The organism is Actinomycetospora sp. NBC_00405 (assembly GCF_036044095.1).
In the GTDB taxonomy this organism is placed as follows: domain Bacteria; phylum Actinomycetota; class Actinomycetes; order Mycobacteriales; family Pseudonocardiaceae; genus Actinomycetospora; species Actinomycetospora callitridis.
This window is the reverse complement of sequence record NZ_CP107938.1, coordinates 1019091-1249776: the sequence shown is the minus strand read 5'-3', so window position 1 is coordinate 1249776 and position 230686 is coordinate 1019091. Positions and strand designations below refer to the sequence as shown.

General features: G+C 74.2%; 223 protein-coding genes, 1 tRNA gene and 3 pseudogenes (1 of these 227 running past the window's edge). 154 read left to right on the top strand and 73 right to left on the bottom strand.

Going from position 1 to position 230686, the window contains the following annotated elements; translation table 11 throughout:
• The 3 genes from aspS to OG774_RS06125 form a co-directional block, all read left to right on the top strand.
• A protein-coding gene (aspS, locus tag OG774_RS06135) for an aspartate--tRNA ligase (protein ID WP_328307637.1) crosses the window boundary here: on the top strand, positions 1–1669 show its 3' portion. Its footprint begins 146 nt before the window's first position; the window shows 1669 of its 1815 coding nt (coding positions 147–1815); the start codon falls outside the window, past its left edge; its stop codon occupies positions 1667–1669.
• 74 nt (positions 1670–1743) lie between these two features.
• The gene (locus OG774_RS06130) at positions 1744–2691 is read left to right on the top strand and encodes a DUF389 domain-containing protein (RefSeq protein WP_442873996.1); all 948 of its coding nucleotides are present in this window, start codon (positions 1744–1746) and stop codon (positions 2689–2691) included.
• A gap of 13 nt (positions 2692–2704) precedes the next feature.
• A complete protein-coding gene (locus tag OG774_RS06125) occupies positions 2705–3958 on the top strand; it encodes a hypothetical protein (RefSeq protein WP_328307632.1) in 1254 nt (417 codons plus the stop codon).
• A gap of 7 nt (positions 3959–3965) precedes the next feature.
• On the opposite strand, the gene OG774_RS06120 is transcribed toward OG774_RS06125, so the two are convergent.
• Positions 3966–4628 (bottom strand): hypothetical protein, encoded by a 663-nt coding sequence (locus OG774_RS06120; RefSeq protein WP_328307630.1) that lies wholly within the window; start codon positions 4626–4628, stop codon positions 3966–3968.
• A gap of 118 nt (positions 4629–4746) precedes the next feature.
• Between OG774_RS06120 and OG774_RS06115 the strand changes: the two genes are divergently transcribed.
• The 5 genes from OG774_RS06115 to OG774_RS06095 all read left to right on the top strand — a co-directional run bounded on the left by OG774_RS06115 (position 4747) and on the right by OG774_RS06095 (position 8956).
• A complete protein-coding gene (locus OG774_RS06115) occupies positions 4747–5094 on the top strand; it encodes a helix-turn-helix transcriptional regulator (protein ID WP_274194996.1) in 348 nt (115 codons plus the stop codon).
• 80 nt (positions 5095–5174) lie between these two features.
• The gene (locus OG774_RS06110) at positions 5175–5354 is read left to right on the top strand and encodes a HypC/HybG/HupF family hydrogenase formation chaperone (RefSeq protein ID WP_433038911.1); all 180 of its coding nucleotides are present in this window, start codon (positions 5175–5177) and stop codon (positions 5352–5354) included.
• Positions 5355–5367: 13 nt separating this feature from the next.
• The gene (gene hypF / locus OG774_RS06105; protein WP_328307628.1) at positions 5368–7659 is read left to right on the top strand and encodes a carbamoyltransferase HypF; all 2292 of its coding nucleotides are present in this window, start codon (positions 5368–5370) and stop codon (positions 7657–7659) included.
• Positions 7656–8255, top strand: coding sequence for a D-sedoheptulose-7-phosphate isomerase (locus OG774_RS06100; RefSeq protein ID WP_328307626.1), 600 nt, complete (start codon positions 7656–7658; stop codon positions 8253–8255). The genes hypF and OG774_RS06100 overlap by 4 nt, the downstream gene beginning before the upstream one ends.
• Positions 8252–8956 (top strand): D-sedoheptulose-7-phosphate isomerase, encoded by a 705-nt coding sequence (locus OG774_RS06095; protein WP_328307624.1) that lies wholly within the window; start codon positions 8252–8254, stop codon positions 8954–8956. The genes OG774_RS06100 and OG774_RS06095 overlap by 4 nt, the downstream gene beginning before the upstream one ends.
• Here OG774_RS06095 and OG774_RS06090 read toward each other — a convergent pair.
• Genes OG774_RS06090 through OG774_RS06035 form a run of 13 tightly spaced genes read right to left on the bottom strand, consistent with a single transcriptional unit; the run spans position 8910 to position 18909 of the window.
• Complete coding sequence (locus tag OG774_RS06090; RefSeq protein WP_328307622.1) at positions 8910–9260, bottom strand: hypothetical protein; 351 nt, start codon at positions 9258–9260, stop codon at positions 8910–8912. The genes OG774_RS06095 and OG774_RS06090 overlap by 47 nt on opposite strands.
• Positions 9261–9274: 14 nt before the next feature.
• On the bottom strand, positions 9275–10435 hold the full coding sequence (gene hypE / locus OG774_RS06085) for a hydrogenase expression/formation protein HypE (RefSeq protein WP_442873951.1): 1161 nt from the start codon (positions 10433–10435) through the stop codon (positions 9275–9277).
• Entirely contained in the window at positions 10432–11586 is a 1155-nt protein-coding gene (gene hypD, locus OG774_RS06080; RefSeq protein ID WP_328307620.1) for a hydrogenase formation protein HypD, read from the bottom strand. The genes hypE and hypD overlap by 4 nt, the downstream gene beginning before the upstream one ends.
• Positions 11583–11882: a HypC/HybG/HupF family hydrogenase formation chaperone gene (locus tag OG774_RS06075; RefSeq protein ID WP_328307619.1), complete on the bottom strand. Its 300-nt coding sequence runs from the start codon at positions 11880–11882 to the stop codon at positions 11583–11585. Before OG774_RS06075 ends, hypD begins: the two co-directional genes overlap by 4 nt.
• The gene (locus OG774_RS06070) at positions 11882–12229 is read right to left on the bottom strand and encodes a hydrogenase maturation nickel metallochaperone HypA (protein ID WP_328307618.1); all 348 of its coding nucleotides are present in this window, start codon (positions 12227–12229) and stop codon (positions 11882–11884) included. The genes OG774_RS06075 and OG774_RS06070 overlap by 1 nt, the downstream gene beginning before the upstream one ends.
• 4 nt (positions 12230–12233) lie before the next feature.
• The gene (locus OG774_RS29805) at positions 12234–12338 is read right to left on the bottom strand and encodes a DUF6893 family small protein (RefSeq protein ID WP_442873950.1); all 105 of its coding nucleotides are present in this window, start codon (positions 12336–12338) and stop codon (positions 12234–12236) included.
• Positions 12335–12862 (bottom strand): hydrogenase maturation protease, encoded by a 528-nt coding sequence (locus OG774_RS06065; protein WP_328307617.1) that lies wholly within the window; start codon positions 12860–12862, stop codon positions 12335–12337. Before OG774_RS06065 ends, OG774_RS29805 begins: the two co-directional genes overlap by 4 nt.
• The gene (locus OG774_RS06060) at positions 12859–14229 is read right to left on the bottom strand and encodes a hypothetical protein (protein WP_328307616.1); all 1371 of its coding nucleotides are present in this window, start codon (positions 14227–14229) and stop codon (positions 12859–12861) included. Before OG774_RS06060 ends, OG774_RS06065 begins: the two co-directional genes overlap by 4 nt.
• Positions 14226–14897, bottom strand: a complete 672-nt coding sequence (locus OG774_RS06055; protein ID WP_328307614.1) for a DUF6084 family protein — start codon at positions 14895–14897, stop codon at positions 14226–14228. Before OG774_RS06055 ends, OG774_RS06060 begins: the two co-directional genes overlap by 4 nt.
• Entirely contained in the window at positions 14897–15559 is a 663-nt protein-coding gene (locus tag OG774_RS06050) for a DUF5947 family protein (RefSeq protein WP_328307612.1), read from the bottom strand. The genes OG774_RS06055 and OG774_RS06050 overlap by 1 nt, the downstream gene beginning before the upstream one ends.
• Positions 15556–16086, bottom strand: coding sequence for a NifU family protein (locus OG774_RS06045; RefSeq protein ID WP_328307610.1), 531 nt, complete (start codon positions 16084–16086; stop codon positions 15556–15558). Before OG774_RS06045 ends, OG774_RS06050 begins: the two co-directional genes overlap by 4 nt.
• Positions 16086–17891 (bottom strand): nickel-dependent hydrogenase large subunit, encoded by a 1806-nt coding sequence (locus tag OG774_RS06040; RefSeq protein ID WP_328307608.1) that lies wholly within the window; start codon positions 17889–17891, stop codon positions 16086–16088. Before OG774_RS06040 ends, OG774_RS06045 begins: the two co-directional genes overlap by 1 nt.
• Positions 17892–17901: 10 nt before the next feature.
• A complete protein-coding gene (locus OG774_RS06035) occupies positions 17902–18909 on the bottom strand; it encodes a hydrogenase expression protein HypE (protein ID WP_274195291.1) in 1008 nt (335 codons plus the stop codon).
• Between the two features lie 180 nt (positions 18910–19089).
• Between OG774_RS06035 and OG774_RS06030 the strand changes: the two genes are divergently transcribed.
• Positions 19090–19875, top strand: a complete 786-nt coding sequence (locus OG774_RS06030) for an isocitrate lyase/PEP mutase family protein (RefSeq protein ID WP_328307606.1) — start codon at positions 19090–19092, stop codon at positions 19873–19875.
• A 38-nt stretch (positions 19876–19913) separates the two neighbouring features.
• On the opposite strand, the gene OG774_RS06025 is transcribed toward OG774_RS06030, so the two are convergent.
• The gene (locus OG774_RS06025; protein ID WP_328307604.1) at positions 19914–21083 is read right to left on the bottom strand and encodes an aminotransferase class I/II-fold pyridoxal phosphate-dependent enzyme; all 1170 of its coding nucleotides are present in this window, start codon (positions 21081–21083) and stop codon (positions 19914–19916) included.
• A complete protein-coding gene (locus tag OG774_RS06020; RefSeq protein ID WP_274194982.1) occupies positions 21083–21562 on the bottom strand; it encodes an Lrp/AsnC family transcriptional regulator in 480 nt (159 codons plus the stop codon). The genes OG774_RS06025 and OG774_RS06020 overlap by 1 nt, the downstream gene beginning before the upstream one ends.
• A 52-nt stretch (positions 21563–21614) precedes the next feature.
• On the opposite strand from OG774_RS06020, the gene OG774_RS06015 reads away from it, so the two are divergent.
• From OG774_RS06015 to aroB, 15 genes are all read left to right on the top strand, one after another.
• Positions 21615–22571, top strand: coding sequence for an asparaginase (locus OG774_RS06015; RefSeq protein WP_328307602.1), 957 nt, complete (start codon positions 21615–21617; stop codon positions 22569–22571).
• A gap of 9 nt (positions 22572–22580) precedes the next feature.
• Complete coding sequence (locus OG774_RS06010) at positions 22581–23462, top strand: polysaccharide deacetylase family protein (protein WP_328307600.1); 882 nt, start codon at positions 22581–22583, stop codon at positions 23460–23462.
• A 13-nt stretch (positions 23463–23475) separates the two neighbouring features.
• Positions 23476–23913: a hypothetical protein gene (locus OG774_RS06005; protein ID WP_328307598.1), complete on the top strand. Its 438-nt coding sequence runs from the start codon at positions 23476–23478 to the stop codon at positions 23911–23913.
• A gap of 19 nt (positions 23914–23932) precedes the next feature.
• Positions 23933–25354 (top strand): replication-associated recombination protein A, encoded by a 1422-nt coding sequence (locus OG774_RS06000; RefSeq protein ID WP_442873949.1) that lies wholly within the window; start codon positions 23933–23935, stop codon positions 25352–25354.
• A 177-nt stretch (positions 25355–25531) separates the two neighbouring features.
• Positions 25532–26305, top strand: a complete 774-nt coding sequence (locus tag OG774_RS05995; protein WP_328307596.1) for a hypothetical protein — start codon at positions 25532–25534, stop codon at positions 26303–26305.
• A gap of 156 nt (positions 26306–26461) precedes the next feature.
• Entirely contained in the window at positions 26462–26857 is a 396-nt protein-coding gene (locus OG774_RS05990; protein WP_274194976.1) for a DUF948 domain-containing protein, read from the top strand.
• The gene (locus OG774_RS05985) at positions 26854–27156 is read left to right on the top strand and encodes a hypothetical protein (protein ID WP_274194975.1); all 303 of its coding nucleotides are present in this window, start codon (positions 26854–26856) and stop codon (positions 27154–27156) included. Before OG774_RS05990 ends, OG774_RS05985 begins: the two co-directional genes overlap by 4 nt.
• Positions 27157–27207: 51 nt before the next feature.
• Positions 27208–29880: an alanine--tRNA ligase gene (gene alaS / locus OG774_RS05980; protein WP_328307593.1), complete on the top strand. Its 2673-nt coding sequence runs from the start codon at positions 27208–27210 to the stop codon at positions 29878–29880.
• Positions 29881–29899: 19 nt separating this feature from the next.
• Positions 29900–30349, top strand: a complete 450-nt coding sequence (ruvX, locus tag OG774_RS05975) for a Holliday junction resolvase RuvX (protein WP_328307591.1) — start codon at positions 29900–29902, stop codon at positions 30347–30349.
• Positions 30346–31971, top strand: a complete 1626-nt coding sequence (locus tag OG774_RS05970) for an endolytic transglycosylase MltG (RefSeq protein WP_328307589.1) — start codon at positions 30346–30348, stop codon at positions 31969–31971. Before ruvX ends, OG774_RS05970 begins: the two co-directional genes overlap by 4 nt.
• 2 nt (positions 31972–31973) lie before the next feature.
• Positions 31974–32840 (top strand): shikimate dehydrogenase, encoded by an 867-nt coding sequence (locus tag OG774_RS05965; RefSeq protein ID WP_328307586.1) that lies wholly within the window; start codon positions 31974–31976, stop codon positions 32838–32840.
• Between the two features lie 240 nt (positions 32841–33080).
• Positions 33081–33713: a prepilin peptidase gene (locus OG774_RS05960; protein WP_328307584.1), complete on the top strand. Its 633-nt coding sequence runs from the start codon at positions 33081–33083 to the stop codon at positions 33711–33713.
• 27 nt (positions 33714–33740) lie between these two features.
• The gene (gene aroC, locus OG774_RS05955; protein ID WP_328307582.1) at positions 33741–34967 is read left to right on the top strand and encodes a chorismate synthase; all 1227 of its coding nucleotides are present in this window, start codon (positions 33741–33743) and stop codon (positions 34965–34967) included.
• Entirely contained in the window at positions 34964–35491 is a 528-nt protein-coding gene (locus tag OG774_RS05950; protein ID WP_328307580.1) for a shikimate kinase, read from the top strand. Before aroC ends, OG774_RS05950 begins: the two co-directional genes overlap by 4 nt.
• Positions 35481–36566 carry a 3-dehydroquinate synthase gene (gene aroB / locus OG774_RS05945; protein ID WP_328307579.1) on the top strand — a complete coding sequence of 362 codons (1086 nt, stop codon included), beginning with the start codon at positions 35481–35483 and terminating at the stop codon, positions 36564–36566. The genes OG774_RS05950 and aroB overlap by 11 nt, the downstream gene beginning before the upstream one ends.
• Before the next feature lie 108 nt (positions 36567–36674).
• Here the strand turns inward: aroB and OG774_RS05940 are convergent, their stop codons facing one another.
• Positions 36675–37049 (bottom strand): hypothetical protein, encoded by a 375-nt coding sequence (locus tag OG774_RS05940; protein ID WP_328307577.1) that lies wholly within the window; start codon positions 37047–37049, stop codon positions 36675–36677.
• A gap of 243 nt (positions 37050–37292) precedes the next feature.
• On the opposite strand from OG774_RS05940, the gene OG774_RS05935 reads away from it, so the two are divergent.
• The 4 genes and pseudogenes from OG774_RS05935 to nusB form a co-directional block, all read left to right on the top strand.
• Positions 37293–37589, top strand: coding sequence for a hypothetical protein (locus OG774_RS05935; RefSeq protein ID WP_328307575.1), 297 nt, complete (start codon positions 37293–37295; stop codon positions 37587–37589).
• A 92-nt stretch (positions 37590–37681) separates the two neighbouring features.
• Complete coding sequence (locus OG774_RS05930) at positions 37682–38821, top strand: M24 family metallopeptidase (protein WP_328307571.1); 1140 nt, start codon at positions 37682–37684, stop codon at positions 38819–38821.
• Between the two features lie 14 nt (positions 38822–38835).
• Positions 38836–39399 (top strand): elongation factor P, encoded by a 564-nt coding sequence (gene efp, locus OG774_RS05925; RefSeq protein ID WP_274194964.1) that lies wholly within the window; start codon positions 38836–38838, stop codon positions 39397–39399.
• 1 nt (position 39400) lies between these two features.
• Positions 39401–39844, top strand: a pseudogene (gene nusB / locus OG774_RS05920) (transcription antitermination factor NusB); the annotation flags it as partial.
• Positions 39845–39938: 94 nt separating this feature from the next.
• Here the strand turns inward: nusB and bldD are convergent.
• Positions 39939–40433 (bottom strand): transcriptional regulator BldD, encoded by a 495-nt coding sequence (gene bldD, locus OG774_RS05915; RefSeq protein WP_274186731.1) that lies wholly within the window; start codon positions 40431–40433, stop codon positions 39939–39941.
• 315 nt (positions 40434–40748) lie between these two features.
• On the opposite strand from bldD, the gene pyrR reads away from it, so the two are divergent.
• The 29 genes from pyrR (at position 40749) to OG774_RS05770 (ending at position 70485) form a co-directional block, all read left to right on the top strand.
• On the top strand, positions 40749–41333 hold the full coding sequence (pyrR, locus tag OG774_RS05910; protein WP_274194962.1) for a bifunctional pyr operon transcriptional regulator/uracil phosphoribosyltransferase PyrR: 585 nt from the start codon (positions 40749–40751) through the stop codon (positions 41331–41333).
• Positions 41334–41371: 38 nt separating this feature from the next.
• Positions 41372–42331: an aspartate carbamoyltransferase catalytic subunit gene (locus tag OG774_RS05905; protein WP_328310809.1), complete on the top strand. Its 960-nt coding sequence runs from the start codon at positions 41372–41374 to the stop codon at positions 42329–42331.
• A complete protein-coding gene (locus OG774_RS05900) occupies positions 42328–43629 on the top strand; it encodes a dihydroorotase (protein WP_328307565.1) in 1302 nt (433 codons plus the stop codon). The genes OG774_RS05905 and OG774_RS05900 overlap by 4 nt, the downstream gene beginning before the upstream one ends.
• On the top strand, positions 43626–44771 hold the full coding sequence (gene carA, locus OG774_RS05895) for a glutamine-hydrolyzing carbamoyl-phosphate synthase small subunit (protein ID WP_328307563.1): 1146 nt from the start codon (positions 43626–43628) through the stop codon (positions 44769–44771). The genes OG774_RS05900 and carA overlap by 4 nt, the downstream gene beginning before the upstream one ends.
• Positions 44771–48172 carry a carbamoyl-phosphate synthase large subunit gene (carB, locus tag OG774_RS05890; protein WP_328307561.1) on the top strand — a complete coding sequence of 1134 codons (3402 nt, stop codon included), beginning with the start codon at positions 44771–44773 and terminating at the stop codon, positions 48170–48172. The genes carA and carB overlap by 1 nt, the downstream gene beginning before the upstream one ends.
• Before the next feature lie 11 nt (positions 48173–48183).
• A complete protein-coding gene (pyrF, locus tag OG774_RS05885; protein WP_328307559.1) occupies positions 48184–49092 on the top strand; it encodes an orotidine-5'-phosphate decarboxylase in 909 nt (302 codons plus the stop codon).
• 200 nt (positions 49093–49292) lie between these two features.
• Positions 49293–49610 carry an integration host factor, actinobacterial type gene (mihF, locus tag OG774_RS05880; protein WP_274194957.1) on the top strand — a complete coding sequence of 106 codons (318 nt, stop codon included), beginning with the start codon at positions 49293–49295 and terminating at the stop codon, positions 49608–49610.
• 4 nt (positions 49611–49614) lie between these two features.
• Entirely contained in the window at positions 49615–50277 is a 663-nt protein-coding gene (gene gmk / locus OG774_RS05875; protein WP_328307554.1) for a guanylate kinase, read from the top strand.
• Entirely contained in the window at positions 50274–50552 is a 279-nt protein-coding gene (gene rpoZ / locus OG774_RS05870; RefSeq protein WP_274186726.1) for a DNA-directed RNA polymerase subunit omega, read from the top strand. The genes gmk and rpoZ overlap by 4 nt, the downstream gene beginning before the upstream one ends.
• A complete protein-coding gene (coaBC, locus tag OG774_RS05865) occupies positions 50549–51796 on the top strand; it encodes a bifunctional phosphopantothenoylcysteine decarboxylase/phosphopantothenate--cysteine ligase CoaBC (protein ID WP_328307552.1) in 1248 nt (415 codons plus the stop codon). The genes rpoZ and coaBC overlap by 4 nt, the downstream gene beginning before the upstream one ends.
• A 146-nt stretch (positions 51797–51942) precedes the next feature.
• Positions 51943–53139, top strand: coding sequence for a methionine adenosyltransferase (metK, locus tag OG774_RS05860; RefSeq protein ID WP_274187146.1), 1197 nt, complete (start codon positions 51943–51945; stop codon positions 53137–53139).
• 343 nt (positions 53140–53482) lie between these two features.
• Positions 53483–55564 (top strand): primosomal protein N', encoded by a 2082-nt coding sequence (locus tag OG774_RS05855; protein ID WP_442873948.1) that lies wholly within the window; start codon positions 53483–53485, stop codon positions 55562–55564.
• Positions 55565–55635: 71 nt separating this feature from the next.
• Positions 55636–56199 (top strand): TIGR03086 family metal-binding protein, encoded by a 564-nt coding sequence (locus OG774_RS05850; RefSeq protein ID WP_328307550.1) that lies wholly within the window; start codon positions 55636–55638, stop codon positions 56197–56199.
• Positions 56200–56247: 48 nt separating this feature from the next.
• Positions 56248–56799, top strand: a complete 552-nt coding sequence (gene def, locus OG774_RS05845; RefSeq protein WP_328307548.1) for a peptide deformylase — start codon at positions 56248–56250, stop codon at positions 56797–56799.
• 3 nt (positions 56800–56802) lie between these two features.
• Positions 56803–57729, top strand: a complete 927-nt coding sequence (fmt, locus tag OG774_RS05840; RefSeq protein WP_328307546.1) for a methionyl-tRNA formyltransferase — start codon at positions 56803–56805, stop codon at positions 57727–57729.
• Positions 57730–57757: 28 nt separating this feature from the next.
• Positions 57758–59212, top strand: coding sequence for an RsmB/NOP family class I SAM-dependent RNA methyltransferase (locus OG774_RS05835; RefSeq protein ID WP_328307544.1), 1455 nt, complete (start codon positions 57758–57760; stop codon positions 59210–59212).
• Positions 59209–59499, top strand: coding sequence for a hypothetical protein (locus OG774_RS05830; protein WP_328307542.1), 291 nt, complete (start codon positions 59209–59211; stop codon positions 59497–59499). The genes OG774_RS05835 and OG774_RS05830 overlap by 4 nt, the downstream gene beginning before the upstream one ends.
• A gap of 52 nt (positions 59500–59551) precedes the next feature.
• Entirely contained in the window at positions 59552–60220 is a 669-nt protein-coding gene (gene rpe / locus OG774_RS05825; protein WP_328310806.1) for a ribulose-phosphate 3-epimerase, read from the top strand.
• A 96-nt stretch (positions 60221–60316) separates the two neighbouring features.
• Positions 60317–60943, top strand: a complete 627-nt coding sequence (locus OG774_RS05820) for a riboflavin synthase (protein WP_328307540.1) — start codon at positions 60317–60319, stop codon at positions 60941–60943.
• Positions 60944–60949: 6 nt separating this feature from the next.
• Entirely contained in the window at positions 60950–62233 is a 1284-nt protein-coding gene (locus tag OG774_RS05815) for a bifunctional 3,4-dihydroxy-2-butanone-4-phosphate synthase/GTP cyclohydrolase II (RefSeq protein ID WP_328307538.1), read from the top strand.
• On the top strand, positions 62230–62703 hold the full coding sequence (gene ribH / locus OG774_RS05810; protein ID WP_328307536.1) for a 6,7-dimethyl-8-ribityllumazine synthase: 474 nt from the start codon (positions 62230–62232) through the stop codon (positions 62701–62703). The genes OG774_RS05815 and ribH overlap by 4 nt, the downstream gene beginning before the upstream one ends.
• Positions 62700–63185 (top strand): PH domain-containing protein, encoded by a 486-nt coding sequence (locus OG774_RS05805; protein WP_328307534.1) that lies wholly within the window; start codon positions 62700–62702, stop codon positions 63183–63185. The genes ribH and OG774_RS05805 overlap by 4 nt, the downstream gene beginning before the upstream one ends.
• Positions 63182–64192, top strand: a complete 1011-nt coding sequence (locus OG774_RS05800; RefSeq protein WP_328307532.1) for a quinone-dependent dihydroorotate dehydrogenase — start codon at positions 63182–63184, stop codon at positions 64190–64192. The genes OG774_RS05805 and OG774_RS05800 overlap by 4 nt, the downstream gene beginning before the upstream one ends.
• Positions 64189–64881 carry an HAD family hydrolase gene (locus OG774_RS05795; protein WP_328307531.1) on the top strand — a complete coding sequence of 231 codons (693 nt, stop codon included), beginning with the start codon at positions 64189–64191 and terminating at the stop codon, positions 64879–64881. Before OG774_RS05800 ends, OG774_RS05795 begins: the two co-directional genes overlap by 4 nt.
• 119 nt (positions 64882–65000) lie before the next feature.
• Entirely contained in the window at positions 65001–65441 is a 441-nt protein-coding gene (locus tag OG774_RS05790; RefSeq protein ID WP_328307529.1) for a Rieske (2Fe-2S) protein, read from the top strand.
• The gene (locus tag OG774_RS05785) at positions 65441–68485 is read left to right on the top strand and encodes a DEAD/DEAH box helicase (RefSeq protein WP_328307527.1); all 3045 of its coding nucleotides are present in this window, start codon (positions 65441–65443) and stop codon (positions 68483–68485) included. The genes OG774_RS05790 and OG774_RS05785 overlap by 1 nt, the downstream gene beginning before the upstream one ends.
• Entirely contained in the window at positions 68475–69317 is an 843-nt protein-coding gene (locus tag OG774_RS05780) for an SWIM zinc finger family protein (RefSeq protein ID WP_328307525.1), read from the top strand. Before OG774_RS05785 ends, OG774_RS05780 begins: the two co-directional genes overlap by 11 nt.
• Positions 69318–69327: 10 nt before the next feature.
• Positions 69328–70062, top strand: coding sequence for a PIG-L deacetylase family protein (locus tag OG774_RS05775; RefSeq protein ID WP_328307523.1), 735 nt, complete (start codon positions 69328–69330; stop codon positions 70060–70062).
• Between the two features lie 126 nt (positions 70063–70188).
• Positions 70189–70485 (top strand): hypothetical protein, encoded by a 297-nt coding sequence (locus tag OG774_RS05770; RefSeq protein ID WP_274194939.1) that lies wholly within the window; start codon positions 70189–70191, stop codon positions 70483–70485.
• Here the strand turns inward: OG774_RS05770 and OG774_RS05765 are convergent.
• Positions 70477–71127 (bottom strand): TetR/AcrR family transcriptional regulator, encoded by a 651-nt coding sequence (locus OG774_RS05765; RefSeq protein ID WP_328307521.1) that lies wholly within the window; start codon positions 71125–71127, stop codon positions 70477–70479. The genes OG774_RS05770 and OG774_RS05765 overlap by 9 nt on opposite strands.
• A gap of 138 nt (positions 71128–71265) precedes the next feature.
• Between OG774_RS05765 and OG774_RS05760 the strand changes: the two genes are divergently transcribed.
• The 14 genes from OG774_RS05760 (at position 71266) to mdlC (ending at position 86464) form a co-directional block, all read left to right on the top strand.
• Positions 71266–72210, top strand: coding sequence for a fumarylacetoacetate hydrolase family protein (locus tag OG774_RS05760; RefSeq protein WP_328307519.1), 945 nt, complete (start codon positions 71266–71268; stop codon positions 72208–72210).
• Positions 72211–72243: 33 nt separating this feature from the next.
• Entirely contained in the window at positions 72244–73218 is a 975-nt protein-coding gene (locus OG774_RS05755; RefSeq protein WP_328307517.1) for an MBL fold metallo-hydrolase, read from the top strand.
• Between the two features lie 20 nt (positions 73219–73238).
• Positions 73239–74372 (top strand): cobalamin-independent methionine synthase II family protein, encoded by a 1134-nt coding sequence (locus tag OG774_RS05750; RefSeq protein WP_328307515.1) that lies wholly within the window; start codon positions 73239–73241, stop codon positions 74370–74372.
• A gap of 208 nt (positions 74373–74580) precedes the next feature.
• Positions 74581–76596, top strand: coding sequence for an excinuclease ABC subunit UvrC (uvrC, locus tag OG774_RS05745; protein WP_328307513.1), 2016 nt, complete (start codon positions 74581–74583; stop codon positions 76594–76596).
• Positions 76593–77492: an RNase adapter RapZ gene (rapZ, locus tag OG774_RS05740; protein ID WP_328307511.1), complete on the top strand. Its 900-nt coding sequence runs from the start codon at positions 76593–76595 to the stop codon at positions 77490–77492. Before uvrC ends, rapZ begins: the two co-directional genes overlap by 4 nt.
• Positions 77489–78568, top strand: coding sequence for a gluconeogenesis factor YvcK family protein (locus OG774_RS05735; RefSeq protein WP_328307509.1), 1080 nt, complete (start codon positions 77489–77491; stop codon positions 78566–78568). Before rapZ ends, OG774_RS05735 begins: the two co-directional genes overlap by 4 nt.
• Positions 78559–79548: a DNA-binding protein WhiA gene (whiA, locus tag OG774_RS05730; protein WP_328307507.1), complete on the top strand. Its 990-nt coding sequence runs from the start codon at positions 78559–78561 to the stop codon at positions 79546–79548. The genes OG774_RS05735 and whiA overlap by 10 nt, the downstream gene beginning before the upstream one ends.
• Before the next feature lie 114 nt (positions 79549–79662).
• Complete coding sequence (gene gap / locus OG774_RS05725; protein WP_328307505.1) at positions 79663–80679, top strand: type I glyceraldehyde-3-phosphate dehydrogenase; 1017 nt, start codon at positions 79663–79665, stop codon at positions 80677–80679.
• On the top strand, positions 80679–81908 hold the full coding sequence (locus tag OG774_RS05720) for a phosphoglycerate kinase (protein WP_328307503.1): 1230 nt from the start codon (positions 80679–80681) through the stop codon (positions 81906–81908). Before gap ends, OG774_RS05720 begins: the two co-directional genes overlap by 1 nt.
• Positions 81905–82690 (top strand): triose-phosphate isomerase, encoded by a 786-nt coding sequence (gene tpiA / locus OG774_RS05715; RefSeq protein WP_328307501.1) that lies wholly within the window; start codon positions 81905–81907, stop codon positions 82688–82690. The genes OG774_RS05720 and tpiA overlap by 4 nt, the downstream gene beginning before the upstream one ends.
• A gap of 142 nt (positions 82691–82832) precedes the next feature.
• Entirely contained in the window at positions 82833–83069 is a 237-nt protein-coding gene (gene secG / locus OG774_RS05710) for a preprotein translocase subunit SecG (protein ID WP_274186696.1), read from the top strand.
• 53 nt (positions 83070–83122) lie between these two features.
• Positions 83123–83467: an RNA polymerase-binding protein RbpA gene (locus tag OG774_RS05705; RefSeq protein WP_274194926.1), complete on the top strand. Its 345-nt coding sequence runs from the start codon at positions 83123–83125 to the stop codon at positions 83465–83467.
• A 14-nt stretch (positions 83468–83481) separates the two neighbouring features.
• Positions 83482–84756, top strand: coding sequence for a TrpB-like pyridoxal phosphate-dependent enzyme (locus OG774_RS05700; RefSeq protein ID WP_328307497.1), 1275 nt, complete (start codon positions 83482–83484; stop codon positions 84754–84756).
• 67 nt (positions 84757–84823) lie between these two features.
• The gene (mdlC, locus tag OG774_RS05695) at positions 84824–86464 is read left to right on the top strand and encodes a benzoylformate decarboxylase (RefSeq protein WP_328307494.1); all 1641 of its coding nucleotides are present in this window, start codon (positions 84824–84826) and stop codon (positions 86462–86464) included.
• Positions 86465–86479: 15 nt separating this feature from the next.
• Here the strand turns inward: mdlC and OG774_RS05690 are convergent, their stop codons facing one another.
• Positions 86480–86938, bottom strand: a complete 459-nt coding sequence (locus OG774_RS05690) for a universal stress protein (protein WP_328307492.1) — start codon at positions 86936–86938, stop codon at positions 86480–86482.
• 59 nt (positions 86939–86997) lie between these two features.
• Positions 86998–87489, bottom strand: coding sequence for an Lrp/AsnC family transcriptional regulator (locus OG774_RS05685; RefSeq protein WP_274186691.1), 492 nt, complete (start codon positions 87487–87489; stop codon positions 86998–87000).
• 85 nt (positions 87490–87574) lie between these two features.
• Here OG774_RS05685 and OG774_RS05680 point away from each other — a divergent pair, with 85 nt between their 5' ends.
• A complete protein-coding gene (locus tag OG774_RS05680; protein WP_328307486.1) occupies positions 87575–87841 on the top strand; it encodes a hypothetical protein in 267 nt (88 codons plus the stop codon).
• Positions 87842–87843: 2 nt separating this feature from the next.
• Here the strand turns inward: OG774_RS05680 and yczR are convergent, their stop codons facing one another.
• Complete coding sequence (gene yczR / locus OG774_RS05675; RefSeq protein ID WP_328307484.1) at positions 87844–89376, bottom strand: MocR-like transcription factor YczR; 1533 nt, start codon at positions 89374–89376, stop codon at positions 87844–87846.
• 124 nt (positions 89377–89500) lie between these two features.
• Here yczR and OG774_RS05670 point away from each other — a divergent pair, with 124 nt between their 5' ends.
• Positions 89501–89785: a hypothetical protein gene (locus tag OG774_RS05670; protein WP_328307482.1), complete on the top strand. Its 285-nt coding sequence runs from the start codon at positions 89501–89503 to the stop codon at positions 89783–89785.
• Positions 89786–89814: 29 nt separating this feature from the next.
• On the opposite strand, the gene pgl is transcribed toward OG774_RS05670, so the two are convergent.
• The 6 genes from pgl to tkt are packed head-to-tail and all read right to left on the bottom strand — an operon-like array spanning position 89815 to position 98149.
• Positions 89815–90582 (bottom strand): 6-phosphogluconolactonase, encoded by a 768-nt coding sequence (pgl, locus tag OG774_RS05665; RefSeq protein WP_328307480.1) that lies wholly within the window; start codon positions 90580–90582, stop codon positions 89815–89817.
• Positions 90579–91547 (bottom strand): glucose-6-phosphate dehydrogenase assembly protein OpcA, encoded by a 969-nt coding sequence (locus tag OG774_RS05660; protein WP_274194917.1) that lies wholly within the window; start codon positions 91545–91547, stop codon positions 90579–90581. The genes pgl and OG774_RS05660 overlap by 4 nt, the downstream gene beginning before the upstream one ends.
• Before the next feature lie 28 nt (positions 91548–91575).
• Entirely contained in the window at positions 91576–93135 is a 1560-nt protein-coding gene (gene zwf / locus OG774_RS05655; RefSeq protein WP_328307477.1) for a glucose-6-phosphate dehydrogenase, read from the bottom strand.
• Positions 93132–94832: a glucose-6-phosphate isomerase gene (locus OG774_RS05650; RefSeq protein WP_328307475.1), complete on the bottom strand. Its 1701-nt coding sequence runs from the start codon at positions 94830–94832 to the stop codon at positions 93132–93134. The genes zwf and OG774_RS05650 overlap by 4 nt, the downstream gene beginning before the upstream one ends.
• Positions 94829–95953 carry a transaldolase gene (tal, locus tag OG774_RS05645; protein ID WP_274194914.1) on the bottom strand — a complete coding sequence of 375 codons (1125 nt, stop codon included), beginning with the start codon at positions 95951–95953 and terminating at the stop codon, positions 94829–94831. The genes OG774_RS05650 and tal overlap by 4 nt, the downstream gene beginning before the upstream one ends.
• A 54-nt stretch (positions 95954–96007) precedes the next feature.
• Positions 96008–98149, bottom strand: a complete 2142-nt coding sequence (gene tkt, locus OG774_RS05640) for a transketolase (protein WP_442873947.1) — start codon at positions 98147–98149, stop codon at positions 96008–96010.
• A 311-nt stretch (positions 98150–98460) separates the two neighbouring features.
• Between tkt and OG774_RS05635 the strand changes: the two genes are divergently transcribed.
• The gene (locus tag OG774_RS05635; RefSeq protein ID WP_328307472.1) at positions 98461–99396 is read left to right on the top strand and encodes a heme o synthase; all 936 of its coding nucleotides are present in this window, start codon (positions 98461–98463) and stop codon (positions 99394–99396) included.
• On the opposite strand, the gene OG774_RS05630 is transcribed toward OG774_RS05635, so the two are convergent.
• The 6 genes from OG774_RS05630 to mptB all read right to left on the bottom strand — a co-directional run bounded on the left by OG774_RS05630 (position 99393) and on the right by mptB (position 105867).
• Positions 99393–100211: a hypothetical protein gene (locus OG774_RS05630; RefSeq protein ID WP_328307471.1), complete on the bottom strand. Its 819-nt coding sequence runs from the start codon at positions 100209–100211 to the stop codon at positions 99393–99395. The two genes, OG774_RS05635 and OG774_RS05630, sit on opposite strands and share 4 nt — an antisense overlap.
• 331 nt (positions 100212–100542) lie before the next feature.
• Positions 100543–101508 carry a quinone oxidoreductase family protein gene (locus tag OG774_RS05625; RefSeq protein ID WP_328307469.1) on the bottom strand — a complete coding sequence of 322 codons (966 nt, stop codon included), beginning with the start codon at positions 101506–101508 and terminating at the stop codon, positions 100543–100545.
• 1 nt (position 101509) lies between these two features.
• Positions 101510–102451, bottom strand: coding sequence for a COX15/CtaA family protein (locus OG774_RS05620; RefSeq protein ID WP_328310802.1), 942 nt, complete (start codon positions 102449–102451; stop codon positions 101510–101512).
• 85 nt (positions 102452–102536) lie between these two features.
• A complete protein-coding gene (locus tag OG774_RS05615; protein WP_442873995.1) occupies positions 102537–103310 on the bottom strand; it encodes an ABC transporter permease in 774 nt (257 codons plus the stop codon).
• Positions 103311–103386: 76 nt separating this feature from the next.
• Positions 103387–104316, bottom strand: coding sequence for an ABC transporter ATP-binding protein (locus OG774_RS05610; protein WP_328307467.1), 930 nt, complete (start codon positions 104314–104316; stop codon positions 103387–103389).
• Between the two features lie 9 nt (positions 104317–104325).
• Positions 104326–105867, bottom strand: a complete 1542-nt coding sequence (gene mptB, locus OG774_RS05605; RefSeq protein WP_328307465.1) for a polyprenol phosphomannose-dependent alpha 1,6 mannosyltransferase MptB — start codon at positions 105865–105867, stop codon at positions 104326–104328.
• 196 nt (positions 105868–106063) lie between these two features.
• Between mptB and OG774_RS05600 the strand changes: the two genes are divergently transcribed.
• From OG774_RS05600 to OG774_RS05570, 7 genes are read left to right on the top strand one after another with little or no spacing between them, the layout of a single operon-like run.
• Positions 106064–106753: a helix-turn-helix transcriptional regulator gene (locus tag OG774_RS05600; protein WP_328307463.1), complete on the top strand. Its 690-nt coding sequence runs from the start codon at positions 106064–106066 to the stop codon at positions 106751–106753.
• On the top strand, positions 106750–108201 hold the full coding sequence (gene sufB / locus OG774_RS05595; RefSeq protein WP_274194909.1) for a Fe-S cluster assembly protein SufB: 1452 nt from the start codon (positions 106750–106752) through the stop codon (positions 108199–108201). The genes OG774_RS05600 and sufB overlap by 4 nt, the downstream gene beginning before the upstream one ends.
• The gene (gene sufD, locus OG774_RS05590; protein ID WP_328307461.1) at positions 108198–109457 is read left to right on the top strand and encodes a Fe-S cluster assembly protein SufD; all 1260 of its coding nucleotides are present in this window, start codon (positions 108198–108200) and stop codon (positions 109455–109457) included. Before sufB ends, sufD begins: the two co-directional genes overlap by 4 nt.
• A gap of 44 nt (positions 109458–109501) precedes the next feature.
• The gene (gene sufC, locus OG774_RS05585; protein ID WP_274194907.1) at positions 109502–110284 is read left to right on the top strand and encodes a Fe-S cluster assembly ATPase SufC; all 783 of its coding nucleotides are present in this window, start codon (positions 109502–109504) and stop codon (positions 110282–110284) included.
• The gene (locus OG774_RS05580; RefSeq protein WP_328307457.1) at positions 110281–111582 is read left to right on the top strand and encodes a cysteine desulfurase; all 1302 of its coding nucleotides are present in this window, start codon (positions 110281–110283) and stop codon (positions 111580–111582) included. The genes sufC and OG774_RS05580 overlap by 4 nt, the downstream gene beginning before the upstream one ends.
• Positions 111579–112061 (top strand): Fe-S cluster assembly sulfur transfer protein SufU, encoded by a 483-nt coding sequence (gene sufU / locus OG774_RS05575; protein ID WP_328307455.1) that lies wholly within the window; start codon positions 111579–111581, stop codon positions 112059–112061. The genes OG774_RS05580 and sufU overlap by 4 nt, the downstream gene beginning before the upstream one ends.
• Positions 112058–112459, top strand: a complete 402-nt coding sequence (locus OG774_RS05570) for a metal-sulfur cluster assembly factor (RefSeq protein WP_274190348.1) — start codon at positions 112058–112060, stop codon at positions 112457–112459. Before sufU ends, OG774_RS05570 begins: the two co-directional genes overlap by 4 nt.
• A gap of 260 nt (positions 112460–112719) precedes the next feature.
• On the opposite strand, the gene OG774_RS05565 is transcribed toward OG774_RS05570, so the two are convergent.
• From OG774_RS05565 to OG774_RS05545, 5 genes are all read right to left on the bottom strand, one after another.
• Positions 112720–113739, bottom strand: a complete 1020-nt coding sequence (locus OG774_RS05565) for an adenylate/guanylate cyclase domain-containing protein (protein WP_328307453.1) — start codon at positions 113737–113739, stop codon at positions 112720–112722.
• On the bottom strand, positions 113736–114182 hold the full coding sequence (locus OG774_RS05560) for a universal stress protein (protein WP_274190350.1): 447 nt from the start codon (positions 114180–114182) through the stop codon (positions 113736–113738). The genes OG774_RS05565 and OG774_RS05560 overlap by 4 nt, the downstream gene beginning before the upstream one ends.
• 67 nt (positions 114183–114249) lie before the next feature.
• On the bottom strand, positions 114250–115503 hold the full coding sequence (locus OG774_RS05555) for a lycopene cyclase family protein (protein WP_328307450.1): 1254 nt from the start codon (positions 115501–115503) through the stop codon (positions 114250–114252).
• A 7-nt stretch (positions 115504–115510) separates the two neighbouring features.
• Positions 115511–115900, bottom strand: coding sequence for a hypothetical protein (locus OG774_RS05550; protein ID WP_328307448.1), 390 nt, complete (start codon positions 115898–115900; stop codon positions 115511–115513).
• A gap of 61 nt (positions 115901–115961) precedes the next feature.
• Positions 115962–116735 (bottom strand): SDR family oxidoreductase, encoded by a 774-nt coding sequence (locus OG774_RS05545; protein ID WP_328307447.1) that lies wholly within the window; start codon positions 116733–116735, stop codon positions 115962–115964.
• Between the two features lie 201 nt (positions 116736–116936).
• Between OG774_RS05545 and OG774_RS05540 the strand changes: the two genes are divergently transcribed.
• The 7 genes from OG774_RS05540 (at position 116937) to egtD (ending at position 125889) form a co-directional block, all read left to right on the top strand.
• Positions 116937–118562 (top strand): ABC-F family ATP-binding cassette domain-containing protein, encoded by a 1626-nt coding sequence (locus tag OG774_RS05540; protein ID WP_328307445.1) that lies wholly within the window; start codon positions 116937–116939, stop codon positions 118560–118562.
• Positions 118563–118750: 188 nt separating this feature from the next.
• Entirely contained in the window at positions 118751–118960 is a 210-nt protein-coding gene (locus OG774_RS05535) for a helix-turn-helix domain-containing protein (protein ID WP_116707459.1), read from the top strand.
• A gap of 157 nt (positions 118961–119117) precedes the next feature.
• Positions 119118–120980 carry an ABC transporter ATP-binding protein gene (locus tag OG774_RS05530; RefSeq protein WP_328307439.1) on the top strand — a complete coding sequence of 621 codons (1863 nt, stop codon included), beginning with the start codon at positions 119118–119120 and terminating at the stop codon, positions 120978–120980.
• A gap of 230 nt (positions 120981–121210) precedes the next feature.
• Positions 121211–122620, top strand: a complete 1410-nt coding sequence (gene egtA / locus OG774_RS05525) for an ergothioneine biosynthesis glutamate--cysteine ligase EgtA (protein WP_328310798.1) — start codon at positions 121211–121213, stop codon at positions 122618–122620.
• A complete protein-coding gene (egtB, locus tag OG774_RS05520) occupies positions 122617–123975 on the top strand; it encodes an ergothioneine biosynthesis protein EgtB (protein ID WP_328307437.1) in 1359 nt (452 codons plus the stop codon). The genes egtA and egtB overlap by 4 nt, the downstream gene beginning before the upstream one ends.
• A gap of 4 nt (positions 123976–123979) precedes the next feature.
• Positions 123980–124789, top strand: coding sequence for an ergothioneine biosynthesis protein EgtC (gene egtC, locus OG774_RS05515; protein WP_328307436.1), 810 nt, complete (start codon positions 123980–123982; stop codon positions 124787–124789).
• A 125-nt stretch (positions 124790–124914) separates the two neighbouring features.
• Entirely contained in the window at positions 124915–125889 is a 975-nt protein-coding gene (egtD, locus tag OG774_RS05510; RefSeq protein ID WP_328307434.1) for an L-histidine N(alpha)-methyltransferase, read from the top strand.
• On the opposite strand, the gene OG774_RS05505 is transcribed toward egtD, so the two are convergent.
• The 6 genes from OG774_RS05505 to OG774_RS05480 form a co-directional block, all read right to left on the bottom strand.
• Complete coding sequence (locus OG774_RS05505; RefSeq protein WP_328307432.1) at positions 125840–126547, bottom strand: hypothetical protein; 708 nt, start codon at positions 126545–126547, stop codon at positions 125840–125842. The genes egtD and OG774_RS05505 overlap by 50 nt on opposite strands.
• Positions 126548–126626: 79 nt before the next feature.
• Positions 126627–127067: a hypothetical protein gene (locus OG774_RS05500; RefSeq protein ID WP_274194894.1), complete on the bottom strand. Its 441-nt coding sequence runs from the start codon at positions 127065–127067 to the stop codon at positions 126627–126629.
• Positions 127068–127127: 60 nt separating this feature from the next.
• The gene (locus tag OG774_RS05495) at positions 127128–128081 is read right to left on the bottom strand and encodes a hypothetical protein (RefSeq protein WP_328307429.1); all 954 of its coding nucleotides are present in this window, start codon (positions 128079–128081) and stop codon (positions 127128–127130) included.
• 235 nt (positions 128082–128316) lie between these two features.
• Positions 128317–128589, bottom strand: a complete 273-nt coding sequence (locus OG774_RS05490) for a hypothetical protein (RefSeq protein ID WP_328307427.1) — start codon at positions 128587–128589, stop codon at positions 128317–128319.
• A complete protein-coding gene (locus OG774_RS05485) occupies positions 128586–128831 on the bottom strand; it encodes a DUF397 domain-containing protein (RefSeq protein ID WP_328307425.1) in 246 nt (81 codons plus the stop codon). Before OG774_RS05485 ends, OG774_RS05490 begins: the two co-directional genes overlap by 4 nt.
• A 116-nt stretch (positions 128832–128947) precedes the next feature.
• Complete coding sequence (locus OG774_RS05480; RefSeq protein WP_328307423.1) at positions 128948–129823, bottom strand: helix-turn-helix domain-containing protein; 876 nt, start codon at positions 129821–129823, stop codon at positions 128948–128950.
• A gap of 170 nt (positions 129824–129993) precedes the next feature.
• Here OG774_RS05480 and OG774_RS05475 point away from each other — a divergent pair, with 170 nt between their 5' ends.
• From OG774_RS05475 to OG774_RS05450, 6 genes are all read left to right on the top strand, one after another.
• Positions 129994–130836, top strand: a complete 843-nt coding sequence (locus OG774_RS05475; RefSeq protein WP_328307420.1) for an SAM-dependent methyltransferase — start codon at positions 129994–129996, stop codon at positions 130834–130836.
• 12 nt (positions 130837–130848) lie between these two features.
• Entirely contained in the window at positions 130849–131373 is a 525-nt protein-coding gene (locus OG774_RS05470) for a class I SAM-dependent methyltransferase (RefSeq protein ID WP_328307418.1), read from the top strand.
• Positions 131374–131741: 368 nt separating this feature from the next.
• Entirely contained in the window at positions 131742–133232 is a 1491-nt protein-coding gene (locus OG774_RS05465; RefSeq protein ID WP_328307416.1) for an aldehyde dehydrogenase family protein, read from the top strand.
• Positions 133229–134782, top strand: coding sequence for an APC family permease (locus OG774_RS05460; protein WP_328307414.1), 1554 nt, complete (start codon positions 133229–133231; stop codon positions 134780–134782). The genes OG774_RS05465 and OG774_RS05460 overlap by 4 nt, the downstream gene beginning before the upstream one ends.
• A complete protein-coding gene (locus OG774_RS05455; protein ID WP_328307412.1) occupies positions 134782–136353 on the top strand; it encodes a GMC family oxidoreductase in 1572 nt (523 codons plus the stop codon). Before OG774_RS05460 ends, OG774_RS05455 begins: the two co-directional genes overlap by 1 nt.
• Before the next feature lie 156 nt (positions 136354–136509).
• Entirely contained in the window at positions 136510–137181 is a 672-nt protein-coding gene (locus OG774_RS05450) for an HAD family hydrolase (RefSeq protein WP_328307410.1), read from the top strand.
• An 82-nt stretch (positions 137182–137263) separates the two neighbouring features.
• On the opposite strand, the gene OG774_RS05445 is transcribed toward OG774_RS05450, so the two are convergent.
• Positions 137264–137734, bottom strand: coding sequence for a class I fructose-bisphosphate aldolase (locus OG774_RS05445; protein ID WP_328307408.1), 471 nt, complete (start codon positions 137732–137734; stop codon positions 137264–137266).
• Positions 137735–137798: 64 nt separating this feature from the next.
• Positions 137799–138269: pseudogene (locus OG774_RS05440) on the bottom strand (class I fructose-bisphosphate aldolase); the annotation flags it as partial.
• Between the two features lie 118 nt (positions 138270–138387).
• Here OG774_RS05440 and OG774_RS05435 point away from each other — a divergent pair.
• Positions 138388–139275, top strand: coding sequence for a siderophore-interacting protein (locus OG774_RS05435; protein ID WP_328307406.1), 888 nt, complete (start codon positions 138388–138390; stop codon positions 139273–139275).
• Between the two features lie 100 nt (positions 139276–139375).
• Positions 139376–140368 (top strand): IS481 family transposase, encoded by a 993-nt coding sequence (locus OG774_RS05430; RefSeq protein ID WP_328307404.1) that lies wholly within the window; start codon positions 139376–139378, stop codon positions 140366–140368.
• 39 nt (positions 140369–140407) lie between these two features.
• Here the strand turns inward: OG774_RS05430 and OG774_RS05425 are convergent, their stop codons facing one another.
• On the bottom strand, positions 140408–143248 hold the full coding sequence (locus OG774_RS05425; RefSeq protein WP_328307402.1) for an aconitate hydratase: 2841 nt from the start codon (positions 143246–143248) through the stop codon (positions 140408–140410).
• A gap of 373 nt (positions 143249–143621) precedes the next feature.
• Between OG774_RS05425 and OG774_RS05420 the strand changes: the two genes are divergently transcribed.
• The 4 genes from OG774_RS05420 (at position 143622) to OG774_RS05405 (ending at position 148325) form a co-directional block, all read left to right on the top strand.
• Positions 143622–145016, top strand: coding sequence for an NlpC/P60 family protein (locus OG774_RS05420; RefSeq protein ID WP_328307400.1), 1395 nt, complete (start codon positions 143622–143624; stop codon positions 145014–145016).
• Positions 145017–145169: 153 nt separating this feature from the next.
• Entirely contained in the window at positions 145170–146225 is a 1056-nt protein-coding gene (locus tag OG774_RS05415; RefSeq protein WP_328307398.1) for an AAA family ATPase, read from the top strand.
• A 25-nt stretch (positions 146226–146250) separates the two neighbouring features.
• Positions 146251–147351 carry a DUF58 domain-containing protein gene (locus OG774_RS05410; RefSeq protein ID WP_442873946.1) on the top strand — a complete coding sequence of 367 codons (1101 nt, stop codon included), beginning with the start codon at positions 146251–146253 and terminating at the stop codon, positions 147349–147351.
• On the top strand, positions 147348–148325 hold the full coding sequence (locus OG774_RS05405; protein WP_425550181.1) for a VWA domain-containing protein: 978 nt from the start codon (positions 147348–147350) through the stop codon (positions 148323–148325). The genes OG774_RS05410 and OG774_RS05405 overlap by 4 nt, the downstream gene beginning before the upstream one ends.
• 1 nt (position 148326) lies before the next feature.
• Here OG774_RS05405 and OG774_RS05400 read toward each other — a convergent pair whose 3' ends face one another.
• Positions 148327–149442: an alpha/beta hydrolase fold domain-containing protein gene (locus tag OG774_RS05400; RefSeq protein ID WP_328307396.1), complete on the bottom strand. Its 1116-nt coding sequence runs from the start codon at positions 149440–149442 to the stop codon at positions 148327–148329.
• A 178-nt stretch (positions 149443–149620) separates the two neighbouring features.
• On the opposite strand from OG774_RS05400, the gene OG774_RS05395 reads away from it, so the two are divergent.
• The 6 genes from OG774_RS05395 to OG774_RS05370 all read left to right on the top strand — a co-directional run bounded on the left by OG774_RS05395 (position 149621) and on the right by OG774_RS05370 (position 154985).
• On the top strand, positions 149621–150325 hold the full coding sequence (locus OG774_RS05395) for a beta-ketoacyl-ACP reductase (protein WP_328307394.1): 705 nt from the start codon (positions 149621–149623) through the stop codon (positions 150323–150325).
• A gap of 29 nt (positions 150326–150354) precedes the next feature.
• Entirely contained in the window at positions 150355–151119 is a 765-nt protein-coding gene (gene fabI, locus OG774_RS05390) for an enoyl-ACP reductase FabI (RefSeq protein ID WP_328307392.1), read from the top strand.
• 51 nt (positions 151120–151170) lie between these two features.
• Positions 151171–152223 carry a ferrochelatase gene (locus tag OG774_RS05385; RefSeq protein ID WP_328307390.1) on the top strand — a complete coding sequence of 351 codons (1053 nt, stop codon included), beginning with the start codon at positions 151171–151173 and terminating at the stop codon, positions 152221–152223.
• A gap of 174 nt (positions 152224–152397) precedes the next feature.
• A complete protein-coding gene (locus OG774_RS05380; protein WP_274194874.1) occupies positions 152398–153219 on the top strand; it encodes an N-acyl homoserine lactonase family protein in 822 nt (273 codons plus the stop codon).
• Positions 153220–153235: 16 nt separating this feature from the next.
• Entirely contained in the window at positions 153236–154528 is a 1293-nt protein-coding gene (locus OG774_RS05375) for a hydroxyacid-oxoacid transhydrogenase (RefSeq protein ID WP_328307387.1), read from the top strand.
• Between the two features lie 4 nt (positions 154529–154532).
• On the top strand, positions 154533–154985 hold the full coding sequence (locus OG774_RS05370; protein ID WP_328307385.1) for an FmdB family zinc ribbon protein: 453 nt from the start codon (positions 154533–154535) through the stop codon (positions 154983–154985).
• Here the strand turns inward: OG774_RS05370 and OG774_RS05365 are convergent.
• Positions 154982–155773, bottom strand: coding sequence for a hypothetical protein (locus OG774_RS05365; RefSeq protein ID WP_328307384.1), 792 nt, complete (start codon positions 155771–155773; stop codon positions 154982–154984). The two genes, OG774_RS05370 and OG774_RS05365, sit on opposite strands and share 4 nt — an antisense overlap.
• A gap of 522 nt (positions 155774–156295) precedes the next feature.
• Between OG774_RS05365 and OG774_RS05360 the strand changes: the two genes are divergently transcribed.
• The 7 genes from OG774_RS05360 (at position 156296) to OG774_RS05330 (ending at position 162968) form a co-directional block, all read left to right on the top strand.
• Positions 156296–157243: a DUF3097 family protein gene (locus OG774_RS05360; protein ID WP_328307383.1), complete on the top strand. Its 948-nt coding sequence runs from the start codon at positions 156296–156298 to the stop codon at positions 157241–157243.
• Positions 157244–157284: 41 nt separating this feature from the next.
• Positions 157285–157770 carry an NfeD family protein gene (locus OG774_RS05355; protein WP_328307381.1) on the top strand — a complete coding sequence of 162 codons (486 nt, stop codon included), beginning with the start codon at positions 157285–157287 and terminating at the stop codon, positions 157768–157770.
• A gap of 3 nt (positions 157771–157773) precedes the next feature.
• Positions 157774–158958 (top strand): SPFH domain-containing protein, encoded by a 1185-nt coding sequence (locus OG774_RS05350; protein ID WP_328307379.1) that lies wholly within the window; start codon positions 157774–157776, stop codon positions 158956–158958.
• Between the two features lie 29 nt (positions 158959–158987).
• A complete protein-coding gene (locus tag OG774_RS05345; protein ID WP_328307377.1) occupies positions 158988–160646 on the top strand; it encodes a glutamate--tRNA ligase in 1659 nt (552 codons plus the stop codon).
• Positions 160647–160651: 5 nt separating this feature from the next.
• Positions 160652–161434: an alpha/beta fold hydrolase gene (locus OG774_RS05340; protein WP_328307376.1), complete on the top strand. Its 783-nt coding sequence runs from the start codon at positions 160652–160654 to the stop codon at positions 161432–161434.
• A 101-nt stretch (positions 161435–161535) separates the two neighbouring features.
• The gene (locus OG774_RS05335; RefSeq protein WP_328307375.1) at positions 161536–161964 is read left to right on the top strand and encodes a hypothetical protein; all 429 of its coding nucleotides are present in this window, start codon (positions 161536–161538) and stop codon (positions 161962–161964) included.
• 5 nt (positions 161965–161969) lie between these two features.
• A complete protein-coding gene (locus OG774_RS05330) occupies positions 161970–162968 on the top strand; it encodes a DUF3616 domain-containing protein (RefSeq protein WP_328307374.1) in 999 nt (332 codons plus the stop codon).
• A gap of 52 nt (positions 162969–163020) precedes the next feature.
• On the opposite strand, the gene OG774_RS05325 is transcribed toward OG774_RS05330, so the two are convergent.
• Positions 163021–164487 carry an NAD-dependent succinate-semialdehyde dehydrogenase gene (locus tag OG774_RS05325; protein ID WP_328307373.1) on the bottom strand — a complete coding sequence of 489 codons (1467 nt, stop codon included), beginning with the start codon at positions 164485–164487 and terminating at the stop codon, positions 163021–163023.
• Between the two features lie 115 nt (positions 164488–164602).
• On the opposite strand from OG774_RS05325, the gene OG774_RS05320 reads away from it, so the two are divergent.
• Positions 164603–166120: an FAD-dependent oxidoreductase gene (locus OG774_RS05320; RefSeq protein WP_328307372.1), complete on the top strand. Its 1518-nt coding sequence runs from the start codon at positions 164603–164605 to the stop codon at positions 166118–166120.
• Positions 166121–166238: 118 nt separating this feature from the next.
• On the top strand, positions 166239–166559 hold the full coding sequence (locus OG774_RS05315) for a hypothetical protein (protein ID WP_328307371.1): 321 nt from the start codon (positions 166239–166241) through the stop codon (positions 166557–166559).
• Between the two features lie 3 nt (positions 166560–166562).
• Here the strand turns inward: OG774_RS05315 and OG774_RS05310 are convergent, their stop codons facing one another.
• Together OG774_RS05310 and OG774_RS05305 are read right to left on the bottom strand one after the other, a co-directional pair.
• Positions 166563–167237, bottom strand: a complete 675-nt coding sequence (locus tag OG774_RS05310) for a TVP38/TMEM64 family protein (protein WP_328307369.1) — start codon at positions 167235–167237, stop codon at positions 166563–166565.
• A gap of 49 nt (positions 167238–167286) precedes the next feature.
• Positions 167287–167877, bottom strand: a complete 591-nt coding sequence (locus tag OG774_RS05305) for a putative glycolipid-binding domain-containing protein (protein ID WP_328307367.1) — start codon at positions 167875–167877, stop codon at positions 167287–167289.
• A 121-nt stretch (positions 167878–167998) separates the two neighbouring features.
• Here OG774_RS05305 and OG774_RS05300 point away from each other — a divergent pair, with 121 nt between their 5' ends.
• The 5 genes from OG774_RS05300 to OG774_RS05280 are packed head-to-tail and all read left to right on the top strand — an operon-like array spanning position 167999 to position 173621.
• Entirely contained in the window at positions 167999–169420 is a 1422-nt protein-coding gene (locus OG774_RS05300; protein WP_328307365.1) for a glycerophosphoryl diester phosphodiesterase membrane domain-containing protein, read from the top strand.
• A complete protein-coding gene (locus tag OG774_RS05295; RefSeq protein WP_328307363.1) occupies positions 169420–170082 on the top strand; it encodes a DUF4129 domain-containing protein in 663 nt (220 codons plus the stop codon). Before OG774_RS05300 ends, OG774_RS05295 begins: the two co-directional genes overlap by 1 nt.
• A complete protein-coding gene (locus OG774_RS05290; protein ID WP_328307361.1) occupies positions 170079–171302 on the top strand; it encodes a DUF4350 domain-containing protein in 1224 nt (407 codons plus the stop codon). The genes OG774_RS05295 and OG774_RS05290 overlap by 4 nt, the downstream gene beginning before the upstream one ends.
• Before the next feature lie 12 nt (positions 171303–171314).
• Positions 171315–172289, top strand: a complete 975-nt coding sequence (locus OG774_RS05285) for an AAA family ATPase (protein WP_274190400.1) — start codon at positions 171315–171317, stop codon at positions 172287–172289.
• Between the two features lie 24 nt (positions 172290–172313).
• Positions 172314–173621 carry a DUF58 domain-containing protein gene (locus OG774_RS05280; RefSeq protein WP_328307358.1) on the top strand — a complete coding sequence of 436 codons (1308 nt, stop codon included), beginning with the start codon at positions 172314–172316 and terminating at the stop codon, positions 173619–173621.
• Here the strand turns inward: OG774_RS05280 and OG774_RS05275 are convergent, their stop codons facing one another.
• From OG774_RS05275 to OG774_RS05265, 3 genes are read right to left on the bottom strand one after another with little or no spacing between them, the layout of a single operon-like run.
• Positions 173622–174056, bottom strand: coding sequence for a VOC family protein (locus tag OG774_RS05275; RefSeq protein WP_328307356.1), 435 nt, complete (start codon positions 174054–174056; stop codon positions 173622–173624).
• Positions 174053–174505: a helix-turn-helix transcriptional regulator gene (locus OG774_RS05270; protein WP_328307354.1), complete on the bottom strand. Its 453-nt coding sequence runs from the start codon at positions 174503–174505 to the stop codon at positions 174053–174055. Before OG774_RS05270 ends, OG774_RS05275 begins: the two co-directional genes overlap by 4 nt.
• A complete protein-coding gene (locus OG774_RS05265) occupies positions 174502–175503 on the bottom strand; it encodes a stage II sporulation protein M (protein WP_328307352.1) in 1002 nt (333 codons plus the stop codon). The genes OG774_RS05270 and OG774_RS05265 overlap by 4 nt, the downstream gene beginning before the upstream one ends.
• A gap of 36 nt (positions 175504–175539) precedes the next feature.
• On the opposite strand from OG774_RS05265, the gene OG774_RS05260 reads away from it, so the two are divergent.
• The 5 genes from OG774_RS05260 (at position 175540) to OG774_RS05240 (ending at position 180833) form a co-directional block, all read left to right on the top strand.
• Positions 175540–176532 carry an RDD family protein gene (locus OG774_RS05260; RefSeq protein WP_328307350.1) on the top strand — a complete coding sequence of 331 codons (993 nt, stop codon included), beginning with the start codon at positions 175540–175542 and terminating at the stop codon, positions 176530–176532.
• A gap of 182 nt (positions 176533–176714) precedes the next feature.
• Complete coding sequence (locus OG774_RS05255) at positions 176715–177143, top strand: hypothetical protein (protein WP_328307348.1); 429 nt, start codon at positions 176715–176717, stop codon at positions 177141–177143.
• The gene (locus tag OG774_RS05250; RefSeq protein ID WP_328307346.1) at positions 177140–179029 is read left to right on the top strand and encodes a cytochrome c oxidase assembly protein; all 1890 of its coding nucleotides are present in this window, start codon (positions 177140–177142) and stop codon (positions 179027–179029) included. The genes OG774_RS05255 and OG774_RS05250 overlap by 4 nt, the downstream gene beginning before the upstream one ends.
• A gap of 63 nt (positions 179030–179092) precedes the next feature.
• Positions 179093–180307 (top strand): MFS transporter, encoded by a 1215-nt coding sequence (locus OG774_RS05245; protein ID WP_328307344.1) that lies wholly within the window; start codon positions 179093–179095, stop codon positions 180305–180307.
• A gap of 4 nt (positions 180308–180311) precedes the next feature.
• A complete protein-coding gene (locus OG774_RS05240; protein WP_328307342.1) occupies positions 180312–180833 on the top strand; it encodes a GNAT family N-acetyltransferase in 522 nt (173 codons plus the stop codon).
• Here OG774_RS05240 and ilvA read toward each other — a convergent pair.
• Entirely contained in the window at positions 180830–182110 is a 1281-nt protein-coding gene (ilvA, locus tag OG774_RS05235; RefSeq protein WP_328307340.1) for a threonine ammonia-lyase IlvA, read from the bottom strand. The two genes, OG774_RS05240 and ilvA, sit on opposite strands and share 4 nt — an antisense overlap.
• A 139-nt stretch (positions 182111–182249) precedes the next feature.
• Between ilvA and OG774_RS05230 the strand changes: the two genes are divergently transcribed.
• The 4 genes from OG774_RS05230 to OG774_RS05215 all read left to right on the top strand — a co-directional run bounded on the left by OG774_RS05230 (position 182250) and on the right by OG774_RS05215 (position 186125).
• Entirely contained in the window at positions 182250–183386 is a 1137-nt protein-coding gene (locus tag OG774_RS05230; protein WP_328307337.1) for a sensor histidine kinase, read from the top strand.
• Entirely contained in the window at positions 183383–184054 is a 672-nt protein-coding gene (locus tag OG774_RS05225) for a response regulator transcription factor (protein ID WP_328307335.1), read from the top strand. The genes OG774_RS05230 and OG774_RS05225 overlap by 4 nt, the downstream gene beginning before the upstream one ends.
• 141 nt (positions 184055–184195) lie before the next feature.
• Positions 184196–185728, top strand: coding sequence for a multicopper oxidase family protein (locus tag OG774_RS05220; protein ID WP_328307333.1), 1533 nt, complete (start codon positions 184196–184198; stop codon positions 185726–185728).
• The gene (locus tag OG774_RS05215) at positions 185721–186125 is read left to right on the top strand and encodes a hypothetical protein (protein ID WP_328307331.1); all 405 of its coding nucleotides are present in this window, start codon (positions 185721–185723) and stop codon (positions 186123–186125) included. The genes OG774_RS05220 and OG774_RS05215 overlap by 8 nt, the downstream gene beginning before the upstream one ends.
• Before the next feature lie 28 nt (positions 186126–186153).
• Here the strand turns inward: OG774_RS05215 and OG774_RS05210 are convergent, their stop codons facing one another.
• A complete protein-coding gene (locus OG774_RS05210) occupies positions 186154–187047 on the bottom strand; it encodes an endonuclease domain-containing protein (RefSeq protein ID WP_328307329.1) in 894 nt (297 codons plus the stop codon).
• Positions 187048–187284: 237 nt separating this feature from the next.
• Between OG774_RS05210 and htpG the strand changes: the two genes are divergently transcribed.
• Positions 187285–189132, top strand: coding sequence for a molecular chaperone HtpG (gene htpG / locus OG774_RS05205; protein ID WP_328307327.1), 1848 nt, complete (start codon positions 187285–187287; stop codon positions 189130–189132).
• A 20-nt stretch (positions 189133–189152) separates the two neighbouring features.
• Entirely contained in the window at positions 189153–190181 is a 1029-nt protein-coding gene (locus tag OG774_RS05200; RefSeq protein WP_328307325.1) for an Atu2307/SP_0267 family LLM class monooxygenase, read from the top strand.
• On the opposite strand, the gene OG774_RS05195 is transcribed toward OG774_RS05200, so the two are convergent.
• The 3 genes from OG774_RS05195 to sbnA all read right to left on the bottom strand — a co-directional run bounded on the left by OG774_RS05195 (position 190178) and on the right by sbnA (position 194639).
• Positions 190178–190783 carry a hypothetical protein gene (locus OG774_RS05195; protein WP_328307323.1) on the bottom strand — a complete coding sequence of 202 codons (606 nt, stop codon included), beginning with the start codon at positions 190781–190783 and terminating at the stop codon, positions 190178–190180. The two genes, OG774_RS05200 and OG774_RS05195, sit on opposite strands and share 4 nt — an antisense overlap.
• A complete protein-coding gene (locus OG774_RS05190) occupies positions 190780–193497 on the bottom strand; it encodes a Pls/PosA family non-ribosomal peptide synthetase (protein ID WP_328307321.1) in 2718 nt (905 codons plus the stop codon). Before OG774_RS05190 ends, OG774_RS05195 begins: the two co-directional genes overlap by 4 nt.
• A 152-nt stretch (positions 193498–193649) precedes the next feature.
• The gene (gene sbnA, locus OG774_RS05185) at positions 193650–194639 is read right to left on the bottom strand and encodes a 2,3-diaminopropionate biosynthesis protein SbnA (protein WP_328307319.1); all 990 of its coding nucleotides are present in this window, start codon (positions 194637–194639) and stop codon (positions 193650–193652) included.
• A 687-nt stretch (positions 194640–195326) separates the two neighbouring features.
• On the opposite strand from sbnA, the gene OG774_RS05180 reads away from it, so the two are divergent.
• Both OG774_RS05180 and OG774_RS05175 read left to right on the top strand, forming a co-directional pair.
• Positions 195327–195992, top strand: a complete 666-nt coding sequence (locus OG774_RS05180; protein ID WP_328307317.1) for a sigma-70 family RNA polymerase sigma factor — start codon at positions 195327–195329, stop codon at positions 195990–195992.
• Positions 195989–197341, top strand: coding sequence for a hypothetical protein (locus OG774_RS05175; protein WP_328307315.1), 1353 nt, complete (start codon positions 195989–195991; stop codon positions 197339–197341). Before OG774_RS05180 ends, OG774_RS05175 begins: the two co-directional genes overlap by 4 nt.
• Positions 197342–197445: 104 nt before the next feature.
• Here OG774_RS05175 and OG774_RS05170 read toward each other — a convergent pair whose 3' ends face one another.
• Positions 197446–199071, bottom strand: a complete 1626-nt coding sequence (locus OG774_RS05170; RefSeq protein WP_328307313.1) for a class I adenylate-forming enzyme family protein — start codon at positions 199069–199071, stop codon at positions 197446–197448.
• On the opposite strand from OG774_RS05170, the gene OG774_RS05165 reads away from it, so the two are divergent.
• Positions 199070–199507 carry an MOSC domain-containing protein gene (locus OG774_RS05165; protein ID WP_328307311.1) on the top strand — a complete coding sequence of 146 codons (438 nt, stop codon included), beginning with the start codon at positions 199070–199072 and terminating at the stop codon, positions 199505–199507. The two genes, OG774_RS05170 and OG774_RS05165, sit on opposite strands and share 2 nt — an antisense overlap.
• Before the next feature lie 3 nt (positions 199508–199510).
• Here OG774_RS05165 and OG774_RS05160 read toward each other — a convergent pair whose 3' ends face one another.
• Complete coding sequence (locus tag OG774_RS05160; protein WP_328307309.1) at positions 199511–200458, bottom strand: endonuclease/exonuclease/phosphatase family protein; 948 nt, start codon at positions 200456–200458, stop codon at positions 199511–199513.
• 46 nt (positions 200459–200504) lie between these two features.
• Positions 200505–201227 (bottom strand): VOC family protein, encoded by a 723-nt coding sequence (locus tag OG774_RS05155; RefSeq protein WP_328307307.1) that lies wholly within the window; start codon positions 201225–201227, stop codon positions 200505–200507.
• 26 nt (positions 201228–201253) lie between these two features.
• Between OG774_RS05155 and OG774_RS05150 the strand changes: the two are divergent.
• A pseudogene (locus tag OG774_RS05150) lies at positions 201254–201532 on the top strand (hemerythrin domain-containing protein); the annotation flags it as partial.
• A 274-nt stretch (positions 201533–201806) separates the two neighbouring features.
• On the opposite strand, the gene OG774_RS05145 reads toward OG774_RS05150, so the two are convergent.
• Positions 201807–201890 (bottom strand) — tRNA-Leu (locus OG774_RS05145).
• 64 nt (positions 201891–201954) lie between these two features.
• On the opposite strand from OG774_RS05145, the gene OG774_RS05140 reads away from it, so the two are divergent.
• Genes OG774_RS05140 through OG774_RS05130 form a run of 3 tightly spaced genes read left to right on the top strand, consistent with a single transcriptional unit; the run spans position 201955 to position 204985 of the window.
• The gene (locus tag OG774_RS05140) at positions 201955–203271 is read left to right on the top strand and encodes a M20/M25/M40 family metallo-hydrolase (RefSeq protein ID WP_328307305.1); all 1317 of its coding nucleotides are present in this window, start codon (positions 201955–201957) and stop codon (positions 203269–203271) included.
• Complete coding sequence (locus OG774_RS05135) at positions 203265–204035, top strand: SDR family oxidoreductase (RefSeq protein WP_328307303.1); 771 nt, start codon at positions 203265–203267, stop codon at positions 204033–204035. Before OG774_RS05140 ends, OG774_RS05135 begins: the two co-directional genes overlap by 7 nt.
• Positions 204036–204037: 2 nt before the next feature.
• A complete protein-coding gene (locus tag OG774_RS05130; protein WP_328307301.1) occupies positions 204038–204985 on the top strand; it encodes an NADPH:quinone oxidoreductase family protein in 948 nt (315 codons plus the stop codon).
• Between the two features lie 73 nt (positions 204986–205058).
• Here OG774_RS05130 and OG774_RS05125 read toward each other — a convergent pair whose 3' ends face one another.
• Both OG774_RS05125 and OG774_RS05120 read right to left on the bottom strand, forming a co-directional pair.
• Positions 205059–205301: a DUF5703 family protein gene (locus OG774_RS05125; protein WP_274190422.1), complete on the bottom strand. Its 243-nt coding sequence runs from the start codon at positions 205299–205301 to the stop codon at positions 205059–205061.
• Positions 205302–205392: 91 nt separating this feature from the next.
• A complete protein-coding gene (locus OG774_RS05120; protein WP_328307299.1) occupies positions 205393–206382 on the bottom strand; it encodes an aldo/keto reductase in 990 nt (329 codons plus the stop codon).
• A gap of 109 nt (positions 206383–206491) precedes the next feature.
• On the opposite strand from OG774_RS05120, the gene OG774_RS05115 reads away from it, so the two are divergent.
• The 6 genes from OG774_RS05115 (at position 206492) to OG774_RS05090 (ending at position 211019) form a co-directional block, all read left to right on the top strand.
• Positions 206492–207340, top strand: coding sequence for an undecaprenyl-diphosphate phosphatase (locus OG774_RS05115; RefSeq protein ID WP_328310792.1), 849 nt, complete (start codon positions 206492–206494; stop codon positions 207338–207340).
• A 25-nt stretch (positions 207341–207365) separates the two neighbouring features.
• Complete coding sequence (locus OG774_RS05110) at positions 207366–208118, top strand: histidine phosphatase family protein (RefSeq protein ID WP_328307297.1); 753 nt, start codon at positions 207366–207368, stop codon at positions 208116–208118.
• 73 nt (positions 208119–208191) lie between these two features.
• Complete coding sequence (locus OG774_RS05105; RefSeq protein WP_274194821.1) at positions 208192–208761, top strand: DUF3090 domain-containing protein; 570 nt, start codon at positions 208192–208194, stop codon at positions 208759–208761.
• Between the two features lie 70 nt (positions 208762–208831).
• Positions 208832–209590, top strand: a complete 759-nt coding sequence (locus OG774_RS05100; protein WP_328310790.1) for an SCO1664 family protein — start codon at positions 208832–208834, stop codon at positions 209588–209590.
• Positions 209575–209724, top strand: coding sequence for a hypothetical protein (locus OG774_RS05095; RefSeq protein ID WP_328307293.1), 150 nt, complete (start codon positions 209575–209577; stop codon positions 209722–209724). Before OG774_RS05100 ends, OG774_RS05095 begins: the two co-directional genes overlap by 16 nt.
• Complete coding sequence (locus OG774_RS05090) at positions 209721–211019, top strand: MFS transporter (protein WP_328307291.1); 1299 nt, start codon at positions 209721–209723, stop codon at positions 211017–211019. Before OG774_RS05095 ends, OG774_RS05090 begins: the two co-directional genes overlap by 4 nt.
• On the opposite strand, the gene OG774_RS05085 is transcribed toward OG774_RS05090, so the two are convergent.
• On the bottom strand, positions 210965–211777 hold the full coding sequence (locus OG774_RS05085) for an enoyl-CoA hydratase/isomerase family protein (RefSeq protein ID WP_328307289.1): 813 nt from the start codon (positions 211775–211777) through the stop codon (positions 210965–210967). The two genes, OG774_RS05090 and OG774_RS05085, sit on opposite strands and share 55 nt — an antisense overlap.
• Positions 211778–211805: 28 nt before the next feature.
• Positions 211806–212567: an SDR family NAD(P)-dependent oxidoreductase gene (locus OG774_RS05080; RefSeq protein WP_328307287.1), complete on the bottom strand. Its 762-nt coding sequence runs from the start codon at positions 212565–212567 to the stop codon at positions 211806–211808.
• 325 nt (positions 212568–212892) lie between these two features.
• Here OG774_RS05080 and OG774_RS05075 point away from each other — a divergent pair, with 325 nt between their 5' ends.
• The 5 genes from OG774_RS05075 to eccB all read left to right on the top strand — a co-directional run bounded on the left by OG774_RS05075 (position 212893) and on the right by eccB (position 219742).
• Positions 212893–214350, top strand: a complete 1458-nt coding sequence (locus OG774_RS05075; protein WP_328307285.1) for an ATP-binding protein — start codon at positions 212893–212895, stop codon at positions 214348–214350.
• Entirely contained in the window at positions 214340–216328 is a 1989-nt protein-coding gene (locus OG774_RS05070) for a VWA domain-containing protein (protein ID WP_328307283.1), read from the top strand. The genes OG774_RS05075 and OG774_RS05070 overlap by 11 nt, the downstream gene beginning before the upstream one ends.
• A 318-nt stretch (positions 216329–216646) precedes the next feature.
• On the top strand, positions 216647–217897 hold the full coding sequence (mshC, locus tag OG774_RS05065) for a cysteine--1-D-myo-inosityl 2-amino-2-deoxy-alpha-D-glucopyranoside ligase (RefSeq protein WP_328307281.1): 1251 nt from the start codon (positions 216647–216649) through the stop codon (positions 217895–217897).
• Between the two features lie 18 nt (positions 217898–217915).
• Positions 217916–218272 (top strand): DUF2237 family protein, encoded by a 357-nt coding sequence (locus tag OG774_RS05060; protein WP_328307279.1) that lies wholly within the window; start codon positions 217916–217918, stop codon positions 218270–218272.
• A gap of 51 nt (positions 218273–218323) precedes the next feature.
• Complete coding sequence (gene eccB, locus OG774_RS05055; RefSeq protein ID WP_328307277.1) at positions 218324–219742, top strand: type VII secretion protein EccB; 1419 nt, start codon at positions 218324–218326, stop codon at positions 219740–219742.
• Between the two features lie 147 nt (positions 219743–219889).
• Here eccB and OG774_RS05050 read toward each other — a convergent pair whose 3' ends face one another.
• Complete coding sequence (locus OG774_RS05050; protein ID WP_328307275.1) at positions 219890–221020, bottom strand: MFS transporter; 1131 nt, start codon at positions 221018–221020, stop codon at positions 219890–219892.
• Positions 221017–221886, bottom strand: coding sequence for a PAC2 family protein (locus OG774_RS05045; protein WP_274195278.1), 870 nt, complete (start codon positions 221884–221886; stop codon positions 221017–221019). The genes OG774_RS05050 and OG774_RS05045 overlap by 4 nt, the downstream gene beginning before the upstream one ends.
• Before the next feature lie 197 nt (positions 221887–222083).
• On the opposite strand from OG774_RS05045, the gene metH reads away from it, so the two are divergent.
• The 4 genes from metH to hisG all read left to right on the top strand — a co-directional run bounded on the left by metH (position 222084) and on the right by hisG (position 227834).
• Positions 222084–225647 carry a methionine synthase gene (metH, locus tag OG774_RS05040; protein ID WP_328307273.1) on the top strand — a complete coding sequence of 1188 codons (3564 nt, stop codon included), beginning with the start codon at positions 222084–222086 and terminating at the stop codon, positions 225645–225647.
• Positions 225648–225743: 96 nt separating this feature from the next.
• The gene (locus OG774_RS05035; RefSeq protein ID WP_328307271.1) at positions 225744–226445 is read left to right on the top strand and encodes an HAD family hydrolase; all 702 of its coding nucleotides are present in this window, start codon (positions 225744–225746) and stop codon (positions 226443–226445) included.
• Between the two features lie 197 nt (positions 226446–226642).
• Positions 226643–226906, top strand: a complete 264-nt coding sequence (locus OG774_RS05030; protein ID WP_274194808.1) for a phosphoribosyl-ATP diphosphatase — start codon at positions 226643–226645, stop codon at positions 226904–226906.
• A gap of 31 nt (positions 226907–226937) precedes the next feature.
• On the top strand, positions 226938–227834 hold the full coding sequence (gene hisG, locus OG774_RS05025; protein ID WP_274194807.1) for an ATP phosphoribosyltransferase: 897 nt from the start codon (positions 226938–226940) through the stop codon (positions 227832–227834).
• A gap of 3 nt (positions 227835–227837) precedes the next feature.
• Here hisG and OG774_RS05020 read toward each other — a convergent pair whose 3' ends face one another.
• Positions 227838–228644, bottom strand: coding sequence for a thioesterase family protein (locus OG774_RS05020; protein ID WP_442873945.1), 807 nt, complete (start codon positions 228642–228644; stop codon positions 227838–227840).
• A 96-nt stretch (positions 228645–228740) separates the two neighbouring features.
• Between OG774_RS05020 and OG774_RS05015 the strand changes: the two genes are divergently transcribed.
• Positions 228741–229772, top strand: coding sequence for a hypothetical protein (locus OG774_RS05015; RefSeq protein ID WP_328307269.1), 1032 nt, complete (start codon positions 228741–228743; stop codon positions 229770–229772).
• 20 nt (positions 229773–229792) lie between these two features.
• On the opposite strand, the gene OG774_RS05010 is transcribed toward OG774_RS05015, so the two are convergent.
• Positions 229793–230638, bottom strand: coding sequence for a RecB family exonuclease (locus tag OG774_RS05010; RefSeq protein WP_328307267.1), 846 nt, complete (start codon positions 230636–230638; stop codon positions 229793–229795).
• Positions 230639–230686 lie beyond the last annotated feature (48 nt).

The following is a 230686-nucleotide window of genomic DNA, read 5'->3' as shown; positions in this document are numbered from 1 at the left end:
GTTCCGCGCCGGCGAGGTGGCGCAGGAGTCGCACCGCCTGCGCGCCGAGTTCTGCGTGCAGATCACGGGCTCGGTCGAGCAGCGCCCGGCGGGCAGCGAGAACGCCGACCTCGCCACCGGGGACGTCGAGATCAGCGCCACGGCGCTGACGGTCCTCTCGGAGTCCGCGCCGCTGCCGTTCTCGCTCGACGAGCACGCGGAGGTCGGCGAGGACGTCCGCCTGCGCTACCGCTACCTGGACCTGCGCCGCGAGGGCCCGGCGTCGGCCATCCGCCTGCGCAGCCGCGCCAACAAGATCGCCCGCGACGTGCTGTCGGAGCGCGACTTCCTCGAGATCGAGACGCCGACCCTGACCCGGTCGACCCCCGAGGGCGCACGCGACTTCCTCGTCCCGGCCCGCCTGCGGCCGGGCTCCTGGTACGCGCTCCCGCAGTCTCCGCAGCTGTTCAAGCAGCTGCTCATGGTGTCCGGGATGGAGCGCTACTTCCAGATCGCGCGCTGCTACCGCGACGAGGACTTCCGCGCCGACCGCCAGCCGGAGTTCACGCAGCTCGACATCGAGGCGAGCTTCGTCGACCAGGACGACGTCATCGCGCTCGGCGAGGCGATCGTCGGCGCGCTGTGGTCGGAGCTCGGCGGCCACGAGATCCCGACGCCGATCCCGCGGATCTCCTACGCCGAGGCCATGGCCCGCTACGGCTCGGACAAGCCCGACCTGCGCTTCGACATCGAGCTGACCGAGCTCACCGAGTTCTTCGCCGACACCACCTTCCGGGTCTTCCAGGCGCCCTACGTGGGCGCCGTGGTCATGCCCGGCGGCGCCTCCCAGGCGCGGCGCACGCTCGACGGCTGGCAGGAGTGGGCCAAGCAGCGCGGCGCGAAGGGCCTCGCCTATGTGCTGGTCGGCGAGGACGGCACCCTGACCGGCCCCGTCGCCAAGAACATCACCGACGCCGAGCGCGAGGGCCTGGCCAAGGCCGCGGGTGCCAACCCGGGTGACTGCATCTTCTTCGGCGCCGGCACGCGGGCCGAGGGGCGCGCCCTGCTCGGCGCCACCCGCGGCGAGATCGCGCGCCGCCTCGACCTCATCCCCGAGGGTTCCTGGTCGTTCGTCTGGGTCGTCGACGCGCCCCTGTTCGAGGCCGCGGGCTCGACGGACGACGTCGCCGTCGGGTCGGGCACCTGGACGGCGGTGCACCACGCGTTCACCTCGCCCACCCCGGAATGGATCGACTCCTTCGAGTCCGACCCCGAGAACGCGCTGGCCTACGCCTACGACCTCGTCTGCAACGGCAACGAGATCGGCGGGGGGTCCATCCGTATCCACCGGCGCGACGTGCAGGAGCGCGTGTTCGCGCTGATGGGCCTCACGCCCGAGCAGCAGGAGGAGAAGTTCGGCTTCCTGCTCGACGCGTTCGCCTACGGCCCGCCGCCGCACGGCGGGATCGCGTTCGGCTGGGACCGCATCTGCGCCCTGCTCGCCGGCGTCGACTCGATCCGTGAGGTCATCGCCTTCCCGAAGACCGGCGGCGGGTACGACCCACTCACGGCTGCGCCGGCCCCCATCACCTCCCTGCAGCGCAAGGAGGCGGGCGTCGACGCGCCCGCACCGGGGACGCAGACGAAACCGGCAGCGCCGGTGAAGCCGCCGGAGCGGCCGGTGCAGTGATCCGGCTGCGCGTCCTCTGTCCGGACGCGGAGCAGGACGCGCAGGCGGACCCGCAGGCGGACCCGCAGGCGGACGTGGAGCCGGAGGTGGAGCCCGGCCCGGTCGACGACGTGCTCGCCGTCCTGCACGCCGAGCCCGGGGCCGTGCACGTCGTCCGGCTGCGCGGTGCGGCGGTGTCTCCGCCCGGCGACGTGGTGGAGGCCGACCTGGCCCGCGAGTCGGTGGACGGGGTGCTCCAGCAGCTCCGTGAGCTGGGCTGCGCGCAGCACGGCGGCATCGTGCTCGAGACCCTCGACACCGTCGTCTCGGCCGCCGCCGAGCGTGCGGAGGAGGCGGTGCCGGGCGAGGGGCTCGACGCGGTGGTGTGGGACGAGCTGCTCGCCCGCACCGGCCAGGGCGCGCGTCTGTCGGCGACCTTCGTGATCATGTTGACGATCGCCTGCCTGCTCGGCGCGATCGGCGTCGTCACCAACTCGCCGGTGACCGTCGTCGGCGCCATGGTCCTCGGCCCCGAGTTCGGGCCGCTCGCCGCCCTCGCGCTGGCCGCGGTGCGCCGGGACGGCCCGATGGCCCGCTCGGCCGGGCTCGCCCTGGCGGTGGGTTTCGGGATCGCGGTGCCCGTGACGGCCGTGGCCGCCGCGGGAGCGCGGGCGGTGGACGCGATCCCGGACAACGCCCTGACGAACCTCTCGGGTGTCGAGTTCGTCTACCAGGTCGGCCCGTTCTCGCTGGTGGTGGCGCTGCTCGCCGGCGTCGCGGGCATGGTCGCGCTCGTGGCGGGGGAGGGCTCCGGGGTCCTGGTCGGGGTGTTCATCTCGGTGACGACGGTGCCCGCGGCCGGCTTCGTGGCGGTGGCCGTCGTCCTGCGTGACTGGCCCAGGGCGGGCGGGTCCCTGCTCCAGCTGGTGGTCAACGTGGTCGGGATCGTCATCGCCGGCACCGTCGTGCTCCTGCTCGCGCGGGCGTCGCGCCGGCGCCGCGGGCTCCCCGAACACCTCCCGAGGCGTCGCGCGGACCGGTAGACTCCTCCGGCTGATGGCTCCCCTGACGACGGACGACGCGGATACCTCGAACGGTCGCTCCACCGGCCCGGCCGGGCCGGACGATCGCATCACCGAGGTGGTGCATCTGGCCGAAGAGCTCCTCACACGGCGCCACGGCGCCACGGTGCGCCTCGCGGATCCGGAGGACCTCGGCGGCAGCACCCGCTCGCTGGTCGTGCGGGTCCGCGTCGCCGAGAACCCCTTCTCGCTGCCGCGCACGCTCGTGGTCAAGCACTTCCTCGACGAGCCGGGGGCGGGCGAGCAGAGCATCGACCGGTTCCACTACGAGGCCGCGTCGTGCCAGCTGCTGACGGCGATGCCCTCGGAGGAGCGGGCGAGCCCGATGCTCGTGGCCAACGACCCGGCTCACCGCCTGCTGGTGCTCGAGGACCTCGGGCGCTGCGCCACCCTGGCCGACCGCCTCGAGGAGCGTGACCCGAAGGCCGCCGAGCGCGCGCTGCTCGGCTGGGCCCGGGCGCTCGGGCGCATGCAGGCGGCCACCGCGGGCCGCGAGAACGACTTCGGGGCCCTGCTGCGCCGCTTCGGCGAGCGGACCTGGCGCGACCCGCTGGCCGACGACGCCCGCGCGGCGCTGGCCGAGGTGCCCGACCAGCTCGCCCAGCTGCTGCGTGTCGAGGCGGCGCCGGCCGGGGTGGCCGAGGCGCGCGAGGCGGCCCGCCTGCTGGGCGGCTCCGGCCACCGCGCCTTCAGCCCGGCGGAGGTCCGGCCCGACAACTGCCTGCTCACCGGCAGCGGTGCGCGGTTCCTCGACTTCGAGTGGGGCTGCTTCCGCGACGTCGCGCTCATGGGCGCCTCGCTGCGCCTGCCGCTGCCCAGCGGCGGCCCGGCGCGCGCCCAGCCGCCCGGCATGGCCGAGGCGATGGTGGCCGCGTGGCAGGCCGAGATCACGCCCGTCTGGGGTGAGCTCGCGGACCTCGAGGTCCTGCGCGAGCGCCTGCTGCAGGCCGAGGTGCTCTGGGTGTGGCTCTCGACGCGCGCACTGCTGCCCGCCGTCGTGGGTGTCCGGCCGTCGGGCCGGGTGGCCCGCGTGGTCGTCGCCGACCCTGGCGAGGACGCGCCCGCGGTGCTCAGCGCGCTCTGGCGGCGCCTCGGCATGGACGCCGAGCGCGCCGGGCACGTCGCCACCGCCGAGGTCGCGGCGGCCGTCGTCGGGGCCCTCGGGCGCCACGGCGGCGAGGCCGTGCTGCCGCCCTACCCGGCGTTCGCCGGCTGCCGCCAGGAGTAGAGGCCGGCTACGCGGCGACCAGCCGGGCGCGGTGGACGAACGCCTCCGCGACCGGGCCGGTCCAGCTCAGCGCACCCGCGTCGCGCAACGACTCGGCGTCGCGGCGCCCCGCGAGCAGCAGCAGGAGCCCGTGCGGATCGATCTCGACGGCGTCCGCGGCGTTGACGGTGTCCTCCGGGCGTCCCGGGACGACGGCGCCGTGGGTGACGTGCACGGCGCGGTCGTCGCCGGGACGAACCGCCACGCGCAGTGTCGCGTCATCGGCCCCCACCGCGGCGACCAGCAGGCGCGGCAGCACGCGCAGGACGAGCCGGCACGCCTCGCGGGCGGCCGCCTCGTGGTCGCGCAGGTCGGCCGGGGCGCCGAGGGCCGCGGTCAGGTCGTGGACGTGCAGGCACATGTCGAGGCACTGGGCGCCCAGCACCGGGTCGCCGCTCCTGCGGCCGGCCAGCTGGGTCTCCGCGCGGTGACGCGCCGCCGCGATCGCCTCGCGCAGCGTCTCCGGGCCGGCGTAGTGCACCCCGGTGAGGTGGACCGCGAGCTCCGCCACGTCGGCGGGCCCGACACCGGCGCCGGGCAGCGGCCGGGCCCAGTCCTCGGCACCCAGCCCGCGGACGTTCTCGCCGGCCACGTCCCAGAGCCCCATCAGGGCCCGTGTCGCATCGTCCATCGGTCCCAGCACCTCGCTCGCGGCCTTGCTCGGCGTCACGACCAGTGCGACCCTATGTGATACACACCACACGAGCAACGGATCCCCTAGCCCCCGGGACCCTCGCCAGGGGGCGGTCATGGGCGAGTGCGAACCCCGGAACTTCCTGCGGCCATGCCTGCTCCTGCTGATCCAGGAGCGGGCCGCGCACGGCTACGACCTCGTGGAGCGGCTGCACGCCTCGTTGATCGACGACACCGACGCCGGCGGCGTCTACCGCACCCTGCGGTCGTTCGAGCGCGAAGGCCTCGTCCGGTCGACGTGGAGCATCCCGGCCACCGGGCCCGCCCGGCGGACCTACGCGCTGACCCCGGCCGGGTCGGACAGCCTGCGCCGCCAGGTCGAGACGCTGGAGGCGACCCACCAGTTGCTGCACTCCTTCCTCGGGCGCTGCGGGCGCGCGATGGGATCGGAGGCGACGTCGTGACCTGGTTCCTGGCCTGCGAGACCGCTGGGCCACCGGTGCCGCCGGCCCCGCCCCGGGCGCCCTGCGAGGGCCCCGTCTGCATCACCTGCTCCGACCAGGCGGTCCGGGTGACCGTCGTGGCCCTGCACCCCGACGGCACGGCACGCGTCGACACCGGGGTCGGTGAGGAGGAGGTGTCCGTGGCCCTCGTGGACGCCGCGGTCGGTGACGTCGTGCTCGTGCACGCCGGGGAGGCGATCGCCGCGCTGGGGCCGCCGTGAGGAGGGCCGGGCCGTGACGGCCCCGCCACCGGTCCGCGTGCGCGCGCACCTCTCGGTCACCGGCATCGTGCAGGGCGTCGGCTTCCGGCCGTTCGTGCACGGGCTCGCCGGGCGGCTCGCCCTCGACGGGTACGTCGGCAACGACGACGCCGGCGTGGTGGTGGAGGTCGAGGGCGCGCCGGAGGCGGTGGAGGCGTTCGTCGTCGCCCTGCGCACCGACGCGCCGCCGTTGGCCCTGGTGGAGTCCGTGCGCCGCCGTCCGGTGGCGTCCACCGGAGCGCCCGGCTTCCTCATCGCGTCGAGCGCGACCGGAGCCGGGGGTCCACGCACGACGGTCTCGGCCGACACCGCCCCGTGCACGGAGTGCCTCGCCGAGCTCGACGACCCGACCGACCGGCGCCACCGCCACCCGTTCATCACCTGCACGAACTGCGGCCCGCGGTTCAGCATCGTGTGCGACGTCCCCTACGACCGGGCGACCACCACCATGGCCGGCTTCCCGATGTGCCCGGCCTGCACCGCCGAGTACCACGACCCGACCGACCGCCGCTTCCATGCCCAGCCCGTCTGCTGCCACGACTGCGGACCGACCCTGCGCCTCGGCGGCTCACCCGACTCGTCCGACGGTGTGCTGGCCCGCGCCGCGGCGCGCCTGCGGGCGGGGGAGATCCTCGCGGTGAAGGGCCTCGGCGGGTACCACCTCGCGGTGCGGGCCGACGACGCCGACGCGGTGGCCCGGCTGCGGGCGGCCAAGCACCGCGAGGACAAGCCCTTCGCGGTGCTCGCCGCCGACCTCGGCGCGGCGGCGGAGCTGGTCGTCGTCGACGAGGACGTCGCGGGCGTGCTGACGTCGCGGCAGCGGCCGATCGTGCTGCTCCCGCGGCGCCCGGGGGCCGCCGTCGCGCCCGCGGTGGCCCCGGCGACGGGCGAGCTCGGGATCCTGCTCCCGCCGACCCCGTTGCACCGGCTGCTCGCCCGGGACGTCGGCGTCCCCCTCGTGCTGACCAGCGGCAACGTCTCCGACGAGCCGATCGCCCACCGCGACGACGACGCCGCTGCCCGGCTCGCCCCGCTCGTCGACGGGTTCCTGACCCACGACCGCCCCATCCGGACCCGGGTCGACGACTCGGTCGCGAGGGTCGCGCGCCGTCGTGTCCTGCCGGTGCGCCGGGCCCGCGGGTACGCCCCCGAGCCGGTGACGCTGGGATTCGCCGTCCGGCGGCCCGTGCTGGCCTGCGGGGGCGAGCAGAAGGTGACGATCACCTTGGCCGCCGGCACGCGGGCGTTCCTCTCCGCCCACATCGGCGACCTCGAGAACCTCGCGACACTGCGCGCCTACACCGACGCGGTCACGCACATCGGGCGGCTCTTCGACATCGAGCCCGAGGTCGTCGCCCACGACCTGCACCCCGAGTACCGGTCGACGACCTACGCCCTCGACCGGGACGACCTCACGGCGGTCGGGGTCCAGCACCACCACGCCCACATCGCGGCGTGCCTGGCCGAGCACGGCCGGGGTCCCGACGACCCCCCGGTGCTCGGCGTCGCCTACGACGGCACCGGCTGGGGCCCCGACGGGACGATCTGGGGTGGGGAGCTGCTGCTCGCGTCACTGCGGGGCGCGGAGCGGGTCGGGCACCTCGAGACCGTCGGGCTCCCCGGGGGAGCGGCGGCGGTCCGGGCGCCGTGGCGGATGGCGGCGGCCTGGCTGGGGGCGGCCGGGGCGGACCTCGCCGTGGCCCGGCGTCAGGAGCGGTGGGAGGCGGTCGCGACGCTGGCCCGCTCGGCGTCGACGCTGCGGACCTCGAGCGCCGGGCGGCTCTTCGACGCGGTCGCGGCCGTGCTCGGCGTCCGGGACACGACGACTTACGAGGGCCAGGCCGCGATGGAGCTGGAGCAGTACGTCGACCCCGCCGAGCGTTCGGCGTACTCGGTCGGCGAGGCCGTCGACGGCGTGATCCCGGCCGGCGACCTCGTGGCCGCCGCCGTGGCGGACGTCCGGACCGGCGTCGACCGGGGTCGCATCGCCGCACGCTTCCACCACGGCCTCGCCGATGCGACGGTTCGCGCGGCGGTCGCCGCGGCCGCGGAGCACGGCGTGACGACGGCCGCGCTGTCCGGCGGGGTGTTCGTCAACCTCGTCCTGCTCGAGCGCGTCCGCGCCGGCCTGGAGGCCGCCGGTCTGAGCGTCCTGGTCCACGAGCGCGTGCCGTGCACCGATGGCGGCCTGAGCCTCGGCCAGGCGGCGGTGGCCGCCTGCGCCCCCGCACCCACTGCCCCCTCGCTGACGGAGGTCGATCGATGACGACGACGCTGACCCGGGACGACGCGGTGGAGGCGTTCGCCCGGCGGACACCGGCCACCACCGCCCTGGCCGAGGAGACCGAGCGCATCGCCGACGCCTGTCATGCGATGGCCGAGCGCTTCTCCCGGGGCGGGCGGCTGATCACCTTCGGCAACGGCGCGGCGGCCGCGGACGCCGCGCACCTCGCCGTCGAGTTCGTTCACCCGGTGATCGTTGGTAAGCGCGCCCTCCCGGCGCTCTCGCTGGTCACCGACCCCGCGACCCTCACCGGGATCGCCCGCCGCTCCGGCTTCGAGGACACCTTCGCCGCCCAGCTCCGGGCCCTGGCCCGCCCGGAGGACATCGCGGTCGGGATCACCGTGGACGGGGAGTGCCCGAACGTGGCCCGTGCCCTCGGGGAGGCGTACGACCACGGCCTGCTCACCATCGCCCTGATCGGGGGTGACGGGGGAGCGGTCGCAGCCGTGCCGGGCCTGGACCACGTGCTGCGGGCCCGTTCCACCGACCCCTTCGTGGTCAAGGAGATGCACGTGACGATCTACCACGTGCTGTGGGAGCTGGCGCACGTGTTCCTCGAGCGGGGGAGCGCGCGGTGAGCGGGGTCGAGTCGCTCTACCCGTTCCTCTACCCCTCCGCCGACGAGGAGCCGGAGGGCGAAACGGCCCGCGAGCAGGAGGTGTTCGCCGAGGTCCGCCGCTCCACGCGGGAGAAGGTCGCGGAGATCGCGGCGCTGCGCGAGCAGGTGCTGGCGAGCTACGCCGACGACCTCGTGACGTGCGCCGGCGAGATGGCGGCGGCGTTCGCGGCGGGCGGGCGGTTGTTCTCGTTCGGCAACGGCGGCAGCAGCACCGACGCGCAGGCGGTCGCCGAGATGTTCTCCGCTCCCGAGGACCCGGGCGCCGGCCTCCCCGCGATCGCCCTCACCGCAGACGTCGCGGTCCTCACCGCCCTGTCCAACGACGTGTCCTTCGAGGTGGTCTTCGCCCGCCCGCTCGCGGCGTCCGGACGCCCGGGGGACATTGCCCTCGGGCTGTCGACGAGCGGCGGCTCGACGAACGTGCTGCGCGGGCTCGCGGAGGCGCGCCGCCGGGGCATGCTCACGGTCGGGCTGGCGGGGTACGACGGCGGCCGGATGGCCGAGGTCGACACCGTCGACCACCTGTTCGTCATGCCGTCGTCGTCCGTGCACCGCATCCAGGAGGCCCAGACCACCGTCTACCAGGTATTGGGCGAACTGATCCTCCGGGCGCTCAGCTGCCCTGGTCGCCCGGAGGGAGATCCGGGCTCCCCGGGGTGACCGACGGATTCGGCTCGACGCCCTCGGCGTCCTGCGGATCTCCGCTGCCGTAGGGACGCCCCGCCGCGCCCTTCGTGCCCTCGCGGTCGGAGCCCCGCTTCTCCTCGGCCGCGCGGGCGATGTCCTCGGCGCTGGCGTTGATGCTCTCGCCCACCCCGAGGGGGCCCTTCGGTGCCGTGTCGGTGTCCTTCATCCCCTCCGCCTCCTCCGGCGAGGGCTCGCGCCCGGGGCCCGGGGCCGGGGCGTTCGAGGCGTCGAACGCCCGCGCGGCGCCCTCCGCGGCGTCCTTCTTGGCGTCGTCCACGTCTCCTCCTCGTCTCAGCAGATGCGCGGCAGTGGGTCGCCGACGAGCATGTCGACGATCCGGGTGCCGCCGAACGCGGTGCGCAGGAGCACCAGCCCGGGCGGGTCGTCGGCGACGTGCCCGATGACGGCGGCGCCGTCGCCGAGCGGGTGTGCGCGGAGCGCGGCCATGACCGCGTCCACGCGGGATGCGTCGACCACGGCCACCAGACGGCCCTCGCAGGCGACGTACAGCGGGTCGATCCCCAGCAGCTCGGACGCCCCGGTGACGACCTCGCGCACGGGCACCCACGCCTCGTCGACCACCACGGCGACCTGCGAGGAGGTGGCGATCTCGTTGAGGATGGTGGCGACGCCGCCCCTCGTCGCGTCGCGCAGCACCCGGACCCCGTCGCCGCCCGCGTCGAGCAGGCCGGCGGTCAGCTCGTGCAGCGGGGCGGTGTCGGAGACCAGGTCGGCCTCGATGTCGAGCTCGCCGCGGGCGAGCATGATCGTGATGCCGTGGTCGCCGAGCGGCCCGGAGACGATCACGGCGTCGCCCGGCTGGACGGCGGCGGCGCTCAGGGCGAGGGGCCGGTCCAGGACTCCGACCCCCGCCGTGGTGATGAAGCAGCCGTCGGCCTTGCCGCGCGGGACGACCTTGGTGTCCCCGGTGACGATCTGCACCCCGGCCGCCGCGGCCGCGCGGGCCATCGATTCGGCGATCCGACGTAGGTCGGCGACCGGGAAGCCCTCCTCGAGGATGAACCCCGCCGAGAGGTGCAGCGGTCGCGCCCCGCACATCGCGAGGTCGTTGACGGTGCCGTTGACGGCGAGGTCGCCGATGTCGCCGCCGGGGAAGAACAGCGGCGAGACCACGTAGGAGTCGGTGGTGAAGGCCAAGCGCGCCCCGCCCACGTCCAGGGACGCCCCGTCCTCGAGCTGCTCGAGAACGGGGTTGCGGAAGGCCTCGACGAACACGGCGTCGATGAGGGTGTGGGTGGCCTTGCCCCCGGCCCCGTGCGCGAGGGTGATGCGTTCCTCCCGCACCCGCGGCCTGCGCCGCCGCGCCCGCTCGATGCGCTCGAGGACCTGCTCCTCGCTGCGCAGGTGCTCGGCCCCGGCGTGCGTCGCCACGGCCTCCTCGGCCCAGCCGGCGTGGACGGTGGGGCTTGCGGGGACGCCGTTCGTGCTCATCGGCGCACCACCGGGTCCGCGAGCATCGTGGTGCTGCCGGCGCGGACGCGTTCGCGACTGAAGCGGCCGAAGTTGTAGTAGGCCGCGCAGGCGCCCTCGGACGACACCATGCAGGTGCCGATCGGCGTCTCGGGGGTGCACGCGGTCCCGAAGACCTTGCACTCCCACGGCTCGAGGACGCCTTTGAGCACCTCGCCGCACTGGCACGCCTTCGGGTCGGCGACGCGGACACCCGGGACCGCGAAGATCCGTTCGGCGTCGAAACGCGCGTACTCCTCGCGCATCTGCATGGCGGACTGGGAGATGAACCCGAGCCCACGCCACTCGAAGTAGGGCCGGAGCTCCATGACCTCCCCGAGGACCTCGAGCGCCCGCCGGTTGCCGTTCCAGGGCACCACACGGCTGTACTGGTTCTCGACCTCGCAGCGGCCGTCGTGCAGCTGGAGCATCAGCTGGTGCACCGACTGCAGGATGTCCAGCGGCTCGAAGCCCGCGGTGACGAGCGGCTTCCCGTGGCGGGCGGCGATGAACTCGTAGGGCCGGCAGCCGATCACGGTGGACACGTGGCCCGGGCCGAGGAAGCCGTCGAGGCGCAGGTCGGGCGAGTCGAGGATGGCCTTGATCGCCGGGATGATCGTGACGTGGTTGCAGAAGATCGAGAAGTTCTCGATCCCCTCGCGGGCGGCCCGCAGAACGGTCATCGCCGTGGACGGGGCTGTGGTCTCGAAGCCGATGGCCATGAACACCACGCGGCGGTCCGGGTTGTTGCGCGCGATCTTCAGGGCGTCGAGGGGCGAGTAGACCATCCGGATGTCGGCCCCGGCGGCCTTGGCGTCGAAGAAGGACCCGTCCCCGCCGGGCACCCGCATCATGTCGCCGAACGCCGTCATGATCACGTCGGGCTCCTGCGCGATCGCGATCGCGTCGTCCACCCGGCCCATCGGGAGCACGCAGACCGGGCAGCCGGGGCCGTGGACGAGCCGGACCGAGTCGGGCAGGTGGTCCTCGAGACCGTGCTTGTAGATCGTGTGCGTGTGCCCGCCGCAGACCTCCATGAAGGCGTACCGCCGGCCGGGCTCGCAGAGCGCGGCGATCCGCGCGGCCACCGATCGGGCCGTGTCGGCGTCGCGGAACTCGTCGACGAACTTCACAGCCCCTCCCTCCCCGTCGAGGAGCCCACGAACTCCTCGAGCTCCTGGTCGTAGGCCGGGCCCATGCTGTGCAGCATCTCCAGCGCCGCGGCCGCCTCCGCCTCGTCGATCTTGGCGAGGGCGAAGCCGACGTGGATGAGGATCCAGTCGCCGACGGCGAGCTCCTCGCTATCGGCGTGCTCCCCTTTCAGCAGCCCGACGTTCACCTTCCGCCGGACCCCGGCGACGGAGACCGTCGCGAGGTCGGTGTCGTCTCCCGCGAGCTCGACGAGCTCACCGGGGATGCCGAGGCACATCAGCCCACCTCCTGGTAGGTGAGAGTGATCGACTCCAGGACGAGGTCGTCGCCGTGGAGGAGGTCGAGGTCGTGGCCCGCGCAGGCGGGGCACGTGGTGATCAGTTGGTCCGCGGTGGCCCCTGCGGCGCAGTCCCGGCACCGGACCTCGACGGCGACCTCGACGACGTCGACCTCCGCGCCCTGCGCGACACCGCCGTCGGCGATCATCGCGAAGGCCTGGTCGAAGACCGCCCGGTCCAGGCGCTGCAGCGCGCCCACGTGCAGGCGCACCGCGCTCACACGCCGTCCGGCGGCCCGGGTGTCGACGGTCTCGAGGACCGACGCGGCCACCCCGAACTCGTGCACGGCGCTACATCGCCCGCAGGCGCAGGTAGCGCTGGACGTCGGTGCGCGACTCCCACGCGATCCAGCCGATACCGCCGAGCAGTCCCAGCAACAGGATCTTCTTGGTCATGACGCTCCCACCTCGGTGAACGGACGGTGCTCGATCAGGCGCTCGACGATCCGGCCGACGGCGTCGACGGCCTCGTCGACGGCGGCGGCCACCGGCGGGCTCAGCCCCATGCCGGCCCCGACGTCGGCGGGCACGCAGCCCAGGACGAGCACACGGTCGAGGCCGCCCTCGCCGACCCCGCGGGCCAGCGCACCGACGAGATCGAGGACGGCGTCGGGCTCCATGCCGTGGGGGTCGAAGGCGGCGTCGCCGGTGGCGGCCGTGAGGACGTGCTCGACGAGGGTCAGCGTCCCGGGCTCGCCCGGCGCTGTGTCATCGAGCTGGGGGGCGGCGTCGACGACGACGAGCGCCTCGTAGCCGTCGAGCACCTGGTAGGCGAGGTGCATGCCGCGGATGCCGACGTCGACGACGTCCACCGACGGCGGCAGCGCTCCGGGGGCGGCGAGCAGGCGCCGCGCCACCTCGGAGCCGAAGCCGTCGTCGGAGAAGAAGACGTTGCCCACCCCGGCGACCAGGATCTTCATGAGGGCACCGCCAGTTCGTCCGGCCGGAAGTAGCGGAAGCGGCCGTGGGTGGCCTGGAGGTCGGCGCCCGGGTCGTCGTCGATCGACACGGCCACGTGGGTGCCGCCGTCGACGTCGTGCAGGACGGCCTGGACGGTGGCCGCGGCGCCGCGCAGGAACGTGTCCTGCGCGTCGCTGCCGCGGCCCGGCACGAGGATCACGGAGCTGCCACGCGCGACCGGGTGCCCGTCGACGATCGCCTCGTCGGAGTCGGGGTCGACCGAGGCGTCGACGCCCGGGTCCCACCACGGCGTACCGGGGGTGGCGATCGTCGGGATGTCGTCCGGGGCGCGGCCGTCGGGCCGGATCGCGCCGTGCAGCCGCTCGAACATCGCCGGCCCCATGGCGTCCACCGCGTCGACGATGTGGGCGGCGCGCGGGTCGGTGGCCCGGGCCTCGCGCTTCTCGTCGTCGGTGAGGGCGAGGGTGCGCAGGGCGAGGATCTCGTCGTTCTCGGTGCCGTCGAACAGGTTCGTCGGGCTCTCCGGGGCGAGCTGCGGGTGGTCCTCGAGGATGATCGGCGTCGCCAGCAGCAGCGAACCGCGATCAGGGGAGCACGCCGATAGGGTGCCCGCCAGCACCGGCCAGCTGTGCGCGTTGACGCAGGCCGCCACGGCCGGCGCGGCCCACTGAGGCGGGTCGGCGCTGGAGAGGAACGCGCCGCGGTCGAGGCCCAGCACGGTGTGCGCCGAGATCATGGCCGTGCGCAGGGCCTCCGCGCGGGGCGCGGACGGGTCGGCGATGCCGTCGTTGACCACGTCGAGGCGCAGCCGCAACGCGCCGTAGGGCCCGGGGAGCGGCTCGGTCGCGAGCACCACCCGCCCGGTGACGGCCTCGGCACGCCGGACGAGGTGCCCGCGCCGCGCGCCCGTCGCGTCGCGGATCCACTCCGACGTCGTGGTGGCCGGGCACGTGACGTCGACGGTCACCGGCACGTCGGCCAGGGACTCGAGTGCGACGGAGGCGTCGACCTGGCGCGGCACGCCCTCCTCCCAGGCGGTGTGGGGGACCCCGTCGACCTCGAGGCGGTCGTGCTCCGTGCCGTCGAGGTCGACGACGCTCCGGCGCTGCAGCCCGAGGAAGCGCAGGCGCAGCCGCAGCGTCGCGCCGGGCCGGGCGTCGATCACGCACTCGGTGCGGCTGGCCGAGGGCTCGGCGAGGGCCGCCGACACCGCCGGCGGCACGAGCACGCCGAACTGCCAGCGCAGCGCGTTCTTCTGCGCCGAGGCGCGGTAGGGGTAGAGCAGGTAGCCCTCGAAGAGCACGGCGTCGGCGATGGCGGCGACGGCGTCGAGGGGGTCGGTGCCGACAGGTCCGGCGGGGGTCATGGCCCGTCACCCGCCGCGGCGAGCAGGGCCGTGAACGTCTGCTCCCAGGTGGGCAGCGCCCGCGCCGCCCGCCAGGCGCTGAGCTCGGCGAGCGTGTGCTCGGGGAGCCGCAGCCACGCCATCCCGGCCTGGTGGGCGTCCATCATGTCCGTCCACACGGCGACCGGCAGCCGGAACGTGGCCTCCGAATGCCACGGGACGAGCCCGATCTGCACTCCCGACGGGGCCTCGTAGAAGACGGTGCCGCTGAACAACAGGCGCATCGGGGCGTCACCCTCGTCGCCGACGCCCCGGAAGTACCGGGTGGTCGCGACGTCGGTGTCGAACGTCAGCGGGACCTCGAACACGACCTCCTGCTCGCCGGAGAACGACGGCGTCACCGTCGACACCGTCGCCAGCTGCATCGGCTGGAGCGTGCGGCCCCAGCGCGACGGGTCGCCGAACAGCTCGACGAGGCGTTCCTGCTGGTCGGGGGAGTAGCGCCGGCCGGCGGGCTCGAGGCGAATCTGGGCGCGCAGGGCGAGGGCGTGCACGCGCGTGCCCGTGGTCTCGGTGATCGTGGTGTGCAGCCGCAGGGTCGGGCCGGCGGCCTGCGGGTCGTGGTCGGCGTGGGTCACCGCGAACCCGAACGAGGGTCCCGGGGCGGCGCGGGGGAAGGGCAGGGTCATCAGCTCGGCCCTCCTCGGTGGCTGCTCCCCACGTCGCGGGCCCGCGCGCGGGCGTCGTCGAAGAAGCGGTCGATGTGGATCCACGCCTCGGCGCCACCGTCGAACCCGCGCCAATGCCGCCGGACGAGACCGACGAGCCGGTAGCAGGCGTCGACGGGCACGAGCAGGCACTCCGAGCGGGTGGCGTCATGGCGCACGAGCAGCGCCTCGACATCGGGCTCGAGCATCGCGCCGAGCCGGCCGGCGCCGACGCCGTCGACGAACTCCGACAGGTCGAGCTCGCTCTCGGTCGCCCCCGCCGGGCTCGGGTAGCAGGCCACCACGGCTCCGTCGACACGGTCGCGCAGCGAGTTGCGCAGGAAGAACGCCATCCCGACCGGGATCTGCAGGGCGTCCCACTGCGCGTCGGCGAGGGTGAACTCCGGGTCGTACCGGTAGCGGTCGGGCACCGTGCGGTACGCGGTGCCGGCCATCTCGCGGGGGCGGTCGACGAAGAGCAGCGCGCACGGGCGGCACGCGCACTTCAGCGCCCGGCCTGCGACGTCGACGAGGTGCGGGTGCTCAGGGGCGACCTCGGCCGCGCACAGCTCGCAGCGCTCCACCGCGGGTTCGGCCGGCGGGGCTTCACGGGGCGCCAGGAAGCGGCGCAGCGAGGCCGTCACGACCCCGCCACCGAACTCGGGGGCCGCACCCCGATCTGCAGGAGCGCCGGCCCGGCGGGCTCGGTGACGAACTCGACGGCGACGACCTCCGGGGCCAGCTCGGACACGGCGGTCCGGACGACGTCGCGCACGGTGTCCGACGACGAGCCGCAGCCCGGCGCCAGCGCGACGTGGACGGTGCCGGTGTGGGTGTCGACCCGCTCGAGGCTGATGCCGGAGCCGTGGTGGCCCAGGCGCCGCCGGGCCGTGTCGACCCCGTGGCCGACCCTCGTCGGCAGGTCGACCGGGTGCAGGTCGTGCAGGGCGAGCAGCGCCGCCACCAGCGGGTCCGCGGCGAGCCGGTGGACCAGCGCGTCGCCGGACCCGAGCCGGACGATCGACACCATCTGGGCGAGGCCCGCGCCGTAGAACTCCATGAGGACGCGCACGAGGTCCTCGCCGGCCTCGCGCGCCGCGGGGTCGGCCGACATCCCGTCGAGCAGCTCGGCGATGGTCTCGGCGACCCGCTCGGTCTCCGGCGGCTCCATCAGGGCAGGTTCAGCTGGGTCGGCGAGGTCTCCCGGTGCAGCTGCTTGCCGTTCCCGAGGTACATGTGCACCCCGCACGGCAGGCAGGGGTCGAAGCTGCGCACCGCCCGCATGATGTCGATGCCCTTGAAGGTGTCCGGGCCGTTCTCCTCGAAGATCGGGGTGTTCTGCACGGCGTCCTCGTACGGGCCGGGCGTGCCGAACTTGTCGCGGACGCTGCCGTTCCACGGTGTCGGCGGGTAGGGGTGGTAGTTCGCGATCTTCCCGTCGCGCACGACCATGTGGTGCGAGAGGACGCCGCGGACGGCCTCGGTGAAGCCGACGCTCACCGACTCGTCGGGCACGACGAACGACTCCCAGGTCTTGGTGTTCCCGCCGCGGACCTCGGCGAGCGCCTTCTCCAGGAAGTGCATCGCCGCGGCGGCCGCGTAGGCCTGGAAGTAGGTGCGGGCGCGGTCCCGCTCGATGGCGTTGGACAGCGGGCGCCCCTGCTTGTCCACCGGCGGGGTCCACGTGAACGTCTTCTCGGGCTTCGACACCGTGCGCGGCAGGTTGAGCTCGACGCTGTGCCCCGTCGACCGGACGTAGCCGCCGGCGTCGACCAGCCCGGCGAGCGCGGTGACCCAGAGCCGGGGGAGCGGGCCGCCGCCGGTGTCCATCGCGAGGTGGTCCGTGCCGTCGAACCAGCGCGGCGACATCGTCCACGAGTACTTGTCGTCGAAGTCGCGCTTCTGGGGCGCCGGGATCGTGTGCTGGTTCCAGGGGTGGTCCATCGAGACCGGGTTGCCGAGCGGGTCGCGGTCGACGAACTTCTCCTGGTCCTCCCAGCCGCGGTAGAAGGAACTGCCCAGCAGGATGCGGATGCCGAGGTTGATGTCGACGAGATCGGTGGTGACGAGCTTCCCGTCGACGACGACCCCGGGGGAGACGAACATCTTCCGTCCCCAGTGCGACATGGACGAGTAGTCGAAGTCGCAGTGCTCCGGGTCGTTGAACGCCCCCCACGAGCCGATGATGACGCGCCGGCGCCCCACTTCCTCGTAGCCAGGCAGCGCCTCGTACATGAAATCGAAGAGGTCGTCGTGCATCGGCACGACCCGCTTCATGAACTCGATGTACCACATGAGCCGGGTCATGTAGTCGGTGAAGAGCTGGATCGTGGCGACCGTGCCGACCCCGCCCGGATAGAGCGTCGACGGGTGGACGTGGCGCCCCTCCATCAGGCAGAACATCTCGCGCGTGTACCGGGAGACCTTCAGCGTCTCGCGGTAGAACTCGCCGGTGAACGGGTTGAGGGCCCGCATGATGTCGCCGATGGTGCGGAAGCCGTGGTCCTCGGCGTGCGGGCTCGGGGTGCGGTTCGCAAGCTCGAGGACCCCGGGGTTCGTGTCCGCGACCATCTTCTCGCAGTAGTCCACGCAGGCGAGATTGTCCTGGTAGAGGTTGTGGTCGAACATGTACTCGGCGGCCTCGCCGAGATTGATGATCCATTCGCCCAGGTGCGGCGGGCGCACCCCGTAGGCCATGTTCTGGTTGTAGACCGAGCACGTCGCGTGGTTGTCGCCGCAGATTCCGCAGATCCGGCTCGTGATGAAGTGCGCGTCGCGCGGGTCCTTGCCCTTCATGAAGATGGAGTAACCACGGAAGATCGACGACGTCGAATGGCACTCGGCGACGCGTTTCGCCGCGAAGTCGATCTTCGTGTAGATGCCGAGACTGCCGACGATGCGCGTGATCGGGTCCCACGCCATCTCGACGAGGCCGGTCTTCTGACCGGTGGTCGGCTTCGGTGCGGTGGCGGTCATGGCTGGCCTCTCAGAACGCGGTGGGCTGGTAGCCGGTGCGCAGCCGCCGGCCCTTCGCACGCCAGCGGGGTTCCTTGTCGACGGTCTTCGCCGTGATGTCGCGCAGCTTGCGGATGACCACGCCGTAGGCGCCGCTCGCGGCCCCGGAGACCTTGCTGCCCGGCGGGGCGTCCATGAACGGCATGAACTTGTCGGGGAAGCCGGGCATCGTGCAGCCGATGCAGATGCCGCCGACGTTGGGACAGCCGCCGACGCCGTTGATCCAGCCGCGCTTGGGGACGTTGCACTTCACGACCGGGCCCCAGCAGCCCAGCTTGACCAGGCACTCCGGGGAGCCGTACTCGGTGGCGAACTGGCCTTGCTCGTAGTAACCGCCGCGGTCACAGCCCTCGTGCACGGTGGCGCCGAACAGCCACGTCGGTCGGCCGGCCTCGTCGAGCGGGATCATCGGGGCGTCGCCCACGGCCTGGTAGAGCAGGTAGAGGATCGTCTCCGAGAGGTTGTCCGGGTGCACCGGGCAGCCCGGCACGTTGACGATCGGCAGGCCGGCGGAGGACTTCCAGTCCCAGCCCAGGTAGTCCGCGACCCCCATCGCGCCGGTCGGGTTGCCGGCCATGGCGTGGATGCCGCCGTAGGTCGCGCACGTCCCGACGGCGAGGATGCCCAGGGCCTTGGGGGCGAGCCGGTCGATCCACTCGCTCGTGGTCATCGGCTGCCCGGTCAGCGGGTTGTTGCCGAAGCCGCACCAGTACCCCTCGGACTTGATCGACTCGTTGGGGATCGAGCCCTCGATGACCAGGACGAAGGGCCCGTCCAGCTCGCCCCGCTCGGCCTTGAAGAACCAGTCGATGAACGACTGCGAGCCGCCGACCGGGCCGGACTCGAAGTCGATCAGCGGCCAGTGCACGGCGACCGTCGGCAGCCCGGGGAGCGCACCGAGCGCGATCTCCTCGATGCTCGGCTGGGTGGCCGCGGTGAGGGCCACCGAGTCCCCGTCGCACGACAGCCCGGCGTTCATCCAGAGGATGTGCACGGTGGTGTCGCGGTGATCGGCGAACGTCGTCACGAGATCCCCCAGCTGGTCGAGGGCGAGCCAGCAGGTGGTGGGCTGCCAGCCGGGTCAGGCTGTCAGTGACGCCGGTCACCGGTAAGTGACGCGAGCACCTAGGTGCGCCCCCGGAAGGCGTACGACGGAGGCATGAGCACCGCCGACAGCGTCATCGACAAGGCCCGGGAACTGCAACGTCTCCACAGCGACCCCGAGCTGCTCGTGGTCGTCAACGTGTGGGACGCGATCACGGCGACCACGGTCGCGAACACTCCGGGCACGAAGGCCCTCGCCACGGCGAGCCACGGCATCGCCGCCTCGCGCGGCTACCCCGACGGCGAGGTCATCCCACGCGACGAGATGATCGCCGAGGTCGGGCTGATCGCTCGCCGGACCGAGCTGCCCGTGACCGCCGACCTCGAGGCCGGCTACGGCGACCCGGGCGGCACGATCGCCCGCGCCATCGACGTCGGGATCGTCGGGGCGAACCTCGAGGACCAGCTCAAGCCGCTGTCCGAGGCGGTGAAGGCCGTCGAGGCGGCCGTGGCGGCGGGGGAGACCGCCGGCGTGCCGTTCGCCCTCAACGCCCGGACCGACGCATGGGTGCGCGGCGGCGACCGCGACCCGAAGGTGATCCTCGACGACGCGATCGAGCGCGGCCGCGCCTACCTCGAGGCCGGCGCGACGTCGTTCTTCGTGCCCGGCAAGCTCGACGAGGAGACGATCCAGGCGCTCGTCGCCGAGCTCGGCGAGCAGAAGGTGAACGTCATCGGCGTGCCCGGGGTGCCGAGCACGAAGCGTCTCGGCGAGCTCGGCGTCGCCCGCTGCTCGTTCGGCCCGTGGAGCCAGAACGTCGCCCTCACGGCCCTGGCCAAGCTGGCCGAGGACGCCTACGCCGGCGGCGGCCTGCCCGACGGCACCCGCAAGCTCAACTGACCCGTGAGCGAAGTTCCCGGCATAGCCGGGAACTTCGCTCACGTACGGGTGCTGAGGAAGCGGCCCATGCGCTCGAGGGCCTCCTCGAGCAGGGGGAGCGCGGTGGCGTAGGAGCAGCGGACGTGGCCCTCGCCGGACGGGCCGAACACGTCACCCGGCACCACCGCGACCTTCTGCTCCTCGAGCAGCTGCTCGGCGAAGTCCTGCGAGGACAGCCCGCTCGACCGGATGGACGGGAACGCGTAGAAGGCGCCGCCGGGCTCCGGGCAGCTCAGCCCCAGCTCGTCGAGGCCCTTGACGAACAGCCGCCGGCGCCGGTCGTAGTCGGCGACCATCTCGGTGACGTCGGGGTCCGCGCTGCGCAGCGCCTCGATCGCGGCGACCTGGCTGACGTGCGGGGCGCACAGCATCGTGTACTGGTGGATGCGGTGCATCAGCGCCGCCAGCGGCTCGGGGGCGCAGACGTAGCCGACCCGCCAGCCGGTCATCGCGTAGGACTTCGAGAAGCCGTTGAGCACGACCGTCCGGTCCCAGGCGCCCGGTACGGCCGCGGTGCTGGTGTGGGTCCCGGTGTAGGTCAGCCGGTCGTAGATCTCGTCGCTGACCAGCCAGAAGTCCTCGCGCTCCGCGAGCGCCACCAGCGCGGTGAGGTCGTCGGCGGACTGGGCGGCCCCGGTGGGGTTCGACGGCGATCCGAACAGCACCGCCTTGGTCCGCGGGGTCACCGCCTCGGCGATCCGCGCGGCGTCGAGGCGGTAGCCCTGCGCCGGGTCGCTCGTCACCGGCACGGCCACGCCGCCCGCGAACGCCACGCACGGCTGGTAGGCCACGTACGACGGCTCCGGGACGATCACCTCGTCGCCGGGGTTCAGCAGCGCGCGCAGGGCCAGGTCGAGGCCCTCGGAGACCCCGGAGGTCACCAGGCACTCGTCGGCGGGCCGGTAGCTCGTGCCGTGCCGCGCCTCGAGGTCGGCGCAGATCAGCTCGCGCAGCTCCAGCAGGCCCGAGTTGCCGGTGTAGGTGGTGGCCCCGCGGGTGAGCGCGTGGATCGCCGCCTCGCGCACGCCCCACGGCGTCGGGAAGTCCGGCTCCCCGACGCCCAGGGTGATGACGCCCGTCATCGTCTGGGCGAGGTCGAAGAACTTGCGGATGCCCGAGGGCGGGCAGGCCTCGACGACCCGCGACAGGGGCTTGGCCGGGGGAGCCATCAGGGCATCACCGACAGCCGCTGGTCGGGCTCGGGCTCGGTGAGCAGCTGGTGGTCGTCCTTGTAGCGGCGCAGCAGGAAGTGCGTGCTCGTCGCGGTGACGCGCTCGACGCCCGACAGCTTCTGCGCGACGAAGTCGGCGACCTCCTTCATCGAGGAGCCCTCCACCTCGACCCGCAGGTCCTGCGCGCCGGACACGAGGTGCACCGCGCGGATCTCCCGGAACCGCGCGATCCGCTCGGCGACGTCGTCGAACCCGCGGCCCCGCTCGGGGGCGACGGTGACGTCGACGAACGCGGTGACCCGCTCGTCGCCCAGGCGGTCCCAGTCGACCACCGTCTTGTACCGACGGATCACGCCCTCGGCCTCCCAGGCCGCGATCGCCGCGCGCACCTCGTCCTCCGCGATCCCGGTGAGCGCCGCGATCCGTTCTGGCGTGGCGCGGGCGTCGGCCTCGAGCACGGTGAGGATCTCGCGCATGGGGAACGACCCTAGTCGTCCACCGTCGTTCCCGGCCTGCGGAGGCGCACCGATGCCCGTCCACCTCGTCGCCACCGGCGGCACCATCGCCAGCACCGGCTTCCCGGGCCCGCTGCGCGCCGCGCGCGACGGGCGCGCGCTCCTGGCCGCGGCGGGTGCGGACGCCGAGGTCGCGGTCACCGACCTCGCGACCGCCGGGAGCTTCGCGATGGGGTGGGACGACCTCCGCCGGCTCCGCACGGCGGTGGCGGCGGCCCTCGACGAGGGGGCCGACGGCGTCGTGGTCACCCACGGCACCGACACCATGGAGGAGAGCGCGTACGGGCTGGACCTCCTGCTCGCCGAGCACCGCCCCGTGGTGCTGACCGGGGCGCAGCGCGCCGCCGACGAGCCCGGAGCCGACGGCCCGGCCAACCTGCGCGCGGCGCTGACCCTGGCGTCCGACCCCGCCGCGCGGGGCGACGGCGTGCTCGTCTGCTTCGACGGCGAGGCGTTCGCGGCCCGCGGCGTCGCCAAGCGCCACACGCTCGCCGCCGGTGCCTTCGGCGGGACCGTCGTGCACCGCGTGGTCGACGGGACGGTCCGGCGTGTGACCCGGCCGGAGCGCCGCCCCGCCCTCCCGGCGACCCTGCCGGCGACCGAGACCGACCCGCCGCGGGTCGACGTCGTCGCCGCCCACCACGGCGCCGACGGGATGCTGGTGCGCGCCGCCGTCGCCGCGGGCGCCCGGGGCGTCGTGCTCGCCGCCGTGGGCATCGGCAACGCGAGCCCGGACGTCGTCGCGGCGGTCGGCGAGGCCGCCGACGCCGGTGTGATCGTGGTCGTCGCGAGCCGTGTCCCCGAGGGCCCGGTCTCGCCGCGCTACGCGGCCGGCGGCGGCGCGCTGGTCGATCGTGGGGCACTCCTCGCCGGCGACCTGAGCCCGTGGCAGGCCCGGATGCTGCTCGGCCTGGCCCTGGCGGCTGACCCGGCGCGTCCGCGGGCACTCCTCGACGAGCACCTGATCTGAGGAGGAACCGTGGCCAAAGAGATCTTCGTGGCGTTCGGCGTCGACGTGGACGCCGTCGCCGGCTGGCTCGGCTCGTACGGCGGGCAGGACTCGCCCGACGACATCTCGCGCGGGCTGTTCGCCGGCGAGGTCGGCGTCCCGCGGCTGTTGGAGCTGTTCCGCCGCCACGCCATGACCCAGACGTTCTTCTGGCCCGGCCACTCCGTCGAGACCTTCCCCGACGAGTTCGACGCCTGCGTCGCCGCGGGCCACGAGATCGGCGTGCACGGCTACAGCCACGAGAACCCGCTGGCCATGTCCCGCGAGCAGGAGGAGACGATCCTCGACTACTGCGTGGAACTGATCGAGCGCCGCAGCGGGCGCCGTCCCACCGGCTACGTCGCGCCGTGGTGGGAGTTCAGCCGGGTCACCAACGAGATCCTCCTCGACCGCGGTATCCGCTACGACCACTCGCTCATGCACCGCGACGTGACGCCGTACTACGTCCGCGTCGGGGACACCTGGACGCCCATCGACTACGACCAGCCGGCGCAGACGTGGATGAAGCCCCTCGAGCGCGGGCACGAGACCGATCTCGTCGAGATCCCGGCGAACTGGTTCCTCGACGACCTGCCCCCGATGATGTTCATCAAGGGCAGCCCGAACAGCCACGGCTTCGTCAACCCGCGCGACATCGAGCAGATGTGGCGCGACCAGTTCGACTGGACCCACCGCGAGTGCGACTACGCGGCGTTCACCATGACGATCCACCCCGACGTCTCCGGGCGCCCGCAGGTGCTGATGGCCCTCGAGCGGCTCATCGAACACATCAACGGCCACGAGGGCGTGCGCTGGTCGACGTTCGACGCGATCGCGCAGGACTTCGTCGCGCGGTCCCCCCGCCCCGCCTGATGAGCCCCGCCTGATGTGCGGAGCGTGCGGATCGGGCCGCGTCCGCGCCCCGTGGGAGGACACCCTCGGCCCGCCCGACCCCGGCGCGGCCCGGCGGCGCGCGGCGGCCCTCACGCGCTGGCTGGAGCCGTGGCGCTGGCGGGTGGCGCCGTGGGCGGGCGGCTACACGCTCGCCGGGCCGCACGGGGCCCTGGCGCCCGCCACCGGGATCGACGAGGTCGTCGAGCGTGCCCGGGCCGCCCGCCCGGAGCTGCCGGGCCTGGCCGCGGGGCCCGCGGACGACCTCGATCTCGCCGACGCCGTCGTGCGCGTCTCGGTGACCGCCCTGTACCGGGACGGGCCACTGCTCCTCGTCGGACCCGACCCCGGCGCGCCACGACGGCTGCACGCCCACGGCCGCGTCGCGGTCGACGTCGTCCCGCGGGCCGGCGAGACCTGGAGCGTCGGCTGACGGCAGTACGGTGCGCCGCGTGAGCGACGACGGGCTGTTCGAGGTCGAGGTGCCGGAGGCGCCGGTGACGGGCCCCGATCCCAGCCGAAGTGATCTACGCCGCCCGGTGACGCGCGGTGTGGTCGACGACCGCCCCGCCCCCACCAGCGGGGACGGGACGCCGCTGGCGGTCCGGATGCGCCCGGCGAGCCTCGACGAGGTCGTCGGCCAGGACCACCTGCTCGCGCCGGGGGCGCCGCTGCGTCGCCTCGTCGAGGGTGCGGCGCCGGCGTCGGTCGTCCTGCACGGGCCGCCCGGGACGGGCAAGACGACGCTCGCCCGCCTGATCTCCCAGGCCACGGGCCGCGCGTTCGAGGCGCTGTCCGCGCTCAACGCCGGGGTCAAGGAGGTGCGCGGGGTCATCGAGGTCGCCCGCCGCCGCCTGGCCGCCGCCGAGCCCCGGCGCACGGTGCTGTTCATCGACGAGATCCACCGGTTCTCGCGCACCCAGCAGGACGCGCTGCTCGCCGCCGTCGAGGACCGCGTGGTGCTGCTCGTCGGCGCCACCACCGAGAACCCGAGCTTCTCGGTCGTCGCCCCGCTGCTGAGCCGCAGCCTCGTCCTCGGCCTGCACGCCCTCGACGACGAGGCCGTCGGGCTGCTGCTCGACCGCGCGGTCGCCGACCCGCGCGGGCTGGGCGGCGCGGTGACCCTGGACCCCGACGCCCGCGCCCACCTCGTGCGGCTCGCCGCGGGCGACGGCCGCCGCAGTCTCACCGCGCTCGAGGCCGCCGCCGACGCCGTGGGGAACGCCGGACCGCTGACCCTCGCCGACGTCGAGCGCGTGGTCGACGAGGTCGCCGTCCGCTACGACCGTGCCGGCGACCAGCACTACGACGTGATCTCGGCGTTCATCAAGTCCATCCGCGGCTCGGACCCGGACGCCGCCCTGCACTACCTCGCGCGCATGATCGTGGCGGGGGAGGACCCGCGGTTCATCGCGCGCCGCCTCGTCGTCCACGCCAGCGAGGACATCGGGCTCGCCGACCCGACGGCCCTGCCGGCCGCGGTCGCCGCCGCCCAGGCGGTGGCCCTGATCGGCCTGCCCGAGGTGCGGATCAACCTCGCGCAGGTCACGATCCACCTCGCGACGGCCCCGAAGTCCAACGCCGTGATCACGGCCATCGACGAGGCCATGAACGACGTCCGCCAGGGCGCCGCCGGGCCGGTGCCCCCGCACCTGCGCGACGGGCACTACGCGGGGGCCGAGGCCCAGGGGAACGCGGTGGGCTACGTCTACCCCCACGCCGACCGCGCCGGGGTGGTCGCCCAGCAGTACCCGCCCGACGAGCTCGTGGGCCGCGACTACTACCGCCCGGCGGGCCGGGGCGACGAACGGAACCGCGGCGAGCGGCTCGCCCGTCTGCGCGAGGTGGTGCGGGGAGGCGGGCCCGAGCGGTGAGGGCCCGCAGGTGCGCCCCCCGGAAGCACCCGTGGCCCGCATCGCTGCGAGCCCGCCTCGTCGTAGCCTTCCCTCTGTGATCCCCGACGGTTCGCGACTCGGCGTCCGCCGCTGTCCCGGACACCGTCCGGACGCCCATGACGTGCGACGACGCCGGCGGCCCGGACAGGCCGCGCGGTGAGCCCCGGCGACACCCCCGCGCAGTTCTGCGCCGACTTCCTCGGCGCGATGCAGCGCCGCGGCGTCTCGTTCCGGCGTGCGGAAGGGCTCTCGGGCTGGGGGAAGTCGACGATCGCGGCGGCGACGCGCGGGCCCGGGCTGCCGAACGTCGACCTCGTCACCGACGTGCTCGCCGCGATCGGTGTCGGGGCGGCCGACGTCGAGGGCTGGCGGACCCGCCACGAGGCGCTGCGGGACACGGCTCCCGCCGTGCCGCCGGAGCCGGCGCCGGAGCCCGAGCGCGCCCCCGGGGCCCCGACCGGCCCGCGCACCACCCGGCGGCGCATCGAGATCGCGGTGGTCGCCGTGCTCGCCGTGCTCGTCGTCGGCCTCGCGACCGCCCTCGTCGTCGTGCTGGCGAGCCCACCGGCCGTCGAGACCCGCACCGTCGTGGTGCAGAACAAGGTGGCGATCGGGGAGGGACAGCTGGTCGAGGACCGCACGCCGTCCTACCTGGGGGAGCGGCCCGTCGCGCGCTGCGCGAACGTGCCCGGCTGCAAGATCCCCGGCACCGACGTGGGGACCGGTGCCACGTTCGTCGCGGTCTGCCAGCTCACGGGCGAGTCGATCACCAATGCCGACCTCACGTCGACGAGCATCGGGCAGAACCCGAACGCGGCCGTCTCGGAGCTCTGGCTGGGCGCGCGGACCCCCGACGGGCGGGTCGGCTACATCTCCGAGGTCTACCTCGCGCCGGCCTACCGCGGGGGCCTCGGACTGCCGCCCTGCTGATCACTGGGCTGATCCCGTCCCCCGGAGAGGTCCGGACGGCGCACGGTAACCTGCCGCCACCTGCGCCAGGTGTCGGCCGACGACCCCGCCCTGTGGGGTGGTGTCGCCGGGCGGCGGTCCGGGGACCTGTATCGCACCCAGCACCGAGGAGGACCCGTGTCGGTCGGCCAGATCGCGGCGATCATCGCCGCGGTGGCGTTCGTGATCCTGGTGGTGCTGCTCGCCATCCCGTTGATCAAGCTCGGTCGCACGCTCGACGAGGCCACGATCGCGATCCGCAAGACCCACGAGGGCACCGAGCCCCTGCTCTCCGACGCCGGAGTCACGCTCACCACGGTCAACACGCAGCTCGAGCGCGTCGACGGCGTCACCGCCAGCGCCCAGGCCGTCGCGGCCAACACCAAGGCGCTGAGCACGCTGTTCACCGCGACGCTCGGCGGCCCGCTGGTCAAGGTCGCGGCGCTGTCCTACGGCGTCCGCAAGGCCCAGCAGGCCCGCCGGCTGAAGAACGCCCCGCCCCCGAAGAAGTCGAAGCGGAGTGCCCGCGCATGAAGCGTCTGTTCTGGGTCGGTGTCGGGGTGGCCGTCGGGGTCACCGCGACCCGCAAGGTCAACGAGATCACGCAGAAGGCCACGCCGGCGGGGATCGGCACCAGCCTCGGCGAGGGGCTGCGCGAGCTCGGCGCCGGGCTCGGGGCGTTCGGCGCCGAGGTGCGCGCCGGAATGAACGAACGCTCCGAGGAGCTGTACGCGATGGTGGAGGACACGACGGAGATCCCGGTGCGGCCCGAGCCCGCCTCGGACGCCCGTCACGCGCGAGCGCCGCGGCGGGGAGCTTCGCACGCCCGCTGAGGCCCCCGCGCCCGCTCACCCCCACCCGCATCGCTGCGAAGCAGGACAGACGTGCAGACCCACGAGATCCGCCGACGCTTCCTCGCCCACTTCGAGAACGCCGGCCACACCCCCGTCCCCAGCGCCTCGCTGATCCTCGACGACCCGACCCTGCTGTTCGTCAACGCGGGGATGGTCCAGTTCAAGCCGTACTTCCTCGGCGAGGCCCCGGCGCCCTACGACACGGCCACGTCGATCCAGAAGTGCGTGCGCACCGGGGACATCGAGAACGTCGGCCACACCACCCGCCACAACACGTTCTTCCAGATGGCGGGCAACTTCTCGTTCGGTGACTACTTCAAGGAAGGCGCGATCCGGCACGCCTGGACGCTGGTCACCGGCACCCTGGAGGACGGCGGGTTCGGCTTCGACCCGGAGCGCATCTGGGTCACCGTCTTCGAGAACGACGACGAGGCCGAGCGCCTGTGGCAGGAGGTCGCCGGCCTGCCGCCGGAGCGCATCCAGCGCCGCGACGGGCGCGACAACTACTGGGACATGGGCATCCCCGGCCCCGGCGGGCCGTGCTCGGAGATCTACTACGACCGCGGTCCCGAGCACGGGCTCGAGGGCGGCCCGGTGGTCGACGAGGACCGGTACGTCGAGATCTGGAACCTCGTCTTCATGCAGGACATCCGCGGGGAGGCCAGCCCGAAGTACGGGGCCGCCCCCATCGGCGAGCTCCCGCAGAAGAACATCGACACCGGCCTCGGCGTCGAGCGCGTCGCGTTCCTGCTCCAGGGCGTGGAGAACGTCTACGAGACCGACCTGCTGCGCCCGGTCATCGATCGCGTCCAGGAGCTCTCGGGCCGCTCCTACGACGAGGGCACCGAGGAGCAGGGCGTCCGTTTCCGGGTCATCGCCGACCACGTCCGCACCGGCGCCATGCTCATCGGCGACGGCGTCGTGCCCGGCAACGAGGGCCGCGGCTACGTGCTGCGCCGGCTGCTGCGCCGCGTCGTGCGCAACGCCCGGCTGCTCGGCATCACCGAGCCGGTGCTCGTCGACCTCGTCGGGGTCGTGCGCGACGCCATGGGCCCCTCGTACCCGGAGATCGTCACCTCCTACGCGCGGATCGCCGCTGTGGTGCGCCGCGAGGAGGAGGCCTTCCTCGCCACGCTGGCCACCGGCTCGCGGATCTTCGAGTCGGCGGTGTCCGACGTCCGGGCCTCCGGCTCGACGACGCTGCCCGGGTCCAGCGCCTTCGCCCTGCACGACACCTACGGCTTCCCCATCGACCTGACGCTGGAGATGGCCTCGGAGGCCGGGCTCTCGGTCGACGAGGGCGCCTTCCGCTCGCTGATGGACGAGCAGCGGTCCCGGGCCAAGGCCGACGCCGCCGCCCGCAAGCACGGCGGGGCCGACGCCGGCGCCTACCGCGAGGTCCTGGAGCGCACCGGCCTCACCGACTTCCTCGGCTACTCCGACCAGCGCGCCGACGCCACGATCGTCGGGCTGATCGTCGACCACGTCGGCGTCCCCGCCGCCACCGAGGGCGACGAGGTCGAGGTCATGCTCGACCGCACCCCGTTCTACGCCGAGGGCGGCGGCCAGCAGGCCGACACCGGACGGCTGTTCGGCGACGGGTTCACCATCGAGATCACCGACGTGCAGACCCCGGTGCCCGGCCTGTCGGTGCACCGCGGTCGCGTCCTGCACGGCGAGGCCACCCGCGACGCCCCGGTCTCGGCCCAGATCGACGTCGACCGCCGCGCCGCGATCTCGCGCGCGCACACCGCGACGCACCTCGTGCACGCCGGGATGCGCAAGGCCCTCGGCGACTCCGCCGCCCAGGCGGGGTCGCTCAACGCCCCCGGCCGTCTGCGGTTCGACTTCACCTCGCCGGAGGGCGCTGTGCCGGCCAGCGTGCTCGCCGACGTCGAGGACGAGGTCAACACCGTGCTCCTCGGCGACGACGAGGTGCGCGCCTTCGTCACGTCGATGGACGAGGCCCGCAAGCTCGGCGCCGTCGCCCTCTTCGGCGAGAAGTACGGCGACGCCGTGCGCATCGTCGAGGTCGGCGAGTACTCCCGCGAGCTCTGCGGCGGCACCCACGTGGGCCGCTCGGGGCAGCTCGGCCTGGTCAAGCTGATGGGCGAGGGCTCCATCGGGTCCGGCGTCCGCCGCGTCGAGGCCCTCGTCGGCATCGACGCCTTCCGGTTCCTGGCCCGCGAGCACGTGCTGGTCAACCAGCTCGCCGAGCAGTTCCGCGCCCAGCCCGAGGAGCTGCCCGAGCGCATCGGCGGAGTCGTCGACCGCCTGCGCGCCGCGGAGAAGGAGCTCGAGACGATCCGGGCCCGCGAGGTGCTCTCCTCGGCGGGGTCGCTCGTCGACGGCGCCGAGGACGTCGGCGGGATCGCGCTCGTCGCCGCCCGCACGCCCGAGGGCGTCGGCGGGGGCGACCTGCGCTCGCTCGCCGGCGACGTGCGCGGGCGGCTGCAGGCCCGGCCGGGCGTCGTCGCCCTCTTCGCGCCCGACGGGGACAAGGTCTCCTTCGTCGTCGCCACCACCGAGGGCGCCCGCGAGCGCGGCCTGGGCGCCGGCGACCTGGTCAAGGCCTTCGCGCCCGCGGTGAACGGCCGGGGCGGCGGCAAGCCGGACCTGGCCCAGGGCGGTGGGAGCGGTGTCGCCGGGATCGACGACGCCATCGGCGCCCTGCGCGCGGAGGTGGCCCGCGCTGGCGGCTGACAACGGCCGGCGCCTCGGCGTGGACGTCGGCAGCGTGCGCGTGGGCGTCGCCCTGTCCGATCCCGGCGGGGTGCTCGCGACACCGCTCGTTACCCTCGATCACGATGAATCGGCCGGCGCCGACCTGGCCCGGCTGGTGGCGCTCGTCGACGAGCACGAGGTGGTCGAGGTGGTCGTGGGGCTTCCCCGCACGCTTGCCGGACGCGAGGGTCCGGCCGCGCAGAAGGCCCAGGACTACGCGACGGCCCTGCGCGGGCGCTTGTCCGCGGCGGGGCGCGACGTCCCGGTCGTGCTGTCCGACGAGCGCCTGACCACCGTCACCGCCATGCGCACGCTCTCGGACCGGGGTGTGAAGGGCCGCAAGCAGCGCAAGGTGATCGACCAGGCCGCGGCCGTCGGCATCCTGCAGGGCTACCTCGACGCCCGCCGCGCGCGTCCCGCCGGCGGCGTGACCTCGGAGGACACGTGACCGGACGTCACGGGCGGCCGGACGCGCCGGAGAACGGGACGCCGTCCGGGCGCCGGATCGTGAAGATGTCGGCGTCCACCCAGCGGCCGGGGGTGCGTGCCGGACGCCCCGTGGCCGGGCGCGGGCAGACGACGGGACGGCCGGTCGTCGCGCGGCCCGTCGACCGCTCTGCCGACCGATCTGCCGACCGCTCTGCCGACCGCTCTGCCGATCACGGGGACGCCGAGACCGAGCGCCACTACGCCTCGGCGTGGCTGCGCCCCGAGCAGATCGAGCGCGACGCGGCCGACGCCGACGCCCAGACCGACGTCGCCGGGACCGCGGTCGGCGCGTACGCGACGGATCGCCCGGTGGGGCGTGGGTCGGACCGTCGCGACCCGGAGCCCGACCCGGAGCCGGCCGAGCCCGAGGCGGACCCCGGCTGGCTCCTCGGCGACGACCCGCCCGCCCCGAGGGGCGACGCGCTCACGGAGGCCCTGCCCCAGGGGCGCGAGGAGCGGCCACGCCGACGTCTGCTGTGGCCGGGGATCGCGGTGCTGCTGGTCGTCGTCCTCGCCGGCGGGGTCTTCTTCGCCCGCGACCTGCTCCCGATCGTCTTCCCACCCGACTACGACGGCCCCGGCACCGGCCGGGTCGTCGTCGAGGTGTCGGACGGCTCGTCCACCCGCGAGATCGGCGAGCAGCTCGTCGCCGACGACGTCGTGGCCTCGGCCCGGTCGTTCGGCGACGCCGCCGAGGACAACCCGAACGGCCGGGGCATCCAGCCCGGCTTCTACGAGCTGCGCCGCCAGATGTCCTCCGCCGACGCGGTCGAGGCCCTGCTCGACCCGGCCACCCGGGTCGGCCGCCTGGAGATCCGCAGCGGGGTGCAGCTCGACGACACCGTCGGCGCCGGCGACTCCACGGTGCCCGGCGTCCTGTCGCTGATCTCGCGGGCCACCTGCACGGTCGACGACGCCGGCGCCGAGCGCTGCGCGTCCGTGGCGGACCTGCGCGCCGCCATGGCCGACACCGACCCCGCCGAGCTCGGGGTGCCCACCTGGGCGCTCGACGGGGTGCGGCGCGCGGAGCCGGCGCGCCGGCTGGAGGGTCTGCTCGCTCCCGGCACCGTCGACCTCGCACCGGGGATCGGCGCCCGGGAGGCGCTGGAGCAGGTGGTGCGCGCGTCGGTGCCGCGGATCGAGGCGTCCGGTCTCGTGGAGGAGGCCGAGGCGCGCGGGGTGCCGCCCTACGACGCGCTGATCGTCGCCTCGCTCGCCGAGCGGGAGGGCGTCGCGGCCGACTTCGGGAAGGTCGCGCAGGTCATCTACAACCGGCTCGCGGTCCCGATGCGCCTGCAGTTCGACTCGACGGTGAACTATCCCCTCGACCGCCAGACGCTCCTGACCAGCCCGTTCGACCGCGCCCGGCCCGGTCCGTACAACACGTACCTCAACCTCGGGTTGACCCCGACCCCCATCGGCGCCGTGAGCCCGGAGGCGCTGCGGGCGGCCCTCGAGCCGACGCCCGGTCCGTGGGTGTACTTCGTGAAGTGCCAGACCGACGGCATCTCCTGCTTCGCGGTCGCCCCGGAGGAGCACGACGCCAACCGCCGCCTCGCTCAAGAACGAGGGGTCTACTGACCGTGCGCGCCGCTCTCCTGGGATCGCCGGTGGCGCACTCCCGCTCCCCGGTCCTGCACCGCGCCGCCTACGCCGCGCTGGGCCTCGACGACTGGACCTACGAGGCCGTCGAGTGCACCGCCGAGGAGCTGCCCGGCTGGGTCGCGGCCCGCGACGCGTCGTGGGCGGGCCTGTCGGTGACGATGCCCGGCAAGCGCGCGGCTCTCGAGCTGGCGTCGAGCGTGACCCCCCGGGCCCGGCGGGTCGGGGCGGCCAACACGCTGGTGCCCCGGGACGGCGGCTGGATCGCGGACTGCACGGACGTCGACGGCATCGCCGGCGCCCTGCGCGCGGCGCGGGTCCGCGACTTCCCGAGCATCGCCGCGGGCATCGCGGACGTGGTCGTCCTGGGCAGCGGGGCCACGGCGTGCGCCGCGATCGCCGGCGTCTTCGAGGTCGGCAGCGAGTCGGTGACGCTGGTGGTGCGCGACGTCGCCCGGGCCGCCGGCACCCTCGCGGTGGCCCGCGCCCACGGCTTCCACCGCCGCCCCGTCACCTGGGACGACCTCGACGTGGGCCACCTGGTGACGGCCAAGTCGCTGATCAACACCACCCCGGCCGACGCCCTCGAGCCCGGGCTGGCCCAGCGCATCGTCGCGGCGCTGCCCCCGTGGTCGGTGGTCCTCGACGCGGTCTACCACCCCTGGCCGACACCCCTGGCCGCGGCCGCTGCGGCCCGGGGCCTGCCCGTCGCCACGGGCCTCGACATGCTCCTGCACCAGGCGTTCGGCCAGGTCGAGCAGTTCACGGGCCGGCCCGCGCCGCGCGAGGCGATGCACGAGGCCCTCGCCGCCACCACCGACGTCACCCTCCTGCCGCTGCCGGGCTGAGCGCGCGCAGGTGTCAGCCTGGGGGCCACGCTCACGTCAGACGTCAGGAAGCCCCCCGCGTGGCTCGGCGGGCCTGGCCTCCTCCGCGCGAGATGCTTCGGAAACCGCAGCGTGCGCGGCGCTGCCGGAAGGGCTCGACCCTGCTCGCTGCTCCGTCCGCCGTCCCCATCCTCCGGACGTGTCCACAGACCCCGAGACGGTGCGTGACGGGGGTGGACGGGCTGCTCCAGGCTCGACGGCGTGGTCATCGGAACGGTCCTCGCCGCGGTCCTCGCAGCGGTCCTCGTCGCCGGGTCCGCGGGCGCTCTCGCGGGGGTGGGCGTGCGGGCCGTGCTCGCGCGGGTGCGGCGCGGGGTGCTCGTCCCGGTCCTGCCGACCGCCGGGGCGCTGGCGGCGCTCTGGGCCGCGCCGGCGGGCGTCGTCGCCGCCCGTCTGGCGCCCGCGACGTGGCTCCCGGCGTGGCTGGTCCTCGGCGTGCTCGTCGTCGCCGGCAGCGCCACCGATCTCGTCGCCCGGCGCCTCCCGGACGCCGTCACGGTGCCGGGGGCGGGGCTCGCCCTCGCCGCCCTGGTCCCGCTCGGTGCCGGGCACCTCGTCGCGGGCCTCCTCGGCGCCGTCGTCCTCGGCGGGGCGTTCGCCGCGGTGCACCTCGCCGCCCCGGGCGCGCTGGGGGCGGGCGACGTCAAGCTGGCTCCCGCGCTCGGCGCGCTCCTGGCCGCCGCGTCCTGGGGCGGGCTGGTGGCGGCCCCGGTGCTGGCCGCCGTCGGGGTCCTCGTCCTCGTGCTCGCCGGTGGTGCGCGCCGCGTCCCGTACGGTCCGCCGCTGCTCGGAGCGGCATGGCTCACCCTCGCCGCGACCGTGATCGCCCGATGACCGTGGGCGACGTGAAACGATGGGCCCGTGTTGCGGTGGCTGACGGCGGGAGAGTCGCACGGAGCGGCGCTCACGGCCGTGCTCGAGGGCATGGTCGCGGGCGTCTCGGTGAGCTCGAAGGAGGTGTCGGCCGAGCTCGCCCGGCGGCGTCTCGGCTACGGCCGTGGCGCGCGGATGAGCTTCGAGGCCGACGAGATCGAGCTCTCCGGGGGCCTGCGGCACGGGCTGACGATGGGCGGCCCGGTCGCCATCCGCATCGCCAACAGCGAGTGGCCGAAGTGGGAGACGGTGATGTCCGCCGACCCCGTCGACCCGGTGCTGCTGGAGGGCCGCGCGCGCAACGCCCCGCTGACGCGTCCGCGTCCCGGCCACGCCGACCTCGCCGGCATGACGAAGTACGACTTCGACGAGGCCCGCCCGGTGCTCGAGCGCGCGAGCGCCCGCGAGACCGCCGCCAAGGTGGCCCTCGGCGCGGTGGCGAAGGCGTTCCTCGCGCAGGCCCTCGGCGTCGAGGTGCTCTCGCACGTGGTCAGCCTCGGGACGGCCGACGCGACGCCGGACGTGATCCCGATGCCGGGCGACGGCGAGCGCATCGACGCGAGCCCGGTGCGCGCGGTGGACGAGGCCTCCACCGCGCGGATGGTGGCCGAGGTCGACGCCGCCAAGGAGGACGGCGACACGCTCGGCGGGGTGGTCGAGGTCGTCGCCCACGGGCTGCCCGTGGGCCTCGGGTCCTACGTCCAGGCCGACCGCCGCCTCGACGCCCGCCTCGCCGCGGCCCTCATGGGCATCCAGGCGATGAAGGGCGTGGAGATCGGCGACGGGTTCACCACTGCGCGCCGCCGCGGCTCCGCCGCGCACGACGAGATCCTTCACGGTTCCCACGACACGGGCGTCGCCCGGTTCACCAACCGCGCCGGCGGCATCGAGGGCGGCATGACCAACGGCGAGCCCCTGCGGGCGCGCGTGGCCATGAAGCCGATCTCCACGGTGCCCAGGGCGCTGCGCACCGTCGACGTGGTCACCGGCGAGGGCACCACCGCGCACCACCAGCGCTCCGACGTCTGCGCCGTGCCCGCGGCCGGCGTGGTGGCCGAGGCCCTGGTCGCGCTCGTGCTCGCCGAGGCGGCGCTGGAGAAGTTCGGCGGCGACTCGCTGCGCGAGACCGCCCGCAACGCCTCGGCCTACGTCGCGGCGATCGACCCGCGTCGCCACGTCGACACCGGGGACGTCGACGGCGCGGGCCTGCCGTGAGCCCGGTCGCGGTGCTCGTCGGGCCCCCCGGGGCGGGCAAGACGACCGTGGGGACGCTGCTCGCCGAGCGCCTGGGCGTGCCCTTCGCCGACAGCGACGCGCTGGTCGAGGCGACGGCGGGCCGGGCGATCAGCGACATCTTCCTCACCGACGGCGAGCCGGTGTTCCGCGCGCTCGAGCGCGACGCGGTGGCCGCGGCGCTGGCCGACCACGACGGCGTGCTCGCGCTCGGCGGGGGAGCGGTGATGACCGAGGGGGTCCGCGAGGTGCTCGACGGGCACCCCGTGGTGTTCCTCGGCGTCGGGCTGGCCGTCGGTGTCCGCCGCGTCGGCCTGTCGACGGCGCGGCCCCTGCTCGCCGGGGTCAACCCGCGCGCGACGTTCTCCGCGCTGCTGCAGGAGCGCCTGCCGGTCTACCGCTCGGTGGCCCGCCACGAGATCGCCACCGACGACGTGAGCCCCGACGACGTCGTCGACGCCGTCCTGGCGGCCCTGCGCGCGGAGGTGGGCGACGGTGCCCGCTGAGCAGGTCCTCGAGCGCCTCCACGTCGCCAGCGCCGCGCCCTACGACGTCGTCGTCGGCCGCGGGATCACCGGCGCGGTCGCCGAGACCCTCGCCGGCACCGCGACCGTCGTCGTCTGCCACCAGCCCGCCGTCGCGGGCGTGGCTGGCGCGGTGCGCGACGCCCTGGAGGCCGCGGGCACGCGCACCCACCTGCTCGCCCTGCCCGACAGCGAGGACGGCAAGGACCTCGCCACGGCCGGCGCCTGCTGGGAGGAGCTCGGCCGCCTCGGGGTCACGCGCTCCGACGCCCTCGTGGCGGTCGGCGGCGGCGCGGCGACCGACCTCGCCGGCTTCGTCGCCGCCGCCTGGATGCGCGGCGTGCGGATCGTCCACGTCCCGACGACCCTGCTCGCGATGGTCGACGCCGCGGTCGGCGGCAAGACCGGGATCAACACCGGCGCGGGCAAGAACCTCGTCGGCGCCTTCCACGAGCCCACCGCCGTGATCGCCGACCTCGACACCCTCGCCACCGTCAGCCGTCCCGAGCTCGCGGCGGGCATGGCCGAGGTGATCAAGACGGGGTTCATCGCCGACCCGCGGATCCTCGAGCTCGTCGAGGCCGATCCCGAGGCGGCGCTGGACCCCGCCGGCGACGTGCTCGGCGAGCTCGTCGTCCGTTCGATCCGGGTCAAGGGCGACGTGGTGGCGGCGGACCTGCGCGAGTCCCACCTGCGCGAGATCCTCAACTACGGCCACACCCTCGGCCACGCCGTCGAGCGCCGCGAGCAGTACCGCTGGCGCCACGGCGAGGCGGTGTCGATCGGGCTGGTCTTCGCCGCCGAGCTGGCCCGCCGCGTCGGGCGCCTCGACGACGCGACGGCCGACCGGCACGCCGCCACGCTCGCGTCCGTGGGGCTGCCGGTGACCTACCCGGCCGCGGCGTTCGACGAGCTCGCCGACACCATGCGTCTGGACAAGAAGTCCCGCGGCGCCCTGCTGCGCCTCGTCGTGCTCGACGGGCTCGCGCAGCCCGGGCGCCTCGAGGGCCCCGACCCGGCCGACCTCGCGGCGGCCTACGCGGCCCTGGCGAGCTGAGCCCCCGCGCCCGCCCGAGGAGCGAGGGTCACCCCCGCTGCGTCCTCCGCAGTCGGGGCGTCCCTCGCTGCCACGAGGGCCGGGCCGGGCCGGTCCGGGTCGGGCCGCTCAGGACGTGGGGCGCCGCAGACCGAACTTGCGGCGCGAGGGCTGCTCGGGCGCGGGCTCCTGGTCCGGCACGGCCGCCTGGCTGCCGGTGTCGTCGAGCGGGCCGCCCGGCATCGGGAAGGCGGGCAGGACCGCGACGACCGGCGGCTCGAGCGACTCGGGCGCGTCGGACGTCGGCCGCTCGCGGGCGGGCGCGCTCGCCTCCTCCCCGAACGGCGAGGAGACCGGCTCGGCGGGGCGGGCGGTCGTGCGCACCGTCGACACCCGCCGCTCGCCCGCCAGGCGGGGCGCCTCGGGCATGCGGTCGCGCTCGGCGAGCTCCGGGCCTGCCGCGGCGGGCACGCGCTCGGGCGAGCGACGCCCGGGGGTGCGCACGCCGGGGACGGACGGTCCGGGCGCCGGGCGGGGGAGGGCGTGACGCCGACGCGGGCCGCCGCGCGGGCCGCGGCCGCCGCGCGGTCGTCGCCGGCGGAGGCGCCGGAGGGGCCGTGGCGCTCGAGGCCGGCCTGTCGCGCGACCTCGTCGTCGTCGGCGTCGAGCATCGGGTCGTCGGCACCCTCGCCGTGGCGGCGCATCGAGAGCCAGCCCAGGCGCGACCCGAGGAACACCGCGGCGAGGATGAGCAGCGCGGTGAACGAGGCGCGCCCGACGAGCGCGGCCTGGAGGTCGGCGACGCCGGTGTCGTCCACGAAGGACGCGAGCAGGATCCAGCTCAGCAGCCCCGCCGCGGGTGCGGTGGCGAGCGCCGTGATGAACCACGTCCACTCGGGCGGGCGCCGGTCGAGGACGATCTCGGCACCCACCCAGCCGATCACCACGGCGACGACGACCAGGAGCAGCACGATGCTCCACAGGCTCGACAGATCGGGGGCCGAGGACCGCAGCGCGACGAACAACGCCTCGGCCACGCCGTAGACGACGGTCAGCACCAGCGTTCGGAGCACCCAGGGACGCACACCGACACCGTACGAGACCCCTGTCACCCGTCCTCACCTAGGCTGACGGGCGTGGAGCCCACCCGTCCCGAACGGGCGCCGGGCGGGCACGCCCGGCGCCGCGACGCGCTGCGTGACCTGCTGCGCGGGGCGGATCTCGACGCCCTGCTCGTCACCGATCTGGTCAACGTCCGCTACCTGACCGGCTTCACGGGGTCCAACGCCGCGGTGCTGGTGCACGCCGGCGACGACGCCGACCGGGGCGAGGACCGCACCGTCCTCGCCACCGACGGCCGCTACACCCAGCAGGCCGCGCACGAGACGCCCGACCTGCGCGTCCTGGTCACCCGCGCCTGCGCCGCCGGACTCCTCGGGGCCGACGGGGAGCACGGCGCGGTCGGCTTCGACAGCGCCCACGTCACCGTCGACGGCCACGCCGAGCTGACGGCGGCGCTGACGGCAGGGGAGCTGCGGCGGGCCCCGGGCCTGGTCGAGACGCTGCGGGCGGTGAAGGACGCGGGCGAGGTGGACGCGCTGCGCCAGGCCTGCGCCGCCGCGGACGTCGCCCTCGCCGGGATGATCGCCGCCGGCGGCCTGCAGGCCGGGCGCACCGAGCGGGAGGTGGCCCGCGACCTCGAGGAGCGCATGCGCGAGGCGGGCGCCGAGGGCCCGTCGTTCGACACCATCGTCGCCGCGGGCGCCCACGCCGCGATCCCGCACCACCGGCCCACCGACGCGCCCCTGGCCGACGGCGACCTGCTGACCATGGACTTCGGCGCGCTCGTCGACGGCTACCACTCGGACATGACCCGCACCCTGATCGTCGGGGAGCCCGAGGACTGGCAGCGCGACCTGCACGACCTCGTCGCGGAGGCCGCCGCCGCCGGCCGGGCGGCCCTCGCGCCCGGGGTCGCGACCCGCGACGTCGACGCCGCCGCGCGCGACGTCATCGTGGCCGCGGGGTTCGGCGAGCACTTCGTCCACGGCCTCGGGCACGGCGTCGGCCTCGTCATCCACGAGGCTCCGGCGGTGTCGTCGACCGCGACCGCTACCCTGGAGGCAGGGATGACGGTCACCGTCGAGCCGGGGGTCTACCTGGCCGGGCGGGGCGGGGTCCGGATCGAGGACACGCTCGTGGTCACCGACGACGGTGCCGCCGCCCTCACGCAGAGCCCCCGGGACCTGGTTCCCCAGTCCCGAGACGAACCGTAGGAGAGAGCGTCACCGTGGCGACCACGAACGACCTGAAGAACGGCCTCGTGCTGCGGATCGACGGCAACCTCTGGACCGTCACCGAGTTCCAGCACGTCAAGCCCGGCAAGGGCGGTGCCTTCGTCCGCACCACCCTGAAGAACGTCATGACCGGCAAGGTGGTCGACAAGACGTTCAACGCCGGCACCAAGGTCGAGACCGCGAACGTCGACCGCCGCGACATGACCTACCTCTACCGCGACGGCGCCGACTTCATCTTCATGGACGCCGCGGACTACGAGCAGATCCCGATCCCCGAGCAGACCGTCGGCGACCAGGCCCGCTTCCTCCTGGAGAACCAGGAGGTCCAGGTGTCGTTCAACGACGGCGCCCCGCTCTACATCGAGCTCCCGGCCTCGGTCGAGCTCGAGATCACCCAGACCGACCCCGGCCTGCAGGGCGACCGCTCCACGGGTGGCACCAAGCCCGCCACCGTCTCCACCGGTGCGGAGATCCAGGTCCCGCTGTTCCTGGAGACCGGCACGAAGGTCAAGGTGGACACCCGCGACGGGCGCTACCTGGGCCGCGTGAGCAGCTGAGGTGACCGCACCCCAGGCGCGGAAGGGCTCCCGGTCCAAGGCCCGGAAACGGGCGCTGGACATCCTGTTCGAGTCCGAGGCGCGCGGTGAGGACCCGCAGGAGGTGCTCGCCCGGCGCATCGCCGGTGCGGACGCCCCGCCGGTGTCGGAGTTCGCGCAGTCGCTGGTCGAGGGCGTGATCTCGCACCGCGACGGCATCGACGAGGTCATCGGGTCGTACGCGCGCGGGTGGACGATGGCCCGCATGCCCGCGGTCGACCGCATGATCCTGCGGATCGGGGTCTACGAGATCCTGCACTCCGAGGACGTGCCCGACCCGGTCGCGATCGACGAGGCCATCGACCTCGCCCGCGAGCTGTCCACCGACGACTCGCCGCGGTTCGTCAACGGCGTGCTCGCCGGGGTGTCCTCGGGACGTCCCGGGACGGTTGCCCCGCCGAGCCCCGACCGCGTCGAGGTGCCCGCCGGGGTCGAGCTCGCGCCGGCGGGTCAGGACGCCCCGCCCGCCGACGACGAGCCCACCAGCGGATAGTGCGTCGTCACTCGTCCAGGGCGCGCGCGATGCGGGCCTCGGGCGGGAGGACGCCCCAGTCGACGAGCTGGTCGGACAGCTCGCCCGGGCTCATGTCGTAGATGATCGCGAGCGAACGCAGGTCCTCGTTGCGGATCGAGAGGACCTTGCCGTTGTAGTCGCCGCGCTGGCTCTGGATCGCCGCGGCGTAGCGGGCGAGCGGACCGGCCTTCTCGGCGGGCAGCTGCTGCAGGCGCTCGAGGTTGATGACGATCTTGGCTGCAGGCTCGGACCCGGAGGGCACGCGACCCTCGGGCAGGAGCTCCGCCACGGGCACGCCGTAGAAGTCGGCGAGCTCGGCGAGCTTCTGGACGGTCACCGCGCGGTCACCGCGCTCGTAGGAACCGACGACGACGGCCTTCCACCGTCCGCCGGACTTCTGCTCGACGCCGTGCAGAGACAGACCCTGCTGCTGGCGGATGCCCCGGAGCTTTGACCCCAGCGCCTTCGCGTAGTCACCCATCTGGCGGACACCCCGTCCTCTCGCGTCGCCCGGCTCGCCCCGCCCGTGCACCCAGCGAAGTCGATACGGAGAGTGATGATGCGCCTCAGGTCGTCACATGGTCAAGCCGGGATCTGACGGATCGTGGCCGGTGTGGCTCGTGGCACTCCGTCCGGACACGGACCACGGGGCGTAGTGCCGGGGCCGGGCCGTCCCGGTCCGGAGCGTCCCGTGGGCGGCACCGAGGGGTCCCGTCGTCGCTGATAGTGTTGGGAAACGTCCTGATCGACATCCTTTAAGAGCCGTCCTGCGAGGCGGAGAAGGAGGGTCACCCGCGTGCCGTCACGGCGCCGGGGCGAGCCCGGGTCGGGTGCAGCGGGTGCCGAGGGTGAGCGCGAGCTCCTCTCGGCGGCAGACCTCGCGCGCACCGTCGCCCGCGTCGCCCACGAGATCATCGAACGCAATGCCCCCGATGGCGCAACCGCCCGGGTCGTCCTGCTCGGTCTACCGACCCGGGGGACCTTCCTCGCCCGCCGGCTCGCCGAGCGCATCGGCGAGATCACCGGGGCCACCGTGCCGACCGGCACCCTCGATCCCACGCTCTACCGCGACGACCTGCGCCTGCGTCCGACGCGCGCGCTCGCCGAGACGGAAATCCCGGCCGTCGGCATCGACGACGCCGTGGTGGTGCTGGTCGACGACGTCCTGTTCTCCGGGCGCACCGTGCGCGCCGCCCTCGACGCCCTGCGCGACCACGGCCGCCCGCGTGCGGTCCAGCTCGCCGTGCTCGTCGACCGCGGCCACCGCGAGCTGCCCATCCGCGCGGACTACGTCGGCAAGAACGTCCCGACCAACCGCACCGAGGACGTCGCGGTGCGCCTGGTCGAGGTCGACGGCGAGGACGGGGTCAGCCTGCGATGAGCGCCCCGACCACCGGGCCCGAGCCCACCGGCATCGGCCTGCGCCACCTGCTCTCCACCGACGGCCTGCGCCGCGACCAGGCCCTGGCCCTGCTGGACACCGCGGCGAACATGGAGCAGGCGCTCACGGGCCGCGCGGTGCGCAAGCTGCCCACGCTGCGCGGGCGCACCGTCGTCACGCTGTTCTACGAGAACTCCACCCGCACCCGCGTGTCCTTCGAGGTCGCGGGCAAGTGGATGAGCGCCGACACCATCAACGTCTCGGCCAGCGCGTCCTCGGTGAGCAAGGGCGAGTCCCTACGCGACACGGCCTCCACGCTGGCCGCCGCGGGCACCGACTGCCTCGTCGTGCGGCACCCCGCCTCCGGCGCCCCGCACCGCATCGCGGCCTGGCTCGACCACGTCGCGCACTCGCACCTGGGTGCGGAGGGTCACGTCGCGGTGGTCAACGCCGGCGACGGGACGCACGAGCACCCGACCCAGGCCCTGCTCGACGCGGCGACCCTGCGTGCCCGCCTCGGCCGGGTGGAGGGGGCGCACGTCGCGATCGTCGGCGACATCCTCCACAGCCGTGTCGCGCGCTCGAATGCGCACCTGCTGGCCACGCTCGGTGCGCGCGTCACGCTGGTGGCCCCGCCGACGCTGCTCCCGGTGGGCGTCGCCGGGTGGCCGGTGGAGATCAGCCACGACCTGGACGCCGTCCTCGCGGGGGGCCCGGACGCCGTGATGATGCTGCGGGTGCAGGCCGAGCGGATGCACGGCGGGTTCTTCCCGTCGGCCCGCGAGTACGCGATCCGCTTCGGGCTCTCCGAGGCCCGCGCCGACCGGCTCCCCGACCACGCCGTCGTCCTGCACCCCGGGCCCGCGGTGCGCGGCATGGAGATCGCGAGCGCCGTGGCCGACTCGAGCCGCGCCGCGATCTCCGACCAGGTCACCGCCGGGGTGCACGTGCGGATGGCCGTCCTGTACCACCTGCTCGCCGGGGAGGACGTGGCGTGAGCACGATCAGGATTCGTGGGGCGAGGCCCTACGGCGAGGACCCCACCGACCTCTACGTCCGCGACGGGATGCTCGTCGAGGGCCCTGAAGACTCCGACGACCCCGTCGAGACCGTCGACGCCGACGGCCTCATCGCCCTGCCCGGGCTGGTCGACCTGCACACCCACCTGCGCGAGCCCGGCGGCGAGGAGGCCGAGACCGTCGACACCGGCTCGGCCGCCGCGGCGCTCGGGGGCTACACCGCGGTCTTCGCGATGCCGAACACCGACCCGGTGGCCGATTCCCCGGTGGTCGTCGAGCACGTCTGGCGCCGCGGCCGCGAGGTCGGGCTCGTCGACGTGCATCCCGTCGGCGCGGTCACCGTCGGCCTCGAGGGCGCGAAGCTCGCCGAGATGGGGATGATGGCCGCGTCCCCGGCGCGGGTGCGGATGTTCTCCGACGACGGCCGCTGCGTGAACGACCCGCTGATCATGCGCCGGGCCCTCGAGTACGCGCGGGCCCTGGGCTCCGTGGTCGCCCAGCACGCCGAGGACCACCGGCTCACCGTCGGGGCGCAGGCCCACGACGGACCGGTGGCGGCGCGGCTCGGGCTCGCGGGATGGGACCCCACCGCCGAGGAGTCGATCGTCGCGCGTGACGTGATGCTCGCCTCGGCGGCCGGCGCGCGCCTGCACGTCTGCCACCTCTCGACGGCCCGTTCGGCGGCGATCCTGCGGTGGGCACGGGAGTCGATGGACGGCGACGACGGATTCCGCGTCTCGGCCGAGGTCACCCCCCACCACCTGCTGCTCACCGACGCGGCGGCCGAGGACTACGACCCGGTGCACAAGGTCAACCCGCCGCTGCGCCCGGCCGCCGACACCGAGGCCCTGCGCCGCGCGCTGGCCGACGGCACGGTCGACTGCGTGGCCACCGACCACGCCCCGCACGCCGTGGAGGCCAAGGACTGCGAGTGGCCCGCCGCCCGTCCAGGCATGCTGGGACTGCAGACCGCGCTGCCGGTGGTGGTGGCGACCATGGTCACCACCGGCCTGCTCGACTGGCGCGGCGTGGCGCGGGTGTGCAGCGAGGCCCCCGCGCGGATCGCCGGCCTGCCCGACCAGGGACGGCCGCTGGCGGTGGGGGAGCCCGCGAACCTGACGCTCGTCGACCCCGACGCCGCCTGGACGGTGCGGGGCGCGGCGCTGGCCAGCCGGGCGAACAACACCCCGTACGAGGGGATGGAGATGCCGGTCTCGGTGGTGCACACCATGCTGCGGGGCCGGTGGACGGTGCAGGACGGGAAGGTGCAGGAATGAGTCAGGCCGGCACGAGCCGGGAGGACGCGGTGCTCGTCCTCGAGGACGGCAGCATGCACCGCGGTGAGGCCTTCGGCGCCCGCGGCCGCACGCTGGGCGAGGCGGTGTTCGCCACCGGGATGACCGGCTACCAGGAGACGCTGACCGACCCGAGCTACCACCGCCAGATCGTGGTGGCCACGGCCCCGCACATCGGCAACACCGGGTGGAACGACGAGGACGACGAGTCGGCCCGTATCCAGGTCGCCGGGTACGTCGTCCGCGACCCGGCCCGGCGCCCCTCCAATTGGCGCTCGACGGCCGACCTCGGCGAGGAGCTCGCCCGCCAGGGCGTCGTCGGCCTCGCCGGTGTCGACACCCGGGCGATCACCCGCCGGCTGCGCGAGGCGGGCTCGATGCGCGCCGGCCTGTTCTCCGGCGACGCGCTGGCCGACCCCACCTCGATGCGCGCCGCGGTCCTGGACAGCCCCGGGATGGCCGGCGCCGACCTCGCCGGCGCGGTGAGCACCGGCGCGCCGTACACGGTCGCGGCCACCGGCACGACGCGCGCGCGGGTCGCGGCGCTCGACCTCGGGATCAAGGCCAACACGCCGCGGATGCTCGCCGAGCGCGGGATCGAGACGCGGGTGCTGCCGGCGTCGGTGTCGATCGACGAGCTCCTCGGCCCAGATGAGTACGGCCGTGCCCCCGACGGCGTCTTCCTCTCCAACGGCCCGGGCGACCCGGCCGCCGCGGCGCACGCCGTCGCCCTCACCGCGGAGGTGCTGCGCCGCGAGGTGCCGCTCTTCGGCATCTGCTTCGGCAACCAGATCCTGGCCCGCGCCCTGGGCCTCGGGACGTACAAGATGCGCTACGGCCACCGCGGGATCAACGTCCCGGTCGTCGACCACACCGACGGCACCGTGGCGATCACGAGCCAGAACCACGGCTTCGCCGTCGCGGGCACACCGGGCGAGCGCGTCGACTCGCCGTTCGGGCGGGTGCACCTCAGCCACTCGTGCCCCAACGACGGCACCGTCGAGGGCCTGACCTGCGAGGGCGTCCCCGCCTTCAGCGTCCAGTACCACCCGGAGGCCGCGGCGGGTCCGCACGACGCGGCCGACCTCTTCGACCGTTTCGCGGACATGATGGGAAATCGCTGATGCCGCGCCGCGAGGACATCCACCACGTCCTGGTCATCGGCTCCGGCCCGATCGTCATCGGTCAGGCCGCGGAGTTCGACTACTCCGGCACCCAGGCCTGCCGGGTGCTCCGCGAGGAGGGCCTGCGGGTCAGCCTCGTCAACTCGAACCCGGCGACGATCATGACCGACCCGGAGATCGCCGACGCCACCTACGTCGAGCCGATCACCGTCGAGTACCTCACCAAGGTCATCGAGACGGAGCGGCCCGACGCGCTGCTGGCCACCCTCGGCGGCCAGACCGCGCTGAACGCCGCGATCGCCCTGCACGACGCGGGGGTGCTCGAGCGCTTCGGCGTCGAGCTGATCGGCGCGGACATCGACGCGATCCAGCGCGGCGAGGACCGGCTGAAGTTCAAGGACATCGTCCGGCGCATCGGCGGCGACGTCCCCCGCAGCGAGGTCTGCCACTCGATGGCCGACGTGCGGGCCACCGTCGCCGAGGTCGGCCTCCCGGTGGTCATCCGGCCGAGCTTCACGATGGGCGGGCTCGGCTCGGGCCTCGCCTACACCCCCGAGGAGCTCGAGCGCCTCGCCGGCGCGGGCCTCGCGGCGAGCCCGGTGCACGAGGTGCTCATCGAGGAGTCGGTGCTCGGGTGGAAGGAGTACGAGCTCGAGCTCATGCGCGACGGCAAGGACAACGTCGTCGTCGTGTGCTCGATCGAGAACATCGACCCGATGGGCGTGCACACCGGCGACTCGGTGACCGTCGCGCCCGCGATGACGCTGACCGACCGCGAGTACCAGGTCATGCGCGACACCGGTATCGAGGTGCTGCGCGCGGTGGGCGTCGAGACCGGCGGCTGCAACATCCAGTTCGCGGTGCACCCGACCACGGGGCGTCTCGTCGTCATCGAGATGAACCCGCGCGTCTCGCGCTCGAGCGCGCTGGCCTCGAAGGCCACCGGCTTCCCGATCGCCAAGATCGCCGCGCGCCTGGCCGTCGGCTACACCCTCGACGAGATCACCAACGACATCACCGGCGAGACGCCGGCGAGCTTCGAGCCGACGCTGGACTACGTCGTGGTCAAGGTGCCGCGGTTCGCGTTCGAGAAGTTCCCCGGCGCCGACCCCACGCTGACCACCACGATGAAGTCGGTCGGCGAGGCGATGGCGCTGGGCCGCAGCTTCCCGGAGGCCCTCAACAAGGCGCTGCGGTCGGCGGAGACCAAGGCCGGCGGCTTCTGGACGCTCCCCGATCCCGACGAGGACGTGAAGGAAGCCCTGCACCAGGCGTCGCTGCCGCGCGACGGGCGGCTCTACGCCGTCGAGCGCGCGCTGCGGCTCGGGGCGAGCGTCGAGGAGGTCACCGAGGCCTCGGGCATCGACGGGTGGTTCGTCGAGCAGATCGAGGGCCTCGTCGGGCTGCGCGGCGAGATCGCCGACGCGCCGGTGCTCGACGAGGCGCTGCTGCGCCGGGCCAAGCGCGCGGGGCTCTCGGACGCGCAGGTCGCGGCCGTGCGCCCGGAGCTCGCGGGGGAGACGGGCGTGCGCGCGCTGCGCCACCGCCTCGGCGTGCGTCCGGTCTACAAGACCGTCGACACCTGCGCCGCGGAGTTCGAGGCGCGGACCCCGTACCACTACTCCGCGTACGAGTCCGATCCCGCGGCCGAGACCGAGGTCGTGGCGCAGACCGACCGGCCCAAGGTCATCATCCTGGGCTCGGGACCGAACCGCATCGGCCAGGGCATCGAGTTCGACTACTCGTGCGTGCACGCGGCGTTCGCCCTGCGCGCCGCCGGGTTCGAGACGGTGATGCTCAACTGCAACCCCGAGACCGTCTCCACCGACTACGACACCTCCGACCGCCTGTACTTCGAGCCCCTCACCGAGGAGGACGTGCTCGAGGTGGTGCACGCGGAGCAGGAGTCGGGGCGCAGCCAGGATCCGGACGAGCACAGCCCGGGGCTGGTCGGGGTCGTCGTCCAGCTCGGCGGGCAGACACCGCTGAAGCTCGCGGCGGGCCTCGAGGCCGCCGGGGTGCCGGTCGTCGGCACGCCGCCCGCGGCCATCGACCTCGCCGAGTCCCGCGGCGCGTTCGGGCGCGTGCTCGACGACGCGGGGCTCCCCGCCCCGCCGTACGGGATGGCCACCAGCTTCGACGGCGCCCGCGAGATCGCCGCGTCGATCGGCTACCCCGTGCTCGTGCGCCCGTCGTACGTGCTCGGCGGCCGGGGCATGGAGATCGTCTACGACGACGCCACGCTCGCCGACTACATCGCGCGCGCCACCGAGGTCACCCCGGACCACCCGGTGCTGGTGGACCGCTTCCTCGACGACGCCATCGAGATCGACGTCGACGCCATCTGCGACGCCGACGGCGAGGTCTACCTCGGCGGGGTCATGGAGCACATCGAGGAGGCCGGGGTGCACTCCGGCGACTCGTCGTGCGCGCTGCCGCCGATCACGCTCGGGGGCGCCGAGCTCGCGACCGTGCGGGAGTCGACCGTCGCCCTGGCCCGCCGGCTGGGGGTGCGCGGGCTGATGAACGTGCAGTACGCGCTCAAGGACGACGTGCTCTTCGTGCTCGAGGCGAACCCGCGGGCGTCACGCACCGTCCCGTTCGTCTCCAAGGCCACGGGCGTGCCCCTGGCCGGGGCCGCCTCGCGGATCATGCTCGGCGCGACGATCGCCGGCCTGCGCGAGGAAGGCCTCCTGCCCGCGGTCGGCGACGGCACCGACCTGCCCCGCGAGCACCCCGTGGCGGTGAAGGAGGCGGTGCTGCCGTTCCACCGGTTCCGTCGCCCCGACGGCCGTGGCGTCGACTCCCTGCTCGGCCCGGAGATGAAGTCCACCGGCGAGGTCATGGGCATCGACCGCGCCTTCTCCATCGCGTTCGCCAAGGCGCAGGCCGCGGCCGCCGGACCGCTGCCGGTGTCGGGCCAGGTGTTCGTCTCGGTCGCGAACCGCGACAAGCGCTCGCTGATCTTCCCGGTGAAGCGCCTCGCCGACCTCGGCTTCGCGATCCTCGCGACGGCCGGGACGGCGAGCGTCCTGGAGCGCAACGGCATCCCGTGCGAGGTCGTGCGCAAGCACTTCGAGGGCGGGGAGGGCCTGCCGACGATCGTGGACCGGATCCTGGCCGGGGAGGTCGACCTGGTGGTCAACACCCCGGTCGGCCACTCCGGGCCCCGCATCGACGGCTACGAGATCCGCGCCGCCTGCCTCGACGTCGGCGTCCCGTGCGTCACCACCGTCCAGGGGGCCGCGGCGGCCGTGCAGGCCGTCGAGGCGGCGATCGCCGGCGAGGTCGGGGTGACGTCGCTGCAGGTCCTGCACGCCCGCCTCGCCGAGGCGCGCGCCCGGGACGCGGCGACCCCCACGGCCGAGGTGCCCCAGCCCGCGGCAGTGGCCGGCTCGTGAGCCCGAGCTCTGTGCGCAGAGCCCCGTTCCGCCACCGGCTGCGCGACGCGGTCGCGGCGTACGGCCCGCTCTGCGTCGGCATCGACCCGCATCCCGGTCTGCTGTCGGCGTGGGGTCTGGACGCCGACGCCGCCGGGGTGGAGCGCTTCTCCCGGGGGGTGGTCGAGGCGCTCGCCGGGCACGTGGCGCTGCTCAAGCCCCAGGTGGCGCTCTACGAGGTCCACGGCGCCGCCGGGCTCGCGGCCCTCGAGCGCACGCTGGCCGACGCCCGGGAGGCCGGCGTGCTCACCGTGGCCGACGCCAAGCGCGGCGACATCGGCTCGACGATGGCCGGCTACGCCCGGGCCTGGCTGGCCGACGACGCCCCGCTCGCCGCCGACGCCCTGACGCTCTCGCCCTACCTCGGCGTCGGCTCCCTCGCCCCGGCCCTGGACCTCGCGGTCGCCACCGGGCGCGGGGTGTTCGTGCTCGCCCGGACGTCCAACCCCGAGGCCGCGGGCGTGCAGGCGGCGCAGGCGTGGGTCGCGGGGTCGGGGGGATCGGGCGCCCCGGGGGGTGGGCGCCGTATGCGCGAGGTCGCCCAGTCGGTGGTCGACGCGCTCGCCGACCACAACGCGGCGCACCGCGACGGCCCCGGGGACGGGTCGGCCGGCGCGGTCGTCGGGCTGACGCGGGGCACCACCGGCCGCGACCACGGCCTCGACCTGTCGGCCCTCGACGGCCCCGTCCTCGTCCCGGGACTGGGCGCGCAGGGTGGCACGCCCGCCGACGTGGCGGCGGCGTTCGGCACGCCGGACGCGCTCGGCGCCGGCACGGGACCGGTCGTGCCCGTCAGCGCCCGGGAGGTCCTCACCGCCGGCCCCGACCTCGGAGCGCTGAGAGCCGCGGTCGGAGCGCTGAACGGGTCACTGGCGGGGTAGCCCGGCCGTGTGACGCCGTTGACCGGACGATCACGAGCCGGTGGGCGCCACGGCCGTCCGACCTGCGGACACTCCCGCCCCACGGACTGTCGGAGCGGGCCGCGGGGGGTACGTTCGCCATCACTGGGCAAGCCAATACGCCACCACGGGAGGCCGGTCGCACCGACCGGAGCCCGTCGTCACGACCTTCGGAGGAGAACGTGGCATTACCCGAGCTGACCGAGGAGCAGCGGGCTGCGGCGCTCGAGAAGGCCGCCGCCGCTCGCCGTGCCCGGGCCGAGCTCAAAGAGCGCCTCAAGCGTGGAGGCACCAGCCTCTCCGAGGTGCTCGAGCAGGCCGACTCGGACGAGGTGCTCGGCAAGATGAAGGTCTCGGCGTTGCTCGAGGCCATGCCGGGCGTGGGCAAGGTGCGCGCCCAGCAGATCATGGAGCGCCTGGAGATCGCACCCAGCCGCCGCCTGCGCGGTCTGGGCGATCGGCAGCGCAAGGCCCTGCTCGACGAGTTCTCCGGCGAGTGAGCCGGTGACCCCACCCCCGACGCACGGGCCCGGCCGGCTGCTGGTGCTGGCCGGGCCGTCGGGGGTCGGCAAGAGCACGGTGGTCGCGGAACTGCGACGGATCGCCGCGCCGCTGTGGTTCAGCGTCTCGGCGACCACCCGAGCCCCGCGCCCCGGTGAGGTCGACGGTCGTGACTACCACTTCGTCACGGCCGAGGAGTTCGACCGCATGATCGCCGAGGGCGAGCTGCTCGAGTGGGCGGAGATCCACCGTGGCATGCACCGTTCGGGCACGCCACGGGCTCCGGTGGACGAGCACCTCGCGCGGGGCGAACCCGTCCTTCTCGAGCTGGATCTCGCCGGGGCCCGTGCCGTGCGCGAGCAGCGCCCCGACGCGCTGTTCGTCTTCCTCGAGCCCCCGTCGTGGGAGGTGCTGGTCGGTCGGCTGATCGGTCGCGGTACCGAGGCGACGGAGGTCGTCGACCGCCGTCTGGCGACCGCGCGCGAGGAACTGGCCGCGAGCAGCGAGTTCGACGTCACCGTGGTGAACCACGACGTCGGGGAGACCGCGCACCGGTTGGTAGAGTTGAGCGCCGGTCCTCCTGTCAGCCGTGCAGGTCGGGGGACCGCACCGACCCGCCGGACCGGTCTTGAGTCCGGCGCCACCCCCGCAGGAGCGAGCGAGTGAGCATTCCCATCGGACGATCCGGCATCATCGAGGGGCCGGAGGGCATCACCAACCCTCCGATCGATGAGCTGCTGGAGACGGTGAGCTCGAAGTACGCGCTGGTCATCTATGCGGCCAAGCGCGCCCGCCAGATCAACGACTACTACGCCCAGCTGGGCGAGGGTCTCCTCGAGTACGTGGGCCCGCTCGTCGAGCCCGGCCCGCGCGAGAAGCCGCTGTCGGTGGCCATGCGCGAGATCCACGCCGGCCTGCTCGAGCACACCGAGGGCGAGTGACCGAGGAGTCCACCCGGCCCCGGGAGATCGTTCTCGGGGTCTCGGGCGGCATCGCCGCCTACAAGGCCTGCGAGGTGCTCCGGCGCCTGCGCGAGGCCGGGAACCACGTCCAGGTCGTCGCGACGCGGTCCGCGCTCGAGTTCATCGGCGCGGCCACGTTCGAGGCGCTCTCGGGCCGGCCCGTGCTGACCGGCGTGTTCGAGAACGTCCCCGAGGTCGAGCACGTCGCCCTGGGGCGGCGTGCCGACCTGGTGGTGCTCGTCCCGGCGACGGCCGACCTGCTCGCCCGCATGGCCCAGGGGCGCGCCGACGACATGCTCACCACCACGCTGCTCACCGCGCGGTGCCCGGTTCTCGCGGTCCCCGCGATGCACACCGAGATGTGGGAGCACCCGGCGACCGTCGACAACGTCGCCACCCTGCGCCGGCGGGGCACCGTCGTCCTCGAGCCCGCGTCCGGGCGCCTGACCGGCGCCGACACCGGGCGCGGCCGACTGCCCGAGCCGCCCGAGATCGCCGAGTTCGCCCGGCTGCTGCTCGAGTGGGGGATCGACGACGGCGGCATGCCGTTCCCCCTCCCGCGCGATCTCGAGGGCCGCCGCGTGGTCGTCTCCGCCGGCGGCACCGCGGAGCCGCTCGACCCCGTGCGCACGCTCGGCAACCGGTCGTCGGGGCGCCAGGGCTACGCGCTGGCCCGCGTCGCGGCCCAGCGCGGCGCCGACGTGACGCTGGTGGCCGGCACGGTCTCCGACCTCGACCCGCCCGCCGGCGTCGAGCTCCGTCGCGTGCAGACCACCCGCGAGATGCGCGACGCCGTGCTCGACGCCGCCAAGGCCGCGGACGTGGTCGTGATGGCCGCCGCGGTCTCCGACTTCCGGCCCGCGTCGACGTCCGTCGGCAAGATCAAGAAGGGGCAGGACGCCCCCTCGATCCCGCTCGAGTTCAACCCCGACATCCTGCGCGAACTGGTCACCGAGGACGTCCCGCGCCGGCTCGTCGTCGGGTTCGCGGCGGAGACCGGCGACGAGGGCGGCAGCGTCCTCGACTACGGGCGCGCGAAGCTCGAGCGCAAGGGGTGTGACCTTCTCGTCGTCAACGCCGTGGGGGCCGGACGTGCCTTCGAGGTCGAGGACAACGAGGGGTGGCTGCTGGGGGCCGACGGATCGTCGCTGAGCCTGCCGATGGGCTCGAAAGCAGCACTGGCCGCCCGCGTGTGGGACGCCGTCGCCGAGCGGTTGCCCTGAAGCGTTCGACTGATCGGCGCATTCTCACGATTCGTCGTCGAACACAACCGCTCTGTGACACGGTTGGCATTCAGCCTGGTCAGGGGCCTCGTGATTCCCGGGGATGCCGTTAGTGTGGACGGGTCCCATTGTCGAGGCAGGGAGAGATTGTGCCCGCTAGGCGTTTGTTCACCAGCGAATCCGTCACCGAGGGCCACCCGGACAAGATCTGTGACGCCGTCAGCGACGGCATCCTGGACGCTCTGCTGGCGCAGGACCCGAAGAGCCGCGTCGCGGTCGAGACGATGGTCACCACGGGCCAGGTGCACGTCGCCGGCGAGGTGACCACCAACGCCCAGGTCAACTACGTGGACGTCGTCCGCAAGACCATCCTCGACATCGGCTACGACTCGTCGGCCAAGGGCTTCGACGGCGAGAGCTGCGGTGTGTCGATCTCCATCGGCGCCCAGTCGAAGGACATCGCGCAGGGTGTCGACGAGGGCTACGAGACCCGCGTCGAGGGCTCCGAGGACGAGATCGCGCGACAGGGCGCGGGCGACCAGGGCCTGATGTTCGGCTACGCCGACGCCGACACCCCCGAGCTCATGCCGCTGCCCATCGGGCTGGCGCACCGGCTCGCGCGCAAGCTCACCGCGGTCCGTCGCGACGGCACGCTGCCCTACCTGCGCCCGGACGGTAAGACCCAGGTCACCATCGCCTACGACGACGACAAGCCCGTCGGCGTGGAGACCGTGGTCCTGTCGACGCAGCACGCGGCCGACATCGACCTGGACAACCTGCTGACCCCGGACATCAAGTCCAAGGTCATCAACCCGGTGCTCGAGGGGATCGACCTCGACTCGTCGAACACCCGCGTGCTGGTCAACCCGACCGGCCGCTTCGTCACCGGCGGCCCGATGGGCGACGCCGGCCTGACCGGCCGCAAGATCATCGTCGACACCTACGGCGGCTACGCCCGCCACGGCGGCGGGGCCTTCTCGGGCAAGGACCCGTCGAAGGTCGACCGCTCCGCGGCGTACGCCATGCGCTGGGTGGCCAAGAACATCGTGGCCGCCGGCCTGGCCAAGCGCGTCGAGGTGCAGATCGCCTACGCGATCGGCAAGGCCGAGCCCGTGGGCGTGTTCGTCGAGACCTTCGGGACCGCCCAGGTGGACCCGGCCAAGATCGAGAAGGCCATCCACGAGGTCTTCGACCTGCGCCCCGGCGCGATCGTGCGCGACCTGCAGCTGCTGCGCCCGATCTACCAGCCGACCGCGGCGTACGGCCACTTCGGCCGCGACGACCTCGACCTCCCCTGGGAGCGCACCGACCGCGCCGACGCCCTGAAGTCGATCGCGACGTAGAGCTGCACCTCCTGGTGCAAGCCCTGCGTCCTCGCTTGCACTGAACGCGAGTATTTCCGCATCCTCGCGCGCCAGACCCACGCCGGCCCGGCACCTCGCACCCCGAGGTGCCGGGCCGGCGTGCGTCCGGTGGAGCCGGCTCCGGGATTTCGGCCGAAGGTGCCCTTCGCGCGGCTAGATCGGCGAGCGGAGCCCTTCGCCGGGTCGACGCGCGATCACACGTTCCGCGCGAAGGTGCCCTTCGCGCGGATAGAGCGGCGAGCGGCGCCCCTCGCCGGAACCCGGGCGCGCTCCGCCGCTCCGGCGTCCGGGCGCGTCGCACCGCTCTGGTAGACGTGAGGTCGTGACGGTGGGTGAGGCGGGCGACGCGCTGTTCGCCGCGCCCGAGCGCCCGCCCGAGCCCGCGCCTCGGGAGAAGAAGCCCCGCAAGCCCCTGCGCAACGAGCGCCTGCCCGCCGCCGAGCACCCGGTGGCCCAGGTGGCCGTGGACGTCAACCTCGCGCACCTCGACCGGCCGTTCGACTACCAGGTGCCCGAGCAGCTCGCCGACCAGGCGGTCCCCGGCGCGCGGGTGCGGGTGCGGTTCGCCGGCCGGCTGGTCGACGGCTTCGTGCTCGCGCGGGAGGACACCAGCGAGCACACCGGCCGCCTGGGGTGGCTGGAGAAGGTCGTCTCCCCGGAGCCGGTCCTGGGCCCCGAGCTCGCCGGGCTCTGCCGGGCCGTCGCCGACCGCTACGCCGGGACGCTCGCCGACGTCCTGCGCCTCGCGGTGCCGCCCCGTCACGCGCGGGTGGAGGCGGAGACGCCGACCGAGCGGCCGGCCCCGGAGGCGCCCGAGCAGCACGGCTGGGGCGCCTATCCCCGTGGGCCGGCGCTCCTCGAGGCCCTCGCGGCGCACCGGCCCGCGCACGCCGTCTGGCAGGCCCTGCCGGGCGAGGACTGGCCCGCCCGCCTCGCCGAGGCCGTCGCCACCACGGCCGCCGCCGGGCGGGGCGCGGTGCTCGTGGTGCCCGACCGCCGCGACCTCGACCGCGTCCAGGCTGCCTGCGAGGAGGTGGCGGGCGCGGACGCCGTCGTCGCCCTCGCCGCCGACCTCGGGCCCGCCGAGCGCTACCGGCGCTGGCTGGCGGTGGCGCGCGGGCAGGTGCGCATCGTCGTCGGCACGCGCGCCGCCGCGTTCGCCCCGGTCGTCGACCCCGGCCTGATCGCCGTGTGGGACGACGGCGACGACACGCTCGCCGAGCCCCGCGCGCCCTACCCCCACGCCCGCGACGTCGCCATGACCCGCGCGCACCGCGACGGCGCGGCGCTGCTCGTGGCCGGTTTCGCGCGCACCGCCGAGGCCGCCCTGCTCGTCGCGAGCGGCTGGGCCCACGACGTCGTCGCCGACCGCGCCACCGTCCGCGCCCGCGGGCCCCGGGTCACCTCGATCGGCGAGGACGACCGCCAGCTGCTGCGCGACCCCGCGTCGCGGGCGGCCCGCATGCCCGGCGTGGCGTTCGAGGCGGCCCGGGCGGCCCTGGGCGCCGGCGCGCCGGTGCTCGTCCAGGTCCCGCGCCGCGGCTACCTGCCCGCCGTGGCCTGCGCCCGCTGCCGCGAGCCCGCGCGCTGCCGCCGGTGCGCGGGTCCGATGGCGTTGCCGGCGGGTGCCGACGGGGTGCCGACGTGCCGCTGGTGCGGGACACCCGACGCCGCCTACCGCTGCGCCGCCTGCGGGTCGCCCCAGCTGCGCGCCCTGGCCGTCGGCTCGGCCCGCACCGCCGAGGAGCTGGGCCGCGCCTTCCCGCAGACCGTGGTGCGCAGCTCCGGCGGCGGGGCGACGGTGCTCGACACCGTGCCCGGCGGCCCGGCCCTGGTCGTCGCGACGCCGGGCGCCGAGCCGATCGCCGACGGCGGCTACGGGGCGGCGCTGCTGCTCGACGGCGCCGTCCTGCTCGCTCGGCCCGAGCTGCGGGCGGGGGAGGAGACGCTGCGACGCTGGTTCGGCGCGGCCGCACTGGTGCGCCCGGCGTCCGAGGGCGGGCGGGTGGTCGTGATCGCCGAGTCCTCCACGGCCGCGGTCCAGGCGCTCGTGCGCTGGGACCCGGTCGGGCACGCCGCCACCGAGCTCGCCTCGCGCACCGAGCTGTCCCTGCCGCCGGCGATGCGCCTGGCCGCGGTCGACGGCCCGCCCCCCGCCGTGGCCGACCTGCTCGCGGCCCTGCCCGACGACGTCGAGGTGCTGGGCCCGGTCGAGCTGCCGCCGGGCACCAAGCTCCCGGGCGCCGAGGAGCGCACCGAGGGAGCCGAGCGCTGCCTCGTCCGCGTGCCCCGCACCGAGGGCCGCACGCTGGCCCGCGAGCTGCACGCCGCCCAGGCCGTGCGCTCGGCGCGCAAGGAGCGCGAGCCCGTCCGCGTGCTGCTCGACCCGCTCGACCCCTTGTAGACCCGACCCCTTGTCGATCCGGCCGCCGCCTGCCACTGTTCAACCAGTAGGTTGAACACGAGGAGGCGACCATGACCACCGAGACCCCCGCCGACCGCCACCGCGCCATCGCCGCGGTCTTCACCGACCGGGTCCACGGCGTGGCCGACTGGGACGTGCCGACGCCGGTGCCGGAGTGGACCGCGCGCGACGTCGTCGGCCACCTGACGACGTGGTCCGCCGGCTTCCTGCACGGTGTCGGCGTGACGCTGCCCCCGGGCCCCGACCCGGCCGACGACCCGGTCGGTGCCTGGGACGCCCACGCGGCAGCGATCCAGGCCCTCCTCGACGACCCGGAGACCGCCGGGCGGACGATCGAGAACCCGCACATGGGCACGATGGAGCTCGCGGTGATGGTGGACCGGATCTACACCACCGACATCGTCATGCACACCTGGGACCTGGCCCGCGCGACCGGCCAGGACGACCGCCTCGACCCCGCCGTCGCCGGCCCGCTCGTCGAGGGCATGGAACAGATGGAGGAGGTCCTGCGCAGTTCCGGGCAGTTCGGTGTGCGGGTGCCGGTCCCCGACGACGCCGACGCGCAGACCCGGCTGCTGGGGTTCATCGGTCGCGACCCCGACTGGAAGCCCTGATCGCCGAGACTCCCTAGACTGGACGGTCGAAGCCCCGAGAGAGGACCGATGACCGCCCAGCCCCTGCGCCTGTTCGGCGACCCCATCCTGCGCACGAAGGCCGAGCCCGTCGTCGACTTCGACCGCGAGCTGCGCACCCTCGTCGCGGACCTGCACGAGACGATGCGCGAGGAGGGCGGCGCCGGGCTGGCCGCCCCGCAGATCGGCGTGGGGCTGCGCGTGTTCGTCTTCCGTGCCGACGGGGTCGAGGGCCACATGGTCAACCCGACGTGGAACGCCGCCGACGAGACGGAGCAGTTCGGCCCCGAGGGCTGCCTGTCGATCCCCGGGCTGCGCTTCGACTGCCGCCGCTTCGAGCACGTCGTCGCCTCCGGCTGGGACCTCCACGGCGAGCCGCAGACCGTCGAGGGCACCGCGCTGGTCGCCCGCGCCATCCAGCACGAGACCGACCACCTCGACGGGGTGCTCTTCCTCGACAAGCTGGACCCCGAGACGCGGCGTGAGGCGATGGCCGAGATCCGCCGGGCGCCGTGGTTCGACCTGGCGGCGCCGCCGACGGTCAAGACGAGCCCGCACCCGCTCTTCGGCCGGGCCACCTGAGACGTGCGCATCGTCTTCGCGGGCACCCCCGAGCCCGCCCTGCCCGCCCTGCGCGGTCTGCTCGCCAGCGCCCGGCACGAGGTCGTCGCCGTCGTGACGCGCCCGGACGCCCCGGTCGGGCGGTCGAAGCAGCCGCAGCGCAGCCCCGTCGGCGTCCTGGGCGACGAGGCCGGGATCCCGGTCCTGACCCCGGCGAAGGCCTCCGAGCCCGCGTTCCTCGAGCAGCTGCGCGCGCTCGCGCCCGACTGCTGCCCCGTCGTGGCCTACGGCAACCTGCTGCGCCGCGAGGCCCTCGACGTCCCCGTGCACGGCTGGGTGAACCTCCACTTCTCCCTGCTCCCGGCCTGGCGGGGTGCCGCGCCGGTGCAGGCCGCGATCCGCGCCGGCGACGAGGTGACCGGCGCGAGCACGTTCGCGCTCGAGGAGGGCATGGACACCGGGCCGGTGTACGGGACGGTCACCGAGGAGATCGGGCGCCACGACACCGCCGGGGCGCTGCTGGCCCGCCTCGCCGAGTCGGGCGCGGTCCTGCTGGAGCACACCCTCGACGGCATCGCCGACGGCACGCTGTCGCCGGTGCCCCAGCCGGCCGACGGTGTCTCCTACGCCCCCAAGGTGACCGTCGACGACGCCCGCGTCGTCTGGACCCACCCCGCGCCCGCCGTCGACCGCCTGGTGCGCGCGGTGACGCCCGCACCGGGGGCGTGGACGACGTTCCGCGAGGCCAGGCTCAAACTGGGCCCCGTGCTGACCACCGGCGAGGGCGGGCTCGACCCCGGCGCGATCCGCGTGGAGCGCGGCCGCGTCCTCGTCGGCACGGCCGGCGCCGCCGTCGCGCTCGGCGACATCCAGCCCGGCGGCAAGCGCCCCATGCCCGCCGTGGACTGGGCCCGCGGCGTGCGTCCCGAGCCGGGGGAGCGGTTCACGTGACCCGGGCGAGCGAAGCGACGGGCTCACGATGACCGACAGCTCCGTCCCGCCCGGCGGGCACCGCTCGGGCCGCGGGCCCCGCAAGCGGGACGACAAGCGGCGCAGCGGGCCGCCCCGCGGTCGCCAGGGCCCCAATCGCCCGCCGACCGGCGACCCCGCCCGCGAGGCCGCCCTCGACACGCTGCGCGCCGTGCGCGAGGACGCCGCCTACGCGAACCTCGTCCTGCCCTCCCTGCTGCGCGAGCGCCGGATCTCCGGGCGGGACGCGGCGCTGGCCACCGAGCTCGCCTACGGCGCCTGCCGGGCGCAGGGCCTGCTCGACGCCGTCATCGGTGCCTGCGTCGACCGCCCCCTCGACGGGCTCGACGGGGTCGTCCTCGACACCCTGCGGCTGGGCACCCAGCAGCTGCTGCGCACCCGGGTCCCCCCGCACGCGGCGGTGGGCGCGGCCGTGGAGCTCGTGCGCGCCCGCGCCGGGTCGCGGCCCACGGGCTTCGTCAACGCCGTGCTGCGCAAGGTCGCCGAGCACGACGAGGCCGCGTGGGTCGAGCGGCTCGCGCCCTCGGACGACCTGGGGCGGCTCGCCTTCACCCACGCGCACCCGCGGTGGATCGCCGAGGTCTTCGCGCGCGCCCTCGGAGGCGAAGAGGAGCTCGCGGCCGCCCTCGCGGCCGACGACACCCGCCCCGCCGTGCACCTCGCCGCCCGTCCCGGCGAGATCTCCGCCGAGGAGCTCGCCGCGATCACCGGCGGCGAGGAGTCGCCCTACTCGCCCTACGGCGTCCTGCTCACCGAGGGCGGCGACCCCGGGGAGCTGGCCCCGGTCCGCGAGGGCCTGGCCGTGGTCCAGGACGAGGGCAGCCAGCTGGTCGCGCTCCTGGCGACCCGCGCGCCGGTGGACGGCGAGGACACCCGCTGGCTCGACCTGTGCGCGGGGCCCGGCGGCAAGGCCGTGATGCTCGGGGCGCTCGTCGCGATCGAGGGCGGCACCCTCGACGCCGTCGACCGTGCCCCGCACCGCGCGCGGCTCGTCGAGCAGGCCACCGAGGGCCTGCCGGTGCGGGTCCACACCGGCGACGCCCGCGAGCTCACGCTGCCCGAGGCCGCCTACGACCGCGTGCTCGTGGACGCCCCGTGCACGGGTCTCGGCGCGCTGCGCCGGCGTCCCGAGGCCCGGTGGCGCCGGCAGCCCGACGACGTCGCCGAGCTCACCGCCCTGCAGCGCGAGCTCCTGCGCGCCGGCCTCGAGCGCACGCGCCCCGGCGGCGTCGTCACCTACGCGACGTGCTCGCCGCACCCCGACGAGACCGCCGCCGTGGTCGCCGCCGTCGCGGCGGAGACCGGGGCCGAGGTGCTCGACACCCCGGAGCTGCTGCCGGAGGTGCCGGACACGGCGCTGCCGGACGGCGCGCCGGGCCTCCAGCTGTGGCCGCACCGCCACGGCACCGACGCGATGTACGCCGCGGTCCTGCGCAAGCGGTGAGACCGGTCCTCGACTGGTGGCTCGCCGACCGCACGCGTGGCGGGCCTGGCTCGGCGCCGTGGGTCGTCGGGCAGTGGCCGAACCCCGCGCTGGCGGTCTTCCTGCTCGCCCTGGTGGTCCGCCTCGTGGTCCCCGACCCCGCCACCGCGGAGGCGCTGGTCCTGGTCGGACGGGGCGCGCTGCTCGTCTGGGGGCTCGACGAGCTCGTCCGCGGGGTGAACCCGTTCCGTCGGGTGCTCGGGCTCGGGGTGGGCGGATGGCAGGTCGCCGGCCTCCTGACCGCCTGACGCCGCGACCGTCGCCGGGGCCACTACCATCCGTCACGTGTCCCGCACCCCGATGATCGCCCCGAGCATCCTCTCCGCCGACTTCGCGCGGCTCGCGGAGGAGGCGGCCGCGGTCCCGGGTGCGGACTGGCTGCACGTCGACGTGATGGACGGGCACTTCGTGCCCAACCTGACCCTCGGGCTGCCCGTGGTCGAGGCGCTGGAGCGGTCGACCCCGATCCCGCTCGACTGCCACCTGATGATCAACAATCCGGACCGGTGGGCCCCCGGCTACGCCGAGGCCGGGTCGCGCAACGTCACCGTGCACGCGGAGGCCGCCCACGACCCCCGCGGATGTGCGCGCGACATCCGGGCGGCGGGCGCCCTGGCCGGGCTGTCGATCAAGCCGGGCACCCCGCTGGAGGACTGGGTCGAGGTCCTGCGCGACTTCGACACCCTGCTCGTCATGAGCGTCGAGCCCGGCTTCGGCGGGCAGAGCTTCATGCCCGAGGTGCTCGACAAGGTGCGCACGGCGAGGCGCCTGGTCGACACCGGGCACCTGACCGTGCTCGTGGAGATCGACGGCGGGATCAGCGCGAGCACGATCGAGCAGGCCGCGGAGGCGGGCGTCGACTGCTTCGTCGCGGGGTCGGCGGTCTACGGCGCCGAGGACCCGGACCGTGCGGTCGCCGCCCTGCGGGCGCAGGCCGTCGCGGCGTCCGACCACCTCGACGAGGGGTGAGAGAGGAGTCACCACGGTGGTGCTGCCGGGTGACGACGTCGTGAGGATGATGGCGGGCGGGCAGCGTCGTCCGGACCAGCCAGCGAGGAGACCGCAGTGTTCACGGGGATCGTCGAGGAGATCGGCGAGATCGTCGGCGTCGTCGGACAGGACGACGCGGCGCGCCTGCGCGTGCGCGGCCCCCTGGTGATCTCCGACGCCCGCCCCGGAGACTCGATCGCCGTCAACGGCGTGTGCCTCACGGTCACCGAGCCGACCTCCGACGAGTTCGGCGTCGACGTCATGGGCGAGACGCTGCGCCGCTCCAGCCTGGCGGGCGCGACGGCCGGGACGCGCGTCAACCTCGAGCGGGCCGTGGCCGCGGGCGACCGCCTCGGCGGACACATCATGCAGGGCCACGTCGACGGCACGGCCACCGTCGTCGAGCGCACCGAGCACGCGCAGTGGACGACGCTGCGGTTCCGGGTGGGGCCCGACGGTCATGGGGCGAACCTCACCCGCTACATCGTCGAGAAGGGCTCGATCGCCGTGGACGGCGTGAGCCTCACCGTGACCGAGGTCGACGACGACTCGTTCGCCGTCGGGCTCATCCCGACCACGCTGCGGGAGACGACCCTGGGGGAGCGCACCGTGGGATCCACGGTCAACCTCGAGGTCGACGTGGTCGCCAAGTACGTGGAGCGGCTCGTGGGATTCCAGGCCGGCACATCGCAGGGGAAGTAGGAGTTCGTGGACGGCTTCGAGCACATCGAGCGGGCGATCGCCGACATCGCCGCGGGCAAGGCCGTCGTCGTCGTCGACGACGAGGACCGCGAGAACGAGGGCGACCTCGTCTTCGCCGCGCAGCACGCCACGCCGGAGCTCGTGTCGTTCATGGTGCGCTACACCTCGGGCTACATCTGCGTCCCACTGACGGGCGAGGCGTGCGACCGGCTGGACCTCCCGCCGGCGCACTCGATCAACCAGGACCGCCACGGCACCGCGTACACCGTGTCCGTGGACGCCCGCGAGGGCATCGGCACCGGCATCTCGGGCATCGACCGCGCGCACACCATCCGTGTGCTGGCGAACCCGGAGTCCGGGCCCACCGACCTCGCGCGCCCCGGGCACCTCGTGCCGCTGCGGGCCCGCGACGGCGGCGTCCTGCGCCGGCCCGGGCACACCGAGGCCGCGGTCGACCTGGCGCGCCTGGCCGGGCTGGAGCCCGCCGGTGCGATCTGCGAGATCGTCTCGCAGAAGGACGACGGCGACATGGCGCGGTTCGACGAGCTCCAGGTCTTCGCCGACGAGCACGAGCTCTCGCTCATCACGATCAAGGACCTGATCGCCTACCGACGCCGGTCGGAGAAGCAGGTCGTGCAGGTCGCGCACGCGAACATCCCCACCGACCACGGCGAGTTCGTCGCCTACGGCTACGACTCGCTGCTCGACGGCATCGAGCACGTCGCCCTCGTGCACGGCGACCTCGGCGACGGCGAGGACGTCCTGGTCCGCGTGCACTCCGAGTGCCTCACCGGGGACGTCCTGCGCTCGCGGCGCTGCGACTGCGGTCCCCAGCTCGACGCCGCCATGGCCGCGGTGGTCGCCGAGGGCCGCGGGGTCGTGCTCTACGTGCGCGGCCACGAGGGCCGGGGGATCGGACTGATCCACAAGCTGCAGGCCTACCAGCTCCAGGACGCCGGGGCGGACACCGTGGACGCCAACCTCGCGCTCGGCATGCCCGCCGACGCCCGCGACTACGGCACCGGCGCCCAGATCCTCGCCGACCTGGGCATCAAGAGCATGCGTCTGCTGACCAACAACCCCGAGAAGCGCGCCGGGCTCGAGGGCTACGGCCTGCAGATCCTCGGCCGCGTCTCACTGCCCTCCCGCGCGACGCCCGAGAACCTGCGCTACCTGCGCACCAAGCGCGACCGCATGGGCCACGACCTCGAGGGCCTCGACAGCGAGGAGGACGGTGTCGTGGCGCAGCCGGCCGACACCGACCGGCCGGCGGTGGGCGGGCGCTCGTGAGCGGCACCGGTCGTCCCGACGCCTCCGTCCCCGACGCCTCCGGCCTGCGCCTGGGCATCGCCGTGACGCGCTGGAACTCGGCGATCACCGACGTCCTGCTCGAGCGGGCCCGCGACGCCGCGGGCAAGTCCGGGGTGGCCGAGCCGACCGTCGTGCACGTCGCGGGCGCGATGGAGCTCCCGATCATCTGCCAGGGCCTCGCCGACGGCCACGACGCCGTCGTCGGGCTGGGCGTCGTCATCCGCGGGTCGACGCCGCACTTCGACTACGTCTGCGACACCGTCACCGCGGGCCTGCTCCGGGTGGGGCTCGACGTCCGCACCCCGGTCGGCAACGGCGTCCTCACCGTCAACACCGAGGAGCAGGCCTGGGAGCGCGCGGGCACGCCGACGTCGACCGAGGACAAGGGCTTCGAGGCCACCGTGGCGGCGCTGGACGCGGCGCTGACGCTGCGGGGGCTGGCGTCGTGACCGCGCCCGTGGAGCCGTTCGACATCGGCGAGGTCGAGCTCGAGGTGCGCCCCGTGCGCATCCGCTGGGTGGCCTGGGCGATGGCCGTGTTCCTGTTCGCGTTCTTCGGCGTGGGCGCGCTGCTGGTGTTCGTCGAGTCCTCGGGCTTCAACTTCCGCCCCGCCGACCAGATCGCGATGGTCGTGCTCGGCACGATCCTCGCCGGCTGCGCCCTGCTGTTCACCCGCCCGCGGCTGCGAGCCGGACCGGGCGGGGTCGAGGTGCGCGCGACGATCCTCACCCGCCGGGTGCCGTGGTCGGACGTCGTCGCGGTGAGCTTCCCCGACGGCGCCCAGTTCGCCCGTCTCGACCTGCCCGACGACGAGTACCTGACGATCTCGGCGCTGCAGGCCGTCGACCGGGGGCACGCGGCACGCGGTGTGACGGCCCTGCGCCGGCTGCACGCGCAGTACCGGGCCGGAGCGGACGCCGCGGGAGCATGAACCCGTACGACCTGCTCTTCCGCCACGTTGCGACCCGGGTGCCCGCGGAGCTGACCCACCGGGTCGGGGTGACGGCGCTCCGGGCGGCGACGCCGCTGCTCGGCGGGGCGGGGCGGGGTGCGCCGGTCGAGGCCGTCCGGGCTGTCCAGGCCATGGGCCTGCGCTTCGCCAACCCGCTCGGGGTCGCGGCGGGCTACGACAAGGACGCCGAGGGCGTGCGCGGGCTCGCGCGGCTGGGGTTCGGGGCGGTCGAGGTCGGCACCGTGACCGCCCGCCCGCAGCCCGGGAACCCGCGGCCGCGGCTCTTCCGGCTGCCTGCCGACCGGGCGCTGGTCAACCGGATGGGCTTCAACAACGCCGGCGCCGACGTCGTCGCCGCCCGCCTGGCCGAGGTGCGCGCGCGCGGCGCCGGGGCCGTGGTCGGGGTCAACATCGGACGTTCCAAGACCGCGACGGACGCCGTCGCCGACTACCGGTACTCCGCGCGGGTCCTCGGCCCGCACGCCGACTACGTGGTGGTCAACGTCAGCTCCCCGAACACCCCGGGCCTGCGCGACCTGCAGGGCGTCGACGCGCTGGAGCCGCTGCTCGCCGCCGTGCGCTCCGAGGTCGGCGCGACGCCGCTGCTCGTGAAGATCACCGCGGACCTGGACGACGACGGGGTCGACGCCGTCGCCGACCTCGCGGTGGCCCAGGGCCTCGACGGGATCGTCGCGACCAACACGACGGTCGCCCGCACGGGGCTCGCCTCGCCACCCGACGTCGTGAGCGCCGCGGGCTCCGGCGGGCTGTCGGGCGCGCCGCTGGTGGAGCCCGCGCGGGCGGTGCTGGCGCGCCTGCGGGAGCGCGTGGGGGACCGGTTGACCCTGGTCTCGGTCGGCGGGGTCGACTCGGGCGCCGAGGCCCGCGCCCGTCTCGACGCCGGCGCCACGCTCGTGCAGGCCTACACCGGCTTCGTCTACGGCGGCCCCGCCTGGCCCCGCCGCGTCCTGGAGGAGCTCACGTGAACGCACCCGCCCGCCGTCCCCAGGTCGTCCTCTTCGACCTGTTCGAGACCTGCCTGCAGCTCGAGGGCCTGCGGCCGCGCTTCGCCGCGCTGGGCCGCCCCGAGGACGAGGTGTGGCTGTTCTTCGCCCGCCTCCTGCAGCAGGGCATGGCGATGACGCTCGCCGGCGAGGCGCCGCCGTTCGCGAGCGTCGCCGCCGACATGCTGCGGCGCACCAGCGGGCGCGACCTCACCGACGACCAGGTCGCCTCGGTGCTCGACGGGTTCCGCGAGCTGCCCGTGCACCCCGACGTCGCGCCCGCGTTGCGGCGCCTGGGCGAGGCCGGGGTGCCCGCCTACGGGTTCACGCACGGCTCGGCGGAGGTCGCCGGCGCGGCGCTGGAGGCCGGCGGCGTCCGCGACCTGTTCGCCGACGTCATGTCGTGCGCGGAGCTGAAGCAGTTCAAGCCGCCGCCGGCGGTCTACCACTGGGCGTGCGACCGGATCGCCACCGCGCCCGCCCGCACCGCCCTCGTCGCCGTCCACTCCTGGGACGTGCACGGCGCGATCTCCGCCGGCCTGCTCGGCGGCTTCTGCGAGCGCCTGGAGGGCCGGATCCCCGACGCCGTCGCCCGCCCGCACGTCGCCGGCCCGACCCTCGAGGACGTCGTCGAGGGCCTCCTCGCCCTCCCCGACGAGCCGACCCCCTGACCCCCTCCGTGAGTGATGTTCCCGGTGATAGCCGTGAACATCACTCACGGAGGGCCTCACCCGGCGGTGACGGGGGCGGCGGGCAGACTGGACGGACCACCACGATCATGGAGGTCTCGGTGTCCACCACCACCGGTCCCAACCGCCGCACGGTCCTCTGCGGGCTCGCCGCCGCCCTCGCGGCGCCGGGTGCGCTGGCCGCGTGCTCCTCGGACGCCGGGGAGTTCCAGCCCGGCACCCCGACGCAGGCCGCACCGCAGCAGACCACGGCCGGCGGCGGGACGCCGCTGGCCCAGGTCCCGGTGGGCGGCGGCACGATCGTCACGAAGGGCGAGCAGACGATCCTGCTCGTCCAGCCCACGGCCGGGACGGTCAAGGGCTTCGACGCCTCCTGCCCGCACCAGGGCACCACGGTCGACCCGCCCCAGAACGGCGTCATCACCTGCCCGAACCACTTCAGCCAGTTCGACGGCGCCACCGGCGCGCTGCGCAAGGGACCCGCCACCACCGGGCTCACCGAGGTCCCGGTCCGCGTCGTCGACGGCTCCGTGCAGGTGTGATGGAGGGCGTGCTCGCGCTGCACGCCCTGTGGTCGCCCGGGCGCGGCGTCTGCCTGTGGGCCGAGGACCCCGAGCGCCCGGTGCGCACCACGAGCCGGGCGCGCCGCGGTGCGCGCCCCCATCCCTTCGCGGTGCCGGCCGAGCGGCTGGCCGCGGTGTGGGGCACCGGCGGCGCGGCGACGGCCGGCGTCGCGGTGCTCGCCCTGCCCTCGGACCCCGACGCCCCGCGCGACTCCGACGACCTCGAGCGCGAGGAACCGCGGGACCACGCCGGCGGCCCCGTCCTCGCCGACTGGTCGGTCCCGGTCCTCGAGCTCCCGCCCGGCGCGGTGCCGCCGGTCGCCCCCGCCGGCACCCGCGCGAGCCCCTCCGTGGCGGCGCTGCGGGCCGTCGACGCGCTCGCCACCGACCTGATCGCCCGGGGCCGCGTGCTGCCCGCTCCGGACGAGGCGGGGGACGGGCACGGCCTCGTCTGGCACCCCGTGCTCCAGGGCCCCGACCTCGTCGCCACGGACACCCTCGCCGCCGCGCTGCCCCCGGTGTGCCGGTGCGAGCGCGTGCCCGGCGAGGACCTGCCCACTGCGGCCGCCGTCGTCGAGGCCGCCCTCGCCGCGGCCGTGGACGCCCACGCGCGCGCCCGGATCACGGGCTCCGAGGAGCTGGCGTCGGCCCCGGACTGGGCGCACGCACTGGGCGCCGAACCCGTGCTGGGCGGGACGTCCCCGCCCGCCACGCTGCTCGCCGGCCTGCGGCGCTGGGCCGTCGTCGGCGCACCGCACGCCGGCCCGGCGCGGGCGTCGTTCCGGCTCGACGAGGTGGTGGTCGACCACCTCGGGCACGCCGTCGAGGATCCCGAGCCCGTGTTCCGGCTGACCTTCGCTCTGCAGTCGGCCCAGGACCCCAGCCTCACCGTCGACGCCGGCACCGTGTGGCGCGACCCCACCGCCCTGCGCCGCTGGCTCGACGACCCCGCCGACCTGCTGCTCGGTGAGCTCGGCCGCGCCGCGCGCGTCTACCCCGAGATCGGCGACGCGCTGCGCACCCCGCGGCCCACCGGCATGGACCTCGACCTCGCCGGCGCCCACCACTTCCTCGCCCACGTCGCCGCCGACCTCGACCGCGCCGGCTTCGGGGTCCTGCTGCCCGCGGGCTGGCGGGGCGGGCCGGCGCGACTCGGGCTCGTCGGCGCCGGGCAGGCCGAGGGGCCCGAGGGTGTCGTCACCACCAGCGCCCGGCTGCGCCGCGACGACCTCGTCGACTTCTCCTGGCGCCTCGCGGTCGACGGCGAGGCCCTCTCGGACGACGAGATGGACGCCCTCGTGCGGGCGAAGGCGCCGCTGGTGCGCCTGCGGGGACGCTGGGTCGCCGTCGACCCCGACCGGCTGCGCGACGGCCTCGCCTTCCTCGCCGAGCGACGCGACCACCCCAGCGTCGGCGACGTCCTGCACCTCGCCGTCACGCACCCCGACGACGTCCCCGCGCCGCTGCCGGTGGAGGAGCTGCGCCTCGACGGGGCGCTCGGTGACCTCCTCGCGGGCGGCTCGTCCCTCGAGCCGCTCGAGGACCCGCCCGGCGTGCACGCCACGCTGCGGCCCTACCAGCGCCGCGGGCTCTCGTGGCTCGCGTTCCTCGCCCGCCTGGGCCTCGGCGGCGTCCTCGCCGACGACATGGGGCTGGGCAAGACGCTGCAGGTCCTGGCCCTGGAGAGCCACGAGCGCGGGGCGGACGACGCACCCGGTCCGACCCTGCTCGTCTGCCCCACCTCGGTGGTCTCCACCTGGCGCCGGGAGGCCGAGCGCTTCGTCCCCGACCTGCGCGTGGCCGTGCACCACGGCACCGGGCGCACCGACCCCGCCTCGGCCGCCGCCGACGCCGACCTCGTGGTCACCTCGTACGGCACGCTCGTCCGCGACTCCGAGGCCCTCGCGGGCGTCGCCTGGCACCGCGTCGTGCTCGACGAGGCCCAGATGGTCAAGAACAACCGCTCGCGCGGCGCGAAGGCCGTCCGCCGCCTCGACGCCGAGCACCGCCTCGCGCTGACCGGGACCCCCGTCGAGAACCGGCTCGCCGAGCTGTGGTCGATCATGGACGCGGTCAACCCCGGCATGCTCGGCACCGCCTCGGCGTTCCGCGAGCGCTACGCCGTGCCCGTCGAGCGCCACGGCCGCACCGACGTCGCCGAGGACCTGCGCTGGCGCACCCGACCGTTCCTGCTGCGCCGGCTCAAGACCGACCCGACGGTCGTCGACGACCTGCCGGACAAGATCGAGACCATCGAGCGCTGCGGCCTGACCGGCGAGCAGGCCTCGCTCTACCGCGTCGTCGTCGACCAGATGCTCGACACGATCGACGACGTGGCGCCGGGCATCGAGCGCCGCGGCCGGGTGCTCGCGGCGATGACCAAGCTCAAGCAGGTCTGCAACCACCCCGCGCTGCTGCTGCACGACGGCTCCCCGATCGGACGGCGGTCGGGGAAGATCGCGCGGCTCGAGGAGATCCTCGCCGAGGTCCTCGCCGCGGGGGACAAGGCGCTGCTGTTCACCCAGTTCGCGGCGTTCGGGGACATGCTCGCCCCGCACCTGGCCGCCCGCTTCGACACCGAGGTGGCGTGGCTGCACGGTGGGGTGAGCCGGAAGGCTCGCGACACCATGGTGCAGCGGTTCCAGGGCGAGAACGGGCCGTCGCTCTTCCTGCTCTCCCTGCGCGCCGGCGGCACCGGGATCACGCTGACCGCCGCCCAGCACGTCGTGCACCTCGACCGCTGGTGGAACCCCGCCGTCGAGGACCAGGCCACCGACCGGGCCTACCGGATCGGGCAGAAGCGCACCGTCGGCGTCCGCAAGCTCGTCACCGCGGGGACGCTGGAGGAGCGCATCGACGACCTCATCGCCGGCAAGCGGGCGCTGGCCGACCTCGCGGTGCGCGACGGCGAGGACTGGCTGGCCGACCTGTCCACCGACGACCTCGCGAAGGTGCTCAGCCTGGACGCGGAACCCGACGAGCCCGAGCCGGGGGAGGAGGACGACGACGACGATGGTGCGTGAAACCCGCTCCGGGCCCCGGTTCTCGGAGCGCTTCCCCGAGAGCTACGCCGAGTACGGCAAGCGCAAACCCGTCGAGGACGGCGTGGTGGCCCGCAGCCGCCGGGGCGCGATCGGGGAGTCCTGGTGGTCGGGGCGCTTCCTCGCCGTGCTGACGCAGCTGGGCGTGGGCGGGCGCCTCGACCGCGGCAAGACCTACGCCCGGGCCGGGCAGGTCGTCGACCTCGCGATCGAGCCCGGCGCGATCACCGCGACCGTGCAGGGCAGTCGCGACGAGCCCTACCGCGCCCGGATCGGGCTCCGGCCCTTCGCCGACGAGGCGTGGGAGGCCGTACTCGACGCGCTGGCCGCCGACTCCTGGTACGCCGCGGCCCTGCTCGCCGGCGAGGTGCCCGACGACCTCGAGGACGTCCTCGCCGGCGTGGGCCTGTCGTTGTTCCCCCACCATTCCGGCGAGCTGCCGATGGACTGCTCGTGCCCCGACTGGTCGGTGCCGTGCAAGCACCTCGCCGCCGTCGCCTACCTGGCGGCCGAGGAGTTCGACGTCGACCCGTTCGCGCTGCTGCGCTGGCGCGGCCGCGACCGGGCGACCCTGCTCGCGGCGCTGCGCGACCGCCGGGACGCGGGTGCGGGCACCCCGACGGCCCTCGAGGACCTCCTCGACCGCTTCCACGGTCCGGGCGTCCCGGTGCCCGCGCCGCCCCAGCGCACGACCCGTCTCAGGCCCGACCCGGAGGCCCTGCTGGACGAGCTGCCGCCGCTCGACGTGGACGGTGTCGACGCCCGCGAGGTGCTCCGCCCGCTCTATCGGCGACTCGCCGAGCCGGACGGGTAGGTTGATCGGGGTGGAGCCCGAGCAGCCCGATCCCGCCGAGGCGCTGACGATCCTGATGATCGTCGCCCACCCCGACGACGTCGACTTCGGTAGCGGCGGGTCCGTCGCCACCTGGACGGGCGAGGGGCACCGCGTCGAGTACTGCCTCGTCACCGACGGCGACGCCGGTGGGTTCGACGAAGGCATCACCCGCCCCGACATGGCCACCCTGCGGCGCGACGAGCAGGGCGCGGCGGCCGAGATCCTCGGCGTGAGCGACCTGCACTTCCTCGGCTGGCCCGACGGTCGCATCTACGTCACCCACGATCTGCGTCGCGATCTCACGCGGGTGATCCGCACGGTCCGCCCGGACCGGGTGGTCACGCAGTCGCCGACGCGCAATCTGCGATCCATGTACGGCAGCCACCCCGACCACACCGCCGTCGGCGAGGCCGCGATGTGCGCGGTCTACCCCGACGCCCGCAACCAGTTCGCCCACCCGGAGCTCCTGGCCGAGGAAGGGCTCGACGCCCATTCCGTGTCCGAGGTCTGGATCTCACACATGGGCGAGGGCGCCGACCACTACGTCGACACCACCGACGCCTTCGAGCGCAAGGTCGAGGCCCTGCGCGCGCACAAGAGCCAGACCGCGCACATGGAGGACCTGCGGGGACGCATGTGGGCGTGGGGCCGGGTGCAGGCCAAGGCCGCGGGCTTCGGCGAGGACCGCCTCGCCGAGGGCTACCTGGTGCTCGACACGCGCTGAGGGAATTTGCGTGAGCGACCTAACCGTCGCCACGACTGTCGCCCAGGGCCGAGTGGGTAAACCCTGGAGCACGGAACGCGGGATCGACGACGCTCCCTTCCCGTGAGCCCGTGGAGGGAGAACCCCATGAGTGACATGTCGTGGCTCGGCAACCGGGTCGAGGTCCAGGAGATCGACGGCACCGACCTGACCTACCTGCAATGGCGCCGACCGTGGCACGGCTCGCTGCGGGGCTACCTCGTCGTCGGCTCCGAGGAGTGGGCGCTGGTCGAGGACGCCGTCGACGACGCGGCCGCCGGGCGCCGTGAGCACCCGCGTCTCGACGCCGCCGGTCAGCCGACCGACCTCGAGACCTACTTCACCGAGGTCCTCGGCCGCCGGCCGTCCGACCCGGCGCCCCAGGACGCGACGCCCTCAGGCTGAGTTCAGCGCGCCCCCGAGCACCGCCTCCAGCACGGCGGAGAGCTCCTCGTCCAGCCGGAACGGGGCGGGTTCGGCATCGATCCACCGGACGACCGCCGAGTAGTAGCCGAGCGCCAGGAGCCTTCCGACCCGGGCCGCGTCCGACGGCGGGCGCAGCGCGGCCGCGCTCGCCTCCACCAGCGCGGCGAGGTCCTTGGCCAGGACGTGGTCGAGGAACACGTCGTTGCTCTTCAGCGACGCCGGCATCATCGCCTTGGTCTCGGTCCTCGTCTCGAGGTTCACCGCCGCGAGCGCCGCGAAGTACCGCTCGAGGACCTCGCGCAGCGGCAGTACCGACGGGTCGAACCGGCTCGTCGCGCGCGCCGCGCGCTGGCGCCGGCGCAGCGCCCACTCCTCGAGGAAGAGCGCCTTGCGGGCGAAGTGGTTGAACACCGTGGCGCGGGCGAGGCCCGCGCGGGCCGCGATGTCCTCCATCGACGTCGCGTCGAAGCCCTGCTCCACGAACAGACCGATCGCGGCCTCGTAGACACGGTCGCGACGCTCCGCGCGCTTGCGGGCCCGGGTGCTCAGCGGCGGGAACCCGAGGACGGGCTCCTGGTCCACCGTCTCGGCCGGCTCCGTCCCCGCGGCTCGCGCGTCCATCGCGATCAGTAGAGCACACCCGTCGCTCCACGAACCTGGACCCGGGTCTTGTCCCGGCCCACGGGTGTGACCTACGTTGCAGCAGGAAGCTGGACCTGGGTCCAGTTTCGTCCTGGTTCCGCGAGGAGGCGATCGGGCGTGCGATGGGTGGCCTACGACGCGGGGGACGGCGAGCGGGCCGGGCTCCTGGACGGCGACACGGTCCGCGGCCTCCCGGCCGGCACGACGCTCCTGGGGCTCCTGGGTGACGACGGCGAGCGGCTCGCCGAGGCCGGCGCCACGGCGCGGAGCGATCCGGCCGAGGTCCGGGCGCTCGACGACGTGCGGCTGCTCGCCCCGATTCCGCGGCCGCCCTCGGTGCGCGACGGCCTGTGCTTCCTGGAGCACCTGCGCGGCTGCTACCGGGCGCTCGGCCGGCCCACCGAGCTCGCGCCGGTGTGGACCGAGACGCCCGCGTTCTACTTCGGGAACCCCGCGGCGGTGATCGGCCCGTACGACGAGGTCCCGATCGCCCCCGGCTCCGGGCTCTTCGACCTCGAGCTCGAGATCGGCGCGGTGATCGGCCGCGGCGGGCGTGACCTGCACCCGGACTCCGCCGAGGGCCACATCGTCGGCTACACGTTCTTCAACGACTGGACCGCGCGCGACCACCAGATGCGCGACATGGCGCAGGGCATCGGGATGGGCAAGGCCAAGGACAGTGCGATCACCCTCGGCCCGGCGCTCGTCACCGTGGACGACCTCGAGCCCCACCGCGGCGAGCAGGGGTTCACGTTCGAGGTCACGGCGACGGTCAACGACCGCCGGATCGCCAAGGGCTCCCCGGCCGGCATGGACTGGAGCTTCGGCGAGCTGCTCGCGTTCCTGTCGCGCGGCACCGACCTGCGGCCCGGCGACGTGATCGGCTCCGGCACCGTGCCCGGCGGGTGCCTGCTCGAGCACGTCGACACCCCCGACCCCGCCGCGTTCACGGGCTGGCTGCAGCCGGGCGACGTCGTCTCCCTGGCGTCGGAGGCGCTGGGGGAGACGCGTCAGGTCGTCCGCCCCGCCCCGCCGGTCACGCGCCTGCGCACCGGCTTCTGACCCGCGAGAGCACCCCCGAGAGGACCACCCCGCATGAGCACCCAGGACTACCGCAGGGGACTCCACGACCTCGGCCGGGGCTGCCACGCCTGGTTGCAGCCCGACGGCAGCTGGGGCTGGAGCAACTCCGGCCTGATCACGGGGTCGGGCACCTCGCTGATGGTCGACACGCTGTTCGACCTCCCGCTGACCCGGGAGATGCTCGACGGGATCCGGCCGGTCACCGACGCCCACCCGCTCGGGACGCTGGTGAACACCCACTCGGACCCCGACCACGTCAACGGCAACGAGCTCGTCGCCTCCCGGGACGTCGAGATCCTCGCCTCCGCCGCGGCCGCCGAGCTGATGACGCAGGAGGCCCTCGACGCCGTCGCGAAGGTCAAGCACCTGGACGGCGCACTCGGCGAGTTCGCCCGGCACATCTTCGGGCCCTTCGAGCTCGAGGGCATCACCGCGACGGGCCCGGACCGGACGTTCACCGGCGAGGAGAGCGTCGACGTCGGCGGCCGCGAGGTGCGCCTGATCCAGGTCGGACCCGCGCACACCCCCGGCGACGCGCTCGTCCACGTGCCGGACGCCCGGCTGCTCTACGCCGGCGACATCCTGTTCGTCGGCGGCACCCCGATCGCGTGGGCGGGCCCGATCGACCGTTGGATCGCCGCGCTCGATCTCATCCTCGACCTCGAGGTGGACACGATCGTGCCGGGCCACGGTCCGATCAGCGGCAAGCCCGAGGTCTCGGTGATGCGGGAGTACCTGGTGTCGGTGGAGGCCCAGGCGCGCCGGCGGTTCGAGGACGGTCTGGACGTCGACGACGCGATCGCCTCGATCGAGCTCGGGAAGTTCGCCGATCTCCCCGAGCACGGCCGCCTCGCGCAGAACGTGCTCAACGTCTACCAGCAGCTGGACCCGAGCATCCCGCGCCCGGACCGGCTCACGGTGCTCACCAAGATCGCCGCGCTCGAGGGCTTCAGCCCGGACACCTTCACGCAGGCGACGACTTCCTGACCCGAGAGAGGAACCACGCGATGACCGTGCGGACCACCCATGTCGGCAGCCTGCCCCGGCCCGAGACCCTGACCCGGCTGATGTACCGGCACCAGGAGGGCAAGGGCGAGGCCTCCGAGCTCGAGGCCGCGATCACCGACGCCGTCCACGACGTCGTGGCGATGCAGCACGGCGCGGGGATCGACGTCGTCTCCGACGGCGAGATGGGCAAGCCCGGCTTCGTCAACTACGTCCGCGAGCGCCTCGACGGCTTCGGTGGCCAGGCGCCGCCGTGGAGCATCGACGACCTCGAGGCGACCCCCGAGCTGGCGATCGCGCAGTACGGCGGGGAGGCCGGCGCGCACATCATGCCGGCGAACTGCGAGGGCCCGGTGAGCTACGTCGGCGCCGCCGCGGTGCAGCGCGACATCGACACCCTGCGCCTCGCGCTGGACAAGACCGGGCATACGGCCGACGGCGGCGCGTTCATCCCGGCCGCGTCGCCGGGCTGCATCGCGACCGGCAGCCCGAACCTGCACTACCCCGACTACGACAGCTACCTCGACGCGCTCGCCGACGCGATGGCGCAGGAGTACCGCGCGATCGTGGACGCCGGCCTGATCCTCCAGCTCGACTGCCCCGACATCCCGATGGCCGCGCACACCGAGTTCTGGTGCCGCGACGAGGTCCAACGCCGCGGGCTCGTCGCGTTCGCCGAGCGCCACATGGCCGCCATCGACCGCGCGCTCGAGGGGATCGACGGCTCGCGGGTGCGCCTGCACATGTGCTGGGGCAACTACGAGGGCCCGCACCACCTCGACGCCCCGCTCGCGGAGCTGCTCCCGCCCGTGCTCGCCGGGCGCCCGACGATGATCTCGTTCGAGGCGGCCAACCCCCGCCACGAGCACGAGTGGGAGGTGCTCTCCTCGCTCGGCATCCCCGACGACAAGATCCTGCTGCCCGGCGTCGTCGACACCCTCAACAACATCGTCGAGCACCCCCGCCTCATCGCCCAGCGCCTCGAGCGCGTGGCCGGCGTCGTCGGCCCCGACCGCGTCATCGCGAGCACCGACTGCGGCTTCGGCACCTTCGTCGGCTTCGGTCGCGTCGGCGCGCAGGTGGCGGAGATGAAGCTGCACGCGATGGCCGAGGGCGCGGCGCTCGTCCGCACCTGAGTCACGACGTGTCCCCGCGGCGACCGGGGGGACGCCGCTCCCGCCCGCACAAGAGGGCGCTCGAGCGGCGGAGGCGCGCAGGGCGGCGGTGAGGCGGTCACGGCGCGGCGCCAGCGCGACACGCCGCGACACACCGTGCGACACGCCGATTCCACCCATCTGGGTGCACGCCGAAGCTCCGGACGGACGCGCCTACGCTGGTGCCATCATGGCCGACCCGCAGACGTACCGACCCGCCACCGGGACCATCCCGGAAGCGCCCGGCGTGTACCGGTTCTCGGACGAGAACGGACGGGTCATCTACGTCGGCAAGGCCAAGAACCTGCGCAGCCGGCTCAACTCCTACTTCGCCGACGTGGCGGGGCTGCACCCGCGGACGCGACGGATGGTCACCACCGCCGCGGCCGTCCAGTGGACGGTGGTGCACACCGAGGTCGAGGCCCTCCAGCTCGAGTACAACTGGATCAAGGAGTACGACCCGCGGTTCAACGTCCGCTACCGGGACGACAAGACCTACCCGGTGCTGGCGGTGACGCTGAACGAGGAGTACCCGCAGCTCCGGGTCTACCGGGGGCCCCGCAAGAAGGGCGTCCGGTACTTCGGCCCGTACGCCCACGCGTGGGCGATCCGCGAGACGGTCAAGCTCCTGACGCGGGTGTTCCCGGCGCGTGTGTGCTCGAACGGGGTGTTCAAGCGCCACGGCCAGATCGGGCGGCCGTGCATGCTCGGCTACATCGACAAGTGCTCGGCGCCGTGCGTCGGGCGCGTCGACGCCGAGGAGCACCGGCAGATCGTCCTCGACTTCTGCGACTTCCTCGCCGGCCACACCGACCAGCTGATCGGCCGCATCGAGAAGGACATGCAGGTCGCCGCGGCCGACATGGACTTCGAGAAGGCCGCGCGGCTGCGCGACGACGCCGGGGCGCTGAAGCGGGTCGTCGAGAAGCAGGCGGTGGTGCTCGGCGACGGCACCGACGCCGACGTCGTCGCCTTCGCCACCGACGAGCTCGAGGCCGCGGTCCAGGTCTTCCACGTCCGCGGCGGGCGGGTCCGGGGCCAGCGCGGCTGGGTGGTCGAGACCGAGGCGGACAGCGACCTCGAGAGCCTGGTCGGCCAGTTCCTCGCGCAGTTCTACGGCGAGCAGGCCGCCCTCGCGGGCTCCGCGGACGACGCCGTGCAGCCGGTGCCGCGCGAGGTCCTCGTCCCGGCGATGCCCGCCGACGCGCAGGCCCTGAGCCAGTGGCTCTCCGACCTGCGCGGCTCGCGGGTGTCGCTGCGCGTCGCCCAGCGTGGCGACAAGCGCACCCTCGCCGAGACCGTCGAGCGCAACGCCCGCGAGGAGCTGACCCGCCACAAGCTCCGCCGCGCCGGCGACCTCACGGCCCGCAGCGCGGCGCTGGAGGAGCTCCAGGAGCAGCTCGGCCTCGACACCGCGCCGCTGCGCATCGAGTGCACCGACGTCTCGCACGTCCAGGGCTCCGACGTCGTCGCGAGCCTCGTGGTCTTCGAGGACGGGCTGGCGAAGAAGGCCGACTACCGGCGCTACTCGATCCGCGGAGGCGCGGAGGGCGGCGACGTCGCGGCGATCGCCGAGGTCGTCCGGCGTCGGTTCTCGCGGTACCTGCGGGAGACCGCCGAGGAGGCCCCCGACCACACCGACACGGCGTGCTCCGGTGAGACCAGCGACGGTGCGCCGGCGTCCGGGGAGATCGCGCCCGAGGAGCTCGACGGGCCGCTACCCGGCATCGACCCGACGACGGGCCGGCCGCGGAAGTTCGCCTACCCGCCGAACCTGCTGGTGGTCGACGGCGGCGCCCCGCAGGTCGCCGCGGCCGCCGAGGTCCTGGGCGACCTCGGCGTCTCCGACGTCGCCGTGGTCGGGCTGGCCAAGCGCCTCGAGGAGGTCTGGCTGCCCGGCGAGGAGGACCCGGCGATCCTGCCCCGCCAGAGCGAGGCGCTCTACCTGCTCCAGCGCGTGCGCGACGAGGCGCACCGCTTCGCCATCACCTATCACCGCCAGAAGCGCTCGTCGCGGATGACGGCGTCCGCGCTGGACGGGGTGCCCGGGCTCGGCGAGGCCCGGCGCACCGCGGTGCTCAAGCACTTCGGGTCGGTCAAGAAACTGCGGGCCGCGTCGGTCGAGGACGTCATGGAGGTGCCCGGCGTCGGCCGCCGCACCGCCGAGGCCATCCTGTCGGCGCTGACGGACGGGGGAACGACATGACCGGGCGCTCGGAGGTACCGGTGCGCACCGGCGGGATCGAGGTCGCGATCGTCTCCGGCCTGTCCGGGGCGGGCCGCAGCACCGCGGCCAAGGTGCTCGAGGACCTCGGCTGGTTCGTCGTCGACAACCTCCCGCCGGAGCTGATCGAGACGATGGTGGACCTTGGCACCCGCTCGTCGGGGCAGGTCACGCGCATCGCCGTGGTGATGGACGTGCGCAGCCGCGCGTTCACCGCCGACCTCGGCGCGGTGATCAAGGAGCTGGATGCCCGCGGCGACCGGCCGCGCGTGCTGTTCCTCGACGCGTCGGACGCCGTGCTGATCCGCCGGTTCGAGGCCAACCGCCGCTCGCACCCGCTGCAGGGCGACGGGCGGCTCTCCGACGGCATCGCCGCGGAGCGCGAGCTGCTCTCGCCGCTGCACGACCTGGCCGATCTCGTCGTCGACACCTCGAACCGCTCGGTGCACCAGCTGCGCGCGGCGATCGAGAGCGCGTTCGGCGACCACGCCGCGGACGTCGGGCACAGCGTCACCGTCGTGTCGTTCGGCTACAAGCACGGGCTGCCGCCGGACGCCGACCTCGTCGTCGACATGCGCTTCCTGCCCAACCCGCACTGGATCCCGGAGCTGCGCGAGCACGACGGGCGCGAGGCCGAGGTCCGCGACTACGTGCTCTCCCAGGAGGGCGCCGAGGAGTTCCTCGACCGCTACCTGGAGCTGCTGCGCCTCGTCGGCGCGGGCTACCGGCGCGAGGGCAAGCGCTACCTCACCGTCGCGGTGGGCTGCACCGGCGGCAAGCACCGCAGCGTCGCGATCGCCGAGGAGCTTGCGAGGCGCATGGCCGGCCAGGACGGCGTGCGGGTCACGGTGTCGCACCGCGACGTGGGGCGCGAGTGAAGGCCGTCGCCCTCGGAGGGGGCCACGGGCTGCACGCGACGCTCACGGCGCTGCGCCGGCTGACCGACGACATCACGGCCGTCGTGGTGGTCGCCGACGACGGCGGCTCGTCCGGGCGGATCCGGCGCGAGCTGGACATCCTGCCGCTGGGCGACCTGCGCATGGCGCTCGGTGCGCTCGCCGGGCAGGAGAACCCGGGTCCCGAGAACACGCTCTGGCAGCGGACCTTCGAACACCGCTTCGGTGGGCACGGGGCGCTCGCGGGGCACGCCGTCGGCAACCTCCTGCTCGCGGGGCTGCTGGAGGTCCTCGACGACCCCGTGGCCGCCCTCGACCAGGCCTGCGGCCTGCTCGGGGTCCGCGGACGGGTGCTGCCGATGAGCACCCAGCCGGTGGACATCGAGGCCGACGTCACCGGCATCTTCGGCCCCGAGGGCGGCGACCAGGGGCGCGACGTCGCCCACCGGATCCGCGGGCAGGTCGCCGTCGCCACCACGCCCGGGCGGGTGCAGCACGTGCGGCTCGACCCGCGCCGGCCGCGCGCGTGCCCGGAGGCGTGCGACGCCCTGCGCTCCGCCGACGTCATCACCCTGGGGCCGGGCTCGTGGTTCTCGAGCGTCCTGCCCCACCTGCTCGTCCCCGAGCTGCTCAACGCCCTGGTCGAGAGCGAGGCCCGGAAGGTCCTCGTCCTCAACCTCGCGCCACAGCCGGGGGAGACCGCCGGCTTCTCGCCCGAGCAGCACCTCGAGGTGCTCGCCGCGCACGCGCCGCGCCTGCGCCTCGACGTGGTGGTCGCCGACACCGACGCCGTCCCGGCGCCCGACCGGCTTCGCCGCGGGGCCGAGGCCTTCGGTGCGGACACGCTCCTCACCTCGATCGGCGCCCCCGACGGCAGCCCCCGACACGACCCCGAGGCGCTCGCCGAGGCACTCGCCGACGCCGCGCACCACCGGGTCGATCATCACGACCCCCTGGGCACGGCCCGGCCCGGCGGGACGAACGGCATCCATGCCGCCGCCGCGCCCGGTGCCGACCCCGCCCGCCCCCACCAGGAGGAGGACCGAAGGTGGCCATGACCGCAGCGGTCAAGGACGAACTCAGCAGGCTCGCGGTGACCAAGACGTGCTGCCGGCGCGCCGAGGTGGCCGCCCTGCTGCGCTTCGGCGGCGGGCTGCACATCGTCGCCGGCCGCGTCGTCGTCGAGGCCGAGCTCGACACCGGCTCCGGCGCCCGGCGCCTGCGCGGGGAGATCCACGACCTCTACGGGCACAGCCCCGAGGTCCACGTGCTCTCCCAGGGCGGCCTGCGCAAGGGCACCCGCTACGTCGTGCGCGTCGCCGCCGACGGCGACTCCCTGGCCCGCCAGACCGGGCTCCTCGACCCGCGCGGCCGCCCCGTGCGCGGGCTGCCGCCCCAGGTCGTCTCCGGGGGCGTCTGCGACGCCGAGGCCGCCTGGCGCGGGGCGTTCCTCGCCCACGGGTCGCTCACCGAGCCCGGCCGCTCGTCCGCCCTGGAGATCACGTGCCCGGGCATGGAGGCCGCGATGGCGCTGGTCGGCGCCGCCCGCAGGCTGGGTGTCGTCGCCAAGGCCCGCGACGTGCGCGGCGCCGACCGCGTCGTGGTCCGCGACGGCGACGCCATCGGCGCGCTGCTGACCCGCCTCGGCGCCCACACCTCGGTGCTGGCGTGGGAGGAGCGCCGGATGCGCCGCGAGGTGCGCGCGACCGCGAACCGGCTCGCGAACTTCGACGACGCCAACCTGCGCCGCTCGGTGAAGGCGGCCGTGACGGCGACGGCTCGTGTCAACCGGGCGCTGGAGCTGCTCGGCGACGAGGTGCCCGACCACCTGGTGCAGGCCGGGCGCCTGCGGGTCGAGCACGAGCAGGCCTCGCTGGAGGAGCTCGGCCAGCTGGCGGAGCCGCCGATGACCAAGGACGCGGTGGCCGGGCGCATACGGCGTCTCCTGGCCATGGCCGACAAGAAGGCCAAGGACATGCGCGTGCCCGACACGTCCTCGGTGGTCACCGAGGAGATGGCGGAGCTGGCGGACCACTGACCGGGCACGTGACGTCGTTCGCGCGACCAGGACAGCGGGTCCGCGTTCGTTAGGGTGGCACCCCCACGGGGAACCGGGGGGACGGCCGACTCACGAGAGGTAGGGCGAGGCGCAGTGACGATCCGCATCGGGATCAACGGGTTCGGTCGCATCGGGCGGAACGTGTTCCGTGCCCTGGAGAAGCAGCGTGCGGCGGGCACCGCCGACATCGAGGTGCTCGCGGTCAACGACATCACCGACAACAAGACGCTGGCGCACCTGCTGCGCTACGACTCGGTGCACGGCCGCTTCGACGGCACCGTCGAGTACTCCGACGACGCGCTGATCGTCAACGGCACCGAGGTGAAGGCCTACGCCGAGAAGGACCCGGCCGCGCTGCCGTGGGGCGACCTCGGCGTCGACGTCGTCATCGAGTCCTCCGGGATCTTCACCGACGCCGACTCGGCCGGGAAGCACCTCAAGGCCGGCGCCAAGAAGGTCGTCATCTCCGCGCCCGCCAAGGGCGAGGACCTGACCGTCGTCATGGGGATCAACGACTCGTCCTACGACGGCAGCCAGAGCATCCTGTCCAACGCCTCGTGCACCACGAACTGCGTCGCGCCGATGCTCAAGGTGCTCAACGACAAGTTCGGCGTCGAGACCGGCTTCATGTCGACGATCCACGCCTACACCGGTGACCAGCGCGTGCACGACGCGCCGCACAAGGACCTGCGCCGGGCCCGCGCCGCCGCCGTGAACATCATCCCGACCACCAGCGGCGCGGCCGAGGCCACGGCGCTGGCGCTGCCCGCGCTCGAGGGCAAGGTCACCGGCATGGCGTACCGCGTCCCGGTCAGCGACGGCTCGGTCACCGACCTGACGGCCACGCTGACCAGCGACGTCACCGTCGAGGCGGTCAACGCCGCGTTCAAGGAGGCGGCCGAGGGCGAGCTCGAGGGCGTCCTCGTCTACACCGAGGACCCGATCGTCTCCACCGACATCGTCGGCGAGGCCGCGTCGTGCACCTTCGACGCCGGCATGACCAAGGTGCTCGGCAACCGCAGCGTGAAGATCGTCGGTTGGTACGACAACGAGTGGGGCTACTCCAACCGCGTCGTCGACCTGACGACGCTCGTGGGCTCCAAGCTCTGATGCGGACGGTCGACGACCTGATCGCCGACGGGGTGCAGGACCGGTTCGTCCTGCTGCGCGCGGACTTCAACGTCCCCCTCGACGGTTACTCCATCACCGACGACGGCCGCATCCGCGCGGCTCTGCCGACGATCACGCGGCTCGCGGGCGCCGGGGCCAAGGTCCTGATCATGGCCCACCTCGGGCGCCCGAAGGGCGGCGAGCCGCCGGGGCGCGACCCGAGGTCGACGCTGACGCCGGTCGCGGCGCGGCTGGGTCAGCTGCTCGACCAGCGGGTCTCGCTGGCCGAGGACGTGGTGGGCCAGTCCGCCCAGGGCGTGGCCGAGGGCCTGCGCTCCGGCGGCGTGGCGCTGCTCGCGAACGTGCGCTGCGACCCGCGCGAGACAGGCACCGAGGGCGAGCGCGAGCAGCTCGCGACGGAGCTCGCCGAGCTCGTGTCCAGCCCGGATCCTTCGCGGCCGAGCGCCTTCGTCTCCGACGGCTTCGGCGTCGTGCACCGCGAGCAGGCCTCGGTGGTCGAGATCGCGCGCAAGCTCCCGGCCTACGGCGGCGACCTCGTCGCCCGTGAGACCGAGGTGCTGCGGCGGCTCACCGGCGACCCGGCCCGGCCGTACGCGGTGATCCTCGGCGGCTCGAAGGTCTCCGACAAGCTCGCGGTGCTGACCAACCTGCTGCCGAAGGTCGACACGCTGCTGGTCGGCGGGGCGATGTGCTTCACCTTCCTCGCCGCCGAGGGCCAGGACGTGGGCGACTCCAAGCTCGAGTCCGACCAGCTCGACACCTGCCGGGACCTGCTCGCGCAGTACCCCGACACGCTCGTCCTGCCGGCCGACGTCGTCGTCGCGGACGCCTTCGCGGCCGACGCGAACACCCGCACCGTGCCGGTGTCGGAGATCCCCGACGGCTGGATGGGCCTCGACGTCGGGAGCGAGACGGTCCGGCTGTTCGGCGAGAAGCTCGCCGACGCCGCCACGGTGTTCTGGAACGGCCCGATGGGCGTGTTCGAGATGGCGCCGTTCGCGGCGGGCACCACCGGCGTCGCCGAGGCCGTCGCGGACTCGCCCGCCTTCAGCGTCATCGGGGGCGGCGACTCCGCCTCCGCGATCCGCGCCGCGGGCCTCGACGAGGAGCGCTTCGGCCACATCTCCACCGGGGGTGGCGCGTCGCTCGAGTTCCTCGAGGGCCACGTCCTGCCCGGTATCGCCGTTCTCGAGGAGGGCTCCGCGTGAGCCGCAAGCCGCTCATCGCGGGCAACTGGAAGATGAACCTCAACCACCTCGAGGCCATCGGCGTCACCCAGAAGCTCGCCTTCGCCCTGCCCGGCAAGTACTACGACGCCGTCGACGTGGCGGTGCTCCCGCCGTTCACCGACCTGCGCAGCGTGCAGACCCTCGTCGACGCCGACTCGATGCCGATCACCTACGGCGGCCAGGACCTCTCACCCGAGGACTCCGGCGCGTTCACCGGTGACGTCTCCGGCGCGATGCTGGCGAAGCTCGGCTGCAGGTGGGTGGTCGTCGGGCACTCCGAGCGGCGCACGATCCACGGCGAGGACGACACGCTCGTCAACCGCAAGGTCCGCGCGGCCCTGCGCCACGGCCTCACCCCGATCCTGTGCCTGGGGGAGGGCGAGGAGGTCCGCGACGCGGGCACCCACGTGCCGCACTGCACGGGTCAGCTCGACGGGGCGCTGGACGGCCTCACGGCCGCCGACGTCGCGAAGATCGTGCTGGCCTACGAGCCGGTCTGGGCGATCGGCACCGGCAAGACCGCCGGCGTGTCGGACGCCCAGGAGGTGTGCCACGCCCTGCGCGAGCGGATCCGCGAGGTGCACGGCGCGACCGTCGCCGACGGCGTGCGGATCCTCTACGGCGGCTCGGTGAAGTCGAACAACGTCGCCGAGCTCGTGAAGTCCGACGACGTCGACGGCGCCCTCGTCGGCGGCGCCAGCCTCGACCCCGAGGGCTTCGCGGAGCTCTGCGCACTCGCCGCGGGCGGTCCCCTGCCCTGAGCCGTTTCGCCGCAGGGTCATGACGGAGTCGTCACGAGGGCGGGGTATCGTCCTCTCCAGGCACCGATCCCGCACGTCGGGGACGGTCAGAGCCCCGTCCGGCCCCGGACGGGGTCGGCACCCGGAGGTCACGGACACCGACATGCGACTGTTCCTCGACATCCTGCTCATCGCGTCCAGCCTGCTGCTGGTGCTGCTGGTGCTGCTGCACCGCGGACGCGGAGGCGGGCTGTCGTCGCTGTTCGGCGGCGGGGTGCAGTCCAGCCTCGCCGGGTCGAGCGTCGTGGAGAAGAACCTCGACCGCCTCACCCTCTTCGTGGGTGCCATCTGGCTGATCTCCATCGTCGGTACGGGGCTGCTCGTCAAGATCGAAGGCTGACGGGCGGCCCCGGTCGAGGCCGGGCCGCCCCTGGACGCGGAGGTACTCCGGCGATGGCGACTGGCAACGCGATCCGAGGCACCCGGGTGGGTTCGGGGCCCATGGGCGAGTCCGAGCGCGGGGAGAGCGCGGCGCGCACCGTGATCTCCTTCTGGTGCTCGAACGGGCACGAGACCCGTCCGTCGTTCGCGGTCGACGCGGAGATCCCCGCCAGCTGGGACTGCCCGCGCTGCGGCCTGCCGGCCAACACCGACGAGAAGAACCCGCCGCCGGCGAAGCGCACGGAGCCCTACAAGACGCACCTGGCGTACGTGAAGGAGCGTCGCTCCGACGCCGACGGCGAGGCCCTGCTCGACGAGGCGCTCGGAAAGCTCCGCGCGCGACGCGGCGAGAGCTGAGAGCATCCGGGGCCATGGTGGCCCCGGCTCTCGACACTCGGTTCGCGCTCGCACAGTCCGAGCTCCCCACGGCGTGGTTCAACGTCGCACCGCATCTCGCGACTCCCCTGGATCCCCCGCTCCACCCGGCGACGCGTGAGCCGGTGGGACCGGACGACCTGGCTCCGCTGTTCGCCCAGGAGCTGATCGGCCAGGAGATGTCGGCCGACCCGTGGATCGACATCCCCGGCGAGGTGCTCGACGTCCTGCGCCTGTGGAGGCCGACGCCGCTGGTGCGCGCCCGTCGCCTCGAGGCCGCAATGGGCACGCCGGCGCGGATCTACTTCAAGGACGAGTCCGTGTCGCCCGCGGGCTCGCACAAGCCGAACTCGGCCGTGCCGCAGGCGTTCTACAACGCCCGCGAGGGGATCACGCGCCTGGCCACCGAGACGGGCGCGGGCCAGTGGGGCACGGCGCTGGCCTTCGCGTGCGCGCAGTACGACCTCGAGTGCGCGGTCTACATGGTGCGCAAGAGCTTCGAGCAGAAGCCCTACCGCAAGGTGATCATGGAGACCTGGGGCGGCAGCGTCGTCCCGTCGCCGATCGACGACCCGTCGCACCCCGGCTCGCTCGGCGCCGCCATCTCCGACGCGGTGCGCGACGCCGTCGGCCGCGACGACACCCACTACGCGCTGGGCTCCGTGCTCAACCACGTGCTGCTGCACCAGACGATCATCGGCCTCGAGGCCCAGCAGCAGCTGGCGAACGCGGGGGAGACCCGCCCGGACGTCGTCATCGCCCCGTGCGGCGGCGGCTCCAACCTCGGCGGCGTCGCGCTCCCGTTCCTGCCCGACCCCTCGGTGCGCCTGCTCGCCGCCGAGCCCGCGTCGTGCCCGACCCTGACGAAGGGCACCTACGAGTACGACTTCGGCGACACCGCGGGCCTGACGCCGCTGATGAACATGTACACGCTCGGCCACGACTTCGTGCCGCCCGGCATCCACGCCGGCGGGCTGCGCTACCACGGCGACTCGCCGATCATCTCCAAGCTGGTGCACGAGGGCCGGATGGAGGCGGTGGCGCACAAGCAGCGCGCGGTGTTCGAGGCCAACGTCCTGTTCGCGCGCGTCGAGGGCAAGATCCCGGCGCCGGAGGCGGGTCACGGCATCGCGTCGGTGATCCAGGAGGCGGCCGAGGCGACGCGGCTGGGCGAGGAGCGGGTGATCCTCTTCAACTACTGCGGCCACGGGCTGCTCGACCTCGCCGCGTACCAGGAGTACCTCGCGGGCGACCTGGTCGACGAGCCCTAGAGCAGGCGGGTTCCGGGGAGCGGGAGTCACGGTCGCGGGAGTCGGCGCGGAATGGTGGGGTGACCGCATGGCGACGGTGCGCGAGGCGTCCCTGGCCGTGCTGCGCGAGCACGGCATCACGACGATCTTCGGGAACCCGGGCTCCACGGAGCTGCCGATGTTCCGGGACTTCCCGGACGACTTCCGCTACGCCCTCGCGCTGCAGGAGTCGGTGGCGGTCGCCATGGCCGACGGGTTCGCGCAGGCCACCCGCCGTCCGGGTCTGGTGAACCTGCACTCGGCGGCCGGGGTGGGCCACGGGCTGGGGAACGTCTTCACCGCCTTCCGCAACCGCACGCCCCTGGTGGTCGTCGCGGGCCAGCAGGCGCGGTCGCTGCTGGTGGGGGAGCCGTTCCTGTTCGCCGAGCGCCCGGCCGAGTTCGGCGAGCCCTACGTCAAGTTCTCGCGCGAGCCGGCCAGGGCCGCCGACGTCCCCGCCACCCTGGCCCGCGCGATCCACGTGGCGTCCACGCCGCCCTGCGGGCCGGTGCTCGTGTCGGTGCCGGTCGACGACTGGGACCGGCCCGCAGGCGACGTGTCCGCCCACCGCGTCGTCGGCTCGATGGCGGGCGATCCCGACGCGATCGCCCACGTCGCGGACCACCTGGCCGCCGCGAGCGCGCCCGCGTTCGTGGTCGGCGGCGAGGTGGACCGCGACGGGGCCTTCGACGACGTCGTCTCCCTCGCCGAGCGGCACGCCGCCCGGGTGTACGCCGCCCCGATGTCGCCGCGCTGCGGGTTCCCCGAGCGCCACCGGCTCTTCGGCGGCTTCCTCCCGGCCGCGCACGACGGCATCCGGGCGGCGCTGCGCGAGCACGACCTCGTGCTGGTGCTCGGTGCCCCGGTGTTCCCGTTCCACACCGAGGGCGCGGTGGAGGGCGACACCGCGGTGCCCGAGGGCACGACGCTGGTGCAGCTCACCGACGACCCGGCGCACGCGGCCTGGACGCCGGTGGGCACCTCGATCGTCACCGGCGTACGCCACGGCGTGCACGCCCTGCTCGCGGGGCCGCCGCCGCCGGAGCGCCCGCTCCCGGGGGCGCGACCGGCCGTCGAGCGGGTGGAGGCCGAGGACGAGGGCATCACCGAGGAGCTGCTGCTCCAGACGCTCGCGGACCTGCGGCCTGCCGACTCCGTGGTCGTCGAGGAGGCCCCGGCGACCCGCGGGCCGATGCACGACCACCTGCCCTTCGACCGCCCGGCGAGCTTCTTCACCTGCGCCAGCGGCGGGCTGGGGCACGGCCTGCCCGCGGCGGTGGGGATGGCGATGGGGCTTCAGGCCACCCCCGCCGAAGGCTCCGCGGACGCGACGGAGGAGCGGCCGCGGGGGCGGTCGTTGCGGGGGACTTCACGCCGAGTCGTGGCGCTGGTCGGCGACGGCTCGGCGATGTACGGGATCCAGGCGCTGTGGTCGGCGGCGCAGCAGGACGTCCCGCTGACCGTCGTCGTGGTGCACAACGCCCGCTACCGCGCCCTCGACCAGTTCGCCGAGCACTTCGGGATCAGCAAGCCGGTGGGCACCGCGCTCCCGGGGCTCGACTTCGTCGCCCTCGCGGCCGGCCAGGGCGTCCCCGGCGTGCGCGTCGAGCGTCCCGACGAGCTGGCGCCCGCCCTCACCGAGGCCCTGCGCTCGTCGGGCCCGGTCGTGGTGGACGTGATCGTGCGCTGAGCGCTCGGGCGGGCCTCAGTCCCGCACGACGACCACGGTGCACTCGGCGTGGATGACGGCGCTGAGGCCGACCGAGCCGATGACCCGGCTGGCGAGCCCGCCGCGGCCCCGGTGGCCGACCACGAGCACCGCGGCGCCGCGGGAGTGGTGGATCAGGACGGTCGACGCCGGGCCCATGGCGATGTCGGCCTCGACGACGGGCGGCGCGGGCGCGCCCCGGGCGGCACGGGCCGCCGACACCTCGTCGACGATCGCCCGCACGTCGCGCGCGGCCGCGTCGTGCAGGATGCGGGCGTCGGGGATGACGCCCTCGGCGCTCGACCAGACGTCCGGGCCCGCGTAGGCCATGATCGCCCGCACCGGGACGCCGCGGCGCGCGGCCTCGTCCATCGCGTACTCGAGGGCGGCGCGCGACCCGTCGCTGCCGTCCACGCCGACGACGACGGCGCCCGTGGCGGAACCCGGCTCGGACATCTCGTGCTCCTCACGACGACCAGCAGGGTCCCTGATCATGCTCCCGCGGGCCCGTCGTGTCAGGCCACGGTCAGCATGTTCCGCGGCTCGACCGGGGTGCTCTTGATGACCGAGGTGACGGTGGAGGCGTGCTCCTGCCAGCCCTCGAGGACGCGGTCGAGGTCGGCGACGTCGCGCACCTGTACACGCATGAGCAGGCAGTCCTCACCGGTGATCTTGTGGCACTCGACGACCTCGGGCTGCCGGTCCGCGATCTGCTCGGCGATCTTCCCGTGCCCCAGGGCGGGCCGGACGCGGACCCAGGCGGCGATGGGGTAGCCGAGCGCCGCGGGGTCGACGTCGAGCCGGTACCCCCGGATCACCCCGAGGCGCTCGAGGCGCTGCACCCGCTCGGTGACCGCGGGCGCCGACATCCCGACGCGGCGCCCGAGCGCCGACATGCTCAGACGTGGGTCGTCGGCGAGCTCCGTGAGGATGCGCCGGTTGGTCTCGTCGAGCACCTTGTCGTTCTCAAGGCGCGGGCCCGTCCGTACTTCCGAACTCGTCGTCATCCGGCCACTATCCCCGTGAGAACGTTATGGAGTCCAGCGCTCCTGCCTTCGAGAATGGTTGCTGTTCGGCAGAGCGGCGAAGGAGATGGCGGAGATGGTCACGTTCTGGGGAGTACTGCTGGTGCTGGGGTTCCTCGCGGTGGCGCGCTACGGCGCGGACACGCGCACCGAGGTGGACCCGACCGGGCGCGACCCGGCCTGGCCGGTGACCCGCCGGCCGCACACGGTGCGGGGCGACGCGGTCCTGCTGGGCGAGCTGGCGCACCGGATCGCGGCGCACCGCCGCCTGTGGGAGGCCTACGACCGGAGCCTGCGGCCGTGGGAGACGGAGACCAGGGGAGCACGCCGATAGGCTCACACGACGGTCGTGAGCGACGGGGCGGCGCCGACCCCCAGCGACTCCCACGCCCGGGCGAGCCGCGCGACGGCGTCGTCGAGCGCGTCGATGGACAGGGTGTAGGGCAGGCGGAGGTACTGCTCGAACGCGCCGCCGGTGGCGAAGCGGGGGCCCGCGGCGAGCAGGACACCGTGACGGGACGCGGCGTCCACGAGGGCGCTGGAGCGGGGCGCGCCGAGGTCGACCCAGAGGCTGAAGCCCCCGGACGGCTTCGGGGCCCGCCACTCCGGGACGGCCCGCGCGAGCGCCGCCCGCAGGTGGTCACGACGGTGGGCCAGCACCCGGCGCCCGTCCGCGACGAGGTCGTCGAGCCTCTCGAGCAGCCCGACGGCCACGAGCTGCTCGAGCACCGGGGTCGAGATGTCGTCCGACGCCCGCACCGCCGCGACCCGCTGCAGCAGGGTCCGCGGGGCGCGCAGCCAGCCGATGCGCAGGCCGCCCCACACGGTCTTCGACAGCGATCCCGTGGTGATCACCGGGGTGGCACCGCCGGTGGACCAGGCGCCGAGCGGGGGCGGGCCGGGGGCGTCGATCCACATCTCGCGCAGGCAGTCGTCGACGACCAGGGGGACGCCGTGCCGCGCCGCGGCGGCCACCACGGCGGCCCGGGTCTCGGCGTTCATCACGGCGCCGGTGGGGTTCTGGTGGTCGGGCACGAGGTAGCCGACGGCCGGCGTGGCGGCCCGCAGCGCCGCCGCGATCGCCTCGACGTCCCAGCCGTGGACGCCGTCCTGCTCCACCATCGCCACCGGGACCGCGCGCGCCGAGACGTGGCGGGCGAGGTCGATGGCGCCGGGGTAGGTGGGCTGCTCCATGAGCACGCGGTCGCCGGGGCGCACGAGGGCGCGGGCGACGAGGGCGTGGGCGTGCTGGGCGCCCGCGGTGATCATGACCTCGTCGGCGGAGGTGCGCAGTCCCTGGGCGCTCAGGCGCGCCGCGACGGCCTCGCGGAGCACCGGCAGGCCGAGCACGTCGTAGCCGGTGCTCGCGAGGTGCACGGGCAGCTCGGTCAGCGCGCGGGCAGCGGCCTCGCCCACGGCCTCCATGGGTGCCCAGGGCGCGGCGTGGGCGAGGTCGATGACGTCGCGGCCCGGGGACCACCCGCTCACCGGCCCCATCGGCGCGAACGGCGTGTACCCGGCGGCCGGGCTGGGTGTGACCCCGCCGAAGGCCGCCGGGACGACGCCGCCCGAGCCGGCCGGTGTCGCGCTCGGGAGGGCCGTCCAGGTGCCCGAGCCCCGGCGGCGCACCAGGTAGCCGTTCTCGCGCAGCTGCTCGTAGGCGGCCGCCACCGTGCCTCGCCCGATGTCCAGGGCTGCGGCGAGCTCGCGCTCGCTGGGCACCCGCGTCCCGGCGGCGAGCCGCCCGTCGGTGAGCAGGGACGACACCCGGGTCGCCAGCGCGGCCTGGGCGCTCGCGCCCGTGCCGCCGTCGTCACGCCACCCACGGAGCAGGCGGGCGAGGCTCCCGGCACCGAGCTGGACGTCCATGACCGCAGTCTGCCACTTCTGCCACTAGCACTGCCACTTGGCATGAATTGGCCGTGGCGGCTCCTGCCACCGGGAGCCACCCTGGAGGACGTCCCGCCCACTGCGATCCCCCTAGGAGCTCCCGATGGCCCTCACGGTCACCCTGCTCGGCGTCCTCGTCGTCGCCGGGCTCCTGCTCGTCGCGCGCTACGGCGCCGACTCCCGGATGTCCGGCGACCCGACCGGTCGCGACGCCGCCTGGCCCGCCGGCCCGGTCCGCGAGCACACGCCGCGCCAGGACCTCCGCCTCGCCCGCGCGTGGTTCGCCCAGCTCCGCTGCTGGGAGCTCTTCGAGCGCTCGCTGCGTCCCTGGGAAACGCTGGAGGCGCCGGCGGCGCCCGTGGCGCGAACGGGGACTTCGCGCGCGTAGAAGCAGCGAACAGCGCGTTCGCTGCGGCTCTAGGACGACAGGTCGCCCGCCGCCGCCTCATCCAGGAGCCAGAGGGTCCGCTCGGTGCCGCGGAGGCCGGCGATCGGGACGTCGGTCTCGGCGGCGCCGCCGTGGGCCCGGGCGATCACCTCGGCCTTGCCCTCGCCGGTGGCCACCAGCCACACCTCGCGGGCGTGGCGGGCCGCCGCCAGCGTCAGCGAGACGCGGGTGGGCGGCGGCTTGGGGCAGTCGCGGACGGCGACCACCCCGGCCGCCGTCGCGTGCACCGCGGGCGAGTCCGGGAAGACCGACAGCACGTGGCCCTCCGGCCCGCAGCCGGCGAGCAGCACGTCGAAGGCCGGGATCGCGTCGCCGCCGAGCCGCGACGCCGCCGACGACAGCGTCTTGGCGTAGACGTCGGCGGCGAGGTCCGGGTCGCCGCCGCCGACCTCCTCGGGTGCGTCGGAGGGCGCCATCGGGTGCACCCGCGCGGGGTCGAGCGGCAGCGCGTCGAGCAGGGCCTCGCGGGCCTGGGCGTCGTTGCGCTCGGCGTCGCCGGCGGGGACGAAGCGCTCGTCGCCCCAGAACACCTCGACCGCACTCCAGTCGACGGTGTCGCGCCGGGAGGAGGACGCCACCTCGCGCAGCATCGCGATCCCGACCCCGCCGCCGGTGAGCACCACCGACGCGGTGCCCCGGGCCGCCTGCGCCGCGGCGAGCGCGGTGATCAGGCGGTCGGCGGCGTCGGACGCCGTCGTGTCGGTGTCGGGGTGGACGACGACCTCGGGGGTGCTCATGCGTCCGCCTTCGCCGCGGTGGGGGAGCCCTTGGACCGGCTGCGGGCCGTCGGCATCGCCTCGATGGCCTCGGCGTAGATGTCGTCGGGGTCGAGCCGGCGCAGCTCTTCGGCCAGGCACTCGCGGGTCGTGCGGCGGGAGAGGGCGACGCGACGGTCGGGCTGCCCGGGCTGGGAGAGCATCGCGCTCTTCGCGTCGAGGCGGACCAGCTCGATCGGCCCGCTCGCGCGCTCGAGGCGGACCATCGAGATCTGCCCGCCCTGACCGCCCGGCACGTCCCGGGTGGTGCGCGAGACGGGGCAGCCGAGGCGGGACGCCAGCCAGCCGGTGAGCAGGTCGGCGGACGCCGAGTCGGGCGCGCCGCCCACCGCCGCGCGCGTCACGCGGTCGTGCGGGGGCTGGTCGAGCGCGGCGGTCAGCAGGGCGCGCCAGCTGGTGATGCGGCTCCAGGCGAGGTCGGTGTCGCCCGGCGCGTAGCGCTGGCGCAGCTTCGCCAGCGCTTTGGACGGCGACTTCGCCGAGCCCACGTCGGTGATGCGACGGCCGGCGACACTGCCCACCGGGTCCTCGGACGGCGACGTCGGCGCCTCGCCCGGCCACCACGCGACGATCGGGGCGTCGGGGAGCAGCAGCGGGACCACGATCGCCCCGCCCTGGTCGGCCAGCGGGCCGTACATGCGCAGGACGATGACCTCGCTGGCCCCCGCGTCGCCCCCGATGCGGATCTGGGCGTCGAGGCGGGAGGCCGCCCGGCGGATACCGCGGGCCAGCACCAGCACGCGGCACGGGTGCTCGCGGCTGGCGTCGTTGGCGGCCTGGATGGCGGCCTCGGCGTCCGGGCCGTCCTCGGTGATGATCAGGAGCGTCAGCACCCGCCCGAGCGCGACGGCGCCCGCGCTCTCGCGCAGGTCGACCATCGTCCGATTGACCGCCGACGTGTCCGTCGACGGCAGGTCCACGATCACGGTTGTCTCCTTCGTCGACGCGCTCGCGTCAGGGGCGACGCCACTGCCGGCCGGTGCGGTGGAGCAGCGTGTCGGCCGACGGCGGGCCCCAGGTGCCGGCGTTGTAGCTGTCCGGGGTGCCCTCGCGGTGCCACTTCTCGATCACCGGGTCGAGGATCCGCCAGGACAGCTCGACCTCGGTGTTGGTGGGGAAGAGCGACGGCTCGCCGAGCAGGACGTCGAGCAGCAGGCGCTCGTAGGCCTCGGGGGAGGCCTCGGTGAACGCCGTGCCGTAACCGAAGTCCATCGTGACGTCGCGGACCTCCATGCCCGAGCCCGGCACCTTCGACCCGAACCGCAGGGTGACGCCCTCGTCCGGCTGCACGCGCACGACCAGCGCGTTCTGGCCGAGCTCCTCGGTCATGGTCTGGTCGAACGGCAGGTGCGGGGCCCGCTCGAACACGATCGCGATCTCGGTGACGCGCCGCCCGAGCCGCTTGCCGGTGCGCAGGTAGAACGGCACGCCGGCCCAGCGGCGGGTGTTGACCTCGCAGGTGATCGCGGCGTAGGTCTCGGTGACCGAGTCGGCGGGGAAGCCGTCCTCCTGCTGGAGGCCCCTGACCTCCGACGACCCCTGCCACCCCGCGGCGTACTGCCCGCGGGCGGTGGTCTCGTCCAGCGGCTCGGCCAGCTTCACGGCCGACAGGACCTTGATCTTCTCCTCGCGCAGGTCGTCGGGGGAGAAGGAGACCGGCTCCTCCATCGCCGTCAGCGCGAGGAGCTGCAGCAGGTGGTTCTGGATGACGTCCCGGGCCGCGCCGATGCCGTCGTAGTAGCCCGCACGACCGCCGACGCCGATGTCCTCGGCCATCGTGATCTGCACGTGGTCGACGTGGTGGGCGTTCCAGATCGGCTCGAAGAGCTCGTTGGCGAACCGCAGGGCCAGCAGGTTCTGGACGGTCTCCTTGCCGAGGTAGTGGTCGATGCGGAAGACCGCGTCCTCGGGGAAGACGTCGTTGACGATCCCGTTGAGCTCCTGCGCCGAGCGCAGGTCGTGGCCGAACGGCTTCTCGATCACGACGCGGCGCCACACGTCACCCTCGTCGTCGGCCAGGCCGGAGCGCGAGAGCTGCTTGCAGACGGTCGGGAAGGCCGAGGGCGGGATCGAGAGGTAGAACGCGTGGTTGCCGTTGGTGCCGCGCTGCTCGTCGAGCTCCTGCACGCAGGCGGCGAGGCGGTCGAAGGCCTCGTCGTCGTCGAAGGTGCCCTGGACGAACCGCAGTCCCTCCGCCAGGCGGTCCCAGACCTCCTGGCGGAACGGGGTGCGGGAGTGCTCGCGCACGGCGTCGTGGACGACCTCGGCGAAGTCCTCGTCCGCCCAGTCGCGGCGGGCGAACCCGACGAGGGCGAAGCCGGGCGGGAGCAGCCCGCGGTTCGCCAGGTCGTAGATCGCCGGCATCAGCTTCTTGCGGGCGAGGTCGCCGGTGACCCCGAAGAGCACGAGTCCCGAGGGCCCGGCGATGCGGGGCAGGCGCTTGTCGCGGGCGTCCCGCAGCGGGTTGACCCAGTCGTCGTGCTCGGGCGTCCCGGTGACCGACCGTCGGGTCACCGACTCACCTCCCGGACCGCGTTGGCGAGCGCCACCAGGCCGGCGGCGCGGTCGGCCAGATGCAGGCGCAGGACGGGCCGCGCGGTGCCGCCGTTCTTGGGCGCCGCGAGCACCCCGGCGTCGCCGATGGCCTGCGCATGCTCGAGCGTGCCGAACGAGAACGGCTGGCCCGGGATCGCCAGGTCGTCGGCAACCGAGCCCGTGACCTGCAGGAACGCACCGTTCTGGTGCCCGCCCTTGTGGTACTGGCCCGTGGAGTGCAGGAACCGCGGCCCCCACCCGAAGGTGGTCTGCAGGCCGGTCGCCTTCGCGAGCTCGGGGCGCAGGGTCTCGAACGAGGCGTCGTCGAGCCGGTCGAGGTAGGCCTGGATCGCGAGGTAGCCGCGCTCGGGCGTCCGGTCCACCAGCGCCTGGATCGCCTCGGCCAGCGTGCTCGGCGTGCCGAGCCAGCTGCCGTCGCCCGCGGTGCGGACCTCGACCGGACCGTCGGTGAGCACCGGCGTGTCGTCGCCGGAGCCGGTCGACCCGCCACCGTCGGACGCGGACGCGAGCAGGTCGCGGGTGGCCTGCTTGGCCGACTCGACGTCGGGCTGGTCGAACGGGTTGATGCCGAGCAGGCGGCCGGCGAGCGCGACGGCGTGCTCCCAGAGCAGGAACTGCCCGCCGAGGCTGCCGGACACCGCGATCTGGGCGCCCGGGTCCTCCGGCCCGATCGCCACCGCGGTGGCGTCGGACCCGTGGTCGGCGAAGCCGGGCGCACTCCCAGGAGAAGATTGGGGCAAGCCCTCGACGACGACGGGGAGCAGCCCGGTGCCCTGCTTGCCGGTGGACTCGGCGATGAGCTGCTCGGCCCAGTTGCCGAACCCGACCAGGCCGGAGCCGGTGTCGGCGAGCACGACCTTCTCCGCGCCCGCGCTGTGCGCCGCGGCCATCGCGGCGGCGAGCACGATCGCGGGGTTGTCGGACGCGTCGCGCGCGAGCTCCGGGGCGGCCTGCGCGGCCTCGTCGAGGAGCTCGCCGATGTCCACGCCGGCCAGCGCCGAGGGCACCAGGCCGAACGCGGTGAGCGCCGAGTAGCGCCCGCCGACGCCGGGGTCGGCCTCGACGAGCGAGCGGTAGCCCTCCTCGCGGGCGAGGTCGGCGAGCGTCGTGCCGGGGTCGGTGACCACGACCATCCGCGTCGCCGCGTCGATGCCGTTCGCCTCGAAGACCTGGGAGAAGATCCGCCGCTGGCTGTCGGTCTCGACCGTGCCGCCGGACTTGGACGACACGACGAGCACGGTGCGGCTCAGGTCGCCGGCGAGTGCGTCGGAGACCTGGCCCGGGTCGGTGGTGTCGAGCACGACCAGGGGGTGATCGCCGCCCACCGACCCGCCCGAGCGGGTGGCGCAGATGACCTCGGGGGCGAGCGACGAGCCGCCCATGCCCGCGAGCACGACGCGGTCGACGCCCTCGTCGTGCAGGCCGCGGCGCAGGGCCGCGAGCTCGTCGACGAGCGGGCGCGAGCTCTCGTGCAGCGACACCCAGCTCAGGCGCTTGCTGGCCTCCGGCTCCGCCTCCGGTCCCCACAGGGTGGGGTCACCGGCCGAGAGCTTCGACGCGGCGCCGTCCCCGACCAGCTTCTCGACCAGCGCGGACGCGGCGTCGGCGAGCGCGCCGTCGGTGATGCGGACCTGAGGTCCCCCCACGGCGCTCACGCCTGCTCCGGGCTGCGGCGCGTGAGCTGCTCCGAGACGGTGTGGGTGAGCTCGCCCCAGGAGTCGTCGAACTTCTTGACGCCCTCGTCCTCGAGCACCTGGTAGACGTCGTCGACGTCGACGCCCACGTGGGCCAGGCCCGCGAAGACCTCGCGGGCGGCGTCCTCGGTGCCGCTCACGGCGTCGCCGTGCAGCTCGCCGTGGTCGGCGAACGCCCTCAGCGTGGCCTCGGGCATCGTGTTGACGGTGTTCGGTGCGACCAGCTCCGTGACGTAGAGCGTGTCCGGGTAGGCCTTGTTCTTCACGCCCGTCGAGGCCCACAGGGGCCGCTGGGGCTTGGCCCCGGCGCCCTTGAGGGCCGCCCAGCGCTCGGTGGAGAACACCTCGAGGAAGGCGGCGTAGGCCAGGCGGGCGTTCGCGATGGCCGCGGTGCCCTTCAGGTTGCGCGCGGCGTCGGTGCCGATGGCGTCCAGGCGCTTGTCGACCTCGGAGTCCACGCGGGAGACGAAGAACGACGCGACCGAGGCCATGCCCGTGAGGTCGTGGCCGTTGGCCCGCGCCTGCTCCATGCCCGCGAGGTAGGCGTCCATCACCTGGCGGTAGCGCTCGACCGAGAAGATCAGCGTGACGTTGACGCTGATGCCCTCGGCCAGGGTGCGGGTGATCGCCGGGATGCCCTCGGGCGTCGCCGGGATCTTGATCATCAGGTTGGGGCGGTCGACCGTCTTCCACAGGTCGGCCGCCTCGGCGACGGTCGCCTCGGTGTCGTGCGCCTTGCCCGGGTCGACCTCGAGGGAGACGCGTCCGTCGACGCCGCCGGTGCGCTGCCACACCTCGCGGAAGACGTCGCAGGCGCGGCGGACGTCCTCGGTGGTGAGCTCGCGGATCGCATCCTCGACCGAGGCGCCCCGCGCGGCGAACGCGTCGAGGTCCTCGGCGTAGTAATCGGCGTCCGCGAAGGCGCTCGCGAAGATCGTCGGGTTGCTGGTGACGCCGACGACCTCGGAGTCCTTGATCAGCCCGGCGAGGTTGCCGGACTCGATGCGCTGGCGCGACAGGTCGTCGAGCCAGATGGAGACGCCGGCCGCGGAGAGGTCGGCGAGGGGCGTGGTGCTGGCCATGGGGGGTGTCCTCCTCGGGACGCCGGACCGTGGAGGTCCGGGATCAGCTCGGGTTCAGGCCGAGTGCTCCGCGGCGCGGGCGAGCGTGCGGCGCCCCGCCTCGACCACGTGCTGGGTCGTGAAGCCGAACTGCTGGAACAGGGTCTTGTAGTCGGCGCTGGCACCGAAGTGCTCGATCGAGACGCACTCGCCGTCGTCGCCGACGAACCGGTGCCAGGACTGCGCGATCCCGGCCTCGACCGAGACACGCGCCTTGACGTCCGGCGGGATGACGTGACGGGTGTAGGAGCGGTCCTGGGCCTGGAACCACTCGACGCACGGCATGCTCACCACACGGGTGGGAACGCCCTCGTCCTCGAAGACCTTCCGGGCCTCGACCGCGAGCTGGACCTCCGAGCCGGTGGCGATGAGCACCAGCTGCGGCTGCCCGCCCGAGGCGTCCTGGAGGGTGTAGCCGCCGCGGGCGACGCCGTCGGCGTCGGTGCCCTCGAGGATCGGCAGGTTCTGCCGCGTGAGGGCGAGACCGGCCGGGCCGGTGGGGTTGTCGAGGATCGCGCGGACCGCCGCCGAGGTCTCGTTGGCGTCGGCCGGGCGGACGATCGACAGGCCCGGCACGGCGCGCAGCGAGCTGAGCTGCTCGATCGGCTGGTGGGTCGGGCCGTCCTCGCCGAGACCGATCGAGTCGTGGGTCCAGATGTAGGTCGTCGGCAGCTTCATCAGCGCCGCGAGCCGGACCGCGGGCCGCATGTAGTCCGAGAAGATCAGGAACGTGCCGCCGTAGACCCGCGTGCCGCCGTGCAGCGCGATCCCGTTGAGGATCGAGCCCATCGCGTGCTCACGGACCCCGAAGTGGATCGTGCGGCCGTAGGGGCTCATCTGCCCCCACATGTTCGTCGAGACCGTCGCCGGCCCGAACGAGTCCGCACCCTTGATCGTGGTGTTGTTGCTCTCCGCGAGGTCGGCCGAGCCGCCCCAGAGCTCGGGGAGCTCCGGCCCGATCTCACCGAGGATCTTCTGCAGTGCCTTGCGGGTGGCGACGGCGTCGTCGCCGACCGACCAGCTCGGCAGCTTGTCGTGCCAGCTGTCGGGCAGCTGGCGGCGCGCCATGCGCTCGAGCAGCGCGCGGCGCTCCGGGTTGGCCTGCGCCCAGTCGGCGAACTGCTTGTCCCAGGCCTCGTGCGCGGCCTTGCCCCGCTCGCCGACCGCGCGGGTGTGGGCGAGCACGTCGTCGTCGATGGCGAAGTGCTCGTCGGGGTCGAAGCCGAGGATCTCCTTGACGGAGCGGACCTCGTCCTCGCCCAGCGCGGCACCGTGCGCGGCGCCGGTGTTCATCTTGTCGGGGGCGGGATAGCCGATGACGGTGCGCAGCGCGATGAAGCTCGGGCGCCCGGTCTCGGCCTTCGCGTTGGCGAGGGCCTCGCGGATGCCGACGACGTTCTCGCCGCCGCGCACCACCTGGGTGTGCCAGCCATAGGCCTCGTAGCGCTTCACCACGTCCTCGTCGAGCGCGACGGTGGTGTCGTCCTCGATCGAGATGTGGTTGTCGTCGTAGATCACGACGAGGTTCCCGAGCTGCTGGCGCCCCGCGATCGACGACGCCTCGGCGGTGACGCCCTCCTCGATGTCGCCGTCGGAGGCGATCACGAAGATGTGGGAGTCGAACGGGCTCTCGCCCGTGAGGGCGTCGGGGTCGAACAGGCCGCGTTCACGACGGGAGGCCATCGCCATCCCGACGGCGGAGGCCAGCCCCTGGCCCAGGGGGCCGGTGGTGATCTCCACGCCCGGGGTGTGGCTGTACTCGGGGTGGCCCGGCGTGGCCGAGTCCCAGGTGCGCAGCTCCTCGAGGTCGCGCATCTCGAGGCCGTAGCCGGCGAGGAAGAGCTGGAGGTACAGCGTCAGGCTCGAGTGTCCGGCGGAGAGGACGAAACGGTCGCGGCCCTGCCAGCCCGGGTCGGACGGGTCGTGGCGCATCGTGTGCTGGAAGAGCGTGTAGGCCAGCGGTGCGAGCGCCATCGCGGTGCCCGGGTGGCCGTTGCCGGCCTTCTGCACGGCGTCGGCCGCGAGGACCCGGATGGTGTCCACGGCCCTCTGGTCGAGGTCGGACCAGTCATCGGGACGATGCGGCGTCGTCAGCGCCTCGATCTCCTCGGCCGACTCGCTCGCGGGCTGTGTGCTGCTGACGTCTGTCGCGGTCACGAACCGTGCCTTCCTTGAGCGTCTCGGGCTGCTCGCGCGATGCTCCCACGGGATCGATTCAAGTCCACTCGGACCTGCACCGATCCTGTCCATCCCGCTCGGCGCTGAATACCCTCACGGCCCGTCACGGACACGGGCCCTATCCTCATCCGGGCCGTCATCCGCCGTGACGTGGCGGACACCGCACCGACCGGGTGGCGCCCCCCGCGAGCGGGCGCGGCCGCGGGGGTGCAGACTTCCCCGACGACAGCGTGTAGGAGACGCGGGTCGTGACCGAAGCAGTCCCGTCCACCACAGCGAGGTGCCACCGAGTGAGCACGGCGGTCGGCCCGGTTCCCGCGACGCGGCGGGGTGGCTTCCTCACCACCGTGAAGGCGTACCTGGCGCTGACCAAGGCACGCATCATCGAGCAGCTGCTCGTGGTCACGGTGCCGGCGATGATGCTCGCCGAGCGCTCCGTCCCCTCGCTCTGGCTCGTGCTCTCGGTGCTCGTCGGCGGCGCAGGCGCTGCGGCCAGCGCCCACGCCCTGAACTGCGTGGTCGACGCGGACATCGACGCGAAGATGGCCCGGACGAGCAAGCGTCCGCTGGCCCGCGACGCGGTGCCCCGCTCCCACGCCCTGGTGTTCGGGCTCCTGCTCGGCGCGGCGTCGGCCGTGTGGCTGGGCTTCACCTCGAACTGGGTGGCGGCGTGGCTCGCGGTCGCCGCGATCGCGTTCTACATCCTCGTCTACACCCTGCTGCTCAAGCGCCGGACCAGCCAGAACATCGTCTGGGGCGGCGCCGCGGGGTGCATGCCCGTGGTGATCGGCTGGGCCGCGGTCACCGGCACGGTCGGCTGGCCGGCCCTGGTGCTCTTCGCGATCATCTTCTTCTGGACGCCGCCGCACTTCTGGGCGCTCGCGATGCGCTACCGCGACGACTACGCCGCCGCCGGCATCCCGATGCTCCCCGTCGTCGCCTCGCCGCGGCGCGTGAGCCGCCAGATCGTCGCCTACTCCTGGGCGATGGTCGCCTGCTCGGCGCTCCTCGTCCCCGCGACGTCCTGGATCTACCTCGCCGCCACCGTCCTCGGCGGCGCCTGGTTCCTGGTCGCCGCCCACCGCCTCGACAGCGCCGTGAGGCGCGACGAGGTCGTGAAGTCCATGCGGCTGTTCCACCTCTCGAACACCTACCTGACCGGCCTCTTCGTCGCCGTCGCGGTCGACTCCGCCGTCGGCTGGCCGGTCTTCGGCTGGCCCTTCTAGTCGAAGACCCTCGGCGCACTCGGGCGGCGCGGGAAGCGTCCCCGCATGTCGGGCAGGTCGCGCCATCGCAGGCGGTCGACGCGCGCGAGGAACGTCGCGACGTCCTCCACCACCTCGTCGACGGCCTGCTCGCCCCGCCACCCGATCGAGGCGACCTCCCATCCGTGCGCGAGCAGCTCCTCCGCGCACGCCCATGCGACGTCGGGGTGGCGGTCGACGAGGACGCCGCACGACCTCTCGGGCCAGGAGAGGTCCAGCGAACCCACGGCCGCGCCGCCCTCCGCGCGGGTCACGACGACGTCGACGAGTGGCGGCGGGAGTCGTGCCCGCAGGACGCCGAGCCGCACCCGGGTGCGTCGCGGGGTGTCCGATCCCCGGTGCAGCAGAGCCGCGGCGGCCCGGACGCGAGCCATGCCCCGTTCGCCCGTGTGACGATCGGCGAGCGCGACGACGTCGGCCGCCGTGACGCCCCAGCGACGGGCGAGCGCGTCGCCCACGACCACGGCCTCGACGGTGGGCAGTGCGCGCGCGACCTCCACCATCGTCCGTGCCGGCGACGTGAGGCGGAGGACGGCGCCCTCGGGGCCGTCGGGCCACTCCACGACCTCGTCGGCCGGGAGGTCGGCGCACCGCACACGGAGCCCGGCCAGCGAGCGGGCGCCGGAGGCAGGCACGAGCACCTCGGTCGACGCGCTGCCTCGGCCGACGTCGACCACGGCGTCGATCGCGCCGTGGAAGAGCGCCGCGGTGGTGCCGGCGATCGTGCCCTCGGGGTGCCGCAGCATCGCGACCCGCGCCATCGTCACCTGGTCCACCAGCACATCCGCGGGGACGTACACGTCGGGGGCAAGGGGCACGAACCCCGGCCCACGCAGCCACCCTTTGGTCAGGTCACCGCGCGCCACGGCCTCGGATCCACGGAACGGTCGATCGAGTCTCATACCCGGGTTCGACGCCGCCGCCGCGTCGGCGGTTCCGGTTCGTGGCTCTCCATTTCGATCTCCCGGCAGTGTCAGCAGAGCGGGAGCACTGACGGCACTCTCGGGAGATCGAAATGGAGAGCCCCCGTTGTGTCTCGCGGCGGCGGCCCGGGTCGCGGCGCACTGACCGTCCGGTTCGCCCGACTCCACGCGGTCCGGGCGCCGCTCAGGGCTGCAGCAGGAGCTTGCCCGTCGTGCGGCGGGACTGCAGGTCGCGCTGGGCGTCCGCGGCGGCGTCGAGGGGGTAGCGGCCGCCGATGCGCACGCTCAGGTCGCCGGCCGCCACGGCCGAGAACACCGCGTCGGCGCGGGCGGCCAGCGCCTCGGGGGTGCGGACGTGCCAGTGCAGCGAGGGGCGGGTCAGGTACAGCGAGCCGCCGCTGTTCAGGCGCTGCGGGTCGACGGGCGGGACGGGCCCGCTGGCGGCGCCGTAGAGGGCCAGGACACCGCGGACGCGCAGGCTCGCGAGGGAGGCGTCGAAGGTCGACGCGCCGACGCCGTCATAGACGACCGCGACGCCCTCGCCGTCGGTGAGGGCGCGCACGCGGTCGGCGAGGTCGTCGGAGTAGCGCAGCGTCTCGTGGGCGCCGGCCTCGCGGGCGAGGGCGTCCTTCTCCTCCGACGAGGTGGTGGCGAGGACGCGGGCGCCCCGTGCGCTCGCCATCTGGCAGAGCAGCAGACCCATCCCGCCGGCCCCGGCGTGGACGAGGACGACGTCGCCGGGCTCGACGGGGTGGGTGTCGTGGACGAGGTAGTGCGCGGTCATGCCCTGGAGCACGACGGCGGTCGCGGTCTCGAAGTCGATCGCCTCGGGCACCACGACGAGGTCGGTGGCGGGCACCGCGGCGACGGTCGCGTAGCTGCCGAGGGTGTTGGTCCAGGCGACGCGGTCGCCGGGCGCGAAACCGGTGACGCCGGGGCCGACCTCGCGCACCGTGCCGGCGCCCTCCACGCCCGGCACGAGGGGGAGCGGCGCCGGGTAGATGCCCTCGCGGAAGTAGGTGTCGATGAAGTTGACGCCGGCCGCGGCGAGCTCGACGAGCACCTCACCGTCGCCCGGCGAGGGGTCGGGCAGGTCGACGGACTCGAGGACCTCGGGCCCGCCGTGGCGCGGGACGCGGACGGCGTGCACGTCAGGGCCTGCCGACGAGGGCGGGGGCCGAGGCGGCGTCGGCCGGGGGCGCCGAGGTCACGGGATCGGGCTCGGCGGTGGCCGACCACAGCCACGCCGCCGCGGCGACGGTCGTGACCGCGCCGAGGACGTGCAGGGCCACGAGCAGCTCCGGCACCCCGAGGGCGTACTGGATCCCGCCGAGCGCGCCCTGGGCGAGCGTCAACAGCACGAGCACCCGGAGGCGCAGGACGACGGCGCGCGGCACGGACACCGCGTGGACCATGAAGCCGACCCCCACGAGCAGGCCCAGGAACGCGAACAGCAGGTGGGCGTGGGCCGTCGCCAGCGTCGGGAGCGGGACGGCGGCGAGGCGCGGGGTGGCTGCGTCGCCGCCGTGCGGGCCGGCCGCCGTGACGAGCGTGCCCGCGACGAGCAGGGCGATGAGCACCACGGACGCGACCGCGAGCAGCCCGCGCAGGGCCGCGGGCACCGCCGGGCGCCAGGGGGTGCCCGACGGGGCGGCCATGGCGGCGGGGGAGGACTCGCGCACGAGGAGCACGGCGAGCCAGATGAGCGGGATCGTCACGAGGAAGTGCGGCGCGACCGTGTACCAGGCGAGCCCGGTGAGCACGGTGATCCCGCCGATCACGGCCTGGGCGACCACCCCGAGGGGCATCGTGGCGGCGAGCAGCACGAGCCGGCCGCGGCGCGGGCGCAGGTTGAGGGCCGCGAGCAGGCAGGCCCCGGTGACGACCACGAGCGCGATGCCGAGGAGCCGGTTGCCGAACTCCACCCACTGGTGCAGGACGGCGATCTCGGGGTGGGGCACCGGGACCAGGCTCCCGGGGAAGCACTGGGGCCACGTCGGGCAGCCGAGACCGGACCCGGTGACCCGCACGACGGCGCCGGTGACCGCGATGCCGGCCTGGCCGACGACCGCGGCCATCGCGAGGCCGCGCATCAGGCCGGGAGGTGTGGCGGGGAGGCGCTCCAGCACGGCCGCGATCCTACGACGCCCGGTAGTGCGGCGCGGCGTGGTGCGGTGCTCAGGTCCAGCGCACGGTGCGGGTCGCGATGCCGCCGGCGACGACGGCCCACACGATCAGGACGACGATGTGGCCGAGGGCCGGGGTGCCGCCGAGCAGGGCGGTGCGCAGGCCCTCGGCGAGCGCCCCGGAGGGCAGGAGCTGCACGACGACGGCGAGCGGGCCCGGCAGTGCCGCGGCGGGGACGAGCACCCCGCCGGCGAACAGCAGCACGAACCAGACGATGTTGGCGACGGCGAGCACCAGTTCGGCGCGCAGGCTGCCGCCGAGCAGTACGCCGACGGCCCCGAATGCCGCGGTGCCCAGGACGACGAGCAGCAGCGCCCACCCCGGTGAGCCGAGCCCGGGCCGCCAGCCGAGCGCGAGCGCGACGGCGCCGAGGACGACGACCTGGACGAGCACGACCGCGGCCATCCCGCCCAGGCGCCCGAGCACGATCATGGAGCGGGGCACCGCGGTGGCCGCGAGCCGCCGCAGCACGCCGTAGCGCCGGTCGAAGCCCAGCGAGATCGCCTGGCTGGTGAACGCCGTCGACATCACGGCGAGCGCGAGCACCGTCGCCAGGGCCGAGTCGACACGCGGCTCGGGCAGCGGGACGAACTCGAGCAGCGAGAGCCCGACGAGCAGCGCGAGCGGGATGATGAGCGTGAGCAGCACCTGCTCGCCCTGGCGCAGCGCCAGCTTCGTCTCCAGGGCGACCTGTGTCGCGAGCATCCGGCCGAGCGGCCCGCGCCCGGGGGCGGGTGTGAAGGTGCCGGCCTCGAACCGTGCCACGCTCACGATCCCACCCCTGCCGACGGGCCTGCTGGCCCGACGAAGGAGTGACCGGGGGGCCGATCGTTGCGGGGGATCACGACCTCAGCTCCCGCCCCGTGAGCTCGAGGAACACGTCCTCGAGGCTGCGGCGGGCCACGCGGAGGTCGTCGGCGAGCACGCCCTGGCGCGCGCACCAGGACGTCACCGTGGAGAGCACCTGCGGGTCGATGGCGCCCTCGACGAGGTAGCTGCCGGAGCTCGGTTCGGAAACCGTGCACCCCTCGGGGAGCGCGGCCGTCAGCAGCTTCAGGTCCATGCCGGCAGCCGCGCGGAAGCGCAGCTCGCGGTCGGCGCCCGCGGCGGTGAGGTCCTCGGGGCTGCCCTCGGCGACGACCCGTCCGTGGTCGACGATCACGATGTGGTCGGCGAGCGTCTCGGCCTCCTGCATCAGGTGCGTGGTGAGCAGGACCGCGACGCCGTCGGTGCGCAGCGCACGCACGAGGTCCCACACGAGACGCCGGCCCTGCGGGTCCAGGCTCGCGGTGGGCTCGTCGAGGAACACGAGCTCCGGGCGCCCCACGACGGCGCACGCGAGCGCGAGGCGCTGCTGCTGGCCGACCGAGAGCCGCTTGTAGGGCGTGCGGGCGCACCCGGCGAGCCCGAGGGTGTCGACGAGCCAGTCGGGGTCGAGCGGGTCGGCGGCGCAGGCGGCGACCAGACCGACCATCTCGCGGACGCGCACACCGGGGTAGGCGCCGCCGCCCTGCGGCATGACGCCGATGCGGGCGCGCAGGGTGTCCGGCCCGCCCGCGGGGTCGTCGCCGAGCACCCGGACCTCGCCGCTGTCGCGGGAACGCAGCCCCTCGCACACCTCGACGGTGGTGGTCTTGCCGGCGCCGTTGGGCCCGAGGAGTGCCAGCACGCTGCCGGGCGCGAGGTCGAGGTCGAGACCGTCGACCGCCGCACGCCCCTGGTAGCGCACGACGAGGCCGCGCACCGAGAGCGCGGCCGGGGATCCCGACACGCCGACAGCCTAGGCGGCCGGGGTCCGCGGCACGCGCCCACGGACCGCGGCCAGGGGGACCAGCGCGAGCAGGGCGGCCGCGGTGATGGCCATCGGCAGCTGGTAGGTCCGGAACGAGAAGTCGGCGCCCGTCGGGGGCACGAGCAGCGCGACGATCGCGCAGATGGCGACGGCGAAGCCGCGGATGCGCGGGTTCCGCACCGAGGCCGCCAGCGGCACGATCGCCCACAGCAGGTACCAGGGGTGCAGCACCGGGCCGGCGAGGAAGACCGCGCCGAAGCCGTAGCCCATGCCCGCGACGGCGTGCAGACGGCCGTTGAGGACCATGAACAGCAGCAGCACGCACACCAGCGCGGCGACGCCGAGCCCGGCCGCGCGGGTGAGGTCGAGGACGGCGTCCGTGTGGTCGCCGAGGCCGAGGACCCCGCCGAGCCAGCCGCCGAGGACGCCGAGGTCGGTGGTGACCGACAGCCAGCTGCGCAGCAGGTTGGGCACCGACAGCGCCTGGATCCACCCGAAGCCCAGCCCGCTGCCCACCGAGACCGCGGCGACCATCCCCAGGCCGAGCGCCGAGCAGGCGGCGCCGTAGCGGACGAGACGGCCGAACCCACCCCCGCGCTCGCGGGCGACGTGCGCGGCGAGGAAGCCCAGCGCGAGCACCGCGGGGATCTTCCCCGAGGCGCCGAGCCCGATGAGCAGCGCGCCCAGCACCCACGAGCGGCGCATCCCGATCTCGAGGCCCGCGAGGACGACGCCGAGCATGATCGCGTCGTTGTGGATGCCGCTGACCAGGTGGAAGAGCACCAGCGGGCTGATCGCGAGCCAGAGCGCCGCGATCGGCTCGACGCCGGCGCGGCGCGCGAGGTGCGGCACCGCCCAGATGACGAGGCCCAGCGAGGCGAGCGCGAGCACGCGGTGCAGGTAGACGCCGAGCACGATGTCGTCGCCGGCGATGCCGGTGATGAGGCGCCCGAAGGTGAGGAAGCCGGGCCCGTACGGCGACGGCGTCGTCCGCCAGATCGTGGGGATGCTCGCGACGAGCGGGTCGGAGAGCCCGAGGGCCTGGGCGGCGCCGTAGACGTAGGGGTCGAACCCGCGCGAGACGACCTCGGCCTGGGAGAGGTAGCCGTAGACGTCGGTGGAGAACAGCGGCGGCGCGACGGCCAGCGGCACCATCCACATGACGAGGATCCGCGTCAGCTGGCGCACCGACAGGCGCACGCGCCCCGGCCACGCGAGCCGCCCGAGCCACAGCCAGGCGAGGACGAGCATGCCCATGCCGAGGTACGCGAGCGTCAGCGAGACCGTCGGCATGCGCCCCCACAGGCCGAGCACGCGCGTGCCCAGCAGGGGGTTGTAGGCGGGGGCGGGCGTCGCCCCGCAGCCCAGGGCGCCGACGGCCATGAGCAGCGCGCCCGTGGTGCCGAACCGGCGCACGGTGCGGAGGCGCCGCCGCTCGTCGGGCGTCGGCGGGGGCGGGACGGCGCCGGGCGGGGTGACGGACGGGGACACCTCGGCAGGCGCCTGCGGGGCCTGCGCCGTCCCGGTCACGCGACGGGACGATACCGAGGGCCCCGCGCGACCCCGTCGGCGTCCCCGGACGCCGGGGTGAGGGTAGGTAACCCTGCGTGAGGGCGATCACCACGCCGATCAGGGCCGCCACTTTGCCCGGCGCCGGTAAATAAGCAAGACTGACGTTGCCAAATAGAGGGCAGACTGTGGAGAGCACACCGAGGAGGTGAGGACCATGGGCGCCGACGGACACGACGGCCGCACGCGGGACCTCATCGTCCGCCGCCTGCTCGAGCACGGGCCGACCACGGCGATGGACCTGGCCGGGGTGCTGGGTCTCTCGGGTGCGGCGGTGCGCCGTCACCTCGACGCCCTCGTCGCCGACGGCACCGTCTCCACCCGCGACGCCCCGCGCGCCTCCGGGCGCGGTCGCGGCCGGCCCGCACGCCAGCACCTGCTCACCGAGCAGGGACGGCGCCGTGCCGGGCGCGGCGAGGACGACGTCGCGGACCTCGCGATCGCCGCGCTGCGCGAGCTCGCCGACGCCGCGGGGGAGGACGCCGTCCGGGCGTTCGCCCGCCGCCGCATCCTCGGTCTCCTCGCGGAGCACCGCGAGGACATCGAGGCGCAGGTTGACCGCCCGGACCGGGTCGAAGCCCTCGCGGGCGCCCTGTCCGGGGAGGGGTACGCCGCCTCGTCCCGGGCCGCCAGCACGGGCGCGCAGCTCTGTCAGCACCATTGCCCGGTGGCCGGCGTGGCCGCCGAGTTCCCCCAGCTCTGCGAGGCCGAGACCGAGGTCTTCGCCGAGCTGCTGGGCACCCACGTCCAGCGTCTGTCGACGATCGCGCGCGGCGATGCCGCGTGCACCACGCACGTACCGGCGCAGGTCACCACCACCACCGTCAAGGGAAGGCAGGTCGTATGACCACCTCCGCGGAGCGGACCACCCCCACCGCCCCCGTCGAGCTCACGCAGGAGGAGACCCTCGCTGCGCTCGGGAACTACCAGTTCGGGTGGCACGACACCGACGTCGCGGGCGCCAGCGCGCAGCGCGGCCTCAGCGAGGCGGTCGTGCGTGACATCTCGGACAAGAAGAGCGAGCCGGACTGGATGCTCCAGCTGCGGCTCAAGGCGCTGAACACGTTCGAGAAGAAGCCGATGCCGCAGTGGGGTTCCGACCTCTCGGGCATCCACTTCGACAACATCAAGTACTTCGTCCGCTCGACGGAGAAGCAGGCGGCCACCTGGGACGACCTGCCCGCCGACATCAAGGACACCTACGACAAGCTCGGCATCCCCGAGGCCGAGAAGAGCCGTCTGGTCTCCGGTGTCGCGGCGCAGTACGAGTCCGAGGTCGTCTACCACCAGATCCGCGAGGACCTCGAGCAGCAGGGTGTCATCTTCATGGACACCGATACCGGGCTGCGCGAGCACCCGGAGCTGTTCGAGGAGTACTTCGGCTCGGTGATCCCGGCCGGCGACAACAAGTTCTCCGCGCTGAACTCCGCGGTCTGGTCCGGCGGCTCGTTCATCTACGTGCCCAAGGGCGTCCACGTGGACATCCCGCTGCAGGCCTACTTCCGGATCAACACCGAGAACATGGGCCAGTTCGAGCGGACGCTGATCATCGTCGACGAGGACGCCTACGTCCACTACGTCGAGGGCTGCACGGCGCCGATCTACTCGTCGGACTCCCTGCACTCCGCGGTCGTCGAGATCGTCGTGAAGAAGGGCGGCCGCTGCCGCTACACGACCATCCAGAACTGGTCGAACAACGTCTACAACCTGGTCACCAAGCGCGCCAAGGCCGAAGAGGGCGCGACCATGGAGTGGGTCGACGGCAACATCGGCTCCAAGGTGACCATGAAGTACCCGGCCGTCTGGCTGACCGGTCCGCACGCCAAGGGCGAGGTGCTCTCGGTGGCGTTCTCCGGTGAGGGCCAGCACCAGGACGCGGGCGCCAAGATGGTGCACCTCGCGCCGTACACGTCGTCGACGATCATCTCGAAGTCGGTCGCGCGCGGCGGTGGACGGACGAGCTATCGCGGTCTGGTCCGGGTCAACAAGGGCGCGCACCACTCGCGGTCGACGGTGAAGTGCGACGCGCTGCTGGTCGACACGATCAGCCGCTCGGACACCTATCCCTACGTCGACGTCCGCGAGGACGACGTGACGATGGGCCACGAGGCGACCGTCTCGAAGGTCAGCGAGGACCAGCTCTTCTACCTGATGTCCCGCGGGCTCTCCGAGGACGAGGCCATGGCGATGATCGTGCGCGGGTTCGTCGAGCCCATCGCGCGCGAGCTGCCCATGGAGTACGCGCTCGAGCTCAACCGCCTGATCGAGCTGCAGATGGAGGGTGCTGTCGGATGAGCGAGCCAGTCGCTCGTTCCGGGGGCGGCGTCATCGACGCCCCCGGAGCACCGGTCCTCGACGTGGACCCGGGCATCAGGACGGCGGGCAGCCCGAAGCTCGCGCCGTGGGAGCTGCGCTTCACCTCCTACGACGTCGAGGCCTTCGAGGTCCCGCGCGGCCGCGAGGAGCAGTGGCGGTTCACGCCGCTGCGGCGCCTGCACGGACTGCACGACGGCTCGGCGTCGGGCGACGGCCGCATCGAGGTCTCGGTGCGCACCGGCTTCGGTGACGCCGCCGGTGACCTCACCGGCTCCGGCACCCGTCACGAGACCGTCGGACGGGACGACGCGCGGCTCGGCGACGGCGGCATCCCCGCCGACCGTGTCGCGGCGCAGGCGTGGTCGTCGTTCACCGAGGCCCACGTGGTCACGGTGAACGAGGCCCGCTCCGACGACGAGCCGCTGACGATCACCGTCGGCGGCCCCGGGGCCGGCGCCATCGCGTTCGCGCACCTGCAGCTGCGCCTCGAGCACCACGCCCAGGCCGTCGTGGTCCTGGACCACCGCGGTTCGGGCACCGTCGCGGCGAACACGGAGTTCGTGGTCGCCGACGGCGCGAAGCTCGAGGTCGTCGAGGTACACGACTGGGCGGACGATGCGGTCTACGTCGGCGCGCAGCACCTCTCGGTGGGTCGCGACGCGACGATCCGGCACACCTCGGTGACGCTCGGCGGCGACCTCGTCCGGCTCTCCCCGGTCATCAACTACCGGGCGCCCGGCGGCGACGTCGAGCTCGACGGGCTGTACTTCGCCGACGGCGGCCAGCACTTCGAGCAGCGCCTGCTCGTCGACCACTCGGTGCCGAACTGCCGCTCGCGCGTCATGTACAAGGGCGCCCTGCAGGGCGTCGAGGGCGGTACCGCGGCGCACACCGTCTGGATCGGCGACGTGCTGATCCGGAAGGCGGCCGAGGGCACCGACACCTACGAGCTCAACCGCAACCTGCTGCTCACGGACAACGCCCGGGCCGACTCGGTGCCGAACCTCGAGATCGAGACGGGCGAGATCGTCGGTGCCGGCCACGCCAGCGCCACGGGAAGGTTCGACGACGAGCAGCTGTTCTACCTGATGGCGCGGGGGATTCCCGAGGCCCAGGCACGCCGGCTGGTCGTCCGCGGCTTCTTCGGCGAGGTCATCCAGAAGGTCCGCGTGCCGGCGCTGCGCGACCGTCTCGAGGCGGCCATCGAGGCCGAGCTCGAGGTCGTCGGCGTCTGACGGCTCCGCCCCCCACCACCACGAACACTCCCGAAAGAGGCTTGATGTCCACCCTCGAGATCCGCGACCTGCACGTCGAGGTCGAGACCGAGTCCGGTCCCAAGGAGATCCTGCGCGGTGTCGACCTCACCGTGAACTCGAACGAGACCCACGCGATCATGGGTCCGAACGGTTCCGGCAAGTCGACGCTGGCGTACTCGATCGCGGGCCACCCGAAGTACACCGTGACCAAGGGCCAGGTCCTCCTCGACGGCGAGGACGTCCTCGAGATGGCCGTCGACGAGCGTGCCCGCGCCGGCCTGTTCCTCGCCATGCAGTACCCGGTCGAGGTCCCCGGTGTCTCGATGTCGAACTTCCTGCGCTCCGCCGCCACCGCCACGCGCGGCGAGGCGCCGAAGGTGCGGCACTGGGTCAAGGAGGTCAAGGGCGCGATGTCCGACCTCGAGATCGACCCGGCGTTCGCCGAGCGCAGCGTCAACGAGGGCTTCTCCGGTGGCGAGAAGAAGCGCCACGAGGTGCTCCAGATGTCGCTGCTGAAGCCGAAGATCGCGGTCCTCGACGAGACCGACTCGGGCCTCGACGTCGACGCCCTGCGCGTCGTGTCGAAGGGCGTCAACGAGTACAAGTCGCAGTCGGACGTCGGCATCCTGCTGATCACGCACTACACCCGCATCCTCCGGTACATCGCGCCCGACCGCGTCCACGTGTTCGTGAACGGCCGGGTCGCCGCGTCCGGGGGCCCCGAGCTCGCCGACGAGCTCGAGGAGAACGGCTACGAGCGGTTCGTCGGGGCCTTCGGCGCCGACAAGGAGGAGCAGCCGGCATGACCGCACTCGCATCCGCTCCCGCGGCGGGTGCGACCCTGGATGTCGCGAAGATCCGAGCGGACTTCCCCATCCTGAGCCGCACCGTCCGCGACGACAAGCCGCTGGTGTACCTCGACTCGGGCGCGACCTCCCAGCGTCCGCGCCAGGTGCTCGACGCGGAGAGGACGTTCCTCGAGACGTCCAACGCCGCCGTCCACCGTGGGGCGCACGCCCTGTCGGAGGAGGCCACCGACGCCTACGAGTCCGCCCGCGAGCGCATCGCGGCGTTCGTGGGGGCCGACGTCGACGAGGTGGTGTTCACCAAGAACGCCACCGAGGCGATCAACCTCGTCGCCTACGGCATGAGCAACGCCTCGGTCGGGGACGGCGTGGACGCGGCCGCCGAACGGTTCCGTCTCGGGCCCGGCGACGAGGTCGTCACCACCGAGATGGAGCACCACGCCAACCTCGTGCCCTGGCAGGAGCTCTGCCGGCGCACCGGGGCGACGCTGCGCTGGTTCTCGGTGACCAAGGACGGTCGGCTCGACCTCGAGAACGACCCGATCACCGAGCGCACCAAGGTCGTCGCGTTCACGCACCAGTCGAACGTGCTGGGCACCGTCCCGCCGGTCGAGGAGCTGGTGCGCCGTGCCCGCGCGGTCGGCGCCTACACGGTGCTCGACGCCTGCCAGTCGGTGCCGCACGCGCCGGTCGACCTGCACACCCTCGGTGTCGACTTCGCCGCGTTCTCCGGGCACAAGATGCTCGGGCCCTCGGGCATCGGGGTGCTCTACGGGCGGCGCGAGCTGCTCGAGGCGCTCCCGCCGTTCCTCACCGGCGGCTCGATGATCGAGACGGTCCGCATGGAGGGCTCGACCTACGCGCCGCCGCCGGCGCGCTTCGAGGCCGGCGTGCCGATGACGTCGCAGGCCATCGGCCTCGGCGCGGCCGTCGACTACCTCAACCTCATCGGCATGGACGCCGTCAAGGCGCACGAGAACGAGCTGACCGGCGCGGCCCTGCTCAAGCTGCAGGACCTGCCCGGCGTCTCGATCATCGGCCCGCGCAGCACGGAGGCCCGCGGCGGCGCCGTGGCCTTCGAGATCGAGGGCATCCACCCGCACGACGCCTCGCAGGTGCTCGACGACTCCGGCATCGCCGTGCGCGTCGGCCACCACTGCGCGTGGCCGCTGCACCGGGCGTTCGGCGTGCAGTCGTCGATCCGCGCGAGCTTCCACGTGTACAACACGCTCGAGGAGGTCGACGCCCTCGTGGCGGGCGTCCGTCGGGCGCAGGAGTTCTTCGGGGTGGCGCCATGAAGCTCGACTCGATGTACCAGGAGATCATCCTGGATCACTACCGCAACCCGCACGGCCGCGGGCTGCGCGACCCGTTCGAGGCCGAGGTCCACCACGTCAACCCGACCTGCGGCGACGAGGTGACCGTGCGCGTGCACCTCACCGGCGGCGAGGGGCTCGACGCCAAGGTGGAGGACGTGTCGTACGACGCGCTCGGCTGCTCGATCAGCCAGGCGGCGACATCGGTGGCCCACGACCTGCTGGTCGGGCATACCGTCGGGGAGGCCTTCGAGACCCTCGAGGCCTACCAGGCGATGGTCCAGAGCCGCGGCAAGGTCGAACCGGACGAGGACGTGCTCGACGACGCCGTCGCGTTCGCGGGCGTGGCCGCGTACCCGGCCCGCGTCAAGTGCGCGCTGCTGGGGTGGCTGGCGTTCAAGGACGCGGTGGCCCAGGCTCAGGCGTCGCAGGCGTCGGCACAGACCGGAGGAGCAGCATGAGCGAAGACACCGTCCAGCGGGGTGCCGCCGGCATGCCCGAGGCCCCGGCGACGTCGGACGACGCCCTGCCGTCGGTCGACGACCTCGAGGAGGCCATGCGCGACGTCGTCGACCCCGAGCTCGGGATCAACGTCGTCGACCTCGGCCTGCTCTACGGCATCGACGTCCAGGGCGACCCGGCCGGGCCCGTAGTCACCCTCGACATGACCCTGACCTCGGCGGCCTGCCCGCTGACCGACGTCATCGAGGACCAGGCCCGCGCGGCGCTGACCCAGGGCGCCGGTGGCGGCCTGGCCAACGACGTGCGGATCAACTGGGTCTGGATGCCCCCGTGGGGCCCGGACAAGATCACCGACGACGGCCGCGAGCAGCTGCGAGCCCTGGGGTTCACCGTCTGAGACCGGCCCTCGTGTACGCAACGACGGCGGGTGCGCTGCTTCTCTGGCAGCGGACCCGCCGTTCGTTCGTCCGGGGGTCGGTACGGACGCTCCACGAAGGCAGATCTCGGTGTCGGCAGTCGCCGTCGAACGGCGGCGCCCGAGGCGCACGGGGGAGTCGCGGCTCGGAGGTCTCCCCGTGATCGACGGGGAGTTCGTGCGCGTAGAAGCAGCGAACAGCGCGTTCGCTGCAACCTAGGAGGCGCGCTCCCGGCTGCGACCTAGGTGGCGCGCTCGCGGATCACGTGCGGGCGCAGGTGGCGGTAGCCGCGCACCGCGAGCTGGGGCACCGCGCGGACCTCGACATCGAGGTCGGCCTCGCGGATCGCGTGGGTGAGGTCCTCGTCGACCAGGACGGTCCCGGGGCGGGCCTCGGAGGTCAGGCGGCTGGCGATGTTGACCACGGGGCCGTAGACGTCGCCGTAGCGGGGGAGGACGTCGCCGAGGGCGAGGCCGACGCGCAGGTTGAGGCGGTCGCCCTCGTCGGGCACCTGCTCGTGCAGCCGGAAGGCGATGTCGACGGCGTCCTCGACGCGCTCGCAGACGAAGAGGATCTCGTCGCCGAGGGTCTTCACGATCCGGCCGTGGCGCCGGGCGACGACGTCGGTGCACACGGTCTCGAAGCGCTCGAGCAGCGCCCGCAGCTCGGTCTCGTCGATCGTCCGGCTCAGCGCGGTGAAGCCGACGATGTCGGCGAACCCGACGACGACCCGGTTCTCCTCGGCCCGCTCGCCCTCGGGGCGCGCGAGCACGGCGAGCATCCGGCCGGCCGTGACGGCGAGGTGCCGGCGCCACACGTAGGACTGGAGCCGTTCCAGCGTCGGCACGAGCGCCTCGACGGCCTCGACCACGGCGTCCGGGTCGTCGGCGCGGCCCGAGCCGGCGATGGTGCGCCGCACGAGGTTGGCCTGCCACTCCGCGAGCCGCCCGAGGCCCTGCCCGAGGGCCCGGGCGACGGCGAGCTCCTCGGCCTCGTCGAACGTGTCCTCGTCGAGGAGCCGGCCGGAGAGCTCGAGCGCGTCGATGTCGGCCTCGGTGAAGCCGCGGGCGTCGTCACCGGCGGCGGGGAAGCCGAGCGCGCTCCACAGCCGGGCCGTGTGCTCCGGGGACAGCCCGGTGCGCTCGTGGACCTCCCCGCGGGTCATGGTCCGGGGCCCGCCCAGGAGCAGATCCTCGATCCGCTCCTGGGCACGCGCCCACCGCTGCGGGTCCGCGGAGGTGGGGTCCGGACCCGTCGTCACGTGGTGTGGACGATGAGGACGTCGCTGCCCGCGCGGCGGGAGATGCCCTGGGGGACGGAGCCGAGCAGACGGCCCGCGAGGCTGTTGAGGCCGCGGTTGCCGACCACCACGAGGTCCGCCTTGCGCTCGGAGACGGTCTCGATGACGCGCTCGATCGGGTCGCCCTGCACCGCCACGGTCTCGATCTCGAGCGAGCCCTTGGTGGCGGCGCGCTCGCGGGCGTCGCGCAGCGTCTCCTCCGCGGGCGTGGAGCCGACGACGTGGAAGGCGGCGTCCTCGCCGAGGGCCTGCTCGGCCTCGCCGGTGGACTTCGCCGGCTTGTAGGCGCAGATGATGAGCAGGGTCGCCTTGCTGTCGGCGGCGATCGTCGCGGCGCGGTCGACGGCGCGGTAGGACGATTCCGAGCCGTCGGTCCCGACGGCGACGGTCTGGTAGGCACCCATGGCGGAGAACCCCTTTCATCGGTGACAGGTCACGATCCCGTCACGATCCCGGTTCGCGAGCGTACCGCTATTGCTCCGTTCGGACGCTGCGGGCCCCGAGCAACGTTCCCCTGATCAGGTGGAGACGGAGACGGGGTGTCAGTCCTCCGAACAACGAGGTCATGGCCGCGAGCGATGCGGTGACGTCCTCCCGGGCGTCGAGATAGGCCCGCCGGTGGACGTCCGGGAGGGCGAAGAAGCGGTCGAAGAACGCCGGGACGTCGGCGGGCGGCATCGCGAGCAGCGTCTCGAGGCCCCGGCGCCGCAGCGCGTGCACGGTGGCCGCCGCGGGAGAGCGCACGACCCGCCGGGCCGCCTTGGCCGCGGCCGCGGGGTCGGCGCCGCCCCGCAGGGCGTCGGCGAGGACGGTGGCGAGCCGCGGGGCCATGCGCAGCGAGGTCGCCAGGCTGAATCCCGAGGCGGGGTGCACGAGGGAGTCCGCCGCACCGACGGCCACCACGCCGGCGGGGGAGCGGTGCCGCGGCGAGTCGACGGGAAAGCGCACCTTCTCCACGTCGGCGGGATCGTCGGGGATCTCCGCCTCGGTGAGCCCGGCGGCGAGCAGGCGGGCCCGCAGACGGGCGCGCAGCTCGGGCATCGGCAGCCCCGGGCGCCGGGCGAGCGAGGTCTCCTCGAGCAGCACGCGCTCGGCGTCCAGCGGCACGGCGTAGAGGAAGGTGGGCCAGCCCTCGTGCCCGTGGTCGGCGCGCCAGTCCATGAACAGCAGACGGTCGCCGCTCACGCGGGCGGCCACCTCGCGCGGCACCACCACGCCGAAGGCGGTCTGCTCGGCCCGGGGGCGGACGCCCTCGAGGCCGCGGGCGGCGCCGCGGCGGGCCAGGGCCTGGCGGGCGCCGGTGGCGTCGACCACCACCCGCCCGCTCGGGCTCGTGCCGTCGTCGAGCATCACCGCCGGGTTCCGCCCGGGCGCGGCGGGCACCGCGGCCACGACCCGGCCGCGCCGCACGGCGACCGTCGGGTCGGTGAGGTGCACCTGCAGCGCCGCGGTGTCGAGGACGACGTAGGTGTCGTCGAGCTCGTGCGTCCGCTCGCCGATGGCCACCCCGCGACCGCGGGCGGCGGCGACGTCGGCCGGGAGGTCGTCGGGCAGTTCGTGCGCCCAGGCGCCGTAGGTGTGGGTCCACGGGCGGTGGGGGCGGGGGTCGACGAGCAGGACCCGCAGGTCCAGCGCGGCGCAGGCCCGGGCGAGGGCGCGACCGGCCGGGCCGGCCCCGGCGATCACGACATCGGCGACCGGGGCCGCCGGCATGGCAGCGGTCACGGACGGGTCACCGGTCGCGGTCCTCCTCGAGGCGGGCCATCTCCTCGAGCGCGGCGCGGTCGGCCTTCGCGCGGGCGTTCCACGCGCGCATCTCGGGCGGGTAGCCGGTGACCTGGACGTCGTGGATCGCGACCTTGCAGGAGCGCGCCAGCTTCTCCGCGGCCTTCGGCGTGCCGACGCGCCGGCGCGTCCACTCCCCGTCGAACGCGACGGCGACGACCGTCGTGTCGGTGGCCGTGGTCTCGGGCTCGACGTAGAACGCGACGCCCTCGCGGGACTTGGCGAACGCGCGGAGGTGGTCGAGGTCGGCGCTCGTGGCCTCGCGGTCGAGCACCTGGCGCCGTCCGTCACCGCCCGTGCCGCCGCCCCCGCGGCGCCATCTGCTGAACAAGCCCATGGGTGTGCACCTCCCCGTTCACCGTCATTCTGCCCGTGTCCGCCTGAGGTGCTCGTGGGGTTCAGGTGCTGCCGGTCGCCAGCAGCCCGCCGTCGACCCGGACGGTCTCCCCGGTGATCCACGAGGCGGCGTCGGAGACGAGGAAGCCGACGAGCGCGGCGACGTCCTCCGGGGTGCCGAGGCGCCGCATCGGGTAGCGGGACGCGACGGCGTCCTCGCCGTCGGCGTAGAGCGCCTCCGCGAAGCGCGTCTTCACGACCGCGGGCGCCACGGCGTTGACGCGGACGTCGGGCCCGAGCTCCCAGGCGAGCTCCTCGGTGAGGCGGATCAGCGCGGCCTTCGACGCCCCGTAGGCGCCGATCACGCCGCTCGAGCGCAGGCCGCCCACCGAGGCCATGTTGACGACGGCGCCGCCGTGCGCGCCCATCCACGCCCGGTGCGCCTCCTGCACGAACCCGAGCGCGGCCACCACGTTGACCTCGAAGATCTTCGAGACGGCCGCGAGGTCCGCGTGCACGAGCGGGCCGTACTGCGGGTTGATGCCGGTGTTGTTGACGAGCACGTCGAGGGAGCCGAACCGCTCGACGCACGCGTCGACGGCGGCGGCCCGCGCGGCCGCGTCGCCGGAGTTGCCGGGCAGCGCCAGCACCCGCTCCGGGGCGCCCAGCGACGCCGCCGCCTCCTCCAGCTCGGCCTGCTTGCGGGCGGTGATCGTCACGGCGGCACCACGGTCGAGCAGGTGGCGCGCCACCCCCAGCCCGATGCCCCGGCTCGCGCCGGTGACGAGGGCGGTGCGCCCGGCGAGGTCCTGAGCAGGGGGAGTGGCGTCGGTCATGGGGCGACCCTAGGGAGGTTCACCTCCTGGCGCCGGAGTTCGTAGGGCAGCGCGACGGAGGAGCGCTGTCGTGCGAATCTCCTTGGCGCGGGCCGGTGAGATCGGAGCGTGCGGCCGGGGCGGTGGTGACTGTCGCCTACACTGGGAAGGTCAGCGTGGCGCCCCGTCCGCCCGCACCGACCCTCCCCGAGGACTCCTCCCGTGATCACCGCGTCCGATCTCGAGCTGCGCGCCGGCTCGCGCATCCTGCTGTCCGGGACGTCGCTGCGCGTCCAGCCGGGCGACCGGATCGGGCTGGTCGGGCGCAACGGCGCGGGCAAGACGACGACGCTGCGCAGCCTCGCCGGCGTCGCCGAGCCCTACGGCGGGACGATCCGCCGCACCGGGCCGGTCGGCTACCTGCCGCAGGACCCCCGCGAGGGCGACCTCACGGTGCTCGCGCGCGACCGCGTGCTGTCGGCCAAGGGGCTCGACGAGCTGCTGCGCGACATGGAGAAGACGCAGACCGCGATGGCCGAGCTCGCCGACGACGCCGCGCGCGACCGGGCGATCGCCCGCTACGGCCGCCTCGAGGAGCGGTTCGCCGACCTCGGGGGCTACGCCGCCGAGAGCGAGGCGGGGCGGATCTGCTCGAACCTCGGCCTGCCCGCGCGCGTGCTGTCCCAGCCCCTGCAGACGCTCTCGGGCGGTCAGCGCCGGCGCGTCGAGCTGGCCCGCATCCTCTTCGCCGCCAGCGGCGACTCGGGCGGCAACGCCGGGACGACGCTGCTGCTCGACGAGCCCACGAACCACCTCGACGCCGACTCCATCGGCTGGCTGCGCTCGTTCCTGCTCTCCCACGACGGCGGGCTCATCGTGATCAGCCACGACACCGAGCTGATCGAGGCCGTGGTCAACAAGGTGTGGTTCCTCGACGCCACCCGCGGCGAGCTCGACAGCTACAACATGGGCTGGGCGAAGTACCAGCAGGCCCGCGCCGACGACGAGGCCCGCCGCCGCCGCGAGCGTGCCAACGCCGAGAAGAAGGCCGGCGCGCTGCAGGTCCAGGCCGCGAAGATGGGCGCGAAGGCCACGAAGGCCGTCGCCGCCAAGCAGATGGCCCGCCGCGCGCAGGCCATGCTCGACGGGCTCGACGAGCAGCGCACCGAGGACAAGGTGGCGCACATCCGCTTCCCGGCCCCCGCGGCGTGCGGGCGCGTGCCGATGACGGCGCAGGGCCTGTCGAAGACCTACGGCTCGCTCGAGGTCTTCACCGGCGTCGACCTCGCCGTCGACCGCGGGTCCCGGGTGGTGATCCTCGGCCTCAACGGCGCCGGCAAGACGACGCTGCTGCGGATCCTGGCGGGCGCCGAGGACCCTGACACGGGCGCGGTCGAGGCCGGCCACGGCCTGCGCACCGGCTACTTCGCGCAGGAGCACGACACGCTCGACATGGACCGCAGCGTCTGGGAGAACGCCCGCAGCGCGGCGCCGGACACCCCGGAGCAGCAGCTGCGCACCCTGCTCGGCGCGTTCCTCTTCACGGGCGAGCAGCTCGAGCAGCCCGCCGGCACGCTCTCCGGCGGCGAGCGCACCCGCCTCGCGCTCGCGGGTCTGGTCTCCAGCGCGGCCAATGTCCTGCTGCTCGACGAACCGACCAACAACCTCGATCCGGCCAGCCGCGAGAAGGTGCTCGACGCCCTGCGCCGATTCGAGGGCGCGGTCGTGCTCGTCACCCACGACCCGGGTGCGGTCGAGGCCCTGGAGCCCGAACGCGTCATCCTGCTGCCCGACGGCACCGAGGACCATTTCTCCACCGAGCACCTCGAACTGGTCGAGCTCGCCTGACCCTGTCGGCCACGGTCGCAAGGTAGCTGACATTCCCGCAGGTAGACGGCGTACCGCAAACGGACGCTGATCCACTCCGATCGGCCGAACCGCTTACCGATCACGCGGAATGTGCCGTGGCGCACATCCTACTTTTCGATCACCATGGTTCGACCGGACGTGCGGTCGGAGCAAGGGGTGAGATCGAGATGGCCGATCTGAAGAAGGGTGCACGGATCACGGGCACCCAGCGGGACAAGCTCGCCACGGATCTGAAGAAGAAGTACGAGAAGGGCGCGAGCATCCGTTCGCTCGCCGAGTCCACGGGCCGCTCGTACGGGTTCGTGCACCGGGTGCTGTCCGAGTCGGGCGTGACGCTGCGCGGGCGCGGGGGCGCCACGCGGACGAAGAAGAAGTAGGGGCGCGACCCCTCGTCCGTGTCGGCGAGGGGTACACCTCGTTCCAGAGGATCCGGCGGCCCACCACCCGCCGGCCACGGGACGGCTCGCTTGACCTCGACATTGGTCGAGGTCGCACGCTCTCGGGGTACACGGTCCGAGGAGCGGAGGGCGAACCATGGACGCCTGGTCGTTGATGCAGTCGGCGGCGCAGGCGGACAGCGTGCCGCGCTCCGTGCCGAAGGGGACGCTGCCCCGGATCTGGCGCTTCGCCCACCGCCACCACCGGATGCTGGCGGTGTTCCTGACCCTGGCCACCGCCTCGGCGGTGATCGGCGTCGCGACGCCCGTCCTCGCGGGGCGCGTGATCTCCGCGATCACCAGCGCCGCGCCGGCCTCGACCGTCGTGATGATCGCCCTGGTCATCGCGGGTCTCGCCGTGGTCGACGCGGGGCTCACCCTCGCCGAGCGCTGGCTGTCGTCGCGCATCGGCGAGGGCCTGATCTACGACCTGCGCCTCGCGGTGTTCTCCCACGTCCAGCGGATGCCGCTGGCCTTCTTCACGCGCACGCGCACCGGCTCGCTGGTCAGCCGGCTGAACAACGACGTCATCGGCGCGCAGCGCGCGTTCACCTCGACGCTGTCGGGCCTCGTCACCAACTCGATCCAGCTCGTCCTGGCGGTCGTGGTCATGGTGGCGCTGGCCTGGCAGGTGACGCTCCTCGCGCTGATCCTCCTGCCGATCTTCATCCTGCCGGCACGACGCATGGGCCGGCGGATCGCGGCGCTGCAGCGGGAGTCGGCCGACCTCAACGCCTCGATGACCGGGCAGATGACCGAGCGCTTCTCCGCGGGCGGCGCGACGCTGGTCAAGCTGTTCGGGCGCCCGCAGGCCGAGGCCGACGAGTTCGGTGACCGGGCCGACCGCGTCCGCGCGGTCGGGGTGCGCACGGCGATGGTCAACCGCGTCTTCCTCACCTGCCTGACGCTGGTCTCGGCGCTGGCGCAGGCGCTGGTCTACGGGCTCGGCGGCTGGCTCGCGGTCACCGGCTCCCTCGACGCCGGCACCGTCGTGGCGCTGGCGCTGCTGCTCACGCGGCTCTACTCCCCGCTGACCTCGCTGGCGAACGCCCGCGTCGACGTCATGAGCGCGCTCGTCAGCTTCGAGCGGGTCTTCGAGGTGCTGGACCTGGAGCCCGTCCTCACCGAGCCGGCGACGCCCACGCCGCTGCCCGCCGGCCCCCTCGGGGTGCGGCTGCACGACGTGCGGTTCACCTACCCGTCGGCCTCCGAGGTGTCGCTGGCCTCACTGGAGGAGGTCGCACGCCTCGACGACCGGGTGGAGCACGAAATCCTGCACGGCGTCGGCCTGTCGGTGGCGCCCGGCGGCATGCTCGCGCTGGTCGGCCCGTCGGGCGCGGGGAAGTCGACGATCGCCTCGCTGCTGCCCCGGCTCTACGACGTCGACAGCGGCGGGGTCGAGATCGGCGGCGTGGACGTGCGCGAACTGTCCTTCGCCGACCTGCGCGGCGCCGTGGGCGTCGTCACGCAGGACGGACACCTCTTCCACGACACGGTGCGGGCCAACCTGGCCTACGCGGCCCCCGGCGCGACGGACGCGCAGCTGCGCGAGGCGATGGTGCGCGCGCGGCTCGGCGAGCTGCTCGACGAGCTGCCGGCCGGCCTGGACACGGTGGTGGGGGAGCGCGGGCACCGGCTCTCGGGCGGGGAGCGCCAACGGCTGACGATCGCGCGGCTGCTGCTGGCGTCGCCGCGGGTGGTGGTGCTGGACGAGGCCACCGCCCACCTGGACTCGGAGTCGGAGTACGCGGTGCAGGAGGCGCTCACGGAGGCGCTGGTCGGGCGCACGGCCGTCGTCATCGCCCACCGCCTCTCGACGGTGCGGGCGGCCGACACGATCGCCGTCGTCGAGCACGGGCGCGTGGTGGAGCAGGGCACGCACGACGAGCTCCTGGCCCGCAGCGGCCGCTACGCGGACCTCTACCACACGCAGTTCGCCTCACGTCCGAGCGCAGCCTGACTAACCACTCACAGTGACATTCGCTTCGCGGCCACTCGGCGCTCGACCCCCTGCGGGGCGCCGAGGGCGCGTGTAGCGTCGCTGAGCGTCCGTGCGCGTCCGCAGCAGTTCCCGGCGAGCCTGTCGGGTCGGTCGATCAGGGAGGCTCCGTGCCGAAGTCGTCACCCTCGGTATGCGATTCCGGTGGCGCCCCGAGCGCCCCGACGTCACCACCGGCGGGTCCGCCCGTGATGCGGCACCCGGTCGCCCTCGATCCCGCGTCGCCGCTGACCGACCGCGCGACCGCGGAGGCCTACGTCGCCTCCGTGTGCTTCAAGCACGGGCCGCCGCGCCTCGTCGGCACCGAGCTCGAGTGGCTCGTCCGCGACGCCCACGACCCCGCGCACCCCCTCGATCCCGCGCTGCTGGCCCGTGCCCTCGGCCCGCACGCCCCCGCCACCCTCCCCTCCCCGAGCACGGTCGAGACCAACGGCCACCGCCCCCACCGTCAGACCCCCGAGAGCTCCGGACCCACCCCGCTCCCCGCGGGGGCCGCGGTCACCGTCGAGCCCGGCGGGCAGGTGGAGATCGCCAGCCTCCCGCTGCCGAGCGTCGGCGACCTCGTACGGGCCGTACGCCTCGACGCGGGCGCCATCCGCGAGCGGCTGGCCGCCGAGGGACTGGTCACCGTCCCGCGGGCCAGCGATCCGCTGCGTCCGCCACGGCGATTGCTCGACGTGCCGCGCTACCAGGCCATGGAGGCCTCGTTCGACCGCATCGGCCCGCACGGCCGCACGATGATGTGCTCGACCACCGCCGTGCAGGTGTGCGTCGACGCCGGCGAGGGTGCCGACGTCGCCCGGCGCTGGGCCGCGCTGCACGAGCTCGGGCCCGTCCTGCTCGCCGCGTTCGCCAACTCGCCGGCGGTGCACGGCCGCCGCACCGGGTGGAAATCGACGCGCATGGCGAGCTGGCTGGCGCTCGATCCCGAGCGCACCTCGCCCCCCGCCGGCCTGGGCGCCGACCCCGGCCGGGAGTACGCGCGGCGGGCGCTCGACACCCACCTGCTGTGCGTGCGCCGCGACGGCGCCGGCGGGGTGTCCTGGAAGGCGCCCGACGTCACGTTCGCCCAGTGGATCGACGGCGCACTCGACACCGCGCCCACCCTCGCGGACCTCGACTACCACCTGACCACGCTCTTCCCTCCCGTGCGCCCGCAGGGCCACCTCGAGGTCCGCTACATCGACCAGCAGGCCGGTGACGAGTGGGTGGTGCCGCTCGTCGTCGTCGCGGCGCTGATGCACGACCGGGACACGGTGGCGCGCGCCCGCGCCGCGGCCGAGCCTGCCGTCGACCGCTGGACCGCCGCCGCCCGCCACGGGCTCGACGACCGCGTCCTGCGCCGGGCCGCGGGGGAGGTCTTCGCGCAGGCCCACCGCACGCTCGCCGGACCCGCGTTCGCCGACCTCGACGCCGACGTCCGCGAGCTGGTCGACCACGTGATCAGCGAGCGGGTGCTGCACGGGCGCTGCCCGGCCGACGAGCCGCTCGACCCCGCCGAGACCCACCTGCCCCCGGCGGCCGCCCCGCCGCCGTCCGATCCCGACGACCTGTACCCGTCGCCGGGCGACCGATCCTCCTCGGAGGTGAGCAGTCCATGACCGCCACCAGCCACACCCAGGGCGAGACCGGGGACGTCCCCGCGCTGCGCCGACGCCTCGCCGCCGACCTGGAGGCGGCGCGGGCCCGGACGCGCGCCCTGACCCACGACGTCTTCGCCGCGGACGACGCCGACTTCACCCGTCAGCACTCGCCGCTGATGTCGCCGTTCCACTGGGACGTCGCGCACATCGCGAACATGGAGGACTACTGGCTGGTGCGCCGCGGCGCCCCGGACACCGAGGAGACCGCCGGGGTCCGCGAGGACCTCGACCAGTACTACGACGCGTTCACCAACCCGCGCGCCGGGCGCCCCCAACTCCCGCTGCTGAGCCCCGCCGAGGCGCGGGCGTACGGCGACCAGGTGCGCGAGAAGGCCCTCGCCCACCTCGAGGCCGGAGGGTTCGACGAGCGCCGCACCCTGGCCGGGGGCTTCGTGTTCGGCATGATCGTCCAGCACGAGCAGCAGCACGTGGAGACGATGCTCGCCACCCACCAGCTGCGCGCCGGGGCCCCGGTGCTGCACGCCGACCCGCCGCCGCCCTCGGTGGTGCCCGGGCTCGCCGGCACCGAGATCTTCCACCCGGGTGCGGAGTTCCTGATGGGGACGTCCGACGAGCCGTTCGCGCTCGACAACGAGAAGCCCGCGCACCCCGTCCGCGTCGACGACTTCTGGCTCGACGCCGCCCCGGTGACCAACGCCGAGTTCGCCCGCTTCGTCGACGCCGGCGGCTACGCCGACCGCTCGCTGTGGTCCGGGGCGGGCTGGGAGCACATCACCGGCGAGGGCTGGCACGCGCCGATGACCTGGGAGAAGGTCGAGGACCGGTGGTACCGGACGTCGTTCGGGGTGCGCGAGGCGATCGCCGACGTCGGCGACCAGCCCGTGCTGCACGTCAGCTTTCACGAAGCCGCGGCCTACGCCGCCTGGGCGGGCAAGCGCCTGCCCACCGAGGTCGAGTGGGAGTTCGCCGCCCGCTACGACCACGCCTCGGGCGTCACCCGGCGCTTCCCGTGGGGCGACGAGGACCCGAGCCCCGAGCGCGCCAACCTCGACCAGCGCCACCTGCAGCCCGCGCCGGTCGGCGCCTACCCGGCCGGGGCCTCGCCGCTCGGCGTGCACCAGCTGATCGGTGACGTCTGGGAGTGGTGCGACTCCGGCTTCGAGGGCTACCCGGGCTTCGAGCCGTTCCCGTACAAGGAGTACTCCGAGGTCTTCTTCGGCGGCGACTTCCGGATGCTGCGCGGGTCGTCGTTCGGCGTCGGCACGCCCAACGCCCGCACCACGTTCCGCAACTGGGACCTGCCGATCCGTCGTCAGATCTTCTCCGGCTTCCGCTGCGCACGGTCGGCGTAACGGCGTGTGCCGCCACCTGGCCCACGTGGGCCCGACGCCGGTGACCCTGGCGTCGCTGCTGACCGAGCCGTCGCACTCCCTGCTCGTGCAGAGCTACGCCCCGGCCGACATGCGCGGCGGCGGCACCGTGAACGCCGACGGCTTCGGGGCGGGATGGCTCCGCCACGTGAGGGGAACGGGTCGTCATGACGACCCACATCACTCACGAGGCGTAGCCCTCTACCGGCGCGACGACCCGATGTGGACCGACGCGTCGTTCCTCGACCTCGTGCGGGCGGTGGAGACCACGGCGCTGGTCGCCGCGGTGCGCTCGGCGACGGTCGGCATGCCGGTGTCCACGGCGGCCTGCGCCCCGTTCCGCGGCGACGCCGGCGGGTCGACGTGGTTGTTCAGCCACAACGGCGTGGTCCGTGGCTGGCCGCACAGCATGGCCGACCTCGCGGCCACGCTCCCCGCCCTCGACCTGCTGACCCTCGAGGCGGCCACCGACTCGGCGCTGCTGTGGGCCCTGCTCCGCGCCCGGATCGCCGCGGGCAAGGACCCCGTCGACGCCGTCGCCGGCGTGGTGACCGACGCGCTGGCCGCCGCTCCCGGCTCGCGGCTCAACCTGCTCCTGGGCGACGGCGAGCAGGTGGTCGCCACGGCCGTCGACCACGCCCTGTCCTACCGGGCGTGGCCCGACGGCGGGGTGACCGTCGCCTCGGAGCCCCTGGACGACGACCCGGCCTGGACCCCGGTCCCCGACGGGTCGCTGCTCGTCGCCCGGCCCGGCGAGGGGCACGACCCCCCGTCCGTCACGGTCGCCGCCTTGTAGTCCGGGGCTGCAGCCCGGCGCTCTCCGGAGCGCCCCCGAGATCTCTGGGACCCGTTCCCGACGCCGTGAACGCCGGCGCGCCGACCCGGCGCGCGCCCCGACACCCAGGACGTGAATCGACACCGATGAGCCTGCCCGCCCTCGACGTACACCTCACCGCCGACGACGCCGACGCCGCCCTGCGCACCGACGCGCGGCGCGGCCTGACGTCGACCCCCAAGATCCTCACCCCGCAGTGGCTCTACGACGCCCGGGGGAGCGAGCTGTTCGAGCAGATCACCGCGCTGCCCGAGTACTACCCCTTCACCGCCGAGCGCGAGGCCCTCGCCGCCCACTCCGACGCGATCGCCCGGACCGCCGAGGCCGACACCCTCGTCGAGCTCGGCTCCGGGTCGTCGTCGAAGACCCCCGTGCTGCTCGACGCCCTGCACCGCGCGGGCACCCTGCGCCGCTACGTGCCCGTCGACGTGTCCCCGTCGGCGCTCGAGGAGGCGATCCCGGGGCTGATCGGGGCGTACCCGGAGCTCGACGTGCACGCGGTGGTCGCCGACTTCACCAGCGACCTGCGCAGCGTGCCGAGCGACGGCGGCCGGCGCCTGGTCGCCCTGCTCGGCGGGACGTTCGGCAACTTCGAGCCCGCCGACCGGCAGACCTTCCTCGCCGCCCTCGCCGACGCCCTCGAGCCGGGGGAGGCGTTCCTCGTCGGGACCGACCTCGCCAAGGACGAGTCGACGCTGGTCGCGGCCTACGACGACTCCCAGGGCGTCACCGCGGCGTTCAACCTCAACGTGCTCTCGGTGCTCAACCGCGTGCTGGGCGCCGACTTCGACCGCTCGGGCTTCGACCACCTCGCGGTGTGGGTGCCGCAGTCGAGCCGGATCGAGATGCGCCTGCGGGCCCGGCGCCCGATGCACGTGCGCGTGCCGGAGCTCGACCTCGAGATCGACTTCGCGGCCGGCGAGGAGATGCGTACGGAGATCTCGACGAAGTTCACGCGGGAGCGGATCCGGGACGAGCTGGGCGCCGCGGGGTTCTCCCACGACGGCTGGTTCACCGACCCGCAGGGCCGTTTCGCACTGTCGGTGGCCGTACGCCGCTGACCGGGACCAGCGGCGAGGACAAACCGTTCGCGAGGCCCTTCGTCACGCCGCCGGTCGCCGGCGACGCCACCGAGGACACGGTCCCCGAGAGGCGGACGATCCCCGTCGCCGCCGGTGGGGGTGCGGTGGCGCTCCGCGGGACCATGGCCGAGAGCAGGGGCGCCGACGTGCCGACCGGCGCCGCCGGGAGGGCCTCGTCGGCACCGGTCTCGTCCGGGGCCCCGGACTCCGACGACCCCTCGGGACCGGGCTCGTCCAGCACCCACCGTCCGTCGACGGGTCGCTTGGCGAGGCTCGGCCCGGCGGTCAGGGCGTCCACCGACACCGTGCGGAGACGGCGGCGCGCCCTGGCGACGTGACGGGCCGCCCCGCGCACGACGACGGCCACCACCAGCCGGTCGCCGTGCGGGTCGGGCACGGCGTGCAGGACGTGGTGGTGGCCGTCGTCGGTGCTCACGGTGAGCTCGGCCAGCGCGGGGCCCGCCACGGCGGCGGCCGCGCGGACCATGTCCGCGTGGCTCGCCCCGAGCAGCTCGAGGTCGGCGAGCGAGGGGTGCTCGTCGGGGGCGTCGACGTAGCCGTCCAGGACGAGACCGCTGTCGACGTCGACGAGGGTGGCGGCGACGATGCTGCGGTCGTCCAGCAACGGGCGCAGCACCGCCGACAGCCCGTCCGAACGGACACACGTCAGATGCTGGTGCCGCCCCACCCTCGCCGCTCCCGTCCGCCGGTCGTGATCAGCGCCGGCCCACGGCGGGGTAGTAGCCCTGGTCCTGCGCGGGGACGGCCGCCGCCGACGACGGGTCGTCGAGGTAGAAACGCTGACCGATCATCCGCAGGTCGCGCCGCGCCATCGCGAGGTTGGCCTGCTGCCGGTTGAGCACGAGGTAGAAGAAGAGCTTGTCCTCGTTGTTCGAGTAGATCGGCCGGATGAGGTGGTACTGCGAGTCGAGGGTGATCAGGATGTCCTCGATCGTCTCGCGCAGGCCCAGCTTCTGCATGACGTCGAACTTGGCCCGGACGACCTCGCTGTTGCCGGGGGCGGCGACGTCCAGGTCGAACTCGGCGCTGCCGCCGCGGGAGCCCAGGGTCATGCCGCTGTCGTAGTCGACGATCGCCACGGCGAAGGCGCCCTTGATGTTGGCGGCCTGGTTGAGGGCGTATTCGATGTCGCTCATGGATTGCCTCCGTATCGGGGTCCGCTCCGGGGTCCTGGGAGCGGGAGAGGTGGTCGTGGCCTAGCGGCCGGGTAGGGCCGGCGGCGGACCGTGCGGTGGGGCTCCGGCCGGCAGCGGTGGAAGGTCCAGCTCCGCTCCGCTGCGTGTCCCGGTGCCGCGTCCCAGGCGGAGCAGGCCCGCCAGGACACGACGCAACGTCTCGGGATCGGTGCGCCACCGTTGGGAGAGCACACCGGCGCTGTCCTGGGGTGGTGAACGCCGGTGCTCGTGGTCGGCCGGTGGGACGGGTCCCGCCGGCCGGGTCGTGGGTGCCTGCCCCACCGGGCGGCGGGGCTCCGGCAGTGCGGGCGGGTCGGTGGCCTCCGCGGCCGGCGACGCTGCCGGTCCCCGGGTGGGCCACGGGGTGGGCACGGCGGCGATCGCCGCCGGTGCGGCCGCGGGTGCCGCGGCCGGGCTCGAGGGGTCCGGCACGCGACGCGGGAACGTGCCGCCCATCGGGTGCGCCGCGGGCGGTGCCGAGGGTGCCGCCGGCGCAGCGGCCGGCAGCGCTGTCGCCACGGGCGCCGGGACCGGAGCGCCGGGAGGCCGGTGTGTGGACGACGAGAGCGTGGGCACGGCCGGGGCCGGTCGTGCCGCCGACGGGGACGCGACGGCGGCGAGGCGCCGCCGGGCGAGGGCGAGGTTGCCGCGCTCCCGGTCGACCCGCAGGTAGACCCAGGAGCCGCGGGACGGAGCGCCGTCGACCGCCCTCAGGAGGTGGTGGGCGGTGTCCGAGGTGACGATCACGTCCTCGAGGGCGAGCCCCCGGTCCGACGCCACCCCGCCCGCGCGCCGGCCCCAGGCGAGCACCGCGCCCGCGGTACAGCCGTCGGTGCCGATCTCGGCGAGGACGTGCCCGCCCTCGTCGAGGAGGGACGCGTGGGCGAGACCGGGGAGGTCCCGGAGGGCCTCGAGGGCGGCCGTGGCGGGCGACGGTGCCGTGGCCGGGAGGGCGACCGAGGTCGACGGGGTCACCGAGGTCACCGAGGTCGCAGGGGCTCCGGGGGTGTCCCCCCGGCGGGCCGCCGGTCGCGCCGCCTCCGTGATCACGAATTCCTCTCGCTCGCCTCTCGATGAGGTCACGAGCCTAGGTTCCTCACCTACGGAGAGCAATCGACCGAACAGGGAACCCGGACTGTCCGGGTGATGCAACCGATCGTCCGCATCCGGAGTGATTACTCTGCGCCGAACGGAGTCTCCGGAGGGCCGTTCAGGCCGACGCGCGGGGAACGAGCCGGGACCACAGCCCGCCGGTGCGCCGATCGGGTGCCGCCGCCGCGGTCTCGCCGGTCGCCATGGCGCACGACGGGCAGCGTCCCGCCGGAGGCGCGGCCAGCGACGAGGCCCACACGGTGGCCCGGCAGAGGGCCTCGTACCGGCCGTCGCCGCCCTGGGCGGCGACGAACGCGGCGTCGGACACGGCGTGGTCCGCACCGTCGACGGCGCAGGTCAGCCACAGGGCGCGGGTGCCGGGCCGCCTCATGCCGAGCGCTCGGTGTGGTCGTCGGGGAGCAGGTCGTCGTAGGCCCCGCCCTTGACGGCGGCGACGAACGCGCTCATCTCGGCGACCGAGAACACGAGCGCCGGCCCCTCGGGGAAGCGGGAATTGCGGACGGCGACACCCCGCGCGCGCACCGGCGCGAGCTCGACGCAGTTGCCCTGCTTGCCCGAGCGGGCGCTCTTGCGCCACGTCACGCCGGGGAGGGCGACTCGTGCATTCGCCACCTGGCCCATGCGACCGCCTCGCTCATCTGCACGTGCATCCGACAGTGCAGCCACCGTAGCAAGCGCTTTGATCATGTGCACGTGCAGACGCCGTCCGGCGGGTCTCCCGCCGGCCGTCAGCCCTCGGCGACGATCTTGGAGAGGTGCTGGCGCGTCTCGTCCGGGGTCAGCGCGTCGACGGCGACCCGGTCCATCACGCGGCTGTAGGACTCCACGTCGGCCCGCTTGTCGAGGTACACCGCCGCGGTGAGGTGCTCCTGGTAGACGAGGTCGGGCAGCTCGGGCTCGGAGAAGCGCAGGATCGAGAAGGTGCTCTCGGCGGCGTACCCGGACAGGCCGAACGGCAGGACCTGCACGACGACGTTGGGCAGCGACGACAGCTCGAGCAGGTGCTCGATCTGGGCGACCAGCGCCGAGGGGCCGCCGATGGGGCGGTGCAGCACCGACTCGTCGAGGATCGCCCACACCGTCGGGGCGTCGCGGCGCCCGAGGGTCTGCTGGCGGCGCATGCGCACGGCGAGACGACGCTCGTCGTCGGGCGTGGCGCGGTCCGGGTGGCCCGACGTGATGATCGCGCGGGCGTAGTCCTCGGTCTGGAGCAGGCCGGGCACGAACATCAGCTCGTAGGTCTGGATGCGCGAGGCGCTCATCTCCAGGCCCACGTAGTCCTCGAACCAGTCGGGGAGGACGTCGCCGTAGGGCTGCCACCAGCCCGGCTCGTTGCTGCGGCGCGTGGTGTCGAGCAGCAGCTCGCGCTCGGCGTCGTCGGTGATCCCGTAGAGGGTCAGCAGGTCGGCGACGTCGCGCTCCTTGAAGCCGACCTTGCCGGCCTCGAGGCGCGACATCTTGGAGTCCGAGCCGCGGATGGACCACGCGGCGTCGGAGCGGGCGACCCCGGCCCGTTCACGCAGGCGCCGCAGCTGGGCCCCCAGGATGATCCGGCGTGCGGTGGGCCCGGTGCCCGCCGGCTCGGTCTGGTCCCGATCCGCCACGCTCGTGCGCTCCCCGTTCGACTGCTGGGACTCCACGGCGTGTGCCGCCGGGCACGAGACGTTACACGCCGTCCCGTGCCGGTGTCCGCTGATCGACCCGTCCCGGAGGAGCGGAGGTTAGGCTCCTAGGGTGAGCGACCGTCCGTGATCGCACCGCCCGATGGGAAGTCATGACCGCTGCGCACTCCTCGTCCCGTCCGGGGTCCGCTCCCGCCTACATCGACACGTCCAAGGCGAGCATCGCGCGGGTCTACGACACCGCCCTCGGCGGCAAGGACAACTACCCGGCCGACCGCGAGGTCGTCGAGCGCCTGCGCCAGGTCGCTCCCGAGATCGGCCAGTTCACGATGGACCACCGCGCCTTCCTGGTGCGCGCGGTCCGCTTCCTCGCGGGCGAGGCCGGCATCGACCAGTTCCTCGACTGCGGCTCGGGCCTGCCCACGGCGGAGAACACCCACCAGGCCGCTCAGCGCCTCAACCCCGAGGCCCGCGTCGTCTACGTCGACAACGACCCCACGGTCGTCGCGCACGGACGGGCCCTGCTCGAGGAGAACGACCAGACGTTCTTCGCGCCGGCGGACCTCACCGAGCCCCGCCAGGTGCTCGACGACCCGGTGGTCACGCGGAACCTCGACTTCACCCGGCCGATCGCGCTGCTGCAGCTCGGCACGCTGCACCACTACGACGAGTCCGGCCCGCTGTCCTGCGTCGAGATCATGCAGCAGTACATCGACGCCCTGCCCTCGGGCTCGTACGTCGCGCTGAGCCACTTCTTCGACCCGCAGAACGAGGACAGCGAGCTCGCGCGGCGCATGGAGAACGTCTTCCTGCACAGCCCGCTGGGCAGCGGCACGTTCCGCACCGAGGAGCAGATCCTCGCGATGATGCCGGGTCTCGACCTGGTCGACCCGGGCCTCACGCTCTGCGTGCAGTGGTGGCCGGACGGACCCCAGCTGCGGCCGCTCGTCGCCGCCCAGCGCTGCATCGTCGGCGTCGTGGGCCGCAAGCCCTGAGCCCGACACACCGTGAGCAGGGCTGATCGCGCCCGCTGGGACGCCCGCTTCGGCGGGCTCGGCGCGGGGGAGCCCGGGCCGCCGGGGGCGCTGGTCGGCCGCGAGCAGCTCGTCCCGACCTCCGGGCGGGCGCTGGACCTCGCGTGCGGTCGGGGCACGGTGGCGGTCTGGCTCGCCCGCCGCGGGCTGACCGTCGACGCCGTCGACGTCTCCCCGGTGGGCCTCGCCGCCGGGCGGGAGCTCGCCGGTGGGACGCCCGTGCACTGGATCGAGGCCGACCTCGACGACGGGCTGCCGGTCGCCGGGCCCTACGACGTCGCCGTGTGCCAGCGCTTCCGCGCGCCGTCGCTCTACCCGGCCCTCGCCGGTCTCCTCGCGCCGGGCGGCCTGCTCGTCGTCACCGTGCTGTCCGAGGTCGGCGACACCGGCGGTCCGTTCCGGGCCCCGCCCGGCGAGCTGCTGGCCGCCTTCTCCCACCTCGAGGTGCTGCACCACGAGGAGGGCGACGGCGAGGCGCGCCTGGTCGCCCGGCGCTAGTCCGGCGGGCGCCACCCCAGCACGCCGTCGAGCCCCCGCACCGTCAGCGCGGACGGCGCGAGGCGGCCCAGGCCGTCGCGCAGGGCCGTCGGCAGGCGGCCGGGCATCCCGGGATCGGGGCGTCCCACCCCGCCCGGCCCAGCGCGAGCGCCGTCGCGAGGCCGCCGATGCCGCCGCCGACCACCAGCGCACCTCCGGACACCCCGTCGTGTTCCCGGGCCACGCCGGGCGACACGTGCTCCGGCGTCACTCCTCGTGGCCACGCGTGTGGTCGGTGTCGAGAGATGGTGCCGACGGTGGGAGAGGGTCGATACTCATCACGGCCCGCACAGGGCCGACCGGGTGATGTGACCGAGGAGGCGCCGGACGTGGGGCAGCTGTTCATCGACGGAGCGTGGGTGTCGGCGGTCGACGGGGGACGACGGGAGATCCGATCTCCTGCCTACGGGACCCTCGTGGCCGAGGTCGACGAGGCGGGTCCGAAGGACACCGAGCTCGCGATCGCCGCGGCTCGGCGGTCCTTCGACGACAAGCGCTGGTCGTCCGTGCCGGCGCAGGAGCGCGGCGCACTCCTGCTGCGGGTGGCCGACCTGCTGCAGCGCGACAAGGCACGGCTCGCGAAGGCCGAGACCGACGACACCGGCAAGCGGGTGGTCGAGTCCGAGATCGACATGGACGACATCACGAACTGCTTCCGGTGGTTCGGGCACATCTCCGCCACCGACGACGGGCGGCTGGTCGACACCGGCATCCCCGCCGCGCGCAGCAAGGTCGTCCACGAGCCCGTCGGCGTCTGCGGGCTCATCACGCCGTGGAACTACCCGCTGCTGCAGACCGCCTGGAAGGTGGCGCCGGCGCTGGGGGCGGGGTGCTCGTTCGTCCTCAAACCCAGCGAGCTGACGCCGCACACCGCGATCATCCTCATGGAGCTGCTCGCCGAGGCCGGCCTGCCCGACGGCGTCGCCAACCTCGTCCTCGGGGCGGGTGCGGCGGCCGGGGCACCGCTGTCGAGCCACCCCGACGTGGACCTCGTGAGCTTCACCGGCGGCCGGCAGACCGGGCGGAAGATCATGGAGTCGGCGGCGGCCACGGTGAAGAAGGTCGCGCTGGAGCTGGGCGGCAAGAACCCGCTGGTGATCTTCGACGACGCCGACCACGAGACCGCGGTGGACAACGCCCTGACGGCGATCTTCCTGCACTCCGGTCAGGTGTGCTCCGCCGGCGCGCGGCTGGTGGTCCAGGAGTCGGCGCACGACCGGATCGTCGACGACCTCGTCGCGCGCGCGCAGCGCATCGTCATGGGCGGGCCGGACGATCCCCGCACCGAGACCGGCCCGCTGATCTCCGCCGCGCACCGCGAGAAGGTCGAGGCCTACGTCGCGGCCGGGGTCGCCGAGGGCGCGGTGCTGCGCTGCGGCGGCGAGCGCCCGACCGACCCGGACCTGCAGAACGGCTACTTCTACCCGCCGACGATCCTCGACCGCTGCACCCAGGACATGTCCGTGGTGCACGACGAGTCGTTCGGCCCGGTGCTGACCGTCGAGACCTTCACCGACCTCGACGACGCCGTCCGCATCGGCAACGACACCGCCTACGGCCTGGCGGGCGCGGTCTTCTCGTCCGATCACGGCAACGGCGAGGAGGTCGCCGCGCGCCTGCGCCACGGCACCATCTGGATCAACGACTTCGGGCCGTACGTGCCCGCGGCCGAGTGGGGCGGCTTCGGGCACTCGGGCTTCGGGCGGGAGCTCGGCCGTGAGGGCCTCGCGGAGTACCAGGAGGCCAAGCACATCTGGACCAACACCCGACCGGGTCCGACCGGGTGGTTCCCCTCTTCCAGCCAAGGGAGTGGTTCGTGAGTACGGAGAACAAGGACGCGGGGACCGACGCCGCGGACATCGACGAATTCGGCTACAAGCCGAGCCTCGTGCGGTCCCTCGGCAGCTTCCACACGTTCGCGGCCGGGATCAGCTACATCTCGATCCTCACCGGCACGTTCCAGCTCTTCTACTTCGGTCTCGGGTCCGGCGGACCGGCGTACTGGTGGTCGTGGCCGCTGGTCTTCGTCGGCCAGCTCATGGTCGCGCTGTGCTTCTGCGAGCTCGCCGCGCGCTTCCCGGTGGCCGGCTCGATCTACAACTGGACCAAGCGCCTGACCAGCCCGCACACCGCCTGGCTGGCCGGCTGGACGATGCTCACGGCCTCGATCGTCTCGATCGCGGCGGTCGCCCTGGCCCTGCAGGCGACGCTGCCGGAGCTCTGGGACGGTTTCCAGTTCATCCCCGACCCGACCGGCGAGGACACGACGGCGCAGGCCCTCAACGGCGTCGTGCTGGCCACGGTCCTCATCCTCTTCACCACCGCGATCAACGCCTTCGGCACCCAGCTGATGGCGCGCATCAACTCCGCGGGCGTGTTCATCGAGCTGATCGCGGCCGTGCTGCTGATCATCCTGCTCGCGATCAACATCGTGCGCGGCCCGCAGATCGTGTTCGACACCGGCGGCGTCGACACCAGCGGGCGACCGCTCGGCTACGCCGGAGCCTTCCTCGTGGCCATGTTCGCGTCGCTGTACGTCATGTACGGGTTCGACACCGCGAGCTCGCTGGCCGAGGAGTCGCACGAGCCCCGGAAGAACGCCCCGAAGGCGATCCTCCGCGCGCTGTTCTTCTCGTTCCTGCTCGGCGGGCTGATCCTGCTGTTCGCGCTCATGTCGGCTCCGGACCTCAGCGACCCGGCCTTCTCGAGTCTCGGTGGTCTCCAGAACCTCATCCTCGCCGTGCTCGGCCCGCTCGGCGGGTCGGTCATCCTCGTCGCGGTCGTCATCGCGGTCATCGTCTGTGCGCTCGCGGTGCACGCCGCGGCGATCCGCCTGGCCTTCGCGATGAGCCGGGACAACAACCTGCCCGCCGGCTCGAAGCTGTGCACGATCAGCCCGCGCTTCGGCACCCCGATCGTCTCCTCGGTCGTGATCGGCGCGCTCGCGATCGTCCTGCTGCTGGTGACCTTCAGCCCGCAGATCTACACCGTCGTCACCTCGATCGCGATCATCATGATCTACACCGCCTACCTGCTGGTGACGGTCCCGCTGCTGATCAAGCGCCTGCGCGGCCAGTGGGAGCCCCGCGAAGGCGCCTTCTCGCTGGGCCGCTGGGGCATCCCGGTCAACATCGTGGCGGTGCTCTGGGGCGGGTTCATGGCGATCAACCTCGCCTGGCCCCGCAACGAGGTCTACAACGCCACCGAGCCGTTCCACTGGTACCTGCAGTGGGGCGGGGTGCTGCTGCCGGGCCTCATCCTCGGCGCCGGCTTCGCGTACTACTGGACCGTCCAGCGGCACAAGACCGGCGTCGTGGCCGAGCACGCGCGCGCCGACGTCACCACCGACACCCCCACCCAGGAGGCGTGATGGCCGAGAACGAGTTCGACTACGTCGTCGTCGGCGGGGGCACCGCCGGCTGCGCGGTGGCCTCACGCCTCTCCGAGGACCCGGACGTGTCGGTCTGTCTCATCGAGGCCGGGCCCTCCGACGTCGGCGACGACGCGATCCTCGACCTGAGCCGCTGGATGGAGCTGCTCGAGTCCGGCTACGACTGGGACTACCCGATCGAGCCCCAGGAGTCGGGCAACTCCTACATGCGCCACGCCCGGGCGAAGGTGCTCGGGGGCTGCTCGTCGCACAACTCCGCGATCGCCTTCTGGGCACCGAAGGAGAACCTCGACGACTGGGCCGCGAGCGGGGCGACGGGGTGGAGCGCCGAGGAGTGCTACCCCTTCTACCGCAAGCTCGAGACCGCGCTGGACACGACGGAGGAGGCCGAGGCCCCCGGTCGCGGCACCGACGGACCGGTCACCATCCGCACCGTCGGGGACCAGGACCCCTGCGGCGAAGCGCTGCTCGCGGCGTGCGAGCAGGTCGGGCTCCCGACGACCCCGTTCAACACCGGGCGCACGGTGCTGCGAGGGGCGAACTGGTTCCAGGTCAACGCGAAGACCGACGGCTCGCGGTCGTCGGCGTCGGTGGCCTACATCCACCCGAACCTGGGCCGCCCCAACCTCACGCTGATGACCGGCTACCGGGCCGAGAAGCTGAACCTCGACACGTCCGGCCCGCGTCCCCGGGCCACCGGCGCGCGCCTGCGCACCCCGGACACCCGGCACGCGATCGACGTGACCGCCCGCCGCGAGGTGATCCTCTCGTCGGGGGCCATCGACGGGCCGAAGCTGCTGATGCTCTCGGGCATCGGCCCGGCCGAGCACCTGCGCGAGGTCGGCATCGAGGTCGTCGTCGACTCCCCGGGCGTGGGGGAGAACCTCCAGGACCACCCCGAGGGACTCGTGCAGTGGGAGGCCCTGCAGACGATGCCGGTGGTGTCGACGCAGTGGTGGCAGATCGGGATCTTCGCGGGCTCCGAGGGCCGCACCACCCCGGACCTGATGTTCCACTACGGCTCGGTGCCGTTCGACATGAACATCGTGCGCTACGGCTACCCGACCTCGGACAACACGTTCTGCCTCACGCCGAACGTCACCGGGGCGCAGTCCAAGGGCACGGTGCGGCTCTCGACCCGCGACTACCACGACAAGCCCAAGGTCGACCCGCGCTACTTCAGCCACGACCACGACCGCGAGGTCATGATCCGCGGGATCCGGGTGGCCCGGGAGATCGCGGCGGCGCCCGCGCTGAAGGACTGGGTGGGCAAGGAGCTCGCCCCGGGCACCGGGGCGGAGTCCGACGAGGAGCTCTTCGAGTACATCCGCACCACCCACAACACCGTCTACCACCCGTCCTGCACGGTGAAGATGGGCGCGGACTCCGACCGGATGGCCCCCGTCGACGCGCAGCTGCGGGTGAAGGGCGTCGACGGCCTGCGCGTCGCCGACGGGTCGGTCATGCCGGACCTGATCACGGTGAACCCGTGCATCACCACGATGATGATCGGCGAGCGCTGCGCCGACTTCATCACCAACCCGCGCTAGGCGCCCGACCGGGCCCGCCCCGACCGACGGGGCGGGCCCGGCGGGGCGGGCGATCCGGGCTCGGGTGAGGTGTCGTGACGGTTCCCGGGGCCTCGTCGCCGTGTGTCCGATCGCGCTCCGCATGCGCCGAGGGCCCTCTCGGGCACCCCGGACCTCATGACCGACACCCAGGGCACGGTGATCCTCGACGTCGACGGGACCCTCGTCGACACGAACTACCACCACGCGCTCGCCTGGTACCGGGCGTTCCGCCGCTACGACGTCACGGTGCCCGTCTGGACCATCCACCGCCACATCGGGATGGGCGGCGACCAGCTCGTCGGCGCCGTCGCGGGCGACGACGTCGAGCGCGAGCACGGCGACGACATCCGCGCCGCGTGGCTCGAGCAGGCCGACAGGATGCTCGACGAGATCAGCGCGCTGCCGGGCGCGCACGCGCTTCTCGAGGCCGTCCGCGGGGCGGGGTTCGGGCTGGTCATGGCGAGCTCGGGCAAGCCGCACCACGTGGAGCGGTACGCCGAGCTGATCGACGCGGGCGACCTCCCCGAGGCCTGGGTGAGCTCGGGCGACGTCGAGCAGACCAAGCCGGCGCCGGATCTGCTGCAGGTGGCCATGGAACGCGTGGGCGCGGACGCCGCGGTGGTCGTCGGCGACTCCGTGTGGGACTGCCGCGCCGCCGCGCGCCTCGGGCTCCCGTCGGTGGCCGTGCGCACCGGCGGCTTCTCGAACGACGAACTGCGCGAGGCGGGCGCGACGTCGGTGTACGCGTCGGTGGAGGAGCTGACGGGCGACGTGACCGCGCTGAAGCCCCAGGAACCGACGGCCTGAGGCCCGGCGGGTTCCGGCGAAGGGCACCTTCGGCCGCTCTATCCGGCCGAAGGCGCCCTTCGCGCGGAACGCCGCGCCACCGTCAGGCCGCGCGTCCGGGGCTCCACTCGCCGCGGTTGGCCGCGCCGGTGAGCCGGAGGCGCTCCGCGAAGGCGTCCTGGGCGGCCGCGACGTTCTCCTCCGCGCCGGCCCACACCGACATCGGACGGCCCTGCAGCGCGCGGGCGTAGGAGAAGCTCACGGTCCAGGGCTGCGGGCCGCGGCGGGCGATGGCGTCGAGGTTGGCCGTCGCCTGCTCGTCGTCCTGACCCCCCGAGAGGAACACGATGCCCGGCACGGCGGCGGGGATCGTGCGGTGCAGCACCTCGAGCGTGCGGTCGGCGACCTCGTCCGGGCCGGCCTGGTCGGGTCCGCCGTAGCCGGACACCACCATGTTGGTCTTCACGAGCACGCCCTCGAGGGCGACCCGCTGGCGCCGCAGCTGCTCGACGACCGCCGCCAGCACGGCCTCCGTGACCTCGGCGGACCGGTCGATGCCGTGGTCGCCGTCCATGATCGACTCCGGGCTCCACGATCGGCACCAGGCCGGCTTCCTGGGCCAGAGCGGCGTAGCGCGCCTGCCCGTGCGCGTTGAGGTCGATGGCCGTCGCCGTCGGCAGCGTGTCGGACACCGTGATCACCGAGCGCCACTTGGCGAAGCGCAGGCCGAGGTCGGCGTACTCGGCGAAGCGCTCGCGCAGACCGTCGAGCCCCTCGGTGACCTTCTCGCCCGGGAAGCCCGCGAGGTCCTTGGCGCCCGCGTCGACCTTGATCCCCGGCACGATCCCGCGCCGCCGCAGGGTCTCGACCATGCCGGTGCCGTCGAGCGCGTCCTGCCGCACGGTCTCGTCGTAGAGGATCACGCCGCCCAGGTACTGCTCGACGTCCTTCGTGGTGAACAGCAGGTCGCGGTACCGCCGCCGCGTCTCCTCCGTCGAGGAGATCCCCACCGCCTCGAAGCGCTTGGTGATCGTCCCGGTGCTCTCGTCGGCGGCGAGGATGCCCCGGCCGTCGGCGAGGATCTCGCGTGCCGTCTCCTGCAGCGTCATGGCCACTCCTTCCGTCTGCCGGAGGGTTGACCGATGGCGGCGTCCGACATGCGCCTTGCCCCGACCACACCGGCAGAAGTTAGGGTCACCTCACCTGGTGGCGGGGAGGGGTGAGCGCGTGACGACGGCGGCGACACGTCCGGCGACCGGCCTGCGACGCGCGGTGGTGCGCGCGATCGAACGACCGACCCCGCGGGTGCTCCGGGTGACCCTCGCGGGTCCGGACCTCGCCGACCTGCCCCTCGCGGCACCCGACGGCTACCTCAAGATCTTCTTCCCGCGGCCCGACGAGGTGGACCCGCAGGTCCCGGCGCTCGACGGGGACGACGTCGGCGGCTGGTTCCGGCGCTACCTCGCGATGCCCGACGACGTCCGCCCCCCGATGCGCACGTTCACGTTGCGGCGGCGACGCGAGGGCCCGGTGGAGTTCGACGTCGACTTCGTCCTGCACGACGAGGGCCCGGCGCGGGACTGGGCGCTGCGGGCCACGCCCGGCGAGCGTGTGGCGTTCACCGGGCCGTACGGCCTCTACACCCCGCGCGACGAGCACGACGCGGTGCTGCTGGCCGGTGACGAGTCCGCGGTGCCGGCGATGGCCGCGATCGTCGAGGGACTGCCGCCCGGGCAGCGCGCGACGGTCCTCGCCGCCGCCCGGGACGTCACCGAGCAGCAGGCCTGGGACACCGCCGGGGACGTCACCGTGCACTGGACGACGCCCGACGCGCTCGCCGGACGTCTGCGCGACCTCGAGCTCCCCGGCGTGCGCCCGTACGTCTGGCTGGCCGGCGAGGCCTCGGAGGTCAAGGCGATGCGGCGGCACGTCGTCCGCGAGCGCGGCGTCGACAAGCGGGACGTGTGCTTCACCGGCTACTGGCGCCGCGGGCGCACCGAGGAGCAGGAGGTGCGCGCCGCGATGGACGGCGGCGCGCCCGCCGACGACGAGCCCGCAAGCGAGCGAAGGGCACCTTCCGCTGATCTAGTTGTACTGACCGGACACGTTGGTTGAGTGCGTGTGACGACACGGTCTGAATGATCTTGAGGGGAGGACCTCTCGGGAGTGCTGTGGAGCTGTCTGACGGCATCCGCTCACCACCGGGAGGTCCTCCGTGACCCACGCTAACGCTGCGCTGACTCCGCGAGCTCGATTGAAGCTGGCGCGTCTGATCGTCGAGGGCGGCTGGCCGATCGCGAGGGCGGCCGAGCGGTTCCAGGTGTCCTGGCCGACCGCGAAGCGCTGGCGGGATCGCTACCTCGAGCTCGGTGCGCCCGGCATGGCCGACCGGTCTTCGCGCCCGCATCGGATGCCGCGGCTGACCCCGCAGCCGGTGGTGCGCAAGATCGTGCACCTGCGCTGGAAGCAGCGCCTCGGGCAGCTCGAGATCGCCGCCCGGCTCGGGCTGGCGGCCTCCACGGTGCACCTGGTGCTGCGCCGCTGCGGGATCAGCCGGCTCAACCAGGTCGACCGGGCCACCGGAGAACCGGTGCGCCGCTACGAGCACCCCCACCCCGGCTCACTGATCCACGTCGATGTGAAGAAGCTCGGCAACATCCCCGACCAGGGTGGATGGCGCTTCCACGGTCGCCAGGCCGGCAACAAGAACCGGGCGGCGACCCCGGGCAAGCCCCGCAACCGTCACCACAACCCGATGATGGGCACCGGGTTCGTGCACACCGTGCTCGATGACCACTCCCGGGTGGCCTACGCCGAGATCCACGACGACGAGAAGGCCCTGACCGCCATCGGGGTGCTGGATCGGGCGGTGGCCTGGTTCGCCGCCCGCGGCGTGGTCGTCGAGCGGGTCCTGTCCGACAACGGCTCGGCCTACAAGTCGTACGCCTGGCGCGACGCCTGCCGCGAACTCGGGATCACTCCGAAGCGGACCCGGCCCTACCGGCCACAGACCAACGGGAAGATCGAACGCTTCCACCGCACCATGACCGCCGGCTGGGCCTTCCGACGCCTCTATCTCAGCGAAACCCAGCGACGGAAGGCCCTACCCGGCTGGCTACACGAGTACAACCACCACCGGCCCCACAGCGCCATCGACAGGCAAGCCCCGATCACCCGCTTGACCAACCTGTCCGGTCAGTACATCTAGTCGGCCGAAGGTGCCCTTCGCGCGGAAAAACCCCGGGTCTCAGCCCAGCATCTTGCGCAGCACGTACGGCAGGATGCCGCCGTTGCGGTAGTACGCCGCCTCACCCGGGGTGTCGATGCGCAGGCGCGCGTCGAACTCGATCGCGTCGCCGGACTCGGGGGTCGCGGTGACGTGCACGGTGTCGGGCACCTCGCCGTCGTTGAGCGCCGTGACGCCCGAGATCGCGAACGTCTCGGTGCCCGTGAGGCCCAGCGAGTCGGCGTCCTGACCGTCCGGGTACTGCAGCGGCAGGACGCCCATCCCGACGAGGTTGGAGCGGTGGATGCGCTCGTAGGACTCGGCGATCACGGCGCGCACGCCGAGCAGCGTCGTGCCCTTGGCCGCCCAGTCGCGCGACGAGCCCGAGCCGTACTCCTTGCCCGCGAGCACGACCAGCGGGGTGCCCTCGGCGGCGTAGTTCTGCGCCGCGTCGTACACCGCCGTCTGCTCCCCGCCGCGGGTGAAGTCGACGGTCCAGCCGCCCTGCGGGAGCTCCCTGCCGGCGCCGTCGCGCAGCTCGTTGCGCAGCCGGATGTTGGCGAAGGTGCCGCGGATCATCACCTCGTGGTTGCCGCGACGGGAGCCGTAGGAGTTGAAGTCCTTGCGCTCGATCCCGTTCTCCTTGAGGTACCGGCCGGCCGGCGAGTCCTCCTTGATGGCACCCGCGGGGGAGATGTGGTCGGTGGTGACCGAGTCGCCCAGCTTGAGCAGCACGCGGGCGCCGTCGAGGTCGGTGACCTCGCTCGGCTCGCGGTCCATGCCCTCGAAGTACGGGGGCTTGCGCACGTAGGTCGAGTCCGGGTCCCAGGTGAACGTCTCACCCTCGGGGGTGTCGAGCGACGTCCAGCGCTCGTCGCCGGCGAAGACGTCGGAGTAGCCCTCGGTGAACTGCTCGGGGGACAGCGCCGAGGAGATCGTCTCCTGGATCTCCTGCGGCGACGGCCAGATGTCCTCGAGCGTCACCGGGTTGCCGTCGGCGTCGTGGCCGAGCGGCTCGGTGGCGAGGTCGAGGTCCATCGTCCCTGCGAGCGCGTAGGCGACGACCAGCGGCGGGCTGGCCAGGTAGTTCATCTTCACGTCGGGGTTGATGCGGCCCTCGAAGTTGCGGTTGCCCGAGAGCACCGCGGTGACCGCGAGGTCGCCCTCGTTGACCGCCTGCGAGATCTCCTCGGGCAGCGGCCCGGAGTTGCCGATGCAGGTGGTGCAGCCGTAGCCGACGAGGTTGAACCCGAGCTTCTCCAGGTAGGGCAGCAGCCCTGAGCGCTCGTAGTAGTCCATGACGACCTTCGACCCGGGGGCCAGCGACGTCTTGACCCACGGCCGGCGCTCGAGGCCCTTCTCGACGGCGTTCCGCGCGAGCAGCGCCGCGCCGATCATCACCGAGGGGTTCGAGGTGTTGGTGCACGAGGTGATCGCGGCGATGGTGACGGCGCCGTGGTCGAGCTCGAGCTCGGTGCCGTCGGACAGGGTCACCGGCACCGGGCTGGACGCCCGGCCGTCGGGGTCGACCGGCTGGCGGTGGACCCGGGGGCGGTCGGCGTCGCCATTGGGGTGCTCGGCGGGCGGGTCGGAGGCCGGGAACGACTCGCTGTCGGACTCCTCGGACTGGCTGCGCGCCGTCCCGTCGTCATCGACGTAGTCGGGCAGCGCGGCGCGGAACGACTCCTTGGCGGCGTCGAGCTGGATGCGGTCCTGCGGGCGCTTCGGGCCGGCGATCGACGGCACGACCGTCGACAGGTCCAGCGACAGCGTCTCGGAGTAGTCCGGCTCGTGCGTCGGGTCGTGCCAGAGGCCCTGCTCCTTGCAGTAGGCCTCGACGAGCGCGACCTGCTCGTCGTCGCGGCCGGTGAAGCGCAGGTACTCGAGGGTCTCGTCGTCGATCGGGAAGATCGCGCAGGTGGAGCCGAACTCCGGGCTCATGTTGCCGATCGTGGCGCGGTTGGCCAGCGGCACGGCGCCGACGCCCTCGCCGTAGAACTCGACGAACTTCCCGACGACGCCGTGCTCGCGCAGCATCTCGGTGATCGTCAGGACCAGGTCGGTGGCGGTGGCGCCCGCGGGCAGCTCGCCGGAGAGCTGGAAGCCGACGACCTTGGGGATGAGCATCGAGACGGGCTGGCCGAGCATGGCCGCCTCGGCCTCGATGCCGCCGACGCCCCAGCCCAGCACGCCGAGGCCGTTGACCATCGTGGTGTGCGAGTCGGTGCCGACGAGGGTGTCGGGGTACGCCTGACCGTTGCGGGTCATGACCACGCGCGCCAGGTGCTCGATGTTGACCTGGTGGACGATGCCGGTGCCGGGTGGGACGACCTTGAACTCGCTGAACGCGGTCTGGCCCCAGCGCAGGAACTTGTAGCGCTCCTCGTTGCGCTGGTACTCCAGCTCCACGTTGCGCTCGAAGGCGTCCGGCGTGCCGAAGAGGTCGGCGACGACGGAGTGGTCGATGACCAGCTCGGCGGGCGCGAGCGGGTTGACGTTCTGGGCGTCGCCCCCGAGCTCGGTGACGGCCTCGCGCATGGTGGCGAGGTCGACGATGCACGGGACGCCGGTGAAGTCCTGCATCACGACGCGGCCGGGGACGTACTGGATCTCGGTGTCGGGCTCGGCCGTCGGGTCCCAGTCCGCCAGCGCGCGGATGCTGGCCTCGGTGGTGACGAGGCCGTCCTCCGTGCGCAGGAGGTTCTCGAGCAGCACCTTGAGGCTGAACGGCAGGCGCTGCGAGCCCTCGACCGCGGACAGACGGAAGATCTCGTAGGACTGGCCGCCGACCTCGAGGGTCCCCCGTGCGCCGAACGAGTCGGCGCTCCCCGTCGCTCCGTCGGACTGGTCTGGCGAGCTCACGGACACGTTCCTCCTTGGTCCTCACGGTGACGGCGAGTGGCGATCGGCCGCGCCCGCGGGGTCGTTTCGGTGTCTGCCGCGTCGTCCTCGGTGGTGGTCCGACGGCGCGGCTCGTGCCGGCCGGCGCGGTGACGACGCCCGACACGGGGGTCTCGCCGGGAGTCTCGCGCACCCACCGGGGTGCCGCACTCCCGCCCTCACCAGCCTACTTCGGAGTACCCAGGACGGAGGGCCGCCGCGCACCGCGGCCGGCCCGGAGACCCCACCCGGGCGGGCGATTCGTGCCACACCTCTGCGTGTCGCACCGGTGACGGGGCGTGCGACGGCCACTCTCCACTGCGCCCGAGACCGACGACCGGCGGAGGAGGACGGCGTGCACGCCCCTCGCACCCGCCGCTGTGCCCGCCGCCTGGTCCTCGTCGCTGTCATCACCGGTGTCCTCGTGCCGGCGCTCGTCCCGGCCGCCCACGCCGGCCCGGGCACGCCTCCCACGCCGCCGCCGCCGCCCGCGTCGTCCGCTCCGGGGACCCCGCCCCCCGACGACCCGGCCGGCGAGGCCGGCTCGCTCGTCGCGCGGATCGCCACGGCGAGGACGGCGCTCGACGCGCTCACCGCGGACCTCGGGCAGCGCCAGGAGCTCGCCAACCGGGCCCTGGCCGACGACACCGCCGCCCGGGCCCGCGCCGACGAGGCGCGGCTCGCCGCCGAGGAGAGCCGGCGCGGGGCCGACGCCGCGGCCGCGGCCGCCGAGCGGGCCCGCGCCGACGCCGACGCGTGGATCACCGCGTGGTTCCAGCAGGCCGACGTGCTCGGGCCGCTCTCGGTGCTCTCGGGCTCCGCCGGCCCCGAGGACGTCGCGGCGCGCGCCCACCTGCGCGACGCCGTCACCGCCGACCAGCGCGCGGCCCTCGACGGCGCCGAGCACGCCCGGATCGAGGCCGCCAACGCCGACTCCCGCGCCCGCGCCGCCCGCATCCTGGCCGACGAGGCCGCTGCCCGGGCCGCGCAGGCACGCACCGCCGCCGACGGCGAGGTCACCCGCGTCCGCACGGACACCGAGGCCCAGCAGGCCCGGCTGCGCGAGCTGACCACCGAGCGCGACGCCGCCGAGTCCCGGCTGCGCGAGCTGGAGGACGCCGACCCCGACCTCGCCGCCCAGCGCGTCCGCGCCGAGGCGTTCGACGAGGCCGCGTCCGCGCGGGACACGGCCCGCGACGTCCGGCTGCGCGACGCCGCGACCGCCGGGCTCACCGCGCGGGCCGGGGGTCTCGCCGGGGGTGTCGCCGGGGGTGCGGACGCGCTCGCCGCGGCGGGCGTCGACACCACCGGGATGAGCGACGAGGTGGAGCTCGTGCTCGAACGGGCGCTCTCGCAGCTCGGCGTCGTCTATGCCTGGGGCGGCGGCGACGGGCAGGGGCCGACGAAGGGCATCCGCGACGGCGGCGTCGCCGACAGCTTCGGGGACTTCGACAAGACCGGCTTCGACTGCTCCGGGCTCATGATCTACGCCTTCGCCGGCGCCGGGAAGGATCTCGCGCACTACAGCGGCTACCAGGCCGAGTCCGGGCAACGGGTGCCGCTGGAGGACCGCAGGCCGGGCGACATGCTGTTCTGGGCCGACGACGACGGCGCGGGCGCCGTGCACCACGTGGCGCTCTACCTCGGGGGCGACCAGATGGTGGAGGCGCCCGAGTCGGGCAAGAAGGTGCGGATCGCCCCGGTGCGGTTCGACGAGGAGATCGTCCCGACGATCACCAGACTGGTGTAGCGGGAGGTTCACGACGCCCACACCGGCCGACGAGTTGCCTGGTTACCGGGCAGGTAGCGTGCCGCCCCGGACGCCCACGTCCGGCTCGGACCGTGGGAGAGCGAGCAACCGAGGGGGACGACGCCGGGTGCGGGGAGTCGGGGAGGGACGCCGATGAGCGAGCCCACGGACGCGGGGACGACGGGCACTTCCGCGACGCCGGCGCACGACGCCGAGCAGCTCGAGCGCACGGTGCTCGAGGTCAAGCGGGTGATCGTCGGCCAGGACCGTCTCGTCGAGCGGATGCTCGTGGGGCTGCTGGCCAAGGGCCACCTGCTCCTCGAGGGCGTGCCCGGCGTGGCCAAGACGCTCGCGGTGGAGACGTTCGCCCGCGTGGTCGGCGGGTCCTTCGCGCGCATCCAGTTCACGCCCGACCTGGTGCCCGCCGACATCCTCGGCACGCGCATCTACCGGCAGGGCCGCGAGCAGTTCGACGTCGAGCTCGGCCCCGTGGTGTCGAACTTCGTGCTCGCCGACGAGATCAACCGCGCGCCCGCGAAGGTGCAGTCGGCGATGCTCGAGGTGATGGCCGAGCGCCACGTCTCCATCGGCGGCGAGACCCACCCGATGCCCGACCCGTTCCTGGTGCTCGCGACGCAGAACCCGATCGAGAACGAGGGCGTCTACCCGCTGCCCGAGGCGCAGCGCGACCGCTTCCTGTTCAAGATCCTCGTCGAGTACCCGACGGCGGACGAGGAGCGGGAGATCGTCTACCGGATGGGCGTGAGCCCGCCGTCGCCGCACCGCGTGCTGGACCCCGCCGAGCTCCGCCGCCTGCAGGACGTCGCGGCGCAGGTGTTCGTGCACCATGCGCTCGTCGACTACGTCGTGCGCCTCGTGGTGGCGACGCGCTCGCCCGCCGAGCACGGGATGACCGACGTCGGCGGCTGGGTGGCCTACGGCGCCTCGCCGCGTGCCTCGCTCGGCATCATCGCCGGTGCCCGCGCGCTGGCCCTGGTGCGCGGGCGCGACTACGTGCTGCCCCAGGACGTCGTCGACATCGCGCCCGACGTGCTGCGCCACCGACTCGTGCTGTCCTACGACGCGCTGGCCGACGGCGTCCCCGTCGACCACGTCGTCACCCGCGTGCTCCAGACCGTCCCGCTCCCGCAGGTGTCGGCCCGCCCGGTGGGCATGGGCCCGGCGCCCGTCCCGGCGGCGGGACGGTGACGGCGCCGGACGAGCGGGTGACCGCGTGAGCGAGCCCGTCTCCCCGGACACCCCGGCGGCGCGGGTCCCGGAGCCCGGACCGCGGCCCGAGGGCGCGCCGCCGGCGACGAGCCCGGCCGGCGGACCCCGCCCGAGCTGGGCACCGCCCCCCACGTCGCCGGTCCCGAGCGGGCCCGACGAGGTCGCGGGGGAGCGCACGCAGGCCCGGCTCTCGGCGTCGCTGCGCACCCTGGAGCTCTCGGTGCGCCGGCGCCTCGACGGCCTGCTGCAGGGCAACCACCTGGGCCTCGTGCCCGGGCCGGGCACCGAGCCGGGGGAGCCGCGGCCCTACCAGCCCGGCGACGACGTGCGGCGCATGGACTGGTCGGTCACCGCCCGCACCACCGAGCCCCACATCCGCGAGACCATCGCCGACCGCGAGCTGGAGACCCAGCTCGTCGTCGACCTCTCGCCGAGCCTCGACTTCGGCACCGCCGCCTGCGAGAAGCGCGACCTGGCGATCGCCGCGTGCGCGGCGGTCACCCACCTGACCCGCGGCGGCGGCAACCGCATCGGCGCCGTGGTCGCGACGGGCGAGCGCACGGTCCGCCTGCCCGCGCGCGGCGGCGAGACCTCGGCCCGCGAGCTGCTGCGGCGGATCGCGGCGACGCCGCCCGCCCCGGAGGGCACGCGCGGTGACCTGCCCGCCGCCCTCGAGGCGCTGCGCCGCCCGCCCCGCCGTCGCGGCCTGGTCGTGGTGGTGTCGGACTTCCTCGGCGACGTCGACTGGGAGCGCGCGCTGCGGGCCCTGCGCGCGCGCCACGACCTGCTCGCCGTCGAGGTCGTCGACCCCCGTGACGAGGAGCTGCCCGACGTCGGCACCGTCGTGCTCGCCGACCCCGAGTCGGGGCGCCGCCGCGAGGTGACGACGACGCCGACCCTGCGCCGGCGCTTCGCCGCCGAGGCCGCCGCCCACCGGGGCCGGGTCGCCGACTCCCTGCGCGCGGCGGGCGCCGGGCACCTCGTGCTGCGCACCGACCGCGACTGGATCGCCGACGTCGTGCGCTTCGCCGTCGCCCGCAAGCGCGGGTGGTCGGGCGGGGCGACGACCGGCCGCGTGCCGACCGCGGCGCCCGGGGGGCGGTGACCGTGTTCGCGCACCCCTGGTGGTTCCTGCTGCTGGTCGTCGTCGCCGCGCTCGCGGTCGGCTACTGGTGGATCAACCGTCGACGCCAGCGCTACACGATGCGCTTCACCAACCTGGCGCTGCTCGAGCGCGTCGCCCCCAAGGGCCCGGGCTGGTGGCGGCACGTGCCGATGGCGCTGCTGCTGGTCGCGCTGGTGCTCATGACGATCGCGCTGGCCGGGCCGCAGGGCACCGCGCAGGTCCCGCGCAACCGCGCCACGGTGATGCTCACGATCGACGTGTCGCTCTCGATGCGCGCCACCGACGTCGAGCCCTCCCGCCTGCAGGTGGCCCAGACCGCCGCCTCGGCCTTCGCCGACCAGCTGCCCGCCGGCATCAACCTCGGGCTCTCGTCGTTCGCCGCGACCCCGAGCACGCTGGTCACGCCCACCACCGACCGCCAGGCGATCAAGAACGCGATCGGGTCGCTGCAGCTCGCGGAGTCCACGGGCACCGGCGACGCGATCCGCGCGAGCCTGGCGGCGATCCGGGCGTTCGGCTCCCAGATCCGCGGCCCCGAGGGCCCGCCGCCGGCCCGGATCATCCTGCTCTCGGACGGCAAGCAGACGACGCCGACCACCGATCCGGCCGACGACCGCGGCGCCTTCCCCGCGTCCGCCGAGGCGCGCGCGGCGGGCGTCCCGATCTCGGCGATCTCGTTCGGCACCGAGTACGGCGAGATCGAGATCGACGGCCGGCCCGTCTCCGTCGCGGTGGCCGACGACCAGATGCGCGAGATCGCCCAGCTCTCGGGCGGCGACTTCCGCCGCGCGTCCACCGAGCTCGACCTGCGCGAGACCTACGCCAACCTCGCCGAGCAGGTCGGCTACGAGGAGCGCACCGTCGACCTCTCGGGGCGCTGGTTCCTCGCGGCCACGATCCTCGTGCTGCTCGGCGTCGTCACGGCGATCGTGACGGGGCAGCGCCTGCCCTGAATCAGTCGTGGACGACGTGCAGTCCGTCCACGAACGCCCGGATGTCGGCGATCGCCGCGCGTCGCTCGGCGGGCAGGGCCTGCCGGAAGATCAGCTCGGCGCCGTGGGTGAGCCCGAGGTTCGTCCGCCCGGCGACCGGGACGCCCGCGGCCAGGAGCTTGCGGTAGTAGGCGAGGCCCTCGTCGCGCAGGGGGTCGAGCTCGTTGACCGTGATCACGTGCGGCGGCAGCCCCGCGAGGTCGTCCGGCGTGGCGAAGTACGGCCAGGCCAGCGGGTCCTCGGTGTGGCGGGCGTGGGGGTCGTAGGCGGCGACGAGCAGGTCCATGAGGGCGCAGTTGATGAAGTACCCGTCGTTCTCGATCATCGACGGGAGCTCGCGGAGCTTGCGCGCGTCGTCCCAGGCGTAGCCGCCGCTGATGTAGGGCACCGACACGTGCACGCCGTCGATGGCGTCGAGGTCGCCGGATCGCTTGGCGCGCAGCGTGGTGGCGAGGACGAGGTTGGCCCCGCCCGACTCACCCTGCAGCACGATCCGGGTCAGGCCCAGCTCGCCGCGCTGGTCGTCGAGCCAGCGCACCGCGGCGGCGCAGTCGTCGAGGCCCGCGGGGAAGGGGTGCGGGCCCAGTTCCGTCCACGCGTTGCGGAACCCGACCCGCACCGCGACGACGCCGCTCAGGGCGAGGTCGCGGCACCAGCGGTCGTGGACCCGGGTCTCGGCGTCGAGGATCGTCATCCCGCCGCCGTGGATGTAGACGACGCCCGGCAGCGGGCCGGCCACGCCCGCCGGGCGGTAGATACGTAGGGGCACGAGGTGCCCGTCGGGGGAGACCACGGAGGTCTCGGTGACCTCGACGGCGTCCTCGGGGGCGTCGTCGGGCAGGTCCAGGGGGACCGCGGCGTAGACGGCGCTGAACCCGTCGTGCAGCCCGCCGACGGCCTCGCTCACCGCCGTCGGGCCGTCGGCGCGCGTGACCGGGGGCGCGGCCGCCGGCCCGTCGAGCCCGAAGGCCGCCAGCGCGGCGACGAGATCCGGCTTCGCCCGCGGGTCGGTCCGCAGGTCGAGGGTGGGGTCGCCGAGGCGGCCCGGGAGGGTCGGCGGGACGTCGGTCGCGGTCATCGGTCCTCCGGGGCGGCGGGGTCGGCTCCGGGGATCGACCCTATGAGCCACGCCACACGGCGCAAGGCGCTGAACGGCCCTGCGTGGTTGCCCGTGGCCCGCCACGGGCAAGGACTCACGAGGGGGAGCCAAAGCGGCTACCCTTCCGCCGCCGCTGGACCCGAACGAGAGGAGTCGCGTGAGCCGCGTCGTGCTGGTCACGGGAGGCAACCGCGGGATCGGGCTCGCCACCGCGCGGGAGCTCGCCGAGCGGGGCCACACGGTGGTGGTCACCCACCGCTCGGGCGAACCCCCGGAGGGCCTGCACGGGGTCAAGGCCGACGTCACCGACTCCGCCTCCGTCGACGCCGCCTTCTCGCAGGTCGAGTCCGAGCACGGGCCGATCGAGGTGGTGGTCGCCAACGCCGGCATCACCCGCGACGGGCTGCTCATGCGCATGCCCGAGGACGCGTTCACCGACGTGCTCGACGCCAACCTCACCGGGGCCTGGCGGGTCACCCAGCGCGCGATCCGGGGGATGGTCAAGGCGCGGTTCGGCCGGCTGATCTACCTCTCCAGCGTCGTCGGGCTCACCGGCGCGCCCGGGCAGGCGAACTACGCCGCCTCGAAGGCCGGCCTCGTCGGCCTCGCCCGCTCGACGGCCCGCGAGCTGGGGGGCCGTGGCATCACCGCCAACGTCGTCGCCCCCGGCTACGTCGACACCGACATGACCGCCGAGCTCACCGACAAGCGGCGCGAGGAGATCCTCGCCTCGATCCCGCTGGGACGCACGGCCGCCCCGGAGGACATCGCGAAGGCCGTCGCCTTCCTCGCCTCCGACGACGCCGCCTACGTCACCGGCGCGGTGCTGCCGGTCGACGGCGGCATCGGCATGGGCCACTAGACACCCGCCAGCGACAACACGGAGACAACGTGACCCTGCTCGAGGGCAAGCGCATCCTGGTCACCGGGATCATCACCGACGCGTCGATCGCCTTCCACGCGGCGAAGGCGGCCCAAGAGGCGGGGGCCACCGTCGTCCTCACCGGCTTCGGGCGCCTCTCGCTGGTCAAGCGCGTGGCCAAGCGGCTGCCCACCGAGGCGCCCGTGATCGAGCTGGACGTCCAGGACCAGGAGCACCTCGACGGCCTCGCCGACAGCGTCCGCGAGCACGTCGACGGCCTCGACGGCGTCCTGCACTCGATCGGCTTCGCGCCGATGGAGGCCCTGGGCGGCAACTTCCTGAACACCGAGTGGAAGGACGTCGCCACCGCGGTCGAGGTCTCGGCCTACTCGTTCAAGTCCCTCGCGATGGCCTGCAAGCCGCTGCTCGGGCGCGGCTCGTCGCTGGTCGGCATGGACTTCGACAACACCGTCGCCTGGCCGGGCTACGACTGGATGGGCGTCGCCAAGGCCGCGCTCGAGGCGACCACCCGCTACCTCGCCCGCGACCTCGGCCCCGAGGGCATCCGCGCGAACCTCGTCGCCGCGGGCCCGGTGCGCACCATGGCGGCGAAGTCGATCCCGGGCTTCGACACGTTCGAGGAGGCCTGGGTCCAGCGCTCGCCGCTGGGCTGGGACCTCGAGGACCCCACCCCGGTCGCGAAGACGATCTGCGCGCTGCTCTCGGACTGGATGCCGGCCACCACCGGCGAGGTCGTCCACGCCGACGGCGGCTACCACGCCATGGGTGCCTAGCCCCGGAGGTCTCACCGTGTAGCTCCCGGGGCACCGGGGGATGCTGGGACGGTGAGTGCTGAGCCCGTCGACGCCGTCCTGGTCCTGTCCTTCGGCGGTCCGGAGGCGCCCGACGAGGTGCGCCCGTTCCTGGAGAACGTGACCCGCGGCCGCAACGTGCCCCCGGAACGTCTCGACGCCGTCGAGGAGCACTACCAGCACTTCGGCGGCGTCAGCCCCATCAACGAGCTCAACCGGCGGCTCGTCGCCGACCTGTCGCGGGCGCTGGAGGAGTCGGGCCGCGGACTGCCGGTGTACTTCGGCAACCGCAACTGGCACCCGTACGCCGAGGACGCCGTCACGGAGATGGCGCGGGACGGGGTGCGCCGGGCCCTGGTCTTCGCGACCAGCGCCTACGGCGGCTACTCCGCCTGCCGGCAGTACCACGAGGACATCGCGCGGGCTCGCGAGGCGGCGATCGCGCGCACCGGCTCGGCGCCGGACCTCGTCAAGCTGCGCCACTTCTACGACCACCCGCTGTTCATCGCGTCGGTGGCCGACGGGGTGCGGGCCGCTTCGGAGGGCCTGGAGGACCCGCGCGTGGTCTTCACCGCGCACTCGATCCCGCTCTCCGCCGACCGGACCGCCGGGCCGCCGGAGGAGGGCGGGCACCGCTACTCTCGGCAGATGGCCGAGGCCGCCCGCCTCGTGGGCGAGGCCGTCGGTGCCCCGGAGCACGACCTCGTGTGGCAGTCGCGCTCGGGCCCGCCCCAGATCCCGTGGCTGGAGCCCGACATCGTCGACCACCTCGACGACCTCCACGACCGCGGTGTGGGCGCCGCCGTCGTCAGCCCCGTGGGCTTCGTCTCCGACCACCTCGAGGTGGTCTGGGACCTCGACAACGAGGCCGCCGAGCACGCCGGGAAGCTGGGCATGGGCTTCGCCCGCGCGGCGAGCGCCGGCTCGGATCCGCGCTTCGTCGAGATGGTCGTGGAGCTCGTCGCGGAGCAGGTCGACGGGGCTCCCTTGCGCAAGCTCGGCATCGCCCCGCGGGCCGGCGTGGGGTGCAACGGCGCCCTCTGCCACCCGGGCTGCTGCGAGCCCGCGAAGCGCCCGGGGAGCTGACGCCGGGCTCTTGCCAATCAGGGGCAGGAGCAGGGGAAACGGTCGCCCGACAGCCGCCATCCGGCGTGTTGCCAGTGATCGTTCGCGTCGCTAGTGTCCGGCGTCACGTGGCCGGAGATGCATCTATCGCCTCCGCGTCCCCCTCCCATCGGTGGCACGGCGAAGGAGCCCTGAATGGCTGCGAGCGGCGAGATCAAGGTCAGCATCCTGGACTGCGGGATGATGACGGCGGACCTGACGTGGCTGCTGCTCAAGCCCGGGCGGTCGATCCGCCCGCGCCAGATGCGCGACCAGCCGACCGAGTGGGCCGACGTGCCGACGCACTGCGTCCTCGTCGAGACCCCCGACGGCACGATCCTGTGGGACACCAGCTGCCCGCGGGACTGGGAGGAGCGCTGGGGCCCGACGGGCCTGCAGGACTTCTTCCCCTACGAGAAGGTCAGCGACGAGGAGTACCTCGACTCGCGCCTGCAGCAGCTCGGCGTCGGGGTCGACCAGATCGACTACGTGGTGCTCTCGCACCTGCACTTCGACCACTGCGGCAACGCCGGCCTGTTCAAGGACTCCACCGCCAAGCTCGTCTGCTCCGACAAGGAGAAGGACTTCGCGTTCGGGTTCGACGGCCTGTTCACCGGCGCGCACCTCAAGACCGACTACGAGGACCTGAACTGGGAGACGGTCTCGGGCGACACCGAGTTCCTCCCCGGCGTCACGCTCCTGCAGACCCCGGGGCACACCCCCGGCACCATGTCGATGCAGGTCGACCTGCCCGACAGCGGCACCATGATCTTCACGTCCGACGCCGTGTACATGGGGGAGAGCTACGGGCCGCCCACCACGCCGGCCGCGATCGTCAACGACATGGGCCAGTTCTACTCGTCGGTGGAGAAGATCCGCGGCGTCGCCGAGAAGACGGACGCGACCGTGGTCTTCGGCCACGACCCCGACCAGATCCGCCAGCTCAAGACCGTGGGCAACGGCGGCCACTACACCTGATCGGAGCACGCCTCCCATGACCGTCCCCCCGGTCCCCACCGAAGAATCGGTCTTCACCTGGGGTGCCCCGCCGCTCAAGTTCGGCGCGGGCGCCTGCGACGAGATCGGCTTCGACCTCGCCCAGTACGGCGCGAAGCGCATCCTGCTGATCACCGACCCGGGCATGCAGCAGACGGGCCTGCCCGACCGCATCGCCGACCAGATCCGCCGGTACGACATGACCGTCGAGATCTTCGACGGCGTGCACGTCGAGCCCACCGACGACTCGATGAACAAGGCCGTCGGCTACGCCCACGAGCAGGGCCCGTGGGACGGGTTCGTGGCCGTGGGCGGCGGCTCGGCGATCGACACGGCCAAGGCCGTCAACCTGCTGACCACCTTCCCCGGCGACCTGATGGACTACATCAACAAGCCGGTCGGCAACGCCCAGGTCCCGCCGGGCCAGCTCAAGCCGCTCATCGCCGTGCCCACCACGGCGGGCACGGGCTCCGAGTCGACGGCGATGTGCGTCCTGGACGTCCTCTCGCTGCGCGTGAAGACGGGGATCAGCCACTGGCGGCTGCGCCCGACGCTCGCCGTCGTCGACCCGCTGCTGACGATGACGCTGCCGCCGGAGGTGACGGCGGCCTCGGGCATGGACATTGTCTGCCACGCGCTCGAGTCCTACACCGCGCGGTGGTACACGACGTTCGACCGCAAGTCGCCCGAGCAGCGGGTGACCTACTGCGGCTCGAACCCGGTGTCGGACCTGTGGTGCGAGAAGTCGATGTCACTGCTCGCCCGCTCGTTCCGCACGGCGGTGGAGCGCGGCGAGGAGGACGTCGACGCCCGGATGGACATGATGATGGCGGCGACCTTCGCCGGCATGGGCTTCGGCAACTCCGGGGTGCACATCCCCCACGCCAACGCCTACCCCATCGCCGGGCAGGTGCGGGACTTCCACCCCGCCGGCTACCCGTCGGACGAGGCGATGGTGCCGCACGGCATGTCGGTGTCGCTGACGGCGCCGGAGGCGTTCCGGTTCAGCTTCGAGGCGGCGCCCGACCGGCACATGGCCGCGGCGCGGATGCTCGGGCCCAACGCCGAGACGCAGTCGAACGCGTCCGAGCAGCTGCCGCACGTGGTCACCGAGCTGATGCGCGACATCCGGATCCCCAACGGCATCGGTGAGGTCGGCTTCGGCGAGGGCGACATCCCCGACCTGGTCGACGGGACGATGAAGCAGCAGCGACTGCTGGCCACCTGCCCGAAGACGCCGACCGAGGACGACCTCGCGGAGATCTTCCGCAAGTCGATCTCGAACTGGTAGCCCGGTGCCGATCTACGACTACCGCTGCGACTGCGGCCTGCGCTTCGAGCGCCTGATCGGGCGCGACGCCCCCGCCCCGGCCTGTCCGGAGTGCGGGGGCGCGTCCCGCAAGGTGCCGTCACGCCCCGCCCTGCACGGGCGCGCCGACGCGGGGCTGGCCAAGGAGCAGATGCCCCAGACCTGGCGGGGCACCTACCACGGCAACCGCGAGTACGTCACCGGGATGCAGCGCAAGTGGGAACAGCGCGAGCGGCTCGAGGCCAAGCACCCGGAGCTGCGCGGGGACACCCGGCCGGTGGCCGCGCACGAGGGGCGCTACGAGCAGGCCCCGCTGCGGGTGGGGGAGCCGATCCTGGGCTCGGGTTCGGGTTCTCCCGGCGGCTCGGACTCCTCCGGGTCGTCGTCGTCCGAGGGGCACGGCCACGGTCACGGCCATGGCCACGGGCACGGGCACTAGGCGGCGCTGAGCACCCGGACGGTCTCGGCGACGGCGGCGACCCGGGCACCCCGCACGGCGGTGGCCAACGGGCGCAGGGCGTCGTTGCGGGCCAGCGCGGCCGACGAGGACTTGGCGCCGCCCGGGTCGTCCCCGGACGCCGCGAGGAGGATCGCCTCCACCTCGTCGGCGTGCTGGAGCACGCGCAGCGGACGGGGCGGGGTGCCGGTCGGCCAGGTCGGGCGCGGCCGGCGGCGCAGGGAGTCCGCGATCTCCTCGCGCACCCCGCGCCGGGGCTTGGCCACGTCGAGCGCGGCGAGGGTGTCGGCCGCGTCGCGCACGAGGCTGCGCAGCTCGTGCTCGGCGTCGGGCAGGCTCGGGTGCGCGGCCGGGGGCACGTCGTCGACGAGGTGCACGGTCCAGCGCAGCACGCCGTCGGCGACGGGCGCGGGGACCGTCGCGAGCCCCGCCCCGGCGAGCACCGCGCACTCGCCGGTCTCCATCGCCGCGGCGCGCAGCGCGCCGGGGCCCGGGAGCCCGCGGACGTCCCCGGCGGTGGGCAGGACGATCCGGGCGTCGGGTCCCGTCGGCGAGCAGCGCTTGCGGGCGAGCGCGAGCAGCACCGCGAGCCCCGTACCGGCCCGGTCCGGGGTCGGCAGGTTGGTCACGGCGGCGGTCGCGGCGTCGGCGGCGACCACGTCGTGGGCCTCGGACCACGGGGTCAGCGCGTCGAGGACGTCGTCGGCCGCGGCGGAGCCCGCGAGCCACGCCGCGCTCCACACGGCCAGGGAAGCACTCGCGCAGGGCACCCGATCACGATACGGGCGCCGCGGGGGTGGGGCCGCCGGGCGGCGGGCTCTCCAGTTCGATCTCTCGAGAGTGTCGTGAGCGTCGTCCGATCGGCGAGGGGCACGTTCCGACCCCCGCGCCGGCCCGTTGATCATGCGCAACGTGCCCCTCGCCGCTCCGGTGACCCGGCGCGCACACCCGACCCGCCGGAGCGAGGGACGCCCCGACTGCTCCGGACGCAGCGAGGGTGACCCTCGCTCGACAGCGCTGGCGGCACTCCCGGGAGATCGAACTGGCGAGCGCCACCCGGCCGGCCCGCGAGGGGCACGTTCCGCAGGCGCTTCGCCCCGTCGATGATGCGCAACGTGCCCCTCGCCGCTCCGGTGACCCGGCGCGCACCCGACCCGCCGGAGCGAGGGACGCCCCGACTGCTCCGGACGCAGCGAAGGTGACCCTCGCGCCCGGCTCCCCGACCACCCCGGCCGTCACCCCTGGGCGTGTCGACCCCGGACGATCATGGCCCGCCGTTAGCGTCCCGGCCCGTGGCGAGGACTCAGGGCCGGGGCATGCACGGCTCCTCCGGCGATGCCGGCTTCCGCACGACCGGCGGGGCGGTGCGCGCCCCGGGCCGCGCGGGCGGCGGCGGGCCGTCCTCCGGTGCCGGGCGCACCGGCGGGCTGCCGGGCCTCGCGCCGCACAAGCCCGCCCGCGAGGTGGTGTCGGTGGTCGCCGAGCCCGGGCTGGTCGTCGAGGACGCCGCCGAGACGTTCTGCGGCGCGGTGATCCGCGCGGACATCCGCGAGGTCGTGCTCGAGGACTCCGCCGGGCGCCGCCGGCTGTTCCCGAACAAGCCGGCGGCCTTCCTGCACGAGGGCCGCCCCGCCACCCTGATCCCGCCGCAGCGCGCCGCCGGGCCGGACACCGCGGTCCAGCGCTCGGCCTCGGGCTCGCGCCGCGTCGAGAACGTCCGCGCGAAGACCGCGCTGCCGCACCGGATCTGGGTCGAGGGACTGCACGACGCCGCGATCGTCGAGCAGGTCTGGGGCCACGACCTGCGCGTCGAGGGCGTCGTCGTCGAGCCGCTGCACGGCGCGGACGTGCTCGTCGAGGCCGCCCGCGAGTTCGGCCCGGGTCCCGACCGGCGCCTCGGGGTGCTCGTCGACCACCTCGTCACCGGCTCCAAGGAGTCTCGGATCGCCGAGGGCCTGCGCCGCGAGCTCGGGTCCGCCGCGGCCCACGTCCTCGTGCTCGGGCACCCCTACGTCGACATCTGGGAGGCCGTGAAGCCCTCCGCCGTGGGCATCGCGGCCTGGCCGAGCATCCCGCGCGGCATCGAGTGGAAGCGCGGCGTGTGCGAGGCCCTCGGGTGGGGCGACGACCGTGACGGTGCCCGGCGGGTCCTGTCGTCGGTGTCGTCGTGGTCCGACCTCGAGACACCCCTGATCACGTCCATGGAACAGCTGATCGACTTCGTGACCGTCGGTCCCTGAACTCACCTCCGCCGACACCCCGGCGTGGCACACTCACCGGTGTGATCCCGCTGCTCTGGCTCGTCGCGGGAGTTCTCCTGATCGCGGTCGAGCTCATGTCCGGCACCCTCGTGCTGCTGATGCTCGGCGTCGCCTCGCTGTTCGCAGCCGGCGCCTCCGCCCTCGGCGTCCCCCTGGGGGCCGACGTCGCGGTCTTCGGGCTGGCCGCCACCCTCCTCGTCCTGCTCGCGCGCCCGCCGCTGCTGCGCCGCGTCCACGGAACGCGCGAGGACGGCACCGCCAACGCCGGGCCGACGGCGCTGCTCGGGGCGATGGCCGAGGTGGTCGAGCCGATCACCGCCGCCGATGCGGGCACCGTGCGCATCGGCGGCGCGCTCTGGACGGCGCGCGCGCTGCACGAGGGCGCCGAGCTGGCCACCGGCGACCCCGTGGTCGTCGTCGACATCCGCGGGGCGACGGCGGTGGTCACGGCGGATGTCGCCGGGCCCGCGCGTCCGTCCCGCCCGCCCCTGCAGGGAGAGAGCTAGCCGATGGACCCCGTCACGCTCGTGCTGTACGTCGTGTCCGCGATCGTGCTCATCCTGATCATCACCGCGGTGGTCAAGAGCGTCACGGTCGTCCGCCAGGCCGAGGCCGCAGTGATCGAGCGGCTGGGGCGCTACCAGCGCACCGCCGCCCCCGGCCTGACGATCCTGGTGCCGTTCATCGACCGGATCCGCGAGCGGGTGGCGCTCTGGGAGCAGGTCGTCTCGTTCCCGCCGCAGCCGGTGATCACCCAGGACAACCTGACGGTCTCCATCGACACCGTCGTGTACTACCAGGTCACCGAGCCGCGCAACGCGGTCTACGAGATCTCCGACTACATCAACGGCGTCCAGCAGCTCACCACGACCACGCTGCGCGACGTCGTCGGCGGGATGAGCCTGGAGGAGGCGCTGACCTCCCGCGAGACGATCAACACCCGCCTGCGCCGGGCCCTCGACGACGCCACCGGGCCCTGGGGTCTGCGCGTCGTCCGCGTCGAGCTCAAGGCCATCGACCCGCCGCCCTCCATCCAGCACTCGATGGAGCAGCAGATGAAGGCCGACCGCGAGAAGCGGGCGATGATCCTCACCGCCGAGGGCCACCGCGAGTCGTCGATCGCCGCGGCACAGGGCAACAAGCAGGCCGCGATCCTCAACGCCGAGGGCTCGAAGCAGGCCGCGATCCTCAACGCCGAGGCCGACCGCCAGGCCACCATGCTGCGCGCGCAGGGCGAGCGGGCCGCCGCGTACTACCAGGCGCAGGGCGAGGCCAAGGCCATCGAGAAGACGTTCGCCGCGATCAAGGCCGGGCGCCCGACGCCGGAGATGCTGGCCTACCAGTACCTGCAGACGCTGCCGCAGATGGCGCAGGGCGACAGCAACAAGATGTGGGTGGTGCCCAGCGACTTCGGCAAGGCGCTCGAGGGCTTCACGAAGATGCTCGGGGCGCCGGGCGAGGACGGGGTGTTCCGCTACCAGCCCTCGCCCGAGGACCCGGCGGCCGCCACGCGGCCGGGCCAGACCGACGACGACGTCGAGGACTGGTTCGACACCAGCACCGACCCCGAGATCGCGAAGGTCGTCGCGGCGGCCGAGCAGCGGGCCGACGCCGCCGTCGCGGAGCCCGAGACGAACGGGCTGGGGCGCCACGCGACCGGCGACGCGGGGCTCCCGCCGACCGACACCGTCTGAGCCGGGGGCCACCTCGTAGATTGGGGGTCATGCTCGATCGCGCCCTCGTCGACGGCCTGTTCCCGGCCGACCTGCCCGAGCCCGCCGAGCTCGAGGAGCGCTACCCGCCGCGCGCGCTCGCCGACGGTGCCCTCGTCACCCGCTTCGGGCCGAGCCCGACCGGGTTCGTGCACATCGGCGGCCTGTACACCGCGATGGTGTCGCGCGACCTCGCGCACTCCACCGACGGCGTCTACGTCCTGCGGATCGAGGACACCGACCAGAGCCGCGAGGTCGAGGGCGCCGACGCGCAGTTCACCCGCGCCTTCGACGCGTTCGACCTCGTCCCCGACGAGGGCGACACCGCACTCCCGGCCCCGCGCGGCGAGTACGGGCCGTACCACCAGTCGCAGCGCGCGGCGATCTACCAGACCTACGTCCGGGAACTGATGCGCCAGGGCACGGCGTATCCGGACTTCGCCACGAAGGAGGAGCTCGCGCAGATCTCCGACGCCCAGCGCACGCTCAAGCTGCCGACCGGCTACTACGGCCGCTGGGCGCCGTGGCGCGACGCGTCCCCCGAGGACGTCCGGGCGGCGCTCGACGCCGGGAAGCCGTGGGTCGCGCGGTTCCGGTCCGAGGGCAAGGTGGGGGAGCGGTTCGCGTTCACCGACCGGCTGCGCGGGCGGGTCGAGATGGAGGACAACCACAACGACGTGGTCATCCTCAAGACCTCGGAGAGCCCGGTCCGGCTGCCGACCTACCACTTCGCGCACGCCGTCGACGACCACCTGATGCGCACGAACCTCGTGGTGCGCACCGAGGAGTGGCTCTCGTCGGTGCCGACGCACCGCCAGCTGTTCGCCGCACTCGGCTTCGAGCCGGTCGACTACGCCCACCTCGCGCCGCTGATGAAGCAGGAGGGCGGGTCGAAGCGCAAGCTCTCCAAGCGCAAGGACGCCGAGGCCGCCGTCGACTACTACCTCGAGGCCGGCTTCCCGGTGCCCGCCGTGCAGTACTACCTGCGCGGGCTCGCCAACCCGCGGCTGGCCGAGGTCCCGCTGGCCGAGGCCCTGGCGACGCCGCTGCGCCTCGACGAGTTCGGGCTCGCCGGCCCGCTGGTCGACACGGTGAAGCTCAGCGACATCTCCGCCGACCACATCGCGACGCTCCCCGGGCCCGAGGTCCTCGCCGGGGTGCGGGCGTGGGCCGCCGAGTACGACCCCGAGGTCGTCAAGGTGCTCGACGCGAACCCCGAGCTCGCGCTCGCGGCGATCGACGTCGAGCGGGTGGGCGTGGAGAACCCGCGCAAGGACCTCGCGAAGTGGTCGGACTTCCGCGAGGCCTACGGCTTCTTCTTCCCCGAGCTCTTCACCGACGTCACCGACCCCGGCGACGAGCGGTTCGGCGAGCTCGATGCGTCGCTGGTGCGCACCGTCGCGGCGGATCTCGCGGACACGTACACTCACGAGGGCGACCAGCCGACGTGGTTCCAGCAGATCCGCGACCTCGCGACCCGCCACGGCTTCGCGCCCAACCCGAAGACGTACAAGAAGGACCCGGACGCCTACCCGGGCATGCTGCGCGACGCCGCCAACGTCGCCCGTGTCGCGATCACCGGCGCGCAGCGCAGCCCCGACCTCTACGAGGTCACCCGGGCCCTCGGTGCCGACGAGGTCGTGCGCCGACTGCGCGCCGTGACGGGCTGACGCCCGTGTACGTCCGCACCGGCGACGGCCGTCGCATCGCCTACGACCGCGAGGGCGCGGGCGGGCGGCCGCTCGTGCTCGTCGGCGGGCTGGGCCAGATGCGGGCCACCGACGCCGCGACGCGCACGCTGACCGGCGAGCTCGCCGCCCGCCGGTTCGACGTCGTGCACCACGACCGCCCCGGGCGGGGCGACAGCACCGGCGACCCGCCGTTCACCCTGGCCGGAGAGGTGGAGGCCCTGCGCGCGCTGGTCGACGAGCTCGGCGGGCGCGCGGCGCTCTACGGCAGCTCGTCGGGCGGCGCGATCGCCATGGCCGCCGCCACCCGGATACCCGGCGTCGACCACCTGGTGCTCTGGGAGACCCCGCTCGGCACCGACGGCTCCGCCGACGCCCGGGCCTGGCACGCCGGCATCGTCGAGCGCACGAGGTCCGCCGGCCCCGAGGCGGTGCTGCGCTTCGCGATGGACGGCATGCCGCCGGAGTGGCTCGACGGGATGCTCGCCGGCCCGGACCGCGAGCGCTACCTGCGGCTCGCGCCGACGACGGCGGCCGACGCCGAGGCGCTGGCGTGGGCGGCCGACGCCCTGCGCGACGGCACGCTCGCCCGGGAGGTCACCGCGCCGACGACGGTGCTGACCGGCACGGCCGCCTGGCCGGTGTTCGTCGAGGCCGCCGACGCGCTGGTCGATGCGCTGCCGCACGCCGAGCGCGGCGAGGTGCCCGGGGCCGCGCACGGCTGGGAACCGGCCGACCTCGCACGGGTGCTGGCTGACGTCCTGCTCTAGTCCTGCTGTGGCCCTGCTGCTGGGTCGACGGGAACATTCCGGGCGGACCGGACCGTCGTACGGGTCGAGATCCTCCCCTCGAGCCACGGCGAGGTGCCGGCATGACCGCCCCGATCCACGAGTCGCCCGCTGCCCGCCACGTCGCCGGGTGCCGCGCGCGGACCGGCGCGCTGGCCGTGGCCCTCGTCGCGGCCGGCCTGCTCGCCGGCTGCGCGCGAGGCACCGGTAGCTCGGTGAGCTGCTCCGGCGACGACTGCCGCGCGACGGTCACGGGCACGCCGATCGAGGTGGACCAGCCCGGCAGCAACCAGAGCAGCGGGTCGGGCCGGAGCACCACCCGCCGGCCCGCGAGCGACGGCGACGGCGTGGACTTCCGGGTGGAGGCGATGGCGCCGGGCTCGGTGGACATCTCCGACGACGGCATCGTCACCCGCGTCGAACAGGGCGGCACCTTCGTCGAGGACGGCTCGACCGTGCGGCTCGAATCCTCGGACGGGCGCACCGCGGTCTTCACGTTCCGGGGACAGTGAGCGCCATGAGCCCGACGACCGTGCCCCTGCACCTCGGAACCCACGCCCCGACGGCGGGCGTGGACCTCTCCGGGGTCGCCGCGGTCGGCGACACGCTCTTCGTGGCCCCGGACGAGGGCTCCTCGCTGCTGGCACTGCGGCGCGACGGCCCGGGGTGGGGGAGCCCCGAGGAGGTGCCGCTCGGCGAGGCCGTCGACCTGCCGGGGAAGCCCGGCGAGGAGGTGGACGCCGAGGGTCTCGACGTCGTCGACGGCTGCCTGTGGGTCGTCGGCTCGCACAGCCCGAAGCGCAAGCGGGTCAAGCCCGGCACCGACCCGGCGGACGTGCCCGCGCGCCTCGCCCGGACGTCGGCGGAGAAGTCGCGGCGTCTGCTCGCCCGGCTGCCGCTGCGGGACGGGGCGGACGGCCCGCGTCCCGCCCCTGGTGCGGGGGCGCGCCTGCCGTCGGGCCGGCGGGGCCTGTGGGGTGCGCTCGCCGACGACGAGCACCTCGGCCCGTTCCTCGGCATCCCGGGCAAGGACAACGGGTTCGACGTCGAGGGCGTCGCGGTGCTGGGCGAGCGGGTCGTCCTCGGCCTGCGCGGCCCGGTGCTGCGCGGGTGGGCCGTGCTGCTGGGGCTCGCGGTGCACGTCGAGACCGGTGTGGACGGCACCGAGCTCGTGCTCGACGGGATCGACAAGGTCTTCCTCGACCTCGACGGCCTCGGCGTGCGCGACCTCGCCCGCGCCGGCGACGACCTGCTCGTCCTCGCGGGCCCGACGATGGTGCTCGACGGGCCGGCCCGCGTCCTGCGCCTGCCCGGGGCGGCGGCGGCCCCGCTCCCGCCGGCGATCTCGCGCGAGGAGATCGAGACGGTCGCGGAGCTGGCCGTCGGCGTGGGCTGCGACCGCCCCGAGGGCCTCGCCGTCCTGCCGGAGGGTCTGCTCGTCCTGCACGACACCCCGGCCGCCCACCGCCTGGACGACGAGACCCTCCTGGGCGACCTCTGGCCTGCGGCCACGTGAGTGATTCGGGTCGCCGGGGCGACCCGAATCACTCACGTGGGCCGGAGGCCCCTCACACGTTCATCGCCACGTACTTGATCTCGAGGTACTCGTCGATGCCGACGGTGCCCCCCTCGCGGCCCAGGCCCGACTGCTTCACGCCGCCGAAGGGCGCGCCGGCGTTGGAGACCATGCCCTGGTTGAGCCCGACCATCCCCGCCTCGAGGCGCTCGGACAGACGGATCGCCCGGCTCAGGTCCTTGGTGTACAGGTAGCTGACCAGGCCGAACTCGGTGTCGTTGGCGGCGCGGATCGCGTCGTCGTCCTCGGTGAACGTGAAGATCGGCGCCACCGGGCCGAAGATCTCCTCCTTGGCCAGGCGCGCCGACGTGGGCACGTCGGAGAGCACCGTCGGCGGGTAGAAGTAGCCCGCGCCCGAGGGGATCTGCCCCCCGGTGCGCACGGTGGCGCCCTTCTGCACGGCGTCGTCGACGAGCTCGGCGACCTTGTCGCGCTGGTCGGCCTCGACGAGCGGGCCCACCTCGACGCCCTCCTCGGTGCCGCGCCCGACCTTCATGTCGGACATCCGGTCGACGAGCTTCTTCGTGAACTCCTCGGCGACGTCGGCGTGGATGTAGAAGCGGTTCGCCGCCGTGCACGCCTCGCCGATGTTGCGCATCTTCGCGAGCATCGCGCCCTGCACGGCCTCGTCGACGTCGGCGTCGGCACACACCACGAACGGGGCGTTGCCGCCGAGCTCCATCGACGTCTTGAGCACCTGCTGCGCCGACTGCTCGATCAGCTTCTGCCCGACCTCGGTGGACCCGGTGAACGACAGCTTGCGGATGCGCCCGTCGGCGATCAGCGGCCCCATCACCTTGCCGGTGGACCTCGTGGTGACGACGTTGAGCACGCCGTCGGGCAGGCCCGCCTCGGCGAGGATGTCGGCCAGCTTGAGGATCGTCAGCGGCGTCAGGCTCGCCGGCTTGATGACCATCGTGCAGCCGGCCGCGATCGCCGGGCCGATCTTGCGGGTGCCCATGGCCAGCGGGAAGTTCCACGGCGTGATCAGCAGGCACGGCCCGATCGGCTGACGCATCACGAGGACGCGCCCGTTCCCCGTGGCGTTGACCTTCCACTCGCCGGAGATCCGCACGGCCTCCTCGGAGAACCAGCGGAAGAACTCGGCGGCGTAGGTGATCTCCGCCTTGGACTCCGCCAGCGGCTTGCCCATCTCCAGAGTCATGATCAGGGCGATGTCGTCGGCGCGCTCGGTGATCAGCTCGAACGCGCGGCGCAGGATCTCCCCGCGCTCGCGGGGCGCGGTGGCGGCCCACTCGGGCTGCGCGTCGTGCGCGGCCTTGAGGGCGACCATCCCATCCTCCGGGGAGGCGTCCGCCACGTCGCAGAGGAGCTCGCCCGTCGACGGGTCCTCGACACCGAACGTCTTCTGCTCGGTGGCGTCGCGCACCGATCCGCCGATGATCAGTCCCTTCGTGACCTCGTCGATCACGCGACGTTCCCGGTCGGTCTCGGCCATGCGTCCCCTCCCGCTTCGTCACGTCCCGATCGGGACGTGCACGACCCATCTTCGCCCCGCTAGGTGCCCCCGTCTCCGCAGGCCCATGCCGACCGTCCGGCCTAGGCTCCGGCCCGTGTCCCGACCCCACCACCACGTGCGCGCCCGGCCCGACCTGCCCCAGCGGGTGGCACCGGAGGCGAGTGCCCTCGTCGTCGGCGGCGGGATCGCGGGCGTGGCCGCCGCGCTGGTGCTGGCCGAGCGCGGCGTGAAGGTCGAGCTGCTCGAGGCGGCACCGCACCTCGGCGGGCGCCTCGGCACCTGGGACCGGCGCCTGGCCGACGGCAGCGAGGTGGTGGTCGAGCACGGCTACCACGGCTTCTTCCGGCAGTACTACACGCTGCGCGACATCCTGCGCCGCCTCGACCCGGACCTCGGCTTCCTGCGCGACGTCGGCGGCTATCCCATCGCGAGCCGCCCGTCGGTGGGCTGGGAGTCCGAGGACTTCACCGCGCTGCCGCGCACCCCGCTGCTCAACCTCGTCGCCCTCGTCCTGCGCAGCCCGAGCTTCAAGCTGGGCGAGCTGCGGCACGTGAACGCCGACGAGGCGCTGGCGATGCTGCACTACGACCCCGTCCGGACCTACGCCGAGCACGACCACCGCAGTGCCGCGGAGCTGCTCGACTCCCTCGGCTTCTCCGATCGCGGCCGGGCGATGCTCTTCGAGGTCTTCGCGCACTCGTTCTTCAACGTCGAGCAGCGCTACTCGGCGGCCGAGTTCCTGGCGATGTGCCACTTCTACTTCACGGCGAACCCCGAGGGCCTCGGTATGGACGCCCCGACCGAGGACTACCGCACCTCGCTGTGGGAGCCGTTCACCCGCCTGCTGGAGAAGCACGGGGCGACGGTGAGCACCGGGACGCGCGCGGTGGCGCTGCGCCCCGACGGCGCGCACGGGTGGGCCGTCGACGTCGAGGGCGAGCCCGCCCGCCACGCCCGCCACCTCGTCGTCACCACCGACGTCCCGGCCACGCGCGACCTCGTGGCCGCGTCCCCCGAGCTCGTCGCCGCGGCCCCGGGGCTGGCCCGGCGGATCGCGGCGCTGCCGAGCGGCGAGCCCTACGTCGTGGCCCGGCTGTTCTGCGAGGGCGACGTCGACCCGGCGCGCGCGGTGTTCACCGGCGTGACCCGGGAGGAGGTCCTCGACTCGGTGACGTTGTTCCACCGGCTCGAGGGCGGGTCCGCGCGGTGGGCGCGGGAACACGGGGGGTCCGTGATCGAGCTGCACTCGTACGCCTGCCCGTCCGGGACCCCGACCGACGACCTCGTCGCCACGATGCGCACCGAGCTCGCCGCGCTCTGGCCCGAGAGCGCCGACCTGCGCGTGATCGACGTCGAGGCGCACCGCTACACCAACGCGCCCGGCTTCGACCCCGGCTACCACCTCGTGCGGCCCGGCGTCCTCACCGACGCCCGCGGGCTGCGCCTGGCCGGCGACTGGGTGGCCTGCGACGTCCCGTCCGCCCTGATGGAGCGCGCGGCCGTCACCGCGGTCACGGCGGCGAACGACGTCCTGCGCGAGGAGGGCGTCGCCCCCGAACCGATGCGCTCGATCCGCCCGCGGGGCATCCTCGCCGGCCGCCGTCGTGCGTGATCTTCTCGGTCATAGCTGTGAAGATCACGCACGTGGGGTGCACGGCAGGTGGGGGCCTGACGCGATACCGTCTGCGCGCCGCCGGGGAGACCGGCGCGACGACCTGGGAGGGAACCGAGTGCCGAACCGACGGACGGCCGGGCGCACCGCGGCCCTGGCGGCCGTACTGCTCGCCGGGGGCATCAGCCTGAGCGCCTGCGTCTTCCCGGCCGAGCCGGCCCCCGGATCGCCGTCGAACCCGGACCAGTTCTCCACCGAGGGCTTCCCGCCGCCCGGCCCGGCGCCGCAGCCCGGTGTCATCACCCCCGACCCGGTGGCCCCGCCCGCCCCGTCGGAGGAGCCGCGCCCGCCCGAGGGCCCGGTGCCCACCGAGGGGCCGCGCACCAGCGGCAGTGAGCCGGAGCCCACCGGCGCGCCGGCCCCGCCGCCCGGCAGCTGACGGTCACTCCGGTCCTTCGGAGGCCGCGGGTCCCTGCGCCGCCGGCCGCGCGCACAGGGCGACGCCGGCGAGCCCGATCGCCCCGCTGACCAGGAAGATCACGATCAGGGTCGGCGAGAGCGTCCCGGTGACCGCGTCGCCCAGCAGCACGACCGCGGTGGTGCCGGGCACCAGCCCGAGCGCGGTGCCGCCGAGGTAGTGCCGCCAGCGCACGCTCGTCACCCCGAACGTGTAGTTCAGCGGCGCGAACGGGATCATCGGCACCAGGCGTGCCGACAGCACCGACAGCAGCCCGCGCGACGACAGGCGGGCCTCGAGCTGGCGCACCCGCCCGGGCCCGAGCCGTCGGAGCGCGCGCCCGCCGAGGCGCCGGGAGATCCCGAACCCGGCGGCCGCGGACGCCGTGCTCGCCACCAGGCACAGCGCGAGCGCCAGCCACGGCCCGAACAGCAGGCCCGCGGCCAGCGAGAACGCGGTGCGCGGGATCGGCGTGGTCGTCACGAGCGCGTGCGCCAGCAGGAACGTCACCGGCGCCCAGGCGCCGAGGTCCCGCACCCGGTCGCGCAGCTCCAGCGCCGTCGGCAGCGGCACCAGGAGGGCGAGGACGACCGCGGCGAGCAGCACCACCGCGAGCACGACCCAACGGGCGCGACCGGAGGTCAGCGACGGGAGGCGCACGGATTCCGCCTCCACCGCAGCGTCGGGTGCCGAACGGACGCGAGCCTACTCAACCGATGCGTGTGAACAGCCCCTGATAGGCGACGACGAGGCCGACGGGGTCGACGGTCACCGCGAACTCGCCGTAGGTGGGGTCGGCGTAGGTGTAGGTCGCGAGGCCCCGGGCGTCGTCCGGGCCGCGGCGGTAGACCTGCCGCACGCGGTGCACCGCGAGCGACGGGACGTCGAGCCACGCCACGTCCACCGCCGCCTCGCCGCCGACGGGCAGGTCGAGCCGGCGCACCGGCAGCGCGTTGGTGAGCGGCGTCGCGGAGACGTCGACGTCGGTGCACCCGCGCAGCTCCGGCCAGGGCCGCCCGTCGAGGGTCCAGTCCCCGAGCGCGTCGACCGACAGCGTCACCCGCTCGAGACCGTCGTCGGCGAGCACCTCGACGAACACGGTGCGGGTCAGCCACGCCCGGTCGGCGACCACGGAGAACCGGAGCGACCAGGCCCCGTTGTCGTCGCGCACGACGGCGGACCCGTCGAGGAGGTGCGCGCCGTCGGGGTGCTCGTGATCGGGGGCGAAGTCGGACACCGCGCCGTGCGCGAGTCCGTCGGCGACGTCGAGGCGTCGCCACAACGCGGAGTGCAGGGCCACGCGGGGGATCGTGGCAGACGCCCCGACGGCGATCCGCGCGTGCCGGTCGCACCGGCGTGGCACGATCGCCGCGTCATCGGTCCGGTGCCGGACGCGCCGGCGCGGAGGGAGTGTGCCCGAGGTGAGTGGTCCCTCGTCCGACGAGAACGACGAGCCACGGGAGGCCCGCGCCGACGAACCCACCCCGCCCCGGGGCACGCCCGGTCCGGACACCTCGGTCCCGGCCTGGGATCCGTCGGAGGGCGGCTCGGGCGGCGCCGGTGGGTCGGCACCTCCCTCGTCGGGCTTCGCGTCCCCGGCGGAGGGCGCGTCGGGCCAGGGCCCCTCGGGCTACGGGGCCGGCGCCCAGCCCCCGGGCCACGGCGCCTCCGGGAACCAGGGGTACGGCAACCAGGGCTACGGGGGCCAGGGCTACGGCGGCCAGGCTCCCGGCGGCCCCGGCTACGGGGGCCAGGGCTACGGCGGCCAGGGCTACGGCGGCCAGGCTCCCGGCGGCCCCGGCCCCGGCCCCGGCTACGGCGGTCCCGGCGGACCCGCCGGACCCGCCGGCTTCGGCGGCGGCCCCGGGCCGGGCCCGGGCTTCGGTCCCGGCTTCGGGCAGGCCCCCAAGCCCGGCATCGTCCCGCTGCGCCCGCTGGGCCTCGGCGAGGTCCTCGACGGGGCGCTGGGCTACATCCGCGCGCACCCGCGGGTGGTGCTCGGCGCGTCCGCGGTCGTCGCGGTGATCAGCCAGATCGTGCAGGTGGTGCTGCAGCTGGTGGTGACGTCGTCGGCCGAGGGGCTGGGCGGGTCGCCGGACCTCGCGCAGGTCACCGGTCTCGTGGCCGGCGCGGGCGTCACCGGGTTCGTCGGCGCGATCATCACGCTCGTCGCGACGGCGGTGCTCACCGGCGTGCTCATGGTGGTCATCAGCCGCTCGGTGCTCGGCGCGCCCGTCGACCCCGGCGAGGTCTGGCGTGCCGCCCGCCCGCGGGTCCCGGGTGTGCTCGGGGTCGTGGTGCTCGTCGCGCTCATCGCCCTCGGGATCCTCGTCGTCGGCGCGGTGCCGGGTCTGCTGCTGCTGGCCGTCGACGGGGTGCTGGGCGGCGTGGTCATCGGGATCGGCGTGCTCGCGGCGATCGTGGTCGTCGTGTGGCTCTCGGTCTCGTGGTCGCTGGCCACGCCCGCCTACGTCCTCGAGGGCGTCGGCGTCACCGAGGCGCTGCGGCGCTCGTGGTTCCTCGTCACCGGCCGGTTCTGGCCGGTGTTCGGCATCCAGCTCCTCGGCGGCATCATCGCCACGGTGATCGCGGCCGTGATCGCGCTGCCGTTCCAGTTCATCGGCACCGCGCTCGGCGTCGCCACCGCGAACGGGGACCCGGCGGCCATCACCTCGCTCCCGGTCCTGCTGATCAGTGCGATCGGCGCGATCATCGCCACCACCCTCACGACCCCCTTCCAGGCGGGCGTCAGCGGCCTGCTCTACGTCGATCAGCGCATGCGCCGGGAAGGCTTCGACATCGAGCTGCAGCGGGCCGCCGTGGGCGGGGGCGGCGGACGCTGATGGTCCCGGTGGTCCCGGTGGCCCCGCCCGGGAGTCCCGCCCCGCACGCGGTACCGATCGACCTCGGCGCCGACCCCGCCCGGGAGCTCGCCCGCGAGGAGCTCGCGCGGCCGATCTACTCCGACGCCGCCCCCGACCCGCTGTCGGCGGCGCTGCAGTGGCTCGCGCGGCGGATCGAGGACCTGCTGCGCGCCGCGTCCGGCGTCTCGCCCGGCGGCGGGTGGGGGCTGCTGGTGATCGTCGTGCTGCTGGTGGTCGTGGTGATCCTGGTGCGGCGGCGCTTCGGCCCGCTCGCCCGCACCACGGCCGCTCCCGGCGCCGTGCTCGGCGCCACCGACCGCACCGCCGCCGAGCACCGGCGTCTCGCCGCGGAGCACGCCGCGGCCGGGCGGTACGACGACGCGGTGCGCGAGCGGATGCGCGCCATCGTCCGGTCGCTCGAGGAGCGCACGCTGCTCGAGCCCCGCCGCGGGCGCACCGCCGGCGACGCGGCCCGCGAGGGCGGCCGGGCGCTGCCCGCCGCGGCCGACGCCCTGCAGGACGCGGCGCGGCGCTTCGACGAGACGGTGTACGGCGGGCGCCCCGCCGACGCCGAGACCGCTGAGCGGATGCGGGCCGCCGACGACGCGGTGGCCGCCACCCGGGCCGTGGGCGTCGCATGATCAACGGGGAGTTCGCGCGCGTAGAAGCAGCGAACGCGCCGTTCGCTGCTACCACCGACGCCCCCACGACCCCCGCGCGACGTCGCTGGCGCGGCCCCGCGCTCGTCGTCGGCCTCGTGCTGCTCGCCGCGCTGGTCATCGCCGTGCTCGGCGCCGCGCCGCGCACCGGGGAGCTGGACCCGGAGGCCGCCTCGCCCGACGGCGCGCGGGCGCTCGCCACGCTCCTCGAGGCCCAGGGCGTGCGGGTCGAGACCGTCACCGACCTCGACGCCGCGACCGCCGGCGCGGGACGCACCGTGCTCGTCGCCCTGCCCGCGCAGCTCAGCACGCGCCAGCGCGACGCCCTCGCCGCGTCCCGGGCCGACCTCGTCCTCCTGCGCCCCGACGAGCGCACCCTGACCGCGCTGGCCCCGGCCGTGCGCCCCGAGCCGGTCGAGCTGCCCGAGCCCACCGAGCCGGCGTGCGGGCTGCGCGCCGCGGTGCTCGCCGGGCCGGTCGACCTCGCCGGCGCCGCGTACTCCACCGCCGACCCTGCCGCGGCGCGCTGCTACCCGACGGGCACCCCGAGCGGCGCGGTGTCGCTGGTCGAGGTCCGGGACCGCGGGCGCACGGTCACCGTCGTCGGGGACGCGGCCCCGTTCACCAACGACGTCCTCGACGAGCGCGGGAACGCCGCCCTCGCGATGGACGTCCTCGGCGCGCACCCCGACCTGCTCTGGTACCTGCCGGTGCCGCCCCCGGCCGAGCCCGGCCAGGAGCGCGGCACCTCGGAGCTCCTGCCGCCCGGCTGGGTGTGGGGCCCGGTGCAGCTGCTCGTGGCCGGACTGGCGATCGCGCTGTGGCGGGGGCGCCGCCTCGGGCGCGTGGTCACCGAGGATCTGCCGGTGGTCGTCCCCGCGGGCGAGACCGTGCGGGGCCGGGCCCGGCTCTACCGCCGCGCCGGGGCACGCGACCGCGCCGCGGCCGCCCTGCGCGCCGACGCGCGCCGCGACCTCGCCGGGCGTCTCGGTGTCCCGCGGGGTGCCGGGGACGGCGCCGTCGTCGACGCCGTCGCCGGCCGTACAGGGTGGCCGGCCGGGGCGGTGGGCGTCCTCCTGGCCGGGCCGCCCCCGTCCGACGACGCCGCGCTGGTGACGCTCGCGGGCGAGCTCGACCGCCTCCGCTCCGCCGTCCGGGACGCCTCCGGGGCGACCCCCGGGGGCCCCGCACCGCGGGCGTGATCGGATGAAGGTGTGACCGGCACGGGGGAGATCAGCGGTGACGAGGCCCGGGAGGCCCTGCTCGCGCTGCGCCGCGAGGTGGCCAAGGCCGTCGTCGGCCACGACGCCGCCGTGACGGGCCTGGTCATCGCCCTGCTCACGCGCCGGCACGTGCTGCTCGAGGGCGTGCCGGGCGTCGCCAAGACGCTGCTCGTGCGCTCGGTGGCCGCGGCGCTCTCGCTCGAGGAGCGCCGGGTGCAGTTCACGCCGGACCTCATGCCCGGCGACGTCACCGGCTCGCTGGTCTACGACGGCCGCAGCGCGGAGTTCTCGTTCCGGCCGGGCCCGGTGTTCACCAACCTGCTGCTCGCGGACGAGATCAACCGGACGCCGCCGAAGACCCAGGCCTCGCTGCTGGAGGCGATGGAGGAGTTCCAGGTCTCGGTGGACGGGGTCCCGCGCCCGCTGCCCGACCCGTTCGTGGTGGCCGCGACCCAGAACCCCGTCGAGTACGAGGGCACCTACCCGCTGCCCGAGGCCCAGCTCGACCGCTTCCTGCTCAAGCTCGTGCTGCCCCTGCCGGCCCGCGACGACGAGATCCGCATGCTCACCCGGCACTCGGAGGGCTTCGACCCCCGCGACCTCGCGGCCGCCGGCGTCGCGCCGGTCGCGGGCGCCGAGCACCTGCGCGCCGGGCGGGCCGCCGTGGCGCGGGTGACCGCGCGGCCCGAGCTGCTCGCCTACGTCGTCGACCTGTGCCGCGCGACCCGGGCGTCGCCGTCCCTGCGCCTCGGGGTGTCCCCGCGCGGGGCGACGGCGCTGCTGCTCGCTGCGCGCAGCTGGGCGTGGCTCTCCGGTCGTCCCTACGTCACGCCCGACGACGTGCAGGCCCTCGCCCTGCCGGTGCTGCGCCACCGGGTCGCGGTGCGCGCCGAGGCCGAGCTCGAGGGCGTGACCGCGGACGGCGTCGTGTCCGGGGTGCTCGGCGCCGTGCCGGTCCCGCGGTAGACCCGGGGCGGGTGGGCTGACGACATGGCCGTCACCGGGCGTCTCGCCCTGCTGGTGGCCCTCGGCGCGCTGGTCGTGGGGCTGCTCGTCCCGTCGCTGCTCGGGGTCCTGGTCGTGTCCGGGGCGCTCGCGCTGCTCGCGGTCGTCGACGCGCTGGCGGCGGTCCCCGTCGGGAGCCTGCACCTCGACCGCGAGCAGGACCCCGCCCGCGCGACGACCCTGCGCCTCGGGACCTCGCTCGAGGTCGCGCTGCGGGTCGCCAACCCCGGCCGCCGCCGCGCGGACCTCGTGCTGCGCGACGCCTGGGAGCCCTCCGCGAGCGCGGTGCCCGCGCGGCACCGGCTCGTCGTGCCGGCGGGGGAGCGGCGCCGGGTGGTCACCACGCTCACCCCGACCCGCCGCGGCGACCGGGACGCGGTCCGGGTCACCGTGCGCTCGCTCGGTCCCCTCGGGCTGGCCGCGCGCCAGGGCGGGCGCGCCGTCCCGGCCAGCGTGCGGGTGCTCCCGCCGTTCGGGTCCCGCCGCCACCTGCCCTCCCGGCTGGCGCGGATGCGCGAGCTCGACGGCCGCCGCGCGATCCAGGTGCGGGGCCAGGGCACCGAGTTCGACTCGCTGCGCGAGTACGTCGCGGGCGACGACGTCCGCTCGCTCGACTGGCGGGCGTCGGCGCGCTCCACCGAGCTCGTGGTGCGCACCTGGCGCCCCGAGCGGGACCGCCACGTCCTCGTCGTGCTCGACACCGGCCGCAGCTCCGCGGGCCGGGTCGGCGATGCGCCGCGGCTCGACGCCGCCCTGGACACCGCGCTGCTGCTCGCCGCGCTGGCCTCCCGCGGCGGCGACCGCGTCGACCTGCTCGCGCTCGACCGCGAGGTCCGGGGCTCGGTGCTCGGGGCCACGGCGGGCGATCTGCTGCCCGCGCTCGTGACGGCCATGGCGCCGCTGGAGCCGCGGCTGGTCGAGACCGACATGCGCCTGCTCGCCGCGTCCGTCCTCGCGCGCGCCGGGCAGCGCAGCCTCGTCGTGCTCGTCACGGGTCTCGACGAGGCGGCCGTGACCGAGGGCCTCGACCCCGTGCTCGGGAGCCTGCTGCGCCGGCACACCGTGCTGCTCGCCGCCGTCGACGACCCGGAGCTCGCGACGATGGCCGCCGGTCGCGGGGACGCCGAGGCCGTCTACACGGCGGCGGCCGCCGAGACCGCCCGTGCCGCCCGGCGCCGGACCGCCGAGCGCCTCGGCCGCCGGGGCGTCGAGGTCGTCGATGCGGGGCCCGACGAGCTGCCGCCGGCCGTCGCCGACCGCTATCTCGCCCTCAAGGCGGCGGGGCGGCTCTAGCTAGGCGTGCGGGAAGTCCTCGCCGGTGAACGGCTTGGGCTCGACCATGACGAGCCAGTTGCCGCAGCTGTCGCGGAACACGGCTTCGACGCCGTAGGGGCGCTCGGCGGGCTCCTGGACGAACTCGACGCCCAGCTTCGCCAGCCGCTCGTGCTCGCCACGGCAGTCGTCGGTCGAGAGGCCGATGCCGCCCATCGACCCCGCCGCGAGCGCGCGGCGGACGGCGCCGGCCATCTCCTCGGTCAACGGCGGTCCCGGCACCATGAGCGTCACCTGCAGCTCGGGCTGCTCCGGGTGCACGACCGTCACCCACCGGAAGCCCTCGCCCATCGTGATGTCGGTGCCCTCGCGGAAGCCGAGGACGTCGCAGTAGAAGCGTTTGGCCTCGTCCTGGTCGGTGACGTAGACGGTGACGAGCGAGACGTTGGTGATCATGCGGAGGATTCTCCTCGCGTGACCCCGTCGACCGGCTTCTCGCGGATTGCTCGGTCGCTCAGCCCGTGCATGAGCACGAAGCACCCCGGGATAGGCGGCGGGCCGGTCCGCGCCCAGCGCGCCTGGTACTCCGACGGGCTGGCGCCCACGAGCCGGTGGAACCGCGTCGAGAACGACCCGAGCGACTCGTAGCCGACGAGCCGGCACACCTCGGTGACGGTGAGGTTCGTGGCGCGCAGGAGATCCTGGGCGCGCTCCACGCGCCGCTCGGTGAGGTACGCGTGGGGCGTGAGCCCGTAGGTGCGGGCGAAGCAGCGCAGGAAGTGGTACTTCGACAGGCCCGCCGTCGCGGCCAGGGCGTCGAGGTCGAGGGCCTGCGCGTAGTCGCGGTCGATGCGGTCGCGCGCACGGCGCAGCCCGACGAGCAGGTCCTCGGGGACGGTGCTCATGTCGGGAGCGTGTGGCCGCGGCGATCGGCGGCGAGGTCGGCCAGCGCGGGCGCGGACGGTCCGTGGCGGCGCACCAGCACCACGCCCCACAGCACGTAGGCTGCGAACCCGGCCTCGGCGAGCACCCCGATCCCGATCCGGGCGGCGGTCGGCAGCCCCGAGGGCGTCACGAACGCCTCGATCACCCCGGAGATCAGCAGCAGCACGGTGACCCCGAGCGCCATCCCCGCGGTGGTGCGGCCCTGCCGGGCGAGGGACTCCGAGCGCGTCAGCGGGCCCGGGTCGATCCAGGACCACCCCAGCCGCAGCCCGGCGCCCGCCGCGACGAACAGGGCCGTGAGCTCCAGCAGGCCGTGCGGGGTGATCAGGCCGAAGAACAGGTCCGCCCGGCCGTTGGCGGCGAGGATCCCGCCGGAGAGCCCGACGTTGACGACGTTCTGCAGCAGCACCCAGAGCACCGGCAGGATCAGCACGCCGGTGATCAGGCAGACGGCCGCGAGCCAGGCGTTGTTGGTCCAGACCCGCGCCGCGAACGACGAGGCCGGGTCGGAGCTGTAGTAGGACGCGAAGTCCTCCTCCACCAGCCGCCGCGTCTCCTCGGGCGGGAGCAGGGCCGCCTGGACGTCGGGGGAGCGGGCCACCCAGACCCCGACGGCGACCATCACCACCGAGCTGACCGTCAGCGTCGTCAGCCACCAGCGCCACGACGACGCCAGCGCCACGGCGAAGCCGACGGTGGCGAACCGCGTGAGGTCACGCCACGAGGGGCCGGTCGAGCCGGTGATCGCGGTGCGGGCGCGGGCGACCAGCGTCGAGAGCCGCGCCACGAGCGCCGGGTCGGGCGAGGTCGAGCGCACCACCGAGAGGTGGGTGGCCGTCCGCTCGTAGAGCGCCACGGCCTCGTCGACCTCGTCGCCGGTCCAGCGGCGCCGGTCGAGCAGGGCGGCCAGGCGGTCCCAGTCGGGCCGATGGGCCGCCACGTAGGCGTCGACGTCCACACCGCCGATCCTTCCACCGAGCACGACGCTGGCACGATGGCCGTCGTGGACCGCGTGGTGATCGGGGAAGCGGTCGAGCTGGACGTGCGCACCGCCCGCCTGCCCAGCCGGGCGCTGGCCCTCGCGCTCGACGTCCTGATCATGCTGGTGCTGCTGCTCGTCGTCCTGCTGGTCATGTCGGCGGTCGGGGCGGACGTCGACCCCGCGCTCGCCGCCGCGGTCTCCCTGGTCACCACCGTCGGCGTGTTCGTCGGCTATCCGCTGCTGTGGGAGACGCTCACGCGCGGTCGATCCCCGGGGAAGTACGCGATGGGGCTGCGGGTGGTGCGCACCGACGGCGGGCCGATCGTGTTCCGCCACGCCCTCGCCCGCGCGCTCGCCGGGTTCATCGTCGACTTCGGGCTGTTGTCGCTGTTCACGGGCCTGATCGGGATCGTGGTGTCGGCGAGCACGGCCCGCGGACAGCGGATCGGCGACCTCCTCGCCGGCACGGTCGTCGTCCGCGAACGGCTGCCGCGCACGGGCCTCGAGAGCCTCCCGCCCCCCGACCCCGGCCTCGCGGCGTGGGCGCGGGGCTGCGAGCTCTCCCGCCTCCCCGACGATCTGGCCCTCGCCGCCCGCCAGTTCCTCGTGCGCGCCCCGCAGCTCGCGGGCGGGGTGCGGGCGTCGCTGGCCGAGCGGCTCGCGGCCGACGTCTCCGCCCGCGTCGCCCCGCCCCCGCCGCCCGGCGTGCCGCCCGAGCCCTACCTCCTCGCCGTCCTGGGCGAGCGCCGTCGCCGCGAGGCCGACCGCCTCACGGCCGGGGCGGGCGCCGCGCCACGGGGGAGCGGGCCACCGGGGTGGGACGGGGCGGGTGCACCCGTGGGCATGCCGTCCGGCCCGGGCGTGCCCCCGCCGTCTCCCTACGCGGGCCCCGCCGCGCCGTTCGCCCCCGGACCCGAGGCGCCGCCGACGACCACCCCGTCGCGCACCCCCGTGCCCCCGGACGGGCCCGCACCCTCGCCGGGCGGCTTCGCCCCACCCGGCTGAGTCCGGGGTCCTGCCCGATCCCAGCGCGATGCTTCGGAGAGCGAAGCGTTCTCGTCGGGCCTCGAGCCGAGCTCCCGGAAACCGGACGACCCGGTCGAGACCCGTCGAGAACCGACGCCATCGCCGCACCCCCGCCGACCCCCGCGACGGCCCACCGGGACCGGCTTGCCACGATCGGGGCCGTGTCCTCCGAGCCCGCTGCGCCACCCACGGACCGCCCCGACACCGCGCGGCGTCCGGGCATCGTCGCGGCCGCACCGGTGCTGGGCGTCATGGCCCTGGTCAGCGCGTGGACGGGCTGGGGCGGGCTGGGGCTGGGGCTGCTCGCGGTCGTCGTCGCCCTGGCCGCGTTCGCGCGCCTGCGCGGTTCCCGGGACGCGAGCCGTCGCGGCCCCCTCGCGGGGCTCGCGCTCGGTCTCGTCGCCGTCGGGATCGCGGTCGTGGTGGAGTGGAGCACCCTCGCCGGGGCCGTCACGTACCTCGAGACCGGCGGCGTGCGGACCCTCGACGAGTGCATGCGCCAGGCGCAGAACGAGAAGGAACAGCACGTCTGCAAGTCCCAGCACCTCGACGAGTACCGCGCCCGGTACCCGAGCGAGATCGACCCGTGACGCGGCGGGCGGCGATCGCGGGTGCTCTGCTCGGGGTGCTCGCCGCCGCGGTCGCGGTGCTCGTGCGCGGGCCCGTCGGCTACCCCGAGCTCGGGCTCGCCGACCCGGGTCTCGCCGTCCGCGTCGCCGTGCCGGTGCTGCGCACGGTCGTCGACCTGGCCGGCGCGGCGACGGTCGGCGGGCTGCTCGTCGCCCTCGTCGTCACCACCCCGCCCGCCGGCGGCGAGCCGTTCACCCCGCAGGGCCGGCGGGCCCTGGGCGTCGCGCGGTGGGCGGCCTGGGTGGGCGCGGCCGGTGCGGCGCTGTCGGTGCCCGCGACGCTCGCCGACTCGACGGGCGGCGGGCTCCCGCGCGGGCCGGATCTCGTGACGGTGATGCTCGCGCGCGGCGAGCCGGTGAGCTGGATGGTCGCCGCCGCCCTCGGGCTGGCGACGGCCGTGGCCGCCGGCGAGGTGCGGCGCTGGACCGGGGGCGCCGGGGTCCTCGGGCTCGCCGTCGCGGCCCTGCTCGTCCCGGTCGCGACCGGGCACGCCATGGACGGGGTGGGCCACGACCTCGCCCTGCCCGCGCTCGCGGGTCACGTCGTCGCGGCGGCGGTGTGGACGGGGACGCTCGGGGTGCTCGCGGTCCTGCGCCTGCGCGATCCGCGGGCGACGTGGCGCGCCGCCCGCATCGGCACGGCCGCGGGCGTGGCGACGATCGCCTCGGGGGCCGTGGCCGCGGCGGTCGCCCTGCGCGGCGCCCCGGACAGCGGCACCGACTACACGGCCCTCGTCCTGCTCACCGCGGCGCTCGGCGTCCTGGTCGGCGCGGCCCTGTGGCGCCGGCGGACCGGACGGGTGACCCGGCCCGTCGAGCTCGGCGTCCTCGCCGTCGTCGTGGGGCTTTCCGCGGTCGCGACCCGCGCGGTTCCGCCCGTGCAGGCCCCGGGCGCGACGAGCACCCCGACCGCGGTCCTCGGCTACGGCCTGGCCGCGGCGCCGGACCTCGAGGTGCTCGCCACCTCCTGGCGTCCCGACCTGACCGCCCTGGTGCTCGCCCTGACCCTCGCCGCGCTCTACGCCGGCGGGCTGCGCCGCCTCGCCGCCGAGGGCGCGCGCTGGCCGGCGGGGCGCTCGCTGGCGTGGTTCGGCGGGTGCGCGCTGCTGGTGGTCGCGACGTCGTCCGGGCTGGGCCGCTACGGCCCGGCCGTGCTCAGCATCCACGTCGCGGGCCACATGCTGGTGGCGACGGCGGTCCCCCTGCTCTGGGCACTCGGCGCGCCGATCGTGCTGGCCCGGCGCACCCTGCGCGAGGCCCCGCCCGGCGGTCCGGAGGGTCCGGCGGAGTGGCTCGAGCACGTCCTGGCCGCGCCGACCCTGCGCCGGGCGAGCCACCCGTTCGTCGCCCTCGTGCTCGTCGTCGCCTCGCCCGTGCTGCTCTACCTGACCCCGGTGTTCGCGCTGACCCAGCCGCTGGGCTGGCTGCAGCCGCTGATGACGCTGTGGTTCCTGCTGGTCGGGGTGCTGTTCCTCGGCCCGCTGGTGGGCGGCGCGCCCGACGGTCCGGGTCTGCCGTACCTCGCGCGGCTGACGTTCCTTCTGGCCTCGATGCCGGTGCACGCGCTCGTCGGGCTCGCCCTGCTCGCCACCGACCGTCCCGTCTCGCGGACGCCGGTGCTGCCCGCGGACGGGGGCGGCGGGCAGGTGTTCGTCGACGACTTCTTCGTGCGCCTGCGCCTGCCGTGGGCGCCGGACCTGCTCGCCGACCAACACCTGGCCGGGGTCCTGACCTGGTTGCTCGGCGACCTCCCGCTGCTCGCCGCGGTGGTCGTCGTGCTCGTCGCGTGGTCGCGGCAGGCCCGGACGGGGGAGGCCGATCTGCTGGTGCGTCTCGGATCACGTTGAGCTGTCCCACGATGTGGGAGCGATTTCCTGCGGAATGGGCACCGATCGCGTAGACAAGGAGCCGTGCGCTCCCGTCGACGCTGGGCCGTCCTCGCTGCCGGAGTCGCCGCCCAGACCGCGGCGTCCGCGGTCGTGTACGGCGTCCCGTTCCTCGTGCCGATGCTGCGCGACGAGCGTGGGCTCTCCCTCGCCGCCGTCGGCGTGGTGGTCGCCGCGCCGACCCTCGGTCTGCTCATCGCGCTGATCGCCTGGGGTGCCGTGGTCGACCGGGTCGGCGAGCGCCTCCCGATGGCGGCCGGGCTCGGGGCCTGCGGTGTGGTCACCGGCGTGCTCGCGCTCCTCGCGCCGCAGTCGATCGCCGTCGCCGTCGGCCTGCTGGTGCTCGCCGGGATCGGCGCGGCCTCGGTCAACGCCGCGAGCGGGCGCCTGATCATGGGCTGGTTCGACGTCGACGAGCGTGGGCTCGCGATGGGTATCCGCCAGACCGCCCAGCCCCTCGGGGTGGCCGCCGCGGGGCTCGCCCTGCCGACGCTGGCGCTGCGCGAGGGCTCCTTCGCCGCGCTGGGCTGGCCCGCGCTCGCCTGCCTGGTCTGCGCGGTGCTCGTGCTGGTCGTCGCCGCGGACCCGCCGCGGGCGGTGCGCGCACCCGGCGACGCCCCGCCCGCCTCGCCCTACCGCAGCGTCGTCCTGCCCCGGGTGCACGCGGCGAGTGCGCTGCTGGTGCTCCCGCAGTTCGCGATCTCGGCGTTCTCGCTGGAGTACCTCGTGCGCGAGCAGGGCTGGGCGCCCGCCGCGGCCGGGTTCTTCGTCGCGGGCGCCCAGATCGCCGGCGCCGGCGGGCGCATCGCCAGCGGCTGGTGGTCCGACCGCGTGGGCTCCCGCCTGCGCCCGATGCGCCAGCTCGCGGTGGCCAGCGCCGCCGTCCTGCTCGTGTTCGCGTTCGGCGACCTGACCACCGGGATCATCGCGGTCGCCGCCATCGCCGCCGGCTCGATCATCACCGTCGCCGACAACGGCCTCGCGTTCACCGCTACCGCAGAGATCGCCGGCACCGCCTGGTCCGGCCGGGCCCTCGGCGTGCAGAACACCACCCAGAACATCGTCGCGACGGCCGCGCCGCCGGTGCTCGGCGCGGTCATCGGCGTCTCGAGCTACGCGGCGGGCTTCGCCCTGGCCGCCCTCGCCCCGCTCGCGGCCATCGCCGTCACCCCCGTCGCCGCCGAGCCCGTCCCGGAACGGGTCGCCGCGCGCGCCACGGCGGCGTCCGACGGAGAATGATCGGGTGCGCTGGACCATCCGCCGCGCGGTCGACGCCGACGCCCTGCGCATCGGGGAGATCACCGTCGCGGGCTGGCGGCACGCCTACCGCGGGATCGTCGCCGACGAGCGGCTCGACGCCCTCGACGCGGCCGAGATCGCCGAGGTCCGCCGGACGGCGATCGCCGCGCCCGAGCCGATGGCGGTGTTCGTGGCGGACGACGAGCAGGGCCAGGTGCGGGGCTACTGCACCGTCGGTCCGTCGCGCGATCCCGACCTCGCCGGCGACACCACCGGGACGAGCGGCGTGCTGTACACCCTCTACCTCGACCCCGAGGTCATCGGCACCGGCGCCGGCGGCGCGCTGCACGACATCGGCGTCGCCCACCTCGCCGGGGCAGGCTTCGCCCGGGCCACCCTGTGGGTCTACACCGCGAACGCGAGTGCCCAGGCGTTCTACGCCCACCGCGGCTGGTCTCCCGACGGCGAGCCCTACCAGGGGCCCGGCTGGTCGGCGCCCGCCACGCGCTGGGCGCTGGACCTCTAGAGCAGGAAGCGGAAGGCCGGCGAGCCCGGCTCCAGCGCCTCGATCTGCAGCGGCGAGCGGGCCATGCGCTCGAGCAGCGGCTCGAGGTCGTCGCGCGACCCGATCTCCACGCCCACGAGCGCCGGGCCGGACTCGCGGTTGTCCTTCTTGACGTACTCGAAGCGCGTCACGTCGTCGTCCGGGCCCAGCACCTCGTCGAGGAAGCGGCGCAGGGCGCCGGGCTCCTGGGGGAACTCGACGAGGAAGTAGTGCTTGAGGCCCTGGAAGCGCAGCGAGCGCTCGATGACCTCGGCGTAGCGCGAGACGTCGTTGTTGCCCCCGGAGAGGACGACGACGACGGTCTCGCCCGGCACGAGGTCCAGGCCCGGCCCGTCGGGGCGGATCGCGGCGCCGGCCAGCGCGCCGGCGGGCTCGGCGATGATGCCGTCGGTCTGGTAGAGCGAGAGCATCTCGGTGCAGACCAGGCCCTCGTCGACCGCGACGAGCTCGGCGCCCGAGCGGCGGATCAGCGGGTAGGTCACCGCGCCGGCCTTGCGCACGGCGGCGCCGTCGACGAACCGGTCGAACCCGTGCTCGTCGAGCACCACCGGGCTCCCGGCGTGCAGGGCGGCGGCCACGTTGCGGGCGCCCGCGGGCTCGACGCCGACGATGCGGGTGCGCGGGTGGGTGGCCTGCAGCCACGTCGCGGTGCCGGCGAGCAGACCGCCGCCGCCGACGGGCACGACGATCGTGTCGGGCGCCTGCCCGAGCTGCTCGACGATCTCGGCGACGACCGTGGCCTGGCCCGCGACCGTGCGGGTGTCGTCGAACGCCGGTACGAGCGTCGCGCCGGTCTCCTCGGCCCACCGGCTGGCGGCGGCCGACGACTCGTCGTAGGTGTCGCCGTCGACCACCAGGTCGATCATCTCGCCGCCGAGCGCGACGATGCGCTCACGCTTCTGGCGCGGGGTGGTCGACGGGATGACCACCCGCCCGTGCACCCCGTGCGCCGCACACGCGAAGGCGAAGCCCTGGGCGTGGTTGCCGGCGCTCGCGCACACGACCCCGGCGGCCCGGGCCTCGTCGTCGAGCTGGCTGATGAGGTTGTAGGCCCCGCGCAGCTTGTAGGAGCGCCCGACCTGGAGGTCCTCGCGCTTGAACCACACCTCGGTGCCGGTGGCCGCCGAGAGCCGGATGTTGCGCTGGAGCGGGGTGCGCTCGGCGATGCCCGACAGACGCTCCGACGCCTCGAGGACCTGCTTCTCGAACGTCGTACCGTCGCCGCGCGCCATCGTCATCCCGATTCCTCGTCACCGATTGATCCATCGATGGTAGGTGTCCCCGGCGCCCGGACCGGGGTCCACCCCGACGGATCCCCGGGTCGCGTACGTCGGAACGCTGACGACGACGCCCCGGCGCACCCCTAGCGTGACCGGGGTGACCCCGAACGTCCGGTCGTGGTGGCCGCGGCCCACCGACGTCGCGCTGGCCGCGGCGCTGGCCGCGGCCTCGATCCTGGGCACGGCCCTCACCGCCCAGCCCGACGACCGGCCGTGGTGGCCCGGCGGCGCCGCACTGATCGTCGCCGCCGCCCTCGCCCTCGTCTGGCGTCACCGCGCGCCGGTGGCGGTGCTCGCCTCGACCCTGCTCACGGTCGCGCCCTACTACTGGATGGGCTACCCCGACGGGCCGGCGTCGCTGATGGTCGCCGTCGCCATGTACACGGTCGCCACCCGGCTCAGCTGGCCCCGGTCGGTGGGGATCGGCGTCGTGCTGTTCGTGGTGTGGCTCGGGCTCGAGCGCGTCGTCTCGTTCCGCGAGGACGTCGTCGCGCCCCCCGACCGCGACCGCCTCATGTGGATCATCGTCACGGTGGCGGTCGGCGTCGCGGTGGGCGGGCTGCGCCGCGGGCAGAACGAGGCCGGCGAGCGCGCCGAGGAGCAGGCCCGGCGCCGCGTGGAGCAGGAGCGGCTGCGGCTCGCCCGCGACGTGCACGACGTCGTCTCGCACAGCCTCGCGATGATCGCGGTGCAGGCGGGCGTCGGCGCCCACGTCGCCGACCGGCGCCCGGAGCAGGCCGTCGCCGCGCTGCTGGAGATCAAGGAGGCGAGCCGGTCCGCGCTGGCCGAGCTGCGCGCCACCCTCGACGTGCTGCGCGAGCCGGAATGCCCGGAGTCCTCGGGCCTGGAGCGCCTCGACGAGGTCGCGCGGGTCGCTCGGCTCGCGGGCGTCGGCGTGGAGGTGCGCGGGAGCCCCGGCACCCTGGCCACGCCCGTCGACGACGCCGCGTTCCGCATCGTGCGCGAGGCCGTCACCAACACCGTGCGCCACGCGCGCCACGCGCGGCGGGTCACCGTGGACCTCGAGCGCGACGCCGCCGAGCTGCGGCTGCGGGTCGTGGACGACGGGGGACCGGCCGGCGAGACCACCCCCGGCAACGGGCTGCGGGGCCTCGCCGAGCACGCCGCGGCGCTCGGCGGGCGCTCCTCGGCCGCGCCGGGGCCCGACGGCTTCGTCGTGGAGGCCGCGCTCCCGCTCGCGGCGACGGCGCTCGCGGAGACGGCAACCCGGTGATCAGGGTCGTGCTGGCCGACGACCAGCAGCTGATCCGCGCCGGCCTGCGCGTCCTGCTCGAGACCGAGGACGGCTTCGCGGTGGTCGGCGAGGCGGCCGACGGCGCGCAGGCCGTCGCGCTCGTCCACGAGACCCGTCCCGACGTGGTCGTCATGGACGTCCGGATGCCGGGCGTCGACGGCCTGACCGCCCTGGACACGATCGTCGCCGACCCCGCGCTGGCCGGCACCGCGGTGCTCGTGCTGACCACCTTCGACCTCGACGAGTACGTCTACCGCGCCCTGCGCGCCGGGGCGGCGGGATTCCTGCTCAAGGACGGCGAGCCCGCCGACCTCGTGCGCGCGATCGCCCTCGTCGCCCGCGGCGAGGCGCTGCTCGCGCCCGCGGTGACCCGCCGGCTCATCGCCGAGTTCGCCGGACGCCCGGAGCCGCGGGTGCCCGCCGCGCGCCTCGACGTCCTCACCCCGCGCGAGCGGGAGGTGCTGGCGCTCGTCGGCGGCGGCCTGACCAACGATGAGATCGCCGCCCGCCTGGTGATCAGCCCGGCCACCGCCCGCACCCACGTCGGCCGCCTGCTGACCAAGCTCGACGCCCGCGACCGCGTCCAGCTCGTCGTCGTCGCCTACGAGACCGGGCTCATCACCCCGAGGTGCCCTGCGGGCCGATGAGCACCCTCGGGTGCTCCGGCGCTCCGGAGTGCTCACCTGTGCCGGAGGCACACCTCGGGGTCCCTACGCCCCCGGGCGTACGACGCGGACACGTCGTCGCGACGACGACCGCCACCCCCGCCCGCCGCGACGCTCCTCGTCGTGTCCCCGTTGTCCCGCCGCCGCTTCCTGGGCGCCACGCTCGCCGCCGCCGGCGCCGTGGCCGTCAGCTCCGTCGCGGGGTGCGCGAACGGCAACCCCGGCATCCGCGACCTCGGAGCCGCGCCGCGCCCCCTCGCGATCCCGCCGCTCGCGCCCTCCACCCGCGACGCGGCGGGCCGGCGGGTCGTCGAGCTCGTCGCCGCCCCCGGCACGAGCTCCTTCCTGCCCGGCGTCGCGACCCCGACCTGGGGCTACGGCGGCCTGCCGTTCGGCGGCCCCACGGTGCGGGTGGCGCGCGGGGACGACGTCGTGCTCCGGGTGACCAACCGGCTGCCCGAGACCACGACCACCCACTGGCACGGGGCGAGCGTGCCCGCCCGTGCCGACGGCGGCCCGCACCAGCCGATCGCCCCCGGCGCCACGTGGGAGGCGTCATGGCGCGTCGACCAGCCGGCGGCGACGCTCTGGTACCACCCGCACCCCCACGGGCAGACCGAGCGCCACGTCCTCCGGGGGCTGTTCGGGCTGTTCCTGGTCGATGACGACGGTGTCGATGGCTTCGGTGTCGATGACTTCGGTGTCGATGACTCCGGCGGGGCCGCCCTCCCGTCCGAGTACGGCGTCGACGACGTGCCTCTCGTCCTCACCGACCGCAGCTTCGCCCCGGACGGGAGCTTCGACGAGCAGCACCGCAACTCCGTCGGCCTGCTGGGCGACACGGTGCTGGTCAACGGCACCGTCGCGCCGTACCTCGAGGTCACCACGACCCGGGTGCGCCTGCGCGTTCTCAACGCCTCGTCGGCGCGCAGTTACCGGGTGGCCTTCGAGGACGAGGCGCCGCTGACCCTCGTCGGCACCGACGGCGGCCTGCTCCCGGCGCCGCGCACGGTCACCGGCGTCGTGCTGACCCCGGGGGAGCGCGCCGAGGTCGTCGTCGACGTCACCCCCGGGCGACGGCGGGTGCTGCGCTCGCTGTCCCACGACCTGGGGGCGGTCAACGGCGTCGCGCGGGCGGCGGGGGCGGACGACTCCTTCGACCTGCTCGAACTGCGGCCCGCCGCCCGGCTGACGGCCTCGCCCCCGGTGCCCGCCCGGCTGTCCCGCGAGACCCCGCTCGCCGAGGCCGACACCGGCCGCACCCGCCGCTTCGTGCTCTCGAACAACCGGATCAACGGCCGGGCGATGGACATGTCCCGGATCGACGAGGTCGTGCCGGCCGCGGCGACGGAGATCTGGGAGTTCACCAACCGGCACACGCTGCCGCACAACATGCACGTCCACGACGCCCGGATGCAGGTGCTCGAGCCGGACGTCCCGGCGGGCGCGCGCGCGTGGAAGGACACCGTCGCCGTGCCCCCGTCGACCACCGTCCGCGCGCTGGTACGCGTCGGCCCGCACACCGACCCGGAGGTGCCCTACATGCTCCACTGCCACCTGCTGCGCCACGAGGACGACGGCATGATGCTGCAGTTCCTCGTCGTCGGCGCCGGTCAGCGGGCCGCGACCACGATCGCGGGCCACGACCATGGTTGATCGCCTGGCCGTGGGCCTCTTCCGGATCGTCGCCGTGCTGCACGCGGCCATGACGATCGTCCAGGCCGTCGCCGCCGGCGGCATCCTGCAGGCCTCGGCGGTCGGCCTGATCGTCCACCAGGCCGTCGGCGGGACGCTGCTGCTGGTCGCGACGGTGCAGGTCCCGCTCGCCGTGCTCGCCTGGCGACCCGGCCGGCTGCCGGCCTGGCCGATCGGGGTCTCGGCGGCGCTCGTCGTCGGCGAGGTCGCGCAGGTCGCCCTCGGGGCCACCGGAGTGCTCGCGGTCCACGTCCCGCTGGGCGTCGCGATCGTCGGCACCGCGGCGCCCCTGGCGGTCTGGGCGGTGCGCGCCCGGCCACAAGTCATGATCGCTCCGGGTGCTCTCGCAACCCGTTGACATCGGGTTCCCGGAGCACTCGGAGGGATCACGCGACGAGGGCCGCCTCCACGAGCGCGAGGATCGCGTCGGGGTCGCCCTCGATCTGGTGCCAGTCGATGCGGAGCACCGTCCACCCCGCGAGCACGAGGGCGTTCTGGCGGGCGTGGTCGCGGCGGAACGCCGGCAGGTCGCGGTGGTAGGCCCAGCCGTCGATCTCGACGACGACACGGACGGCCGGGAAGGCGAGGTCGAGCACCGCGGTCCCGTAGCCCGGGAGCACGACGTGGTGGTCGGCGAGCCAGCCGGTGATGCCCGCCGCGCGCAGGAGGTCGTGGGCACGTCGCTCGGCTTCGGACCGCGCGCCGCCGGCGGCGAGCGCGAGCAGACGCGCGACGATCGCCGAACCCGGCCGACCGAGGCGCGAGCGGTGAGCGCGCCGCAGGCTCTCGAGGGTGACGCGACCCGAGAGCAGGGCCCGATCCATGAGCGCCGCACCGCCGTGCAGTCCCAGCTCCGCGGCGGCGTCGACCACGGCGTACGCCTTGGGGACCACCGGCACCCCGTGCAGGATGGTGCGTGCCCCCTCGAGGGCCCGTCGCACAACCTTGACGTCGATGCGTGAGCGGACACGACGCTCCGGAGGCACGGCGAAGCGCAGGACCTCGGGAGGCTCCTCGAGCAGCCGCCACCACCAGGCCGCGCCGGCGCCGATCAGCGTGGCGCCCGGACCCAGCCACAGCGACGCCGCCCGCACCCGGACCCTCGGTCCGAGCGCATGCGCCGCCGACAGGTACACGCACGGCCACAGCAACGTCCACAGTCCCCGGGCGAGTCGGTGGTCGATCGCCGCACGTGTGAGGCCGCAGGCCAGTGCCTGGGCGCGGGAGACCACTCCGTCCTGACGGCGAAGGAGAGCGGCGAGGTCGTTCTCGGTGTCCATACACCGGTTCGACGCAGCGCTCCTCCTGCCGGATCCCTCGTGCTGACAGCCGTGATCCGCCGGGTGCTCCACTGAGCCTGTCACATCGGGTTCACGGAGCAGCCGGAGCGATCTCGTCTCGACGGCGCGCCTCGGGCCACCGTCGATCTCGGCACCCCGCCCCGCTCCCCGGAGCTCGCGGCGAGCAGTCGATATCCTCGACAGCGCACCGCGAGACCCACCCCGGGGAGAGGACGTATGAGCGAGACGATCGAGTTCCAGGCCGAGGCCCGTCAGCTGCTCCAGCTGATGATCCACTCGATCTACTCCGACAAGGACGTCTTCCTGCGCGAGCTGGTGTCCAACGCCTCGGACGCGCTCGACAAGGTCCGGCTCGCGAGCTACGTCGACAAGGACGTCGCGGTCGAGACCGAGGACCTCCACGTCGAGCTCGTCACCGACGCCGAGGCGCGCACGCTGACCGTCCGCGACAACGGCATCGGTATGACGCGCGAGGAGGTCGTCGAGCTCATCGGGACGATCGCCAAGTCGGGCACCGCCGAGATGCTCGCGTCGATGAAGGCGGCCGACTCCGAGGAGCAGACCGCCGAGCTGATCGGCCAGTTCGGGATCGGCTTCTACTCGAGCTTCATGGTCGCCGACCGCGTCGAGATGACCACCCGCAAGGCCGGCACCGCCGAGGGCGTGCACTGGGAGTCGACGGGGGAGGGCACCTACACCCTCGAGCCCGTGCCGGACGCCCCGCAGGGCACCGCGATCACCCTGCACCTCAAGCCCGAGGACGCCGAGGACTCGCTGCACGACTACGCGAACCCGGACACGGTGCGGCGCATCGTCAAGCGCTACTCCGACTTCATCACCTGGCCGATCCGGCTGAACCCGGGCGAGGAGGAGGGCTCGCAGGAGCCCGTCAACTCCCGCAAGGCGCTCTGGGCGCGCTCGCAGTCCGAGGTCAGCGACGAGGAGTACGCGGAGTTCTACCGCCACGTCTCGCACGACTGGCAGGAGCCGCTGGAGACCATGCGGCTCTCCGCGGAGGGCACGTTCGAGTACCAGGCGCTGCTGTTCCTGCCGAGCCACGCGCCGATGGACCTGTTCATGCGCGAGCACAAGCGCGGCGTGCAGCTCTACGTCAAGCGCGTGTTCGTCATGGACGACTGCGAGGCGCTCGTCCCCGAGTACCTGCGCTTCGTCAAGGGCGTCGTCGACGCGCAGGACCTCTCGCTCAACGTCTCGCGCGAGATCCTCCAGCAGGACCGCCAGATCCAGATGATCCGCAAGCGGCTGGTCCGCAAGGTCCTGCAGACCGTCAAGGCGATGCAGGAGAACGAGCCCGAGAAGTACGCGACGTTCTGGCGCGAGCTCGGGAAGGCCGTCAAGGAGGGCCTGCTCTCCGACCACGACAACCAGAAGGCCATCCTCGACATCTGCTCGTTCCCGTCGACGCACAGCGCCGACGAGCCGACGACGCTCGCGGCCTACAAGGAGCGCATGCCCGAGGGCCAGGACTCGATCTACTACGCCACCGGCGACTCCCGTTCGGGCCTGGAGAACTCCCCGCACCTCGAGGCGTTCCGCGCGAAGGGTTACGAGGTCCTGCTGCTCACCGACCCCGTCGACGAGGTGTGGGTCGACGCGGTCACCGAGTACGACGGCACTCCGCTCGCGTCGGTGGCCAAGGGCGAGGTCGACCTCGGCAACGACGAGGAGACGCCCGAGGGCTTCGACGACCTGCTCTCGTGGATGGGCACCGAGCTCGCCGAGGAGGTCAAGGAGGTGCGCCTCTCCTCGCGCCTGACCACCTCGCCGGCCTGCCTCGTCGGCGACCCCGGCGACCTCACTCCGACCCTGGAGAAGATGTACCGGGCGATGGGGCAGGAGCCGCCCAAGGTCAAGCGGATCCTGGAGCTCAACCCGTCGCACCCGCTGGTCACCGGGCTGCAGTCCGCGCAGTCGGAGGGGAAGGCGGAGAAGGACCTCGCCGAGCTGCTCTACGGCATGGCGCTGCTCGCCGAGGGCGGCGACCTCGCCGAGCCGGCCGCGTTCGTCACGACCCTGGCCGCGCGCCTGCAGAAGGCCCTCTAGTGGCTGGTCCTACAGCCCCCGTGCTCCTCGGCGTCGACAGCTTCGTCGCCCGCGTCACCGACCCCTCGTCCGGACGCGAGATCGGCCCGGAGGAGCGCTTCGAGCACCTCCTGGAGGAGATCGCGCTCGCCGACCGCGTCGGCCTGCACTCCTACGGGATCGGCGAGCACCACCGCAGCGAGTACTACGACGCCGCGCCCCCGGTGATCCTCGCGGCCGCGGCCGCGCGCACCGAACGGATCCGCCTGCGCAGCGCGGTGACGGTGCTGTCGGCCGCCGACCCGGTCCGGGTCTTCCAGGAGTTCGCGACGATCGACCTCATCTCGCGCGGACGCGTCGACCTCGTCGTCGGCCGTGGCTCGTTCGTCGAGGCGTTCCCGCTGTTCGGGCTCGCGTTCTCCGACTACGACGAGCTGTTCACCGAGAAGCTCGACCTGCTCCTGAAGATCAACGAGTCGCCGGTGGTGACCTGGTCGGGCAAGCACCGCCCAGCGCTGACCGACCAGCCCGTCTACCCGCGGCCCGCGCAGGAACGGCTGCCGATCTGGGTCGGGGTCGGCGGGACGCCCGAGTCGTTCGCGCGGGCCGGGCTGCTCGGGCTGCCGCTGATGATCGCGATCATCGGGGGCGAGCCGAAGCAGTTCGCCCCGCTCGTCGACCTCTACCGCCGCGCGGGCGAGCACGCCGGGCACCCGCCGGAGGCGCTGCGGGTGGGTCTGCACTGCTTCGGCTTCCTCGGGGACGACGTCGCCAAGGCCACGAACTCCTTCTACCCCGGGTGGGAGGAGATGTTCACGACGGTCGCCGCCGAGCGCGGCGGGATGCCGCCGACGCGGCGCGCGTTCGACGCCATGCGCGGCCCCGAGGGCGCGTTCTTCGTCGGCGACCCGCGCACCGTGGCGGAGAAGGTCCTGCGCGTCTCCGAGCAGCTGGGCGGCGTGGAGCGGATCAACCTGCAGATGACCAACCCGCGCCTGGCGCACGAGGATCTCCTGCACTCGATCGAGCTCCTGGGCACCGAGGTCGCCCCGCTCGTCGAGAAGGGCTAGACCAGCCCTTCGTAGTCGACCACCGCGCCCGGTGCCTCGTCGCTCCCCGGGACGTCCTGCCCGGGCGCGGTCTGGTCGGCCTTCGCGACCTCGACGGTGACCTCGGCCGGCCCGGGGTCGGGGAGGCCGAAGCGCAGCGGGAAGGTCCGCTGCTCTCCGGGAGCCAACGCCCCGGACGGGCCGTCGTCGACGGCCGGCGCCTCCCGGTCCTCCGTCGCCCCCGGCGGCCCGGGTACCGAGGCGTCGAACCCGAACCGGGACAGGTCCTCGACGGCCGGGGTCCCGTTCCGGACGGTGACCGTCACCTCGAGGGCACGCGGGAACGGCGCGCCCGCCACCGGGGCCCCGGCGACCGGAGCAGACACGGTCACCGCGTTGCCGTCGGCGAAGACGTGCGTCGCACCGAACGCGAGCACCGGGCCATCGGGCGTCTCCGGGGACGCGGCATCGTCCTCGGCGGGCGCCGCCGAGGCGACCGGACCCGGCGCCGACGACGGTGCGGGGGCCGGGGCCGACCCCGAGCCCGACGCGCACCCCGCGCCGAGGACGAGCACGGCCACCGCCAGGGCGGCCGCGACGACGTCGGCACTCCTCGATCTCATCGCTGTCCCTCCGTCGCCGCCATCTCGCGGGCCGGATTGCCGCCCCACCGCTCGCCCGGGGGCACCTCCTCACCCTTCATGAGGAAGGTGTCCGGGGCGAGGACGGCGTCGTCGCCGACCGTCGTGCCGTAGTGGGCGAACGCGCCGACGCCGAAGGTGACGCGCGCACCGATCCACACGTGGTCGGACTTGAACGCGCCGTCCTCCTGCGAGTGGCCCTGCACGACCGAGCCCTCGTTGAAGGTGCACTCGTCACCGATCGCGGCGAACGTGCGCTCGGTGAGGTTCACGCCGTCGTCGAAGACGCGCTTGCCGATCCGCACGCCGAGCATGCGCCAGACCAGGTTCTTGTACGGCGTGCCGTTGAACAGCATCACCCAGTCCGGGAGGGCGACCTTCCAGAAGCGCTCGTGGCGCCAGAAGGCCCGGTCGTAGATCGACCGCCCCTCCGGGGCCCGGCACTGCAGCCGGGTCACGCTCCGCTCCACGAGCACGAGCCACAGCGACCCCCACACGAGGATCACCAACTGTGCGGCCAGCATCTCCAGGGCGCCGAGCCGGACCGGCACGGCGGCGATGCAGGCGACGATCGCGGCCATCCCCAGGACGAGCCACCAGCGCACGAGCAGGTGCAGCGCCATCGTCACGCCGTTGTGCCGGTTCTTGCCGGCCACGCCGCGGGCCAGGTCCTCGGGGCTCTGGTCGAGGGCGCTGTCCCGAGCGACGGTCCGCGGGATCTCGAAGGCGGGGGAGCCGAGCAGGCCGACGCCCTCCCGGAGCGGACCGTCGATCGGGACCATCACCTTGGTGGCGAGCAGGCAGTCGTCGCCGGTCCGGCCCTGCGCCGGGTAGGCGATCCGGTTGCCGAGGAAGTTGCGGGCGCCGATCGAGGTGCGTGACACCCGGAACGACGTCGCCGAGTAGTCGGCGTTCATCACCGACAACCCGTCCGCGACCACCGTGCCGGCGCCGACGTGGGTGAGGTACGGGCTCTCGTGCTTCACCGCCATCCCGAAGTTGGACCCGGTCTGGACCAGCGGGCGCATCCGGTAGCCGAGCCGCCCGAGGTAGTGGGCGATGGCCGAGCTGTCGCCGAAGAGGTAGGTGAACGCCATGACGTTGGTCAGTGCGGCCACCGAGCGGTGCAACCAGAAGCGCACCCCGTAGAGGGGGTACACCCGGTCGGGCCGCACCCCGAGGGCCAGCAGGCGCGGCAGCGTCAGCACGATCAGCAGGCCGACGAGCAGCAGGCCGAACACGGCGATCACCGACACGATGAGCGTCTCGGTCCAGAACAGGCGGCTGGTCAGCGCCTCGGGCCCGGGCTCGATGATCGCCCGCAGCTGGGGGATCTCCATCAGCAGCAGGGCGGCCCCGCCGATGGAGATGGGCAGGAGGACGGCGAGCAGGACCACCAGCGAGACCAGGGAATAGACGACCTTGCGGAGCCTCCCGCAGGGCAGCGGGGCCACCGTCGGGAACGTCGTGTCGGTCGGCCGCGCGGGCGACCCCTGCCAGGTCTCGCCCGCGGGCACGGCCTGCCCGCGGTGCAGGGACGAGGCGTGGCCGACGGTGGCGTCGTCGCCGACCGCGGTGTCGATGTCGAGCACCACGTTCTCGCCGACGACGGCCCCGGCGCCGATGGTCACCGCGCCGGTCCTCATGCGTCCGTCGTGGGCGCGATGGGTGGAGAGGAACGTGTCCTTGCGGACCAGCGCGCCCGGCCCGACGGTCAGCAGGTCGGTGCACACGGGCACGTGCTCGGTGAGCAGAACGGCGCCCTTGCCGATCCGTGCTCCCAGGGCCCGGAGATAGAGCGGGTAGATCGGCGTGCCCGCGAACAGCACCAGCGGGTTCGAGCGCACCAGCGTCTTGACGATCCAGAGGCGCAGGTAGGCGACGCCCCAGATCGGGAACTCCCGCGCCCGCCAGCGGCCGACGAGCAGCCACTTCAGCGCGATCGGCAGCAGCGACAGGACGGCGAAGCCGAAGGCGCCGACGGCCACGGCGCGCGCGTAGAGGTGCACCTCGTCGGGCGCGACGACCATCCACTCGAAGGCCCAGGTCGTGATGGTCGCCGCCAGGTAGGTGTAGCCGAGGAAGAACAGCAGCTGGGCCGCGCCGCACAGGACGTAGGCGAGCCGCCCGGCCCGGCGCGGCGGGGGCTCGGCCTCGACGGTCGCCGGGACGAGCTCCGTGGTCCGGGCGGGGGCGAGGGAGGCGGCGAGGCTCGCGATCGTGGGGTGGGTGTAGACGTCCTTGATCGCGATCGAGGGCAGGTCGGGGTGCTTGCGGACCCGGGCGCAGAACTTCGCCATCACCATCGAGTCCGCGCCGAGGTCGTCGAAGACGTGGGCGTCGGTGGGAACCTCGGCGCGCTCGAGGACGCCGGCGAGCACCTCGGCGAGCAGCGTCTCGGTGCTCCCGGGAGCCGGTGCTCGTGACGGGCTCGGGGCGAGGGAGGCGGCGAGGCTCGCGATCGTGGGGTGGGTGTAGACGTCCTTGATCGCGATCGAGGGCAGGTCGGGGTGCTTGCGGACCCGGGCGCAGAACTTCGCCATCACCATCGAGTCCGCGCCGAGGTCGTCGAAGACGTGGGCGTCGGTGGGGACCTCGGCGCGCTCGAGGACGCCGGCGAGCACCTCGGCGAGCAGCGTCTCGGTGCTCCCGGGCGCGTCCGCGGGGCTCGGAGCGGGGCGCGACGCCAGCGGCACCAGGACACGGGGCCGAGGCCGGGGCCGGGGCGTCGGGCGCGCCGGCACCGGAGTCGTCGGCCCTCGCGACACGATCGTCATCGGCACCACACGGTGCGCGCGGTGTCGTCCGTTACGGGGCGCCGCCGTGGCGGCATCGGTCGCCACGGCGGTCAGGCCGATCGGACGTCGGCGACGACCTCGACCGGCGGCTCGAGGACGCCGTCGCCGAAGTGCTCGCCCAGCCAGGACGGCGAGTAGACGGTGTCGAGGTAGCGCTCTCCGAGGTCCGGGGCGATGGCAACGGCCGTGAGGTCGGCCCCGCCGTACCGGTCCAACCACGCGGCGGCGCCGCTGACGACGGTCCCGGTGGAGCCACCGAACACGTACCCACGGCCGGCCAGCCGGTGGCAGGCGCGGATCGCTTCCTCCTCCTCGACGACGACCACGTCGTCGACGAGGGACGCGTGGAGCTGTGGCGGGGGCACGCTCATCCCGAGCCCCGGGATGAGCCGTCGACCTGGCGTGCCGCCGAAGCTCACCGAGCCCGCAGCATCGATGGCGACGATGTGCACCTGCGGGCGCCACCGACGGAACCAGCGCGCGCAGCCCATCAACGTCCCCGTCGTGCCCGCGCCGACGAACAGGACGTCGAGGTCGGGGAACTGGCGGCCGATCGCGGGCGCCGTCGTGCGGTGGTGCGCCATCCAGTTGTTCGGGTTGGCGTACTGGTCGAGCCAGACGTAGCGCGAGCTGGACGCGCAGAGCCGCTGGATGTGATCGAGCCGAGCGCCGAGGAGGCCGCCGACGGGGTCCGGCTCCGTGACGACGTGGACACCGCTGCCCAGGACCTGGATGAGGCGGCGGGTGGCGTCGTTGCACCGCGAGTCGGTCACGCAGAGGAATCGGTAGCCCTTGCTCGCGGCCGCCATGGCCAGGGCCACGCCGAGGTTCCCCGACGACGACTCGACGAGGATCGACCACTGGTTGAGCAGCCCCTCGCGCTCGGCCGCCTCGATCATCCCGACGGCCGCCTTCAATTTGATGGAGCCCGCAAAGTTGAATCCCTCGCACTTGAGGAACAGCGAGTGGCCGACCACGGAATGCAGGTCGACGAACAGGTCGTCCTCGTTGTACTGGAGAGGATCGGAGATGATGGTCATGCCGCTTCCCTCCGTCGCGTCCGGTTGCGCACGGCCGTTCCTGCGGAATGGGAGCGGGTCCGTACCCGGGAGCCCCCGTCGCCCGGCGACCCGGTGCGGGGTCGGCCGGCACGCCCGCGCGGACGAGAGGATCGGTCTCCTCGCGGTCCCTCCATGACGCCCCCCGGGCCCATCACCGTGTGTCGACTGTCATGTTCCAGTTCACCGGCGCCCCTGCGCCTGTTACTCCGTGTCCGAACTCCGTCATTCATTCACTCGTTCGGCCCTAGGAAAGGATCGATAGCAACGCTCAGTGCTGCCCGCAAGCCGTCGAACGAACACAGGCGGTCACAGTCGGCCCCACCCTGCCGCGCGAAAGGACGCGGACGACGCCCCTTGGAAGCCGCCTCGCGGAGCGTTCCCCACCGGAGCCCACTCGTCCGTCTGCCGTCTCTGCGGAGCGGGCTCGTCACTCTCCGTCTTCTCGGGCGGCTCCCCGCGTGCCTTGACACCGGAGAGCGTCGCCACTGGCTTCGGAGCGATAACGATTCCTTGTCCGCGCCGCCGGTGGGGAGCACAGTCGACCTTCTTCCCCGGCGCGCGGAGTGGCCGCCTCGTCGAGAGGGCAACGTCCTCGGTCCGGCGATCGGATCGGCGGCGGCCACCACGCAGGAATGGTGCGCCGGAGCGCCCGGAGCTACGGGGGGAATGGGGGACACCGTGGTCGTCGACGACCTCGACGTGCAGGCGGCGGAGGCGTCGCAGGGGCACCCGCGAGCGCTCGAGGAATTGCTGGCCCGGCTCGCGCCGATCGTGCACCGGTATTGCCGCGCCCGACTCGGGGGGCGTGAGCGGCCGACCATGTCACCCGAGGATCTGACCCAGGACGTGTTGCTCTCCGTGATCACCGCTCTCTCCCGTTGGCGACGCGAGGACGGCCCGTTCCTCGGTTTCGTGTACGGGATCGCCGCCCACAAGACAGCGAACGCCTTCCGGTCGCTCGGCCGGGATCGCAGCGCGGCCACCTCGGACGTCCCCGAGCTGCTCGAGATCACCGAGAGCGCCTCGGGGCCCGAGCAGCTGGCGGTCGACGCCGCGGTCCGGCACCGGCTGCACCTCCTGCTGGAGCACCTTCCCGACCGGCAGCGCGAGGTCCTCCTCCTGCGCACGGTGGTCGGGCTGAGTGTCGACGAGGTCGCCGACGCCACCGGGATCACGCTCGGCGCGGTCCGCATCGCGCAGCACCGGGCGCTGTGCCGCCTGCGCCAGATGCTGGCGGTCGACGTCGCCGCCCGACGTCCGGGGCGGCGGGAGCCCGAGCCGACCGACCCGGATGTCTCCGGCACGCCGGCGGGTCATCGGGGCCGGGGATGACCACCGGCGGGCACGAGCAGTGCCCCGGCGCAGCGTGCCCCCACGGCGCGTGTCCCCACGACGAGTGGAGCGCCGACCTCGCGGCGGACGACGCCCTCCTCGACGGCGTCGTCGCGGGCCGCGCCGTCGACGAACCGGTCGTCGGCGACCTGGACGAGGACGTCGAGCGCGAGCTCGCCGTCACCCTGATCGTGTGGCGGCGGTCCGTCCGGCAGCACCCGGAGACGTGGTCGGTGGACGTGGACCGGGCCGCCGCTCTGCTGACCCGTGCCCGCGCGACCTCACCCCGCCCCCGGCGGCTGCTCTCCGGCACCTCGGTGGCCGCGGCCGCCGTCGCGGGCCTCGTCGTGGTGCTCCTGTGGGGCACGACGGGCCCGACCTCGGGAGCTCGCCGCGCGGACGCGGTGGCGACGTCCGCCGACCTCGACCACGCCTCGGCGGCCCTGGCACGGGGCGATCTGTCGGAGGCCCGGATCGCGCTGGCCCGTGCCGAGCGCCGGCTGGCGGTGAAGTCGCAGGACCGCACCTCAGCGCGGCTCCAGGTGCGGTACCGGGCGCTCCACGACGAGGTCGAAGCCGGCACGTCCCAGGGGAGTGGGCCGCAGGGTCCGCGGGCCGGTTCCGCCCGGCGGAGCGACGCTGCAGGGCACACGCCGCACCGCTCCTCCCACGCGCGGTCGTCGGGGAGCGCGTCGGACCGGGCGACCGCCGACCGGCCGTCGACCGCCCGGTCACGGACCGAGCGCCGTGCGGAACGGCCCACGACGGAGCGGCCCCGTGCGGAACGGCCCGCCCCGGAACGCCCCCGGGCCGAACGCCCCACCACGGAACGCTCCCGGGCGGAACGTCCCACCACGGAGCGGCCCCGGGCCGAACGTCCCACCACGGAACGCTCCCGGGCGGAACGTCCCACGACGGAGCGGCCCCGGGCCGAACGTCCCACCACGGAGCGGCCCCGGGCCGAACGTCCCACCACGGAGCGGCCCCGGGCCGAACGTCCCACCACGGAGCGGCCCCGGGCCGAACGTCCCACCACGGAACGCTCCCGGGCCGAACGGGCAGAGCAGTCCGGTCCGTCCCGTGGCACCCCGAGCGCGTCCGCGACCGACAGGGACGATCCCCGGCCCCGGTCCGGTGGTGACGAGCCGGACAGGACCGGAACGGGCCGCCCCGGACAGAGCACGGCGGGTCGGGCGATCCCCGACCGGGACACCACCGACCGGGACAGCACCGACCGGAACAGCACCGACCGGAACAGCACCGATTCGTCCGAGGCGGAGGAGCACGCCGACGGGGAGGACGACGGGGAGGACGACGACGAGGACGACGACGAGGACGAGGAGGACTGACGTCCCGGGGTGCCCCGCTCAGAGCTCCCCGGTGAGGACGCGGCCGTGGCCGAGACCAGGTGTCCTCGGTGTTCTCGGTGATCGGTGACGGCGTCGGTGCGGGCTCACGCGCCCTCGTCGATCCGGGCGCGCAGGGCCTTCTTGTCCACCTTGCCCTGCGGGTCGCGGGGGAGGACGTCGACCACCTCGAGGCGCTCGGGCAGGTACCACTCGGTGGTGCCCTGGTCGCGCAGGTGCTGCTGGAGGTCCTGGAGGGTGGGCGCCCGCCCGTCGACCGGGACGACGACCGCCGCCGGGGCCTCGGCCTGCTCCGAGGGGTGGAAGGCCACGAGGACGACCTCGTCGACGTCCGGGTGGCCCGCGAGGAGGTCCTCCACCTCCGCACCCGGGATGATCATGCCGCTCGAGCCCTTGATCTCGTCGGAGTCGCGGTCGACGAAGGCGAGCTCGCCGGTGGTGTCGCGGTCGGCGATGTCGCCGGTGGCGTACCAGCCGTCGTCGTCGGCCGGCGACCACACGAGGTGGCCGTCGCCCGTGTCGAGCAGGCCGACGGTCACCTGCGGTCCGCGCACGACCACCTCGCCGAGTCCCTCCTCGCCGCCGGGCACCGCGCGGAGCTCGCGCTCGAGGCCGGGGACGGGGTGTCCCATGGTGTGCCAGGAGGTGCCGGGAGCCTCCTGCCCGCGCGAGACGCCACCCCCGGGCACCTCGGTCATGCCCCAGTGGATCCGCAGGACGGCGGGGAGCCGGTCGGCCTTGCGCAGGACGTTGCGGGCCAGGGGGGCTCCGCCGAGGGCGATCATCCGCAGGCTCGGCGGGGCATCACCGGCGCCGTCGGGACCGAGCGCGTCGAGCAGGGAGTCGTAGCCGCGGGGACCGACGAGCAGGTGGGTGACCTGCTCCTCGTGCACCGCCCGCAGCACCGCCTCCGGGCTGCCGTCGTCGTCGAGCACCGCGCAGTGGCGGTGCAGCAGCGGGCTCAGCGCGCTGGTCATCACGCCGATCGCGTGGGTCGCCACCGACGGGGTCATGACGCGCGGGTCGGGGCCCGGGTCCTCGCACACCAGCGCACCCAGGGCACCGCAGGTGCTCGCGTGGAGGGTGTTCGCGGTGTGGAGCACGGCCTTCGACGTCCCGGTCGTCCCGGAGGTGAACAGCACGAGCGCGACGTCGTCGGGGCCGATCTCCGCGTCGCGCGTGGGTGCGTCGGCGGCGTCCGGGAGATCGTCCAGGTCGATCAGTCCGGCGCCGTCGTCGTCGACGGCGAGGACCGCGCCGACCGCCGTCGCCCGCTGCTCGACCTGGGCCGGCCCCAGCGAGGACGGCAAGGGTACGGCCACCGCACCCAGCCAACCGCACGCGTAGAACAGGGCGACGGTCTCCCAGCGGTTGGCCAGGCGGTAGGCGACGCGGTCGCCCGGTCCGACGTGGGGCCGCAGCGCGGCGGCCAGCCGGTCGACGCCGTCGACGACGTCCGCGACGGACAGGACCCGCCGCCGGCCACGCGAGCGGTCGACGAGCAGCGTGCGGCCGGGGTCGCGTGCCAGCTCGTCCCGGAGGTCGTCGAGGTGCGTCCGGTCCCGCCAGTGGCCGGCGCGCCGGTAGGTCTCCGCGGCCTCGGGCAGGGTCGGTCGGGCGAAGCTACCCGCGTCGCCGCGGGCCAGAAACGGCGCGTCCGCCGGGGAATGACGAGGCCCACGCCCGACCTCTCCGAGGTGGAGGTGGGCCATGACGATGCGGGTCGCCGCCCTGCACACCGCCCCGGCGCGCAAGGCGCCGATGGTCGCGGTGGACCGGGTCGAGGCCGAGGCGGGGCGCGGTCTCGTCGGCGACCGCTACCACGGCACGCGGCACCGCCACGTCTCCGTGCAGAGCCGTGACGACCTCGCGGCCGCCGCCGAGGCGCTCGGAGCCCCCGTGCCCGAGGACCGGACGCGCCGCACCCTGACCCTCGATCACGGCGAGGTGCCGACCGAGCCCGGCAGCCGCCTGGTCGTCGGTGACGTCGTGCTCGAGGTGGTCCGCCGGGCTGCCCCGTGCCGGGTGATGGACGAGACGATCGGGCCGGGCGCGGCCCGGGCGATGCACGGCCGCGGCGGCGCGATCTTCCGCGTCCTCACCTCGGGCACGATCACGGTCGGCGACGAGGTCGGGTCCGCGAGCTGACCGTCAGGCGCAGGGCCCGACGCCGGCGGTGATGCCGTCGTGGTCGGAGCCCGCGAGCGGGAAGCGCCGCGGGCCCTCGCCGCACCAGCCCGGACCGACCATGAGGTGGTCGATGCGCAGGAGGAACGCCTGCCACTGCGTGACCGAGGTGGGCCCGGTCCAGCCGTCGCGCATGACGTCGGTGAGGCCGGTGTCGTCGGCCAGCAGCCGGTAGTCGCGGCCGCGGTCGGTCGAGTTGAGGTCCCCGGCCACCACCACGGGGCCCGGCTCGTGGGCGACGCGGTCCGCGAGGGCGACGACGAGGCGGCGGTGCTCGGCGGGGGTGGCCTGGTAGCTCCCGCCGCCGGTCCACCACGGACGCGGCACGTGCATCGCGTAGAGCACGAACGGCGTCGGTGCGTCGACCGCCACCCGCAACCCGGGCAGGTCCGGGCCGGTCCCGTCGAGGAGCCGCACCGGGAACCGGCTGTACACCCCGACGGACGGCGTCCCGCGGCTGTAGACGCGATGCGGGTGGTCCTCGTCGAGCTCCCGGTCGATGCTGCGGGTGTCCTCGACGACGACGAGCACGTCGGCGGCGGCCGCCCGGAGTGCGGGCAGCGTCGTCTCGAGCCCGGTGACGTTGGCGCTCGCCACCGTCACCGCGGCGCCGGGCCGGACCGGCCCGGTGTCGACCGGCGTCCAGGGCCCCACCACCGCCACCGTCCCGGCGACCAGCACCGACACCGCGGCGACGAGCCCACGCTGTCGTCCCACGACGAGGGCGGCGACCGCCGCCACCACGGCGAGCACCGGCAGCACGATCGCCACCACGTCACCGACGAGCCCCAGCTGGTCGCGCAAGGGGAACCACGTCCAGGGCAGGACCGCGAGGAGCAGCCAGATCCACCACGGACCCCGCGGCGCACGGCGCGACGGGGGCGCGGCGACGTCCCCCCGTGCGTTCGGCATCCCGGATCGACAGTACCGATCCAGGACCGCCCGGACGGTCGACGACTCAGCCGACCTCGATCACACCGAAGTGCGCGCCCGCGGGGTCGGCCAGGGTGGCGTGACGCCCGCGCGGACCCGGCGCCACCGGCGTCACGACCTCGCCGCCGGCGCCGCGGGCGGCCTCGACCGCGGCGTCGACGTCGGTCGCCGCGAAGAACGGGAGCCAGTGGGGCAGCGCATCGCCCGCGATCCCGATCCCGGCCACGGGCCGGTCGCCGGTGCTCGCCACGAGGTGACCCACGTCGGCGCCGTCGGTGAAGCCCCACCCGAGCAGCTCCCGGTAGAAGGTCCGCGTGGTGCCCGGCTCCGCCGAGGCCGCCTCGGCCCAGCACAGCCGGCCGGGCGACGGCGCCGGGACGTCGTCGTCGGACTCCCACAGGCCCACCACGGCGGCGCCGGCGTCGATCGCGACGAGCAGGCGCCCGCCGGCGTCGTCGTCCTCGGGCCCGTGGAGCACCTCGCCGCCGAGCTCCTCGAGGTGCTCCGCAGCGGCGTCGACGTCGTCGACGGCCAGGTAGAGGGTCCAGGCGGGCGGCGTCGTGGCGCCGGGAGAGCCGAGCGCGGCCACGGGCCGGCCGTCGGCGAGCGCCGAGGTCCGGTGGTGCGGCGCCACGCCGTGTCCGGTGTACGTCCAACCGAGCACGGCGGCGTAGAAGGCCCGGGCGGCGTCCGGCTCCCCGACGTCGAGCTCGGCCCAGCACGGTGCGCCCGGCGGCCTGTCCGTCATCCGCGTCCCTTCGTCGGCGTGCCGACATGTCCCGCGCAGCGTGCGGGCAACCCTGCGGCTCGTCCAGCACGGGGCGCTCCACCACGCAGGAGGCCACCATGGCTGACCAGCGCACCGACCTCGACGTCGTCGACGAGCTCACCACCGACCACCGGGAGGCGCTCGACATCCTCGACCGCCTGCGGACGACGACGGACCCCGAGGAGCGTCGCGACCTCGCCGACACGGTCATCGGCGAACTCGTGCGGCACTCGGTGGCGGAGGAGATGTACGTCTACCCCGCCATGCGCGAGCACCTGCCGGACGGCCGGGAGGTCACCGAGCACGACGCCGAGGACGAGCAGTTCCCCCGTCTGCGCGAGCAGTTGCCGCGGGAGACGCTCGTCGATCTGCGCGAGAAAGTGGACCGGGCCAAGAAGCTGGCGCCGACGCGGCCGCACCCCGAACGCCGAGCTCTTTTACAAGCTGGCCGGGCCCGGGGTGGGGATGGTCGACCGGATGCGCGACAAGCTCGCCGGACGGTCGCGGAGCTGAACGCTCACCCGCCTGGCCCTCACCGGGCCCTCGACGTCCACAGGGTGTCCGAGGGGGGACTTGAACCCCCACGCCCTACTAGGGCACTAGCACCTCAAGCTAGCGCGTCTGCCATTCCGCCACTCGGACTTGCGAGAAATGAGCGTAGACGACGCCGCGCAGCCCGATCACGGTGGGTGGCAGGATGCGGCGCATGGGTCGTGCCGAGGACGAGGTCGTGTCGCTGACCAGCGAGCTCATCCAGATCGACAGCCAGAACACCGGAGAGCTCGCGACGACCACGGGCGAGGCCGAGGCCGCCGCCTACGTGGACGCGAAGTTGCGCGAGGTGGGGTACGAGACCGAGGTGATCGAGTCCGGGGCTCCCGGGCGACACAACGTGTTCGCGCGGCTGAAGGGCGCCGATCCCGAGCGCCCCGCGCTGCTCGTGCACGGGCACCTCGACGTCGTGCCCTTCGACGAGAGCGAGTGGTCGGTCCACCCCCTGTCCGGCTCGGTCCAGGACGGCTACGTCTGGGGCCGGGGCGCGGTGGACATGAAGGACATGGACGCGATGATCCTGGCGCTCGCGCGTCAGTTCGCCGCCGAGGGCACCGTCCCCCCGCGCGACCTCGTGTTCGCCTTCCTCGCCGACGAGGAGGCCGGTGGCGCCTACGGCTCGCACTGGCTCGCCGAGAACCGTCCCGATCTGTTCGAGGGCTGCACCGAGGCGCTCGGCGAGGTCGGCGGCTTCTCGCTGACCCTCGGTGAGGACGTCCGCGTCTACCCCGTGATGACCGCGGAGAAGTCGATCGCCTGGATGCGGCTGCGCGTGCGCTCCCGGCCGGGGCACGGGTCGATGGTCCACGACGAGAACGCCGTGACGATCCTCGCCGAGGCCGTCGCCCGGCTGGGCCGCCACCGCTTCCCGCTGGTGCTCACCGAGTCGGTGCAGGGCTTCTTCGACGAGATCACGGCGCTCACGGGGATCGAGTTCCCGACCGACTCCGCGGCCGCCCTCGACGGTGCGGTGGCGAAGCTCGGCGGGGTCGCCCGCGTCGTCGGCGCGACCACCCGCGACACCGCGAACCCGACGATGCTCTCGGCGGGCTACAAGGCGAACGTCATCCCGTCGGTCGCCGAGGCCACCATCGACTGCCGCGTGCTGCCGGGGCGCCAGGAGGCCTTCGAGCGCGAGCTCGACGAGATCCTCGGCCCCGACGTCGAGCGCGAGTGGATCCGCAACCTGCAGGCCGTCGAGACGAGCTTCGACGGCGAGCTCGTCGACGTCATGACGCAGGCGGTGCAGGAGGAGGACCCGCAGGCCCACACGCTGCCCTACATGATGTCCGGCGGCACCGACGCCAAGGCGTTCGAGAAGCTCGGGATGCGCTGCTTCGGGTTCGCGCCGCTGCGGCTGCCCCCGGACCTCGACTTCACCGCGCTCTTCCACGGCATCGACGAGCGCGTGCCGGTCGACGCCCTGCAGTTCGGGACGCGGGTGCTCGAGAAGATCCTGCGCCGGTGCTGAGCGACGGAGCCCCTGTCGCTCTCGTCACCGGAGGAGGCGCCGGGATCGGGGCCGCGGTGTGCGCCCGGCTCGCCGCGGAGAGCCACCGGGTGGCCGTGGTCGACCGCGACGCCGAGGCCGCGACGCGGGTGGCGGCGGAGTGCTCGGGGCTCGCCGTGGCCTGCGACGTCACGTCGGACACGGCCATGGGGGCCGCGGTCGACGAGGTGGAGACCTGGGGCGGGCGCCTCGACCTCGTCGTGCTCAACGCCGGATCGGTGGGCGGCCAGTCGGGGATCGACGCCCTCGACGTCGCCGCCTACCGCCGGGTGATGGGCGTCAACGTCGACCACGTCGTGTTCGGGCTCAACGCCGCGCTCCCGGCGCTGCGGCGCGCGGGCGGCGGCACCGTGATCGCGACGTCCTCGCTCGCGGGCCTCGTCGGCATGCCGGGCGACGCGATCTACACCTTGTCCAAGCACGCCGTCGTCGGCTACGTGCGGTCCGCGGCGGCGAGCCTGGCCGGCGAGCCGATCCGGGTGATGGCGGTCTGCCCCGGCTTCACCGACACCGCGCTGATCGCGGACGTCCGCGACCGGTTCGGCGCGTTCCCGCTGCTCGGCGCGTCCGACGTCGCCGACGCCGTGTCGTCGATGGTGGAGAAGGGTGAATCGGGGGAGTGCTGGTTCGTCCAGCCCGGTCGCGAGCCGGCGCCCTTCCGGTTCCGCGGCGTCCCGGGCCCGGCCGACGCCGGCGCCCCGCCGCCGCTGCACGGGGACGGCTGAGCGTGCGCGCCTGGCGGGTGCCGCGGTACGGGCCGTTCGACGAGGTGCTCGAGATCGCCGACGTCCCGAGCCCCTCGGCGGGGGACGGGACGCGCGTGCGGGTGGCGGCCGCGGCCCTGAACTTCGCCGACATCCTCTACACCGCCGGCGAGTACCAGGAGCGCGTGCCGCCCCCGTTCACCCCCGGCCTCGAGGTGGCGGGCGTGACCGACGACGGCCGGCGGGTGTTCGGTCCCGTGACGATGCCGCACGGCGGCTTCGCGGAGGAGGCGGTGCTGCGCACCACCTGGCCGTGGCCCGAGGGGATGAGCGCGGCCCAGGCCGCCGGCTTCTTCGTGGCGTACCAGACCGGCTGGTGCGCGCTGCACCACCGCACGACGCTGGACGCGGGCGAGACGCTGCTCGTCCTGGCCGCCGCGGGCGGTGTGGGGGCGGCCGCGGTGCAGCTCGGTCGCGCCGCCGGGGCCCGGGTGATCGCGCAGGTGGGCGACGAGGCCAAGGCGGCGGTGGTGCGGGCGCTGGGGGCGGACGAGGTGGTCGTCGGTCACGACGACCTGGTCACCGCCGTACGCGACCTCACCGACGGCCGCGGCGTCGACGTCGTCTACGACCCGGTGGGCGGCGACCTGTTCGACGCGGCGCGGCGGGTCGTGGCGTTCGAGGGGCGCCTGCTGGTGATCGGGTTCGCCGGCGGGCGGATCGCCGACGCCCCCACCAACCACGCGCTGGTGAAGAACTACGGCGTGCTCGGCGTGCACTGGGCGGCCTACCAGCAGCGGGCGCCGGAGCTCGTGGCGGCCTGGCAGCGGGAGATCGAGGCGCTCTGGGACCGGCGGGCGATCGACCCGCTCGTCGGCGCCGAGTACGCGTTCGAGGACCTGCCGGCGGCGTTCACGGAGCTCCAGGCGCGCCGGACCACCGGGCGGGTGGTGCTCCTACCGCCTCGCTGACGAAGCGGAATTCCGCGCACCCAGTGCCAGCGAGGCCGCAGGGCTTGCACTGGGTGCCAGGAAAGCCGCTACGTCAGGTCGCGAGGCCGGCCTGGAGGGCGCGGGAGACCTTGCGGCGCAGCCAGACCTTCCGTGTCCCGTCGCTGTAGAGCAGCGTGCGGGCGAGCTCCCAGCCCCCGAACTCGGCACGGATGCCGAGCTGCACGGTGGCCGAGATGCGCGTGATGTCCGGGGGGAGGCGGACGGGCTGGTACTCCCAGTCGCCGTCCACCACGGGCGCCCCGATGAGCGCACCCTCATCACCAGCATCGTTCACGAGCTGATCACCTCCGGGACACGTGACGGAGCGACATCCCACCGTACGCACCGGATCGCGCTCCGCGCACGTGCCGCGAGGCCGGTCCGGATCACTCCCAGGGTGGGGTGTCCGGCTCGTCGGTCTCGTCGTCCGGGGCGGCCGGGGAGCTGACGTCGTCGAGGGCGCCGCGGATGGCCGGGGGCAGCACGAGGTCCTCGGCGGCCAGCGAGCCCAGCAGCTGGGCCCCGTCCCGCGCACCGACCACCGGGGCTACGACCCCGGGCCGGTCGCGCACCCACGCCAGCGCGACGGCCAGCGGCGAGGTGCCCAGCCCGTGTGCCGCGGTGACGACGGCCTGCACGATGCGGGCGGTGCGCTCGGTGCGGTGCCGCCCGACGTAGCCCGCCAGGTGCTCCGACGCGCCGCGGGAGTCGGCGGGGACGCCCTCGCGGTACTTGCCGGTGAGCACCCCGCGGCCCAGCGGAGCCCAGGGCAGCAGCCCCAGCCCGTGGTGGCCGGCGGCCGGCAGCACCTCGTCCTCGACCGTCCGTTCCAGCAGCGAGTACTCCGACTGCACCGACACCAGCGGCAGCGACGTCAGGGCCTGGCGGGTCGCGGCCGAGGCGACCTGCCAGCCCGCGTAGTTCGCGATCCCGGCGTAGCGGGCGCGTCCCGTGGTCAGCGCCACGTCGACGGCCGCGAGGGTCTCCTCGAGCGGCACGTCGTCGTCCCACCCGTGGAGCTGCCAGAGGTCGACGTAGTCGGTGTTCAGGCGGTCCAGCGAGTCGTCGAGCGCCGTCAGCAGCGCGCCCCGCGAGGCGCCGCCGCCGAACGGGCCGTCCTCGCGCCGGGCCCCGGCCTTGGTGGCCACGACGACCTCGCCCCGGGGGATGACGTCGTCGAACAGACCGCCCAGGATCCGCTCGGCCTCGCCGCCCGCGTAGACGTCCGCGGTGTCGACCAGGGTGCCGCCCGCGTCGAGGAACGCGAGCAGCGACGCGCCCGCCTCGTCGGCGTCGGTGTCCCGGCCCCAGCTCATCGTGCCGAGCGCCAGGCGCGAGACCCGCAGCCCGCTCGTGCCCAGCCGTCGCTGTTCCACGGTCGGCCAGCTTACGAAGGCGTCACGACCACCTCCGAGGGGCCCGAGGGGGAGGCGGGAACGGGGTGACCGTGGGCTACCGTCCGTGCCCGTGCAGGTGGGTGCCCCCATGGGCTGGCTCGAGGCCGTGGTCCTCGGGATCGTGCAGGGACTGACGGAGTTCCTGCCGGTCTCGTCGTCCGCGCACCTGCGCATCACCTCGGCGTTCTTCTTCGGCAACGACGCCGGCGCGGCCTTCACCGCGGTCACCCAGCTGGGCACCGAGACCGCCGTGCTCATTTACTTCTTCGGCGACATCTGGCGCCTGCTCAGGGCCTGGTTCGTGGGCCTCGCGCGCAAGGACGAGCGCGGCTACGACTACAAGCTCGCCTGGTACGTGATCCTCGGGTCGATCCCGATCGGGGTCCTCGGGCTCGCGTTCGAGGACGTGATCAAGGGCCCGGCCCGCAACCTGTACCTCAACGCCACCGTGCTCATCGTGTTCGCGCTCGTCCTCGCCGCCGCCGAGCGCTACTCGCGCCAGCGCCGCGGCCCCGACCAGCTCACGCTGCGCGACGGGATCGTCATGGGCTGCGCGCAGGCGATGGCGCTGATCCCCGGCGTCTCGCGGTCGGGCGGCACGATCACCGCCGGCCTGTTCCTCGGCCTCGAGCGCGCCGTCGCCGTGCGGTTCTCGTTCCTGCTCGCGCTGCCCGCGGTGTTCGCGTCCGGGCTGACGCAGATCCCCGACATCCTCGAGCCGTCCGCCGCCGACGTGCAGGGCAGCCTCGTCGTGGTCCCGAGCATCCCGCAGATGATCGTCGCCACGATCATCGCGTTCGTCCTGGGCTACGCCTCGATCGCCTGGCTGCTGAGGTTCGTCGAGAACCACACGATCTACGTCTTCGTCTGGTACCGGGTGCTGCTCGGGCTGGTGGTCCTGCTCGCCGTGAGCAACGGGGTCGTCCCGGCGACGTAGTCGGACACCCGCGTACGGTCGTGTCGTGACAACGGTGATCCTTCTGCGGCACGGCCGGTCGACGGCCAACGTGTCGGGTGTGCTCGCCGGTCGCAGCACCGGCGTCGGTCTCGACGACCACGGCCGCGCGCAGGCCGAGAAGCTGGTCCACCGGCTCGCCGAGCTGCCCCTGGCGGCCGTGGTGACCTCGCCGTTGCAGCGTTGCCAGGAGACGGTGGCCCCGCTGCTGGCCGCCCGCGGCCTGGAGGCGACGGTCGAGGACGACCTGTCCGAGGTCGACTACGGCGACTGGACGGGGCGCAAGCTCGGCGACCTGGGCAAGGAGGACCTCTGGAAGGTCGTCCAGGCCCATCCGTCCGCCGCGGTGTTCCCCGGCGGGGAGGGCCTCGCCGCGATGCAGGGTCGCGCGGTCGCGGCGATCCGCCGGCAGGCCGCGCGCATCGGCGCCGAGCACGGCGACCGCGCCCTGTGGGTGGCCTGCAGCCACGGTGATGTGATCAAGGCCGCGGTCGCCGACGCGCTCGGTCTGCACCTCGACTCGTTCCAGCGCATCGTCGTCGACCCCTGCTCGGTGAGCGTCATCAGCTACACCCCGACACGGCCCTTCGTCGTGCGGGTCAACGACACCGGCGGCGACCTGTCCGCGCTGGTCCCGAAGCCGGAGAGCGAGGAATCCGATGCGGCCGACGACCCCACCGCGGCCGCCTCGGGGGACCCCCTGTCCGATACCGCCGTGCCCGCGGAGGCCACCGTCGGTGGGTCGACCGGAGTAGCATGAGAGCGCCGTTGACGCCAGGGGATCCGCACCTCCTCCAGCGGCGTCCCTCCGTGAGTCCTACGATCGAGAAGCCATGCCCAGGGTGATCCACGTCTTCCGCCAGCCCGACCGGTTCGTCGCCGGCACCGTCGGGCAGCCCGGCGAACGCTCCTTCTACCTCCAGGCCACCGAACAGGCCCGGCGGGTGAGCGTGCTGCTCGAGAAGCAGCAGGTGTCGGTGCTCTCGGAGCGGATCGGCACCCTCCTCGAGGAGGTCTCCCGGCGTTTCGGCGCGGACGTCCCCGTCACGGTGCCCGAGGACGAGGTCGACACCTCGCCGCTCGAGGTGCCCGTGGAGGAGGAGTTCCGCGTCGGCACCATGGGGCTGGGCTGGGACGCCGAGTCCCGCAACGTCGTCGTCGAGCTGCTCGCGGTCACGGAGGAGGAGGTCGACGAGTCGGTCGTCCTCGACGACACCGACGAGGGCCCCGACGCGCTGCGCGTGTTCCTCTCGCCCGCCGGCGCCCGGGCGTTCGCCACGCGCGCCGAGCGCGTGGTCGGCGCCGGACGGCGCCTGTGCCCGCTGTGCACCCAGCCGCTCGACGCCTCCGGCCACGTGTGCCCCCGGCAGAACGGCTACCGACGCGTCGCCTCCCCCGAGTAGGCGCGTGAACGGGGACACGGGCACGAACGGGTCGTCCTCCGACGACCGGGAGCTGTTGCTCCACGGGCGGATGGAGGTCGAGGGCCGTCTCACGGAGGCCTCCAACACCACGCTGCTGTGCGTCATCGACTTCAACGGCGTCGAGGGACGCTGCGTCTACAAGCCCGTCCGGGGCGAACGCCCGCTGTGGGACTTCCCCGACGGCACGCTCGCCGGGCGCGAGGTGGCGACGTACCTGGTCAGCGAGGCGGCCGGGTTCGGGGTGGTGCCGACGACGGTGCTGCGCGACGGTCCCTTCGGCCCCGGCATGGTCCAGCGCTGGATCGACACCGACGAGGAGCGCGAGCTCGTCGACGTCGTCCCGGCGCGGTCGGTCGGCCAGGGCTGGCGCACCGTGCTGCGCGCCCGCGACGCCGCCGGCGACCCGGCGCTGCTCGTGCACGCCGACGACCCGGCCCTGCGGCGCATGGCGGCGCTCGACGTCGTCGTCAACAACGCCGATCGCAAGGGCGGGCACGTGCTCGCCGGCGTCGACGGCGGCGTCTACGGCGTCGACCACGGCATCTGCCTGCACCGCGAGGAGAAGCTGCGCACGGTGCTCTGGGGCTGGGTGGGCGAGCCGCTCTCCGACGACGTCGTCGACGGCCTGCGCCGCCTGCGCAAGGCCCTGTCCCCGGGCAACACGGCGGGACTCGACGACACCCTGCACGAGCACCTGACGCGCGCCGAGGTCTCCGCCCTGCGCTCACGGCTGTCGAAGCTGCTCGACGCGAACGAGCTGCCCGCGCCGGGAGGACGCTGGCCCCCGATCCCGTGGCCGGCGTTCTGAGCCGGCCGCGCGACGTCCACCACCACCGCCCGTCGAACCTGCTGAGCCCGTGGCAGGCCTTCGAGCTGGTGCGCGCCGGGCGCGACCTCGCGGACCTCTGGGACCTCCCGATCGGCGGGACGCGGGTCCTGTGAGCACCGTGGTCCCCCCGCGCCGGTCCGGGCGGGCTCTCGTGGTGTGGGGCGTCGCGGTCCTCGCGTACGTCGCCGCGGTGCTCGGACGGTCGTCGCTGGCCGCCACCGGCGTCACCGCGGCCGAGCGCTTCGACGTCTCGTCGGGCGTGCTCTCGCTGCTCGCGGTGGTGCAGCTCGCGGTCTACGCCGCGCTGCAGGTGCCTGCCGGGGTGCTCGTAGACCGCGTCGGCCCGCGGCGGGTGATCGCCGGCGGGGCGGTGCTGGTCGCGGTCGGGCAGGTGGTGCTCGCGCTCGCCGCGCCGTTCTGGCTGGCGGTGGTCGGGCGGATGCTCGTCGGGGCCGGGGACGCGGTGACCTTCGTCAGCGTCCTGCGCCTGATCCCCGCCTGGTTCCCCTCCCGGCGGGTGCCGGTCTACAACCAGCTCGCGGGCATCCTCGGCCAGCTCGGGCAGGTGATCTCGGCGATCCCGCTCGCCGCGCTGGTCGTCGGCACGGGCTGGGCGCCCGCGTACCTGGCCGCGGGCGGGACCTCGGTGCTCGTCGCCGTGCTCGTGCTGGTCGTGGTCCGCGACGGCCCGGCGGGGGCGGCTCCCCCCGCGGCGGCGGTCGCGGGCGGGCTGGGGGCGGCGCTGCGCGAGCCCGGGGTGCGGCTGGCGTTCTGGTGCCACCTCGCCGCCCCGTTCCCGGGCAACGTCTTCGGGCTGCTCTGGGGCTTCCCGTTCCTCACCGGCGGCGAGGGCGTCGCGAGCGGGACCGCCCGCGGGCTGCTCGCGCTCTACGTCGGCGCGGGCATCGTCGTCGGCCCGCTGTTCGGGGTGCTGGCCGGGCGCCGGCCGCAGCGCCGCGTCCGGCTGATCGTCGTCTCGGTCCTCGCACAGGCGACCGCGTGGATCGTCGTCCTCGCCTGGCCCGGCCCGGCACCGATGGCCCTGCTCGTCGGGCTCGTCGTCGTGATCGGCGGCGGGGGCCCGGCGTCCCTGGTGGCCTTCGACCTCGCCCGCGCCGCCGTCCCGCCCGCACGGCTCGGGCGGGCCTCCGGGATCGTCAACGTCGGCGGCTTCGTCTCGACCATCGCCGTGGTGCTGTGCGTCGGCCTCGCCCTCGACCTGCAGGGCGCCGGGACCCCGGACGCCTACGACCTCACGGCCTTCCGCGTGGCGATGCTCGTGCAGGTCCCGGTGTGGATCGTCGCGCTGGCGGGGATCGCGCAGTCGGCTCGTTCGGCGGCTCGGTCGGTGCCTCAGTCGGCCGCCGACGGGAAGCGGGGCTCGCGCTTCTCGCGCAGCGCGGTGTAGCCCTCCACGACGTCGGGACCCAGGAACGTGAGCATCTCGTAGGCCGCGGACTGGTCGAAGGTCGGCCCGGCGCTGCGCAGCCAGTTGTTGAGGCTGCGCTTGGTGAGCCGGATCGCCTGCTGGGAGCCGGTGCCCAGGGTGTCGGCGACGCGCAGCGCCTCGTCGAGCACCTGGTCGCGGGGGAGCGCCTTGGCGACCATCCCGAGGCGCTCGGCCTCGGCGCCGGTGACCATCTCGCCGGTCAGCAGGTAGTACCGCGCCTTCGCCATGCCGGCCAGCAGCGGCCAGATGATCGCGGCGTGGTCGCCGGCCGCGACGCCGAGCTTGACGTGCCCGTCGCCGAGCTTGGCGTCCTCGGCGGCGATGGCGATGTCGGCGAGCAGCGCGACGACCACCCCGGCCCCGACCGCGACGCCGTTGATCGCCGAGACGATCGGCTTGTCGCAGTCGATGATGTTGTAGACCAGGTCGGACATCTCGCGGAGCATGTGCTGGACGCGGTCGTAGTCGCCGGCCATCCGCTCGACCATCGCGAGGTCCCCGCCCGCGGAGAACGCCTTCCCGGCGCCGGTGATCACGGCGACGCGTGTCTGCTCGTCGGCACCCACGTCGCGCCAGACCCGGGCCAACTCGCCGTGGAGCCCCTCGTCGGCCGCGTTGTACTTGTCGGGGCGGTCGATGGTGATCAGCAGGACGCCGTGGTCGCGGCGTTCGAACGTCAGCTGCTCGTAGTTCTTGAAGGGGTCGTCGAAGGGCACGCGAACTCCTCGGTGGTCGTGGACGTCGTCAGCTCATCGAGAGTCCGCCGCTGACGGATAGGGTCTGGCCGGTGATGTACGCGGCCTCGTCGGAGGCCAGGAACGCGACGGCGTGGGCGAGGTCGGCGGGCTGCGCGAGCCGGCGCAGCGGGATCGCCTTGATCAGCGCGTCGCGCAGCTTCGGGTTGTCCTCGGTGACCGACGCGAACAGCGCGGTGTCGGTCGGGCCGGGGCACACGCAGTTGACGGCGACCTGGTGGCGAGCCATCTCGCGCGCGGTGGTCTTGGTGAACGCGATGATCCCGCCCTTGGCCGCCGAGTACACCGCCTCGCCCGACGAGCCGACCCGGCCGGCGTCGGAGGCAAGGTTGACCACCCGCCCGCCGCCCTGCTCCACCATGATCGGGAGCACGGCGTGCGAGGTGTGCAGGACGCCGTAGAGGTTGATCCCGATGATCCTGTCCCAGTCGGCGGGGTCGGAGTCGACGAACGGACCGACCTTGTCGTAGCCCGCGTTGTTGACCAGCACGTCGATGCGGCCGAAGCGGTCGCGGACGGTGGCGACCATCGCGTCGACGGACTCCCGCGACGCGACGTCGCACGTCAGGCCGAGCGCGTCGCCGCCCGGGGCCCCGTCGCCGAGTGTGGCTGCGGTGTCGTTCGCCGTGGCCTCGTCGACGTCCGTGGCCACCACGGTGGCGCCCTCGGCGGCGAGCTTCTCGGCGATCCCGCGGCCGATGCCGCGCCCGGCTCCGGTCACGATCGCGATCTTCCCGTCCATCCTGCCCATGGGTGGCCTCTCCTCGCTCGCGTGACGGCGGCACGGAGCGAAGCGGACGCGCCCTGTCGCGCGCAAGCAGGGTCCTCGAGCCGGCGAAGACCCCGCGGCGGCCGTCGCCGTCGACGCGGCCGCCAGCACGCGGTTCAGCGCCGAGGACTCGGGCGCGTCCCCCGCGGATCGCCGTCTCCCGGGGGAGACCCCTGTGGTGGTCGAGAGTGCCGCTCGAGTCACCGGGCGTCACGGGACACCTTCGGGGGATCCGGACACCCGGGCCGCCTGCGGACGATCTCCGCTCACGGGAGCCGGATCGCCGTCGCGGACGTAGCGTGGAGGGGTGAGCACCCCTTCCGCTCCTGCAGATCTCCCCACCACCGCCGGTGAGCTCGCGCGCAGCGGCCACCCGGCGGCCACGCCCAAGAGCGTCCGTACCGAACTGCGTGACAACCTCCTCGCCCGGCTGCGCGCCGGCGCGGACCCGTGGCCGGGGATCGTCGGGTTCGACCGCACCGTGCTCCCGCAGTTCGAGCGCGCGGTGCTCGCCGGGCACGATGTGGTGCTGCTCGGCGAGCGCGGGCAGGGCAAGACGCGCCTGCTGCGCAGCCTCGTGGCCCTGCTCGACGAGTGGACGCCGGTGATCGCCGGCTCCGAGATCGGTGAGCACCCTGGCGAGCCGATCACGCCGGCGAGCCGTCGCCGCGTCGCCGACGAGGGTGACGACCTGCCGATCACCTGGCGGCACCGCTCCGAGCGCTACGCCGAGAAGCTGGCCACCCCGGACACCTCCGTCGCCGACCTCATCGGCGACGTCGACCCCGTTAAGGTCGCCGAGGGCCGCAGCCTGGGCGACCCCGAGACCATCCACTACGGCCTCGTCCCGCGCGCGCACCGCGGCGTCGTGACGATCAACGAGCTGCCCGACCTCGCCGAGCGCATCCAGGTCGCGCTGCTCAACGTCATGGAGGAGCGCGACATCCAGGTGCGCGGCTACACGCTGCGCCTGCCGCTGGACATCATGCTCGTGGCCAGCGCGAACCCCGAGGACTACACGAACCGCGGGCGGATCATCACCCCGCTCAAGGACCGCTTCGGGGCCGAGGTCCGCACGCACTACCCGCTCGAGATCGCCGGCGAGATCGCGCTCGTGCACCAGGAGGCGCACCTCGTCGCCGACGTGCCCGACCACCTCGTCGAGGTCCTCGCCCGCTTCACCCGCCACCTCCGGGGCTCCGGCGCGATCGACCAGCGCAGCGGCGTGTCCGCGCGGTTCTCGATCGCAGCGGCCGAGACCGTCGCGGCCGCCGCGCTGCGCCGGGCCGCGGTCACCGGCGAGGACGCCGGCGGGGCGAGCGGAGCGACGGGGTATGGGGCCGTGGCGCGTCCCGTCGACCTCGAGGCGGTGCCGCCGGTGCTGCGCGGCAAGCTCGAGTTCGAGTCGGGGGAGGAGGGCCGCGAGGCCGAGCTGCTCACGCACCTGCTGCGCCGCTCGATCTCCGAGACCGCTCGCGCCCGCCTCGCCGGGGTCGACCTGGCCCCACTCGCCGACGGCGTGTCGGCCCTGGAGGGCGACCGGCGGGTCGTCACGGGCGACCGGATCGCCGCCAAGGACGTCGTCGACGCCCTCCCCTCGATCTCTGTCGTCTACACGGTCGCCGAGCGCCTCGGGGCCGCCGGCACGGAGGCCCCCGGGCCCCTGGCCAGCGCCGTCGAGCTCGCCCTCGAGCACCTGTACCTCACCCGCAAGCTGGCGAAGGACGACGACGCCGAGGACGGAACGGTGGCCTATGGCGGCTGACCCGAACCCGAGCGGCGGCCCCGAGGGCGGCCCACGCAGCGGGCGCTACTCCTACGGCCGCTTCTACGACGGGCCGGACCCCCTGGCGCCGCCGTTCGACCTGCGGTCGGCGATGGACGAGCTCGGCCGCGACGTCATGGAGGGCACGTCGCCGCGGCAGGCGATGCGCGAGCTGATGCGCCGCGGGCTGGGCGACCAGCAGGGTCTCGACGACCTCATGCGCCGGCTCAACGAGCGGCGCAGCAAGCTGCAGCGCGAGCACCGTCTCGACGGGACGCTGCAGGAGGTCCGCGAGCTGCTCGAGCGCGCGCTCGAGGCCGAGCGCAACTCCCTGCAGGCCGAGGACTCCGACGACGCCCGGTTCCGCGAGATGCAGCTCGACGCGCTGCCGCCGTCACCCGCGGGGGCCGTGGCCGAGCTCCAGGACTACGACTGGCGCAACGCCGAGGCGCGCGAGGCGTACGAGCAGATCCAGGACCTCTTGGGCCGGGAGGCGCTCGACCAGCGCTTCCAGGGCATGAAGCAGGCGATGGAGAACGCCTCGCCGGAGGACGTCGAGCGGGTCCGCGAGATGATCTCGGACCTGAACGACCTGCTCGAGGCGCACGGGCGCGGCGAGGACACCGCGGAGCAGTTCGGCGAGTTCATGGGCAAGCACGGCGAGTTCTTCCCGGAGAACCCGCAGACCACCGACGAGCTGATCGACCTGCTCGCCGAGAGGGCGGCCGCGGCCCAGCGGATGATGAACTCGCTGTCGGCCGAGCAGCGCGCCGAGCTCGAGGGCCTCATGCAGCAAGCCTTCGGCGACCCGCGGCTGGCCGAGCAGCTCTCCCGGCTCGACCAGCAGCTCCAGGGCATGCGCCCCGGCGAGGACTGGCAGGGCCGCGGCCGCTTCCGCGGCGACGACCCGATGGGCATGGGCGAGGCCACCCGGGCCATGGAGGAGCTGGGGCAGATGGACGCCCTGGCCGAGCAGCTCTCGCAGTCCTACCCGGGCGCGCGGATGGAGGACATCGACCTCGAGGCCCTCGAGGCGACCCTCGGCGAGCAGGCCCGTGTCGACGCCCAACGCCTGGCCGAGCTGCAGCGTGAGCTGGAGGAGCAGGGCGTCTTCCAGCGCGCCGCCGACGGCTCGCTGATGCTCTCGCCGAAGGCGCTGCGCCAGCTCGGGCAGTCGTCACTGCGAGACGTCGTCGGCTCGCTGTCGACCCGTCGCGGCGAGCGGGAGACCCAGCGCTCCGGCGCGGCGGGGGAGGCGACGGGCGCGACACGCCCGTGGTCGTTCGGCGACACCGAACGCTGGGACGTCTCGCGCACGCTGCTGAACGCGGAGATGCGCAAGGCCGGCGGGGACGACCGTGATCTCGACGTCTCCGACGTGGAGATCGTCGAGACCGAGCAGCGCACCCGGGCCGCGGTGGCGCTGTGCGTCGACACCTCGTGGTCGATGGTCGCCGACGGGCGCTGGGTGCCGATGAAGCGCACGGCGCTGGCCCTGCACCACCTGGTGTCCACGCGGTTCCGGGGCGACGCCCTGCAGCTCATCACGTTCGGCCGGCACGCCAAGGAGGTCGAGCTCGGGGAGCTGACCGCGCTGGAGGGCGCCTGGGAGCAGGGCACGAACCTGCACCACGCGCTGCTGCTGGCGGGCCGTCACCTGCGCAAGAACATCGATGCGGCGCCGGTGGTCCTCGTCGTCACCGACGGCGAGCCGACCGCGCACCTCGAGCCGGACGGGCACGCGGCGTTCGACTACCCGCCGAGCCCGGAGACACTGCGCGCGACGCTGAACGAGGTCGACGCGCTGGCGCGCCTGCACGCCGCGATGACCGTGTTCATGCTCGGGGAGGACCCGCGCCTGGAGGCGTTCGTCGACCTCGTCGCCCGGCGTGCGGGCGGGCGGGTCGTCAATCCGGACCTGGACGGTCTCGGGGCCGCGGTCGTGAGCGACTATTTGGCGAGCCGCCGACGACGCTGAGGCAGACGACGCTGAGGCATCGGGCGGCGGCGCGCATCCACCACACGGTGCAACGCCTCGTGTCCGATGACCTTGCCTCGACCACAGGGCGCCACCGGGAGCGAAAGCGGTTACGCTCGATCGTGGCTGGAGTCGATCCCCCCCGCGACTCCTGGCCACCCCGGCCGGGTCCGTCATCCCGTGCAGGGCGGAGTGCTCGCCCACGACGTCCTGCTGACTCGACCCGGCCGGGGTCCACCACGGTGTTCGCACCGCAGGCGCGAGCGGTTCGCCACGAGTCGGGGCGGGCACCGCTCCGACGGGCTTAGGCTCGGGGGCATGCGAGCGTGGTCATCGGTCGACGTCCCGCGGGTGCCCGGCAGCCCGCCCCCGCTGAGGTTGCACGACACGGCGGGTGGGGACATCCGACCCACCACGCCGGGGGCCACCGCCCGGATGTACGTCTGCGGCATCACGCCCTACGACGCGACGCACCTCGGCCACGCGGCGACCTACCTGGCGTTCGACCTGATCCACCGCCTGTGGCTCGACGCGGGCCACGACGTCCACTACGTCCAGAACGTCACCGACATCGACGACCCGCTGCTCGAGCGGGCCGAGCGGGACAAGGACGACTGGGTCGTGCTCGGGATGCGCGAGACGGCGCTGTTCCGCGAGGACATGGCCGCGCTGCGGATCCTCCCGCCGCGCGACTTCATCGGGGCCGTCGAGGCCATGGACGAGATCAGCGAGCTGGTGGGCAAGCTCCTGGCCAGCGGCGCGGCCTACCGCGCCGACGACGCCGAGTTCCCGGACGTCTACCACGACCACACCGCCACCCGGGACTTCGGCTACGTCTCGCGCTACGACGAGGCGCGGATGCGCGAGGTGTTCCCGCAGCGCGGCGGCGACCCCGACCGCCGGGGCAAGCGCGATCCCCTCGACGCGCTGCTGTGGCGCATGGCCCGCGAGGGCGAGCCGTCGTGGACCTCCGACCTCGGTGAGGGACGCCCCGGCTGGCACGTCGAGTGCGCGGCCATCGCCCTGAACCGCCTCGGCGACCAGTACGACGTCCAGGGTGGCGGCTCGGACCTCGCCTTCCCGCACCACGAGTACGGCTCGGCCCACGCCGAGGCCCTCACCGGCGCGCACCCGCTGGCGCGGCACTACTGCCACGCCGGGATGATCGGGCTGGACGGCGAGAAGATGTCGAAGTCCAAGGGCAACCTCGTCTTCGTCTCCCGCCTGCGGGCCGACCGCGTCGACCCCCTGGCCGTGCGCCTGGCCCTGATGAGCGGGCACTGGCGCACCGACCGGTCCTGGACCGCGGACCTGCTCACCGGCGGCCAGGCGCGGCTGCACCGCTGGCGCGACGCGGTCGCGGCCCCGACCGGACCGGACCCCGAGGACACGATCGCCCGGGTGCGCGCGCACCTCGCGGACGACCTCGACACGCCCGGGGCGCTCGCGGCGATCGACGCCTGGGCCGACGAGGTGCTCCTGCGCCGCGGCGGCGAGGGGTGGATCGCCGACGGTCCGACCCGCCTCGCCGACGCCGCCGACGCCCTGCTCGGGGTCACGCTGCGCTGACGCGGGTACCTCCCGCGCATGCCCCGCAACGTCCTCGGCGGCGAGCTCGCCGACTGCAGTCACGACCCCGTCACCGGCTTCTACCGCAACGGCTGTTGCGAGACCGGTCCCGACGACGCGGGCGTGCACACCGTGTGCGCCCGCGTCACCGAGGAGTTCCTGACCTACTCCGCGGAGCGCGGCAACGACCTGACCCGCGCCGACGCCGGCTTCCCGGGGCTGACGCCGGGCGACCGCTGGTGCCTGTGCGCGAGCCGCTGGCAGGAGGCGCTCGAGGGCGGCGTCGCCCCGCCGGTCGTCCTCGAGGCCACCCACGCCCGCACGCTCGAGTGGGTCGACCTCGCCCAGCTGGAGGCGCACCGCGCACGTGAGTGAGTTGGGTCGTTCCGACGACTCGAATCGCTCACATGCGGTACGCATCCTGCTGTGCTCTCCGAGCCGCCCTCCGCGACCCAGGTCCAGGCGCACCGCTTCGCCGTGCGCCGCCTGGAGTCCGCGCTGGTCGGACGCGACCCGACGCCGCGCCACGACCCGGGGCGCCGGCAGAACCGCGCGCTGCTCGTGGGCACGGTGCTCGCGGTGCTGGCGCTCGTGGGGTTCGCCGTGGTCGGGCTCGTGCGCGGCGACGAGGGGTGGCGCGACGAGTCGGTGGTGCGCGGCGAGCCCTCCGGCGCGCTCTACGCCGTGGCGCACGGTCCGGACCGCCTGGTCCCGGCCCTGAACCTCGCGTCCGCGCGCCTGCTCGCCGGGGCCGCCGGCAACGCCGAGGTGGGCGGGCCGCCGGTGCCGGTCCGCGACGACGCCCTCGCCGAGGCGCCCCGCACCGCGCCGGCGGGCATCCCCGGCGCGCCCTCGGTGCTGCCCGACCCGGGCGCTCCCGCCCCCGACGCCTGGGCGATCTGCGACCGCGCGACGCTCGACCCCTCGGTGCCCGACCCCGCTGCCGACCCGGCGGTCACCACCGTGGCGCTCGGCGGGGTCCCGGCGCCCGGGCGTCCGCTCGCGACCGACGAGGCGCTGCTGCTGCGCGGCCCGGACGGCTTCTGGCTCGTCACCGAGGGGCGCCGGGCGCGGATCGACCCGTCCCTGGGGTCCGTGGTCCGCGGTCTCGAGCTCACCGGCGCGCGTCCCCGCAACGCCGGCCCGGCCCTGCTCGGCACGCTGCCCGAGGGTCCGCCGCTCGTCCCCGTGCAGGTCCCCGGCAGCGGGGGAGCGCCCACCGACGCCCGCACCGCCGCGCTCGGCGTGCCCGTCGGCGCTGTCGTGAGCCCCGACGGCGGGCGCTTCTTCCTCGTCGCCGCCACCGGGGTGCAGGAGGTGCCGGCGGTGATCGCCCAGCTCGCCCGCTTCGCCAACCCCGACCCGGCCGCCGACCCCGGGATCGCCGCCGTCCCGGCGGGCCGGCTCGCCGACGTCCCGCGGGTCGGGGTCGTCGACGTGCGCGCCTACCCGTCGGCGACCCCCCGACTGGTCACCTACGACCAGGCCACCACCACCTGCGTGCGCGCCGAGGCCTCCGGCGCCGCCGCCGTCTTCGCCTCGTCCGCGTTCCCCGGGCCGGTCGAGCCCACCCCGCTGGTCGGGCCCCCGCTCGACGGCGCCTGGGTCGCCGGCGGCGGGACCTACGTCGTCCCGGTCGCGCCCGGAGCACCCGCCGACCCCGCCTCTGCCCATCCTGCCGCCGGGGTGCTCGTCGACCCCGGCGGGCGGGTGTTCGCCGTCCCGGACCCCGCGAGCGCCGCCGCCCTGGGTCTCGGCGCGCCCCGCCCGGCCCCCCGCGGGGTGCTCGACCTCCTCCCGCGCGGCCCGACCCTCGACGCCGTCGCCGCGCAGTCGGCGCGCTGACCGTCCGCGAGGGGCACGCTGCGCAGGGTCGACGGGCTCGAGCGGCTGCCGGACGTGCCCCTCGAGGCACACGACGCTTCGAAGACCGAAGCGTCGTGCCGAGGTCGGTCGAGCCCCGGGCGCCGTCGCCACAGCCGGCGCGACGGATCAGCGCCGCGGCACCAGCGCCGCCGCCCCCGCGAGCAGGACGCCCGCGAGACCGAAGGCCGCGACGGGGGAGAGGTGGTACGGCGCGAGGAACACCGCGGGCGCGGCGGCGGCGCCCAGGAAGCGCAGGGCCTGCACCACCGACACCCCGCCGGCGGTGCCCCCGCGCAGGACCAGGGCGTTGACACCGACGAGCACCAGCTGGGCGGCGGCCCCGGCGAGCGCCCACACCGCGGCCACCGCGAACACCGAGGGCAGCAGGCCGATCGCGGTGACGAGCACCGCGGCGGCGAGCGCCCCGAGCCGCACGACGACGCGCGGTCCGAGGCGATCCACGCCGGCCCCGACGAGGCGCGCGGTGAGCAGCCCGGCGACGCCGAAGGCCGTGAGCAGCGCGCCCCGGAGCCCGGCGCCGAGGGCGAAGGCGTCCTCGACGCGCAGGGCGACGAGGAACGACAGCCCGCCCAGCGCGCCCCACGCCAGCCCGGCGACGAGCCCGAGCCGCAGCACCGACGGGCGCCAGGCGTCGCGCAGGCGGGGCCGGTCGCCCGGGTCGGCGGGCGGGTCCGCGGGCAGCCCGGCCACCGCCAGCAGCGCGGCGACCACGGCCACGCCGACGAAGGCGAGACGCCAGTCGACCTCCGCGGCGAGCCCACCGACCAGCGGCGCGAACGTCATCCCGGCCGCCTGCAGGGACCCGTAGACGCCGAGCGAGCGCCCGAGGCGCTCCGGCGGCGTGGCCGCGGCGAGCGAGGCCAGCAGCAGGGGAGTGGTGAACGCATTGGCCGCCCCCTGCAGGGCCCGCGCCCCGAGGAAGAGCCAGCCCGCGCCCGCCACCGCACCGAGAAGCGAGAACACGACGTAGGCGACGTAGGCGACGCGCACGGTGCGGGCCGCGCCCCAGCGCTGGCCGAGCGTCCCCGAGACGAGCATGAGCAGCGCGAACGGCAGCAGGTAGGCGGTCAGCGACGCCGAGGCGGCCGACGGGGACAGTCCGAGGTCGGCGCCGAGCTCGGGCAGCATCGACGCGGTGACCCCGCCACCGAACGGGCCGAGGAAGCCGCCCGCGTAGAGCGCGGCCAGCCGCAGCCGGGCGATCCCGGAGCGTTCTGCCGCCGGAGCGGCGCTCACCGCTCCCAGGGGGCCTTGCCGGGCCCGGGCGGGCCGCCCGCGGTGCCGCCGGGACCGTCGCCGCCGGGGCCGCGCCGGCGCAGGTAGCGCTCGAAGTCGGCCGCGATCTCCTCGCCGGAGGCCTCCTCGAGGTCGGTCTCGGCGTCGCCGGCCTCCTCGAGGGCCTTCACGTACTCGCGGACCTCGTCGTCCTCGTCGGCCATCTCCGAGACCGTGCGCTCCCACTTCTCGGCCTGCTCGGGGAGGCCGCCGAGCGGCACCTCGACGTCGAGGACCTCCTCGACGCGCTGCAGCAGCGCGATCGTGGCCTTCGGCGCGGGCGGCTGCGAGACGTAGTGGGGCACGGCGGCCCAGAACGAGATCGCGGGGATCCCGGCCTGGACGCAGGCGTCCTGGAGGACCCCGACGATCCCGGTGGGGCCCTGGTAGCGCGAGCGCTGCAGCCGGTAGCGGGCGGCCGACGCCTTGTCGAACGACGTGCCGGTGACCGGGACGGGCCGCGTGTGGGGCGTGTCGGCCAGCAGGGCGCCGAGCGTGATCACCGTGCCGACGCCGAGCTCGCGCGCCCGGTCGATGATCTCCGCGCAGAAGGCGCGCCAGCGCATGTTCGGCTCGATGCCGCGCACGAGGATGAGGTCCTGCGCCGATCCCGGGGGACGGCAGCGGGTGAGCCGGGTGGTGGGCCAGTCGATGGCGCGGCTGACCCCGTCGACCATCCGCGCGGTGGGCCGGGACACCTGGAAGTCGTAGTACTCGTCGGGATCGATCGCCGAGAGTTCGGTGGCGTCCCAGTGCAGGGCGAGGTGCTCCACGGCCGTGCTCGCGGCGTCCCCGGCGTCGTTCCAGCCCTCGAACGCCGCCAGCATCACGGGCGCGTCGTCGCTGATGGGGGCCGTTTCCGACGCGTCGTCGGGGTCCTCGAGCTGTTCCGTTCCCTCGGCCTCGTCGCTGGACACGGGCTCGTCGAGGTGGTCGTCGGACTCGGGCACCCGCACAGCCTACGGGTCGTGACGAGGCTCGCAGTGCGTCCGGGACTGCTCGCCGATCACGTTACGATCGTGTGATGACTACTTCGAGTGAGTCTGCATTCCTGTCTGCCCTGCACTCCCGGGTGCTCATCGGAGACGGTGCCATGGGCACCGCACTCCAGGACCAGGATCTCTCGCTCGATGACTTCCAGGACCTCGAGGGCTGCAACGAGATCCTGAACGTCTCGCGTCCCGACGCCGTCCTCAGTGTGCACCAGGGACACCTCGAGGCGGGCGCCGACGTCATCGAGACCAACACCTTCGGCACCAACTGGGCCAACCTCAACGAGTACGACATCGTCGACCGTGTCCGCGAGCTCGCCCGTGAGGGCACGAAGATCGCCCGCCAGGCCGCCGACGAGTACGCCACCACCGACCGTCCGCGCTTCGTGTTCGCGTCCAACGGGCCGGGCACCAAGCTGCCGACGCTGGGCCACGCGCCGTTCGCGCTGCTGCGCGACCACTACAAGGAGTCGGTCCTCGGCGCCCTCGAGGGCGGCGCCGACGCCGTGCTCGTCGAGACCTGCCAGGACCTCCTCCAGGCCAAGTCGGCCATCCTCGGCGCCTACCGCGCGATGGACGAGTACGGCCTGCGGCTCCCGGTCATCTGCCACGTCACCGTCGAGCTCACCGGCACGATGCTGGTCGGCTCCGAGATCACCGCGGCGCTGACGGCCCTCGAGCCCCTCGGCATCGACGGCATCGGCCTGAACTGCGCCACCGGCCCCGCCGAGATGAGCGAGCACCTGCGCGCCCTGAGCCGCCAGAGCCGCATCCCGGTCTCGGTGATGCCCAACGCCGGCCTTCCCGAGCTGGGCGCCAACGGCCCCGAGTACCCCCTGCAGCCCGACGAGCTCGCCGACTACTGCGCCTCGTTCGTCACCGACTACGGGCTCCAGCTCGTCGGTGGCTGCTGCGGCACGACGAACGCGCACATCAAGGCGCTGGCCGAGAAGTGCCGGGACCTCACGCCGGGCACCCGCGACCCGAAGCCGGAGCCCGGCCTCGCGTCGGTGTACCAGGCTGTGCCGTTCCGGCAGGACACCGGCTTCCTCATGATCGGCGAGCGCTCGAACGCCAACGGCTCCAAGGCGTTCCGCGAGGCCATGGTCGAGGACGACTACGAGCAGTGCGTGGAGATCGCGAAGGCGCAGACCCGCGAGGGCGCGCACTTCATGGACCTCTGCATCGACTACGTCGGCCGTGACGGCAACGCCGACATGGACCGCCTGGCCCACGAGGTCTCGACGGCCTCGACGCTGCCGGTGGTGCTCGACTCCACCGAGGCCGACGTGCTGCGCACCGGGCTCGAGCAGCTCGGCGGCCGCAGCGCCATCAACTCGGTGAACTACGAGGACGGCGACGGCCCCGAGTCGCGCTTCATCAAGATCATGACGGTGGCGAAGGAGCACGGCGCCGCCGTGATCGGCCTCTGCATCGACGAGGAGGGGCAGGCCCGCACCGCGGAGTGGAAGACCCGCGTGGCGTTCCGCCTCATCGAGGACCTCACCGAGAACTGGGGAATGCGGGTCGAGGACATCATCATCGACTGCCTGACCTTCCCGATCTCCACCGGCCAGGAGGAGGTCCGCAGGGACGGCATCGAGACGATCAACGCGATCAAGCAGCTCAAGGAGCGCTACCCCGAGGTCCAGACCACCCTCGGCCTCTCGAACATCTCGTTCGGCCTCAACCCGGCCGCGCGGCAGGTCCTCAACTCGGTCTTCCTCCACGAGTGCACCGAGGCCGGCCTCGACTCGGCGATCCTCAACGCCTCGAAGATCCTGCCGATGTCGCAGATCGACGACGCCCAGCGCGACGCCGCGCTCGACCTCGTCTACGACCGGCGCGACGAGTCCCGCGACACCCCGGACCCGCTGCAGCACTTCATGAACCTCTTCGAGGGCGTCTCGGCCTCGTCGGCCAAGGACGCGCGCGCCGAGGAGCTCGCGGCCCTGCCGCTGTTCGAGCGCCTCGAGCGCCGGATCGTCGACGGCGACCGCAACGGCCTGGAGGCCGACCTCGACGCGGGCATGGAGGAGAAGGACCCGCTCGAGATCATCAACGAGACGCTGCTGGCCGGCATGAAGACCGTCGGCGAGCTGTTCGGCGCCGGCAAGATGCAACTGCCGTTCGTGCTGGCCTCGGCCGAGGTCATGAAGGCGTCGGTGGCCCACCTCGAGCAGTTCATGGAGGCCGACGACAACGGCGGCAAGGGCAAGATCCTGCTGGCCACGGTCAAGGGCGACGTCCACGACATCGGCAAGAACCTCGTCGACATCATCCTGAGCAACAACGGCTACGACGTGGTCAACATCGGCATCAAGCAGCCGATCAACGCCATCCTCGAGGCCGCCGAGGAGAACAAGGTCGACGCCATCGGGATGTCCGGGCTGCTGGTGAAGTCCACCGTGGTCATGAAGGACAACCTGCAGGAGATGAACGACCGCGGGGTCGCGCAGAAGTACCCGGTGCTGCTCGGCGGCGCCGCGCTGACCCGCTCGTACGTCGAGAACGACCTCGGCGAGCTCTTCCAGGGCGACGTGCGCTACGCGAAGGACGCCTTCGAGGGCCTGCGCCTGATGGACACCGTGATGAGCGGCGACACCGAGCGCACCGAGGCCGAGGCGGCCAAGATGGCCGAGCGCAAGGAGCGCCGCGAGCGCTCGCAGCGCATCCAGGCGAAAAGGGAGGCGGAGGCTGCAGCCTCCGGGGGCCAGGAGGAGATCCCCGACCACTCCGACGTCGCCCGGCGCATCGAGGTCCCGCAGCCGCCGTTCTGGGGCACCCGCGTGGTCCGCGGCATCCGGCTCAAGGACTTCGCCGGGCTGCTCGACGAGCGCGCCACCTTCTTCGGGCAGTGGGGCCTGCGCGGCTCCAAGGCCAGCGAGGACGGGCCGTCGTACGAGGAGCTGGTGGAGACCGAGGGCCGGCCGCGCATGCGCTACTGGCTCGACCGGCTGCAGTCCGAGGGCATCCTCGCCCACGCCGCCGTGGTCGCCGGCTACTTCCCGGCGATCTCGGAGGGCCAGGACATCATCGTGCTCGCCGAGCCGGACCCGGACGCCAAGGAGGTGCACCGGTTCTCGTTCCCGCGCCAGAAGCGGGACCGCCACCTGTGCCTGGCCGACTTCTTCCGGACCCGCGAGGAGGCCAAGGAGCTCGGCGGCGTCGACGTGCTGCCGATGAACCTGGTGACGATGGGCCAGCCCATCGCCGACTTCGCCAACACGCTGTTCGCGGAGAACTCCTACCGCGACTACCTCGAGGTCCACGGCCTCGGCGTGCAGCTCACCGAGGCGCTCGCCGAGTACTGGCACCGCCGCGTGCGTGAGGAGCTCGGCTTCTCCGACGGCTCGGTCATGGCCGACTCGGACCCCGAGAACGTCGAGGAGTACTTCAAGCTCGGCTACCGCGGGGCCCGGTACTCGCTGGGCTACGGCGCCTGCCCGAACGTCGAGGACCGCGTGAAGATCGTGGATCTCCTCGAGCCGGGCCGCATCGGCGTCGAGCTCTCCGAGGAGGACCAGCTGCACCCCGAGCAGTCCACGGACGCGCTCGTCGTGCACCACCCGGAGGCGAAGTACTTCAACGCCTAGCCTCGCGGCAAGCCGGTTCGACCCCTCGCACTCCTTCGTCGTGCGACGTGTCGACGTGCGGCGCCGCGTCCAGCCGATCACGTAGAGGAGCTCCCCGTGGGGTTGCAAGCCGTCCTGTGGGACATGGACGGCACGCTGGTCGACACCGAGGGCCTCTGGTCGGTGACGATCCAGGAGCTCGCCGCGCACCACGGCGGCGAGCTGTCGGCCGAGACCCGCGAGGATCTGACGGGGTCCAGCCTCACCCGCACCGTGCGCGCGGTGCGGGCCGAGGTGGGCCTCGACCCGGACGACCACGACGGCGTGACCAGGGACGGCCGCTGGCTGACCGACCGCACCGCGGAGGTCTTCGGCCGGGGCGTCCCGTGGCGCCCCGGCGCCCGGGAGGCCCTCGCGATGGTGCGGGCCTCGGGGCTCCCGACGGCGCTGGTCACCAGCACCTACCGGGAGCTCACCGAGGTCGCACTCGACACGATCGGCCGCGAGTTCTTCCACGTCACCGTGTGCGGCGACGAGGTGCCGGCGACGAAGCCGGACCCGTCGCCCTACCGGCTGGCCACCGAGAGGCTCGGCGTCGACCCCCGCGCCAGCGTGGCCGTCGAGGACTCACCGACCGGCACCCGCTCGGCCGTGGCGGCCGGCGCGACGGTGCTCGTCGTCCCCGCCGAGGTGCCCGTGCCGGCGGGGAAGCGCCGGGTCCTGCGCGAGAGCCTCGTCGGACTGACCCTCGACGACCTCCGCGACGTCCTGCGGAACGGGTCGGGGAGCGACCACCGGACGCGGGCCGTTGCGCGCTGAGCGCTCCGTCACACGGTCGGCAGAGCGGCTCCGCACGAAGGAACCAGCGTCGTGACCGGTTTCCCGACCGACCGCCCGTTCGGCGCGCCGGAGAGCCCGGACGGCGCCCCGGACGAGCGAGGGACGAACAGCCCGGACGCACGAGGAGAATCCCGTGGTGTGCGACTTCCCGTGACGCCGTGCGACGATGGCTCGACGTGAAGACGTTCGACGTGCTCTTCGACGAGCTCACGACCAAGGCGCGCGACCGGCCGGAGGGATCCGGCACCGTCGCGGCACTGGACTCCGGGGTCCACGCCCAGGGCAAGAAGGTGCTCGAGGAGGCCGGTGAAGTGTGGATCGCCGCCGAGTACGAGACCGATGACAAGCTGGCCGAGGAGATCTCCCAGCTGCTCTATCGTGTCCAAGTGATCATGCTCGGGCGCGGTCTCACGCTCGACGAGGTCTACAAGCACCTGTAGTCGACACCCACAGGTGTCAGGAGGAGGAGCCGTGCTCCGCGTCGCCCTACCCAACAAGGGGTCCCTGTCCGAAGAGGCGTCGACGATGCTGCGCGACGCCGGCTACCGGCAACGCACCGACAGCCGCGACCTGACCCTCCACGACGAGGCCAACGGCGTCACGTTCTTCTACCTGCGCCCCAAGGACATCGCGACGTACGTGTCCGAGGGCCAGCTGCACCTCGGCATCACCGGGCACGACCTCACCGAGGAGTCCAGCGCCTCGGTGAACCAGCTGCTGCGGCTCGGCTTCGGGCACTCGAAGTTCCGCTACGCCGCCCCGGCGCGCAACGAGTGGACCGTGCAGGACCTCGCGGGCAAGCGGATCGCGACCTCGTATCCCCGGCTCGTGCGGGCGAACCTCGCCCAGCAGCGCATCGCGGCCAAGGACGTCATCCGCCTCGACGGCGCCGTCGAGATCTCGATCGAGCTGCAGGTGGCCGACGCCATCGCCGACGTCGTGAGCTCCGGGCGCACCCTGGCCCAGCACGGCCTGGTGGCGATCGGGGACCCGATCACGGAGTCCGAGGCCGTGATCATCGATCGCAATGCCAAGTTCGACCAGGCGCCGGACACGGCGGACATCGAGCGCTCGAAGTCCCGCTTCGTCGAGCGGCTGCGCGGCGTCGTCTACGCGCGTCGCTACGTGATGCTCGACTACGACTGCCCGATCGACCTCAAGGAACGGGCGATCGAGCTGACCCCGGGCATCGAGTCGCCGACCGTCGCGCCGCTGTCGAACGAGAAGTTCGTCGCGGTGCGCTCCATGGTCGAGCGCAAGCGGGTCAACGACATCATGGACGAGCTCGCCGACCTCGGGGCCACGGGCATCGTGACCTCGTCGCTGCAGTCCTGCCGGGCCATCGGCGCCACGAACGGCACGCGCTAGGGATCAGCGCGGCCGGACGGTCAGCGCCTGGGCGGCCCTCCCGACCCGTCCGTGCTCGTCGTGGAGCACCGAGAACGCCGTCCCCAGCCCCTCGGGGCCGATGACGCTGTCGGCGTCGAGCCCGATCCACTCGCCCCGTGGGGCGCGGTGGACGTGCACCGTCAGGTCGGTGTTGACGAAGAGCCAGTCGTTGAGGTCGAGCCGTGACGCGGCGCCGTTGGTGGAGTCGGCCACCGAGGCGAGGCGCTGCCACGGCGTCGGCTCCTCGTTGTCGACGACCGGCACCAGCAGGCGGCCCCACGTCTGCCCGGGCCCGGACTCGCCGAGGTGCCCGGCGATCCAGCGCCACTCGAGGGCGTCGAGGTAGCCCGGCAGCCAGCCCTCGGGGGTGGGGATGACGCGGCCCTCGTCGGGGCCGGGCATCGTCGGTCCGGGATCGGTGGCGGCGGCGGACGTGTCGGTGACCGCCAGGCGCCAGCCCGCGGCGCGCGCCACCGCCCGGCCGTCGGCGGCGAGCTCCGCGGACACCAGCTCGATCGTGCGCCCGGGACGCTCCACGCGGGCGGACACGGTCAGCTCGCCCACCGGCACCCGCCCCAGCACCTCGACGGTCAGGCGCGAGAGCACCACCTCGTCGCGGGGCTCGCAGCGCTCCAGCGCGCGGACCAGCAGCGCGCTCGGCGGGCCCATGTGCTGCGCCCCGGGGAACCAGGGGCCCGCCGTCGAGTCGGTCGCGAGCACGCGCTGGGTCCCGGGCGGGTCGTCGGCCGCGGGCGTCAGCAGGCGGAAGAAGGGCTCGGTCGGGGTCACGGGGGCTCTCCGCAGCGGGGTCGGGGGAGGGGAGCGGGACGGGGTCGGGGTTCGCCCTCGCTACGATCATCGCCTGCCACCGACCAGGGGGACCGTGTGACGGGAGCCAGGACACGCGTCCTGCTGGCGGTGCTCACCGCCGCCATGGCCATCGCGGGCGTGCTGGTGGCGACGTCGCTGGGCGGGGCGGGCTCGGGGCCGGAACCCTATCGAGGGCCGTCGCGCGACCTCTACACGCATCCCTTCGCCTGGGACTCCGTCTGGAACCTGCCGCTGGCGCAGTCGGCACAGTTCGCGCCGTTCAACACGCAGGCCCGCGACGTCTACCTGGACATCGAGAACATCAGCGTCGACCCGGCGTTCCCGGTGCGCGAGGCGGTGTGGCCCCGCGGCCGCGTCGACGTGCACGTCGACCCCGGGCTCTCGGCCGACGGCTCGTACAACAACTGCTCGACCTTCCTCGCCGACACCCCGGACGGGGAGACGGTGGTGGCCGGGCAGCCGCTGCGCCTGCGTCCCGGCGGCGACCCGTCCTACGACTTCTCCTTCCCCGCGGTGCCGCTGCGCGGTGACGGCAGGCTCGGGTGCCACGGCGGCTCGAACCTCTCCGGGATCGGCGGCAGCATCCGGGTCGGCGAGATGTCCAAGCCCGAGCCCCTCCGGCACCCGCTGAAGATCAACCTCAACTGCGAGCTGAGCTGCAGCACCGCGCAGGAGGGGTTCCGCTGGCCGGCCTTCAAGGCCGACGGGGCCTTCCGCGACGTCTACCGCGGGCCGGACCCGCGCGTGCACATGGGGACGCTGATGGGGCTGCCCCCGGACGTCGACCTGAGCTGGATCACCGAGCCCGACACCCGCAAGATCGCCGAGGCGTTCCGCGACTACGGCGCCTACGTCGTCGACGAGACGGGCGGCGAGCCCTCCAACGCCCTCAACGCCCAGGCCGGCGCCCAGAACGAGATCCCCAACATCGACTCGCGGCAGATGGTGCGGCTGTTCACCTCGCTGAGCATCGTCACGAACAGCACCGAGGCCACCCCCGGTGGCGGGGCCCTGGGTACCCCGCGCCGGGCGCCGTGCGCGTTGCCGTTCCCCGACGGCACCGGCGGGGCGCCGCCCGGCTGCTGACGTCCGGTTACTGACGTCCGTCACCCCGGCTCGCGAGGGCGGGGGACGGGCAGCGGCGTGGGCCAGCCCGGGTAGGGCGGCGGCGTCCCGCCCCAGGCCGGACACCGCGGGCGGTGGTCGCAGAAGGCGCACCCGGGGCCGGGGTTCGGGCGGAAGTCGCCGGAGGGCGCGGCCCGGCGGATCGCGGACCACACCGCCCGCAGCACGCCGGCGAACCGCTCGAGCTCCGCGGCCGTGGGGCGCAGGGTCAGCGTCGTCACGTCGCCGAGCTGCAGCAGCCGCACCGTCGGCACCACGCCCCGGCTGCGGGCGAGCAGGAGCGCGTAGAACCGCACCCCGAACAGCGCCCGCAGCTCGCCGCGCACCGGCGGCGCCCGCCCGGACTTGTAGTCGACCACCGTGAGCCCGTCCGGCCCGGTGTCCAGCCGGTCGACGTGGCCGCGCAGCGGCGTCGGCCCCTCGGGCCCCTCCAGCTCGGCCTCGACCCGCAGCTCGCGCGCCTCCGACGTCACGCCCCGCGGGTCCTCCAGGGCGAAGTAGCGCTCGAGGAGCGGGGCGAGTCCGGGGTCGTCGCCGAGCAGCGCGCGATCGGCGGGCCCGAGCTCGTCGAGCACGTCCCGGGCGAGGTCCTGCGCGGCGTCCGGGCGCCGGTCGTCGGGCGCGAGGGCGTGCAGCCGCTCCAGCACCGCGTGCACCACCGTGCCCCGCAGCGCGGCGGGCGAGGGCGTCTCGGGCAGCCGGTCGATCGCGCGGAAGCGGTAGAGCAGCGCGCAGCGCCGGAAGTCGACCGCCCGCGAGGGCGAGAGCGCGGGCGGGCGCGGCGGGGCCTGCTCCCCGGTGTCGACCGTGTCGGTCTCTGCGCTCATGTCCGCCACGGTAGGTCGGCACCCCGACAGCTCCTGTCCTCCTCGCGG

What these genes read in the sequence shown, in the direction of transcription:
- OG774_RS06125 (WP_328307632.1), top strand. Translation starts at nt 2,705, where the DNA reads ATGGCTCCCCTGACGACGGACGACGCGGATACCTCGAACGGTCGCTCC.
- OG774_RS06120 (WP_328307630.1), bottom strand. Translation starts at nt 4,628, where the DNA reads ATGGACGATGCGACACGGGCCCTGATGGGGCTCTGGGACGTGGCCGGC.
- OG774_RS06115 (WP_274194996.1), top strand. Translation starts at nt 4,747, where the DNA reads ATGGGCGAGTGCGAACCCCGGAACTTCCTGCGGCCATGCCTGCTCCTG.
- OG774_RS06100 (WP_328307626.1), top strand. Translation starts at nt 7,656, where the DNA reads ATGACGACGACGCTGACCCGGGACGACGCGGTGGAGGCGTTCGCCCGG.
- hypE (WP_442873951.1), bottom strand. Translation starts at nt 10,435, where the DNA reads ATGAGCACGAACGGCGTCCCCGCAAGCCCCACCGTCCACGCCGGCTGG.
- OG774_RS06075 (WP_328307619.1), bottom strand. Translation starts at nt 11,882, where the DNA reads ATGTGCCTCGGCATCCCCGGTGAGCTCGTCGAGCTCGCGGGAGACGAC.
- OG774_RS29805 (WP_442873950.1), bottom strand. Translation starts at nt 12,338, where the DNA reads ATGACCAAGAAGATCCTGTTGCTGGGACTGCTCGGCGGTATCGGCTGG.
- OG774_RS06065 (WP_328307617.1), bottom strand. Translation starts at nt 12,862, where the DNA reads ATGAAGATCCTGGTCGCCGGGGTGGGCAACGTCTTCTTCTCCGACGAC.
- OG774_RS06060 (WP_328307616.1), bottom strand. Translation starts at nt 14,229, where the DNA reads ATGACCCCCGCCGGACCTGTCGGCACCGACCCCCTCGACGCCGTCGCC.
- OG774_RS06055 (WP_328307614.1), bottom strand. Translation starts at nt 14,897, where the DNA reads ATGACCCTGCCCTTCCCCCGCGCCGCCCCGGGACCCTCGTTCGGGTTC.
- OG774_RS06045 (WP_328307610.1), bottom strand. Translation starts at nt 16,086, where the DNA reads ATGGAGCCGCCGGAGACCGAGCGGGTCGCCGAGACCATCGCCGAGCTG.
- OG774_RS06040 (WP_328307608.1), bottom strand. Translation starts at nt 17,891, where the DNA reads ATGACCGCCACCGCACCGAAGCCGACCACCGGTCAGAAGACCGGCCTC.
- OG774_RS06035 (WP_274195291.1), bottom strand. Translation starts at nt 18,909, where the DNA reads ATGAACGCCGGGCTGTCGTGCGACGGGGACTCGGTGGCCCTCACCGCG.
- OG774_RS06030 (WP_328307606.1), top strand. Translation starts at nt 19,090, where the DNA reads ATGAGCACCGCCGACAGCGTCATCGACAAGGCCCGGGAACTGCAACGT.
- OG774_RS06025 (WP_328307604.1), bottom strand. Translation starts at nt 21,083, where the DNA reads ATGGCTCCCCCGGCCAAGCCCCTGTCGCGGGTCGTCGAGGCCTGCCCG.
- OG774_RS06020 (WP_274194982.1), bottom strand. Translation starts at nt 21,562, where the DNA reads ATGCGCGAGATCCTCACCGTGCTCGAGGCCGACGCCCGCGCCACGCCA.
- OG774_RS06015 (WP_328307602.1), top strand. Translation starts at nt 21,615, where the DNA reads ATGCCCGTCCACCTCGTCGCCACCGGCGGCACCATCGCCAGCACCGGC.
- OG774_RS06005 (WP_328307598.1), top strand. Translation starts at nt 23,476, where the DNA reads ATGTGCGGAGCGTGCGGATCGGGCCGCGTCCGCGCCCCGTGGGAGGAC.
- OG774_RS05985 (WP_274194975.1), top strand. Translation starts at nt 26,854, where the DNA reads ATGAAGCGTCTGTTCTGGGTCGGTGTCGGGGTGGCCGTCGGGGTCACC.
- OG774_RS05935 (WP_328307575.1), top strand. Translation starts at nt 37,293, where the DNA reads ATGAGCAGCGCGGTGAACGAGGCGCGCCCGACGAGCGCGGCCTGGAGG.
- bldD (WP_274186731.1), bottom strand. Translation starts at nt 40,433, where the DNA reads ATGGGTGACTACGCGAAGGCGCTGGGGTCAAAGCTCCGGGGCATCCGC.
- carA (WP_328307563.1), top strand. Translation starts at nt 43,626, where the DNA reads ATGAGTCAGGCCGGCACGAGCCGGGAGGACGCGGTGCTCGTCCTCGAG.
- carB (WP_328307561.1), top strand. Translation starts at nt 44,771, where the DNA reads ATGCCGCGCCGCGAGGACATCCACCACGTCCTGGTCATCGGCTCCGGC.
- OG774_RS05850 (WP_328307550.1), top strand. Translation starts at nt 55,636, where the DNA reads ATGACCACCGAGACCCCCGCCGACCGCCACCGCGCCATCGCCGCGGTC.
- def (WP_328307548.1), top strand. Translation starts at nt 56,248, where the DNA reads ATGACCGCCCAGCCCCTGCGCCTGTTCGGCGACCCCATCCTGCGCACG.
- OG774_RS05835 (WP_328307544.1), top strand. Translation starts at nt 57,758, where the DNA reads ATGACCGACAGCTCCGTCCCGCCCGGCGGGCACCGCTCGGGCCGCGGG.
- rpe (WP_328310806.1), top strand. Translation starts at nt 59,552, where the DNA reads ATGATCGCCCCGAGCATCCTCTCCGCCGACTTCGCGCGGCTCGCGGAG.
- OG774_RS05800 (WP_328307532.1), top strand. Translation starts at nt 63,182, where the DNA reads ATGAACCCGTACGACCTGCTCTTCCGCCACGTTGCGACCCGGGTGCCC.
- OG774_RS05785 (WP_328307527.1), top strand. Translation starts at nt 65,441, where the DNA reads ATGGAGGGCGTGCTCGCGCTGCACGCCCTGTGGTCGCCCGGGCGCGGC.
- OG774_RS05780 (WP_328307525.1), top strand. Translation starts at nt 68,475, where the DNA reads ATGGTGCGTGAAACCCGCTCCGGGCCCCGGTTCTCGGAGCGCTTCCCC.
- OG774_RS05770 (WP_274194939.1), top strand. Translation starts at nt 70,189, where the DNA reads ATGAGTGACATGTCGTGGCTCGGCAACCGGGTCGAGGTCCAGGAGATC.
- OG774_RS05765 (WP_328307521.1), bottom strand. Translation starts at nt 71,127, where the DNA reads ATGGACGCGCGAGCCGCGGGGACGGAGCCGGCCGAGACGGTGGACCAG.
- OG774_RS05755 (WP_328307517.1), top strand. Translation starts at nt 72,244, where the DNA reads ATGAGCACCCAGGACTACCGCAGGGGACTCCACGACCTCGGCCGGGGC.
- OG774_RS05750 (WP_328307515.1), top strand. Translation starts at nt 73,239, where the DNA reads ATGACCGTGCGGACCACCCATGTCGGCAGCCTGCCCCGGCCCGAGACC.
- uvrC (WP_328307513.1), top strand. Translation starts at nt 74,581, where the DNA reads ATGGCCGACCCGCAGACGTACCGACCCGCCACCGGGACCATCCCGGAA.
- rapZ (WP_328307511.1), top strand. Translation starts at nt 76,593, where the DNA reads ATGACCGGGCGCTCGGAGGTACCGGTGCGCACCGGCGGGATCGAGGTC.
- OG774_RS05720 (WP_328307503.1), top strand. Translation starts at nt 80,679, where the DNA reads ATGCGGACGGTCGACGACCTGATCGCCGACGGGGTGCAGGACCGGTTC.
- secG (WP_274186696.1), top strand. Translation starts at nt 82,833, where the DNA reads ATGCGACTGTTCCTCGACATCCTGCTCATCGCGTCCAGCCTGCTGCTG.
- OG774_RS05705 (WP_274194926.1), top strand. Translation starts at nt 83,123, where the DNA reads ATGGCGACTGGCAACGCGATCCGAGGCACCCGGGTGGGTTCGGGGCCC.
- OG774_RS05700 (WP_328307497.1), top strand. Translation starts at nt 83,482, where the DNA reads ATGGTGGCCCCGGCTCTCGACACTCGGTTCGCGCTCGCACAGTCCGAG.
- mdlC (WP_328307494.1), top strand. Translation starts at nt 84,824, where the DNA reads ATGGCGACGGTGCGCGAGGCGTCCCTGGCCGTGCTGCGCGAGCACGGC.
- OG774_RS05690 (WP_328307492.1), bottom strand. Translation starts at nt 86,938, where the DNA reads ATGTCCGAGCCGGGTTCCGCCACGGGCGCCGTCGTCGTCGGCGTGGAC.
- OG774_RS05685 (WP_274186691.1), bottom strand. Translation starts at nt 87,489, where the DNA reads ATGACGACGAGTTCGGAAGTACGGACGGGCCCGCGCCTTGAGAACGAC.
- OG774_RS05680 (WP_328307486.1), top strand. Translation starts at nt 87,575, where the DNA reads ATGGCGGAGATGGTCACGTTCTGGGGAGTACTGCTGGTGCTGGGGTTC.
- yczR (WP_328307484.1), bottom strand. Translation starts at nt 89,376, where the DNA reads ATGGACGTCCAGCTCGGTGCCGGGAGCCTCGCCCGCCTGCTCCGTGGG.
- OG774_RS05670 (WP_328307482.1), top strand. Translation starts at nt 89,501, where the DNA reads ATGGCCCTCACGGTCACCCTGCTCGGCGTCCTCGTCGTCGCCGGGCTC.
- pgl (WP_328307480.1), bottom strand. Translation starts at nt 90,582, where the DNA reads ATGAGCACCCCCGAGGTCGTCGTCCACCCCGACACCGACACGACGGCG.
- tal (WP_274194914.1), bottom strand. Translation starts at nt 95,953, where the DNA reads ATGGCCAGCACCACGCCCCTCGCCGACCTCTCCGCGGCCGGCGTCTCC.
- OG774_RS05620 (WP_328310802.1), bottom strand. Translation starts at nt 102,451, where the DNA reads ATGCGCGGCCTCGCGATGGCCGCGGTCGTCGGCCAGGCCGGCATCGCG.
- OG774_RS05600 (WP_328307463.1), top strand. Translation starts at nt 106,064, where the DNA reads ATGGGCGCCGACGGACACGACGGCCGCACGCGGGACCTCATCGTCCGC.
- sufB (WP_274194909.1), top strand. Translation starts at nt 106,750, where the DNA reads ATGACCACCTCCGCGGAGCGGACCACCCCCACCGCCCCCGTCGAGCTC.
- sufD (WP_328307461.1), top strand. Translation starts at nt 108,198, where the DNA reads ATGAGCGAGCCAGTCGCTCGTTCCGGGGGCGGCGTCATCGACGCCCCC.
- sufC (WP_274194907.1), top strand. Translation starts at nt 109,502, where the DNA reads ATGTCCACCCTCGAGATCCGCGACCTGCACGTCGAGGTCGAGACCGAG.
- OG774_RS05580 (WP_328307457.1), top strand. Translation starts at nt 110,281, where the DNA reads ATGACCGCACTCGCATCCGCTCCCGCGGCGGGTGCGACCCTGGATGTC.
- sufU (WP_328307455.1), top strand. Translation starts at nt 111,579, where the DNA reads ATGAAGCTCGACTCGATGTACCAGGAGATCATCCTGGATCACTACCGC.
- OG774_RS05570 (WP_274190348.1), top strand. Translation starts at nt 112,058, where the DNA reads ATGAGCGAAGACACCGTCCAGCGGGGTGCCGCCGGCATGCCCGAGGCC.
- OG774_RS05560 (WP_274190350.1), bottom strand. Translation starts at nt 114,182, where the DNA reads ATGGGTGCCTACCAGACCGTCGCCGTCGGGACCGACGGCTCGGAATCG.
- OG774_RS05550 (WP_328307448.1), bottom strand. Translation starts at nt 115,900, where the DNA reads ATGGGCTTGTTCAGCAGATGGCGCCGCGGGGGCGGCGGCACGGGCGGT.
- OG774_RS05545 (WP_328307447.1), bottom strand. Translation starts at nt 116,735, where the DNA reads ATGACCGACGCCACTCCCCCTGCTCAGGACCTCGCCGGGCGCACCGCC.
- OG774_RS05535 (WP_116707459.1), top strand. Translation starts at nt 118,751, where the DNA reads ATGGCCGATCTGAAGAAGGGTGCACGGATCACGGGCACCCAGCGGGAC.
- OG774_RS05530 (WP_328307439.1), top strand. Translation starts at nt 119,118, where the DNA reads ATGGACGCCTGGTCGTTGATGCAGTCGGCGGCGCAGGCGGACAGCGTG.
- egtA (WP_328310798.1), top strand. Translation starts at nt 121,211, where the DNA reads ATGCGGCACCCGGTCGCCCTCGATCCCGCGTCGCCGCTGACCGACCGC.
- egtB (WP_328307437.1), top strand. Translation starts at nt 122,617, where the DNA reads ATGACCGCCACCAGCCACACCCAGGGCGAGACCGGGGACGTCCCCGCG.
- egtD (WP_328307434.1), top strand. Translation starts at nt 124,915, where the DNA reads ATGAGCCTGCCCGCCCTCGACGTACACCTCACCGCCGACGACGCCGAC.
- OG774_RS05500 (WP_274194894.1), bottom strand. Translation starts at nt 127,067, where the DNA reads ATGAGCGACATCGAATACGCCCTCAACCAGGCCGCCAACATCAAGGGC.
- OG774_RS05490 (WP_328307427.1), bottom strand. Translation starts at nt 128,589, where the DNA reads ATGAGGCGGCCCGGCACCCGCGCCCTGTGGCTGACCTGCGCCGTCGAC.
- OG774_RS05475 (WP_328307420.1), top strand. Translation starts at nt 129,994, where the DNA reads ATGACCGCTGCGCACTCCTCGTCCCGTCCGGGGTCCGCTCCCGCCTAC.
- OG774_RS05455 (WP_328307412.1), top strand. Translation starts at nt 134,782, where the DNA reads ATGGCCGAGAACGAGTTCGACTACGTCGTCGTCGGCGGGGGCACCGCC.
- OG774_RS05450 (WP_328307410.1), top strand. Translation starts at nt 136,510, where the DNA reads ATGACCGACACCCAGGGCACGGTGATCCTCGACGTCGACGGGACCCTC.
- OG774_RS05445 (WP_328307408.1), bottom strand. Translation starts at nt 137,734, where the DNA reads ATGGACGGCGACCACGGCATCGACCGGTCCGCCGAGGTCACGGAGGCC.
- OG774_RS05415 (WP_328307398.1), top strand. Translation starts at nt 145,170, where the DNA reads ATGAGCGAGCCCACGGACGCGGGGACGACGGGCACTTCCGCGACGCCG.
- OG774_RS05400 (WP_328307396.1), bottom strand. Translation starts at nt 149,442, where the DNA reads ATGACCGCGACCGACGTCCCGCCGACCCTCCCGGGCCGCCTCGGCGAC.
- OG774_RS05380 (WP_274194874.1), top strand. Translation starts at nt 152,398, where the DNA reads ATGGCTGCGAGCGGCGAGATCAAGGTCAGCATCCTGGACTGCGGGATG.
- OG774_RS05375 (WP_328307387.1), top strand. Translation starts at nt 153,236, where the DNA reads ATGACCGTCCCCCCGGTCCCCACCGAAGAATCGGTCTTCACCTGGGGT.
- OG774_RS05350 (WP_328307379.1), top strand. Translation starts at nt 157,774, where the DNA reads ATGGACCCCGTCACGCTCGTGCTGTACGTCGTGTCCGCGATCGTGCTC.
- OG774_RS05345 (WP_328307377.1), top strand. Translation starts at nt 158,988, where the DNA reads ATGCTCGATCGCGCCCTCGTCGACGGCCTGTTCCCGGCCGACCTGCCC.
- OG774_RS05335 (WP_328307375.1), top strand. Translation starts at nt 161,536, where the DNA reads ATGACCGCCCCGATCCACGAGTCGCCCGCTGCCCGCCACGTCGCCGGG.
- OG774_RS05330 (WP_328307374.1), top strand. Translation starts at nt 161,970, where the DNA reads ATGAGCCCGACGACCGTGCCCCTGCACCTCGGAACCCACGCCCCGACG.
- OG774_RS05325 (WP_328307373.1), bottom strand. Translation starts at nt 164,487, where the DNA reads ATGGCCGAGACCGACCGGGAACGTCGCGTGATCGACGAGGTCACGAAG.
- OG774_RS05295 (WP_328307363.1), top strand. Translation starts at nt 169,420, where the DNA reads ATGGTCCCGGTGGTCCCGGTGGCCCCGCCCGGGAGTCCCGCCCCGCAC.
- OG774_RS05290 (WP_328307361.1), top strand. Translation starts at nt 170,079, where the DNA reads ATGATCAACGGGGAGTTCGCGCGCGTAGAAGCAGCGAACGCGCCGTTC.
- OG774_RS05280 (WP_328307358.1), top strand. Translation starts at nt 172,314, where the DNA reads ATGGCCGTCACCGGGCGTCTCGCCCTGCTGGTGGCCCTCGGCGCGCTG.
- OG774_RS05275 (WP_328307356.1), bottom strand. Translation starts at nt 174,056, where the DNA reads ATGATCACCAACGTCTCGCTCGTCACCGTCTACGTCACCGACCAGGAC.
- OG774_RS05270 (WP_328307354.1), bottom strand. Translation starts at nt 174,505, where the DNA reads ATGAGCACCGTCCCCGAGGACCTGCTCGTCGGGCTGCGCCGTGCGCGC.
- OG774_RS05260 (WP_328307350.1), top strand. Translation starts at nt 175,540, where the DNA reads ATGGCCGTCGTGGACCGCGTGGTGATCGGGGAAGCGGTCGAGCTGGAC.
- ilvA (WP_328307340.1), bottom strand. Translation starts at nt 182,110, where the DNA reads ATGACGATGGCGCGCGGCGACGGTACGACGTTCGAGAAGCAGGTCCTC.
- OG774_RS05215 (WP_328307331.1), top strand. Translation starts at nt 185,721, where the DNA reads ATGGTTGATCGCCTGGCCGTGGGCCTCTTCCGGATCGTCGCCGTGCTG.
- OG774_RS05210 (WP_328307329.1), bottom strand. Translation starts at nt 187,047, where the DNA reads ATGGACACCGAGAACGACCTCGCCGCTCTCCTTCGCCGTCAGGACGGA.
- htpG (WP_328307327.1), top strand. Translation starts at nt 187,285, where the DNA reads ATGAGCGAGACGATCGAGTTCCAGGCCGAGGCCCGTCAGCTGCTCCAG.
- OG774_RS05195 (WP_328307323.1), bottom strand. Translation starts at nt 190,783, where the DNA reads ATGAGATCGAGGAGTGCCGACGTCGTCGCGGCCGCCCTGGCGGTGGCC.
- sbnA (WP_328307319.1), bottom strand. Translation starts at nt 194,639, where the DNA reads ATGACCATCATCTCCGATCCTCTCCAGTACAACGAGGACGACCTGTTC.
- OG774_RS05180 (WP_328307317.1), top strand. Translation starts at nt 195,327, where the DNA reads ATGGGGGACACCGTGGTCGTCGACGACCTCGACGTGCAGGCGGCGGAG.
- OG774_RS05175 (WP_328307315.1), top strand. Translation starts at nt 195,989, where the DNA reads ATGACCACCGGCGGGCACGAGCAGTGCCCCGGCGCAGCGTGCCCCCAC.
- OG774_RS05165 (WP_328307311.1), top strand. Translation starts at nt 199,070, where the DNA reads ATGACGATGCGGGTCGCCGCCCTGCACACCGCCCCGGCGCGCAAGGCG.
- OG774_RS05170 (WP_328307313.1), bottom strand. Translation starts at nt 199,071, where the DNA reads ATGGCCCACCTCCACCTCGGAGAGGTCGGGCGTGGGCCTCGTCATTCC.
- OG774_RS05160 (WP_328307309.1), bottom strand. Translation starts at nt 200,458, where the DNA reads ATGCCGAACGCACGGGGGGACGTCGCCGCGCCCCCGTCGCGCCGTGCG.
- OG774_RS05155 (WP_328307307.1), bottom strand. Translation starts at nt 201,227, where the DNA reads ATGACGGACAGGCCGCCGGGCGCACCGTGCTGGGCCGAGCTCGACGTC.
- OG774_RS05140 (WP_328307305.1), top strand. Translation starts at nt 201,955, where the DNA reads ATGGGTCGTGCCGAGGACGAGGTCGTGTCGCTGACCAGCGAGCTCATC.
- OG774_RS05115 (WP_328310792.1), top strand. Translation starts at nt 206,492, where the DNA reads ATGGGCTGGCTCGAGGCCGTGGTCCTCGGGATCGTGCAGGGACTGACG.
- OG774_RS05105 (WP_274194821.1), top strand. Translation starts at nt 208,192, where the DNA reads ATGCCCAGGGTGATCCACGTCTTCCGCCAGCCCGACCGGTTCGTCGCC.
- OG774_RS05100 (WP_328310790.1), top strand. Translation starts at nt 208,832, where the DNA reads ATGGAGGTCGAGGGCCGTCTCACGGAGGCCTCCAACACCACGCTGCTG.
- OG774_RS05080 (WP_328307287.1), bottom strand. Translation starts at nt 212,567, where the DNA reads ATGGGCAGGATGGACGGGAAGATCGCGATCGTGACCGGAGCCGGGCGC.
- OG774_RS05070 (WP_328307283.1), top strand. Translation starts at nt 214,340, where the DNA reads ATGGCGGCTGACCCGAACCCGAGCGGCGGCCCCGAGGGCGGCCCACGC.
- mshC (WP_328307281.1), top strand. Translation starts at nt 216,647, where the DNA reads ATGCGAGCGTGGTCATCGGTCGACGTCCCGCGGGTGCCCGGCAGCCCG.
- OG774_RS05060 (WP_328307279.1), top strand. Translation starts at nt 217,916, where the DNA reads ATGCCCCGCAACGTCCTCGGCGGCGAGCTCGCCGACTGCAGTCACGAC.
- OG774_RS05045 (WP_274195278.1), bottom strand. Translation starts at nt 221,886, where the DNA reads ATGCTGGCGGCGTTCGAGGGCTGGAACGACGCCGGGGACGCCGCGAGC.
- metH (WP_328307273.1), top strand. Translation starts at nt 222,084, where the DNA reads ATGACTACTTCGAGTGAGTCTGCATTCCTGTCTGCCCTGCACTCCCGG.
- OG774_RS05010 (WP_328307267.1), bottom strand. Translation starts at nt 230,638, where the DNA reads ATGAGCGCAGAGACCGACACGGTCGACACCGGGGAGCAGGCCCCGCCG.